The sequence below is a fragment of the Streptomyces sp. NPDC047974 genome (assembly GCF_040653375.1).
In the GTDB taxonomy this organism is placed as follows: domain Bacteria; phylum Actinomycetota; class Actinomycetes; order Streptomycetales; family Streptomycetaceae; genus Streptomyces.
The window spans coordinates 1-170,363 of the sequence record NZ_JBEZNU010000017.1 but is presented as its reverse complement, the minus strand read 5'-3'; the positions used below and the strand labels follow the sequence as shown (position 1 = coordinate 170,363).

131 protein-coding genes, 15 pseudogenes and 1 riboswitch are annotated in these 170,363 nt (G+C 71.0%); of the genes and pseudogenes, 63 read left to right on the top strand and 83 right to left on the bottom strand.

Annotation, left to right across the window (positions count from 1 at the left end):
* Positions 1-262: 262 nt before the first annotated feature.
* Positions 263-474, top strand: a pseudogene (locus AB0E19_RS24170) (MFS transporter); the annotation flags it as partial.
* 45 nt (positions 475-519) lie between these two features.
* On the opposite strand, the gene AB0E19_RS24165 reads toward AB0E19_RS24170, so the two are convergent.
* Positions 520-1,794, bottom strand: a complete 1,275-nt coding sequence (locus AB0E19_RS24165) for an MFS transporter (RefSeq protein ID WP_362183858.1) — start codon at positions 1,792-1,794, stop codon at positions 520-522.
* A gap of 58 nt (positions 1,795-1,852) precedes the next feature.
* Here AB0E19_RS24165 and AB0E19_RS24160 point away from each other — a divergent pair, with 58 nt between their 5' ends.
* The gene (locus AB0E19_RS24160; protein ID WP_362183855.1) at positions 1,853-2,770 is read left to right on the top strand and encodes a helix-turn-helix domain-containing protein; all 918 of its coding nucleotides are present in this window, start codon (positions 1,853-1,855) and stop codon (positions 2,768-2,770) included.
* Between the two features lie 925 nt (positions 2,771-3,695).
* Here AB0E19_RS24160 and AB0E19_RS24155 read toward each other — a convergent pair.
* Positions 3,696-4,043 (bottom strand): DUF1036 domain-containing protein, encoded by a 348-nt coding sequence (locus tag AB0E19_RS24155; protein ID WP_362183852.1) that lies wholly within the window; start codon positions 4,041-4,043, stop codon positions 3,696-3,698.
* A 902-nt stretch (positions 4,044-4,945) separates the two neighbouring features.
* On the opposite strand from AB0E19_RS24155, the pseudogene AB0E19_RS24150 reads away from it, so the two are divergent.
* A pseudogene (locus AB0E19_RS24150) lies at positions 4,946-5,403 on the top strand (transposase); the annotation flags it as partial.
* A 370-nt stretch (positions 5,404-5,773) separates the two neighbouring features.
* Here AB0E19_RS24150 and AB0E19_RS24145 read toward each other — a convergent pair.
* Positions 5,774-7,435, bottom strand: a complete 1,662-nt coding sequence (locus AB0E19_RS24145) for a protein kinase (RefSeq protein WP_362183849.1) — start codon at positions 7,433-7,435, stop codon at positions 5,774-5,776.
* Between the two features lie 168 nt (positions 7,436-7,603).
* Between AB0E19_RS24145 and AB0E19_RS24140 the strand changes: the two are divergent.
* Positions 7,604-7,759, top strand: a pseudogene (locus AB0E19_RS24140) (SAM-dependent methyltransferase); the annotation flags it as partial.
* A 1,524-nt stretch (positions 7,760-9,283) separates the two neighbouring features.
* On the opposite strand, the pseudogene AB0E19_RS24135 reads toward AB0E19_RS24140, so the two are convergent.
* Positions 9,284-9,742, bottom strand: a pseudogene (locus tag AB0E19_RS24135) (IS5 family transposase); the annotation flags it as partial.
* 43 nt (positions 9,743-9,785) lie between these two features.
* On the bottom strand, positions 9,786-10,685 hold the full coding sequence (locus AB0E19_RS24130) for a GNAT family N-acetyltransferase (RefSeq protein ID WP_362183846.1): 900 nt from the start codon (positions 10,683-10,685) through the stop codon (positions 9,786-9,788).
* Positions 10,686-11,158: 473 nt separating this feature from the next.
* On the opposite strand from AB0E19_RS24130, the gene AB0E19_RS24125 reads away from it, so the two are divergent.
* Complete coding sequence (locus AB0E19_RS24125) at positions 11,159-11,629, top strand: hypothetical protein (RefSeq protein ID WP_362183843.1); 471 nt, start codon at positions 11,159-11,161, stop codon at positions 11,627-11,629.
* 353 nt (positions 11,630-11,982) lie between these two features.
* Here the strand turns inward: AB0E19_RS24125 and AB0E19_RS24120 are convergent, their stop codons facing one another.
* Positions 11,983-13,800, bottom strand: coding sequence for a serine/threonine-protein kinase (locus tag AB0E19_RS24120; RefSeq protein WP_362183840.1), 1,818 nt, complete (start codon positions 13,798-13,800; stop codon positions 11,983-11,985).
* A 114-nt stretch (positions 13,801-13,914) separates the two neighbouring features.
* On the opposite strand from AB0E19_RS24120, the gene AB0E19_RS24115 reads away from it, so the two are divergent.
* Complete coding sequence (locus tag AB0E19_RS24115; RefSeq protein WP_362183837.1) at positions 13,915-14,514, top strand: TetR/AcrR family transcriptional regulator; 600 nt, start codon at positions 13,915-13,917, stop codon at positions 14,512-14,514.
* Positions 14,515-15,236: 722 nt separating this feature from the next.
* Positions 15,237-15,509: a hypothetical protein gene (locus AB0E19_RS24110; protein ID WP_362183834.1), complete on the top strand. Its 273-nt coding sequence runs from the start codon at positions 15,237-15,239 to the stop codon at positions 15,507-15,509.
* 38 nt (positions 15,510-15,547) lie between these two features.
* Here the strand turns inward: AB0E19_RS24110 and AB0E19_RS24105 are convergent, their stop codons facing one another.
* Complete coding sequence (locus AB0E19_RS24105) at positions 15,548-17,860, bottom strand: hypothetical protein (RefSeq protein ID WP_362183831.1); 2,313 nt, start codon at positions 17,858-17,860, stop codon at positions 15,548-15,550.
* Between the two features lie 140 nt (positions 17,861-18,000).
* Between AB0E19_RS24105 and AB0E19_RS24100 the strand changes: the two genes are divergently transcribed.
* From AB0E19_RS24100 to AB0E19_RS24085, 4 genes and pseudogenes are all read left to right on the top strand, one after another.
* Complete coding sequence (locus AB0E19_RS24100; protein WP_362183828.1) at positions 18,001-18,339, top strand: hypothetical protein; 339 nt, start codon at positions 18,001-18,003, stop codon at positions 18,337-18,339.
* Positions 18,340-18,564: 225 nt separating this feature from the next.
* Positions 18,565-18,884: pseudogene (locus AB0E19_RS24095) on the top strand (VOC family protein); the annotation flags it as partial.
* Positions 18,879-19,097: a transposase gene (locus AB0E19_RS24090; RefSeq protein ID WP_362183861.1), complete on the top strand. Its 219-nt coding sequence runs from the start codon at positions 18,879-18,881 to the stop codon at positions 19,095-19,097. The pseudogene AB0E19_RS24095 and the gene AB0E19_RS24090, both read left to right, overlap by 6 nt.
* Before the next feature lie 113 nt (positions 19,098-19,210).
* Positions 19,211-19,309 (top strand): annotated as a pseudogene (locus AB0E19_RS24085) (IS5/IS1182 family transposase); the annotation flags it as partial.
* Positions 19,310-20,095: 786 nt separating this feature from the next.
* Here AB0E19_RS24085 and AB0E19_RS24080 read toward each other — a convergent pair.
* Both AB0E19_RS24080 and AB0E19_RS24075 read right to left on the bottom strand, forming a co-directional pair.
* Positions 20,096-20,986: a helix-turn-helix domain-containing protein gene (locus AB0E19_RS24080; protein WP_362183825.1), complete on the bottom strand. Its 891-nt coding sequence runs from the start codon at positions 20,984-20,986 to the stop codon at positions 20,096-20,098.
* Between the two features lie 35 nt (positions 20,987-21,021).
* Positions 21,022-21,930 (bottom strand): helix-turn-helix transcriptional regulator, encoded by a 909-nt coding sequence (locus tag AB0E19_RS24075; protein ID WP_362183822.1) that lies wholly within the window; start codon positions 21,928-21,930, stop codon positions 21,022-21,024.
* Positions 21,931-22,176: 246 nt separating this feature from the next.
* Here AB0E19_RS24075 and AB0E19_RS24070 point away from each other — a divergent pair, with 246 nt between their 5' ends.
* The 4 genes from AB0E19_RS24070 to AB0E19_RS24055 all read left to right on the top strand — a co-directional run bounded on the left by AB0E19_RS24070 (position 22,177) and on the right by AB0E19_RS24055 (position 26,232).
* Complete coding sequence (locus AB0E19_RS24070) at positions 22,177-22,947, top strand: SDR family oxidoreductase (protein ID WP_362183819.1); 771 nt, start codon at positions 22,177-22,179, stop codon at positions 22,945-22,947.
* Between the two features lie 63 nt (positions 22,948-23,010).
* Positions 23,011-23,943 carry an alpha/beta hydrolase gene (locus AB0E19_RS24065; protein ID WP_362183816.1) on the top strand — a complete coding sequence of 311 codons (933 nt, stop codon included), beginning with the start codon at positions 23,011-23,013 and terminating at the stop codon, positions 23,941-23,943.
* Between the two features lie 65 nt (positions 23,944-24,008).
* Positions 24,009-24,941 carry an alpha/beta hydrolase gene (locus AB0E19_RS24060; protein ID WP_362183812.1) on the top strand — a complete coding sequence of 311 codons (933 nt, stop codon included), beginning with the start codon at positions 24,009-24,011 and terminating at the stop codon, positions 24,939-24,941.
* Between the two features lie 124 nt (positions 24,942-25,065).
* Positions 25,066-26,232: a low temperature requirement protein A gene (locus AB0E19_RS24055; RefSeq protein ID WP_362183809.1), complete on the top strand. Its 1,167-nt coding sequence runs from the start codon at positions 25,066-25,068 to the stop codon at positions 26,230-26,232.
* A 222-nt stretch (positions 26,233-26,454) separates the two neighbouring features.
* On the opposite strand, the pseudogene AB0E19_RS24050 reads toward AB0E19_RS24055, so the two are convergent.
* Positions 26,455-26,619: pseudogene (locus AB0E19_RS24050) on the bottom strand (transposase); the annotation flags it as partial.
* Between the two features lie 65 nt (positions 26,620-26,684).
* On the opposite strand from AB0E19_RS24050, the gene AB0E19_RS24045 reads away from it, so the two are divergent.
* Positions 26,685-26,999: a hypothetical protein gene (locus AB0E19_RS24045; RefSeq protein ID WP_362183806.1), complete on the top strand. Its 315-nt coding sequence runs from the start codon at positions 26,685-26,687 to the stop codon at positions 26,997-26,999.
* 222 nt (positions 27,000-27,221) lie between these two features.
* Here AB0E19_RS24045 and AB0E19_RS24040 read toward each other — a convergent pair.
* The 3 genes and pseudogenes from AB0E19_RS24040 to AB0E19_RS24030 form a co-directional block, all read right to left on the bottom strand.
* Positions 27,222-28,028, bottom strand: a pseudogene (locus AB0E19_RS24040) (transposase family protein).
* 176 nt (positions 28,029-28,204) lie between these two features.
* Positions 28,205-28,411, bottom strand: a pseudogene (locus AB0E19_RS24035) (GNAT family protein); the annotation flags it as partial.
* Between the two features lie 889 nt (positions 28,412-29,300).
* Entirely contained in the window at positions 29,301-30,176 is an 876-nt protein-coding gene (locus AB0E19_RS24030) for a hypothetical protein (RefSeq protein ID WP_362183803.1), read from the bottom strand.
* 546 nt (positions 30,177-30,722) lie between these two features.
* Here AB0E19_RS24030 and AB0E19_RS24025 point away from each other — a divergent pair.
* Positions 30,723-31,130, top strand: a complete 408-nt coding sequence (locus tag AB0E19_RS24025; RefSeq protein ID WP_362183800.1) for a hypothetical protein — start codon at positions 30,723-30,725, stop codon at positions 31,128-31,130.
* Positions 31,131-32,136: 1,006 nt separating this feature from the next.
* Here the strand turns inward: AB0E19_RS24025 and AB0E19_RS24020 are convergent.
* Together AB0E19_RS24020 and AB0E19_RS24015 are read right to left on the bottom strand one after the other, a co-directional pair.
* Complete coding sequence (locus AB0E19_RS24020; protein WP_362183797.1) at positions 32,137-32,340, bottom strand: EF-hand domain-containing protein; 204 nt, start codon at positions 32,338-32,340, stop codon at positions 32,137-32,139.
* Positions 32,341-32,539: 199 nt separating this feature from the next.
* Positions 32,540-32,828, bottom strand: a pseudogene (locus tag AB0E19_RS24015) (HNH endonuclease); the annotation flags it as partial.
* Between the two features lie 339 nt (positions 32,829-33,167).
* On the opposite strand from AB0E19_RS24015, the gene AB0E19_RS24010 reads away from it, so the two are divergent.
* From AB0E19_RS24010 to tkt, 4 genes are all read left to right on the top strand, one after another.
* The gene (locus tag AB0E19_RS24010) at positions 33,168-33,665 is read left to right on the top strand and encodes a hypothetical protein (RefSeq protein WP_362183794.1); all 498 of its coding nucleotides are present in this window, start codon (positions 33,168-33,170) and stop codon (positions 33,663-33,665) included.
* Positions 33,666-34,049: 384 nt separating this feature from the next.
* Positions 34,050-34,904: a hypothetical protein gene (locus tag AB0E19_RS24005; RefSeq protein ID WP_362183791.1), complete on the top strand. Its 855-nt coding sequence runs from the start codon at positions 34,050-34,052 to the stop codon at positions 34,902-34,904.
* 283 nt (positions 34,905-35,187) lie between these two features.
* The gene (locus AB0E19_RS24000) at positions 35,188-36,168 is read left to right on the top strand and encodes a glycosyltransferase (RefSeq protein ID WP_362183788.1); all 981 of its coding nucleotides are present in this window, start codon (positions 35,188-35,190) and stop codon (positions 36,166-36,168) included.
* The gene (gene tkt, locus AB0E19_RS23995; RefSeq protein ID WP_362183785.1) at positions 36,165-38,264 is read left to right on the top strand and encodes a transketolase; all 2,100 of its coding nucleotides are present in this window, start codon (positions 36,165-36,167) and stop codon (positions 38,262-38,264) included. The genes AB0E19_RS24000 and tkt overlap by 4 nt, the downstream gene beginning before the upstream one ends.
* Positions 38,265-38,359: 95 nt before the next feature.
* Here tkt and AB0E19_RS23990 read toward each other — a convergent pair whose 3' ends face one another.
* Entirely contained in the window at positions 38,360-39,148 is a 789-nt protein-coding gene (locus AB0E19_RS23990; protein WP_362183782.1) for an SDR family NAD(P)-dependent oxidoreductase, read from the bottom strand.
* A gap of 532 nt (positions 39,149-39,680) precedes the next feature.
* Here AB0E19_RS23990 and AB0E19_RS23985 point away from each other — a divergent pair.
* The gene (locus tag AB0E19_RS23985) at positions 39,681-40,733 is read left to right on the top strand and encodes a ParB/RepB/Spo0J family partition protein (RefSeq protein ID WP_362183779.1); all 1,053 of its coding nucleotides are present in this window, start codon (positions 39,681-39,683) and stop codon (positions 40,731-40,733) included.
* A gap of 57 nt (positions 40,734-40,790) precedes the next feature.
* On the opposite strand, the gene AB0E19_RS23980 is transcribed toward AB0E19_RS23985, so the two are convergent.
* Entirely contained in the window at positions 40,791-41,057 is a 267-nt protein-coding gene (locus AB0E19_RS23980; RefSeq protein ID WP_362183776.1) for a hypothetical protein, read from the bottom strand.
* 30 nt (positions 41,058-41,087) lie between these two features.
* Positions 41,088-42,491, bottom strand: coding sequence for an MATE family efflux transporter (locus AB0E19_RS23975; protein ID WP_362183773.1), 1,404 nt, complete (start codon positions 42,489-42,491; stop codon positions 41,088-41,090).
* A 303-nt stretch (positions 42,492-42,794) separates the two neighbouring features.
* Between AB0E19_RS23975 and AB0E19_RS23970 the strand changes: the two genes are divergently transcribed.
* The 7 genes from AB0E19_RS23970 (at position 42,795) to AB0E19_RS23940 (ending at position 49,715) form a co-directional block, all read left to right on the top strand.
* Entirely contained in the window at positions 42,795-43,994 is a 1,200-nt protein-coding gene (locus AB0E19_RS23970) for a radical SAM protein (RefSeq protein ID WP_362183770.1), read from the top strand.
* Between the two features lie 3 nt (positions 43,995-43,997).
* Positions 43,998-44,234, top strand: a complete 237-nt coding sequence (locus tag AB0E19_RS23965) for an acyl carrier protein (protein ID WP_362183767.1) — start codon at positions 43,998-44,000, stop codon at positions 44,232-44,234.
* Positions 44,235-44,248: 14 nt separating this feature from the next.
* On the top strand, positions 44,249-45,640 hold the full coding sequence (locus AB0E19_RS23960; RefSeq protein ID WP_362183764.1) for a hypothetical protein: 1,392 nt from the start codon (positions 44,249-44,251) through the stop codon (positions 45,638-45,640).
* 44 nt (positions 45,641-45,684) lie between these two features.
* Positions 45,685-46,773, top strand: a complete 1,089-nt coding sequence (locus AB0E19_RS23955; RefSeq protein ID WP_362183761.1) for an SPASM domain-containing protein — start codon at positions 45,685-45,687, stop codon at positions 46,771-46,773.
* A gap of 8 nt (positions 46,774-46,781) precedes the next feature.
* A complete protein-coding gene (locus AB0E19_RS23950; RefSeq protein WP_362183758.1) occupies positions 46,782-47,849 on the top strand; it encodes a hypothetical protein in 1,068 nt (355 codons plus the stop codon).
* A 90-nt stretch (positions 47,850-47,939) separates the two neighbouring features.
* Positions 47,940-49,286: a hypothetical protein gene (locus AB0E19_RS23945; protein WP_362183755.1), complete on the top strand. Its 1,347-nt coding sequence runs from the start codon at positions 47,940-47,942 to the stop codon at positions 49,284-49,286.
* Positions 49,287-49,334: 48 nt separating this feature from the next.
* Positions 49,335-49,715, top strand: coding sequence for a phosphomannose isomerase type II C-terminal cupin domain (locus AB0E19_RS23940; protein ID WP_362183752.1), 381 nt, complete (start codon positions 49,335-49,337; stop codon positions 49,713-49,715).
* Here the strand turns inward: AB0E19_RS23940 and AB0E19_RS23935 are convergent.
* On the bottom strand, positions 49,685-50,773 hold the full coding sequence (locus AB0E19_RS23935) for a MupA/Atu3671 family FMN-dependent luciferase-like monooxygenase (RefSeq protein ID WP_362183749.1): 1,089 nt from the start codon (positions 50,771-50,773) through the stop codon (positions 49,685-49,687). The genes AB0E19_RS23940 and AB0E19_RS23935 overlap by 31 nt on opposite strands.
* Before the next feature lie 192 nt (positions 50,774-50,965).
* Between AB0E19_RS23935 and AB0E19_RS23930 the strand changes: the two genes are divergently transcribed.
* The 3 genes from AB0E19_RS23930 to AB0E19_RS23920 all read left to right on the top strand — a co-directional run bounded on the left by AB0E19_RS23930 (position 50,966) and on the right by AB0E19_RS23920 (position 54,195).
* Complete coding sequence (locus AB0E19_RS23930) at positions 50,966-51,946, top strand: aminoglycoside phosphotransferase family protein (RefSeq protein WP_362183746.1); 981 nt, start codon at positions 50,966-50,968, stop codon at positions 51,944-51,946.
* 367 nt (positions 51,947-52,313) lie between these two features.
* A complete protein-coding gene (locus AB0E19_RS23925; RefSeq protein WP_362183743.1) occupies positions 52,314-52,961 on the top strand; it encodes an HAD-IA family hydrolase in 648 nt (215 codons plus the stop codon).
* A gap of 223 nt (positions 52,962-53,184) precedes the next feature.
* Complete coding sequence (locus AB0E19_RS23920; RefSeq protein ID WP_362183740.1) at positions 53,185-54,195, top strand: quinone oxidoreductase; 1,011 nt, start codon at positions 53,185-53,187, stop codon at positions 54,193-54,195.
* Positions 54,196-54,608: 413 nt separating this feature from the next.
* On the opposite strand, the gene AB0E19_RS23915 is transcribed toward AB0E19_RS23920, so the two are convergent.
* A complete protein-coding gene (locus AB0E19_RS23915; RefSeq protein ID WP_362183737.1) occupies positions 54,609-55,541 on the bottom strand; it encodes a LysR family transcriptional regulator in 933 nt (310 codons plus the stop codon).
* A 106-nt stretch (positions 55,542-55,647) separates the two neighbouring features.
* Between AB0E19_RS23915 and AB0E19_RS23910 the strand changes: the two genes are divergently transcribed.
* The gene (locus AB0E19_RS23910; RefSeq protein WP_362183734.1) at positions 55,648-56,148 is read left to right on the top strand and encodes a nuclear transport factor 2 family protein; all 501 of its coding nucleotides are present in this window, start codon (positions 55,648-55,650) and stop codon (positions 56,146-56,148) included.
* Positions 56,149-56,191: 43 nt separating this feature from the next.
* Positions 56,192-56,926: an NAD(P)H-binding protein gene (locus AB0E19_RS23905; RefSeq protein ID WP_362183731.1), complete on the top strand. Its 735-nt coding sequence runs from the start codon at positions 56,192-56,194 to the stop codon at positions 56,924-56,926.
* 222 nt (positions 56,927-57,148) lie between these two features.
* On the opposite strand, the gene AB0E19_RS23900 is transcribed toward AB0E19_RS23905, so the two are convergent.
* From AB0E19_RS23900 to AB0E19_RS23860, 9 genes are all read right to left on the bottom strand, one after another.
* Positions 57,149-58,012, bottom strand: coding sequence for a hypothetical protein (locus tag AB0E19_RS23900; protein WP_362183728.1), 864 nt, complete (start codon positions 58,010-58,012; stop codon positions 57,149-57,151).
* Positions 58,013-58,514: 502 nt separating this feature from the next.
* Positions 58,515-59,447 carry an ROK family protein gene (locus tag AB0E19_RS23895; protein ID WP_362183725.1) on the bottom strand — a complete coding sequence of 311 codons (933 nt, stop codon included), beginning with the start codon at positions 59,445-59,447 and terminating at the stop codon, positions 58,515-58,517.
* Between the two features lie 130 nt (positions 59,448-59,577).
* The gene (locus AB0E19_RS23890) at positions 59,578-60,429 is read right to left on the bottom strand and encodes a heparin lyase I family protein (protein WP_362183722.1); all 852 of its coding nucleotides are present in this window, start codon (positions 60,427-60,429) and stop codon (positions 59,578-59,580) included.
* A 2-nt stretch (positions 60,430-60,431) separates the two neighbouring features.
* Positions 60,432-62,453 (bottom strand): PQQ-binding-like beta-propeller repeat protein, encoded by a 2,022-nt coding sequence (locus AB0E19_RS23885; protein ID WP_362183719.1) that lies wholly within the window; start codon positions 62,451-62,453, stop codon positions 60,432-60,434.
* A gap of 124 nt (positions 62,454-62,577) precedes the next feature.
* The gene (locus AB0E19_RS23880) at positions 62,578-63,591 is read right to left on the bottom strand and encodes a hydroxyacid dehydrogenase (RefSeq protein ID WP_362183716.1); all 1,014 of its coding nucleotides are present in this window, start codon (positions 63,589-63,591) and stop codon (positions 62,578-62,580) included.
* Between the two features lie 24 nt (positions 63,592-63,615).
* Entirely contained in the window at positions 63,616-64,563 is a 948-nt protein-coding gene (locus AB0E19_RS23875) for a carbohydrate ABC transporter permease (protein WP_362183713.1), read from the bottom strand.
* Entirely contained in the window at positions 64,560-65,456 is an 897-nt protein-coding gene (locus tag AB0E19_RS23870; RefSeq protein WP_362183710.1) for a sugar ABC transporter permease, read from the bottom strand. The genes AB0E19_RS23875 and AB0E19_RS23870 overlap by 4 nt, the downstream gene beginning before the upstream one ends.
* A 101-nt stretch (positions 65,457-65,557) precedes the next feature.
* The gene (locus tag AB0E19_RS23865) at positions 65,558-66,865 is read right to left on the bottom strand and encodes an extracellular solute-binding protein (RefSeq protein ID WP_362183707.1); all 1,308 of its coding nucleotides are present in this window, start codon (positions 66,863-66,865) and stop codon (positions 65,558-65,560) included.
* 131 nt (positions 66,866-66,996) lie between these two features.
* Positions 66,997-68,085 carry a LacI family DNA-binding transcriptional regulator gene (locus tag AB0E19_RS23860; RefSeq protein ID WP_362183704.1) on the bottom strand — a complete coding sequence of 363 codons (1,089 nt, stop codon included), beginning with the start codon at positions 68,083-68,085 and terminating at the stop codon, positions 66,997-66,999.
* Between the two features lie 214 nt (positions 68,086-68,299).
* On the opposite strand from AB0E19_RS23860, the pseudogene AB0E19_RS23855 reads away from it, so the two are divergent.
* The 3 genes and pseudogenes from AB0E19_RS23855 to AB0E19_RS23845 all read left to right on the top strand — a co-directional run.
* Positions 68,300-68,758, top strand: a pseudogene (locus AB0E19_RS23855) (hypothetical protein); the annotation flags it as partial.
* A 208-nt stretch (positions 68,759-68,966) separates the two neighbouring features.
* The gene (locus tag AB0E19_RS23850; RefSeq protein ID WP_362183864.1) at positions 68,967-69,155 is read left to right on the top strand and encodes a hypothetical protein; all 189 of its coding nucleotides are present in this window, start codon (positions 68,967-68,969) and stop codon (positions 69,153-69,155) included.
* A gap of 99 nt (positions 69,156-69,254) precedes the next feature.
* Positions 69,255-69,452 (top strand): hypothetical protein, encoded by a 198-nt coding sequence (locus AB0E19_RS23845; protein ID WP_362183701.1) that lies wholly within the window; start codon positions 69,255-69,257, stop codon positions 69,450-69,452.
* Between the two features lie 212 nt (positions 69,453-69,664).
* Here AB0E19_RS23845 and AB0E19_RS23840 read toward each other — a convergent pair whose 3' ends face one another.
* Positions 69,665-70,255: a hypothetical protein gene (locus tag AB0E19_RS23840; RefSeq protein WP_362183698.1), complete on the bottom strand. Its 591-nt coding sequence runs from the start codon at positions 70,253-70,255 to the stop codon at positions 69,665-69,667.
* A 434-nt stretch (positions 70,256-70,689) separates the two neighbouring features.
* Entirely contained in the window at positions 70,690-71,088 is a 399-nt protein-coding gene (locus AB0E19_RS23835; RefSeq protein ID WP_362183695.1) for a hypothetical protein, read from the bottom strand.
* Between the two features lie 537 nt (positions 71,089-71,625).
* Between AB0E19_RS23835 and AB0E19_RS23830 the strand changes: the two are divergent.
* Together AB0E19_RS23830 and AB0E19_RS23825 are read left to right on the top strand one after the other, a co-directional pair.
* A pseudogene (locus AB0E19_RS23830) lies at positions 71,626-71,922 on the top strand (AAA family ATPase); the annotation flags it as partial.
* A 467-nt stretch (positions 71,923-72,389) separates the two neighbouring features.
* Positions 72,390-72,794, top strand: a complete 405-nt coding sequence (locus AB0E19_RS23825; protein ID WP_362183691.1) for a Rid family hydrolase — start codon at positions 72,390-72,392, stop codon at positions 72,792-72,794.
* 33 nt (positions 72,795-72,827) lie between these two features.
* Here AB0E19_RS23825 and AB0E19_RS23820 read toward each other — a convergent pair.
* A pseudogene (locus AB0E19_RS23820) lies at positions 72,828-73,295 on the bottom strand (transposase family protein); the annotation flags it as partial.
* 2,434 nt (positions 73,296-75,729) lie between these two features.
* A pseudogene (locus tag AB0E19_RS23815) lies at positions 75,730-76,484 on the bottom strand (transposase); the annotation flags it as partial.
* 93 nt (positions 76,485-76,577) lie between these two features.
* Between AB0E19_RS23815 and AB0E19_RS23810 the strand changes: the two are divergent.
* The 3 genes from AB0E19_RS23810 (at position 76,578) to AB0E19_RS23800 (ending at position 79,619) form a co-directional block, all read left to right on the top strand.
* Complete coding sequence (locus AB0E19_RS23810; RefSeq protein ID WP_362183688.1) at positions 76,578-77,129, top strand: hypothetical protein; 552 nt, start codon at positions 76,578-76,580, stop codon at positions 77,127-77,129.
* Positions 77,130-77,494: 365 nt separating this feature from the next.
* A complete protein-coding gene (locus AB0E19_RS23805) occupies positions 77,495-78,514 on the top strand; it encodes a hypothetical protein (RefSeq protein ID WP_362183685.1) in 1,020 nt (339 codons plus the stop codon).
* Between the two features lie 13 nt (positions 78,515-78,527).
* Positions 78,528-79,619: a hypothetical protein gene (locus AB0E19_RS23800; protein WP_362183681.1), complete on the top strand. Its 1,092-nt coding sequence runs from the start codon at positions 78,528-78,530 to the stop codon at positions 79,617-79,619.
* Positions 79,620-79,948: 329 nt separating this feature from the next.
* On the opposite strand, the gene AB0E19_RS23795 is transcribed toward AB0E19_RS23800, so the two are convergent.
* Together AB0E19_RS23795 and AB0E19_RS23790 are read right to left on the bottom strand one after the other, a co-directional pair.
* Complete coding sequence (locus tag AB0E19_RS23795; RefSeq protein ID WP_362183678.1) at positions 79,949-80,293, bottom strand: hypothetical protein; 345 nt, start codon at positions 80,291-80,293, stop codon at positions 79,949-79,951.
* Positions 80,290-80,850, bottom strand: coding sequence for a DUF6232 family protein (locus AB0E19_RS23790; protein ID WP_362183675.1), 561 nt, complete (start codon positions 80,848-80,850; stop codon positions 80,290-80,292). The genes AB0E19_RS23795 and AB0E19_RS23790 overlap by 4 nt, the downstream gene beginning before the upstream one ends.
* Before the next feature lie 595 nt (positions 80,851-81,445).
* Here AB0E19_RS23790 and AB0E19_RS23785 point away from each other — a divergent pair.
* A pseudogene (locus AB0E19_RS23785) lies at positions 81,446-82,013 on the top strand (transposase); the annotation flags it as partial.
* A 98-nt stretch (positions 82,014-82,111) separates the two neighbouring features.
* Positions 82,112-82,669: a GNAT family N-acetyltransferase gene (locus AB0E19_RS23780; protein WP_362183672.1), complete on the top strand. Its 558-nt coding sequence runs from the start codon at positions 82,112-82,114 to the stop codon at positions 82,667-82,669.
* Between the two features lie 190 nt (positions 82,670-82,859).
* Here AB0E19_RS23780 and AB0E19_RS23775 read toward each other — a convergent pair whose 3' ends face one another.
* The 15 genes from AB0E19_RS23775 to AB0E19_RS23705 form a co-directional block, all read right to left on the bottom strand.
* Positions 82,860-83,315, bottom strand: coding sequence for a peptidoglycan-binding domain-containing protein (locus AB0E19_RS23775; protein ID WP_362183669.1), 456 nt, complete (start codon positions 83,313-83,315; stop codon positions 82,860-82,862).
* 56 nt (positions 83,316-83,371) lie between these two features.
* Complete coding sequence (locus AB0E19_RS23770) at positions 83,372-83,824, bottom strand: peptidoglycan-binding domain-containing protein (RefSeq protein WP_362183666.1); 453 nt, start codon at positions 83,822-83,824, stop codon at positions 83,372-83,374.
* 45 nt (positions 83,825-83,869) lie between these two features.
* Positions 83,870-84,322, bottom strand: a complete 453-nt coding sequence (locus AB0E19_RS23765) for a peptidoglycan-binding domain-containing protein (RefSeq protein WP_362183663.1) — start codon at positions 84,320-84,322, stop codon at positions 83,870-83,872.
* A 693-nt stretch (positions 84,323-85,015) separates the two neighbouring features.
* On the bottom strand, positions 85,016-86,143 hold the full coding sequence (locus tag AB0E19_RS23760) for an LLM class flavin-dependent oxidoreductase (protein ID WP_362183660.1): 1,128 nt from the start codon (positions 86,141-86,143) through the stop codon (positions 85,016-85,018).
* 14 nt (positions 86,144-86,157) lie between these two features.
* Positions 86,158-87,273 (bottom strand): LLM class flavin-dependent oxidoreductase, encoded by a 1,116-nt coding sequence (locus AB0E19_RS23755; RefSeq protein ID WP_362183657.1) that lies wholly within the window; start codon positions 87,271-87,273, stop codon positions 86,158-86,160.
* Positions 87,270-88,673 carry an NtaA/DmoA family FMN-dependent monooxygenase gene (locus AB0E19_RS23750; protein WP_362183654.1) on the bottom strand — a complete coding sequence of 468 codons (1,404 nt, stop codon included), beginning with the start codon at positions 88,671-88,673 and terminating at the stop codon, positions 87,270-87,272. Before AB0E19_RS23750 ends, AB0E19_RS23755 begins: the two co-directional genes overlap by 4 nt.
* 21 nt (positions 88,674-88,694) lie before the next feature.
* Positions 88,695-89,939, bottom strand: a complete 1,245-nt coding sequence (locus AB0E19_RS23745) for an LLM class flavin-dependent oxidoreductase (RefSeq protein WP_362183651.1) — start codon at positions 89,937-89,939, stop codon at positions 88,695-88,697.
* 249 nt (positions 89,940-90,188) lie between these two features.
* Complete coding sequence (locus AB0E19_RS23740) at positions 90,189-91,355, bottom strand: LLM class flavin-dependent oxidoreductase (protein ID WP_362183648.1); 1,167 nt, start codon at positions 91,353-91,355, stop codon at positions 90,189-90,191.
* 132 nt (positions 91,356-91,487) lie between these two features.
* Positions 91,488-92,054 (bottom strand): NADPH-dependent FMN reductase, encoded by a 567-nt coding sequence (gene ssuE / locus AB0E19_RS23735; protein WP_362183645.1) that lies wholly within the window; start codon positions 92,052-92,054, stop codon positions 91,488-91,490.
* 152 nt (positions 92,055-92,206) lie between these two features.
* Positions 92,207-93,190, bottom strand: coding sequence for an ABC transporter substrate-binding protein (locus tag AB0E19_RS23730; protein ID WP_362183642.1), 984 nt, complete (start codon positions 93,188-93,190; stop codon positions 92,207-92,209).
* A 58-nt stretch (positions 93,191-93,248) separates the two neighbouring features.
* Positions 93,249-94,055: an amino acid ABC transporter ATP-binding protein gene (locus AB0E19_RS23725; protein WP_362183639.1), complete on the bottom strand. Its 807-nt coding sequence runs from the start codon at positions 94,053-94,055 to the stop codon at positions 93,249-93,251.
* Positions 94,052-95,080: an amino acid ABC transporter permease gene (locus tag AB0E19_RS23720; protein ID WP_362183636.1), complete on the bottom strand. Its 1,029-nt coding sequence runs from the start codon at positions 95,078-95,080 to the stop codon at positions 94,052-94,054. The genes AB0E19_RS23725 and AB0E19_RS23720 overlap by 4 nt, the downstream gene beginning before the upstream one ends.
* A 21-nt stretch (positions 95,081-95,101) precedes the next feature.
* Complete coding sequence (locus AB0E19_RS23715; protein ID WP_362183633.1) at positions 95,102-96,064, bottom strand: ABC transporter substrate-binding protein; 963 nt, start codon at positions 96,062-96,064, stop codon at positions 95,102-95,104.
* Complete coding sequence (locus AB0E19_RS23710; RefSeq protein WP_362183630.1) at positions 96,061-96,579, bottom strand: GNAT family N-acetyltransferase; 519 nt, start codon at positions 96,577-96,579, stop codon at positions 96,061-96,063. Before AB0E19_RS23710 ends, AB0E19_RS23715 begins: the two co-directional genes overlap by 4 nt.
* A complete protein-coding gene (locus tag AB0E19_RS23705; protein ID WP_362183627.1) occupies positions 96,579-97,706 on the bottom strand; it encodes an LLM class flavin-dependent oxidoreductase in 1,128 nt (375 codons plus the stop codon). The genes AB0E19_RS23710 and AB0E19_RS23705 overlap by 1 nt, the downstream gene beginning before the upstream one ends.
* 708 nt (positions 97,707-98,414) lie before the next feature.
* Here AB0E19_RS23705 and AB0E19_RS23700 point away from each other — a divergent pair.
* On the top strand, positions 98,415-99,425 hold the full coding sequence (locus tag AB0E19_RS23700) for an amino acid ABC transporter permease (RefSeq protein WP_362183624.1): 1,011 nt from the start codon (positions 98,415-98,417) through the stop codon (positions 99,423-99,425).
* A gap of 343 nt (positions 99,426-99,768) precedes the next feature.
* Positions 99,769-100,647: a DUF1684 domain-containing protein gene (locus tag AB0E19_RS23695; protein WP_362183621.1), complete on the top strand. Its 879-nt coding sequence runs from the start codon at positions 99,769-99,771 to the stop codon at positions 100,645-100,647.
* Positions 100,648-100,959: 312 nt separating this feature from the next.
* On the opposite strand, the gene AB0E19_RS23690 is transcribed toward AB0E19_RS23695, so the two are convergent.
* Entirely contained in the window at positions 100,960-101,412 is a 453-nt protein-coding gene (locus AB0E19_RS23690) for a MerR family transcriptional regulator (RefSeq protein WP_362183618.1), read from the bottom strand.
* A 95-nt stretch (positions 101,413-101,507) separates the two neighbouring features.
* On the opposite strand from AB0E19_RS23690, the gene AB0E19_RS23685 reads away from it, so the two are divergent.
* The 3 genes from AB0E19_RS23685 to AB0E19_RS23675 all read left to right on the top strand — a co-directional run bounded on the left by AB0E19_RS23685 (position 101,508) and on the right by AB0E19_RS23675 (position 103,110).
* On the top strand, positions 101,508-102,335 hold the full coding sequence (locus AB0E19_RS23685) for an oxidoreductase (RefSeq protein ID WP_362183615.1): 828 nt from the start codon (positions 101,508-101,510) through the stop codon (positions 102,333-102,335).
* 227 nt (positions 102,336-102,562) lie between these two features.
* Positions 102,563-102,865: a hypothetical protein gene (locus tag AB0E19_RS23680; protein WP_362183612.1), complete on the top strand. Its 303-nt coding sequence runs from the start codon at positions 102,563-102,565 to the stop codon at positions 102,863-102,865.
* Complete coding sequence (locus tag AB0E19_RS23675; RefSeq protein ID WP_362183609.1) at positions 102,862-103,110, top strand: hypothetical protein; 249 nt, start codon at positions 102,862-102,864, stop codon at positions 103,108-103,110. Before AB0E19_RS23680 ends, AB0E19_RS23675 begins: the two co-directional genes overlap by 4 nt.
* A 184-nt stretch (positions 103,111-103,294) precedes the next feature.
* Here AB0E19_RS23675 and AB0E19_RS23670 read toward each other — a convergent pair whose 3' ends face one another.
* From AB0E19_RS23670 to AB0E19_RS23650, 5 genes are all read right to left on the bottom strand, one after another.
* Complete coding sequence (locus AB0E19_RS23670; protein ID WP_362183606.1) at positions 103,295-106,195, bottom strand: FG-GAP-like repeat-containing protein; 2,901 nt, start codon at positions 106,193-106,195, stop codon at positions 103,295-103,297.
* Positions 106,195-108,753, bottom strand: a complete 2,559-nt coding sequence (locus AB0E19_RS23665) for a S8 family serine peptidase (protein ID WP_362183603.1) — start codon at positions 108,751-108,753, stop codon at positions 106,195-106,197. Before AB0E19_RS23665 ends, AB0E19_RS23670 begins: the two co-directional genes overlap by 1 nt.
* A 375-nt stretch (positions 108,754-109,128) precedes the next feature.
* Positions 109,129-109,965: a hypothetical protein gene (locus AB0E19_RS23660; RefSeq protein WP_362183600.1), complete on the bottom strand. Its 837-nt coding sequence runs from the start codon at positions 109,963-109,965 to the stop codon at positions 109,129-109,131.
* Positions 109,962-110,864, bottom strand: coding sequence for a sigma-70 family RNA polymerase sigma factor (locus AB0E19_RS23655; protein WP_362183597.1), 903 nt, complete (start codon positions 110,862-110,864; stop codon positions 109,962-109,964). Before AB0E19_RS23655 ends, AB0E19_RS23660 begins: the two co-directional genes overlap by 4 nt.
* A complete protein-coding gene (locus AB0E19_RS23650; protein ID WP_362183594.1) occupies positions 110,861-111,079 on the bottom strand; it encodes a hypothetical protein in 219 nt (72 codons plus the stop codon). Before AB0E19_RS23650 ends, AB0E19_RS23655 begins: the two co-directional genes overlap by 4 nt.
* A 602-nt stretch (positions 111,080-111,681) precedes the next feature.
* On the opposite strand from AB0E19_RS23650, the gene AB0E19_RS23645 reads away from it, so the two are divergent.
* Positions 111,682-112,164: a hypothetical protein gene (locus AB0E19_RS23645; RefSeq protein WP_362183591.1), complete on the top strand. Its 483-nt coding sequence runs from the start codon at positions 111,682-111,684 to the stop codon at positions 112,162-112,164.
* 514 nt (positions 112,165-112,678) lie between these two features.
* Here AB0E19_RS23645 and AB0E19_RS23640 read toward each other — a convergent pair.
* From AB0E19_RS23640 to AB0E19_RS23625, 4 genes are read right to left on the bottom strand one after another with little or no spacing between them, the layout of a single operon-like run.
* Positions 112,679-114,337, bottom strand: a complete 1,659-nt coding sequence (locus AB0E19_RS23640) for an allophanate hydrolase (protein WP_362183588.1) — start codon at positions 114,335-114,337, stop codon at positions 112,679-112,681.
* Entirely contained in the window at positions 114,334-117,921 is a 3,588-nt protein-coding gene (uca, locus tag AB0E19_RS23635) for an urea carboxylase (RefSeq protein ID WP_362183584.1), read from the bottom strand. The genes AB0E19_RS23640 and uca overlap by 4 nt, the downstream gene beginning before the upstream one ends.
* Entirely contained in the window at positions 117,918-118,559 is a 642-nt protein-coding gene (locus tag AB0E19_RS23630) for an urea amidolyase associated protein UAAP2 (protein WP_362183581.1), read from the bottom strand. The genes uca and AB0E19_RS23630 overlap by 4 nt, the downstream gene beginning before the upstream one ends.
* The gene (locus AB0E19_RS23625) at positions 118,556-119,398 is read right to left on the bottom strand and encodes an urea amidolyase associated protein UAAP1 (RefSeq protein ID WP_362183578.1); all 843 of its coding nucleotides are present in this window, start codon (positions 119,396-119,398) and stop codon (positions 118,556-118,558) included. Before AB0E19_RS23625 ends, AB0E19_RS23630 begins: the two co-directional genes overlap by 4 nt.
* 157 nt (positions 119,399-119,555) lie before the next feature.
* On the opposite strand from AB0E19_RS23625, the gene AB0E19_RS23620 reads away from it, so the two are divergent.
* Positions 119,556-120,245, top strand: coding sequence for a helix-turn-helix domain-containing protein (locus AB0E19_RS23620; protein ID WP_362183575.1), 690 nt, complete (start codon positions 119,556-119,558; stop codon positions 120,243-120,245).
* A 17-nt stretch (positions 120,246-120,262) separates the two neighbouring features.
* Here AB0E19_RS23620 and AB0E19_RS23615 read toward each other — a convergent pair whose 3' ends face one another.
* Positions 120,263-120,688 carry an ester cyclase gene (locus tag AB0E19_RS23615; RefSeq protein WP_362183572.1) on the bottom strand — a complete coding sequence of 142 codons (426 nt, stop codon included), beginning with the start codon at positions 120,686-120,688 and terminating at the stop codon, positions 120,263-120,265.
* A 21-nt stretch (positions 120,689-120,709) separates the two neighbouring features.
* Positions 120,710-122,254, bottom strand: a complete 1,545-nt coding sequence (locus AB0E19_RS23610; protein WP_362183569.1) for an amino acid permease — start codon at positions 122,252-122,254, stop codon at positions 120,710-120,712.
* Between the two features lie 330 nt (positions 122,255-122,584).
* Between AB0E19_RS23610 and AB0E19_RS23605 the strand changes: the two genes are divergently transcribed.
* Positions 122,585-123,829: a hypothetical protein gene (locus AB0E19_RS23605; protein ID WP_362183566.1), complete on the top strand. Its 1,245-nt coding sequence runs from the start codon at positions 122,585-122,587 to the stop codon at positions 123,827-123,829.
* A 4-nt stretch (positions 123,830-123,833) separates the two neighbouring features.
* Here the strand turns inward: AB0E19_RS23605 and AB0E19_RS23600 are convergent, their stop codons facing one another.
* The 6 genes from AB0E19_RS23600 to AB0E19_RS23575 form a co-directional block, all read right to left on the bottom strand.
* Entirely contained in the window at positions 123,834-124,013 is a 180-nt protein-coding gene (locus AB0E19_RS23600) for a hypothetical protein (RefSeq protein WP_362183563.1), read from the bottom strand.
* Positions 124,010-125,503 carry a glycosyltransferase family 2 protein gene (locus AB0E19_RS23595; protein ID WP_362183560.1) on the bottom strand — a complete coding sequence of 498 codons (1,494 nt, stop codon included), beginning with the start codon at positions 125,501-125,503 and terminating at the stop codon, positions 124,010-124,012. The genes AB0E19_RS23600 and AB0E19_RS23595 overlap by 4 nt, the downstream gene beginning before the upstream one ends.
* Complete coding sequence (locus AB0E19_RS23590; RefSeq protein WP_362183557.1) at positions 125,491-126,261, bottom strand: PHP domain-containing protein; 771 nt, start codon at positions 126,259-126,261, stop codon at positions 125,491-125,493. Before AB0E19_RS23590 ends, AB0E19_RS23595 begins: the two co-directional genes overlap by 13 nt.
* Entirely contained in the window at positions 126,258-127,235 is a 978-nt protein-coding gene (locus AB0E19_RS23585; RefSeq protein WP_362183554.1) for an ATP-grasp domain-containing protein, read from the bottom strand. Before AB0E19_RS23585 ends, AB0E19_RS23590 begins: the two co-directional genes overlap by 4 nt.
* Positions 127,236-127,323: 88 nt before the next feature.
* On the bottom strand, positions 127,324-128,433 hold the full coding sequence (locus tag AB0E19_RS23580) for a PIG-L family deacetylase (RefSeq protein ID WP_362183551.1): 1,110 nt from the start codon (positions 128,431-128,433) through the stop codon (positions 127,324-127,326).
* Between the two features lie 456 nt (positions 128,434-128,889).
* Positions 128,890-129,459 (bottom strand): hypothetical protein, encoded by a 570-nt coding sequence (locus AB0E19_RS23575; protein ID WP_362183548.1) that lies wholly within the window; start codon positions 129,457-129,459, stop codon positions 128,890-128,892.
* Positions 129,460-129,860: 401 nt separating this feature from the next.
* Between AB0E19_RS23575 and AB0E19_RS23570 the strand changes: the two genes are divergently transcribed.
* The 5 genes from AB0E19_RS23570 (at position 129,861) to AB0E19_RS23550 (ending at position 142,124) form a co-directional block, all read left to right on the top strand.
* The gene (locus AB0E19_RS23570; RefSeq protein WP_362183545.1) at positions 129,861-139,016 is read left to right on the top strand and encodes a SpvB/TcaC N-terminal domain-containing protein; all 9,156 of its coding nucleotides are present in this window, start codon (positions 129,861-129,863) and stop codon (positions 139,014-139,016) included.
* On the top strand, positions 139,016-139,495 hold the full coding sequence (locus tag AB0E19_RS23565) for an SMI1/KNR4 family protein (RefSeq protein ID WP_362183542.1): 480 nt from the start codon (positions 139,016-139,018) through the stop codon (positions 139,493-139,495). The genes AB0E19_RS23570 and AB0E19_RS23565 overlap by 1 nt, the downstream gene beginning before the upstream one ends.
* A 226-nt stretch (positions 139,496-139,721) precedes the next feature.
* A riboswitch (SAM riboswitch) is annotated at positions 139,722-139,863 on the top strand.
* Positions 139,864-140,057: 194 nt separating this feature from the next.
* Entirely contained in the window at positions 140,058-140,780 is a 723-nt protein-coding gene (locus AB0E19_RS23560) for an IclR family transcriptional regulator (protein ID WP_362183539.1), read from the top strand.
* Between the two features lie 112 nt (positions 140,781-140,892).
* Entirely contained in the window at positions 140,893-141,141 is a 249-nt protein-coding gene (locus tag AB0E19_RS23555) for a hypothetical protein (RefSeq protein ID WP_362183536.1), read from the top strand.
* Complete coding sequence (locus AB0E19_RS23550) at positions 141,138-142,124, top strand: MBL fold metallo-hydrolase (RefSeq protein ID WP_362183533.1); 987 nt, start codon at positions 141,138-141,140, stop codon at positions 142,122-142,124. Before AB0E19_RS23555 ends, AB0E19_RS23550 begins: the two co-directional genes overlap by 4 nt.
* Before the next feature lie 24 nt (positions 142,125-142,148).
* Here AB0E19_RS23550 and merB read toward each other — a convergent pair whose 3' ends face one another.
* The gene (merB, locus tag AB0E19_RS23545) at positions 142,149-142,856 is read right to left on the bottom strand and encodes an organomercurial lyase (protein ID WP_362183530.1); all 708 of its coding nucleotides are present in this window, start codon (positions 142,854-142,856) and stop codon (positions 142,149-142,151) included.
* A gap of 92 nt (positions 142,857-142,948) precedes the next feature.
* Between merB and AB0E19_RS23540 the strand changes: the two genes are divergently transcribed.
* Complete coding sequence (locus tag AB0E19_RS23540; protein WP_362183527.1) at positions 142,949-143,773, top strand: AraC family transcriptional regulator; 825 nt, start codon at positions 142,949-142,951, stop codon at positions 143,771-143,773.
* Positions 143,774-143,982: 209 nt separating this feature from the next.
* On the opposite strand, the gene AB0E19_RS23535 is transcribed toward AB0E19_RS23540, so the two are convergent.
* From AB0E19_RS23535 to AB0E19_RS23525, 3 genes are all read right to left on the bottom strand, one after another.
* Positions 143,983-144,897, bottom strand: a complete 915-nt coding sequence (locus tag AB0E19_RS23535) for an aldo/keto reductase (RefSeq protein WP_362183524.1) — start codon at positions 144,895-144,897, stop codon at positions 143,983-143,985.
* Between the two features lie 217 nt (positions 144,898-145,114).
* A complete protein-coding gene (locus AB0E19_RS23530) occupies positions 145,115-151,090 on the bottom strand; it encodes an RHS repeat-associated core domain-containing protein (RefSeq protein WP_362183521.1) in 5,976 nt (1,991 codons plus the stop codon).
* A 15-nt stretch (positions 151,091-151,105) separates the two neighbouring features.
* The gene (locus tag AB0E19_RS23525) at positions 151,106-152,671 is read right to left on the bottom strand and encodes a hypothetical protein (RefSeq protein ID WP_362183518.1); all 1,566 of its coding nucleotides are present in this window, start codon (positions 152,669-152,671) and stop codon (positions 151,106-151,108) included.
* A 259-nt stretch (positions 152,672-152,930) separates the two neighbouring features.
* On the opposite strand from AB0E19_RS23525, the gene AB0E19_RS23520 reads away from it, so the two are divergent.
* Positions 152,931-153,995, top strand: coding sequence for a MerR family transcriptional regulator (locus AB0E19_RS23520; protein WP_362183515.1), 1,065 nt, complete (start codon positions 152,931-152,933; stop codon positions 153,993-153,995).
* A gap of 46 nt (positions 153,996-154,041) precedes the next feature.
* On the opposite strand, the gene AB0E19_RS23515 is transcribed toward AB0E19_RS23520, so the two are convergent.
* The 7 genes from AB0E19_RS23515 to AB0E19_RS23485 all read right to left on the bottom strand — a co-directional run bounded on the left by AB0E19_RS23515 (position 154,042) and on the right by AB0E19_RS23485 (position 162,310).
* Complete coding sequence (locus AB0E19_RS23515) at positions 154,042-154,863, bottom strand: DUF1295 domain-containing protein (protein WP_362183512.1); 822 nt, start codon at positions 154,861-154,863, stop codon at positions 154,042-154,044.
* A gap of 145 nt (positions 154,864-155,008) precedes the next feature.
* Positions 155,009-156,319 carry a cyclopropane-fatty-acyl-phospholipid synthase family protein gene (locus tag AB0E19_RS23510; protein ID WP_362183509.1) on the bottom strand — a complete coding sequence of 437 codons (1,311 nt, stop codon included), beginning with the start codon at positions 156,317-156,319 and terminating at the stop codon, positions 155,009-155,011.
* Positions 156,316-157,074 carry a DUF1365 domain-containing protein gene (locus AB0E19_RS23505; protein WP_362183505.1) on the bottom strand — a complete coding sequence of 253 codons (759 nt, stop codon included), beginning with the start codon at positions 157,072-157,074 and terminating at the stop codon, positions 156,316-156,318. Before AB0E19_RS23505 ends, AB0E19_RS23510 begins: the two co-directional genes overlap by 4 nt.
* Positions 157,074-158,327 (bottom strand): FAD-dependent oxidoreductase, encoded by a 1,254-nt coding sequence (locus AB0E19_RS23500; RefSeq protein WP_362183501.1) that lies wholly within the window; start codon positions 158,325-158,327, stop codon positions 157,074-157,076. Before AB0E19_RS23500 ends, AB0E19_RS23505 begins: the two co-directional genes overlap by 1 nt.
* 52 nt (positions 158,328-158,379) lie before the next feature.
* The gene (locus tag AB0E19_RS23495) at positions 158,380-158,988 is read right to left on the bottom strand and encodes a sigma-70 family RNA polymerase sigma factor (protein WP_362183498.1); all 609 of its coding nucleotides are present in this window, start codon (positions 158,986-158,988) and stop codon (positions 158,380-158,382) included.
* A 189-nt stretch (positions 158,989-159,177) separates the two neighbouring features.
* Complete coding sequence (locus AB0E19_RS23490) at positions 159,178-160,551, bottom strand: deoxyribodipyrimidine photo-lyase (protein WP_362183495.1); 1,374 nt, start codon at positions 160,549-160,551, stop codon at positions 159,178-159,180.
* A gap of 169 nt (positions 160,552-160,720) precedes the next feature.
* Complete coding sequence (locus AB0E19_RS23485; RefSeq protein ID WP_362183492.1) at positions 160,721-162,310, bottom strand: molybdopterin-dependent oxidoreductase; 1,590 nt, start codon at positions 162,308-162,310, stop codon at positions 160,721-160,723.
* A gap of 130 nt (positions 162,311-162,440) precedes the next feature.
* On the opposite strand from AB0E19_RS23485, the gene AB0E19_RS23480 reads away from it, so the two are divergent.
* Positions 162,441-162,539 carry a hypothetical protein gene (locus tag AB0E19_RS23480; protein ID WP_362183489.1) on the top strand — a complete coding sequence of 33 codons (99 nt, stop codon included), beginning with the start codon at positions 162,441-162,443 and terminating at the stop codon, positions 162,537-162,539.
* 412 nt (positions 162,540-162,951) lie between these two features.
* On the opposite strand, the gene AB0E19_RS23475 is transcribed toward AB0E19_RS23480, so the two are convergent.
* Entirely contained in the window at positions 162,952-164,487 is a 1,536-nt protein-coding gene (locus tag AB0E19_RS23475) for an SDR family oxidoreductase (protein ID WP_362183486.1), read from the bottom strand.
* Between the two features lie 124 nt (positions 164,488-164,611).
* Positions 164,612-165,190, bottom strand: coding sequence for a fasciclin domain-containing protein (locus AB0E19_RS23470; RefSeq protein ID WP_362183483.1), 579 nt, complete (start codon positions 165,188-165,190; stop codon positions 164,612-164,614).
* A gap of 349 nt (positions 165,191-165,539) precedes the next feature.
* Between AB0E19_RS23470 and AB0E19_RS23465 the strand changes: the two genes are divergently transcribed.
* A complete protein-coding gene (locus AB0E19_RS23465; protein ID WP_362183480.1) occupies positions 165,540-166,064 on the top strand; it encodes a VOC family protein in 525 nt (174 codons plus the stop codon).
* Positions 166,065-166,258: 194 nt separating this feature from the next.
* Here AB0E19_RS23465 and AB0E19_RS23460 read toward each other — a convergent pair whose 3' ends face one another.
* Positions 166,259-166,585 (bottom strand): EthD family reductase, encoded by a 327-nt coding sequence (locus AB0E19_RS23460; RefSeq protein ID WP_362183477.1) that lies wholly within the window; start codon positions 166,583-166,585, stop codon positions 166,259-166,261.
* A gap of 334 nt (positions 166,586-166,919) precedes the next feature.
* Between AB0E19_RS23460 and AB0E19_RS23455 the strand changes: the two genes are divergently transcribed.
* Positions 166,920-167,246, top strand: a complete 327-nt coding sequence (locus tag AB0E19_RS23455) for a helix-turn-helix domain-containing protein (RefSeq protein WP_362183474.1) — start codon at positions 166,920-166,922, stop codon at positions 167,244-167,246.
* A 389-nt stretch (positions 167,247-167,635) separates the two neighbouring features.
* On the opposite strand, the gene AB0E19_RS23450 is transcribed toward AB0E19_RS23455, so the two are convergent.
* A complete protein-coding gene (locus AB0E19_RS23450; RefSeq protein WP_362183471.1) occupies positions 167,636-167,989 on the bottom strand; it encodes a hypothetical protein in 354 nt (117 codons plus the stop codon).
* A gap of 1,365 nt (positions 167,990-169,354) precedes the next feature.
* Between AB0E19_RS23450 and AB0E19_RS23445 the strand changes: the two genes are divergently transcribed.
* A complete protein-coding gene (locus tag AB0E19_RS23445) occupies positions 169,355-169,942 on the top strand; it encodes a TIGR04222 domain-containing membrane protein (protein ID WP_362183468.1) in 588 nt (195 codons plus the stop codon).
* The last annotated feature ends 421 nt before the right edge of the window (positions 169,943-170,363 follow it).

Sequence of the window (170,363 nt, the reverse complement as noted above, 5' to 3'; positions counted from 1 at the left end):
GGAACAACTCCCACAACTCATCCGGCACCAGCCGCTCGGCAAGACTCGTCATGCCCGGCACAACGAGCCAAACCACCAAAGGAAACGACGTCTTACAGCCAGGCCGGAACGCGCGACTGTGAAGCGGGCGCATCGTTGTTTTGGGGTGGCTCCAAGTCGCTCCACCGACCGTCGGGGTACCACAACGCTTCGGCACTCGTCTCCAGAAGGAAGCGGATCCCGTTCGTGGTGTCCTGAAGACGCGCCACGAAAGCGCGGCACCGGCGACCTGGACGCCCTCGCCCGCGCGCTGGACGCCCCGCCGTCCCTGACTGCGGAGGCCGCCGACCGCCTGCGGCGGGCGGCGACGCGGAGGTGGACTACGTGTACTTCGGCGCGGCGGCAGCGGCGGCGCTGATGCCCCTGACCCTGCTCACCCTCGCGCCGCGCCGCTTCCAGGTCCTCAAGGAGGCGGCGGGGGAAGGCACCGACTGAACGCGAACCCCGGTCGGCTTCCGCTCCCGTGCCGGGGAGAGCGAGTCAGGACTTCCGGCTCCTCCGTGCCGCCACCAGCAACAGCGGGACGACGGCGAGGAGTTCGCCGATCCCGCCCGTCCACAGGGCCGTACGGACACCCGTGTACTCGCCCAGCAGGCCACCGGCGAGCGCGCCCAGGGGCATGACGCCCCAGACGACGAAGCGGACGGTGGCCGTGACGCGGCCGAGGAGGGGGGCGGGGGTGACGCGCTGGCGGAGGGCGACCGAGGCGATCTTGAAGGTCATGAAGGCGGTCCAGCCGAGGCCCTGGAGCACGCAGGCGAGGGCGTAGCGCCAGTCGGCGTGGAAGAACGGGAGCGCCGCCAGCCACAGGACGCCGCTGACGACCACCGACGCGCACATCGCGCGGGTCTCGCCGAGGCGGGCGACGGCGCGGGTGGTGAGGAGGCTGCCGAGGAGGCCGCCGAGGGCCTCCGCCGTGAAGACGAGGCCGCAGAGGAACGGGGACATGCCCAACTCCCCGGCCAGGAGCACGAGCAGCATGGACGCGCCGATGGTGCCGCAGAGGTTCGAGATTGCTGCTGTGAGGGTGAGCGCGCGCAGGAGGCGGTCGCGGAAGACGAACCGCAGCCCCTCGGCGATCTCGTCGCGGAGGCGGGCGCCGGGGACGCGTTCCGGCTTGGGGTCGGGGCGGCGGATGCGGGAGAGGAAGACGGCCGAGACGAGGAAGCTCGCCGCGTCGACGACGAGGGCGACCGGCGCCGTCACCGCCGCGATCAGCGCGCCGCCGACGCCGGGTCCGGCAGCGGCCGTGACGGTACGGGAGGACTCCAGGGCCACGTTCGCCGCGACCAGCCGGTCCGCGTCCACGAGCCGGGGCAGTTGGCTCTGGTACGCGATGTCGAAGAAGGCCGTGAGGACGGAGAGGCCGAAGCCGACGGCGTACAGCTGCGGCAGCGTGAGGACGTCGAGCCAGGCGGCGACGGGCAGCGTCGCGAGGAGGGCCGCGCGGCCCAGGTCGCCCGCGATCATGACGCGGCGACCGCGCATCCGGTCCACCCAGGCTCCGGCGGGCAGGCCGAGGAGCAGGAAGCCGAGGTACTCGCACATCACCAGCAGCCCCGCCTCGAACGGCGACGCACCGAGTGGGCCGATCGCGACGAGCGGGAGGGCGAGGACGGTGACGGCGGCGCCGGCCTGGCTGACGGTGTCGCCGATCCAGAGGCGGCGGAAGTCGGGCAGGCGAAGGACGTGGGGCGGGCGGGTGCGGTCGGGCGCGAGCGTGGTCATGTCGAGGAACATCACCAGCCGCCGCATCCGCCGACCATTGTTTTAGCCTGAGCTAAAAGCTCACGGGAAGGACGGAGGGGCAGTCGTGGGATCGGTACGATTCGGGGTCGACGACCTGGCGCAGCTGAGGTTCGCGGTGTCACCGCTCCTGGAGACGGTCGCCGCCCTGCGCGCAACCACGGACCCGGGCGGGCACGCGCTGCATCTCCCCTGGATCAAGCGGGCGTTGGCCGTCGGCGCGGAACGTACGGCCCTGGTGCCGCACCTGGCGGAACTCGCGGCCCGCCTGCCTCCCCCGCGCTGCCCGCTCGCCGAGATCGACGAGGAACTGCCGCTGCTCGACGGGCCGGCTCCGCTCGGCGGGTCGACTCCGCTCAACGGGTCCGCGGAGCTGGCGGGGGCGGTGTTGGCGTGGTGGCGGGTAGGGGTGCGGCCGTACTGGGCCCGCGTCAGGGCCGTACTGGAGGCCGATCTCGCCTACCGGACACGCCAGTTGGCGGAGGACGGCATCCAGGAGGTCTTCGCGCACCTGCACCCGGGCCTGCGGTGGGCGGACGACCGGCTGACGTGGGGCGGGGGCCCGGCGGCGGACCGGCTCGACCTCGACGGGCGCGGGATCACGCTCACTCCGAGCGTGTTCAGCACACGCCCCATCCTGCTGCCGGGGCGGGGCCCCACCCCGCCGTGCCTCGTCTACCCGGCGCGCGGAACCGGCACCCTGTGGGAGCGGTCCGCCGAACCCGGCGACGGGCTCGCCCGGCTGCTCGGGCGCAGCAGGGCCGGGCTCCTGAGTCGTACGAGCACCCCGGTCACCACCACGGCCCTCGCCGAACAGACCGGTCTGACGCCCGGCGCGGTCTCGCAGCACCTGACGGTGCTCCGCGAGACGGGGCTCGTGACCGGTCACCGGTACCGGCGCGAGGTGTACTACCGGGCGAGCGAGCTGGGTCTCGCGCTGCTCGGGGAGGAGGGGGGTCGGCGACGCACGTCCGGTTCGGGCTGAGCGTGCTGCGACCTCTGCCCGCTGTGCGGCCGGCCTCTCACGCTGGTCCCGGACGTCATCGTCCGCTCCTCGAACGTGCTGTACCCCACCCGGATCGACTACCGGCCCCCACTGCCGCTACTGCGCAACCGACGTGTTCCACCTACAGCAGTGGAGCGACCTGATGCGCGCCCACTACCAGAGCTGACCGGGGCCGTGCGAACGCTGCGCCACGACCTCCCGAGCACCAACAAGCGCCAACAATCCACTCCGTTCCACCAGCAGAGAGCTACCTAGCGATCCCCCGCTCAACGGCGAGAGACGCCCCGACCCTCACCACGTCACCGAATCCCTCACCCCCGGGTGAGGCCCCCGCCCCCGGCCACCGGCCGGGGCTTCGTGCTTCCTGAAGGAGACCGTGCCGACGTACGAAGCCCTGCCCCGCTTCACCACCGATCTGGACCGCCTCACCCCCGCCCAGCGCCGGCGCTTCCGCTAGGCCGTCAACGCTTTCGTCGACGACCTGCGCACCGGGCCCGGACGCTTCCGCGCCGGCCTCCGCGTGAAGGACGTCCGCAGCACGCCTGGCGTCTTCGAGCTGACCTGGGCTCGGGACGGGCGCGCGACGTGGTCGTACGGCCCGGCACGGGTCGCCAGGGAACAGCACATCGTCTGGCGCCGCGTCGGCACCCACGACGTTCTCTTTTGGTAAAGCCCCTGCTCACGGCCTGAGTCGGTTCTGCCCAAGGCCAACCCGAAGTAGACCAGCGGACCAATTGCACCGTCGCTCCACGGTCGACCGACCGAGGCGACGCCGCTTCCTCGGCCTCGGTAGTGTCACACCACCACTCAGGAAGCGCTGCGATGTAGGCCGCGATGTGCGCGGACGGAGGCTGATCGACCTCACCTTCGGGGGCGACATGCGGTCCCACGCTGCTTCGCTGGGTCAGGGGACCAACTCGACAATCAAGTCGTCGATATCGTCGCAGTCCAATATCCTGTAGCCGACCGGGACGGAACTCGTGTTTGCCCTGAATTCGCACCACTCGAATGGAGGGAAAATGACATGGCGACTGATTGGGCCGGCCCAGAATGAGGTTCCATCCCATCCGCTCGCGAAATAGCACCAGTATCGATTGATGTCTGCCAAGTCTTCCCCGTGCACAATCGCGCTCTGTCCGGGGTTGAGAACCCACCACCCCTTCTTCGTCCAGTTACCGTTATCGCAACCCGGCGTGTACCACATAATGGTCACTTGCACGGTCGTCGTGTATTTGTTCACGAATTGCAGCATCAGGATGTCCCTCCCTCGCCGCTGTCGGCATCCGGGGGGTTACTGACCGGGCGTACTTCCGGCCCTCGTCCGGGCGCCCTTGACGGTAGCTCCACCCAGGTGAGCTCGCTCTGCTCGACCTTCCCCGTACGGTGCACTACATGCAACGACTTACGGACGGAGGGCGGATGGGCTCGGAATTCGGTGGTGGGGCTCACACTCGCGGTAAACTCATCAGATTTCGCCATCGTCAAACTCCTACGTGCGGGTCACCGTAAGAATCCTGTTTCCTGTGGAAGAAGGCCCAGTCGCCGAATCCGTGTTTCGCCGGGATCCATTCCTGCAGGTCGGGGCGATTCCAGGACATCGTCGGCCCGTCCGCACGTACGTCATGTCGGGATTTGCCGTCAACCGTCAACGGGCCGCCCTCCGCCTCGGCGTGGCGGATGCGCGACCAATGCGGACACTGGGCCACACCTCCACCGTGCACGCCGGACAGCCGGGGCGCATGTCGAGACGGGGAACCCCTCACATGCTTGATGCGCTTACGCCACGGACTGGTCGCTCCACCGCGTCCGGCGCAGGGCCGGAGTTGGCACGCGGAGTCCGTGCTGACGATGCGCCAGTGAGCATCTGTGGGTCCCGGCACGGGGCGGGCGTGGGTGACGGCTCCCGTCCAGCGCTGAAGCACCGTCGTATGGTCGGCAGCTCGCGGGGCGCAGGGCCGGGTGAGCCGAGGCCCTCACCTGGTACGACGCACAGGACCCCGCAGCCCCCGTCCTGATCTACGCCTCCGCTTCCCCGAGGAACCCTCCGCCGTCCAGGCCCAGCTCGGCGTCGCCGAAGCAGCCGCCCAGGTCGAAGAACTCCTCGGCACCCTCGCCGTCCACCTCGTCGGCCGCGGCGTCAGCCGCCTCCTCGTCACCTTCCGCTATGCCGCCCGCCAGGACTGGGACAAGATCGCCAAACTCCTCAAGCCCGTCTACACGGCGGCGACCGAGGAGGCCGCACTCGAACGGTTCGCCGAGTTCGCCGAGTTCGCCGAGTTCGCCGACACATGGGGCCGGAAGTATCCCGCGATCGTCAGGCTCTGGGAGAACGCCTGGGAAGAGTTGACCCCGTTCCTGCGGTTCGACACCGAGATCCGCCGCATCGTCCGCACCACCAACGCCATCGAGTCCGTGAACGCCAGGATCCGGCGAGCGGTCAAGACCCGCGGACACTTCCCCAACGAGACCGCCGCCCTGACATGCGTCTACATGGCCATCATGTCCCTCGACCCCACCGGCAAGGGACAGACCCGCTGGACCCTGCGCTGGAAACCACCCTGAACGCCTTCGACATCACCTTCGACGGCCGGCTCTCCGCAACCCGCCAGTAACCCCAACCACCCCCGTTACACCGTTCGATTGACAGACCCGGCGCGGGGAACAGTTCAGGATCGGCTGCGCCTTGAGCGCGGGCTGGGGTCCATCCCCGCGCGGGCACGGAACAGGAGTACGTCGTGGCCTGGTCGGCGGCAACAAGGGACCATCCCCGCAGGCGCGGTGGCTCGGTCGCCGGGTCCATCCCTGCGGGTGCGGGAGCAGGAACTGCCGGCGGTGCGTGCCACTGAGGTGGTGCAGAAGGGTGGACGCCCTCCCAGCTGCTTTCGGTTACAAGGGCCCCGCGGGAGATCCACCGGGCCCTGCCTCTCCATCGCAAGCTCATCAGCCGTGGCTGACCGGCGCCGAGCGTCCAACTTCGGGCCGCTATCGGGTGGCCCGGCGGTGCCCGAGTGGTTCTGTTTGCCACGCCCACCGGATCCTCAACACGGTCCGGATCAGGACGACGGGGACCGCGCAGGCACACGCGATGGTCACAGGAAGCACGACCGAGGCGGGGGCGACCCCCATCACGCGGACGGCCGAGTGCAGTCCGCCGGTCCCGTGAACGACCGGTGTGAGGGCATCGTCCAAGGCAGTGAACAAGGCGAAGTGCAGCCCCCAGACGGCGCAGACCGCCAGCCAGTAACAGCCCACGGCCACTGTCCAGGCGCGCACGGCGCGGGCGCCTGAGGCGAGCAGCCGAGCGCGGAAGAACAGGAGTGAAATCAGGGCGCACGGCAGCGCCACGTAGGTCGGAGTCCGCCACCAGTCGTCCAAGGCCCAGGCCGGGATGTCCGCACGGATGGAGGCCATGACAGCAGGATCCAGACTGCTCGCCAGCAGATCGCCGAACTTGCCCAGGACCACTCCATTGGCCACCAGTGGGGCAAGGGCGAGCAGCCACAGGATCGGGTGGCCGAGGCCCTTCTTCAGTCGGTGCGTCACCTCGCCCCGCGCGGTGGGCGTCGGCGCAGCGGGCCCGGGCTGCTGGCCCGGCGCGTAGGAGGGTACGGGCGGGGCGAGCTGAGGCTGGATGGGCAGGTCGGTGGCAGGAGAGGAGGACGCGTCCTGTGGAATGTCGGCGCCCGAACCGAACCGAGCCGGAGCAGGCGGGCGAGGACCGCCGGCAGGCGTGTCAAGGACAGTGGCGACGTGTCCGCCGTCTTGGGTGTCGACGGCGGCCATGCCTTGCCCGGTGATCTGCAGGATCTGTGCCCGCATGCTCCGCGCGTCCGGGTAGCGGTCCTGCGGGCTCTTCGCCAGCGCCCGCGTCAGCAGGGCCTGCACTTCCCCGGGCACCTGGGCGCCGAGGGCACTGAGTAGGGGAGGCTGCGAGGTGACATGCTGGTAGCCGATCTGGAACCCCGACTCCGCGTCAAACGGCACTTTTCCAGTAAGGAGTTGGAAGAGTATGACGCCGACGGCGTAGAGATCGCAGCGGGGATCGATGGCACGGCCGGCCGTGAACTGCTCCGGGGCCATGTAGTGCGGCGTCCCCACGATGAAGCCGGTGCCGGTCAGTGCGGTGGCCTGCCCGTCCAGGGCCCGGGCGATCCCGAAGTCCATGACCTTCACCGAGCCGGCCTCGGTGACCATCACATTGGCCGGCTTCACGTCCCGGTGCACGAGCCCTTCGGCATGGCTCGCCGCCAGGGCATCCAGAATCTCGGAGGCGAACCGCAAGGCCTCGGCCAGCGGCAGCCCACCGGGGCCGGAGGGCACGTAATGGCTCAGTGTCCGCCCCCGGACGTACTCCATCACCAAGTACGGCACGCGTACGCCAGCTACCTCCTCCTCCAGCACGTCATGCACCGCCACCACATGAGCATGGCTGAGAGCAGCAGCCGCGCGCGCCTCACGGCGGAAGCGTTCCCGCCCCGTCGGATCACCACCCGGCACTGCCGTCATCGTCTTGATCGCAACCGTCCTGCCCAAGGCATCGTCGTGCGCCCGGTAGACCGCCGCCATCCCGCCCGTGCCGAGCAGCTCTTCGATCAGGAAACGCCCTTGAGCAAGCCGGACTCCCGGCCCGATGCCCCCGGTCATCATCGAAATCCCCCGTCGCCGTGATGTAGTTGTGCGCACGGGCCGACACCCCCCCCACCGCCCCCGTCAGCCCGCTGAGCCGCAAGTATGCCCGACCCGGCATGAGCACAGCAGCGCAGCTCGGTGACCGCGGAGGCCACACCGCCCGCGGGGCAGAATTAAGGCAGCCAGCGCATCCGCGGCGTCGCCGCGCCCGCCCTCAGCCCCGAGGACCTCGCCGCACTCGACGGACTCCTTGACACCAGCAGCACGAACAGCCTTCTCCACCACGAGGACCTCTCCGTACGCACCGAGCGCACCATCTGGGCCGCCCGCCGCGCCTGAACACCCGGCCAGGCCCCAAATTGCCCGCCGGGCAGCCTCGACACCCCCTTGCTTACCTCACACGCAACCCACCACCTGCGCAGTGCCATGCGCTTCGTTGCACTCAGCAACCACGCCCGCTCAGCGCCATCCCCGCGCCCCCGCAGCGCGGCGGAAAGGGCCCATGCCGTACAGGGCCGGGGGACGTTCGTCGCCGAGGCCGGCTCCCTGACCGCGACCGAAGGCGCAGGACCGGCGGCGAGCGCCGCCGACAGCTGGAGGGGGTCCTACGCGATGTCCTCAGCCACATCAGGCATCAGGGACCGGTGGGGAACTCAACACGTGCCTGGTGAGCAACGAGCAGCTGGCCAAGTGGTGGGCGGTACTGGGTGGACCTCGAACTGGCGAGCGCCGGAGCAGCTGCCGCGCTGAGCCGATGTGGTCCGCGACCGGGTCGGGTTTGCACCGTGACGGGGCCGGCGTCAGCCTGGCAGCTTCACTTGTCGTATCGGGGACAGAATGTGGTCCTGCGACCTCTGGGTGATGAACCCAGCGAGCTACCGAGCTGCTCCATCCCGCGTCGGTAACGCCACCGTACGCAGTGGTCAGCCGCGGATGCCAGCTGCGGACGATGTTCTCGGCCTGGGGGCCCTTCTGCCCCCTGCGTCACGTCGAACGTGACCGCCTACCCCTCCCCGCCGGCACATGGAGCAGCCTGCCATACGAACCCAGGAAAACCTCGACGAGGGGCCTCCCTGCGGGCAGGGGGAGCAGAGCGACTCGACGCAGGTGAAATCGTGCAGGGCGGGTCCAGACCCACGGGAGCGGGAAGCAGCCGTATCGAGCGGCACCGCGCGATCGCCGGCGAGGCCCATCCCCACGGGCGCGGGGAACAACAGGAAGCGGGCGCCCTGGTCGCCGCCGTCCAGGGGTCCATCCCCATATGTACGGGGAGCGGTAGCGCTCCATGAGACTGCGGGGGTGCGCCACGGGCCCATCCCTGCAGGCGGCGGGGAGCAGAACACGAGCCGGACTGCTCGAATGGGTTCTACTCGGGCTGAGTTACCGTCAGTGACCAGCGGATACTCTCGTCCGAGGCGTCAACGTTGACAGTGAAGGACCCGGATCGTGCTACGCCCGGATCCAGGGCCACTGAACCCACGTCTGCAGCGCCAGCGGGGCAGTCCACGGTGAAGTCGGCAACCTGGTACCCCTGCGACTGCATCGTCACGCCTACGGCACCGCCTCCCTCACACGCCACCGTCAGTACCGTCGGCAGACTCTCCGACACTCCTGCGGAAGCCACACCCCCATCCCCGACCATCTCTTCCACCCACACCAGGCCGTCCGGACCCGGATGCGGAAGCAGACCACCAACCGCCATCGCCGAAGTGGTCCCAGCTGCGGCCATCGCACCCACGGCCAGTAATGCCACCACGGACAGATTCCTCGTACGCATCACGTACTCCCTCCCCTGATCACCTGCCACAACAAAGCCACCCTGCCCGCGGTCAGGCGCATGCGCATGAGTACTCCTGCTCAGCCGCCTGCCTGGCCGGCCGTGAGGACGAACGCCAGTGGCAGGCAGTTGCCGTCCGCGGCGAGGTGGATCTTCGTGGTCAATCAGCCGCGGGACCGTCCGAGGGCATGGTCGTCCGGCCCGCTGGCCGGGGCCCCTCTTGACGGGCCCCGGCGGCGTGCTGATGAGCCCGGACGATCGTGGAGTCGACCGAGACGATCCAGTCGAGGTCGCTTTCGGCGTCGGCCTGGGCGAGCAGCGCGTGAAGATCTGCCCCAGGTGCCGTCGGCGGCCCATTTCCGCAGCCGATTGTGGGCGCATTTCCACGAGCCGAAGTGCTCGGGAAGGTCCATCCACGGGGTCCCGGTGCGGTATTCGAAGGCGATCGCGTCGATCACCTGCCGGTGGTCCCGCCACCGGCCACCCCGCCTGGGTGTCCGGTCCGGCAGCAACGGCTCGATGCGTGCCCACTGGGCGTCAGTCAACGAGACACATCAACCAACGATCGGATGATCCGAGGGAAACGCCCTAGCCCGCGTGGCTCACCGGATGGAAGTTGAGGCGCTCGCCGGTGACGGGGAAGCCGGCCTTGGTGAAGTTCGCGGCCATGGGGAAGTTGCCCCGGTCCGTCGCCGCGCTGATGAACTCCGCGCCCTGCTCGACGAGGACGTGGACGCACTCCGCGAGCAGGTCGTAGGCGTAGCCGCGACCGCGGTGTTCCGGCAGGACGCCGATGAAGCCGATGGTCGGCCCGGAAGGGTTGTGGGCCGGGATGTGGATCCCGGCCGGCTCGCCCTCCGGCGTACGAGCGACCTGCCACCACTCCCGTGGGGACGGGCACCAGTGGAAGAAGTCCAGCTCCTGCTGGGCGGCCTGGTCGAGGCCGCCCTCCTCGATGGCCCTGAGCGCGTGGGCGTCCAGGGTGGCGGAGTGGATACGGCGCAACGCGTCGAAGAACACGGCGTCGTCGGGCTCGGCGTCGAACCGTAGACGTCCCGGCCGCTCGGGCAGACCGAGCTCCGGCGTCCACCGGTACAGGAGACGTTCCACCAGGAGCTCATACCCGGCGGCTCGTGCGGCGGCGAAGCGCTCCTCGGCGGCGGCGCGCAGGCCGGCCTCTTCGCGCCAGCCGCCGGGCAGGTTGATCTCCAGCTCGACCCGCCAGGGCGCGGAGCGCAGAAGCTCGGCCCCGGCCTCCTCCTCACCCTCTGCCACGTCGAACCAGTTGATGTTCACAGGCTCCGCGTCGTCGGGCCCGCCCCACCAGGCCCCGCGCGCAACGACCTCGCCATCGCGCAGCGCGACCCGCTTCCACTCGGGGCGGAAGCGGGTTCGCCGATGGTTCTCACGGGCGCCGAGGGGATCGGGCAGTGCGTCGAAGAGATGGACGTCGCTCGCGGAAAGCGTGCGGATGACCAGATCGGTCATGGAATTCCTCCGGGATTCAGGCTGTGTGAAGCGCTCCCGGCCGGACGTCAGAACTGACGGAGCACCACGCCGGAACAGCGGAAGCGGGAGCACTGGAAAGCTGTGAACTGCACGGCACTCGCCTCCTTCCGACCGTCTCAGGGGGTGAGGCCCCACCGTACGTGAACCGTCACACACCCGTCCACGCATTTCCGGGCCGGCCCGTACGAGCTCGTCCCGCCAGGCGGGGGCTAGCTTGTGCGGCAGCACAGCAGGTCGGTCAACGACAGGGGATCCCTATGCGGTACCGCTTCACGTCCTACCACCCGGCGAGTGACGCCGAGGCAGCCGTCACGGACGGCACCCGGCTGGGCGGCCTGCCGTACTGGCTGGAGTAGCCGCAGTGGCCGGTCGACCCGTACGAGAGCGAACTCGCTGCGTTCATAGGGCAGTTCCGGGTGCCGACGACTGACGGCGGCGCGAACGGGGACCGGATGGTGTACTTGTTCGCCATCGGGTTCTCGGGTGAACACGCCACCGTCGTCCAGCCGGGCGGCCAGGTCACCGAGTCCCTCGAGACACGGGCGGCGGCCACCGGCCCGACCGACCTGGACCGGGCCCACCTGCTCCGGGTGGAGGAAGAAGTCGATTTCTCCCACGTCGAACGGGAACTGGACCCGATCGAGGGCGAGGACGAGGACGACCGGAAGGAGCGGCTGGAGGAGCGTCTCGAAGAGCGCCAGAAGAACGCCGCAGGCAGCATCCGGATGGACCAGCTCGGCGGCCCCGATGTCGTGCCGGTCTGGCTGCAGGGCGACGACCTGCCAGGCGAGGGCTGGCAGCTGGTCGCCCAACTCGACTCCTGTCACCTGCCCTTCGAGGTCAACTTCGGCGACAGCGGGATCGGCTACCTGTTCCTCTCGCCGGACGGCAAGAACGCCGAGTTCTTCTTCCAGAGCTGCTGAAGAGTCCGGCAGGGAGCCTCACCCCTTCCGCCCCGTGACCTTCGAGCCCGCCCCCGCCGACGGCTCCGGCCCGGACCCGGACCGCCACGCGGCTGAGGAGGCAGCCACAACGGCCGCAGGAGCCGCAGCGGCCGTACTCGCAGGCCACGGCTACCTCGCCAGCAAAAGACACGTCTCGCTCAAGATCCGCCGGACAGGCTGTAGCCCCTCCCTGAAATCCGTCCGGTGCAGCTTCTTCACCACGGCCGGGTTGGGAACATCGCCCCCACTGATCGCCTGCTTCGCGCGCTCGGCGTGCGCCTCGGTGGCCCTCCCGGGTCTCACTTCGCGACATGCCTGAGTCCGTACCGAGTTCAGATGTCCGGCATGTCGGAGCGCTTCCACACCCAGTCGCCGCAGTAGTCGCCGCCGTTGTTCATGCTCCACTCCCATTCGTCGGCACAGGCGTCGTCGGGTGCGCCCTCCGGGTAGAGTCGGGTGATCTGCACGATGTACTCGTACTCGTCGGGGAAGGATTCCTGGCAGCCCGTCACCTGGTTGCGGTAGAGCGACAGTGAGTTGCCATCGGCCGTGGCGTACATGCACTGCCCGGTGAGGTAGTTCCGGTCCAGACAGAGGACGGTCTCGCTGCCGTCGCCGTTGTCGTGGTCCCAGAACAGGTCGTCCGACGCGCAGTCGCCGTAGGTGTCGGAGACGCTGACCACCCGGTAGTACGAGCCGGTGTCGGAGCAGGAGGACACACGGGGCGTGGTGGAGTTCCACCCGAGTTCGCTGTCGCGGTAGTTGCTCAGGCAGTCGTCGACCTCGACGGCGGCGAAGGCCTCGTCCTCGGGGCTCGACGGAGTGGGCGTGGGCTCCTCGGTCTCCTCGGGTTCGTCCGACGGTTCGTACGCAGTGGGTTCGACGGGCTCGGTGGTGGTGGCGACGGCGGACGGGCCGTCGGAGCCGTGCGTCCTCCTGTCGGAATTCCACGCGACCGCGACGAGGATCGCGACGGACACGACGAGAGTGAGCGCCGCCATCACGACGCCGGCCGTCTTCGCGCCGGCCTCTCCTCCCCCTCCGGCTGCCGCACGGGGGCGAACCTCGGGCTCCTGCGCGGCTCGCGCAGGGCTGTCCTGCTTCTTCTCGGCCGCCGGCGGCGTCCTCCCGTCCGGGAGCTTCTTCGTGGTCCTCGGCCCGGGGTGCTTCTCCGTCGTGGCCGGAGTGCCGTGCTTCTCGGGTTCCCTGGACTCCTCGGCCTTCCCGGGCTGCTTCGGCTGCTGGGGCTTCCTGTACCTTGCCGTGTCGTACGCCGCCAGTGTGCCGACCAGGGGTGCGGGGAGCCAGCCGCGGGCGAGGTGGGAGGGCTCGTGTCCGGCGCGGTCCGCGGCGTACGGCATGATCCTGGCGAGGTCGGGTCGTTCGCCGGGGTCCTTGGCCAGGCAGCGGCGGACGAGGCCGCGCAGGGGCTTCGGGCAGGTGTCGAGTTCGGGCTCCTCGTGCAGGATGCGGTAGAAGAGCGCTTCGTTGTTGCCCTCGCCGAAGGCGGCCCGGCCGGTAGCCGCGTACAGGGCGAGGTTGCCGAGGGCGAAGACGTCGGCGGGAGGTCCGGCCGATCGGCCGCGTACCTGCTCCGGTGCCATGTACGCGGGGGTGCCGATCCGCAGTCCGGTCACGGTGGCGGCGGTCGCGCTCGCGGCGTGGGCGATACCGAAGTCGATGACCCGGGGGCCGTCGTCGGCGAGCAGGATGTTCGCCGGTTTGAGGTCGCGGTGCACCAACTCGCAGGCGTGCACGGCCATGAGGCCCTCCGCGACGCCGGCGATCAGCCGGAAGACGGTGGGCAGCGGGAGCGGACCGTGCTCGGCGACGGCCTGGGCGAGCGAAGGGCCGGGCACGTAGGCGGTGGCAAGCCAGGGCAGACTCGCGTCGCTGTCCGCGTCGACCACAGGGGCGGTGTAGAGGCCCATGACGCTACGGGCCGCCTTGATCTCACGCGTGAATCGGCGCCGGAACTCCGGGTCGTGCGCATAGTCGGGCCTTACCACCTTCACGGCGAGCGGCCGGCCGCCGGGGGTGAAGGCCAGGTAGACGCGCCCCATGCCACCGGCGCCGATTCTGGCCCGTAACGCATATCCGCCGACCCTGTCCGGATCGTCGGCGTCGAGCGCGGAGAATCTTCCGGTCATCGGTCCCCCGTCCTGTCACGGAGCCGCTCACGGTAGCAAGAACCAAATTATTTTTCTAGAAAAAACTTCCACTTTTCCTGCCGGGCGCTCCTCCCTCGGGAGTACGATGCGATCGTGCCCCCTAAGCAACATCGCGGTGAGGTCACCGTCGACCGGCTCCTCGCGGCAGCACTCAAGGTGTACGCCGAGTCCGGCCATGAGGGATTCACCGTGCATGCCGTGACCCGGGCGAGCGGCATCAGCGCCGGCAGCCTCTACCACCACTTCGGCAGCTTCGACGGTCTCGCCGCGGCCCTCTACACCCGCTGCATGGAGCAGTTGTTCGAACAGATGGGCAGCGCCCTGGTTCGTTCCCGCACCGGCCCGTCGGGCGTCCGGGCACTCGTCAGGGCCTATCTGCTCTTCACCGAGGAGCACCCGGACGCCGCGCTGTTCCTCCACGCCTCCGCCTACGCCGGCTACCTCACCGCACATGCCGAGAAGATCCGCGCGACCAAGGAACCGTTCCGGCAGGCCGTCGCAGCGTGGCTGGGTCCACGGATCGCGGCGGGAGAGATCGAACCGATCCCCGAGTCCCTGATCGAAGCGGTCGTCATCGGACCGATCGCCGAAGTCGCACGACGCTGGCTGTCCAGCACCTACGACGCCGACCTCGCCGAGGCCCGACGGGTCCTGCCCGAACTGATCTGGCGGTCGCTGCGCCGCATCGCGTGAACCTGCGTCCGGTCGGAACGGCGCGGCTGCCCCGGTCGCGTTTTCCTCGGTCGGCGCGGGATTCCGGCCGATGACGAACCCGCTGTCGGAGAGCCGGGGAGCGAGCAGGCCGGGGTAGCCGGTTGGGCGGGCAGGATCTCTTCTCCGGGGGACTGCAAATCGTTCGGCCCTGTCTCACATTCGGTGGTGACGGACTGTGCAAGTTGAGCATGCCCACCTCGCGAAGAGTACGGCCAGCGCGCTGACCTCGATGTTTCGAGGCGGACGACATCACGCCGGGTCGCCGGGCTTGCCGCGGCGACCTCTCACCACCGGACATCGAGCGATCGGCCGAGTTCTTTGGAGGAGACCGGCCATGAGGCGCCCATCTGCAGTTTCGTGGCGGGTTCCCTTCCGTCGCCTTCATGACTTACCGTCACCGCCGAATGTGAGGCAGAGCCGTTCGATGAACACACCTGGACTCGCCTCAGCCTTGTGCGCGAGGTCCTGGGCTGAGAAGGATGGTGGCGGACTTAACATCCTTCGCCACAAGGGAGAGTGAACGCGTGACGAGTGGTGCTGGTGTCGCAGGGAGCATCCGCTATCAAGTGTTCATTCAGCGGGAGAGCCCGGCAGTGGACCGGGCGGCGCGGAGGATGGGGAAGATCCTTGGGTATCCCGTCGTCCCCGAGTGGCCGGAGGCCAGCGCGACGTGTACATGTGGTGACCTCAGAACCGGCTGGGTGCCGTTCCACACGGCCGAGACTCAAGCAGTCAGCCACGGCATCTTTCACCTGACGGAGAAGTTCGACTGGGGAGTTCGCTGCGCCGCCTGCAGCCGCTTTGACGCCGCCTTCCTTGACCTTGAACAATCGGGGGACAATCTGTGGGTGCTGTCCAAGTGCCATGAACACCATGCCGTGCCGCAGGAGACGGGAGCGTCCATCGTCGCCACGGAGCAGGTGCTGCTGGGGCGTCCCCCCCAAGAAGCGATGGTGGCAGCTGTGATGCAGTGACTGCGGTCGTGGCAAGGTGTGGATTCCGGGGCCGGTCCCTACCCGAGCCGGCGGCTGATGCGAGCAAGCAGCGCGGCGGTCGACTGGACGCCGTCCTGTTCGGAGATGTCGTTGAACGTCCTCTGTGCCTCGAGGGCTCGGTCCCTGGACTCTTCGGGGCGATCGAGGGCGAGCAGCGCTTCGGCCCAGATCTGCAGGGTCCGACCGGTCCACAGGGGCTGTCCCAACGGGGCGAGACGGGGCAGCGCGGCTTCGGCGAGTCGAGCCGCCCGGGAGGCTGAACCACTGCGCAGAGCGATGGTGGCGAGGGCAACACGGCCGTAGCACTCGCCGAGCCGGTAGTCGATACGCCTCGATACATCGACCAGCTCTTGAACGCACTGCTCGGCCCGGGGGAATTCGTCCCGCTCCAGATACAGTTCGACCAGGGCACCGAGAGCATTGACGCGGCCTCGACCGCTGCCCAGCTCGCGGTAGACATGCAGTGCGCCCAGCGCGCTGCGTTCGGCGGCGTCGTAGTCGTGCATGTTGCGCTGTGCCCAGCTCAACGCACGGAGCGACTCGGCCTTCTCGAACTCGTTGCCCGCCTCTTCGCTCAACTCGCACGCGGTGACGGCCAGGGCCACCGCCTTCTCGCTGTGGCCGAGTCTGCAGTGCGCCCAGCTGAGGTTGCGCAGGGCGTAGGCCTCACCGGCGACAAGCTTCAGGGCGCGGTAGCGCTCCAGTGCTTCCTCCGCAAGCTGGATGGAGACGCTGGTATCCCCGCGCTGGAACTCCAGGTCACTGAGCAGGGCCACAGCGTCGGCCAAGCCGGCGGCGTCCTGGACCGAGCGGCACAGGTCGCGAGCTGCCTGGAGCACCTCGTGACACTCGTCCCACTGATTCCGGAAGAAGGCCAGGCGGCCGGCGAGGAGGCTCCCGCGGGCGAGGATGGTGTTCCCGCCGACAGCCTCGACACGTTCGCGCTGCTCTGTCAGCACATTCAGGTGGAGCAACGCCGAGCCCAGATCGTGGCTTCGCATGGCCTCGTCCACTGAGCGCTCCCATTGCCGTGCTGTCGTCATGTCACCGACAGCGAAGCGGTGGTACGTCTCCTCGAGGAACACGCGGCGCCCGACTGCCGCGAAGTACCGGGCAGCAGTCTCATGCAGCATGCGCAGTCGAAGGGGCTCCTCGTTCGCGAGATCTGCGAGCATCGGCTGGCGGATCAGTGCATGGATCTGCCGGTGCCCTGTGTCCCCCAGCGGGCGGACGAACGAGTACTGCCGGAAGCGTTCGAACCACCCATGCGGCAGTTCCTCTCCCTCCAACAGCGTCGCCAGCGACTCCCGTGTCGGTGACCGCAGCACCACAGCAGCTTTGAGGATCTTCTGCTGAACCGGAGGAAGCCGAGAGAGGAAGACTCGGGGGAGCCACGTCCGTGCAGGACGCCCAGCCGCTTCCCGGTGCAGTAGGTCAGGGCTGAGCCGCTCCCCGTGCTCTGCCAGGGTGTGCGCCAGATCCGCGATCAATGAGAGCCACAGAGGTACACCGTGGCACGCATGGTGGGCCGCCCGCGCAAGATCCTTGTCCTCGATCCCGCAGGAGGCCAGGTACCTGACCGTATGGCGTTCCTCCCACGCGGATACTTCATGGCTCTCGACCCGGAGCCCCTTGGGCATCGGCAGTTCGTCACGGCCCGCGACGACCACCTTGACGAGGGAACTGCTCTGCAACAGTGCGGGAAGTACGACATGCGTGAACCAATGACTCAGCGGAGGCTGTCCCCGGCCGGGCTGCTCCGCTGCGACGTCGTCGAGAAGAGCCAACAGCTCCGCGGTGTCGAGGAGGAGAATACCTGGACGCCTCAGACGATGGACCATCTCTGTCAGCGCTTCGACCAACTGCCGCCGGTATTGCGCGTAGACCTCTGCCGATGGCCCGGAGTCGATGTTGATGGTGTTGCCGGTGATGACGCTGCCATCCGTGGCCGTGATGTGTACGTCGACGTCAGCGGGCCGCAGGAGATCAACCGCTGCTTTGGCCGCGTGCTTGAACCTGATGGCCTGGCGGCTCAAGGACGGATCCCATGACACCACAGCACGGGCGATGCGAGAGAGCAAATCACCCGCCGGAGGGTGCTCTCCCCAGGCACCGTCGTGGCTCCCGCCGGTCAGAACACTCAGGTCGATGAGCCCGCTGCACTGGCTGGAAGGGACACGGCTCTGCAATTCGCCGAGGAGCCGGGTCTTCCCCATGCCGGCAACACCCCACAGCACAAGCACCTGCGAGTCGGGCTGCCCGACGAACCCGTCGAACGCCGCTATCGCGGCTTCCCGGTCCGTGAAGGCTCCCTGCAACGGCTCACGCATGCTGAACCCCTCCGCGATCGCGGGACGCCGCCCTAGGATCGCACTGTATCGCTCGCCAACTCTCCTGCGGGGGTGTTCAGATGACGGACCACAGAGGTCGAGCCATCGCAGTCGCAACAGTGCTTCCCATCACAGCCGGCGTGGTCACCAACCTGATGACCAGCTTCACCGAGTGGATCTGGATCGGCATCGGCGCAGCCGCCCTGGTAGCGATCACGGGAGCACTGGTTACGGTGAACCAGCGGCTCAGCGGACGCGGCGACGAACAGCGAACCAGCGTCACACTCACGGCAACAGGTGCTTCACAGATCCGGGACTCAACGCTTGAGACCACCGGCTCGGGAAGTATCGACATGACTGCAACCGACAACTCAAAGATCGAACGATCCCGCCTCAGCACGGCCGACAAGGACATCCGGCTCCGCGCCGAAGACAGGAGCACAATCACGGACACTGATGCCTCTTCACACGGCGCCTGACGCGCCCCTAGCGAGACCTGTACGGCTGCACACTGCGCGTCCGCGACCGCAACCTCCTCATCAGCGTCGATCTCACCCCCAGGCAGGGAGCCGACCTGAAGGCGGGCCGGCTGCCAGAGTGTGAGCGGAAGGCCACGGAATCGGCCAGGTCGGCGCTCGTAGCGATGCCGTGAGGGCCCCGGGGCGCGGTGGCCGGGGGCGGGCCGGACCCGTGTGCTGCCCGGCATGGCATGCCGCATCTGCGAGTTGGTCCACGAATGCGCCGATCCGGAACGGCTCGCCGCCCTCTGGGTCGGTTACGTCGAGGTGGGCCGGGAGGTTGACGGAACCATCGAGATCGGCCCGCCGAGCGTCGGCTTCGGTGGCCCGGGACCGACGCTCGTCCTGAGCCCGAACAGCGCGCCCAGGACGGGCCGGGTCCGGCTGCACATCGACGTGAACGCGACCGACCGCGACCAGGACGCCGAGCTGGAACGCCTGCTGGCGCTGGACGCACGGACGGCGGACGTCGGCCAGACCGGGAGGAGGACTGGCACTTCCTGGCGGGGCGACCGCCGGTCTGGGCCCGGCGGCGGCTGATCGACGGCATACGGTTCCGGGTCCGGACCAGTGTGCCGCGGCGGGATATGCCCGCCGAGTACGAACCGTGGGGCCGGGTCTACGGCCTGTTCCGCCGGTGGCAGCGGAACGCTGGCACCAGGTCCTCACCCGGCTCCGGTCCCTGGCCGACGCGAAGGGCACGATCGTCTGGGACCTGAGCGTCGGCTCCACGGTCTGCCGCGCCCACCAGCACGCGGCCGGGGCCCGGAAGTGGGGTGACCTGCAGAAGGAACCGCCGGGTGGCGTGTTCACCGAGGCGGTCGATCACGGGCTGGGGCGGTCGCGCGGCGGGTTCACCACCAAGCTGCACCTGGCCGTCGAGCAGAGCCAACAGCCCCTGTCGATCGTGGTGACGGCAGGACAACGCGGTGGCGTGCCCTCCTGCTCCCCGATGCGAGTCGTACCAGTGGGGGCAGGGCGCGATGCCGGCGGGCGACACCAGGTCATGCTCAAGGATCGGCCGGTCTCCCCGTTCCGTCCACGCTTCGGAGTCGTACTCACGCTCTACCCGAGCGAGAAGCTCAGGGACGCGATCTACGGCAAAGTGACAGTCGTACATTTGCGCCCAGTTCGCCACCCAGGCATGGAATCGTCCCGCGAGCTTCGAGTCGACTTCGGCCCCCACGCCTTGTGTGCTTCCGGCCCTCCTGGATACCGACATCGCCGCCCAGGGAAGCCGTAGCATCGCCGGGGGGATACCGCATGCTTCGAATGACGCTCCCCACCACCTGAGCAGGCGCCGTGGAGTGCAACGCGGCTTGAGGCGTATGCGAACGACCAGGACAGCCCCGACACTCCGATCGCGGCCACTGCCGCGTCGAACCGGTCGAAGACTGACAAGGACCCGGCTGAGTGGCTGCCCTCGGATTCCTCGTACCACTGCACCTACGCCGCGACCTGGGTCGGTACGAAGCTGCGCTGGGACCTGGCCGCCGACGAGGCCGAACGCGACGCCCTCCTCGGCCTCGCGGAGGACTGTCCAGCGACCGTCGTCGCCTACGAGCCGGCGCCGTAGGGTCCCAGAGCGTTCGTTCTGCTTTTCGTCCGGCTGGGCGGAGAGCAGCGGGTGGAGGAAGGGCCGGGAAGGAGAGGATCGCTGCCCCTCTCCTCCTGCCGCTCCGCCTGGCCCTTCACCTATGGGCCGGGCCGGGCGCCACTATGCGAGGTCCTCGTGGGCGCTGCTGTTGAGCGCGGGTGCTGCGGCCGCCTGCTGTGCAGCGGCGGCGGCCAGGATCCGTAGTCCCTTCTGGGAGGGGCTGCCGGGCTGGGCGGTCCAGACGACGATGTGCTGGTCGGGGGCGGTCGAGCTGGTGAGGGTGTCCCAGTCGAGGGTGAGGGTTCCGGCGACGGGGTGGTGGAAGATCTTGTTGCCGGTGCCCTGGACGGCGACCTCCCGTGTCGCCCACCAGTGCTGGAAGTCGGCGTGGTGTGTCATCCGGGCCAGGAGGCGTTTGAGCCGGGGGTCGTCCGGGCGGCGTGCGGTGTGCATGCGGAGGTAGGCCACGCAGGCGTGGGCTCCGGCGGTCCAGTCGCCGTAGAGCTGTCGCAGGGCAGGGTCGTTGAAGAGCAGCCAGACGTAGTTCCGGTCCGCTTCGGGGATCCGGGCGAAGTCGGTGAGGAGGGCGGCGGCGAGCCGGTTCCAGGCCAGGACGTCCATGGTGTCGGACAGGACCAGGGCGGGGGCTTCGGTGAGCTGGTCGAGGAGCCGTCGGCAGTGCTCGGTGACCTCCCGGCCCGGAGGCGCGGGCTGCCCGCCCGGTGTGCGGCCGGCGAGCTCGAAGAGGTAGGTGCGCTGGTCGCTGTTCAGGCGCAGGGCCCGGGCGATGGCCTCCAGGACGGGTAGGGACGCCTGCATGCGGCCCTGCTCGATCCGGGTGTAGTAGTCGGTGCTGATGGCGGCGAGCTGGGCCACCTCTTCGCGGCGCAGGCCGGCCACCCTGCGCTGGTTTCCGGGGTCGGGCAGACCTACCCGGAGCGGTTCGAGGTCGGCCCGGCGCGCCTTCAGGAAGACGCCCAGTTCCTTTGGATCGGTGTTGCCGGTAGCCATGGTTCCAGTGTGGCAGCGAGCAGCGGCCAGGAGGCTCACCTCCGCGCAACACCGTCGCCTGAGGCGTTGCCGCCCCCCGCCGTCGGGGACCGGTCCGCCGCTGTGCTGTCCGTCCATGAGGCGAGGATCCGCAGCGCGTCGTGGGACGGAGAACCGGGTTCGGCGGTCCAGACGACGAGCTGCTGGTCGGCGTCGACGGTCGGGACGAGGGTGTCCCAGTCCAGGGTCAGCTCGCCCACGACCGGGTGCCGCATCACCTTGGTGCCCACCCCGCGGACGGCTACGTGGTGGGCGGCCCACCACCGGCGGAAGTCGGCGTCCTGCACCGACAGCTCTCCGACGAGAGCGGCAAGCCGGGGGTTGTCGGGATCCCTCGCGGCTTCCATGCGCAGCTGCGCCACACAGGTGTGGGCGACATTGTCCCAGTCGACATACAGATCCCGCATCCTGGGATCGGTGAAAAGCATGCGTATATAGTTCCGGTTCTTTTCCGGAATGCTGGAGAAATCGGTGACGAGGGCCGCTGCGAGCGGGTTCCAGGCGAGAATGTCCATGCGCCTTCCCAGAACGATGCCCGGGGTGGTTCCCAGGTCGTCCAGAAGCCTTCGCAGGCGGGGCTGTGCCTTCTGGGAGGCGCGGCGCGCCGGCCGGGCCGGGGGGCGGCCCGCGAGTTCGAGCATGTAGGTGCGCTGGTCGTCGTCGAGGTGAAGGACGCGGGCCAGGGCGTGCAGCACGGACGCGGATGCCTGTATGCGGCCCTGTTCGATGCGGGTGTAGTAGTCGGTGCTGATGGCGGCCAGCACGGCGACCTCCTCACGCCGCAGGCCGCTGACACGGCGCCTGCCTCCGGTCTCGGGAAGGCCGGCCGCGGTGGGGCTCAGCTCGGCCCGGCGGGCTTTGAGGAAAGCCCCGAGCCCGTCGGGGCGCGGAGCGGTTGCGGTCATGGTCCCCAGTTTCCCCGGGGTGCAACTTCGGTGGCAGGGAGAGTTTTATCCCTGGATGCATCCCTCCGGGGATGGAAGTGTCCTCTGGTAGAGGAGAGCGGGCCGTGCGACCGTCTTCCATGTGGCCAGGACAAGCCCCCGAAGAGACGGTATGAATTCCGTATCAGGGAATGTCGGGCCGCATTCTTCTCCGTATCCCACGGAAGCCTCTACGGCGCCTGTGCGCAATGAAGGAGCTGGATTCTGATGCCCGACATCGACCGTGTCCTGGTCGTCGGGGCGACAGGCCGAACCGGCCGTCACACCGTCGAGGCGGCCGCCGCTCGCGGCCTCACCCCCGTGGCGCTGGCCCGGGACGCCTCCAGGGCCCGCAGGCTCCTGCCGCCGGGCACCGAGATCGTGACCGGTGACCTCACGGACCCGGGCACGCTCACCGAGGCCGTCGTCGGCGTCGACGCGGTGGTCTTCGTCCACGGCTCGGACGACGACGGACGCCCCGAGTCCTTCGAGCGGGTCGACTACGGCGGCGTCGCGAACGTCCTGACCGCCCTCGGCGGCCGGCGCCCGCGGATCGTCCTGCAGACGACGATCTTCGTCACCCGCCGGAACCACGCCTTCAACGACGGCGGCCACGCTCTGGACTGGAAGCGCCGCTCCGAGCGCCTCGTACGGCTCAGCGGAGCCCCGTACACGATCGTGCGCCCGGGCTGGCTGGACGCCGGCGAGGGCGGCGGCCACCTGCGGATCGAGCAGGGCGACACCGGCGAGGGCGGCATCGGCCGCGACGTCCTGGGCGCGCTTCTGGTCGAAGCGCTCCTGGACGACACCGCGATCGGCCGGACCTTCGAGGTCTTCTCCGGCCCCGGCCCCGCCACCACCGACTTCACCGCCCTGTTCGCCGAGGCCGAGCCGGACGCGCCTGGAGCCCTCGACGCCGTCAAGGACACCGACAACCTGCCCCTGGCCACCGAACCGGCCCGCTTCCAGAACGACCTCGCGCACCTGCGCACCCACTGACCACTCCACCCCACGCCACGCCACGCCGCCACATCACCTGACGACACCAGCAGGAGCATCACGATGGACGCCATCACCTTCCCCAACGGCCAGATCACCATGGCGGGCAACCTCTACCTGCCCGACGGCCTCGACCGCACCACTCGCCACGCCGCTGTTGTCGTCGTCCACCCCGGCGGCGGCGTGAAGGAACAGGCCGCAGGCCTGTACGCCGCCAAGCTCGCCGAGCAGGGCTTCGTCGCCCTCGCCTTCGACGCCTCCTACCAGGGAGACAGCGGCGGCGAGCCGCACCACCTGGAGGACCCCTACGCCCGCGTCGACGACGTCCGCGCCGCCGTCGACCACCTGCAGACCCTCGACTTCGTCGACCCCGAGCGCATCGGCGCCCTCGGCATCTGCGCCGGCGGCGGCTACGCCGTCAACGCGGCGATGACCGACTACCGCATCAAGGCCCTCACCACCGTCAGCGCCGTCAACATCGGCACCAACTTCCGCCGCGGCTGGTACGGCACCGACTCCGACGCCGCCGCCGTCCCCACCCTGAAGGCCGTCGCCCAGCAGCGCACCGCCGAAGCCGCCCAGGGCGCCGAGCCCGCATACCTGCCCTACGTCCCCGCCGAGCCGGACGAGAACACCCCCCGCGACCTCGTCGAGGCCGGCGACTACTACCTCACCCCGCGCGCGGCGCACCCCAACGCCAAGAACAAGTTCCTCTTCACCAAGAGCGTCTCGCGGATCTTCACCTTCGACGCCTTCCACATGGTCGAAGACCTCCTGACCCAGCCCCTCCTCGTCGTCGCCGGCAGCGAGGCCGGATCGCTGTGGATGTCCACCGAACTCCACGGCCGCGCCCGCAGCCCCAAGAAGCTCGCGCTCGTCGAGGGCGGTACCCACATGGACTTCTACGACATCCCCAAGTACGTCGACCAGGCCATCTCCGCCGCCACCCCGTTCTTCACCGAGCACCTCGCGGCCGAGCCCGCCGACCAGGGCTGACCCCACCCGCGGGCAGGCGGCCGGTCCCTATACCGGCCGCCCCCTGCTTCACCGAGGAGACCCCTGTGAGCGACAACATCAAGCACGTGGCCGTCAAGGCGCTCGCCTGGGACCTGGCCGCCGACATCCACCTCCCACCCGGCTTCGACGAGAACACCACCTACCCCGCCATCGTCACCGTCCACCCCATCGGCTCGTGCAAAGAACAGACCGCCGGCAACGTCTACGGCAGCGCACTGGCCGCAGAAGGGTTCGTCGTCATCGCCTTCGACGCCAGCTTCCAGGGCGAAAGCGGCGGACAGCCGCGCTCCATCGAGGACCCGGTATACCGGTCCCAGGACATCAGCTACGTCATCGACCACCTGGTGACGCTGCCCTACGTCGACGCCGACCGCATCGGAGTCATCGGCGTGTGCGGTGGCGGCGGCTACTCCATCCACGCCGCTCTGACCGACCGCCGCATCAAGGCCGTCGGCAGCGTGACGGGCGTGAACTTCGGGCGCCTGATGCACGAGTCCTTCAGCGGCTACGACCCCATCGGGGCCCTCGATGCCATCGCCGAGCAGCGCACGGCCGAGGCACGGGGAGGCGAGCGGAAGGCGACCCAGTACCTGCCGGCCTCACCCGAAGCGGCCAAGGAACAGGGGCTCACGGAGATCGACCTGTCCGAGGCCACCGACTACTACCGCACCGAACGCGGTGAGAAGCCCGGCGGCCGCACCGAGGGACTGTTCTCCCGCCAGGGCTCCGCGATCGGCTGGGACGCCTTCCACCGCGCCGAAGTCCTCCTGACGCGGCCGCTGTGCGTCGTCGTCGGAGACAAGCCCGGCGCGTTCGGCGCCTACCGGGACGGCCTGGAGATCTACCGCCGCGCGGCATCGAAGGACAAGGAGCTGGTCGTGGCGGAAGGCTTCTCCCACTACGACCTGTACGACCAGCCCGAACCGGTCAAGATCGCCCTGAGCCATCTGGTCCCGTTCTACAAGAAGCACCTCTGACACCCAGGCTGCCCCGCCCCACCGGGTGGGGCAGCCCCAAGGGCGGCCACCCTGCCCCCCAACAGCCCCTGGCCGACGCGGACGCTCCGCCCGGCCCGCAACGCAGACAGAGGAGACTTCGATCATGAGCAGCGTCCCCGAGTCGCTGAGGCTGCGGCGGGAGGTGTCCCCGCTGGAGCTGTTCTACGACCTGGTCTTCGTCTTCGCCGTCTCCCAGCTCTCCCACCACCTCCTGGAACACCTCACCTGGCGCGGCGCGGCGGAGACCGCCGTCCTGCTGGTCGCCGTATTCGGCACCTGGGCCTACACCAGCTACGAAGCCACCCTCCTCGACGTCCACCGTGACGTCACCCGCTGGATGATCGTCATCGTCATGGGCCTCGGCCTGTTCATGAACGCCGCGGTCCCCGGCGCCTTCGCCGACCGGGCCTGGGCGTTCGTGATCCCGCTCCTCGCCATCCTCTTCTTCGCGGGCGCGGTCACGGCCCTGGCCGGCCGCACCGACGCCCTGCGCGAGCACTTCCGCCGCACCCTGGTCTGGATGGCGCTCTCCGCCCCCCTGTGGATCGCCGGCGCCGCGGTCGGCTCCGGCCCCCGCCTGTGGTGGTGGGCCGCCGCCGCCCTGATCGACCTCACCGGCACCTGGCTCGCCCACCCGCTGCCCGGCCGGACCCTCAGCGGCCGCGAGCTCGCCTTCGACGCCGAGCACATGCTCGAACGCCTCCGCCTGTTCTTCATCATCCTGCTCGGCGAGACCGTCCTCACAGCCGGCCGCGCGATGACCGAAGCCCCCGTCGACGTCCCCAGCGTCCTCGCCACCGCCGGCGTCTTCACCGCCCTGGTGTGCCTGTGGGCCGCCTACTTCGGCGGCGGCGAAGACGTCATCACCACCGCCGTCACCACCTCCACCGACCCCGTGCGCTCCGTCCGTCTCGGAGTCAACAGCGCCTACCTCGTGCTGGCCGCCCTGGTCGCCCTCGCCGTCGGCAGCGAACTCGTCATCTCCCACCCCACCGGCCACGGATCCACCACCCTCGCCCTCCTCCTCTTCGGCGGCCCGGCGCTCTACCTCGCCACCACCGCCTGGTTCTTCGGCACCACCGCCGGCGGCGCCTGGAAAGAACGCCTCCTCGCCGCCACCACCCTCGCCCTCACCGGCGTGGCCGCCATCTGGCTGCCCCCACTCGCCTCCCTCGCCCTCCTCGACATCATCCTCATCACCACCGCGGCCACCCTCACCCGCGCCCACCGACGCCTGACCACCTCGCTGAAGACCGCCGCCACACGCTGAAGAACGCGACCCAGTGCGGGAACGCAGCGTCAGCGTCGATGCCCCGCTCGTGGGGGTCTGGGACGGTGATCAGTTCGGCGCGGGCGGGGACTGTAAATCGTTCGGGTCTGGCCCGTAGTCGGTGGTGACGCCGAGTAGCCATCCGCGATCATGATCTTGTGATGGATGTCGACTCCCTTATCGGGACGGTTTTTTCTGGCCTGTCGGCACTGGTCGTCGAGGGCGCTCCGGCACGTCCCGCCACGGAACACCGGTACGGCTGCGAAACCGTATGCCATCGATCAGCTGCCGCCTGGTCCAAATCGGCGGACGGCCCGGCTTGCTGCCTCTGGGCAACAACGGCTCCAGCCAGGCCCACTGCGTATCCGTCAGATCTCCACGTGCCACCCGATGATCATCACAGACCGTGATCTACTTCTGGGCATGGTGCCGATGAACGAGAAGCCGAGGCTATGACCAACCACTGCTGCGAGGCGATGAACAGTCGCGTGAACGTGCGCTGCGACCAGCACGACGACCCTTTCGCCTGCCCGGACGCGCTGATTAAGTTCAGTACCAAGTTCCAGGAGTACGGGCTGATCATCCACGACGGCGGCACGTCGAGCATCGCCATCGACTTCTGCCCCTGGTGCGGACGGCGTCTCCCCGAGTCACAGCGGGACCGATGGTTCGACGAACTGGAACGACGTGGGATCGATCCGTGGGAGGACGAAGTCCCGGCCGAGTTCCAGGACGACCGCTGGCTCGCCACCCTGCCTCGGGACTGACCGACCAACAGCCTCTCTCACGCCACTTCCGATACACGCCCTGGCACGACGAGGAGGAACTGCGCGGCGAACTGGTCGCCTGGCTCCCCGGCCACACGGCGATACGCCTCTGGGAGTCGGGCGCCTCAGTGGATCTGCAGCACCGAATACGCCTGCTCGGGCTCACCGATGAGGACCGCTGGACGGATCCTTACTGGCCCAACTACCGCTACTGAGCCTCTTTCATCCTGAAGAGCTGCAGGTCAGCAGGGTGTGTACGGCTTGGACGATGGTGCTGATGCGGCGGGTGGAGCATCGGGCTCGCCGGAGGATCCGCCAGGACTTCAGCTGGGCGAAGGCCCGTTCCCCGGGAGCTCTCAGCCGTGCGTGGTCTCGGTTGAACTGCTGCTATTGCTCCGGCTGTTCGCGGTGGTGGTAGTACGCGGTTCGGAAGGTGGCGCCGGCGCTCTGGTAGGCGCGGTCGGCGAGGACGAGGATCTGCCGGGTGAGGCAGGCCTGGACGATGCCGTGGGACCGGGCCGCGGTCAGGTCGTGGGTCCGGCCGGGTGTCGGACGCGAGAACCACAGCGGTGTGTCGTCGGGACGGGCGATGACCTGTACGTTCATACCGTGCTTGCGGTGCTTCATCGAGTAGTACGGCTCGTCCGGAGCAATCCGGTCGATGGGGATCAGGGTGCCGTCAATGATGACGTGGTCCCCTTCACCAAGGCCGGTGAGCGCTCCGTAGAGGCCAGACGCCCAGCCGACCAGGACGTCCAGGGTCTCGTCGACGTACCGCCAGGCGGTGGCCTGCGATATCCCGAAACTTGCTCCGAGCTGCGAGAACGTCTCGTTCTTCCGCAGATGGACCAGCGTGAGGAGTGCCTGCTGGAAGCAGCCGAGCCTGCGCCACCGCGTGTTGCGGGCCCGGCGGTGCTCGTACAGCAGCCAGGAAGCATGCTCAACCAGCTCGTGCGGGACATCGAGCATGGCAGGATACGGAACTATCAGGGCCCCTTCGGTCGCCAGCGTGTTGAGTGAGATCACCACGCCAACGACCAGGTTCCCTGCCTCGTCACCACCCTCGCTGACCAGCTCTTTTCACCCTCCAGCACAGGATGAAAGAGGCTCACTGACGCCTCCCTGGCTGCACGACCCGTTCCGGTACGACACGAATAATTGTCAAGAGTTGTGGATTGGGCCGTTGATGTCCATCGAGGCTGCACCCACTCGGTCCGGGTGAGTTCGGACTCGGCTTCACCGTGCTCGGAGCCCTCGATCACCTCCGGCCAGTCCCCGGTGAACTTCAGGACGAAGGACAGGCCCGACTTCTCCATGACGCGACGGGAGCGGGCGTTGACAACCATGGTGTATTCGGTGACCCGCTCGACCCCGAGTTCCGCGAACCCCTTGTGGACCAGGGCCCGGGACCCCATCAGGCGAACATCCCCGCGCATACGGGAAGCAGTCTTCCTGACCTGCAGTTCTACCCGACGCCAGTACGCTCCCCAGCAACTTCCACCGAAACAGACAAACCACCCTCCGGGGCCCAGGAAACCACCCGTGGTGAGCACCGTGGCGAGTTCGGTGGTGAGCAACCACGACGGCCTCCCCCACACTCACCGACCGCAACGGGCCATCCCCACGGCGCAGGAAGCAAGTCGCCGCGGCCGCGATGCGGCTGGTGAGAGGACAGGCCCGATCCCCACGCGGGCGGGGAGCAGACTTCCTGACGAGCAGTACTACCCGACGCCAGCCCGCTCCCGAACGACTTTCACCGAAACAGACGAAATACCCGCCCCTCCCCCGCCGGCACAAAACCGCGACCCAAGTAGCCGAGCCCGAACAACCCCACACGCGGGAAGCAGTGCGTCGTGCTGCTCTTGCGGAGCTCGGTGTCGGGACCATCACCGCGCAGACGGGGAGCAGCCGGTGATGACGCCGTAATCAAGTAGGGAACCATCCCCGTGGACGTAGGGAACAGGTGCCCTACTCACTGTCTCGTCTCGCTGAAGGTCGGTCAGTGTCACCGAACCTTGACCACTCGGCTGTCTGTCTCATCGGGCTTTGACCGCTCGGCAGCGATTGCCCAGGTCCCCGTCGTCGAGCTGGAATTCACGCACTGCCTTCGGCCGGACTGGGGTGGACGGCGGCAAGGGCCAGGACGAGCCGTGCGGCCGGCGTGGTTGCCGCGTCGGCGGCGGCACGGACCCCGTCGCCGAGCCGCTGCGGCCTCACGGAGGCGATTTCGGGTTGGCTCCGACGGGTTTCGCCACCACGCAGGCGATGCCATCCGCCCGCTCGTGGAGTGCAGTCTCCGAGTCAGCGAGAATCCGTTGCGTCGTCCTCGGACGGGCCGGGGGCTGCCGTGCGGTCAGCGGCCTGGCCGGCGGCTCGTTCCGCGCGGAGTTCTTCGGCGACCTCGTAGGCCCGGCCCGGGTCGTAGACGGTGACCGAAGTGCCAGGGCTGTACATCGCGGCGGCCCGGGGCGTGTACCCGTAGGTTTCGACGCCGCGCCGAGCGGCAATGCCGTCGACCTCGCCGACGGATACCCCCCACAGCTCGGCGGTGTGGGACGGAGTCCACCACTCGTCCGGACGCAGGAAGTCGCGCTTGACTTCCCTCTGATGCTCCACCGCCACATGGGCCCGGCCGAGTTGCTCGGTCAACCAGCTGGTCAGCGCCTGTGCGTCGACCCGAAAGAGCGGTGCGGACGTCGCTGCTTCGCACTCCACCGTCTGGCTGCGGGTATGCAGCACCACCTTGATCGACTGTCGCTGCCCCAGGCTGAGTCGCTCGATGACGACGACTCGCTGCAGATCGGCCATCGCCATGGTCGATGAATGCAGAAAGCGGGCGATCACGACCTGGGCCGGAGATCCCAGGGGGCGGAGCTCGACCCACCGCACCGACATGGTGGCCGTGAAGTACGTCGCGGCCACGGTGAGCACGATCACTGCGACGACCGTGAGCGCCAGCAGGACCCAGAAGCCGCCCCAGACGAGTGAGCTCCCCGTGATCACGGCGACCGCCAGAGCGGGCAGCAGAAGTGGGGCTGCGACCACCGGCGGGACCATGACACTCGCGCCGAGCGCGCCGGCCAGCTCACGGGCCCGGTTGGGCACGAACAGCAGCCGCCACCCCGCTGTCACGGGTACCACAACTTCCGCCAGCGGGCCGGGCTGCTGCGTCGCCATGTCTCAAAGGTAGGACCTTGCGGAGGAGTTCGTAAGGCCACGGCGAGCCGTACCTTCTCGAGGGCGGGAACCGTAGGTGCCAGCGCGTCAGCCAGCCACGTAGCGTCGGCCTGGCCCGGGGGGGGGACAGGCCCTTGACCTGCGGCGGTCGACGTTCGATGAGACAACAGCCGAGTGGTCGAGGTTCGGTGAGACTGACCAACCTTCGGTGAGTCGGGACACTCACCGTCGACCCACCCGTCGTGAGGACCATTCCCACGGACGCGGGGAGCAGATGTGGGACCCGTTCACCGGCAGGATCGCCCAGGGGCCATCCCCGCGGGGCACGGGGAGCAGATGCGTGACACCACCGGGCACCAGCTCGAGGCTGGATCACCCCCGCATCGACCAGAGGTCATCGACGGCTGCCTCGCCGGCGCCCGTCTGCCTCTCCGTACGTGATCGGCAAGAAGATGCCGTGGCCTTGGCCGTCCCTTGGAATTCGATTGCCGCCGGCCCGCCGACTGCGTGGATACTTCGGCAAGGAGCAGAATCGCTGAGGTCATCGTGCTGGCGCCGTTCGCGGACGAGGTGATGGATCCTCTGACACGACCGGACGACTCGCGCGAGTGGCAAGGCCGCTTCGAGCAGCTCCACACGGTCGACGGGTGGGTGATCGAGTTCAACCGTGTACATCCGCGATCCGGCCTGTTTCGACACCTGGAGTCCCTCGCATGGCCGAACCCGGCGAGCGTGCAGGTACTCGTCCATGACGAGGAGGACGACTGCTTCGGGCTGTGGATGATCCAAGACGGCGTGCTGACCGAGGTGCCACTTCCCGGCCACAGGCGTCTGCACCCTCCAGCGCCGGCCACCAAGGACTCCCCACCCGACCCGGGTCTGCTCTGGCGAACGGAATCGACCGTTCCGCCCGGCTTCTCCACCGAGCGCCAGGATCCACGCCCGGCCTGGTAGGGCTCAGTCATCCACCCAGATCTTCGGTCATGACCTGGAGACGGCCGCCACCACAGGTTCAAGTTCATCAGCCTGTCGATCTGTTCGAACGGGATGAGGGTGGCCGTGGGGACACCGGTCGAGGGAACCGTCACGGAGACGCTCCGTGACGGGCACGACGAAGTGGTCCGCCTGTATGTCGCTGCCTGTGCCGAACGCATGGCGCCGCTGTTCGTGGGCCTGCGGGCGGATGTACCAGGACGGGAAGCTGACCTGGACCTCTGCGCGGAGTCTGTTCGCGAACTTTGGCATGCCGCTCGGCCACTCGCCGACGTAGCCGCACGCGTGCGACTGCTGGAGACTGGTCCTTGCTTACTGGCCGGATGGACGCCCGTCGGCCGTGCCTGAGCCGTGGCCACCGCGCGTTCGATCACCCACGCGCAGGCAGTGTGGAACGCAAACGTCTGCCCCGGTGAGCGCGGGGCGCGCCGGAGCACTGTCAGAGGCCCCAGCCCCTGGCAAGACCCCTGCCGTGCGGTCCGCTGTCTTCCGGCCGCCACCGGCACCCCGACCTGCCTGCGCGCCGAACGGGGCACACCGCCCTATCAGGGCGTTCGATATGGGTGGAACGGCGGAGTCCGCGCCGTTCGAACCGTGAGCGAATCCATGAGCGAAACCCGGCCGTCCCGTGCGTCCGCCGCCGAGGACAGGGCCCTCGAGCACGCCCTCCAGCACGGCAGGATGCCGACCGACCCCGTGGACATGGTGAGGGCCCCGCGCCCACGGAGACAGGCGTTGGGCCCTCACCCACTGGGACCGTCCAACGTCAGTTTCCAGGCCGCGACCGACACCGAGGGAGCGGCCTGGCCGGGACACAAGCGGAGGCACGGCCGGAACGAGAGCAACGGCGTGGAGGAGCGCTGGGCTGCTTCGGGGCCCGCCCGTGCGCCGGGGCCACGGTCGACCCGGCGCAGGGGTGCGGGGCGCCCGGAGGAGGACTCAGACGCCCGCGCGGCCAGGCCTGACGCTACTTCAGCAGGGTGCGGAACTCGTCGAAGTCGAGGACCCCGTCGTGGTTCGCGTCGGCCGTCATGGCCTTCTTGACTTCTTCCGCGAGGTGCCCATGGGCGCCCTCGGCCTTGAAGCCCTCCGCCAACTCGACGATATTGATGCGCCCGTCGCCATCCGTGTCGATCTCGTCGAACAGCACCCTGAGCTCAGCCTCGTTCACGGCATACCTCTCTCACGTTCACGGGCCCCGGAGGCCCACATGCCACCACCCTGCCACACCATCGACAGCACGCTGACGACCAAGCCTTCGGACAGGACCGCCTCGGCGGCAACCGCCCCCGGGCCACCACGCTCCGAAGCCACACCGGTCTGACGGGACCGAGAGCCGCCCGGGCGGGGCCCGCACAGCGGCAGGGGAACTACGGGGCGGGGGTGTCGTGGACAACCCGGAGGTCGCAAGGTCCGACAGCATAGACCTTGATGCTGTCGATCTCGACCTGGTCCGCGCCCAGGCCCAGCGGAGCTTGGTGGCAACCCATTCACCGAGGTAGCGGCAGGTGGCGTTCGGAGCGGGCGCATCCAGGTCGCCGAGTCCTGGTCGGCCTCCTGACGGTTCGACCGCGCCGTGACCGCCACCGGGGATGCTGCGGCGCCCTCGTCATTGGCGTACGCCTCACGACGCTTCGCATCCCCATTTGAGGCGCCAGTTGGCAGGGCGCGTATTCACGAAGCCGGCCCGGCGCCGAACGTCCGGCGCTTGAGCGTCTTGATCCGACTGACGTGTCCCTCGACGACTCCGGAGCTCCAGGGCAGGGTCAGGCCGGCGACGACCGTGCCGCGGTCTCGGTCGACGCCGGCCGCCAGAACGACATCCCTCGCTCCCTGGACGTCACCGCCGACTGTGGTCCGACCGGCTGGATGTGCCGGTGGTTCGCACCGGGGTGCTCCGCGTGGCAGCGGAGTCGGGGTTATGAAGGGAATCGAACGGAATCGGATGAAGATTCGCCATCCGGCCAATTCCCGAACATCAACGTCTGGAGTCGCACGATGCGCCCCATCAGAGCGGCCGGCCTCGGCACGGCCACGCTGGTCACCCTCCTCGCCTTCACCCCCGTCACAGCCGGCGCGACGGACGCCGGCTCCGCCCGGGCCGAAGGCAAGACCCGGACCCTCACGTTTCTGGCCGAGGCACAGCAGCTGAGCCGCTTCCCCGTCACCCCCGGCGCTGTCTCGCAGGGCGATCGGGTCGTCGTCCGCTCGGACCTCTTCGACGAGGCGCACAACAAGGTCGGCGAGACCCACGGCACCTGCACCACCACCCGGGGCGGCGACGATGAGGCGGAGCAGTGCCTCGTGACCTACGTCCTCCCGGGCGGGCAGCTCACCACGCAAGGGGTGTACTTCAACTACATCGACCAGGGTCCCTTCGACGCCGCGATCAACGGCGGCACCGGCAAGTACGAGAAGGCGCGCGGCTCGGTCCACTCCGAGACGATCGACACGGACCCGAAGGTCGTGAGGCGCCTGACGATCCGCCTCGCCTGACGGACCCCGACGTCCACCTGGCCCCGGAACCAAGCCGTCTCCCTTCGCGTCGCGCCATGGGAGACGGTCGCACGAAAGACGCTGCGGGTCAGGGGGACGTCCAGGGCGGCTCACCCTCCAGTAGCTGCTGTCGTTTCGATGGAGACGAAGACGCTCCAGCCCGGTGGCGGGAGCGTCCCGCGCACAGGGGCCCGCCGTGACTGCCGCGACACCCGGCGCCCGGCGCACGTCGTGACGCCATCACGTGGACGTCGATGTGATCGGCGAGATCGACACCGGAGAGAAACCGATGAACCAGGCCGAAGTGAACTGCCGGGTGTACTGAGAGGCGTGGTCCGCCAGCTTCAGGGGCAGGCGGTCGAGTCAGACTGCGGGGAGAGCGACATGCCGGAGCAGGATGCCACCGCGCAGCCGGGCGTCGCGCCCACCGCTCGCCCCACCGCGGGAACCATGTTCGCCGCGCTCTACGGAGAGCGGGTCCCACACGCGTGGCACGATCCCGCCTCGGAGCACGACGCGTACCGGTTGTTCCTTCAGCGATCGCTCGCAATGGGCTGGCTCGACGACCGGGCCGGCACCGAGCAAGGGAACACCTCCGGCGGGCACACCCTCGCCGCACCAGGGCTGTGGGCCATGAACGACGCGGGTTGGAACCACTCCCTTGCCGCTCCAGGGGCGAACCTGATCTCGTGGTTCCAGGTCGAGGCAAGCGCGTCGGCCGACGACAGGCCGCTTCCCGTGCAGCCGTTCCTGCGCTGCGTGCAGGAGACGACAGAGCGGATCGGCGCCGTGCGCCTCACCGCGGTCCAGGTTCTTCTGCCCGTGCAGGGCATCGACGCCTCGGCTCGCCCGCCGTACGCGATGGTGCCCTCCATGCGGACACCAGACTGGTTCGGCGAGTGCGACCCTCGGGCGCGGGTGTCGGTGAAGGTCCGCATCGACGGCGGCCTCGACCCGTCGATCCCCATGCTTGCGCCGCAGCTCGCCCGCCGCGTCGTCCCTCCGGACCAGCACGTGTTCGCGGGTGGGATCGAGGAGCGTTTCCCCTCCGAAGGCTTTCCGACGCCGCCGTTCGACGACCGCTTCTGGAACGGTCCGCCCAAGCACGGAGTGACACTCTCCGGCGAGTTGGCGGAGTGGTCCTGTGACGCGGTCGGCTGGCTCGCGGCGACCGTGGCAGACTCCGCCGCCCACATCGGCATCCGCACGCCAGTGCTTTTCACCGCCGTACGGGACTGACCGTCCGGCAGGTCGCGCCGCCAGCGGAATCCCCTTGGCCCGGCACGCGCGGAACGTGCGCATCGGCGTGGTCCCAGACCGGCGCGCCGAACGGAACAGTGTCCGGGCCGAGACGGACGAGGCCCGCCGCGCTGTTGCCTGGCCGTCGACCTGGACGGTCCTTCAGCTCGCGCCGCTTCCTGAACGATCACCGGCATTGAACACGCCGGACGCCTCGTACCCTTCCGAAAGCGCTCCGCCGTCGCGGCACCGCTGAGGAAGGACCAGAACCACCATGCCACCGATGCTGAGCATCGTCGTACCCATATTCGATGTCGAGCTGTACCTCTCCGCCTGTCTCGATTCGCTGGTCGGCCAGCGGCTCACCGACACCGAGATCATCGTCGTCGACGACGGCTCGGCGGACGGCAGCCGTCCGATCGCCGATGCGTGGGCGAGCAAGGACTCGCGGGTGCAGGTCCTCCATCAACGCAACTCCGGCCTGAGCGCCGCCCGCAACACCGGTGTGCGGGCGGCGCGCGGGACCTACCTCGCCTTCTGCGACGGCGACGATGTCGTTCCGCCCGGCGCGTACGCCGCCCACATCGCCTCGCTCGAAACCTCCGGATCCGACTTCTCGACCGGCGACGTACGGCGGATCGACAGCACCGGCGTGCGCCCCCACCCCGGATACCGGGACGTGTTCGGGCAGGATCGCCGCCGCACCCACATCCGCCGCCACACCGAACTGGTACGCGACCGGATGGTGTGGAACAAGGTGTTCCGGCGCTCGTTCTGGACCTCGCGGGAGCTGGTCTTCTCGCTGCCGGCGTACGAGGACGCACCGGTCATGATGCGCGCGCACATCGAGGCCTCGGCGGTCGACGTCCTTTCGGAGGTCGTCTACCACTGGCGCATCCGCGAGGCCGGCGCTTCCTCCATCACCCAGCGGCGCGACGAACCCGCGAACCTCGCCGCCTGCATGCGGATGGTGGTCGACACCTTCGAGGTCATCGCGGGGCTGGCCGAGGACCTCGTCCCCCCGTACGCGGACGACATGTGCCGCGGCGACATCCTGGACGCGCTCGACGGCCTGAGGCTGCATGACGAGCGCGTCCTCGACGAGGCGCTGTCGCTGGCGCGCTCGTTCGTCGAGCGGGTGCCGCCCGGGATCGTGAGGGCCCTGCCCGCGGCGGAGAGGCGTCTGCTGGATCATCTGGTCCGCGGCGAGCTGGCCGAGATCCGAAAGATCGTGAACACGAACGAAAAGGAACCAGCACGGTGAGCGCCAAGACCGCCCTCGAATGGTCCGATCTCGATGACAAGGCGATCGCGGTCAGCCGGACCCTCGTCGCCGACGCCGTCCAGCAGGCCGGCGGCGGCCACTCCGGCGCCGCGATGGCGCTCGCCCCGGCCACCTACCTGCTCTTCCAGCGCCTCATGCGGCACGACCCGGAGGACCCGACCTGGATCGGCCGCGACCGGTTCGTCCTGTCGTGCGGACACGCCAGCCTCGCGCTCTACGTCCAGCTGGTCCTCTCGGGGTACGAGCTCTCCGTCGAGGACCTCGCGCGCCTGCGGCAGTGGGGTTCACCGACCCCCTCGCACCCGGAGTACGGCCGCACACCCGGCGTCGAGATGACGACCGGACCCCTCGGCCAGGGCCTCGCGACGGCGGTCGGCATGGCGATGGCGGCACGGAAGCAGCGCGGCCTCTTCGATCCGGACACCCCGCCCGGCGGATCCGTCTTCGACCACACCGTCTGGGTCATCGCCTCGGACGGCGATCTGCAGGAGGGGCTGACCAGCGAGGCGTCCTCCCTCGCTGGCCACCAGGGGCTCGGCAACCTCGTCCTCCTCTACGACGACAACCACATCTCCACCGAGGGCGACACCGGTCTGGCGTTCAGCGAGGACGTGCTCGCCCGGTACGACGCCTACGGCTGGCACACCCAGCGCGTCCGGGACATCAACGACATCGCGGCGCTGCACGGCGTGCTGACCGCGGCCCGCGACGAGACCGACCGTCCCTCGATCATCGCGGTCGAATCCGTCATCGCCTGGCCCGCGCCCCACGCCCGGGGCACCGCTGCCTCGCACGGCGGGCCGCTGGGCGTCGACGAGGTGGCGGCGACCAAGCGTCTGCTCGGACTCCCCGAGGACCGGACCCTCCACATCCCCGACGAAGTGCTCCGCCACACCCGTGAGGGCGCGGAGCGGCGCCGGGAGGACCGCGCCGACTGGGACGACCGGTTCGACAAGTGGCGCGCCGGCGATCCTCGGGCCGCGGAGCTTCTCGACCGCATGCGGAGCCGCGGCCTGCCGGACGGGTGGGACTCCGGACTCCCCGCCTTTCCCGCCGGTACGCGGTCGGCGACCCGCGCGGCGTCCGGCGCGGTCCTGAACGCGGTCGCCGGGTCGCTGCCCGAGCTGTGGGGCGGTTCCGCCGACCTCGGCGGGAACAACTGCACGGTGATCCACGGCGCGGACAGCTTCCTGCCCGAGTCCAGGGGTGGTTCGCCCTACGGCCGCAACCTGCACTTCGGAGTCCGCGAGCACGCCATGGGCGCGATCCTCAACGGCTTCGCGCTGTACGGGTTCCGGCCCTACGGGGGAACGTTCCTCGTCTTCTCGGACTACATGCGCCCGGCGGTGCGGCTCGCGGCCCTGATGGGGTTGCCGGTGACGTACGTCTGGTCGCACGACTCGATCGGTCTCGGCGAGGACGGCCCGACGCACCAACCCGTCGAGCACCTCGCCGCGCTGCGCGCGATACCCGGGCTCGACGTGGTGCGGCCGGCCGACGCGAACGAGACCGTGGCCGCGTGGCGCACCATCCTCGGACACGGCGACCGTCCCGCCGGCCTGCTCCTGTCGCGGCAGGATCTGCCGGTGCTGGTCCGGTCGACCGTAGCCGACGCCTCGGAGACCGCGCAGACCCCCGAAACCGCTGCGGTCGCGGAGGTCGCCAGGGGTGCCTACGTGCTCGTCGAATCCTCGGCTCCGACGCCCCGGGTCGTTCTGATCGGCACCGGATCCGAGGTGCAGCTCGCGGTGCGGGCGGCGGAGCTCCTCGAAGCGGAGGGGATCGCGACCCGGGTGGTGTCGATGCCCTGCGTGGAGTGGTTCGCCGAGCAGGACACGGCCTACCGTCGCCGCGTCCTGCCGCCGGAGGTCGGGGCCCGCGTGTCGGTGGAGGCCGGGATCGCCCAAGGGTGGCGTGAATTCGTCGGCGAGCACGGGGAGATCGTCGCTCTGTCGCACTACGGCGCCAGCGCGCCCTACGAAGTCCTCTACGAGAAGTTCGGCCTCACCGTGGACCGGGTCGTGGCCGCCGCCCGAACCAGCCTCGCGCGAGCGGAAGCGCACACCGGCCCCTGACCGGGCCGGCGGGCGTGACACGGGGCGGAGCCTCCCGAGGACCCGCCCTGGGGGGGTCTCCTGAAGCCCGGCTCCAGGAGACCTCCCCGAGCAGATCAGCGGCTGACCGCCTGCGACGCCTGCTGCTTCGCCTTCAGCAGCGCCATCGTCGCGTCGACCATGTTCGCCCGGCCCGGTATGCACAGTTCCGCTCCGCGTTCCAGTGCGTCCACCGCGATGGCCGCCACCTCGTCCGCGGACTTCCACATGACCGACGGGATCGCGCCGATCTCCTCTGCGGTGAATCCCGCGCGCCGGTCGAAGTCGGTCTGGACCGGGCCGGGGCACAGCGCGGTCACGGTCACCGGCGTCTCCCGGAGTTCGAGCCTGAGCGTGCGGGTGAAGGACAGCACGAAGGCCTTCGATGCCGTGTACGTGCCCTGTCCGCCCATCGGCTTGAAAGCGGCGGTCGAGGCGATGTTGAGAATCGCGCCGGAGTTCCGGGCGATCATGCCGTCGACGAACGTGCGGCACAGATCCACGACGCTGACCACGTTCAGCTCCATGTGACCGAGCTCCGCTTCGAGGTCGCACTCCGCGATGCTGCCGCGGGTGGCCGCACCGGCCGCGTTGATCAGGATGTGGACGGTGGACCCGGTCCGCTCGACGCGCGCCCGGAGCTCCGCACGCTCCGCCCGGCTGGTGAGATCGGCCTCGACGGTCTCGACGCGGGCACCGTGCCCCCGGAGCTCTTCCGCGATGCGCCGCAACCGGTCCCCGTCGCGCGCCACCAGCGTGGTGCCGTGGCCGCGCGACGCGAGCGCGCGCGCCAGGGCCGCGCCGATACCCGATGACGCTCCGGTGATCAGGGCGGTCCCCCGCGGAGACGGCGGTGGAAGTGACATGACACCAACCCCTCGTGAATTCCACGACATTGTCGACGCATTCGCGGCCGCATTCGGCGTTCGCTCATTCCCGCGTGTACGGCCCGCTCCGCCGCCCATCGAATTCGGCGACGACGCCCGAGGCGGGAGAGTATCGCCCGGCCGATATCGCCATCGTATCCACGCGGTGCACGGGTCTCACCGCTCTGTTCGTTCGTCCGCACTGTGCGACTCACCCTTCCTCACCGCGACTTCCTCATCCGCACCGTGCGACCAGGCGCCTCACCGGGGGCGCGGGAACCCGGGTCCGTACACCTCCTCACGGAACACAACCCTCCGCAGCCATGCCCGTGTTAGCGTAAACATCGCCTGGTGCCCCCACGTTCATCGGCGCCTGCCGGAAAACGCGGGGTGATGTCGGGTACCGGCGGCGTCCGCGACCGAAAGCGCGCTTCCGGGGCACCACCGATGCTGCCCCGGAAGCGGTGCGCCCTCCCTTCGGGCCGGCCGCGCAATACGTCAGATCGCGTGCCATCACGGATCGAGAGGTGCGATGGTGTCAGTGTTTTCCGTTTCCAGAAAGAACGGCGCGGTCCCCGGGGGCGACTTCATCGGCCAGGTCACCACGGTGGAAATCGATCAGCTTCTTCCCGCCGACCTGATCCGGCTCGGCGGCATCAGCGACGGGCACGTCAGATTGCTCGCCGATTCCGAACTGGGCATGCCCCCCATCGTCGTACACAAGGACACGATGCGAGTGATCGACGGCATGCATCGGCTGAAGGCTGCGGTGCTCCGAGGGGAGAAGAGCATCCAGGCCAAGCTGTTCGACGGCGGTCCGGAAGCGGCGTACATCCTCTCGGTGCGGGCCAACAACGCGCACGGCCTGCCGCTCACCGCCGCGGACCGGCGTGCCGCGGCCGGTCGGCTGCTCGACCTGTGCCCAGGCTGGTCAGACCGGGCGATCGCCACGGTCGTGGGCGTCTCGGCCAACACCGTCGCCGCCGTGCGCCGTTCGACTGCGCAGATCGCGCAGTCGAACGGCCGCCTGGGCAGGGACGGTCGAGTGCGGCCGGCCAGCACCGCGGAGGGGCGCCTGAAGGCGGCGGAACTCATGGCGGAGCGGCCGGACGCCACCCTTCGCGAGCTCGCGAGGGACACGGGGCTCTCCCTCGGCACCGTCGCCGACGTGCGACGCCGCGTGCGGCTCGGCGACTCCCCGGTCCCGACCCGCCGGACGGGAAAGGCGACCGATACGAACTGGTCCGACGATCCTGAAGGCACCCCCGACCTCGAAAGGACCGCCGGTCCCGAAGGCGCCGCCGTTCCCGAAGCGACCGCCGTGAACGGCGCCGGCCCGAACGTCGACGTGGCCTCCTCCTGGCAGCAGCTCACGCGCGACCCCTCGCTGCGGTACACGAGGAACGGGCGGCAGTTGCTCCGGCTGCTCAGCATGCACTCCTCCGTCGCGCAGATCGCGCCCGAGGTGCCGAGCCACTGCTCTCAGAACGTCGCGCTGCTTGCGCGGGAGTGCGCCCAGGCGTGGGGGCAGCTCGCCCAGCGGCTCGAAAAGCTGGAGCGGGACCCAGTCGACAGCCTCGGCTGAGCGGAACCCCTCGGCCACCGTGGGGAACTCCACGCGGTCGCGTAGGAACCGGGTCCGTCACCGGCGCACGGTTCCTCTGCCGACATCGAGCCGCTCGGCGACCTCGGTGTTGTTCCGGCCGTTCGCGCACGCCGGCACGATGCATGCGCGAACGGCAGGCCCCTGGGCGGTCAAGCGGCGCTTGGCCCAGTTCTCCAGCGTCAGCCGCTCGGCCTGCGACAGCACGACAGGTTCCAGCCGGGTATCGGCCCGCGCGCACAGGACAGCGTGAACCGGCGGCCTGCCGCAGGCGGACACCGCAATCCGAAGCAGCAGACGCCTCACGTGGCGACCCACGACCTCACAACCGCATCACTAGGCCTTCACGCCCGCCGGCCTCGTCGCATCGCCGCGGGCGATCCGGTGCAACAGCACCAGCGCGCTCGCCGCGGTGGCGTATTCGCCGGCGGCGAGGCCGAACCACACGCCGTGCGCCCCCCAGATGTGGCCGCATGCCACGACGAGCGGCGCCTTCAGCAGGAGCAGGGAGCCGATGGTCAGCATGTACGCGGGCAGCGGGCGTCCCAAGGCCTGGAAATAGGCCTCGGTCATCGGGGCTATACCGATGACGATCCCGCCGACCGCGATGACGCACAGCGCGAACCTGGCCTCCTCGGCGGCCTCGCCGCCGCTGACGAAGAGGCCGACGAGCGGTCCGGAGAGAACCGTCAGCAGAAGTGCGGTGACCGCGCCGTAGACGAGCGAGGCACGCAGCGCGAGCGTCCTGGTCCGCGCGACTCTCGCGGTCAGTCCGCGCCCGGCGTTGTAGCCGACGATGGGCTGGAGCCCCTGGCTGATGCCCGTGTGCGGCATCACCGCGAAGGTCTGCAGGCGGGCGCAGATGGCGTACGCGGTCAGCGCGACCGCTCCCCCGGTCACCGCCAGGGTGTCGTTGACCAGGACGGCGAGCACGGTGAGGCCGATGTTGGCCAGGAAGGACGGCAGCCCGATGCCCACCAGAGGGCGCAGGGTCGCGGCGTGCGGGCGCAGGTCGGCGAGGCGGACGCGGTACGGGCGCTCGCGCCGCAGGAAGAAGAACCACCAGCTCATCGCGGCGGACACGGTCTGCCCGCCGACGGTGCCCAGGGCGGCTCCGCTCACGCCGAGGTCGAAGACGAAGATCAGCAGCGGGTCGAGGACGATCTGCACCACGATGGCGCCGATCCACATCCGGGTGGAGAACCCGACCCGGCCCTCGGCGCGCACCAGGCTGGAGAACCCGGTGTAGGCCACTGACCCGCACAGCAGGACGACTGCGTACTGCCGGGCGTACTCGTGCAGGGGGCCGCGCGCGCCCAGCATGTCGAGGAACGGGTCGATGAAGACCAGCCCGGCCACAGTGGTCACGGCGGCGGTGACCCAGAAGAGGGTGAAGGCGTTGCCCGCCGCGCGGCCGGCCGTGCGCTCGTCACCGGCGCCCAGGGCACGGGAGACCAGCGTGGCGCCGCCCGCGCCCACGGTGGTGGACACGGCTCCGAGCAGGAGCAGGAGCGGGGCGACGAGGTTGACCGCGGCCATCGCCTGGTCACCGACCCCGTGGCCGACGAACCAGGCGTTCGTCAGGGCGTAGAGGCCGAACATGCCGACGGAGGCGATGGTCTGGACGCAGTTCTCCCACAGCAGCCGGCCCACGGGGCGGGTCGCCATCCGGGTCACGGCGTCCTCGGCCGGAGCCGGAGCGTCCGTCGGCGCATTCCTGTTCTTCTTGATGCTTTTCACGCCCAGCAGGAAAGCACGCGTCTGATCGGTTCGACCACCGTGCGGGCTTCGGACAACTTCCCTGCTGAACAGGGCTGTCCAAGGCTGCACAAGACCTGCACAAGGCCTCACACGACGGATGACAGTGCGCCGAATCTGGTGTTCATTGACGCCTGACGGGGCGTCGTCCAGACTTCGGATCTCGGAGGCCCCGGCCACGGCCACGGCTCAATCCAGGCAGAGCACATCCCACTTCATCGACGTCGCCCACTGGGGAATGCATGCGGCGGCGGTCAAAAAGCGCAGGGAAGAGTAGGTCGCAGCATGGAAGAACCCGGCAAGGCGAATTCCGGCCCCCAGACGTCACGCAACCTCGACGACCGCGAGTTCCTCGACCTCCGCAGGACGGTCGCGGTCCGGTCGAAGACCCTTCACGCGCTGGAGGAAGACCCGCAGTACGCGTCGGAAGTGCCGGACGAGGTAAGCCTCCAGCTCACCTACAAGTGCAATCTCCGCTGCCTGCACTGCTATCAGTGGAGTGATCAGGGCTTCTTCCAGGGGTTCAGTGTCGCCGAGCAGCAGACCGAGCTCGACATCGACATCGTGCGGCGGGTGCTCTCGGCGACCTCCGCACGGAAGTCGAAGCTGTTCGTCTGGGGTGGCGAGCCGCTCATGTACTCCAAGTTCGGCGACTTCGCCGCTCAGTTGGCCGCCGACCCGCGCCCCGTGACCATGTGCACGAACGGCCTGCTCATGCAGCGCCACGCGGAGGATCTGCTGCGGATCGGGGAGTACCTCAGCCTCCTGGTCAGCCTCGACGGGCTCAAGGAGCACCACGAGGCGCTGCGCGGGCCGCGGAGTTTCGACCGGACGATGCGCAATGTCCAGTTCATGATCGACCTTCAGCGCTCCGGTCGCTTCAAGGGCACGATTTCGCTGTCATGCATGGTCAGCAACGAGACCGTCGGGCAGATGTACGAGTTCATGGAATGGGCCGAGGAACTGGGCATCGACAGCGTCTACTTCCAATTCCCCTGGTACATCAACGAGGACGTCGCCGCCGAGATGGACGACCTCTACCGCGAGGAGTTCTCCTGGCTCAATCCGCTTGAGCCGGGCAAGCCCGCGACATGGCACTCGTACACGTACCGCCTCGATCCTGAGGCCATTCCGACGCTGCGGGAATCGATGGCCAAGCTGGCCGGGCGGCGCTGGAACGCGCGGATCCGATATCAGCCGCAGGTCGGGCCCGACGAGGTGGACGATTTCATCCGGGGCACCTCGAAACCGGCTCAGGGCCGGCGGCGCTGTCTCGCGGTGTCGAACCGCATGGAGGTCCACGCCGACGGAAACGTCAGCTCCTGCAAGTTCTTCCCCGAGTTCGTGGTGGGAAATCTGCACGAGACGGACGTCCTCGATCTCTGGCACAGCGAGCGTTTCCGCCGCGTGCGGGAAATCCTGCGTCACCACGGCCTCATGCCCGTGTGTTCAAAGTGCGTACTTCTTTATCTGAACGGAGTTTAGGGCGTGGACCCGATCTTCAGCACCGTATCGACGTGCCTGCGCAAGGTTCTGGCACGCGAGGTCTCCATCGAGCCGGAGACGAACATCGTCCATGATCTCGGCCTCGACTCCCTGCAGATGATCGAGTTCCTGCTCACGATCGAGGACACGCTCCAGGTCGAGTTGGACTTCGAGTCCATGGACATGGACTGCCTCCGGTCCGTGGACGCGTTCTGCCGCTTCGTGTCCTCGAAGAGCTGAGGGGCGGGGAAGGGATGCGAGCCGTACGGTCACGGAAGGGCTCCCTGCACATCGGCCCGGTGGGCGTGGAGGACTCCTGGCGGCCCGCCGACCTCGCCTCGTTGCCCCGCGTCGGGTCCGCTCACGGCTCCGCCATCGCTCAGGCCCTGGACGAGGTCCTCTCCGCGCTGAGCGAGGAGGGGGACCGGCTGATCACGGCCTTCGAGCTGCCACCCGGCTTCGTCGAGGCGACGCGGGCCGCGGGTTTTCCGGTGGACCCGGTGCCCCGTCCCGAGGGCGCCGGCGACGATGTCGTCGCGCGGACGCTGGACCGGGCGGACGCGATCCGTCCCCACGTCGCCGGCATGACCCTGAGGCCGTACGCCGCGCGCCCGGAGTACGAGGACCTCGCCTCCGCGCTGGACCTGGCCTACACCTCGCCCACCGCCGAGTGCGCGACGCGGGTCAACTCCAAGACCTGGTCGAACGAGGTGGTCCTGGCGCAGGGTTGGGCCGGGGCCGCGTGGCCCGTCGCCTCGCTCGCCGAGCTGGAGCGCCGGGTCGCGCAGGCCGGCTCCGTGGCACTGCTCAAGGACCCCTACGGCGTGTCCGGCCAGGGCACTCTGGCGATCCGCTCGGAGACCGCGTACCGCTCGGTGGCCCGTCACCTCTCCCGGCAGCTCGACCGTGGCAAGCGGCTCGAACTGCTCGTTCAGCCCCTGTTCGAGAAGCAGCGGGACATCTCGTCGCACTGGCACATCTCGCCGGACGGCGCCGTGCGGAGTACCGGGCTGCTGGAGAACGACGTCGACGGCTTCCGCTACCGGGGCTCGTCACCGGTGGCACCGGAGTCCTTCCCCGAGGAGCAGTTCGGGCACATCGACGAGGCGGGCAGGATCCTGTGCGCGGAACTCTTCGCGGCCGGGTATTTCGGCCCGGTGGACATCGACGGGCTCATCGCGACGGACGGGACGGTCGTCCCGTGCCTGGAGGTGAACGCCCGCGTGTCGATGGGCACCGTCGCGCTGGCCCTGACGCGCCACGCCGCGCGCCTGGGCCTGCACGCGACGCTCGAATTCATCAACGTACGGCTGGACGCCGGGGTTCGCCCCTTCCCCACCCTCGTCGACAGACTGGACGACGCGGGGCTGCTGTACCGGCGGCAGGGGCCGGGCGTCGTACCCCTCACGGCCAACACCCTCACCCGGGGCGAGCGCGGCCGTCTCGTCCTCGGCGTGTTCCATCCGCCCGGCGACGCGGCGCACGTGCGGCGTGAGGCGCGGTGGCCCGACGCGGCGCGAGCGTCCGGGCCTCCGATTCCACAGGTGCTGCGTGAGGCCATCGGGATCGCGTGCGCGTGCGGGATCCACCCGGAGGACCAGCGCCACCCCTGCCACGCATCGCCCGCCGGCGACCCGGAGCGATGACGGCCCCCGGCCGTCCGACGACCCACCCATGGAGAGAAGAACTCATGTCCCACGCACGCGTCCGCTCCCCCAAGGACGGCCCGTCCTGGCTGGTGCTGCAGCTGCTCGAACGATGCAATCTGCGCTGCCACATGTGTTACGAGTGGGGCGAGGGAGGGTCCTTCCACGTCCTGCCGGACCTCGCCGAACTCGACGTCGACCTGGTCCTGCGCATCCTGGAGGAGTGCCGGCCCGTCCAGCCGTACGTCGAGCTGTTCGGTGGGGAGCCGCTGCTCTACAAGGACGTCTGGCGGGTCATCGACGCCATCCACGAGGGCGGGAGCCAGCTCGTCTTCCCCACCAACGGGACGACGCTGCGCAGCCACGCGGACCGCCTGGTGAGCGACCGGCACATCAGGGTGTGGGTCTCCGTGGACGGGCCGCGCGAGGTCAACGACGTGCAGCGCGGCGCCGGAGTCTTCGACAAGGCCATGGCCGGCATCGACGCGGTGGACGACCTCAAGCGCCGCCGTGGCGTGAGGTTCCCCGAGATAGGCGTCACCTACCTGGTCACGCCGGACAACGCCGCGCACATCTCGGAGTTCTTCAAGGAGATCGACCTCAGCAAGCTCGGCGCCGTGAGCCTCGAACTACAGAGCTTCGCGACGGCCGAGATGCACCGGCACTACAGCCGCGTGGCCCGCGACGACTTCGGCATTCCCGCGGTCCGGCACTCGGCCGCCTACATCCGCAGCCCCCGGTTCTTCGAGAAGATCGACGTCGAGGACCTCGTACGGCAGATGACCGAGGCGCGGGAGGCGTGCGAGCGGGCCGGGGTGAAGTTCTTCTCTCGCCCGGGGTCGGTCGAGGTCGATACCGTCGGCGCCTATCTGCGCGCCGACTGGACCGCGATGAAGGACTTCCACGAGCGCTGCGCCGTGCCGTGGCGCTACGCCGAGATCTCGGCGCGCGGCGACGTCACGACCTGCCACACGTTCTACGACATCCCGCTCGGCAACATCCACGAGGCCTCGCTGCTGGACATCTGGCAGGGAGAGCAGGCCACGAAGATCCGGCAGCATCTGCGCTCCTCGCTGTGGCCGATCTGCCCCACCTGCACGCGGTACTACTCGCTGGAAACCCACCCGGTCTGACGAGGGCAATGAACATCGCACTGACGTCCGGCGTCGCCCTGGGGACGCACATACCCGGCCTGATGCTCCACCGAGCCCTGTCGGCCAGGGCGCTGCCGAGCAGGGTGTACGTCCTGGAGACGTACTTCCCCGAGGAGATCAGGCAGCGCATCCGGACCGCGAAGGGCCGGTACAGCCGTGACTTCCGGCTGGCGAAGGCGGCCCACGCGCTGGCCGCCGACCACGTGGAGCTGATCCCGCCGGAGACGCTCGCCGCGCTCTTCGACGAGTGGGACGCGGCCGGAACGGGCTCGATCACCGTCTTCTCCGGCTTCTGGACGGGGATCGTCGCCGCCTACGCCGAGCGACGTCCGGGCGTCCGTGTCGACGTGTGCCACGTCGACGCGGTGCCCTCCCCGTCCCACCGCCACGCGAAGGAGATCACCGGCAGCACGCACACATGGCTGCTCGACCCCGTGACCAACGCGTTGAACCAGGCGATCCCGGTGACGCGGGCCGGGGCGCGGCTGCCCTGGGAGGCGCGCTCGATCGGCTTCCTCGCGCACGGCGGCGGCTGGGGCATGGGGACCCACGCGGCCGCCGCCGCGCGGCTCGTCGAGGCGGGAGAGTCGGTGAGCCTGGTCCTGCCGGAGCCGTGGAGCGATCCGCCGGCCGGGATGAGCGCGTACCACCAGGACCCCGCGTGGGTGCCCAGCCCGGGAACGGACTTTCCGCGCCTGGTCCCCGGGCCGGGCACGGCCGCTCCCTCGTTCGGCTCCCGGGAGCACTGGTCCGACGCGTTCGAACTGACCCGGCGCAGCCGCGCGGTCGTCAGCAAGCCGGGCGCGGGCACGCTCATCGACTCCCTGAGCGCCGCGACGCCCGTTCTGTTCACGGAGGCGCTGGGCGACTGGGAGCTCGCCAACGAGAGGGTCTGGTGCGCCCTCGGCTTCGGGATGCGCCTGTCGGAGTGGCTGGACGAGCGGGATCCGGCGGTGCTCCGGGCCATGCACGAGCGCCTTCGGGCGGCCGCCGACGGAGCCGCGTCCTATCCGGACGACATCGTCGCCCGGGGGTTCGGCCGTCCCGTCCGATGACGGTCCGGGCGTACGGCGGTCGTACGCGGCGACCCCACCACATCCACACGGATCCAGGTATCGATCACCCATCTCCAACGAGGGGACTTCATGGCCGTCGGCGACAGTGAATCGCTCAGCCTCTCCATCCGGGGGCCCGAGAACGGACCGATGTCCCTCACCTGGGGACAGGGGAACATGTGGGACAGCATGGCCGCACTCGGTCCGCTGTCGGACCGTCTCAACATCTCCTGGCCCATCGCCGCGTTGCGGGACGGCATCCGCGTCTCCGAGGCGCTCGGCCGTCTCCAGGGGCTGCTGTCGTCCCTCGACGTCTTCCGCGCGACCTTCGACACGGAGGACGTACGGCAGGTCTTCCGGGGCGAGGTCGGTGTGGAGGTCCGTGTGACCGAGGCTCCGGCCGAAGTGGTGCCCGTACGCCACGGATACAACACGCGGAAGGATCCGGCCTGCGCGGAGTTGGCCGGCCGGCCGTTCGGCATGGACGAGCCCCAGATCCGTCTGGGACTGCAGCATGCCGGCGGGATCGTCACGCAGATCGATGTGGCGCTGTCGCACCTCGCGTTCGACGGCAGCGCCTACCGTCCGCTGGACCGGCTGATCCGCGCGGCGGTCGAGGGGCGCGCAACCTCCTCCTCGCTCGGCATGCAGACCGCGGACCTGGTCGGCTACGAGCAGTCGGCCGACCAGGTCCGCAGAAGTGACGCCGTGATCGACGGCTGGGTGGCGTCGTCCACGAGGCTGCCGCCCGGCCGCGGCCTGATGTCGATGACGCCGGGCGCGTTCTCGGTGACGATCCTCCGGTCACGGGCCGCCGCGGTCGCCGTCGAAGCGCTCGCCCGGCGGTACGGGGTGAGCACGAGCGGCGTCGTCGTCTCCGCGCTGACGCGAACCGTCCGCCGGCACGTCGAGGCGGACCTGTCCGCGCTCCTGCTTGTCAGCAACAACCGCTCGCATCCGAAACTCACGGACTTCATCGGCCAGACGATCGGGAACGGGCTGCTCGTCCTGCCGCACGAGCAGCCCGGCGAAGGGTTCGCCGCCTACGCGAAGAACACCTACGCCCGCACGATCACCACGTACAGCCGGGCGCGATACGACTGCATCAAGTGGCGTGAGGCGCTCGCCGGTCTCACGGCCGAGGGACACGCGCCCGACTTCTCGTACTACTTCAACGACGTACGGAGCGACCGCGGCATCTGGGCGGGCCTGGAGAGCGGGCTGCCGGATCTGAAGGCCCTGCTCGAAGAGTCGTCCGTCACCACCGTCGGCCGGCGCGACATGGGCGACGCCACCCTCTTCGCCGACCTCGGCAGTGACGGCCACGAGCTGATCCTGCAATGGGTCTGCGACGACACGCGGATTCCGCCGGCGACCGCCGCCGCGGCGCTCGCCGCGCTGGAGAACCTCCTCGTCACCGAGGCCTTGGAAGGCTGAACAGGGCGTCGCCCACGCCCGGTTGAGCACGAGCTAGGAGTTGAGAGCATGCCCCACCAGACCATCGAGCCGGAGATCCACCACCGTCCGCGGCCCTACGGCGTCCAGGAGCGGCTGACGCTGAACACCGCATCGACCGTCAAGTTCATCACCATCGATCCGGGGCGGCAGGTCAGTCTGCACCGGCACGCGCGACGCGACGAGTGGTGGACCGTCCTGGACGGCCCGCTCGACGTCCAGGTCGGCGACCGCGCGTGGACGGCCGCCGCCGGCGAGCGCATCTGGATTCCGCGCGGTCTCGCTCACCGCGTCCACAACCCGGGCGACGCGCCGCGCCGGTTCCTCGAACTGTCCCTCGGCTTCTTCGACGAGGAGGACATCGAACGGCTCGGCGAGGACTACCGCCTGCTCGCCCCCGTGGACCGCTGAGCGTCCCTGCCGTCCACGACGGCACGCAGTTCGTCGAGACGCGTCAGGCCGCTCAGCGCGGCGTCGACCGGGACGCCGAAGTCGATGAGGCACGCGATCTCGTCGACGCCGGCTTCCCGAGCACGCTCCACCACGGGAAGCGCGTCGGAGACGGCGCCGAACAGGCCGTCCGAGGTGAGGTAGCGCCGGTAGGCCTCGTCCACGGCCGCCGGTGCGTACGTGGAGCGGGCCCAGGCCCGGGCCCGCTCCTCGGACGTCCGCTTCGGGGCCGCCCCGTCGCCCGGGGACGGTTCGCCCGAGCGCAGGTTCAGATCCAGCGCGGACATCAGATAGCGCCGCAGCGGTTCGCGTACGAGCCGCTCCACCGACGCGAGCTCGTCGCCGAGACAGGTGTGCAGCATGAGGACGACGTGCCCGTGACCTTCGCGCCCGGCAGCCGCGTAGGCACGCCGATACGCGGCGACGTTGACCGCCAACGACTCCATGTTCTGCGTGAGCAGGTTCGTCAGCACACCTGCGCCGACCTGCCCGGCGGTCTCGAACGTGCCCGGGTTGCCACTGCTGGTGAGCCACAGCGGGATCTCCGCCCGCACCGGCCGCGGGTAGACCCGGTACTCCGGTCCGGCATCGAAGGCCTCGCCTCGCCAGAGCCGGCGCAGGGTGTCGACGGCGGCCACGGTGCGCTCCCGTCGATCGGCGTACGCGTCCGGATCGAAGAGGAAGTCCCGCGGATTCCAGCCGGAGGCGAGCGCGACGCCGGCCCGGCCGTGCGAGAGGTTGTCCACCATGGCCCACTCCTCGGCCACCCGCACCGGATGGTGCAGCGGCAGCACCACGCTGCCCGCCCGCACCTGCACCCGTGAGGTCACGGCGGCCACCGCCGCGGCCGCCACGGACGGGTTCGGGAACAGGCCGCCGAAGCGGTGGAAGTGCCGCTCGGGCGTCCAGACGGCGGCGAGCCCGTGCTCGTCCGCGAAGCGGGCGCCCTCCATCAGCAGGCGGTAGCGATCGCCCTCGGCTTCCCCGTCGTCGGCGAAGTAGAACAGACTGAAGTCCACGGTTCTCCCCGTCAGCGCCCTGACATCGAGCCAGGGACGAACAACACAGAACACACACCTGGATGATCACCACGCTAGCAATCGACGACGCCGGCGATCCAGCAACAGCACTGCCGTACAAGGCACTTGCCTGAACGCCTCACCCCCGCTGCTACTGTCCGATCACGCTTCGGGCGGAGGATTGAAGGACCGATGGAGAGCATCACCAAGAACCGGCAGCCCGTCGAGGCGCTTCGCGCGATGGTCGCCCGCGCCTACGGGCCGCACGAGGTCTGCGACGCGGGCGAGGACTGGGTCGACGAGCTGAGCTACGGCTGGTTCAACGTGGCCTACCGGATCCGGCTGCGGTCCGGCGCACGGGTGGTCCTCAAGATCGCGCCGCCGCCGGACGTCGAGGTCATGACCTACGAGCGCGGCGCCATGGCCACGGAACTGGCGGCGCTGCGGCTGATCCGGGAACACACGAAGGTTCCCGTGCCGACAGTCGACTTCGCCGACCGGAGCCGTGAGCTGTGCGACGCCGACTACTTCTTCATGTCGTACGTCGACGCGGACAACCTCGACGTCATCAGGGAGTCCCTGACCCCGTCGCAGATCGACGCCTACGACGAGGCGCTCGGCGCGGTCACCCGCGAGCTGAACGGCATCCCGGGCACCGCCTTCGGCCCGCTGGCCGGACCGGGCGACAGCACCTGGCGCGCGGCCTTTCTGCGGATGGTCGAGGAGCTGCTGGGCGACGGCGAGCGACGCGGCGTCGACCTGCGCCACGACTACGACGCGATCCGCGCGCTCGTGACGGCACACGCCGACTCCCTGGACGGGGTGACCGAGCCCCGGTTCGTCGAGTGGGACCTGTGGCCCGGCAACTGCATGGTGCGCGACGGCCGGATCGTGGCGATCCTCGACCACGAGCGGGCGTTCTTCGGCGACCCGCTGATGGAGTTCGGCTTCACCGGCAGCGAGTCGAACGCGTACGGCGACTCCACTGCCTTCATCCGCGGCTACGGCCACCGCCCCTTCACCCGCGCGGAACGAACCCGCCGGCGGCTCTACAACCTCCACCTCGCCCTGATCCAGATCATCGAGACGGACTTCCGGGCACACCCCGACACCGAGCAATACGAATGGGCGTGCGAGCGCCTGCGGGAGACCGTGACCTTGCTCGGTGCGTAGGTGGACGGCCCGGCGGGTACGCCGAACAGGCCGTCGTACCCGCCGAATCGGCCCGCGAGGGCGGCCCCGCCCAGCGGGCGAGGTAGGCGGAGGCGCCGAGGAGCACGGAAGGTCGGCCGTAGTGGGTGGTGTCCCCGCGGTCGGTGACGGCGGTGGCCCGGAGGAGCGTGAGGTCGTCCCCTCACCCCCTCGCCCCCTCGCCCCTCGGCTACGGCCATCACCCGCGCACCACCACCGAACGAACTCGCCGAAGGCTGTACGACCTCCGCTTCGCCCACCGCACAGGACAGGGCGGCCCTGCTCGCAGTCCTCGACAGGCGAGCCGGTCCGCTTCGTTCGTCGTGCCCAGCTTCCTGGAGACCGCACCATGCTCACCGCCCGCGCCCTCCTCCTCGACATGGACGGCACCCTCGTCGACTCGAACGCCGTGGTGGAGCGCTGCTGGCGCCGCTGGGCGACCGGGCACGGACTGGACCCCGAGGAGGTGCTGAGGGTCGCGCACGGCCGCCAGGGCCACGCCGCGATGGCCGCCCTCCTGCCGGACCGCCCGATGGAGCAGAACCACGCGGAGACCCGGGTGCTGCTCGCCGAGGAGGCCGCCGACCTCGACGACGTCGTACCGGTACCCGGCGCACCCGCCTTCATGGCCGCCGTCACCGGCCTGCCGCACGCCCTGGTGACCTCCGCCGACGAGGCCCTCGCTCGGGTCCGGATGGACGCGACCGGGCTGCGGATGCCGGAGGTCCGGGTGACCGCGGAGCGGGTGGGTGCCGGCAAGCCGGACCCGGAGGGCTTCCTGAAGGGCGCAGCCGAGCTGGGCGTCGCCCCTGCGGACTGCGTGGTCCTGGAGGACTCCGAGGCCGGCATACGGGCGGGCCGCGGGGCCGGAATGCGCGTGGTGGGCGTCGGCCCGCGCGCGGCGGCTTTCTCCCCGGACGTCCACGTGGCCGACCTGACCCGGCTGCGGGTCGAGACGGCCACGGACGGCACGATCCGCCTGCACGTCACGGACTGACGCCATGGCCCGCTGCCGGAATCGGCATGGAGCCATCCTCGGCATTCTGCGCGGTATGGCGACACCGGAACGTCCCCGTACCTGAGGGTCCGCAGGCGGACCTGGAACTCGCTGCAGGCGAGGCGGGAGTCGTCGTCGACGGCGGCGTGCAGGTCGGGCTGCTTGCCGGGAATCGGATCGCCGCCAACGGGGTTGGCGGGAGACGAACCGATATTGGAGGGTCATGCGAGCGATTCAGGTGTACGAAGTGGGCGGTCCCGAGGTGCTGCGGGAAGTCAAGGTGGACCAGCCGCGGCCGGGTCCGGGCGAGGCGATCGTGGAGGTCGCCGCATCCGGGGTCAACTTCCTCGACGTCTACCACCGCGAAGGCCGGTACAGCCTCCCGCTGCCCTTCACCCCGGGCGCCGAGGGCGCCGGGACGGTCGTCGAAGTCGGACCCGGCGTCGCTGACGTGGCAGTCGGGGACCGGGTCGGTTGGGTGGAGATTCCGGGCACGTACGCCGAGCGGGCCGTCGTGGACTCCTCCCGGCTGGTGCCGCTGCCCGACGATGTCGACTTCGAGACAGCCGCCGCCGTGCTCCTCCAAGGCATGACCGCGCACTATCTCGTCAAGGACGCCTACCCGGTCCAGGGGGGCGACACGGTGCTCGTGCATGCGGCTGCCGGTGGCATGGGGCTGCTTCTGACCCAGCTCATCACCCATCTCGGCGGCAGGGTGATCGGCACGACGTCGACCGCGGCGAAGGCCGAGCTGGCGAAGCGTGCCGGGGCCGCCGAGGTGATCCTCTCCTCCGCGGTCGACGATCTCGCAGCCGAGGTGAGGCGGCTCAACGGCGGTCAGGGACTGCCGGTTGTCTTCGACGGCGTCGGCGCGCACACCTTCGACGCGAGCCTCGCCAGCCTGCGAACCCGCGGCCATCTCGTGCTCTTCGGCGCGGCAAGCGGTGCCGTGCCGCCGTTCGATCCGATTCGGCTCGCCCACGGCGGTTCGCTGACGCTGATCCGGCCCAGCCTCGGGGACTTCATCGCCGATCGGTCCGAACTGCTCCGACGGGCCGCCGACGTGTTCGAGTGGGTGCGCTCCGGGGCGCTTCAGATCACCGTAACGGGCCGCTACGCGTTGTCCGAGGCCGTCCAGGCCCACAGCGATCTGGAGGCCCGGCGTACCACCGGCAAGCTGCTCGTCATACCCGGAGCGGCCGCTACTGGACGCCGCGAGGAGACGCAGAGCTGATCACGGGTGACGAGGTCGGGGATCCGGGAGACCGAGATGTCGAGCGCATGGCCGACGTCATCGCCAGGATCCCCGACAGCGTCAGGCACTCGGCAGGCCGAGATCAAGTTCTGGCGGGGCTTCTTCGCCCTCCGGGGCAATGCTCAGCGAAGAGCCCCCGTGCCCCCCAACCCAGCCCGTTGAGGCCGCCTGTGAAGGAAGCGAGGGGCGACCTGTGACCGCCGCTGGTGAACTGGCAGGTCAGCGGAGTGTCCAGAGGTCGGCGTGTGCTCGGCGGCGTGGTTTCGCAGAACCTGCGCCGGAGCCCGCAAGCAGGACTGTGGATGCTCACCGCTTCGGGAGGCGCTGCGAGAAGCGAATGAATCGAGCTACGCTCCCCGGGGCTCGTGGCCGAGGAAGGGCGCCGAGCGTGCTCAGCGGGCCGCTGCACGGCCCTCGAGCACAGCGAGCGCAGCCTCGCTGAAGGCACGGACTCGGGCGGTGGCGCCGTCGGTGGGCCATACGAGGCCCCACTCGACCGGCGTGGTCGCTTCCAGGCCCACGTAGGTGACATCGGGACGGGCGTAGTACCTCCTGACGTGGGCTCCCACGACGAAGACGCCCTTCCCGGCCCCGACGAGGGTGAGGGCCTCGTTGAACGTCGCAGCCACCGGGCCCAGGGGCACCGGCTTGCCGGTGGGTGTGCGGCGCGGTGCCAGGTCCTCGCGCAGGGAGTCCGGAAGCGTCTCGGGGACCTGCAGAACCGTCACCCGGGCCAGGTCCTCCGCGGACACCGTCCCTCGGCGCGCGAAGGGGTGTCCGGCGGGCACCGCGAGCATCCGAGCCTCGCGGACCAGCACGGGCCCCATGGTGACCTCCGCCACCCGCATCGGATGGAAGGTCAGGGCGATGTCCGCCTCACCGGTACGCAACCACGGCAGGACGTCGGACAGTTGGGCCTCCCGGATCTGCACGTCGCAGTCCGGGTGAAGGGCACGGAACTCCTCTGTCGCGCCGACCAGCAGCTGGCCCGCGGCGGCTCCGGTGAAGGCTACGCGCAGCAGCCCGGTCAGGCCCCGTCCGGCCTCGACCGCCCGCTCCACCGCAGCGGTGATCCGGGTCCAGGCCGGCCGCAGCTCTTCGTACAGGTCACGCCCCACCGGCGCCAGCTCCACCCGGCGGCTGGTGCGGTGGAACAGCGGGACACCGACGCGGCGCTCCAGCTTGGCGATCGTCTGGCTGACCCGGGCCGTGGAGAGGTGCAGCCGCTCGGCGGCGCGTCCGAAGTGCAATTCCTCGGCGAGCGTGAGGAACGCCTCGACCTCGTACCGCTCCAGCATCCCGCCACCCAGTCCCGTTCCGTCCATCGTTAACCGTGACTTCACGATCGTTGCACACACGGGCGTTGATGCTCCAGGCCACCGAGAGCAGGATCGACGTCGGAACACCACCTGACCTGCCAAGGAGCCCATCATGTACGTCACTTCCCACCGCGCCCTCGCCGCCCGCGACAGCGTCGCCGTCGTCGCGGAGCTTCGGGACCGCACCGAGATCATCGACGCGCTCTACCGCTTCGGCCTCGGCCAGGACCTCAAGGACGCCGAACTGTTCGCCTCGTCCTTCGCCGCCGACGCGGAGCTGGACTTCCGCCCGGCCGCCGCGAAGTGGGGCGCCCAGCCGCCGCTGATGGTCGGGCGCGACACCATCGTCGGCACCATCCTGGGCATGTTCACCGGCCGGGTGGAGACAACCCACCAGGTCACGAACACACGCGTCAGCATCGACGGCGACACCGCCCGCCTCACCGCCCTCGTGGAGGCTCAGCACCTGCTCGCCGGCGACCCCGCCACCCACGCACTGCTGAAGAACCCCTACGACGTCGACCTGGTGCGGGACGGCGACCGCTGGGTCATCAGCCGCATGCGCATCGACAACGCCTGGTTCACCGGCGACCCCACCGCGATCTTCGGCTGACCCCTCCGCCCCCTCAAGGAACCGCCCGAAAGAGACAGACGACATGAAATTCGCCGTGCTCGGAGGAACCGGCCTCATCGGCTCCAAGATCGTCAAAGCACTCACGGCCGCCGGTCACGAGGCGCTCCCGCACGCCCGCTCCACCGGCGTGGACCTCCTCACCGGCGCGGGCCTGGCCCCGGCCCTCGCGGGAGCCGACGCCGTCGTCGACGCCACGCAGTCACCGACCGCCGACGACGCCTCCGCCGACTTCTTCCGCGTGGCAACCGGCAACCTCCTCACCGCGGCCGAACACGCCGGTGTCCGCCACGCCGTCCTCGTGTCCATCGTCGGCGTCGACCAGGTGCCCGACCTGGGCTACTACCGGGCCAAGGTGGTACAGGAGGAGCTGTACAAGACCGGACCGGTGCCGTTCTCCATCGTCCGCACAACCCAGTTCTTCGAATACCTCGCCGAGATAATCTCCTGGACCGGCGACCAGAACGCCGTCCGCCTGCCCCCGACCCTGCTGCAGCCGGTCGCCGCCGACGACGCCGCCCGCACGATCGCCGACATCGCCGCGGGTACCCCGCTGCACACCATCCGCAACGTGGCCGGCCCGGACGTCATCGCCCTGGACGACATCGGCCGCCTCAGCCTCGCGGCCCGCGGCGACAACCGCGCCCTCAGCACCGACCCCACAGCGGGCCCCTTCGCCGTGGCCCCCGACCACACCCTCACGGGTCAGGACGGCGCGCTCATCTGCCCCACCCGCTACGGCGACTGGCTCACCACCTGACCGACGCCGACCCCGGAACCCCGAACGGCCACCTCCCGCTCGCCGCGGCCCGGCGAGCGGGAGGCCCCCTGCCGGCACCGACCGGCGCCGTCCAGCGGTCATGGGTCGGCGCACGAGCTGCCCCCGTACATCGCCTCTCGGACCCGGTCGTCCAGCCGGGGTGGCTGCGCCGGCCGCCGACTACCAAGCCCCCCGAACCGGACCCGGCCCCGGAGGGACCGGTCATACGCAGGTCAATTTCGGTCCTGGCAGCATGCCGCCGGTGTACAGGGTCTGGCCGTCGGGCATCCAGTACCCGAGCTTCGACACCACGGTGGAGCACTCGGGCCCCAGGGAGACGCGGACCGTCACCTTCTCGGGACGGCCGGGCTGGAGCCTCGTGAGGGCGCAGTCGAGCGCGTGCGGGAGGCGGGTCGTCTGCGGGCGGTGGCCGACGAGTGGGTTGACGCAGCGGGGGTCGGTGGTGGAGATGCGTGTGCCGGATGCCTCTTCGCCGATCAGGCCGAACCGGGCGCTGCCGTCGCCGTCCTCGCTGTCGCGGCGGATGGTGTAGGTGAGCGTGGTCGTGGTGGCTCGGCCCAGGGTCGTACGGTTCACGGTGATGGCGTGGGTGGGTTCCGCCCGGGGGGCCGTCATGGTCAGGGAGGCCTGGACGGTGCCTTGGAGGTCGACGCCAGCGGGTTGCGACCGGACGTGGACGGAGGCTGTGAGGTCGTAGGTGCCGGGGCCGGGGTATTCGACCGGACCGGGGAGGGTTCCGGTGAGCGTGTTCCCGGCGTGGCGGGCCGTCCAGGTGCCGGTGGTGCGGCACCCGTACGTCGTGCCCGAGCCGGCGCGTCCGCAGGAGGCCGGGGCCGAGAGGGTGAGCCGCAGGCCGCCGCTGTCCGCGCACAGACCGATCTGGGCGTACTCTCCGTCCGCGCCGCGCAGGGTCCCGGCGGGCGCGCAGAGCGTGGCGGGCTCCCCTGCCGCCGAGGCCGGCAGCGCGGCGGGGGGCCGCCCCCACGCGGGGGCGACCAGCGCGAGGAGCGGCAGCGCCATCACCCCGGTGAATGCCTTCAGGACGGTGGTGGGACGGATCGGCACCGTGCCCCTCCCCAACGGTTCAGACCGGTCCTGTTCCAGTCTTCCTTCTCCGAGGATGAGGCGAGGCCGCGCCCGACCGTCGGAGCCCTCGCCGGATGTCCCCCAAGGGCACCAACCGTCAGCCGTCTCCCCGAAGTCCGTCAGTAGCCCCGAACGCCCTGGTCCCACGGTGCGATTGGGTACGTGGTGCACTCCTGCACAACGACCGCTGACGGCGCCGGCCGGTCGAGAAGGAGACCACCCCACGGGCCCGTAGCCAGTCCCAGCCCGCCCGAGTCATTCCCTGCGCCGGCCACTCAGACGAGCGATCCTCACCACACCCACCGACAGCGACGCCAACGGAGGTCCCCCCTCGTACCCAGGGAGCAGTACGCGACGACCTGGAGCCGGCCGTACACCGAGGCGCCCTGACCGATCGTCCAGAAGGCGCTGGGGAGCCCCGTCGTCCATGTGCCATGCCCCTCTGGCGCCGCCTACGGCTCCGGACCTCGGGCCACCGCTGTCAGGCGGGCGCCGCCGCGGCGAGCAGATCCCGCGCGAGCAGTCCCGCACCCTGGCATCCGGCGGCGTCCCCCAGGGTCGCCGGCACGATCGCGGGCGACTTCTGGAACGTGACGCGTTCCGCCACCGCCGCGCGCAGGGGGACGAGCAAGGTGTCGCCGGCCTCGCCGAGGCCGCCGCCGATGATCAGGGTGCCGGGATCCAGGACCGTCACCGCCGTGAGCAGGCCGTCGGCGAGGGCGTCGACCGCCGTCCGCCACACCGCGGACGCGGCCTCGTCTCCCGCGTCGACGGCCCGGGCGCAGTCGGCGGCGTCGGCGGCGGGATCGCCGCTCACCCGGGCCCAGGCGCGGCCGACCGCGGCGGCGGAGGCCAGTGCCTCCAGGCAGCCGCGTCCGCCACACCCGCACACGGGGCCGCCGGGGCGGACGACGATGTGGCCGATCTCGCCGGCGCAGCCGCCGGAGCCCGCCTCCATCCCGCCGTCGATGCCGAGGGCACCGGCGATGCCGGTGCCCAGCGACACGAACAGGAACCGTCCTCTTCCCCGGCCCGCGCCCAGACGGCCCTCGGCGAGGCCACCGGTACGGACGTCGTGCCCGACCGCGACAGGCGTCCCTCCGAGCCTGCGGCTCAGCGACTCCCCCAGCGGGACGTCGCACCAGCCGAGGTTGGCGGCGTGGACGGCGACTCCTCGCTGCGCGTCGACGATGCCGGGTACGGCGACCCCCACGGCCTCTGCCTCCGTGCCGAAGCGCACCCGGCCACGGGCACGCAGGTCCTCCGCGAGGCCGATGACCGCCTCCACGACGGCTTCGGGCCCGCGTTCGCGACCTGTCGCCCGCCGCTCCTCGTACAGCAGCGTCCCGTCGAGCCCGAACAGGGCCGCCTTCATTCCGGTGCCGCCCACGTCAAGGGCGATGACATGCCTCACGGACACACCTTCTCTGGTGACTTCCAGCGGGGCCGGCCCACTGGGTGGTGCTTGTCGACACCGCCTCGTGCCGCGGGGGTGCGGGACGGGAGGGTGCTCCGGGCGGAGGACCCTCCCGTCCCTCCGGCTCTCATCCCTGGGTGAGGTCCAGGACGCGGATGTCGTCGTGGTGGACGATCCTCGTCGGCACGTCCCCCTTCTCGAGTGACTGACCGGGACGGTAGAGGCCCCACTTGAGGTAGCCGAACTCCGCCGGGTTCACGGGGTGGAAGGTGCGGACGTCCTCGTAGGTCCTGCGCAGCGTGTACTGCGTTTCGCCCGGCATCCGGGTCGAGACCTTGTAGTAGCCGGTGCTGTCGTCGGTCCAGCTGACGTCCACGCGGAAGTGCATCCACGCACCGATGTGCGGGCGGAAGTCGTCGACGACGTCGGCCTGCAGCCCGAGGATCGGCGAGCGGAAGGCGATGCTGTTCCGCTTGGTCATGAGGTAGAAGGACGGCTGGTTTCCGCCCGCGTGCTTCCCCTGGAAAATGATGTCGCCCGCTTCCGAGTCGCCGGCCGCGAAGGGCTTCCAGTCCTTCAGCAGCACGCTGAACTCGTACCGTTGTTCGTCGCCGACGACGAACTTCCCCTCGTGGACGTCGTTCGTGGCGCTTTCGCTGCGGGGGGCTCCGTCGGAGACGTACGCGGGATCGCCCAGGGTCACCTTGTGCGCGACGGCGTGGTCCGTACCGGACGGGACGACGTAGGAGGCGTCGTCGGCCGTCGCGTGCGTCGTGGTCAGGTCCGGGATGCCGGAGTTCAGCCGGCCGTCCTTGTAGTCGATGGTCAGCAGGGCCGAGGGGCCGCTGTCGTCTGCGCACGAGCCCGCCACGGCGCCGTTCTCGCCGCTCTGGCCCGCCTGCGCGGTGGTCAGGCCCGCCACGGTGAGCGTTCCCGCGATCGCCGCGGCCATGAGGGAGCGCCTCGTCGACTTCTGCATGATCAGATCACCGGCCTGTCTTCGATGCGGACGAGGTTGTGGCCGCGCATCGTGTACAGCCGACCGCGGTTGTCGGCGTTGACGTGCGGGCCGCTGTACCAGGCGCCGTTGATCTCGGCCACCACGGTGCTGACGGCGAAGGTCCTGGGGTCGAAGCGGAAGAGGGTGGTGTCGGAGACGCCGTAGACGACGCCCCGGCTGGTGACCATGGCCGCGAAGCCGGGACAGAGGGCGCGGTGGTCGGCGGTGTGCACCACCCGGCGGATCGTGAGGTCGACGACGAAGAAGCCGCCCTTGCGCGTCAGTCCGTACAGGTGCCGGCCGTGCACCGCCAGCGCGGCCGTGCCGGTGGTCAGGGAGGCGGGAAGATCGAGGCGCCACAGCTCGCGACCGGCGACCGGATCGAAGGCGACGAGGGTGCCGCGCGGGCCCTTGGCGGTGGGATTGTCACCCCCGAGGTACGCGACGCCGTCCCGGGTGGCGACGGCACGCACCAGCTGGGTCCCGTCGACCGGGTTGATGTAGGCGGCCTTCTTGCCGGTCTTCGGGGAGTAGGTCCACAGGGAGCCGCCTCCCTCGGTGTCGGACTGCACGCCGGCCAGCAGGAGGTCGTTGACCGGGTCGTGGCAGACGTCGAGCGGACGGTTCTGTTCGCTCGGGAAGGCCGCGAGCTGACGTGGCTGTTCGTCGGCCGTGGGGTCGTAGGTCCACATGCCCTGCGAGCTGTACTGACCGGTGTACAGGACCCCGTCCAGCACCTGGGCGTCCTTCGCCTCGCCGGGTGCGCGGAGGTTGACCACCGTGCCCGTACGCAGGTCGTGGCGGGCTATGCCGTTGTTGCCGCCGACGTAGGCGTACCGGTGGTCGGCGGCGATGCCCATCGTGGTCTGCGGGGTGACGGGCGCGCCCGCCCGGCCGAGGTCGGTCACGACGGCCCGGCCGGTGGCGAGGTCGATCTCGCCGACGAAGCCGTATCCCGAGACGACGGTCAGGGCGCCCCCGACGACGTCGAGGCCCCAGATCTCGCCGAGGTCGCCGTCGAACGCGACCGGGCTGATGACCTTGGTGGCCGACGCGTAGGAGTGCAGACCCGCGTCGGTGGCGAAGTAGACCGTGCCGGCGTCCGCCGTCAGGTTCTTGACGACCTTGCCGGTGGTCGGCGTCAGGCTGTACGAGGAGAGGTCGGCGAGGTCCATCACGGCCAGCTTGGCGGGCTCGGTCGATCCGGAGGTACTGACCACGAGGCGGTCTCCGACGACGAAGAGGTCGCGCAGGCTTGGATCCTTCTCCATCTCCGGCGGCGTGACGTTGCGATACGTGCCGGCTGCCCGGTCGTAGGCGTACAGCGAGGCCTTGCTCGCTCCGTCACCGCCGGCCAGGACGCTGCCGGCGCCGAAGAAGACGGTCGTGTCGGTGGCTGCGACGGCTCTGGCCAGGGTGGCCCCCGGGTCGGGGATGCCGAGCGTGGTCACCTTGCCGGTGCCGGGGTCGTACATCCACAGCGCGGGCGCCTTGCCGGGGATGCCGCCCACCGCGTAGACGGTGCCGTCCGGGGCGACGGCGAGGTCCCGGATGTCCCTGTCCTCGGTCCGGCCGATGCCCACGGCGGGCTCGTCCGGAGTGGTCAGGTCCCAGCGGAAGAGGTTCGGCTTCCCTTCGTCGCCCTTGGTGAGGATGCCCGCGTAGAGGTACCTGCCGGTGGGGTCGGCGGCGAGTGCCTGGATCGAGTGGCCCACGCCGAGGACGGTCTGCGCCACCACCTTGCGGGTGGGCAGGTGGAAGGCGAGCACGCGGGTGGGTTCGAGGTTGCGCGAGCCGATGTAGACGGTGTCACCGACCTGGAGCGCGCTCATGAGGGCGAACTGCTGGATGCCGGGGCCGAGGTCGGTGATCCGGATGCAGGAGGGGCCGCTGGACGTGGCCTGCGCCTGCGCCGTGAGCAGCGGGGCCGCGGCGGCGGTGAGTCCGAGTGCGCCGCCTGCCATGAGCAGCTGACGTCTGCCCACCGGTCGGGAGTGCTGCATGGGGGAACTCCTTTGTTCGTCGTGCGGGGACACGGGGCGGGGAGGAGCGGATGCCGTGGCGGGGATGGCACGGCTGGTGCCGGCCGGTTCCTGGATCGGCGTCGTCCGTGGACCGGCCGGGCTGTCAGGCCGACGTCGCGAGGGCGGCGTGGTGCACAGCGTGGGCGAACGGTTCTCCGGAGCAGTAGCGCTCGATCTCGTCGAGGGCGCCGGCGCCGAGCCGGTGGAGTTCGCCGCCGAGCGAGCCGGCGATGTGGGGCGTGAGGAGGACGTTGGGCAGGGAGTAGAGCGGTGAGGTGGTGGGGAGCACCTCGGGGTCGGTGACGTCGATGACGGCGTGGATGCGGCCGCTGGTGGCTTCGGTGGTGAGGGCGTCGGTGTCGACGAGGGAGCCGCGGGCCGTGTTGATCAGGGTGGTGCCGTCGCGCATCAGCGCGAGCCTGCGCGTGTCCATCAGGTGACGGGTCTCGGGCAGCTCGGGGGCGTGCAGGGAGACGATGTCCGAGCGGCGGACCAGTTCGTCGAGTTCCACCCGCCGGACTCCCATCGCCGCCGCCCGCAGTGTGCTGACGTACGGGTCGGCGAGGAGGATGTCGAGGTCGTACGGCCGCAGCAGTTCGATCACCTTGCGCCCGACGAGCGAGGCTCCGACCACTCCCACGGTGCGGCGGTAGTTGCCGAAGCCGGGGAAGTGCCGGGACCAGTCGAGGGGCGAGCGGTGATCTCGGTAGAGACCGCCGATCTCCAGGACCCGCTTGTTGGCGAAGAGGATCGCGGCGACGGTGTACTCGGCGACCGGGACGGCGTTGGCCGCGGCGGCCGAGGAGACCTGGAGGCCGCGGTCCCAGCAGGCCTGGGTGACGTGGTGCTTGACGCTGCCCGCCGCGTGCACGATCGCCTTCAGCGCCGGCGCCCGTGCGAGGACCTCCTCGTCGAGGACGGGACAGCCCCAGGAGGTAATCAGGATCTCCACGTGCTCCAGGGCGGGTTCCTCGGTGAGGTCCTCGGCGACGTGGTCCGGGTCCATGTCGACGTACGTGGTCAGGCGCTTGACCGCTGAGGGCGGGAACAGCGTGTCCCGGTGGCGGCGGCCCATGGCGAACAGGGCGCGGGGGCGGGTGGTGGGGGTCGAGGGCATGGCTGGATTCCTCACGGTGGCGTCCTACTTGACGGCGCCGGCGGTCATGCCGGACTTCCAGAACCGCTGCAGCATCAGGAAGACGGCGATCAGCGGGGCCACGGCCACGAGCGAGCCGACGACGGCCAGCAGGTAGTCCTCGGGGTGCCCCTGGGTCAGCGCGGAGGAGTACCACACGTACAGGCCGAGGTTGACCGGGTAGAGGTCCTGGTCGGAGAGCATCACCAGGGGGAGGAAGAAGCTGTTCCAGATCTGGGTGAACTGGAAGAGGAAGATGGTGACGAAACCGGGCGCGATCATCGGGAAGGCGATGCGGCAGAAGGTCCGGAACTCGCCGGCCCCGTCCATCCGCGCCGCCTCCAGGACTTCGTCCGGCACGTAGGAGGCACTGAAGACCCGCGCCAGGTACACGCCGAAGGGGAAGACGAGGCCGGGGATGAAGACGCCCCAGAAGGTGTTCACGAGTCCGGCCTTGGCGGCGAGGAGGTACAGCGGGATCGCCATGGCCGTCCCGGGCACCATCACGCCGAGCAGTACGAGCGAGAACAGGCGTTCCTTGCCGCGGAAGGCAAGCTTGTCGAACGCGTAACCGGCGGCGACGCTGAACACCGCTGCGAGGAGGGCACCCACACCGGCGTACAGCACCGTGTTGATCAGCCAGCGCAGGTAGACGCCGTCGTCGGCCCGGAACAGGTGCCCGAGGTTGTCGGCGAGGTGGATCTCCTCGCCGAGCGCGAATCCGTTCGTGCCGAACAGGTCCTCGCGGCTCTTGGTGGAGGACAGCAGCAGCCAGGTCAGTGGCAGCAGCGTGTAGAGGGTGGCGAGGCCCAGCATCGCCGTGACCCCGGCTTTGGACAGCAGGATGGACGGTGACTTCCCGGGGCCCTTGTGTCCACGAGGTGCCGGCCTGCGGCCGGAGGGCGGCGTGACGGGGGTGGGGGTCGGAGCGTCGAGCGTGGAGGTCTCGGTCATGACGTGCTCCCCCGGCGCGAGAGGCGGGTGACGACGAACGACAGTACGGCGGCGAACAGGGCGATCAGCAGGGATGCCGCCGCGGCCAGGCCGAAGTCGTTGTTCTGGAAGGCGGCGGTCTGGACGTACATGTTGGGGGTCCAGCTGCTGCCGATCGCGCTGGAGGCGTTGTAGATGACCTTCGGCTCGGTGAACAGCTGGATCGATCCGATGACGGTGAACAGGACAGCGAGGGCCACCGCGGGGTAGATCATCGGGATCTTGACGGACAGGGCCGTCCGTACGGCGCCGGCCCCGTCGACCTTCGCCGCGTCCAGGGTCTCGCGGGGCACGGCCTGCAGGGCTGCGTAGAAGATGACCATGTTGTAGCCCGTCCACTCCCAGACGGCGATGTTGGCCGCGGAGAAGACGGCGTTGTCGACCGAGAGGAAGTTGATGTCGATGCCGCCGGATTCCAGGAGGTCGATCACCGGGCTGAGACCGGGGGTGTAGAGGTACACCCAGATCAGCGCGGCGATCAGCCCCGGTACCGCGTGCGGCAGGAACAGCGCCAACTGGAAGAAGTTCCGTGCCTTGGCCAGGCCCGAGTCGAGCAGCAGGGCCAGGACCAGTGCTCCCCCGATCATCACGGGGATGTAGATCGCGCAGTACGCGGCGATCACGAGGAATCCGTCGCGGAACGCCTCGTCGGACAGGGCGCGGGCGTAGTTGCCGAGTCCCGAGAAGACGCTTTCGGTGCCGCCGAACCCGAGGCCGGAGGTGCGGGTGGTGAAGAGGCTCAGCCAGGCCGCGTACAGCAGCGGGGCGAGGGTGACGGCCGCGAAGAGGCCGAAGAACGGTGTGAGGAGCAGTACGGCGGTCCGGCGCTGTCCTCGGGCGGATGGGCTTGCCATGCCGGCCTTCCTTGGGTGGGGCGGGGAGAGCAGGGGCTGAGGGGTCCGGGCCGGCCCCGCCGCTCGGGCGGGGCCGGTCTCCCGGACGCGGTTGCGGTCTCCTACGGGGCGGTGACGGTCAGGCCGCGCTGCTTCATCTGCGTGAGGGTGATCCGCTCGGCGGTGGAGAGGGCGTCGGGCAGGTTCACCGATCCGTCGGCGACCTTCGGAAGCTGGTCCACGAGGGCGGTGTTGGTGGCGCCCATGACCGGTCCCCACGTCCAGCGGGGCGGGATGGCGTCGTAGGACCGGGCCATGAGGGCGTAGATGTCCTGCCCGCCGTAGTAGTCCGTCTTGAAGGCGGCCTTCGTGACGGGCACGAGGCCCGGGTCGGCGGGGAACATGCTGCTGGTTCCGGAGGACACCCAGGCCTTCATGCCCTCGGGGTCGGTGGTGATCCACTTGATGAACTCGGCGGCCGCACCGCTGTTGTCGGACCCCTTCGGGATCACGAAGGACGAACCGCCGTACATGCCCGAGGCCGGCTTTCCGTCCCAGGTGGGAACGGGGGCCACGGCCCACTTGCCCTTCTGGTCGGGGACGGTGGCCTGGTGGGCTCCGGCGCACCAGCTGGCGCAGACGTACGCGACGGTCCGGCTCTTCTGGACGCTGGTCCAGAACGGGTCCAGCTGGCTCAGCGAGCGCACGAGGTCCTTGCGGGCGAGGTCGCCCCAGAAGGAGCCGACCTTCTTCGACGGGCCGTCGTCGACCGTGACCTTCCAGGAGTCCTTCCCGGTCGAGAACCACTGCCCGCCGGCCTGCCAGGAGAGCGCCTCGAGGACCCCGGGGTTGTCGGTGTAGAGGACGCCGCCGCGGGCGGCGGGGTCGGCCTTCTTCACCTGCTCGGTCATGGTCCGGTACGCGTCCCACGTCGTGGGGACCTCGATCTTGTGCCGGGTGAAGAAGTCCTTGCGGTACATCAGCATGAGGGGTGCCGCGTCACGCGGAACGCCCCAGGTCCTGCCGCCGAGGTCGACCAGCTGCCGCGTCGCCTCGGGGAACCGCTCCTTCACCAGCGGGCCGAGCGTGCCGCTCAGGTCCTCGACCTTTCCCTGGGCTGCGAACTCGGGCAGGTGCGGGTACTCGACCACCGCGACGTCCGGTGCGGTGCCGGCCTTCACGGCGTTGGTGAGCTTGGAGTAGTACTCCTGGCCCGACGGGACGGTCTCGAAGGTCACTTTGATGTCCGGGTGGCTGCGGTTGAAAGCCGCAGCCACCTTGTCGGACCCCTTCACGAAGGACCAGAAGGTGACCTCTCCGGTCTTCTTCGCCGTGGGGGAAGCCCCCTGGCCCGTCTCTCCGCAGGCGGTGACGAACAAGGCGAGAGCCGTGACGGAGCCGGCCAGGAGGGCCGTGGTTCTGCGAAACATGATGTGCACCGATCGTTCGCGGGGGCGTTGACCGGAATCATTCGACAGGAAGCACGCCTCGTCAATGCTTTCGCTTCATATGAAAGAAAACGAAAGTAAGCGATGCCATCTGGCGGCCCTCCACCTCGCCCTTACGCAGGCCCGCCGGACGCGGGAAGAGCACCGCTGGAATCTCGCACGCGCAGCTCCGGGCGGAGCAGCAGCTCCGCCATGGGCGCGGCCGGATCGGCGATCCGGCGCCTCAACAGGTCGACCGCCCACGCCCCCACCGCCCTCTTGGGCGGCGCTACGGCGGTGAGGGGCACATCGCTCAGCTCGGCGACCTCGTCGTCGTAGGTCACCATGGCCAGATCCTCCGGAACGCGCAGGCCACGCGCCTGCAGGAAGCCGACCAGGGCAACGGCGTCGAGATCGTTGTGAACGAGGGCGGCCTGGACCTCGCCCGCCTCGACCGCTCGCGCGAACTCCTCGAACCACTCGGCCGGCGCCGCTCCGTCGGCCGGTTCGATCCCGTACTCCGGGCCCGTCGGCAGCCCTAGCGCCTGACAGGCAGCCACGTAACCCTCGCGGATCAAAGGCGTGTTGGGGCTCTCCACCCGCGCGACCAACGCGATCCGCCCATGCCCCCGCTCGGCGAGGTGTCGCACCGCCAGGCCCGCGCCGTAGGCGTGGTCGGACGCGACTTGCTCCAGTCGCCCGACCGACCCGCCGGCCCTGCGGTCCAGGAGGACGACCGGTACGTCCAGGCCGGCCAGCCACTTCTCCGCCAGATCCACGGGTTCCAGCCCCGCGCGCGGCATCAACAGCAGACCGTCGACGTCCGCCGCGATCAACCGCCGCACCTGCTCCTGGTTGTCCGCCGGCGTCTCGCCCGAAACCGCGAGCACGATGCGCACCCCCTGCGCACGTGCCGCGTCCTGCACTCCTCGGATGATCTCCGGGTAGTAGTAGCTTCCGGGCGGGACGATCAGCCCGAAGACGTTCCCCTGCCCCCTCGCCGGCCGAGGGGCGGCTCCTGCCGCATCGGCCGCCTGCGCCACGCTCGGCGCCATGGCGCCTCCGTGCACCCGCACCACCAGCCCCCGGCCCGCCAGCTCCCGGACGTCCTGGCGCACGGTGACCGCGGAGACACCCATCTCCTCCGCCACGTCCTTCACCTTGACCGCTCCCCGGCGCTCGATCAGGCGCAGGAGGACCTCACGCCTCTCTTCAGCCAGCACGTCACGTGCCCCCTCTCTCGTCGCAAGCAAAGCCATTTACTTTCACTCGACAAACGAAAGGTACCAACCGGGGCCCAGGAGCTCGCGGGCGGCGAGGTAGGGCCACGGCACAAGGAGGCCTCGCGGAGCGGCCTCGCGGAGCGGCCTCGCGGAGCGGCCTCGCGGAGCGGCCGGCAGGTTCCTCGCGACGGGGAGATCCGCTCGCCAGGGCGAGATGGAAAGCTCTATCCAAGAGGGTTCCCCGTGCCGACCTCGGACGTCCCGGTGTACACGCGCACCGCCGGCCACCCCCACGACTCCATCCCCCAGGGCCGCGGACGCGCTCACCGAGCAGCCGGCGCGGGAGAGCGGATGCGAGGCCGAGGCGACGCACGACCCCGGGGGTATCACGGGCGGACGCTCCGCCGGTATGCGGCCGCGGCCCTCCCGTCCACCCCCGGCACGGGCCTCAACGTCCGGCCTGGTTCGTCACCCGCCCGGTCGGGGAACCGAAGCCATCGGACTTCGCCTTCGTCACCACGACCGTGCCCGATCCAGCCCTGGCCAGGTCGTCGTCCGCAACGGCGTCCTCTCCGTCGACCCGTACCTGCGGGGCCGAATGAACGAAGGTACGTCCTCCATGCGGCAGTTCGAGCTCGGCGAGGTCCTGACCGGCCCCGCTGTCGGAAACGGCGTCGCCCCGAAGGCGGAGGACGCCCCCGTCGGATCGACGGTCAGCCACAACGTCGGCGGCGACCACGTCAAGGCTGCCCTCGCCAGCATGAACCCGAACGGGCGCATCGCTCTGGTGGGCGCGATCTCCGGCTACAACGCCACCGAGCTGCCTCCCCGCCCCGCTCACCTCCCGCTGGCCATCGGCAAGCGCATCACCCTGCGCGGTGATGAACGTCGGCGACCACGCCCACCTCGCCGACGAGTTCGTACGCCAGGGCGCCGCCCGACTGAAGGACGGCTCCCCGGTGGCCGACGAGACCGTGATCGACGGTATCCAGCGGGCCGTCGACGCCTTCCTCTCGCTGATGCGCGACGGCAACACCGGCAAGATACTCGTCCGCGTCTCCCACAGCTGACGGCACCTGCCGCACCCCCGTCGCCGGCCGGCGGGACCAGCTCCCCCTTCTCGGCTCCGCCGGCCGACCCCTCCCCTCCGGTCAGAACGGGACACGACTGTGACCGCGCTCTGGGACGACCTGCGTAAGAACCATGTAGAGGTCGACTCGATGGAGATCGACTCCACGAACGTGGAGATCGACGACTACCTGGAGCACCTGGAGCACCTGGAGCACCTGGAGCACCTGGAGGAGCGGACGGCCCCGCAGCCCGCTCCCGTGACCTTGCCCGGTCCCCTCGACGTCCCCTTGAGCTGAACTCCCTGAACCCGGGCGGCGGCCCGAACCGTGGTGCGGGCCCCGCCGTTCGGCGGGGCCCGCGTGCGTCTGGGCGCGATCGGCGCTGTCAGCCACGGCACGGTGCGCGCCGCGGCGGGGGCGTGTCATCCGCCCGACGGGGAGCGCCTGCCCGAAGACCGGGGGTTCGCCTCGGGCCGTACGGAGCCGAGGGCCGTCAGGAGGTGTCGGCGTCAGGGATGGGCGTGGCCGATCACCTTGGCGACGACGTCGGTGATCAGCGGTCCGCACCCGCCGGGAGCACGGCCGGCGAACTCCAGGGTGAAGTGGTCCTCACCGGCGATGAACTGCAGGGGCCTGTTGACCGAGGCGAAACGGGGGCCGATGGGCGTGTAGGAGTCGCCCACGGGGTCCGAGCTGGGCGGCGGGATCACCTGGGCGCTGTAGGACTGGTCGCCCATGTCCTTGGCGCAGGCGGGGTCGGTGTTGCGGGCGTGCTTCCAGGTGATGCTGACGATGGAGCCGGAGTCGGCCTCGAAGTCCTGGGAGAGGGTGCCTGGTCCGATGTCGACGGCCTGGTAGGTGTACTGGGTCAGAGCGCGGCTGTACAGCGTGACCCCGCCGCGCGGGGTGGCCGCGCCGACCTGCCAGGGGCCGATGTTCTCGCCGTCCTCGTACTCCACGTACCCTCCCGCCGGGGCGGGCGGCTCGGAGAAGGTGCCGTTCTTGACGAGGTTCCCGGCCGCCGCTGCGGGGGTGAGAGCAGCGGTGGTGGCCAGGACGGTGGCGCCCAGCAGGGCGCCCACGGTCGTGCGCTTGTTCATGCGTTTCCTTCACGCGTCGAAGGGGAGGGATGGTTCCGCCGCTTCATGGGTGCAAGGGCGGTGGTGGGACGGGATCCACCCACGCGGGCGGGGAACTGTGGCCGGGCTGGTGCTCGGACCAGGCGCGCCCCGGGCGGCTCGCACGCGGGAGCCGCCGCAGGCGTGTGGGCAGCCATGCCGATGGCTTTGCGGCTCCTTCGGCAGTCGGATGTGCCGCCCGGGGGCCGCTCGCGGACTGCGTCGGCCGCCCACGCCTGGGCGGGCCCGGTCTAGGGCGTCCCGGCGGGGATCACGAGTGGAACCGACGACGGCGCACAGCGCGCCGGCGGGTCAGATCGGCGGGGTCACCAGCGCGGTGGACGCCGTCGGGGGTGCGGTTGCCGTGCGCTGGAGGGGACAGCGGATGCCCTCGCCTCGCGGCCGGCATCCGCGTGTCAGCTGCCGATGCCGAACAGCGGGACGATGCGCCCGTGGTCCTCGGAGGGCAGGTACTCGTCGTTGCCCAGGTACTTGACCGAGTACCCGCCGATCTCGCCCATGATGGAGGAGAAGATGTCGCTGATGCTGCCGCCCTCCATCTCGGCGATTCCCCTGGCGTCGGTCTGCGAGGTGCCGAGGTGCTCACCGTGCTTGCCGGTGTACCACTCGATGTCCTGCCAGGCCACAGGCTTTCCCTTGCACGTCAGACGCGCTCTGCCCGCGGCGGACACCCCGCCCAGGAGCTGTCCCTTCGTCGTCTCGGCCTTCAGGCTCGTGGGCTGCGGCGCCTGAGGGGTCGGCGCCGGGGCCGGCTGCGACTTGGTGTCCTCGGGCGAAACCCTCTTCGGAGACATGCTCACTCCTTGTGATCGAACGGTCTGCCTCTCGTGGGCAGCTAAGGAAAAAGTCGCACGTCAGAGCGCACTTCGCATTCACTTCCTAGCCGCTTCACTACAATGTGTAATTGCGAGGTGAGAGGAGCGCCCGCCGCGCTCCGGAGCGGATCACCCGGCGCACACGATCCCCACAACCACACGGGGCCACACCGCCGAAGCCCACCTCGCGCACACCCCCGCACCACCACCCCGGCACACCCGGGATCATGCGCCCCGCCAGACGGGCGCTCACATGAATCCCGAGCCGCGGGAGCGGGAGACCTACACGAACGACACGAACGTCACGAACGGGCGGAACACCACCAGCCCCCTCCTGGCCCCCACGGCGTCCTCATCAGCGTGGCCGTCCAGCACCTCAGCGCTGACGAGCGGCCAGCGGCAGCCGGGCCCGCCCCCGACGGCCCCCGCCAGGGCGCAGCGAGCCCTGCGCAGCGCCACCACGTCCTCGGGCGCCCCCTCCCGGCGCATGAACCCCCACCCCTCCGCCGGCTCCTCGCGATGAAGGACCGGATGACCTACCGCGACTTTCTCGCCGAACCGCTGATGGCCGAGTGCGACCACCGGGGTCCGCCGCCGCTCGGAGTGTCACATCGGGTCGGCCGGCTTCCGCGGGAGAAGTCCCTGCGTTCCTTCCTTCGGCTTCGACGCCAACCCGAACATCGACCCGGCCACCCTCCACACCCTCGCCACCAAGCTCGTGAACGAGCCGAGGAGGCCGCCGACGAGAAGCAGCCGAACAAGACGATCGCCCGCCACAGCCGCATCGACCTGTTCTGCATCGACGAGCTGGGCTGTGCGCCACGAGGCGCTGATGGATCTCGCCGGATGTCAGGCTCGTCGCCGGTTCTTGCAGGGACTGGTCGAAGCTGGAGGCAGGTTGAGCCCGGGTTGGGGGTGAGGCCGGAAGCAGCCTCGGCAACGTAGGGGCGGACCCACACCCCCGGACGGTTCGTGCCCGCAAGCGAAGACGGAACGGGTGTAAGGAAACTGAACCAGTGTGAGCCTCTTTCATCCTCTCCTGGCGGGTGAAACGGGCTTGCCGACGGGTGTGGCGAGGAGGCAGGGTCGCTCATCGTCGGCGTAGTGGTCCACTCATCACACCGTCGCCCGGAAGAGCCCACTGCAGCCGATTCTGTGCGCACAGAGAACACAGGGACGGCGTTACCAGACAAGCAGCGTGCGTACGAACCCGTAACTTCTGCATGCAAGGGGCCTGCCTGTGACCGACGGCCCCGCGCATCGCATCAAGGGAGTGAACCATGGGTTCTCAGGTGAAGACGTTCGGGTTCGGCATGCCGTGGGAGTCGTTGTACGGCTACAGCCAGGCCACCCAGGTCGGCGAAACGGTCTACGTGTCGGGGCAGCTGTCTCATGACCGTAACGGCGACTTCGTGGGCGCCGGTGACTTCGAACTGCAGGTCCGCACCACGCTGGAGAACCTGGACCTGGTGCTGAGGCAGTTCGGGGCCGAGCGTGGCCAGATAGTCGAGACCACGGTTCTGGTGAGGAACCTGCGTGAGAACTTCGACACGACAGCACGCCTCCACGCGGAGTACTTCGGGGAGCACCGGCCCGCCAGCACGGTCATGGGCGTTTCCGACTTGGCGCTGCCCGACCAGCTCGTGGAGATCGGCGCGCTCGTGCGTCTCGATGTGACGGCATAGGGGCGGAGGTCGGCCTGATTCCTTCGGCCTCTTTCATCCTGAATAGCTGCAGATCAGCAGCGTATGGACAGCTTGAACGATGGTTCCCGCTCTCAGCCGGGCGTGGTCGCGGTTGAACTGCCGGAAATGCTGCAGCTGTTCGCGGTGACGGTAGTACGGGGTACGGAAGGTGGCGCCGGCGCCCTGGTAGGCGCGGGCCGCGGTCAGGTCGTGCGTGCGACCGGGTGTCGCGCGGGAGAACCACAGCGGTGTGCCCTCAGGACGAGTGACGACCTGCACGTGCATGCCATGCTTGCGGTGCTCTTGCGAGGAGTGGGGCTCGTCGGCGTGGATCCGGTCGGTGGGTATCAGGGTGCCGTCAACGATGACGTGGTCGCCCTCACCGACGCCGGTACGGGCTTCGGTGAGGCCGGGCGCCCAGGAGACCAGGACGTCCAGGGTTTCGTCCACGTACCGCCAGGCAGTGGCCTGGGATATCCCGAAACCTGCTCCGAGTTGAGCAACAGGGGCCCCTCCGATCGCCGGCGTGATGACTGGAATCACCACGCCGACGACGAGGGGCCCTGCCTCGTCACCACAGCCACTGACCAGCTCATTCCATCATCCAGCACAGGATGAACGAGGTTCAATGACCCACAGCCCCACAGGCCCAACAACTCGCAATGGCCACCACCCGCAATCTCGCCATCGGCCCCTGAAGATCCTCGGAGCCGACAGCATCGCCAAGACCATCCGCGCCATTCGCCACGGACCCGAACGAGCACTCGCCATCCTGGGCATCACCAACAACCCAGACACTCAGGGAACTTGATCAAGCCTGACGGGTTCTGGGATGGCACACGGAATGCTAACGAATTACCATTCGATGCGGACGTGGACAGTATTATTGGAGCTGGGGTCGCCGCTGACCGTAATCTTGTAGTGCAGGTCAACGCCAGAGGGCACGGCAAACGACAAGCCCACATCATCGGTACCGTTCGTATCCGTTTCTTGCCTATTAATGTAGGCTGCGCCCTGGTCACCCTCGGACCATAGTTCGACGCTGATATGTGTTGCGAATGCGCTAGAGAATGAGAACGATACAGAGGTCGAGCTTAGATTGACAAGCACATCATCAACAGGAGTGAAGCTCGACATCTGAAATGACGAGGTACCCATGATCTCCTCGCTAACTTTGGACGGGATCCCCATTTACCCCAGGCCACCGGCTATGGAACTCCGCAGTTCCCGAAGCCGCGCCTGTTCCGGGGAGCCGGTGCCACTCCATCCAGGTTCAGCGCAGCTACTCCCAGTCAGAGTCAAATATGGAGAATCGGACTCCTGTCATTCCGTCTGGATTTTGACCGGTTCCGCCCCGGCAGGCCCCGCCCCCTTCCGCTGAAAGGAAATAGTGGGCAGCCGTCGGATACGGAGTATGCCCCGAATCGTCTCGCTCCAAAGCCCAATTGATAATCTGCGTCTCTTGCCCCCCTGGCGCGATCGCACTGAAATTTGCATCAGCCAAATTTCCGGTCCCAAAGGGAGCTGCGGTAAGTCGCACTATGCCGCCCGTGGCGATAGTGCGACTTGATTTGTTGAATATCGTTGCCAGGATCGTAACGTTGGACGCGTTCGAATCCACTACTGCCGCGTCGATCTCTGTCATTACGCATCTCCAATATCGCGTTTCTCAGCCGGTCGAAGCCCATGCCCTTGTTGGCGCGTCGCGTCCGGCCCATCGATCGCATCGAGACCTCCAGGCATTCGCGCACTGGTCATCTCGCCGATCGCGCCCCGGTCGGTCAACCGTGGCGTATCTCGCAGGAGACCACATTGTCGGGATGCGTCGCTCCGACGAGCGCCAAGGGGTCTGCATGCCGACCAGCTTGAAGATCTTTCCCCACGAGGTTACGTCGATCTCTTTCTCGTAGTAGTCGCTCCAGAGATCGGGCCTGATCGGGCCGGCATCAAGGGGAAAGCTCTCGCCCTCGGCGTCGATCCTCTCGTACGGGTCGGTGAGTTCGAACTCCTGGGGGCACGGCGGGGGCTAGCCAGAGCCAGCCTCCCCTTTGGTTCATGGGATACACCGCGGACCTGCGTGACGCGCCTTATCCTCGGGCTCAACGAGAGTTCTACGGTGTCCACGAGTTCGTCAGTGCCACACCACGCCTCAAACCGTGCCCCGCTTCGTTGTCAAAGCGAATGGTCTCGTTCATCCCCATCTTCCGGAAGCGCGGCAGGTAACGCTTCGAGGAGCTCGGCAAAGCACCTAGGCACCCCCCATGCTGCTAGCAACTTTCTGTAGCACCTGCATGTGGTGACACGGGTAACTCAGTGAACCCAGATCTCGATTGCCACACTTCCATGGGACCTCCACCGACCATTGATCGCATCCTGGATAGCGTCCCGCGATCTTTGGCGGTGGGACCCCGAAGGTGGCCGCGCAGTACGGCCTCGGACACCAACTGCGCAGTAGACGAACCTGCAGCGGCGCGCTCCTATTGCAGGCGCGGACCAGGATCAGCCCGTCCAGGCCCGCGAAGTGACCTTGCGTCCAGGCTCTCGCTCGGCCGCCGGCTTGTCTTGGATGTAGCCGTCCCGGCGCCGGTCATGCGCGAAGCTCCCGACCGGGAGGGCTTCTGCGATCGAGTCCCCCCCTTCCTCGCCGCGGACGCCGACTCGCCCAGGACCACGGCCATGGCATGGGAGGCCCTCCCTGGAAACCTCCGATCTCCAGTGACACCACCTGAGCGGACGAGATCACTCTCCGGTGGGCAGGGATTCCCGTAGGCGGCCCCGGTTCGGCTTCGCCTTCAGGCTCTGGTTTCCTTGTAGACGTTCCCCGTCACGGCAGCGAGCGCGTCGAAATTGCCCCGCACTTCGGTGACTTCGGCTTTCGCGCTCTGCAACTGTGCGCGGAACTTGGCGATCGTCTCGTCCCTCGTGACTCGCCGGGATGGTGCATCCCGGCGATGCCGAGCACGGCGTGGTGGACGCCGTCGCCATTGAGGCGGCAGTCGCGGACGATCTTCCAGTTCCTCATCCGGGCAGAGACGTGCTCGACGCGGGCGCGGACCTGCTTGTGGGATTTGTCGTGCTCCTCTTTCCAGGCCGGAGATTCGGCCTGGCCCCGCTGCCGGCGGTGCGGGATGACGAGTCCGGTGCCGTGCCGGGGTAGCCGCCGTCGGGGATCGTGACCGTGTTGCCGACAGCGGCCTTGGCGCCGGACTCCTCCCACGCCTCGCAGTCGTTGCGGTTCCCGGCGAGCGGCCGGCCGACCACGACGGCCAAGGGGTACCGCCGTCGATGACGACCTGATGGTTGGTGGAGTACCTGTAGATCTTCGACCGCTCGGCGATGGCGTGGTCGCGGGTGAGGACCGGGGTGCCGTCCACGATGAGCACGATGTCCTTGGCGAACTGCTTGCGGGCTGGTGTGCGAGCAGGGGGCCGATGTGGTTGTCGACTCGGCCGACCTTGGACTTCGAGACGCCGAACGGCGGGGCGAGTTGCCGCAACGTCAGGTGGGTTCGCCAGGAGGCCGTGACCAGCAGTACTCGGTCCTCCAACGGCAGGCTCCACGGCCGCCCTGGGTAGACCACATCTGCTCCTGGCGCCGGAGCGCGGTCAGCAGTGTGCCGCAGCAGCAGGAGCCCAGACCTGCGAACGGGGTTATCCAGGACGGCTCCGATGCCGTGATCACACTCGCCACATCATGATCACCGCGCAGACCGGTCTCAGGCCGAGGCAATCCCACAGCTACGCTGCTCGAGGCAGTGCAAGTGAGCAAGACCCGGGGGGCATCATGAACCGACCTCTGCTGTTCCTCGACGTGGACGGGCCGCTCAACCCTTATGCGGCCAAGCCTGAGAGGCGTCCCGACGGCTACACCACACTCCGAGTTCCCCGGAACGATGTCCATGAGGACGACAGGGGCCTTGCGTCCCGACGGCGCCCCCTGCGGGTCTGGCTCAACCCGGAGCACGGACGAAACCTGCTCCGGCTCGGTTTCGAGCTGTGCTGGGCCACCACATGGATGGACGACGCCAACCGGTGGGTCGCACCGGTCCTCGGCCTTCCGGAACTTCCCTTTGTGGAATTCGGCGACGCCCTGCTCCAAGAGCGCCCTGATGGAGTCCACTGGAAGACCGGACCACTGGTGAGCTACGCAGGCGGCCGTCCCTTCGCCTGGGTGGACGACGAGCAGAGCGAGCCGGATCAGACCTACGTGACCGCCCATCACCAAGGACCCGGGCTCCTCCACCACGTCAACCCGCGGATCGGTCTACGCGAGAACGACTTCCACACGCTCGCCGACTTCGCCCGGTCCCTGGACACTTCACGAACCACCGGCTGAACACCTCGCCAGCTCGGCAGACCGCTCCGCACGCGAAACCGAGATCCTTGCGGGACAGCCCATGGCGTGGTGCACGCGCCAGTTGCGTTCAAGGGAATGCACGGAAGCGTGCGAAGTGGCGATTGCCGGCGCCCGGACAGGGTCACCGGGCGCAGGACTGGGGGCGCCGGCTACCGGGCGGGGGCGCCTCTCGCGCTTCTGGCTGCGCGTCGCACCCCTTCGGCCTCGGCGGTATCTGGCCAAGGGTGGACGACAGTTCGTCTTCGGGTTCGCGCCGTCTCAGTCGCCGGGCGGGGACAGGGGTGGCGTGGGCAGCCCCTCCGGCGTGTGTCACGATCTTCCCAACCTGTGGGGGGTGTTGCTGAATGGCGCAGGACATTGCGCTGCGGCCGGTGGTGGATCCGGCCCTCGAGGACGCGGAGCGCGCGCTGCTGGAGGAGTCCGCCGACGGACTCTTCCCGGCCACGCTGCCGCTGCCCGAGGAGCCGGGGCTGGGGGGCCGTACCAAGGCGGACATCTGGACGGCCCTGGGGGCCTCCGCGGTGTGCGCGCTACTGCCGGTGACGATCCTGTGGGCGCTGATCGGCGTGTGGCCCGGCCTGGCCGTCGGGCTCGCGGCGCAGGCGGCGCTGATCTGGGTCGTGGTCCAGTTCGGGTTCGAGGCGTTCATCCTGACCGTCGTGGGCGTGCATCTGCTGGCCTGGCTGCTGATCGTCGTCCTCGGCTGCGGGACCGACGAGCGGCAGCGGGTGGCCCGGCTGCGCCACGGCCGCTACTACCTGGCCGAGGACTTCGGCGACGACTCCCTGCGCGAGCTGCTGGGCCACTCGCCGCTGCGCCGGATGGAGCGCGCCCAGGCCGCCGTGACGGCGGTGCTCCAGTCGCAGGTCGACCGGGACGGGCTGCTGGACGACATCGCCAACGACGTGACCCTGCCGGCCCAGCAGTACGAGATCGCCCAGCGCCTGGCCGAGCTGACCCGGCTGGCGCGGAAGGTGCGCACCGCTGCCGGGGACGCCTCCGGCTCGCGGGTGGAGGAGGTCCTGCGGACTCAGCGGCAGGCGCTGCGGATGTCGTCGAGCGCGCTGGAGGAGCGGGTGGAGGCGCTGGAGCGGTACGCCGAGAACACCCGCGCGGCGGACGAGGCTTACCGCGAGTGGGAGGCCGTACGAGAGCTGGAGCAACTTGGCGAGGACATGCTCGAGCTGGTGGTGAACACGGTGCGGGACGAGCTGGCCGTCGCCGAGATCGAGGGGCTCGCCGACCGGTCCCGGCTCCAGGACCTGCACCGGGTGCTGGACGAGGCGCGGGAGGCGGGGCTGCTGGCCACGCGGTTCGCCGACGGGCCGGCCGACCGCCGGTCCGGCGACAGCGGCCGGGCGTGAGGGGGAGGACGACATGACACAGACATCCCAGCCGAGACGCGAGTTCCACTCCGGCCGCGGCAGGAAGACCTTCGACCGGATCCCGGGCGGGTTCTACCTGGTCGGCGCCCTGGTGATCCTCTTCGAGGTGGTCACGCTCGGCGCGGTGGGCCTGGCCCTGGCCGTCGGCGACCCGAGCGACGGCGGGGCATCCCCGGGCAAGGAGGAATCCCCCCGGCGGGTCGAGGTCACCTACATCGCGACGGGCGACCACCCTTCGGTGAACCTCACCGTCGGGGAGGCGAACGGCAACCACGTGACCGAGGGGGTCGTCATCCTGCCGTACCGCAAGACCTTCGAGCTGGCGGCGGGCGCCGACTTCTATCTGGACGTCAAGAGCCGCGAGGACCAGGAAGGGGGCACGCTCACGTGCACCGTGCTGGTCGACGGCAAGGTGGTCCAGCAGTCGCACAGCACATCGGACTATTCGTCCGCCACCTGCGCGGGCAGCACCGCGGACGCCCCGCAGCGGGGCATCCCCGTGCCCACTCTCACCCCCGGCGCCTCCCCGCTGCCCGAGGAGCGGCGGCTCACCGGGACCGTCAAGGTGCCGGACTACCCGGGCAAGGGCTCGCCGGTCATCGGCACCGTCACGGACTCCTCCCTGGAGTACGCGGAGCTGGGCGGCACATGGGACCGGAGCAAGACACAGGATCCGATCTACGACGGCTTCACCCGCAAGCAGGAGGGGCGCCAGCGGGCGCTCGTGAAGTCCACGCAGGTCGACGAGGACATCATGGCCGCGGCCGGCGGCACCGGGGAGCTGCGGGGCGTGGCGGGCGCGGTGATGGACGAGCGGCGGCGCTACGAGTACCCCCGCGACCAGGCGATCCTGGTCGACGTCGCCTCGCAGCCGCTGAAGGTCGACGGGCGTGACGCCTGGCTGCTGGTCAGCGAGATCCACTTCCACAAACGCGGGGTGCCGTCCACGATGGACCTGAACGCGGTCCTCGTGGTCGACACGGGGCGGGTCCGCCCCTCGGTGCTGTGGGTCGTACTGCCGGAGACGAACAAGAAGCTCTGGCCGGACCTGAACACTCTGGTCTCATCCGTCCAGGTCCGCTGACCTGCACCGATACGGGACGGGCCCGGGCGCGCGACGCGTCCCGGGCCCGTCCTGTAGTGCGCGACGCCGGCCGGGCCCCGTCCTGTAGTGCGCGACGCCGTGCTCGACGTGGTGGCGGTGGCCGGCCATCCGTAGAGGCGTGCGCCGTTCAGGCGCAGCACCTCGCGGTCGCGCTGGGCGGGGACTGCCTCGTGAATGTCGGGACGCTGCGGGCCTTCGCCACGGCGTGAGCGCTGCTGATATCGCGGTGTCCGGGCCGACCTTGCGGACGGTCTCGACCGGCAGCGCTTCCCCGGCCTGCGAGACCACCGCCCCCGGCAGGGTCAGGCTCAGCCGATGATGAGTGGCAGGACCTGAGCGATCGCAGTGGCTATCGCCGCACCGTTGGCGAGAGGACCAACGGCCGCGGCCACCGACTGCAGTGCCGTCCTCTGCGCGGTCGGCGTGGCGTCGGACGCACGGATCACGGGTCGGTTCTCGTCGATGACCTGCGCCGCGTCCGTGACGTCGAGGGTGGGGCGAATGGCGTCGAGCATGCCCACGATCCGCTGCAACTCGGACGCGACGTGCACCCGCTGGTGGTTGATGGCGGTGTTCCCGGAGCCGTACTGATTGGTCTGGCTGCCCGTCACATGATTGGTGATGTGGAAGGAGTTGCGGTCGTCGTCACTCACAGAAGCCCCGCCCTGTTCTGGTTGCCGTACTGGTTGATCTGAGTACCGCTGACATAGTTCTTGAGGTTCACACTCAAGCCCTCCACGTTCACGTGATAGTCGGCCTGAGGGTTCTCGATGACGTGGGTAAGTTCCTCGGCCAGTCGACGCAGGTGGTCCGGGCGGGCAAGCGTCACGAGCGCACGTGATCCGCTGGCCGTCTCGATTTCCAGGACGTGCTTGGCCGCGGCGGACAGGCGCACCGCCAGACTGACCAGAACACTCAGGCCCACGATGACGCCGATGGCCAGTGGCGACCCGTCCGTCTCCGAGTCGAACGGCGACCCTCCGGCGTTGACCATCCAGTACAGGCCCAATGCAACGATGGCGACGACAGCCAGGCACGCGAGATGGCGCCGGATGATCCTTCCGCGAGCGGGCGCCAGGAGATACGTGTGAATCCGCGTGATGTTGCGTGTGGGATAGGCCGCTTCCCCCACCCACAGCATGCGCCGGCTCACGCGCAGAGTCACCACGTCCCGAGTCGCCGGCGCCAGGTCCGCACCTGCTCCGGTCATCCCGCCCCCCATGCGCGCTCCCCCTTCGCAGGCCGTGACGTTATGCGCTTCCCATGGCCAATTACCGCATGCAGAAAGGGAATTGGGAGAGTCGAAAAGCGGCCAACCACAGCTGTTCCGTCCGTCACAAAGCCGACTCGTCGCGCCGTCGCCACCCCTCGTACCCGCCAATGTCCGCCTGCCGGTCTGGGGTGGACCGTTCCCGCATGGGTCCGGGACTGACGAGGTGCCGTGGTCCTCGCCCCGTCGGCCCTGCCGTCGGATGAACCGGGAACGCCGGTGGCCGCGGAGCCGTCAGCAGCCGCCTTTCGGGGCATGCGCTTCTTTGATCCGGCACGTCCAGTGCCTGCTGGTCGCCCTCCCGCGCCTTGCGCAGCGCGGCGACGGCATGCGTGATCCGCTCGAAAGCAAGAACGTCGCTGGACATCGCGGCTCCCGTCGGGGTGGGGTCGACGTGGTGCACGGCGGTGAAGCCCTCCAGGAGCAGGGTGTTCGGGGTGGCCTCTCGCGTGAGGTCGTGGTGCCCGCGCAGCGTGTCCTCGGGGACGCGCCGATCGGACGACCTCAGCACGTTGCGGGTCAGGCGGGTGTCGAGGTCGCCGCGCAGCGCGTGAACGACAAGCGGCCCGACGACGTGGCAGGCGAGTGCGAGCGGTTCTCGTCGCAGATCCTTGTTCCGTGGTGCCGCAAGTCCCCGAAGATCAGCAAAGTACTCGGGCGACTTCGTGCCTGCGATGGAGCAGATCCTGGGCTCCTGGGCCGGGCTGTCGCCGGCCACGGCGACCCGGCTGCTCGTGGTCGGCGACGGCACGATGGGGTTGTGGAGAGCGCTGGCAGAGGTTATTCCACAGGCCAGGCACCAGAGGTGTTGGCGTCACAGAACAAGGAATGTCTCGAACGCGTTGCCGAAGTCCGCGCGGCCCGGCGCGAAGAAGGCTCTGCAGGAGATCCACAACGCCGAGGACCGTGCGCACACCGAGAAGGCGGTCACCGCGTTCGAGAAGACGGACGGGGCGAAGTTCCCCAAGGCCGTCAAGAAAGTCACCGGCGAGATCCACGAGCTGCTGGCGTTCTACGGCTTCCCCGCCGAACACTGGGTTCATCTCAGGACGACGAATCCGATCGAGTCGGCCTTCTGCGCCGTGAGGCTTCGGGCCAAGGTCAGACCCGCGGCGTCGGCAACCCCGGCCGCGGCCCTCACCGACGGCCGTCTACCGGAAAACCGGTGGCAGGCCCGCCAGCCCACAGTGAAGATCGCGGCATGCCCAACTTCCTGGAGACCGACCGGCTCGTCCTGCGCGCGTTCACGACGGCCGACACCGACCACCTGCTCGCCCTGGACAACGACCCCGAGGTCATGCGCTTCATCAACGGAGGCCGCCCCACCAGCCGCGAGACCATCGAGTCGCGGGTCCTGCCGCGACTCATGCATGACTACCCGTGCTGGGAGACCCGCGGCTACTGGGCCGTACAGGAGAAGACAACCGGCACTTTCCTGGGTTGGTTCGAGTTCCGGCCGTTGGAGGAGCACAGCCACGCCGTGGTCGAACTCGGCTACCGCTTGAACCAGGCGGCCTGGGGACACGGCTACGCCACCGAGGGATCCCGGGCCCTGATCCACAAGGGGTTCACCGACCTGGAAGTCGAGCAGGTCACGGCGAACACGATGACCGTCAACACCCGGTCCCGTCGCGTCATGGAAAAGTCGGGCCTGTCCTTCGCCCGGAACTTCACCGGGGACTGGCCGGACGCGATCGAGGGCTCCGAACACGGTGAAGTCGAGTACGAACTCACCCGGACCGAGTGGGAACAGCGATAGTCGCCGACGGCCCAGTCCGGCGAGAACTCACGACTGGGGGCTGTTCCGGATCTCCGAGCCGCCCACGAGCTGTGGAGCCGCGAACACGACTTCGGCGACTGGCCCCCTGCGGACGGGCCCCGAAACCGAGCCCGTCCGCACCGTCCGCGCCTTCCGCCTCCGCGTCGCGCGGACGGCGGGCGCGTGCGGATCAAGCGTCGAGGTTGTCGACGTACTTGGCGAACGCGGCCCTGGTGCCCGGCCCGGCGATGCCGTCGATCGGACCCGTGTAGCTGTACAGGCTCAGCAACCGCTGGAGCGCCGTGATCGTGTTGGGGCCGGCGATCCCGTCGATCGAGCCGCGGTAGCCGAAGCCGCGCAGGTGGCGCTGCATCGCCTTCCAGCTCTCGGTGCCGAGGAGGCCGTCGATGGAGCTCTTGTACTCGTAGTGGATGGCCAGCCAACGCTGAAGATGCTCGGCCTGCTCCTCGGTCAGACCCAGGTTGTTCGTCGCGAGCGCGCCGAAGGACCCGGCGCTCACCGCCTGCGCCTGGGCCGCCGGAGCGGACGCCGCGAAGCTCGTACCGGCACCCGCCAGAGTCCCGATGGCCAGTCCGACCACGGCCGTGGCGCTGACCATCGACCTCGTCATGACGCTCGGTCGCATGCGTTCCCTTCCCTTCATCCGTTCGTTCGTTCCATTGCCCACTCGTGAGGTGTGCGTCAGGCGAAGTTGTCGGCGTACCAACCGAGCGCGGCCCTGGTGTCCGGGCCCGCGATGCCGTCGATCGGACCGTCGTAGAGGGAGTGGGACGCCAGGAAGCGCTGCAGCGCCCTGATCGTGTCGGGGCCGGGAATCCCGTCGATCGGGTCGGTGTAGCCCCAGTACTTCGCCAGGCAGCGCTGGAAGGCCTTCCAGCTGTTGGTGCCGAGGAGGCCGTCGATGCTGCCGGTGTAACCCCAGCGCCCCGCCAGGAAGCGCTGGATGCCCTTGGCCTGCGTGGCGGTCAGGCCGAAGTTGTACGTCGCGAGCGCGCCGAAGGTCCCGCCGCTCACCGTCGGCGCCTGGGCCGCCGGAGCGGACGCCGCGAAGCTCGTACCGGCACTCGTCAGAGTGCCGATGGCCAGTCCGACCACGGCGGTGGCGCTGACCATCGACCTCGTCATGGATCGCATGTGTCCCCTTCGTTCATTCGGTCGTCGGTCGTCGGTGCGTCCGGGTCAGCCGATGTAGTTGGCCCAGTTCGCCCACGCGGCCCTGGTGCCCGGGCCGGCGATGCCGTCGATCGGACCCTTGTAGCCGGAGTGCTCCGCCAGGAACCGCTGCAGCGCCTTGATCGTGTCGGGTCCGACGATCCCGTCGATCGGGTCGTTGTAGTCCCAGTCCTTCGCCAGGTAGTTCTGGATCGCCTTCCAGCTGTTGGTGCCGAGGAGACCGTCGATGGCTCCTTCGTAGCCCCATCCCCTCACCCACCGCTGGATGCCCTTCGCCTGCTCGCTGGTCAGGCCCAGGTTGTTCGTCGCGAGCACGCCGAAGGATCCGGTGCTTGCCGCTTGCCGGGGCGCCTGCTGGGGCGCCGCGAAGCTGGTGCCCGCCGTCGCGAGGGTTCCCGCCGCCAGGCCCGCGATGGCCGTGGCACTGACGAGGGCCCTCGTCACAACGCTCGGTCGCATGTGCATTCCCTTCGTTGGGTGACGCTGTCCGCGTCGAACGGGGACGACGCTGGCAGGACCTCCCGAACTCCCGCAACGAACACCGTCCCGGTGGGACGGCGGGACGGTTCCAGGCGTCTGAACTGGGAGATGCGACGGTCGATGGGACGGGGGTGGGACGATGCGCGGGCCTCCACCCGGGCGGGTGGAGGGCTTCACTCACTCCCGCACGGGAACGCGTCCCCGGCGACCACCTTCGGCGCACCTTCCTCGCCCGGAGCGGCACCGGCCACGGCTCTGACCCGGGCGTGCACTGCCGGGGTGTGGAAGGAGCGATCACGCTGCCCTGCCGGCTCGGCGTCTGCGTCTCCGCTGGGATCTCCGCGACGACGTCCAGCACGTGGTCGTCTCCTCGGCTGCGCCTTCCCTCGCCGGCGACGACCGCGCACCGCACCTTGCCGAGAGCGGGGACGGTCGATCGCCGGAGGGGACGATCGGCCTACCTAATCGGTGCTTCAGGACGCTACGGAGCAGTCGTCCCCGTGTGGCCTCGCACCCGGGATCTCAGCCGTGTGGAAGGGCTCATCCCCGCGAGCACGGGAACCGCGGGGCGCCGGACGGCACTCCCCCGCCGGTGGACCGGACCGGGTGGTCCTGAGAGGCCGGCGGTGGTCTCCTGGACGGGCGTGTCACCGGCCGCTCCCGTGGGCCCTGTCATCGCCGTTGCCACTCCTCTGCCAGGAGGCGGTAGGAGCGGACCCGGTCGGCGTGGTCGTGGGTGATCGTGGTGATGATCAGTTCGTCGGCACCGGTGGCCTCCCGCAGTCGTTCGAGCTGGTCCGCGACCCGCCCGGGCGAGCCGACGAACTGGGTGTCGACGCGGTCGGCGACCAGGGCGCGGTCCTCCTCGGTCCAGGCGTGGGCCCTGGCCTGGGCCGGGGTCGGGAAGGGGATGGCGCCCTCGGCGGTGCGGATGCTGCGGACCCAGGGGCCGTAGCCGGTGGCCAGTTCGCGGGCGGTCGCGTCGTCCTCGGCGACGACGACGTCGGCGGAGACGCTGACGTAGGGCTTGTCGAGGTGGTCGGAGGGCTGGAACGCGGCACGGTAGCCGTCCGCCGCCTCCAGCACGGTGGCCGGGCTGACGTGGTAGTTGGCGGTGAAGCGCAGACCGTTGCGCCCGGCGACGTCCGCGCTCTCGCCGCCGCTGCTGCCGAGGATCCACACCTGGACGTCCGCGCCCTCGCCGGGGACGGCGTGCGCCTCGGTCCCGTCCGCGGAGCGGTAGTCGCCGCGGAGCAGGGCGAGGACGTCGTCGACCTGTTCGCCGTAGTCCTGGGGGCGGGCGCCGGGCTGGTGCAGGAGCTGCTGCTGGAGCCGGAAGCGGGGGGAGCCGATCAGGCCCTCGGGGGAGAACCGGGGCGGGATCCTCAGGCCGTTGGGTGCGCGCCCGTCGACGACGGGGGTGACGGTCGGCCGCGGGTCCGGCGTCTGCCCGGGCGGGCGGCCGCCGGAGCGGCCGAGCCCCAGGTCGAGCCGCCCGGGGTGGAGGGCGTCGATCAGGCCGAACTCCTCGACGGTGGACAGGGCGGTGCGGTGTCCGAGTTGGACGGCGCCGGAGCCGATCCGGATGGTGGAGGTCGCGGAGGCGGTCAGGGCCAGCACCACGGCGGGAGAGGCTCCGGCGACGCCCGGGTTGAGGTGGTGCTCGGCGAACCAGTAGCGGGCGTAGCCGAACCGCTCGGTCTGCCGGGCCAGGTCGACGGTGTTGCGCAGCGCCTGGGCGGCGGTGGAGCCGGACGGGACCGGGACGAGGTCGAGGACCCCGAGGGGGATGCCGGACATGGTCGGGGTGCTCCTCAGCGATCGGTGGGAACGGGTGCCGGTACGGACAGGGGGCCGGTCCCGGGCCCGGGTGCCGCGGCGGTGGGGCCCCAGGGGAACGGCGGATCGGGGATGGCGCGGCGCAGCACCGGCGCGACCTCGGACTGGAAGAGTTCGAGCGAGGCGCGGTGCCGGGCGCGGGTGAGGCCGCTCGCGTCGACCGGGAGGTGGAGCACGCCGTGCCCGAACCGCTCGTGGTAGCGGTGCACCTTGTCGATGATCTGCTGGGGGCTGCCGATCAGCGCCGAGCTGCGGTCGACGAAGTCCTCCAGGGTGGTGAACACCGGCTCCAGGCCCTGGCTCTTCTGCAACGCGAGCCGCCCCTCGAAGACCGGCCGGAAGGCGGCGACGGCCTCCTGCGAGGTGCGGGCCGCGTAGTGGCCGGCGGTGCCCGCGCCGACCGCGGCCAGGGCGGGATCGTGGCCGTAGTGCTCCCACCGCTCCCGGTAGAAGCGGATGAGTGCGGCGTACGGCTCGATCGGGTGCGTGACGTTGGCCGAGAAGAGCGGGTCCCCGTAGCGCGCGGCGAGGTCGACGGACTCCCGGCTGGTCGCGCTGCCGTGCCAGATCCGGATGGGCCGCTGGAGCGGCCTCGGCCAGACCTCGGCGTCGGTCAGCGCGGGGCGGAAGCGCGGGGAGGCGCTCACCTTGTCCTGCCGCCAGATGCGGCGGAACAGCTCGTAGCTCTCGGCGTTGCGCTCCCACTGGTCCTCGGGCGTGACGTGGAACAGCTCGCGCTGGGCGGTGCCGTTGCCCTTGCCGATGATCAGGTCGAGGCGGCCGGCGGACAGGTGGTCCAGGGTCGCGTAGTCCTCGTAGGCGCGGACCGGGTCGAGCAGGCTGAGCGTGGTGACGGCGGTGAACAGCCGGATGCGGGAGGTGAGGGCGGCGAGGTGGCTGAGCACGACGGGCGGTGAGGAGGAGAGGAACGGCCGCTCGTGGCGTTCGCCGACGCCGAAGCCGTCGAAGCCGAGCTCCTCCGCCAGGAGCGCGTCGTCGATCACCTCGCGGAAGCGGTCGCCGGTGGTCTTCCGCTCCCCGGTCACGGGGTCCGGGGTGTGCGCGATGAGGGTGATGGCGAGGAATCTCACGAGGCGGCCCGCCGGGTCTCCGCGCCCGCGTGGGGGCGGGCGTCGGGGTGGTCCAGGCCGAGGTGCTCGCGGAGCGTGGTGCCCGTGTAGTCGTGGCGGAAGACCCCGCGCTCCTGGAGCAGCGGGACGACGGTGTCGGCGAACGCGTCGAGGCCGCCGGGGGTGAGGTGAGGGACGAGGATGAAGCCGTCGGCGGCGTCCGTCTGGACGAAGTGGTCGATGGTGTCGGCGACGGTGGCCGGGGAGCCGATGAACGACTGGCGGCCGGTGGTCTCGATGACCAGCTCGCGGATCGACAGCTTCTCGGCGGCCGCGCGCTCGCGCCACTGCCTGGCGACGGCGAGGCGGTCGCGGTGCATCCGGACGTCGGCGCGGCCGCGGGTGACGGTGTTCTCGCCCGGGGCCGGGTCGATGTCGGGGAGCGGGCCGTCGGGGTCGTACGCGGAGAGGTCCCGGTTCCAGACGTGTTCGAGGTACGTGAGCGCGGTCCGGCCGCTGACCTGCCGGCGCCGCACCTCTCGGGCCAGCTCGTTGGCCTCGGCGTCGGTGTCGCCGAGCACGAAGGTGGCCGCGGGCAGGATGAGGAGCTCGCGGTGGGTCCGGCCGTGGCGGGCGAGGCGTCCCTTGACGTCGGAGTAGAAGGCCCGGGCGGGCTCCAGGGTGCTGTGCCGGCTGAAGATGGCGTCGGCGCCGGCGGCGGCGAACTCGCGGCCCTCGTCGGAGTCGCCGGCCTGGAAGATCACCGGGCGGCCCTGGGGGCTGCGCGGGACGTCGAACCGGCCGGCGATGTCGAAGTGCGGCCCCTGGTGGACGAAGGCTCCGGCCCGCGCGTCGCCGAGGAAGCGGCCGGTCTCCCGGTCGGCGACGATCTCGTCGCCCCGCCAGGAGTCGAACAGCTCGGTGGCGGCCGTCAGGAACTCCCGGGCCCTGGAGTAGCGCTGGTCCTCGGGGAGGAAGCCGCCGCGCCGGAAGTTCTCGCCGGTGAAGGCGTCCCAGGAGGTGACGACGTTCCAGGCGGCGCGGCCGCCGGACAGGTGGTCCAGGCTGGCGAACTGGCGGGCCACCTCGTAGGGCTCGTTGAAGGTGGAGTTGATGGTGCCGGTGAGGCCGAGGCGTTCGGTGACGGCGGCGAGCGCGGACAGGACGGTGAAGGTGTCGGGCCGCCCCACCACGTCCAGGTCGTGGATGCGGCCGCCCTGTTCGCGGAGCCGCAGCCCCTCGGCGAGGAACAGGAAGTCGAACTTGGCGCGTTCGGCGGTGCGCGCGAAGTGCGCGAACGAGCCGAACTCGATGTGGCTGCCGGCCCGCGGGTCGCTCCACACGGTGGTGTTGTTGACACCGGGGAAGTGCGCCGCGAGGTGGATCTGCTTCAAGGGCTTGCCCGTGGTCGGGTCGGTCATGGCGGTACGGCTCCTGCGGGCTCAGACGGCGGATGGGGGTGCCCCCTGCTCGAGCGAAGCCGAGAGCTTGGGGGAGTAGCGGTTCGCGGGGCGGGCGAGCCCGAGCAGCCCCCGGAGGGTGTCTGCCTCGTAGGCGTGGCGGAAGGCGCCCCGGCTCTGGAGTTCGGGTACGAGGTCCCGGGTGATCCGTTCCAGGTCGTGGCCGATCGCCCCGGGCCGCAGCCGGAAGCCGCTCAGGCCTGCCTGCCGCAACTCCAGGAGTCGTTCGGCCAGTTGCCGGGGTGTTCCGGTGAACACCTCGGCGTCGCTGGTGCAGGGGTGGCCCGCGAGGCCGTCGAGGCGGGCCTTGCGGTCCTCCGCCTGCGCGGCGGCGTCGTCCAGGAAGACGACCAGGTCGCCGAAGACGTGCAGCCGTTCCCCCGCCCGTCCCGCGGCGGCCTGGGCGGCGCGGATCTCGGCGACGACGGCGCGGGCGTGGCCGGTGTCCCGCGGGGTGACGTAGCCGATGTCGGCGGAGCGGCCCACCAGTCGGTACGGCACGCTGTCGTGGGCGAGCGCGCTGACCAGGGGCTGTCCCTGCGGGGGCCGGGGGGTGATCGAGGGGCCCCTGACGCTGAAGTGGCGGCCCTGGAAGTCGATGTAGTGCAGCTTGTCGCGGTCGATGAAGCGTCCGGTGGCGATGTCACGGATCTCCGCGTCGTCCTCCCAGCTGTCCCACAGGCGGCGCACCACCTCGATGTGGTCGGCGGCCTCCTCGAAGAGTTCGTCGGTCAGGGCGCGGCCGGCCGGGGTGTCCCGGTCCTCGGCGCGCAGGGGCGGGAAGGCGCGGCGGCCGAAGTGCGCGGCCTCGTCCGGCCGTGCCGTCACCCGCACGCGCAGGCCGGCGCGGCCGGCGCTGACGTAGTCCAGGGTGGCGATCGCCTTGGAGATGTGGAACGGCTCGGTGTGGGTGGCGACGACGGTGGGGACCAGCCCGATGTGCCGGGTCAGCGGTGCGACCCGGGCCGCGACGAGGACGGCGTCGAGCCGGCCCCGGACCTGGTCCGTGCGCGCGTCCGGCTCGGTGGGGTGCGAGGACTGGAGGCCGAGCCCGTCCTCGAACGTCACGAAGTCGAGCAGGCCGCGTTCGGCCTCGGCCACGAGGTCGGCCCAGTAGCGGGCGGTGAACAGGTCGTGGGGCCGGGCGGCCGGCTCGCGCCAGGCGGCGGGATGCCAGCCGGTGCCGTCGAGCGCCACGGCGAGGTGGAGAGGGGGGCGTGCGGACACGGAAAGGGGCCTTCCTGGTCGGCCGTGTGGGGTCGTCGGCCCTCGGACGGAGGGCTCGCGGGGGGCGGGGGGCGCGGTGAGGACGGTGGGCTCGTGGAGGACGGGGGCTCGCGGAGGGCGGAGGGCTCGCGGCTCCTCCGCTCTCGCGGCCTGGGCGGGGTCGGACGGGCGGGCGCGCGGTCGCGTGGGTCGCGGTCGCGTGGACCCGGCCGGGGCGCTCCTGGTGGGGGCTGCCGTGCCGTACGGCGCTCAGGGGAGCGACGGGACCGGAGGCACCGGGGCCGGGGGTGCGGTGGGAGCCCTGGCGGCGAAGCGCGGCAGGACGTTCTCGCCGAACCAGTACGCCTCCTCCAGGTGCGGGTAGCCGGAGAACACGAACTCGTCGATGCCGAGCCGGTGGTACTCGGTGATCCGTTCGGCCACCTCGGCGTGGCTGCCGACCAGTGCCGTACCGGCTCCCCCGCGCACCAGCCCGATCCCGGCCCACAGGTTGGGGTGGATCTCCAGGCCGGCGGTGGTCTCCCCACCCCGGCCGGAGCCGGGGGCCGGGGGGAGGCGGCCGCCGTGCAGGGCGAGCATGCGCCGCTGGCCCTCGGACTCGCTGCGGGCGAGCCCGGCCTGGACGGCGGCGACGGTCGCGGGGTCGAAGCCGTCGAGGAGTCGGCGCGCTTCGGCCCACGCCTGCTCGGAGGTGTCGCGGGTGATGACGTGGAGGCGGATGCCGAAGCGGAGGGTCCGCCCCTCGCGCGCGGCCAGGGCCCGGATCCAGGCGATCTTCTCGGCGACGGCGGCGGGCGGCTCGCCCCAGGTGAGGTAGACGTCCGCGTGACGGGCGGCGACCCGGCCCGCGGCCGGTGAGGAGCCGGCGAAGTAGATCTCCGGCAGCGGGTCGGGCACCCGGGCGAGCCGGGCGTCCTCGACCCGGAGGTGCTCGCCGGCGAGGTCCACGGTCCGGCCGTCCCACAGCGCGCGGACGATCCGGAGGAACTCGTCCGTGCGGGCGTAGCGGGCGTCCTTGTCGAGGAAGTCGCCGTAGGCGCGCTGTTCCGGGCTCTCCCCTCCCGTGACCACGTTGAGCAGCAGCCGGCCGCCGGAGTGCCGCTGGAAGGTGGACGCCATCTGCGCGGCGAGCGTGGGCGAGACGAAGCCGGGCCGGAAGGCGACCAGGAACTTCAGGCGCTCCGTGAGCGGGGTGATCATCGCGGTGGTCAGCCAGGCGTCCTCGCACCAGGCGCCGGTGGGGGTCAGTACGCCGGTGAAGCCGAGGTCCTCGGCGGCGCGGGCGATCTGGGTGAGGTAGCCGACGCTCGGGGGCCGGTCGCCTCCGGTCGCGGTGACCGCGGTGCCGTGGCCGCCGCCGACGACATGCCGGCTGTCGCCGTTGGTGGGCAGGAACCAGTGGAAGGTGGGGCTCACGTGGACGGACACCTTTCGCTCGTCGGCGGCGGAGACGGGGGGACGGGGACAGGGACGGAAGCCGGGAACGGGAACGGGAACGGGGACGGGAACGGGGACGGGGGACGGAAGTCGGGGACGGGGACGGGGCGGTCAGGCCGCGCGGCCGGCGACCGCCGGCAGGGCCGTACGGCTGCCGAGGGCGTCGGAGAAGCGGTCCACGACCTGGGCGAGGGCCTCGGCCGGGCCCGGTGAGACGGTCAGGGTGCCGTCGTCGCCCACCTCGATGTCCTTGTCGAGGGTGAACCAGCCCTGCACGATGTGCGCGGCGCCCATGGAGCTGAGCACGGGCCGCAGGGCGTAGTCGATCGCCAGGACGTGGGCGGTGGTCCCGCCGGTCGCCAGCGGGAGGACGGTCTTGCCGACGAGGCCGTGCTGCGGCAGCAGGTCGAGCAGGGACTTCAGGAGGCCGGAGTAGGCGGCCTTGTAGACGGGGGTGCCGATCACGACCCCGTCGGCGCGGGCGAAGAGCCGGGTCGCCTCGACGATCGCCGGGTGGCCGAAGTCGGCGCCGAGGAGGGCGTCCGCGGGGAGGGTGCGGACGTCCAGGGGGATCACCTCGTGTCCCTGGGCCGTGAGCCGCCCGTCCAGGTGGCGCAGGAGCCGGGCGGTGCGAGAGGTGGCGGAGGGGCTTCCGGAGACGGACAGGACGGTGGCCATGGCGGTTCCTTCGGGAGCGGGTGCGGTCGCGGGGTGCGCGGGGCCCGGTGGGGCCGTGTGCCCGGGTCGGGCGGGCTGCGGGGACAGGTGGGGCCGCGGGGACTGGTGGGGCCGCGGGTCCGGGTCGGACCGCGGCCCCGCCTCCCGCGTGGCTACGCGCCGGTCCTGGGCAGGCCGGGCGGGTTGACCGCGGACGTGGTCACGGCCTCGTCGGACAGGCCCCAGCGCTGGAGGACCTGGGAGTAGGTGCCGTTCTCGATGACGTGGTTGAGGGCGTCGGCGAGCGGCGCGGCGAGCCCGCTGTCCTTCCTGGTGGTGGCGGCGATGAGGCCCTGGAGGGCGGAGCCCGCGCCGGAGTACGTGCCGACCACCTCGGTCCTGCCGGTGGTGGCCGCGTGGTACGCGGTGGTGGGGTTGGGGCCGAGGTAGAGCTCGATGCGGCCGGACTGGAGGGCGAGGTAGGTGTCGCTGTCGTTCTGGTAGTACTTGACGTCCACCGGTTCGCGGCCGGCCTGCTCGTTCTCCTTGCTCCACTCGACGAGGAGCTTCTCCTGGTTGGTGCCGCTGCTCACGGCGACCGTCCTGCCCGCCACGTCCTCGGGTCCGGTGATCTTCAGGCCGCTGCCCTTCTTCGCCTCGAAGCCCAGGTTGTCCTCGCGGTAGGTGGCGAAGTCGTACTTCTCCTTGCGTTCCTCGGTGACGGTGATGTTGCTGAAGCCGACGTCGTACTTGCCGCTGTCCAGGCCGACGAAGATGTTCTCCCAGGAGACCGTGTTGAGGTGCGGCTTCAGTCCCAGGACGTCGGCGACCAGGTAGGCGATGTCGGGCTCGACGCCGATGACGGTCTTGTCGTCGGTGGCGAAGAAGGTCAGCGGCGCGGCGGAGCCGGAGGAGTCGACGATCTCCAGGGTGCCTCTTCGGCGGATCTCCTCCGGGACGCGGGCCGCTATGGAGTCGACCTTGCCGGTGGTGATCCGGTTCTGGTCCGGGCTCAGGTTGATCTTCACCGTGCCGCCCGAGGCGGCCGCGACCTCGGTCGTGCCGCTTGGGGAGGGGTTGCCGCAGGCGGCGAGGACGAGGGCGGTGGTCAGTCCCAGCGCGGCGGCGGTGGTGCGGCGGCTGATCGAGGTGGCCATGGTGTGCTCCTTGCTCAGGGGGAGGGAGGGACGGCTGGGTGCGGGTGGGTACGGGTGGTCAGAGGACCTTGGAGAGGAAGGCGCGGGTGCGTTCGTGCCTCGGTGCGTCGAGGACGGCCGCCGGCGGGCCCTGCTCCACGACGGCACCGCCGTCCATGAACACCACGGTGTCGGCGACCTCGCGGGCGAAGCCGATCTCGTGGGTGACGACGATCATGGTGGTCCCGGTGCGGGCCAGGTCCTTGATGACGTCGAGGACTTCGCCGACGAGTTCCGGGTCGAGCGCCGAGGTCGGCTCGTCGAAGAGCAGCACCTTCGGTTCGAGGGCGAGTGCGCGCGCGATGGCCACGCGCTGCTGCTGGCCTCCGGACAGCTGCCGCGGGTAGGCGTCCGCCTTGTCGGCGAGGCCGACCCGGTCGAGGAGCCGGCGGGCGGTCTCCTCCGCCTGCCGGCGGGGGCGGCGGAGCGCGGAGACCGGTGCCTCGACGAGGTTGTCGAGCACGGTCAGGTGCGGGAAGAGGTTGAAGTTCTGGAAGACGAACCCGATGTGGGTGCGCTGCTTCAGGACGTCCTTCTCCTTCAGCTCGTGGAGCTTTCCGCCGTTGCGGCGGTAGCCGATGAGCTCGCCGTCGATGCCGATCCAGCCGCGGTCGACCTTCTCCAGGTGGTTGATGGTGCGCAGCAGGGTGGACTTCCCTGATCCGGAGGGGCCGAGGATGACGGTGACCTCTCCGGCGCGGACCTTCAGGTCGACGCCGCGCAGCACCTCCAGCGGGCCGAAGCTCTTGTGGACGCCGCGGACGTCCACCATCACGCCCCCGTCGGCCGGCTGCGCGTCGTCGGCGGTCGCGGTCACGTGGCTCATCGGCTCTCTCCCAGGGGCTTCAGGGGTACGACGGGCTGGTCGCGCCGGGCGGCCGCCGCGCGCAGGCCGCGGACGGAGCGCCGGACGCGCTGGAGCGGAGTGGGGGGCGGGGTGCGGTCCGCGCCGCGGGCGAAGCGGCGCTCCACGTAGTACTGCGCGACCGACAGCAGGGTGGTGAGGACCACGTACCAGGCGGTGGCGACGAGCAGCAGGGGGATCACCCGGCCGTTGCGGCCGTAGATCACCTGGACCTGGTAGAAGAGCTCGCCGATGGACATCACGTACACCACGGAGGTGCCCTTGAGCAGGCCGATGATCTCGTTGCCGGCCGTGGGCAGGATGGCGCGCATGGCCTGGGGCAGCACGATCCGGCGGATCTGCCGCAGGCGGGGGATGCCGAGGGCCGCCGCCGCCTCCTGCTGGCCCTGGTCGACGGCGATGACCCCGCCGCGCACGATCTCCGCGGCGTAGGCGGCCTGGTGGAGGGTCAGGCCGATGACGGCGGCGCCGATCGTGCCGATGAGGCTGTTGCTGTCGACGGACCAGAGGACCGGTCCGAAGGGGATGCCGACGCCCAACTCCTCGTACAGGGCACTCAGGTTGAACCAGAACACCAGCTGGACGATCATCGGGATGGACCGGAAGATCCAGATGTAGGACCAGGCGACGGTCTGCAGCACCGGGCTGCTCGACAGCCTCATGAACGCGAGGACGGTGCCGAGGAGGAAGCCGAGCACGGTGGCGTACGCGGTGAGCTGGAGGGTCACCCACACGGCCTGGACGATCGTCTCGGAGAGGAAGTAGGCGCGGAAGACGTCCCATTCCCAGACCGGGTTGGTGGCCAGCCCGTGCAGGAACTGGGAGACCAGCACGATCACGGCGGCGGCGGCCGCCCAGCGGGCGTAGTGGCGGGTGGGGACGACCCGGAGGGGGGCCGGGGCGTCGGGGGCGGGTTCTCGGTCGCGGCCGGCGCCCGGGGCTGCGGGGCCCGGTGCGACGGCGGTGGAGCCGGTGACGGGTGCCATCGTGGTGTTCCTGCTCCACTCTCAGGTGTGTTCGGTCGGGTTGATCCGGGAAGCGTCGATCGCTGAGGCGCTGGTGCCCCACTTCTGCAGGATCCGGGCGTACGTTCCGTCCTTGATCAGCTCGTTGACGGCGGCCTGGAACGCCGGGGTGAGCGGGGAGCCCTTCGCGAAGGCGAAGCCGACGTCGAGGCGGTGGAACTCGCCGAGGAAGACGGTCTGGGCGGCGGGCTGCGCCGCCTGGTGGCGCAGGCCGTTGATGGTCGACATGACGACGTCGATCCGGCCCTGCTGGAGCGCGGTGAGGGTCGCTCCGTTCTCCGAGTAGACCTTGACGTCGTACGGCTCCTTGCCCGCCTCGGCGCACACGCCCTTCTTCGCGGTGAGGGTCGCCTCGAAGGTGGTGCCGGCTCCGGTGCCGATCGTCAGCCCGCACAGCTGGGTGAGGTCGGTGACCTTCGTCGCGAGCGCGGTGCCGCCCTTCTTCACCGCGAAGCCCTGGCCGTCGTTGATGTAGGTGACGAAGTCGACGCTCTTCAGGCGTTCGCCGGTGACGCCGAAGTTGCCGGTGCCGACGTCGTACTTGCCGCTGGCGAGGGCCGGCAGGATCGTCTCGAAGGACGCGTCCTGCCGCTCCAGCTTCACGCCGAGGACCTTGGCCACCGCGTCGGCGATGTCGATGTCCTGGCCCGCGGGCGGCTCGCCCGGCCCGTTCGGGTAGTACGCCCCCGGCGGGAAGCCGATCGAGCTGCCGACCCGCAGGGTGCCCGCCCGGCGCACGTCGGCGGGGAGCAGGGCGGCGGCGGAGTCCACCGTGCGTACGGCGGCGACGGGGTCGTCCGACGGCGCGGCCGATGCCCGGGCGCCCGCCGGCGCGGTGCCGGAGGGGTCTCCGGAGCCGCAGGCGGCCGTCGCCGCCATCAGGGGCAGCAGCGCGGCGACGGCGGCCGCGCGCCGCAGTCGGGTGCGGAGGTCACGGGCGCTCATGGACGTGCCGCCTTTCCGGGGTGGGCCGCGGTCGCGGGCAGGTGCTTCTCGAAGGGCAGCAGGCCGAGGGTCTCCGGGTCGGCCGCCGTGTCGAACAGCGGGGCGTAGCCGGTGGCCAGGTACAGGCCGCGGGCCTCGGGCTGGCGCGGGCCGGTGGTCAGGCGGATGCGGCGGTAGCCGCGGGTGCGCGCCTCCCGCTCCAGCTCGGCGACGACGCGGCGGGCTAGGCCGCGCCGGCGGTGGGCGGAGTGCGTCCAGATCCGCTTGAGCTCGGCCGTGGTCGCGTCGTAGCGGCGGAAGGCGCCGCCCGCGACGGGCGCGCCGTGTTCCAGGAGCAGGAGCAGGACGCCTCCGTGCGGGGCGGTGAACTCCTCGTCGGGATAGCGGGAGATCTCGGCGTGGGCGTCCCTGCCGTAGCGCCGGGAGTACTCGTCGCCGAGTTCCCGCAGCAGGGGCCGGACCCGGGGGTCGGAGACGGGGACGTGGACGACCGTCGGCTGCGGTGCGCCGGTCATCACCGCACCGCCGCGAGGGTGCCGCGCGCCGCCCGCTCGGCGTCGCGCTTGGCGACCTCCTCGCGGACGATCGGGATGACGTGCCGGCCGAAGTCGATCGCGTCGCCCAGCAGGTCGTAGCCGCGCGCGGAGACGATGTCGACGCCGAGGTCGTAGTAGTCGAGGAGTGCCCGGGCGACCGTCTCCGGGGTGCCGACCAGGGCGTTGGAGTTGCCCGCTCCGCCGGTCGCGGCGGCGGTCGGGGTCCACAGGGCGCGGTCGTAGCGCTCCCCCGCCTCGGCGATGGCGATCAGCCGCTGGGATCCGGTGTTCTCCGGGGCCTCCTGGGCGCTTCCGCGGTGGTGTCGCACGGGCGCCGCCGCGCGCCGTTCCCGGATCGCGCCGAGCGTGCGGTGGGCCTTCTCCCAGGCCAGTTCCTCGGTCGGGGCGATGATCGGGCGGAACGCCACCTGGATGCGGGGGACGTCGGTGCGGCCCGCGGCCTTCGCGGCGGCCCTCACGGCCTCGATCTGCTCGGCGGTCCTGGCCAGGGGCTCGCCCCACAGGCAGTAGATGTCGGCCTCGGCGCCTCCGGTCGCGTACGCGGCCGGCGAGGAACCGCCGAAGGAGACGGCGGGGCGGGGCCTTCGGTACGGGAAGACGTCGCTGACGAAGTCGTGGAAGCGGTAGTGCGCGCCCTCGTGGTCGAAGGGCTCGTGGCTGGTCCAGATCTTCTTGACGATCCGGATGTACTCGCGGGTGCGGGCGTAGCGCTCGTCCTTGGTGAGGGTGTCGCCCTCGCGGCCCTGCTCGTGGTCGTTGCCGCCGGTGATGAAGTGGACGGCCAGCCGGCCTTCGCTGATCTGGTCGAGGGTGGCGAAGGTCTTGGCGGCGAAGGTGGGGTAGGAGACGTTGGGCCGGTGGGCGAGCAGCAGTTGGAGGCGGTCCAGCCTGCTCGCGACGTAGGCGGCGGCCGGGGCGGGGTCGGGGGAACCGGAGCCGTAGGCGAACAGCACCCGGTCCCAGTCGTGGTCCTCGTGGGCCCGGGCGAGCCGGAGCGTGTACTCCTTGTCGAAGGCGGCGCCGGAGCGCGGGGTGGTTTCGGAACCGTCGTGGGTGGCGGCGATGCCTAGGAACTCCACGGGCATGGGAGAGGGCCTTTCCTCGGGTCCGCCGGCCGGGGACGCCGCGAAGGGCGTCGCGGAGCGGGCGCGGCGGAGCGGAGCAGCCCGCGGCGCGGCCGGTTCGACGGCGCTTCAGGGTGCTCGGAAACAGGGCGGGGAAGGTGTGACGACGCCGGGGCGGAAGCCTCGGAGGAGGAGGGGCGGCGGCAGCGCGTGCCCGTTCTCGCGGGATCGCCCGTACGCCGACCCGGGACGAACCGGGCAGGTGCGTACGGCGGTGCTACGAGGGAAGGAACTCGGCCCGCGACGGGTCACCGAGGGAGGGAAGGGCCGGTCGGACGACCCGCTGCCGCGTCAGGCGCAACACGCCGCGGACCACACACGACCGAAGTCGATGTGGTCACGGCTGACCAGGCGCTGCTCGGCATTCATGCGACCAATTGAGCAGGACATCGCGCTTCCCGTCAACCACGGCCCGGATGCCGGACCGCAGTTGGGCGGTTCCGGGGGCGGGGTGGTTGACATCCGCGCGCGGTGCGCCCGTACGATCGGACCGGACCGGCTCCGCCCCGCGCGGCGGCCGTCCGGGCCGCGTTGAGGGACGCGGCGTGTGACCTCGCCGGAATCCGGCCGCCGTCCGGTGCCCCCGCGCCGTGAGCGACCGGAGTCCCTGTCCATGCGCCGCCGGGTGGTCGCCGCCACCCGCGCCTCCCTCGTCTGGAGTGCCTTCCGATGGCTTCGCCGTCCGACGTCCACGCCCTTTCCCGCGTCCCCGCGGCCGCACCGCCGACACGACGCCCGAGCCCCTCCGACGGCCCGGGTCCCGAGACCGATCTCCCGCGGATCGTGCCGCGCCGGCACATCGGCCGGCTGGTGACGGCCGCCTTCGCGCTGCTGCTCTTCGCGATGGCGGTCCACTCCGTCGTCCGCAACCGCGCCTTCCAATGGGACGTGGTCGGCCGCTACTTCACCACCGCGGCCGTGCTCGACGGGCTGCTGCTCACCCTGTGGCTGACCGCCGTGGTGATGGTGCTCGGCTTCCTGCTCGGCACTCCCCTGGCGGTGATGCGGCTGTCCGCCAACCCCGTCCTGCAGGCACTGAGCTGGGGATTCGTATGGATCTTCCGGTCCACCCCGCTGCTGGTGCAGCTGCTGTTCTGGTTCAACATCGGCGCGCTCTACCCGACCCTCGGTCTCGGCATCCCCTTCGGGCCCGAGTTCGTCACCGTCCGGACGGTCAACCTGCTGGGCCCCACCCTGACCGCCGTCATCGGCCTGACCCTGCACGAGGCGGCCTACGCCGCCGAGGTGGTGCGCGGCGGCATCCTGTCGGTGGACGCCGGACAGACGGAGGCGGCCCAGGCCCTCGGCATCGGCAGGCTGCGCACCCTGCGCCGGATCGTCATCCCGCAGGCGATGCGCTCGATCGTCCCGACCGCGGGGAACATGCTGATCGGCACCTTGAAGGGCACCAGCATCGTCAGCGTCCTGGCCGTGCACGACCTGCTGTACTCGGTGCAGTTGGTCTACAACCAGACGTACCAGGTGATCCCGCTGCTGATGGTCGCCACCCTCTGGTACGTCGCCGTCACCACCGTGCTCGGCGCGGGGCAGTTCTACGTCGAGCGCCACTACGCCCGGGGTTCGGCCCGCGCGCTGCCGCCCACTCCGCTCCAGCGGCTCAGGCTCCGGACGGCCCGGCTTCGGGGCCGGTCGGGGAAGGCGACCGGTCGCGGCCGATGAGGCACGGCGGTCCGGCCGGGTCCAGCCGGGTCCGGTCGGGGGAACACTGGTGTTCCGCGGCGGTGTTGTGTTCTCCTGAGGCCGTGAGCCTTCTCGTGACGCGACGACACGTCGACTACGTGCGCGTCACGACCATGGCCTGTTCCGGCTGACCCGAGGCCTCGTCCCGGCGTCCGACCACCGGCGCACCCGCCCCAGGGCTCCTGGGCGCCCCCGACGGGCTCGTTCCCGCCCCGCGTATCCGTACCCCTCCCGCCTCCCGGCCCCGCACGGGCCGTCGCCTTCCCGGCGACGGACAGGGGGCCGCGCGCATCCCGCCCACCACCGCACCAGGAGGAGACGCATGAGCGTCCACGACATCCCCGGCACCCGCACGCCCGTCGAGTCCGACGGCCACCCCGACGCCGCCGGTCTTCCCGATCCCGAGGTCTTCGCCGCCGAGTGGCGGGAGTGGCACCGGGAGAAGGACGCCCGGCTGGCGTCCGAGCACGGCTTCCTCGCGGTCACCGGTCTGCACTGGCTCTCCGCCGAGCCGCAGTCCTTCCCCGGCGTTCCGGGCACCTGGTCGACGGGGCCCGAAGGCGTCGTCGTGGAACTCGACGAGGGGACGGAACTCGTCGTCGACGGCGCGGTGGTGCGCGGGCGGCATCTCTTCGGCGTCGTTCCGGAGCGCGGCGGGGTCGACGCCGTCTGGGGCGACACGGTGATCGAGGTGGCCAAGCGCGGCGGCCAGGACGTGGTCCGGCCGCGGCACCCCGGCCACCCGCTGCGGGTCGCGTTCACCGGCACGCCGGCGTACGAGCCCGATCCGCGCTGGGTGGTCACGGGTCGCTACGTGGCCTTCGACGAGCCGCGCCCGACCACGGTGGGCGCCGCCGTCGAAGGCCTGCACCATGTGTACGACGCCCCGGGCCGCGTCGTCTTCCGGCTGGACGGGCGGGAGTTGAGCCTGACGGCGTTCAACGGGCAGACGCCCGGGAGCCTCACGGTGCTGTTCACCGACGCGACCTCGGGCGTCACCACGTACGCGGCCAACCGCGGGCTCGGCATCGCCGCCCCGGGGGCCGACGGCACGGTGGTGCTCGACTTCAACCGCGCCACCAATCTGCCCTGCGCCTACACCGACTTCGCGACCTGCCCGCTGCCGCCGGCCGAGAACCGGCTGCCCGTCGCGATCGAGGCCGGGGAGCGGATCCCCCGCGAGCGCGGCCCGGTCGACTAGGGCGTCGCGTTCACCGCCCTGCTCGCCCGGGCCGACACCGAAGGCGACGACCTCGACCGGGTCGTCGCCGGTCGCCTCCACGATCGTCCGGGCTCGTCAGCACGCCGCCGGGGCCCGTCAAGAGGGGCCCCGGCCGGTGCGCCGGACGGCCATGCCCTCGGACGCGCGCCCGCGTCTCCTGAGGTCATGACCCCTCAAGCAACCGCCACCGTCTGCCGCGCCGGACTCCGCATCGCCGCCCTCTTCATCTGGTCGGCGAGACGATCCGAGGGCTACCGCCTGAGCGGCGGTAGCCGACGGAGGCGAGGAAGATCACGTGCCCTCCGGCGGAGGGCACTCATGGTGGGTGCCGGCCTGCGCGGCATCCGGGTGGGACGGGTTCCAGAGCCGGTCGGCTGCGCCGCGGGCGAGGTGGTCCTCGTAGATCCGTACCTTGTGCCGCATCACGTCCAAGGTGTCCTGCAGTTCGCGGATCTGGGTCTCCACGTGGCTTTCGTGTCGGCGCAGCAGTTCGAGGCGCTCGTGTTCGTTGCCCGGGCCTTGTCGGGCGAGCTCGATGTACTGCCGGATCATCGCCAGGGACATGCCGGAGGAGCGCAGCTTCGTGCAGATGGCCAGCCACTCGAGGTCTTCCTCGTGATAGATCCGGCGGCCGTTGGACAGGCGGCGCACCGGGTTGGCGAAGAGGCCCTCCCGCTCGTAGAAGCGCAGCGCGTGCACGCTCAGCCCGCTGCGTCGCGCCACCTCACCGATGCTCAGGTCCATGAGCGCCCCTCCCCCACCCCGCTGTTGATCTAGACCCGACTCTAGGTCCTAGCGTCGGGGTATCGGCCCATCGGGCCATCGGAACAGGGGAGAACATGAGCGTTTGGTTTGTCACCGGTGCATCGCGTGGGCTCGGCGCGGAGATCACCCGGGAGGCGCTGGACCGAGGACACGGCGTGATCGCCACGGCGAGGGACGCGTCAGCGGTGCTCCGGGCGTACCCGCAACAGCCGGACGGACTGCTGGCGGTGAACGCGGACGTGACCGAGCCGCAGCAGCTGACGGCTGCGGTGGAGGCCGGGCTGGCGAAATTCGGCCGGATCGACATCGTGGCCGGCAACGCCGGTTACGGCCTCGTCGGCGCGATCGAGGAGACCTCCGACGAGGCCGCCCGGGCGCTGTTCGACGTCAACGTCTTCGGCGTGCTCAACACCTTGCGGGCCACGCTGCCGACGTTGCGCGCCCAGCGCAGTGGACACGTCCTGAACATCGGCTCCGTGGCCGGCTTCGCCACCGCACCGGCGGTCGGCCTGTACGGCGCGTCGAAGTTCGCCCTGGAGGCCATCTCCGAGGCACTGCACGGCGAACTGGCCCCGCTTGGCGTCCGCGTCACGATCGTGGAGCTGGGCGGGCACCGCACCGACTTCCTCAGCAGTCTGAGCATGCGCGTCGAACCGGCCTCCATCGCCGACTACGCCGCCGCGGCGGGGCCGGTGCGCGAGGCACTGACCGGATACGACGGCCGCCAGCCGGGCGATCCCGTGAAGGCGGCGAAAGCCATCGTGGACATCACCGAGAACCCCGAGCCGCCGCTTCGCCTGCAGCTGGGCGCGGACGCGCTCGAACGCATCGAGGCGAAACTCGACCTGGTGCGACGTGAACTCCACCAGTGGCGTCACGTAGCGCTCTCTACCGGAACCTGAGCGGAGTTCCGCCCGCCGGGCGTGGGGAGTTGGCTGATCGCCGGGTGGTGTACGCGTAACCGTCCGCGGAGTCGGACTTCGCCGACCGCCTGGTGCGCCCGATCGGGTGCGTGGCGCGTCTCCGAGACGAGCACAGTGGCAGCCGATCAGGCCTGAGATGCACTGACGCCATCACGCCGACCGCGTACGCTGGGCGGAGACGCGAACGACCGCCCCGGGAGGCAGACGTGACGGCACGAGACACGTGGACGGTGGACCGGCTCCACCACGCCCTGCCGCACTCCGCCTCCCGCCAGCAGCTGCTCGCGGACGTCAACCTCACCCCTCTCGACCGGCTGCCCGCGGTCCTCGACCGGTGGGCGCGCGCCGCCGAAACCCTCCAGGCCGCCGCAGGCCGGATCGCCGCCGCCCGCGCCCACGCCGCCGCCGGCCGGCCCCACGACGACGCGACCGCCGCCGACCGCACCGCCGACGTCCGACACGACGCCGGTCACCGCGGCGACCGTGAGCCCGGCCGGGGCGCCGCGTGACCTACCGGCTCAGCTTCCCCGGCGACGTCTTCGACACCTACAAGCAGCTCCCCGACGACGCCCGTCGCGACATGGCCGTCTGCCTCGTCGATGCCCAGCAGAACCCGCTCGCGGCCTCCGAACCCTACGGTGAGGACGACGGGATCATCCGGACCGTCGCCCGCGGCCACACCACCGCCGTCGTCCTCATCGGGGAGCCCACCCGCACGATCACCGTCCTCGCCATCGCCTACGCCGGCGCGTAGGACCGCATCCTCGCCATCCTGTCGCGCGGCCGCACGGCCAGCCGCTGGGAGGCGCCCTCACACAAGGGGGTACCGGAGTCGAACCCCGGCGGTGCGCGCACGTACGACTACGGCAGCAGGGCCTCCTGGACTCGGTCGGCTTCGCAACCCCGAGCTACCAGGAGGCCCTGTCCGCGGGACCGGGTCAGGAGGTGGTGAGTGTGGCCACCGTCAGCTGTCGGATGCCCTTCAGGGGAAGGTAGTACAGCGTGCCCTGCAGGCCCGAGATCCGGTCGAAGCCGACGTCGTCGAAGTTCAGCGAGACCAGTTCGGCCACGCCGTCGCCGTCCAGGTCGCCGGTGAAGACGTTCTGGGCGCCCTTGAGGTTGAGGCCGGTCAGCGATGACGGGAAGCTTGCGTCCGTACCGAGGAGCGACCCGTCGTAGACGCGCGCACCGCCCTGCACACCGGCCCAGAGCAGCGGCCTTCCGCCCGGTCCGGTGAAGTAGCCGCCGGACGTCATCGGGAGGGTCCCGAGGCCGGTCTCGCTCCCGGGACCCCAGGTGTTGTAGCCCGAGGGGGCCACCTGCGTCAGCCCTGCCGGGCTGGTGAAGAAGCTGCAGCATCCGTTGATGCCGCCGATCATCCGGCTGCGCAGGACCTCGCCGGTGCGGCCGTCGCGGATCTCGGTGACGGCCGGCCAGCCGCCGGCGGCGGTGCGCGAGCCCCAGGTGAAGACGACGGCGTTCCCGTCGGCGTACGGGATCTGCGGCGAGGCGAAGGTGCCGTTGCGCAGGCCCGCGGCGTACAGGGTGCCCTCGGGGGCCACCGGGTCGGCCTTCCAGGCCAGGGTGCCGTTCCTGGCGTCCAGGGCGACGCCGTTCACCGCCGGCTTGCCGCCGGCGATGGCGATGGCGCCGGCACCACGGGTGTTGTACGCCGCGTACACCCTGCCCTTCGCGACCGACGCGGTGGAGAAGGCGACGTCCGCGTCGGGGGCGGCGTACTCCCACATCAGGGCGCCGCCGCCCCGGTGGGCGCGCACCTTGTCTGTGGGCACGACGACCTCGGACCTCCCGTCGCCGTCGAGGTCCGCGGGGGTGACCGTGTACACGTACTGGCCCCGGCCGTCGATCTCGGTGAGGGTCCTGCCGGTGGCCGCGTCGAGGACCACGGCGGCCTTGTCCGCCGCGACGACGATCTCGGGGCGGCCGTCACCGGTGGTGTCGCCGAGTTCGAGGTCGGCGGTCCGGCCCGGCAGCGTCGCCTTCCACAGCAGCTTGGGGGAACCCGCGACCAGCGACGGGCCGTCGTAGGCCCACAGGCCCTGCGAGTCGCCGCCGACGATCAGGTCCTTCGCGCCGTCTCGGTCGACGTCCGCGGACGTGGCGACGGACAGCGCGCCACGGCGGGCCAGGACGTTCTGCTCGTGGCCGCCCGCGAGGCCGAAGGTGCGGATGTTCTGGTCGGGGTCGGACGTGCGGACGTGCCAGCCGTCCTTGTCCTGGTAGGTCTCGGCGAACAGCGGCGATGCGTGCGCGTCCTCCTGCTTCCACTTGACCGAGCCGTTGTTGCCGGCCAGCACGATCAGGCGGGCGAGCCGCTGGCCTCCCTCGTTGACCGGCGTGTCCTTGTCCCGGTCGTTCTGGGCGCTGGCCACCAGCTTGCCGTCGGCGATCCGAAGACCCCAGAAGGAGCTGCCGTCCCGGCCGTTGCCCGGATCGCGCTTGATCGAGTACGACCACTTCTCCGCGCCGGTGGTGCCGTCCACGACGCGGGCGGTGGCGGCGTTGACGAACAGGTTCGGGTCGAGCGTGGACTCGGCGACCGCGTACTCGGCCTTGTCGTCGCCGGAGAGTCGGCCGACCGCGAGGTTCGTCGGCAGGGCGTTGATCCGGGAGTCGAGCTTCGTACGGGCGCCCGTGGCCGCGTCGTACGCCGCGATCTCGTAGCGCATGCCGTCGGTCAGGTCCGCCATCTCCACCGCGACCAGACGGCCGCGGGTGGCGTCGTACTTCAGCGCGCGTGACAGGAGCGCGTTCTCGGCCTGCCACTGCACGCCGCCGTCGGCCGGGTCCACGACCAGGGTGTGGCCCTTCGTGGGCGCGGTCGCCGACGTCTTGCGCTCGTTCCACGAGACGGCGAGCAGCCCGCCGGGCAGCTCCTGCATTCCGCCGAACGTGGTCTGGGCGCGCTTGCCGGTGTCGAACGTCCAGTTCGCCGCCGGGGTGAGCCTGCCGTCCGCGTAGGTGAACCGCAGTCCGTACAAGGCGGTGGTGAGGCCGCTGGTGTCGGTGGGGTTCCAGTAGGGCGTGTCGCCGTACACGAGTGTCCTGCCGACGATCCGCACCTGGTACGCGCCCGCGGTGAGCTTCCACCACAGCGTCTTGCCGGTGGCGCCGTCCAGGACCGAGACGAAGGTGCCGGTCCGCAGGGTGGAACCGGGGATGGTGAACCACTCCGTGCTCGCCACGTTCATCGTGACGGCCAGGTCGTCGACGCCGTCGCCGGTCAGGTCGCCGGTGTCGTAGCCGAGGTCGGAGGTGGGGAAGAAGGGGCTGACCGCGTTGTAGCCCATCACGACGCGGACCGGGTAGAACTCCTTCTCCCACAGCCGGTAGGGCATGATGCCCCACTCCTTGGTGAAGGAGGCGTTGTCCCGGGTCCAGACCTCCTTGCCGTCCTTGGCCAGCCGCTGGATCATGCCGAGGCTGCCGATGGCCAGGTAGTCGGAGCCGGCGCCGGCGAGCGTGACGGTGTCGGCGTGGCCCTGGGAGCCTTCGAGGGCCGTCTTGACGTTCGCCGTCAGGCCCGCAGCGGCGGTGGACGCATCGGAGGTCGAGGCGTCGGCCGTGCCCGAGTCGGTGGATCCGTCGGTACCGGAGCCCGTGCTCGGACCCTCGTCCGGGGTGACCCGCGCGGTGGCCTGGTCACCGTACGGGTCGGGCTGCAGCCGCTGCTCCAGGCTCTGCGCCTGCTCCTCGGTGAGGGTCAGCAGGCCGTTGCTGTCGTCGGCGGCGGACACGCCGGGCGCGCACGTCAGCGCCAGGCCGGCCGCCACCAGGGCGGAGGCGAGCCGGAGGGCGCGCCGTGAGGTGCTGCTCATCAGATGGTCCCCTGCGTGAAGCGGATGGCGGACAGGTCCGTCAGGGCGGACTCGTCGAACGAGTAGCCGAGGCCGTCGGTGCCGCCCTGGTTCTCGATGCCGAGGGTCGCCGAGGCGCCCTTCTCTCCGGCGGCGGTGCCGATGCCCTGGTACTGCAGGGTGATCGCGCCGGTGGCCTCCTCGAAGACGGCCTCGAAGGTGACGCGGGCGGAGGTGTCGGCGGCCAGGGCGGCGTTCGTCCACACGATCGCGAACCTCCGGCTGCCGGCGGTGCCGGTGACGGCCGTCTTCACGGACGACTTCTTGTCCAGCACGAGGTCGTCCCAGAAGGCGGCGACGATCCCGTTCGGCTGCGCGGCGCCCGGCAGCGCGGTGTTGGCGTAGTCGCCCAGACGCGGCTGGAGGAAGTTGACCAGGCCGTTGGTGGTGATCGACGCGCTGGTGTAGTCGACCCCGTAGTGGCGGACGGGGAACGGCAGGTTGACGGTCGCGGCGTTCTCGTCACCGGACAGGGCGACGGCGGTGCGGCCGTCGATCCAGGCGTACGCGGCCGGGGCGCAGGCGTACGTGCCCGCGGCGTCGGTGCGGTTCGGCAGCGCGGCGGTGACGGTCTCGTCGCCGTCCACGGTCACCTGGGTGGTCCGTACGCCGTTGCACTTCACCGGGGCGGCCGGGGTGGCGGTCAGGGTGAAGGAGCCCTCGGCCACGTCCGGCAGGGTGAAGCGGCCCGAGGCGTCGGAGACCGCGGCGGCTATCGGGGCTTCGAGCAGGCGCACGGTGGCTCCGGGCAGTGGCCGGCCGGTGACGTCGAGGACGGTGCCGGTGACGGCGTGGTGCGGGACGGCGTTCATCGTCAGGTCGTGGGTCGCGGTCTCGCCGGTGGTGACGGTGAAACCGGACTCGGTGGCCGTGGCGTATCCGTAGCCGCTGACGGTGACGGTGTACTCACCGGCCGGCAGGGCCAGCCGGTAGCGGCCGGCGGCGTCGGTCAGGACCGTACGGGAGAAGCCGGCGCTCTCGGTCGTGACGGTCATGCCCGGCAGTACGGCGCCGGTCGCCCGGTCGGTGAGGGTGCCGGTGACGAGCGCGGCGGTGCGCGGCGAGGCGTCGACGGCGCCGAGGACGTCGAGCTTGCCCTCGCCCCAGACGTTGTTGGCGTCGGCGGTGCCGCCGCAGTGGGTGTCGTCCACGTCGCGCGCGGCGTCGTTCAGCAGGGCGCGGGTGGCGTCGATGTTGCCGATCAGCGAGGGGGCGGCGGACCACAGCAGGGCGACGGCGCCCGCGACGTGCGGGGTGGCCATGGAAGTGCCGTTGATGGCGCGGTAGCCGCCGCCGATCCAGGCGGAGCGGACGTTGACGCCGGGCGCGGCGATGTGCGGGCGCGGCGAGCCGTCGATCGGGGACGGTCCGAAGCCGGAGAACTCGGCGATCCTTCCGTCGGCGTCGTACGCGCCGACGGAGTACGTCACGCCTTCGGCGCCCGGAGGGTGGGAGGTGGAGCAGGTGACGCCGTCACCCGCGTTGCCGGCCGCGAACGCGTCGAAGATGCCGGCGGCGTGCCAGGCGGCGACGATGTCCTGGTAGAAGTTCTGGCCGTCGGTGCCGCCCCAGGAGTTGTTGATGATGTCCGGGGCGAGGTCGGGCCTGGGGTTGTTTCCGTTGCGGTCGGTCGGGGCGAGCATCCACTGTCCGGCCGCGAGCAGGTACGGATCGGAGCACGAGCTGGACTCGCAGCCCTTGGCCGCGATCCACGTGGCGCCGGGTGCGACCCCGATGCCGCCGGAGCCGACCATGGTGCCCATGGTGTGGGTGCCATGGCCGTTGTTGTCGCACGGGGCGCCGGTGGTGCACACACCGGTCGGGTCGAACCAGTTGTAGTCGTGCACGGCGGTGGAGCCGTTCCAGCCCCGGTAACTGCTCTGCAGCGCCGGGTGGCTGCCCTGCACACCGCTGTCGATGTTGGCGATGACGATGCCTTCGCCGCGGTCGGCGTACTGGGCCCAGACCTCGTCGGCCCGGATGTCGTCGATGCCCCACTCGACGGTGGAACCGTCTGCTCCGGTCGCCTGGGTGGCGGCGTCCGCCGCGGCCGACTGCTCCAGGTCGTCGATCTCGTAGGTCCGGGAGGGGATGATCTCGGCGACGTCCGGGCGGGCGGCGAGCTTCTCGACGAGCGCCTCGTCGCCGGTCAGGCGGAGGGTGTTGGCGATCCAGTAGGACTGGTAGCCGACCTTCGCCTTGTCCAGGAACGCCTTCAGCGGGCCCTGGCTCGTGGCGGCCGTCTCGCGCAGCGCGTCGAACGCGGCGGTGGCCTTCTTGGCGTGGCCGCGGGCGGTACGGGCCTTGGACAGGTCGGCGCGGTCCTTCAGGACCACGAAGAAGGTGGCGTCCTTGCCGGCCTCGACCGTGTCGAGGACCGTTCGGTCCACCTTCGCCGGGCCCGGTGTCGCGCTCGGCGCGGCCTGAGCGGCCGCGGGCGCCGAGCCGGCGAGCAGAGCGGCGGCCACGGCCGCCGCCCACGCGGCACGTCTGCGCCCGGAGGTACGGGGCGGATGCATAGAACGGCTCCTTCGCATGCTGGAACAGTGGCCCCCGCGCCCCCCGTGAGAGGGACGGCGGAAGCCGTGGGGACCCCACCGCGTGCGGACGTTAGGAGGTGACCGTTACTGAGGCATTACCGACGCGGTCGGCGCATGCCGCGGCAGCGCCATCGCGCGGTTCGCCCAGCTCGCCGCACCCGCCCGTCTTCCCAGGGCCCCATGCGTCCCCGGTACGGACGGCTGCCCGGACGGCCGGTAGTGACGGTCCGTACGGTGCGACGGCGGCATGCGGAGCACAGGCTCTTTTCGAAGGAAAGCACGAACCATGGGCGTTCCTCCCTCCGCATGGCCCGTCTCGCCACCTGGTGAGGGGCCCTGCGGAGGGTGGGGGGGTCAGCGCGACGCGGCCTCGTCGAGGGTCTGCGGGGTCCGCACCGCGGTGGCGACTGTCGCCTGGCGTTGTCCGGGGCGGCCGCAGGTACGGGTGCGGGCGGGGAGGTTGCTGGGGTGGTCGGGCCGCGTGGCGCCGGCGGTGAGCAGGGTGTGGATCTCGTGGGCGAACTTGTCTCCCGGCAGGGGGATTTCGCTGTCGGGTTCGCGGAGGTAGCCGACGGCGACGGCGGTGGGCATGTAGGCCATCAGCTCGGCAAGGGCGGCGGACCGGGGCCCGGGGGCGGGCCTGCCCAGGAGCCGCAGGAGTCGCAGGAGGGCGGCGGCGGACGTCTCCTCCTCGTGGAAGAGGGCGACGGTTTTGTTGTCGCGGTGGACCGTGGTGCGGACGATCCTCGCCGCGGGGGTGTCGTCGTCGGTCTGCTTGTGCCACCAGCGGGCGACGTGGGTCTCGCCGAGGGCGAGGTGGTGGAGGTAGAGGCAGTAGGCGGCCGCGGCGTGCCCGGCGCCGGCGGCGTACTGCCACCAGAACCGGGCGCCGTCGTCGGTGTCGGTGAGCTGCAGGACGCAGGCCAGGACCATGGCGCTGCGGGGTTCGGGGATCTGGTCGGTGAGGAAGTCGGCGACGGCGTCGGCGGGGGTGTGGGTGACGAGGGCCTCGCACAGGGTGCGCAGGTCTTCGGCGGCCGATGCGGTGTTCTGGTCGGTGCGGTGGCGGGGGGCGACGGGCCTGGGGGTCTTCGGATCCGGGTCGCGGGCGGGGACGGTGTCGCGTGGCACGGCTCGTTCGAAGACGAGGAGGGTGCGGGCGAGGAGGCTGTCGAGGTGGGACTTCTTCATGAGGTGGTTCCCCCGGTGTGGGCCGGCGGCTCGACGGTGTCGGCGAGGAACCGGTCGGCGTGACGTTCGCTGGACCGTACGAGGGCCAGCGGGATGCCGAGGAGGTCGGAGACCTTCTCGGTGGTGAAGCCGCACAGGCGCCGGAGCACCATGACGTCGAGCTGGGTGAGGGGCAGCTTGCTGATGGCGGCGAACATCTCCAGGGACTCGGCCAGCTGGACCGCCTGGTGGTCGAGGGAGCCCTGGGCGTGCAGGGCGGCGGTGTCGAAGGCGGCGTCGGCGAGGACGGGCCGCTGGTCGCGGTGGTCGGCCTTGGCCTTGACGGTGGCGCTGAGGATGTTCCAGGCGTAGCGGCGGATGTCGGGGCTGGCCAGGGCGTCGTCGAAGGAGAGCCACAGGATGGCGAAGGTTTCCTCGACGGCGGCGTCCAGGACGGTGTCGGTCAGGAAGACGCCGGCGTAGCGGCGGTAGCCGTCTTCGACCATGGAGCGCAGGGCGCCGTGTTCCAGGGGCGGTCCGGGCTGGGTGGTGACGGCGAGCCGGCCTGCGGTGGAGCGGTCGACCCAGTCGCGGCTCTTCCCGGCGTCCATGGCTGCCTGCTTCCAGAGCCGGTGGAGGGGCCAGGTGGGGATGTCGAGCTCCTCGGCCAGGCGGTGGATGACTTCCCAGCGGGGGTAGTGGCCGACTCCGCGCAGCAGCTCGGAGAGCTTGGATTTCGCGAGTACGCGTGCGCTGAGGTCGGCGAGGGTGCGGCCGCTGAGGAGGTAGTGCTCGCGGGTGGGGGTGAGCCATGCGCGGTGGGCACTGCCGACGGTGGAGGCGATGGGGCCGAGCTTGCGGCCGGGGCGGAGCGGGGCCGGCTCGGAAGCCGGCCCCGTCGCGTTGTGCGCTGGGGTCACGGGGCGCTGTCCTCCTCGTCGGTCACCGTCGTGGGGGTGCTGGGGACGGCCGCGGCCTTGTTGCGGAAGCCGGCCAGGACGTGGGTGACGGTGAGACCGAGGACCGGGGCCAGCGTGGCGATGATGGCGGCGTGCCCCATCGCCGCCATCGCCACGCTCCAGCCGAGGACGCCCAGCGACAGCACCATGGCCGCCGCTATCAGCTTGCTGTTCATCGTGATTCCTTGCGTGTCGTCGTACTGCGCATCCGGAAGGCCACACGGAGGTGGCCCCTTCAACTTGCGGGTGCCGAGCCGCTGTTGAAGGAGCATCAGCATGTACCGGCGAATGCCGCCAACGCCACGTGATCATGAAATTACGGAACATTGTGATGCTCGAAACGTGCGCCATGCGGTCGGAGATGACCGTTCCCGTGCACGTCGAGCACGGCGGGGGCCGCTTCGCGGGTGAAGTTCCCGGTTCTCCTTGCAATCCCACCTGCCAGACCCCCAAATTGGAGTCAGGACACCTTGGTGTCGTCCTTCCATCCGGAAGGGGCCCGACTCCCGTGCCGAGAACCACCAGGGAGCACGCGCCACTCGTTCCCGCCCGGCCTGAGGTAGAGGCCGGGCGGGACGAAACGCCCCCGATGACGGGGACCATGACCGTAGCGCAGCCCCCCGACAACAGCCCCTGAGCCACCGCCTGTTGCTTCCGTGCGCCCCCGCGTGCGCCACCGGTGCCGATCACCGACGGCAATCGAACGGAGTCGTCGCTCTCCCCGGCGGCGGCGTGATCACCATGACGAGAGGAATCTCCCCGCGTCCGAACCTCGCCCGTGGATCGGCACCAGGGGACGCGCTACCCGACTCGGTCCACACCTCGGTCGTCCTTCATCCCCGATGACATCGGGGTCGCCACCGCTACGGCCATCGTCAGCGACCGGTACGCGCACTACGGCGACCGGATAGCCCGCGCCCCGGACACTCCCATCGACCAGGAGTCCCTGGTCCGGCGCGTCGGGGGCATCCCCGGCCGTATCGCGGTGATCGAGGCGGTCTGGGACGGCGACACGGTCCGCGACTGGTTCGTGAGGCTGCTGGCTGTCACCGCCGATCCCGTGGAGGAGCACCCGCTGGCCCTCGTCCACTGGGCCATGGCCGAACGACACCTCGGAGCGAGCGAGAAGCTCGAAGGCCGCCACCCTGCAGGAGTGGTCGCCCACAGAGTCGGCGCAGAGCTGGCGGCCCACCTTGCCGTCCCCTTCCACTTCGCGAGCCCTGACACTCCGGACGACGAGGCCCCTCGCCGGCAGCCTTGACAGCACCGCCTCGCCGACGTGGCGCCGGCCTTCCACGCAAGCGGACTCCAGCCCCTCGCGTATCGCACTCACGGGGCTTTGACCTGCGATGGTGAGGTCGGTGGCGAGTGACGGATCCGGCGCGGTGCGTACGTGCTGCTGCTTCCTGGGCGGATTCCGGTGAGGGCCGGCCAGGGGGCGGTCGGCGAGCGCCCGTGAGGGCACCTGGGCGCCGAGCCGGTACAGGTCACGAAGCCGGGTCAGAATCCCGACCCACCCCCTCCGGGCCGGAAAGCCCACCCGCCTCCCCCAGCCTGTCCCGCTCCGCCCGGCGGGGCATCAGGTCGGTCCGCATGCGCAGCCCCGCGCGTACTCACCACAGCGCTGCTTTCACCCCTGGGTCTGGCATGGCTACTTCGCCGACCCATGTCTGAAGTTCGGTCGCTTCGGTCGCTGTACAAGGTCGACGTGGAAGCGTTGTGCCGAGGCGCCGGCCGGTCGGCGCCGGGCGGGGAGGAGCCGGGGCTTCGACGCCTCACGTTTCCTCTGCGGCGCGGGCCGCTCGCCAGCCGCCGTGCGCGGTGATCTCGCGGGCGCCGTCGAGGGCCTGTGGTTCGCAGAGGAAGCCGGGTACGAAGGTGCCGTCCGCCAGCTCGACGCTGCCGAGGGTCATGGGGCGGGGAAGGGTCGCGAGGAGGGTGCCGAGACCCTCCGCGGGGAGTTGCCAGATCTCGGCCTCGATCGCGGCGCCGCCCTTCCCGGCCCGTACGAGGCCGGGCTTCGGCGGGTGCGTGTTCAGCGCGTACAGCCGGTAGGCGGCCGCGGTCGTGGTCGTACGGACGAGGTGGCCGCCGAGGGCGAGGAGTTGTCCGTTCAGGGGCTGTCCGGACAGGTGGGCGCCGACCACCGCAAGGCGCACCGGCGGGGTGGTGAGCAGGGCGGCGATCCGGGCGAGGCGGGCGTCGGTGAAGGCCGGGCCGATCAGCTGGACGCCGAACGGCCGCCCGCCGGCCGCACCGGCGGGGACGGCGACCGCGGCCAGGCCGAAGAGGTTGGTCGCGTGGGTGAACCGGCCGAGGCGCGCGTTCACGCCCAGGGGGTCGGCCGCGACCTCGGCGATCGTGGGGTGTCCGGGTGTCGTCGGCAGGAGCAGCGCGTCGGCGTCGCCCAGGGACGCCATGGCCCGGGTGCGGAGGGAGGCGAGTGTCGCCCGGTCCGCGTGGAGCCGGTGGGCCGGGATGGTGCGGGCCCGGGTGATGATGCCCGCCACGGTGGGGTCGAGGTCCGCCGCGCCGGCGTGGTCGTCGACGAAGGCTCCGACGGCGGTGTACCGCTCGGCGACGAACGCCCCCTCGTAGAGCATGGCGGCCGCCTCGGTGAACGGCGCCGGGTCGACGGGCACGATTTCGGTGCCGGCTTCGGCGAGCCTCGTCGCGGCCGTCGCGAACGCCTCGGCCCAGCCCTCGTCGAGCTCGCCCAGCTGCCCGGCCTCGGGCACGGCGATGCGCCACGGGCCCGGGCGGCGCTGGGCCAGGGGCGGGAGCTCGCGGCCCGAGGGCGCCGTCATGAAGGACAGGGCCCGTTCCGCCTCGGGGAGCGTGCGGGCGAAGACGGTCACGCAGTCGAGCGAGGCGCAGGCCGGGACGACGCCCTCGGTGGGGACCAGGCCGTAGGTGGGTTTGAGGCCGACGATTCCGTTGAAGGCCGCCGGGACCCTGCCCGATCCCGCCGTGTCGGTGCCGAGGGCGAAGTCGGCGATGCCGAGCGCGACCGCGACCGCCGAGCCGGACGAGGAACCGCCGGAGACGTAGGCCGGGTCGAGGGCGTTGCGGACCACGCCGTACGGGCTGCGCGTGCCGACCAGGCCGGTCGCGAACTGGTCGAGGTTCGTGGTGCCGAGGACCACCGCGCCCGCCGCCTTCAGGCGCGCCACCGCAGGGGCGTCGGCCGTCGGCTCGTAGGCGTACGAAGGGCAGCCGGCGGTGGTCGGGAGCCCGGCCACGTCGATGTTCCCCTTCACCGCGAACACCGTTCCGGCCAGGGGCGGCCGCGCGCCCGAGGCGGCCTTCGCGTCGACCTCGGCGGCGTCCGCCTCCGCGTCCGCCTGCGCGCGCAGGCCGATCCACACCTCGGGCCGGTCCACCTGGGCGATGCGGGCGTACGCGGCCCGTACGCGTTCCACCGCGCTGCTCACGCGGTCACCTCCGCGTTCTCGACGGGGCCGAGGACGACGAGCGCGGTGCCCGCCTCGACCTGGCTGCCCGGCTTGATCAGGATCTCCGTGACGACACCGTCGGCGGGGGCCCGTACCGGGGACTCCATCTTCATCGCTTCGAGCGCGACGAGCTGTTGCCCCGCCGACACCCGGTCGCCGACCTCGACGCCGACCTGCCAGACGCTCGCGGTGAAGTCGGCCTCGACCAGACGGCCGCCCTCGGGCACCTCGACGTGGGGGGCCGGCGGCGCGACCTCGGCGACCGCCTCGGCACGGGCGAACTCTCCGGCGGCCTCCCACGCGTCGCGCTCGGCGCCGAACGCCGCGCCCTGGCGGGCCCGGAACGCGGCGATCGACTCGGCGTTCTCGTCGAGGAAGGTCCGGTACTCGGCGAGCGAGAAGGTGCCCTCCTCGGTCTTGGGCACGAACCGGCCCGAGGTGATGTCCGCGCGCAGTTCCAGGAGCTCCTCGGCCCCGACCGGATACCACCTGATCCGGTCGAAGAAGCGCATCAGCCAGGGCTTGCCCGCCTCGAACGCGCCGCGCTGCTGCCAGGGCGACCACACCTGGGTCGTACGGCCGACGAACTGGTAGCCGCCCGGGCCTTCCATGCCGTACACGCACAGGTAGGCGCCGCCGATGCCGACCGAGTTCTCCGCGGTCCAGGTGCGGGCCGGGTTGTACTTGGTGGTGACCAGCCGGTGGCGCGGGTCGAGTGGGGTGGCGACGGGCGCGCCGAGGTAGACGTCGCCGAGGCCGAGGACCAGGTACTCGGCGTCGAAGACGGTGCGGTGGACGTCGTCGGCCGTCTCCAGGCCGTTGACGCGGCGGATGAACTCGATGTTCGAGGGGCACCAGGGGGCGTCGTCGCGCACGCCCGCCGTGTAGCGGGCGATGGCCTCACGGGTGGCCGGGTCGTCCCAGGAGAGCGGTAGGTGCACGGTCCTGCTGGGCACGACCAGTTCGCCGGTGGCGGGGAGCTCCTCCTCCACGCGCAGGGCCAGGTCGAGGAGCACGTGCGGGGGCAGGACGTCGGGGTCCGTCTGGATCTGGAGGGAGCGGATGCCCGGGGTGAGGTCGGTGATGCCGGGGAGCCCGAGCGCGGCCAGGGCCTCGGCGAGCGCGTGGACGCGCATGCGCAGGGCGAGGTCGAGCTGCATGGGGCCGTACTCGATGAGGAGGTTGTCGTCGCCGCTGCGCCGGTAGGTGACCGTCGGGCGGGTCCCGGTCTCCGCCAGGCGGGCGAGGACGCCGCCGTCGACGGTGGCCGGGCGGTCGGCGCGCGGGGCCGCGACGGGGTCGCGCCGCAGCGCGGCGGCAGCCTGCGCGGTGACCGGGACGAAGCGGACGGTGTCCCCGGGCCGGAGCTGGCCGAGCTTCCACCGCTGCCCGGTGGCGACCGTCGCCGGGCAGACGAAGCCGCCGAGGGAAGGCCCGTCGGGGCCGAGGAGCACGGGCATGTCTCCGGTGTAGTCGACGGCGCCGACGGAGTACGGCGTGTCGTGGATGTTGGACGGGTGCAGGCCCGCCTCTCCGCCGTCCGTGCGCGCCCATCGGGGTTTGGGGCCGACGAGACGGACGCCGGTGCGCGCCGAGTTGAAGTGCACGGTCCAGTCGGCGGCGTAGAAGTCGCGGATGTCGTCCTCGGTGAAGAACTCCGGTGCGGCGTGCGGGCCTTCGAGCGTGCCGATCTGCCATGGGGTGGCGAAGACGGGCCGCTGGTCGAGGGGGACGGCGGAGGTCCGCGTGCGGGATTCCCCGCCGTGCAGGACGTCGCCGGCGCGCAGGGCGCGACCGCCGTGTCCGCCGAACCGGCCCAGGGTGAACGTGGCCGCGCTGCCCAGGAAGCCGGGTACGTCCAGTCCGCCCGCGAACAGCACGTAGGTGCGCAGCCCCTGCTCGTCGGGCGCGCCGACGGCGAGGGTCTGTCCGGCCTCGACGGTGATCGGCTCCCACTGGGGCACGGTCGTGCCGTCGATCGTCACGTGGGCCGGGGCACCGGTGACGCAGATCGTCGTCGGGTGGGTGAACCTGAGGGACGGGCCTTGGAGGGTGCATTCCAGGCCGGGCGCGCCGGCGTCGTTGCCGAGCGCGGTGTTGCCGAGGCGGAAGGACACGTCGTCCATCGGCCCGCTCGGCGGGACGCCGACCTGCCAGTGGCCGGTGCGTCCGGGCCAGTCCTGCACGGTGGTCAGGGTGCCGGGCAGGACGACCTCGATGCGGGGTGTGGGGTCGGCGATGGTCGCGAGGGAGGCGGTCGAGTGGCCGGCGGCGCGGACCTCGGGGTCGCGGAGCGCGGCGCGCACCAGGCCGAGGTTGGTCACGATGCCGTCGACGCGGGTCGCGGCGAGCGCCGCGTCGAGGCGGTCGAGCGCTTCGGCGCGGTCGGCGCCGTGGGCGACGACCTTGGCGAGCATCGGGTCGTACGCGGTGGTGACCTCGGTGCCGGTCTCCACCCAGGTGTCGACGCGGACGTCCGGGGGGAAGGCGACGCGGGTCAGCAGTCCGGCGCTGGGGCGGTGGTCGCGGGAGGGGTCCTCCGCGTAGACGCGGGCCTCGACGGCGTGGCCCTGGGGCGTCGGGGGTTCGGTGACGACGGTGGTGTCGCCCTGGGCGAGGCGCAGCATCCATGCGACGAGGTCGACGCCGTAGATCGCCTCGGTGACCGGGTGCTCCACCTGGAGGCGGGTGTTGACCTCCAGGAAGTACGCCTCCTCGCGGGCGGCGTCGTACACGAACTCGACCGTGCCGGCGGAGCGGTAGTTGACCGAGGCGCACAGGTCACGGGCGGCGTCGGCGAGGCCGCGCCGGACGTGGTCCGGCAGTCCGGGTGCCGGGGCCTCTTCCAGGACCTTCTGGTTGCGGCGCTGGAGGGAGCAGTCGCGGTCGCCGAAGGTGACGACCCGGCCTTCGCCGTCGCCGAAGACCTGGACCTCGACGTGGCGGGCCCGTTCGACGAGCCGTTCCAGGAAGACGCCGGCGGAGGAGAAGGAGGCGGCGGCCACGCGCTGCACCCGTTCCCAGGCGTCGGCGAGGCCCGCCGGGTCGTAGCAGGCCCGCATGCCGATGCCGCCTCCGCCGCCGGTGGCCTTGAGCATCACCGGGTAGCCGATCTCCTCGGCCGCCGCGAGGGCCGCGGTGACGTCGGGGAGGAGGCCGGTGCCGGGGGCGAGGGGCACGCCCGCGGCCTCGGCGGCGGCGCGGGCGGTGTGCTTGGCGCCGAACAGGTCGAGTTGTTCGGGGGTGGGTCCGACGAAGACGATCCCGGCGTCGGCGCAGCGGCGGGCGAAGGCGGCGTCCTCGGAGAGGAAGCCGTAGCCCGGGTGGAGGGCGCCGGCGCCGGTCGACTCGGCGGCCTTCAGGACCAGGTCGGCGTCGAGGTAGGACTCCTTGGCGGGCGCCGGGCCGAGCCGGACGGCCTCGTCGGCCATCCGGACGTGCGCGGCACCGCGGTCGGCGTCGGAGTAGACGGCGACGGTGCGCAGGCCGAGCCGGCGGGCGGTGCGGATGACGCGGGCCGCGATCTCGCCGCGGTTGGCGACCAGCAGGGTGTCGTAGGTCATCGTGTGCGGTCCTCGTCGGGCTCGGTGATCGTCATCCGGACGGCGGTCGGGTCGAAGCCGTTGCAGGGGTTGTTGATCTGCGGGCAGTTGGACAGGAGGGCGAGGACGTCGGTCTCGGCGCGCAGGATGACCTTCAGGCCCGGGGCGGAGATGCCGTCGACGATGCCGAGGGTGCCGTCCTTCTCGACGGGCACGTTCATGAACCAGTTGATGTTGGAGACCAGGTCGCTCTTGCCGAGGCCGTGCCTGCTGCCCTCGGCGAGGAAGTTCTCCGCGCAGGCGTGCTGCGACCAGGTGTGGTGGCCGTAGCGCAGGGTGTTGGACTCCTTGGAGCAGGCGCCGCCGATGGTGTCGTGCCGTCCGCAGGTGTCCTCGACGACCGTCATCAGCGGCGTGTGCTCGCCGGAGAGCAGGACGGAGCCGGTGGTGAGGTAGAGGGAGGCCTGGGCCTGGATGGTGTCGGGGGCGCTGTAGCGCACGGAGGTGTCGTGCGCGTCGTAGAGGAGGAAGTCGGCGGCCTGGTTGCCGTACAGGTCGGTGATGGTGAGCAGTTGGCCCTCGCGGACGATCGCGGACCAGGCGGCACGTGCGGGGACGGTGTCGTCGGAGACGACGCGTCCCGGGAAGGTGGTGGTCATGCGATCCCCTGGGCGGTGAGGTGCTCGGCGGTGTTCAGGAAGGCGCGGCGGCCTTCCGGGGTGGCCTCCCACAGCGGGTCGCCGGGGGCGGTCGGGCGGGCCCGGTACGCGAGGACCAGGAGGTTGCCGCAGGTGTACTCGGGGCGCGGGTCCAGCGGGTGCGCGGTGTTGGCGAGGAGGACGGTGACGTCCTGTTCGGCGCGGAGGGTGACGGTCCGGCCGGGTCCGGCGGAGCCGGTGAACTCGGTGGTGCCGTCCTCGGCGATCCGTACGCCCTGGAAGAAGGAGACGGACGGAGGGAGGTCGCGCGGGGCGAGGCCGTTCTTCAGGGCGGCGAGCTTGAACAGTTCACGCCCGGCCGGGGAGGCGGACTGCGGAGTCCCGTCGCCGTACCGGGCGGTGTTGCGTACGAGGGTGGAGGTGCCGGTGAGGGTGTCGTGACGTCCGGAGGTGTCCTCGACGAGGGAGGCGAGGACGCGGCCCTGGTCGGACAGGAGCAGGTGCCCCTCGCCGAGGTACGCGTTCCACAGGACCTTGACGGTGTCCGCGACGTTCAGCCGCTCCCAGGGGCGGGCGGCGCTGTGGAGCAGGAGGTGCGCGCAGGCGTCGCCGGTGAGGTCGGTGAGCCGCAGTTCGGTGCCGCGGGCGAGGACCTTGTGGGTGTAGTTGCCGCCTGCCACGGTCTCGGCCCAGACGACGTCGGCGGCGGCGACGCCCTCGGGAGGCGTCGGCCACCTGCTCGCGGGCAGCAGGGGCATGGCGTCCACCCGTGTGCCCTCCTGTGCGCGGGCGTGGTCGCGCGCTCCGTACGCCGACGCTGTCACTGACGGTGTCGCCATGGCTCGTCCTCCGGTCGGGAGTAATTCCTGTCGCTCGACAGAAATTAGGGACCGGGCACTTCGCGGCCATTGCCCGGGGGTTTCGGACCGGTTACCGGAGGCTCACGCGTCGGGCTCGCCCCGAAGGGAACCGGCGGCGCTGTGCGAGGATCGCGGAGTGACCACGCCCTCCCGCAGAAGAGTCGGCCGCCCACGGGCCCAGGAGCGTCCCGACGACGGGGGCCTGACGCCGCGCGAGGAAGTCCTCGCCGCGGCGGCGGAGCTGTTCACCCACCACGGCTACACCGCGACCTCCACCCGGACGATCGCCGAGCGCGCGGGACTGCGGCAGGCGTCCCTGTACCACCACTTCGACGGCAAGGAAGCGATCCTCGCGGCGCTCCTCGAGGGCACCGTCCACCCCTCTCTGGACGTGGCGCGCCGGCTGGTGGCCCGCTCCGAGGCGTCGCCGGAGGCGCGGTTGTGGGCGCTGTGCCACTCCGACGCCGCGCTGCTCTGCGGCGGCCCGCACAACCTCGGCGCGCTGTACCTGCTGCCCGAGGTCCAGGCGGACCGGTTCGCCGTCTTCCACCGGGTGCGCTCCGAGCTCAAGGCCTGCTACGGGACGTTGCTCGCCGCGACCGAGCCCGGATCCCTCCTCTCGGCGGAGGACCTGGAGTTGCGCACGGACCTCGTCTTCGGCCTCAGCGAAAGCGTGATCCTCATCCGGCGTGCCGGCCCCGACCGTGTCCCGGAGGCCCTGGCGACGGCGACGGCCGACGCGGCGCTGCGGGTGACCGGCGTGGCACAGCGCTCACTGGCACGGCTGCGCCGCGAGGGGCAGCTGCTCCTCGCGGCGGGTGACTGACGGGGCCTTCGGCCGGATCAGCTCTCGGTATCGGCCTGCAGCTGGGCGGCGACTCCCTGCCTGTCGATCTGGATCCAGTACTCGACGATGAGTCCGTTCTCGACGCGGTAGACCGCACTGGTCGTCGCCGTGACCCGCGCACCGGTCGGCGGGTGTCCGTCGACCGGGCCGACGTGCCTCCCGTTCTGGGTCCACCGGGCGTACACCCGGTCCCCTTCGGCGATGAGCTCGTCCACGGTCAGCGTGAAGGCACCGTACGCGTCGAGCATCTCCTGGACGTGCTCGGTGTACTGCCGCGGCGTCCGCTCCACGACCACCGGCGCCTCCGAGACGACCTGGTGGGCCTGGACCCGGTCGGCCATGAAGCGACCGGCCCTGTCCGGGTGCAGCCCCGAGCGCACCTGGAGGAGGAACTGGCGGACGGTTTCCTTGGCATCGATCATGGGTGAAGTCTGGCATCTCGTTCACACGGCGGCGGGCTCGGACCCCCGCATCCGGTTCCGGTGCCGGTGCCGGCGGTACACCGCACCTGTGGCGACCGTGCCGGCGAGGACCAGGACGGTGAACCACTGGAAGTACCAGTGGCCGCCCTCGGGGTCGTACACGGCTCCGCGCGGCCAGGAGAGGTTGACCGTCATGAACAGTCCGTAGGCGAGGGCGAGCGCGTTGACGGGCAGCCCCCAACGGCCGAGGGAGAACAGCGGCCTGCCGAGCTCGTCCCGCTCGTCGTCACCCGGCGGCCACTCGCCCCGGAGCCGCCGCACCAGCATCGGACCGGTGACCATCGCGTACGCCAGGTACACCATCGCGATGCAGGTGGTGCCGATCGCCAGGAACGCCTGTGGCGAGGCCAGGTTGAGCAGAAGCAGCACGGCCGCGCAGACACCGACCACCACCGCGGCCGTGCCGGGCATACCCGTCCGCCGCGGCACCTTCGCCAGCTGTCGCGACCGGGGCAGGACACCGTCGCGGGCCATCGAGTAGAGCATGCGCGTGGCCGAGGTCTGGATCGCCAGGGTCGCCGCACAGATGGCCAGCGCCACGTCGGCGAGCAGGACCTTTCCGAGCCCGTCGCCGAGGGTGCTGGTGAGGACGTAGCTCAGGCCTTCCGTGGCCAGCCGACCGTCGGTGAGGCTCGGCGCGGCGATCAGCCCGCCGAGCAGCAGCAGTCCTCCGCAGATTCCCGAGGTCGTGAGCGCGGTGAGCGTCGTGCGCGGGGCCGTGCGCCGGGGGTTGACGGTCTCCTCGCTCATCTCGCTCGCGCTCTCGAAGCCTATGAGGACGTACGCGGCGGTGAACGAGCCCACCAGGAGCGCCGCGATGAGGCCGCCCTCGCCACCGGTGTGCAGGGTGATGCCGGGATCGCGCTCCGCGTGGGTCGCGAGGAGGGTGACGATCAGGGCGACGCCGGCGATCTCGGCGGTGACACCGATGGTGTTGACGGCCGAGAGGACGCGGTTGTCGAGGACGTTGAGCAGCGTGGTGAGCGCCAGGAGGGCCAGGCCGAGGAGGGCGGCGTTGGCGGCACCGGTGGTCGAGGTCGGCGACGGGTCGTCGCCGACGAGCTGGAAGCCGGACCAGACGGCGGGCAGGACGACCTGCAGCGCGAGTGCGGCGGCCGCCACGACCACGATCCGGCCGATCACCATGATCCAGCCCGCGTACCAGCCGAAAGCCGGGGTGCCGAGCCGGCTGGCCCACTGGTAGATCGCCCCCGCGATGGGCATCCGGGCGGCGAGCTCGGCACAGCAGGCGGCGACCAGCAGCTGGCCGACGAGGACGACCGGCCAGGTCCAGAAGAAGCGCGGCCCGCCGAAGGAGTAGCCGAGGGCGAAGAACTGGAAGACCGTGGTCAGCACGGAGATGAACGAGAATCCGGCGGCGAACGACGCGTACCGCCCCATCCGCCGCCGCAGCTCCTGCCGGTAGCCGAACCCCGCGAGCGAGGCGTCCGGGTCGGCGGTGTCGGAGGGGGGCGGTGCCGAGGGAGCGGGATCTGTCACGGTCATGGAGGTCCCCTGTCGCTGAGGCGAGTTCCGTGCAATTCCTGTCGAGTGACAGAAATTAGGAGGGGCCGGTTTCCGCCACATGTCGCGGCCGTATCCCGACCGTTAGTGACTCCTCTCCCGACACCGCCCGAGCGCTCCGTCCAGGAGTGCGGGTTCACCCTCCCCGGAGAGACCCTCCTGGCGGCCTGCGCGCTCTCCCCCACTTCAAGGTGGCGGAGGCTCATTGGACGGGACCGGCACGGGCAGCCGTATGGCTGCGCCCCCTCCATGCGGCCGGTCGGTGGGCGTTCCGGCTTGATGCCGGTCACGATGGCCTGGATGAGGAGACACATGGGCATCGCACAGGCCGGGCGCGGACGTATGACCCGGAGGGCTTTCGCGGCGGCGCTGGCCGGTGGGGCCGTGGCTGCGCTCGCCGGCTGCTCGTCGGGGTCGGCGGGAGCGGAAGGCGCGGCGGACGAAGGGGAGGCGGTCGCCCGCGCCTACACCTTCCTCGACCGCAGGGTCGACGAGGCGGCGGGCGGCATCCGGCAGGGGCTGCCGCGCAGCTACACCGGCGGCTGGATGGAGACCCACCACTCCCCCGTGGCCTTCACCTACGACGTCGCGCTCGCCGTCATCGCGTACTGCGCGCGCGGGACGGACGCCGACCTGCGGCGGGCCGGTGCCCTCGCCGGGACCCTGCTCGCCCTCCAGGAGGGCGACGCCGCCGGCGACGGGCGGGTCCGCCAGTCGTACGCCTCCGGGAAGGTCACCGCGGCGGACGGGCTGCCGGCCGTCGCCGCCGCGGACTCCTTCACGGGCGCGCAGGCGTGGACCGGGCTTGCCCTCCTCCACGTGCACCGGGCGACGGGTGAGGACCGCTGCCGGGCCGGTGCGCTGCGGCTGGCCGACTGGATCCAGGACCGCACCGCCTCCACCACCGGCACCGCCGGCTACACCGGCGGACTGCCCGCCTCCGGTCCCGCCCTCACCTGGAAGTCCACCGAGCACAACATCGACGTCGCCGCCTTCTTCCGCCGTCTCGCCGACGTCACCGGGGACCGGGTCTGGGCCGACCGGTCGGCGGTCGCGACCGGCTTCCTCGACGCCCTGTGGAACCCGGACGGGGCCGCCTTCTGGACCGGCACCGGCACGGACGGCGCCACCGTCAACCGCTCGCCGGTTCCGGAGGACCCGCAGAGCTGGTCCTTCCTGGCGACCGGCGACGCCCGGCACGCCGGGTCGCTGGACTGGGCCCTCACTCATCTGGCCGCCGAGGACGGCGGCTTCAGCGGGGTGTCGGTCAGCGACGCCGACACCTCCAAGGTCTGGTTCGAGGGCACCGCCCACATGGCCGCGGCCCTCCGCCGCCGGGACGGCGACGGGGACCGCGAGAAGGCCGACCGCTTCCTCGCCACCCTCCGCGCGGCCCAGTCCCACGCCCCCCATGCCGACGGGTACGGGATCGTCGCCGCCTCCTCGGACGGGCTCCGCACAGGCGACGGCGACACCCTGTACGCCAGCCTGCACACCGGGACCACGGCGTGGTTCACGCTCGCCGCCCAGGGCGCCGACCCGTTCTTCCCGGGCTGAGGGGTCAGGTCAGCCAGAGCTCGCGGGCCGTGAGCGCGGCGGCCACGACCAGGACCACCAGCAGTTCGAGCCAGAAGAGCCGCCGGTCCCGGCGGCGGTCGCCAGCCGTCAGCTCCTCGACGTGCCGGCGCAGCTCCTCGCCGGAGCCCGAGCCGGTCTCCGGGGCGGGGTCGTCCGGTGTCATCGTCCCGCCGCCACCTTCCCGGTCTTCTCGGTCTTGTCCCACTTCAGCTCCTTCTTCCGGCGCTCCTGGCCCCACGCCGCCACCAGGCAGGCGGCGAGCAGCGAGCCGTACCCGACCAGGTGCAGCAGCACGGGCGCGAGGAAGCGGAGCCGGGTGCCGGTGAGGAGCTTCGCGAGCCAGGCGAGCGGGAGGGACAGACCCAGCCAGGCGTAGACCGCGGTCATCAGCAGGTGCGGCGAGCCGTCCTCCGCGAGCCACCCGTGCCGTTCGAGGAGCGGCAGGAAGTACCCGGGGAACGCGGTGAGCACCAGGATCAGGGTGGAGACGATCCCGGGGTAGATCAGCGCCTCGCGCCAGCAGCGCCGGAAGGTGCTCCCGTCGACGGCCGCCGCCATCAGGATGATCAGGAGGTAGCAGACGAGGTTGACGACCCACAGCCCGCGGAAGAGCTCCCACGAGCGGTCGGAGTCGGTGAAGTAGAGGTACAGCAGCGAGGCCGAGCAGACCGTGAGCAGCACCGGCGTCGCCAGGAGCGAGTACCAGATCAGGCCGAAGAACACCGACCCGAGCCGGTGCCCGTCGCGCCGCTTCCAGGGGCGGAACCACAGGTTCCCGTAACGGCGGCTGACCTGGAGGTTGCCGCGCGCCCAGCGCAGCCGCTGCTTCCACAGTCCGGCCAGGTCGCCCGGCTCCTCGGCGAGCACCGTGGCGTACCCGTCGAAGACGACCCGGCGTCCGGCCAGCTGGGTCTCGAAGGTGGTGACGGTGTCCTCGGCCAGGGTGGTGGTGTCGATGCGGCCGCCGATCGCCTCCAGGCTCGCGCGGCTGTGCAGCTGCGCCCCGCCGGCCAGGCAGGCGACGACGCCGAGGACGTTCTGCGCGCGGCGGGCGGCGGCCTGGGCGGTGATGTACTCGAAGGCGATGTACCGGGTCAGGTAGTTGCCCTGCTTCCCGCTGCCCTCCTTGATGTACGCGGTGACGGCGCCGACCCCCGGGTCGGCGAGGTGACGGGTCATCCGCAGCAGGGCGTCGCGGTCGAAGACGACGTCGGCGTCCATGACGAGCACGGCCTCGGCCCAGTCGCCGCCGAGGACGTGGGCGAGGCCGTGGTTGAGGGTGTGGGCCTTGCCCTGGCCTCCGTTCTCCCGGCGCAGGTGCACGACCCGGCCCGGGTGCCGGGCCATCAGCTCCCGCATCACCCCGGGCGTCTCGTCGGTGCTGGCGTCGTCCACGACGACCACCCGGAGCCGGTCGCCGGGGTAGCGCATGGCGAGGAGGCCCTCGACCGAGGAGGTGAGGACCGCTGCCTCGTTCCAGGCGGGGATGAGGACGGCGGTCCGCGGCACGTGCGGCGGACGGTTCTCGTACAGGTGCCGGAACCGCTGGAGGCCGACCAGCAGGAACTGGAGCACCGCCACCACGAGCGGCACCGCGCCGAGGAACACGAGCCCTGTCGCGACGACGTGGAGGATCTGGTTCAGGACGCCCACCGGTCCTCCGTCACGGCCTTCGCGAGCGTCTCCGCGACCCAGGTGAAGCGGCCGACCGCCTCGGCCCGGTGGGCGTCGCTGCCGGCCGCGAGGCGGACCCCTGCGCGGTGCAGCAGCCGGGCCGTGCGGACCGAGGGGCACCGCCACTTCTCGTTCAGCTCGACCGCGGTGCCGTGCTCCCGGCAGGCCCGGGCGAGCGGTTCCAGCAGCTCCGCGTCGACCCCGGACTCGTCGAGGCCGGTCTTCGGCAGCACGCTGAACAGGTGCGCCACGTGCGCGCTGCGGCCGTCCGGCACCCGCTCCACCGCCCGTGCGGTCGCCAGGACGAGCAGGCGCAGGGCCTCGTCCGGCGTCAGCCGTCCCTCGTCGAGCAGGGCCCGTACGGCGTCGGGGTGGGCGGGGCCGTCGGGGAGCGGGAAGCGGTGGTCGGCGAGCGCGACGTGCTCGATCCCGGTCAGGTCGGCGGGCAGGTCGATCCGGCCCTCGGTGTCGAGGATCTTCGCCTCCACCCCGCACACCAGCCGCAGGGGCGTCGAGGTCCGTGCCGCGCGGACGGCCGCGACGTACTCCGGGAGGTAGGAGGTGTCGGCGCGGACGTGGTCGGTGAGGACGAGCGTGGTGAGCCCGGCGGCCTCGGCGGCCTTCACGACGGCGCCGAGGGGGTCGTGCCCGTCGGAGAAGGCGGTGTGGGTGTGGAGGTCGGTGCGCAGCGGGCCGGGTCCCTCCGGGGTCTGCCCGGCCGCTGCCGCGCCGGTCACGCCGGCGCCTCCCGGTCCCCTTGGGCGCCCGGCCGGGCGGCTTCGGTGACGTCGCCCATGTCACCGAGCTCGCGCGGGGCGAGGACGACGTCCTGCCAGTGGCGGACGACGGCGGTCTCGCGGTGTGCGATCCGCTCCGGCATCGGGACGCCGAGCAGCGCGGCCACGGCCCACCTCGGCATGTCCACCCCGGCGGCCACCGTCAGCGACATGCCGCCCGGCGGGCGCGGGTTGACCTCCAGGAGGGCCGCCTTCCCGGCCCGGTCCTCGCGGACCTGTACGTTGAGGACGCCGCGCAGCCCGAGGGTGCGGACGGTGTCCTCGGCGAGCCCGGACAGGTCCGGCAGGTCGAGGACGCGGCCGGCGACGACGATCCCCGAGTCGGTCTTGTCCCGGGCGCGCGGCACCGCGGCCACCACCCGGCCGTCGCGGTCCGTCAGGACGTCGACGGAGTACTCGGTGCCGGGCAGGAACTCCTGGAGCAGGTAGGAGCCGTCTTGCGGGAGCCCGGCCAGCTCGTCCGCCGCGTGCACGACGACGATGCCGCGCGAGCCGGAGCCGGTGCGCGGCTTGGCGACGGCGGGGAAGCCGCCCTCGGGCCGGGTGGCGCCCGGCGAACCGACGAGCCGGGTGTCCGGGAGTCGTACCGCGCCCTGGCAGGCTTCGGCGAGCCGCCATTTGTCCAGGCAGGTCTCCAGCGCCTCGGCGGGCGAGACGAGGACCCTGACGCCCGCGGCGTCGAAGGCGTCGACGGCGTGGGCCAGCGCCACCAGTTCGGCGTCCACGGTCGGCACCAGGACGTCGATCGCGTGCCGCTCGCACAGCCTCAGCACGGCCTCGGCGTAGCCGGGTGCGGCACCGGGCGGCAGCAGCATCCGGTAGGCGCGCGGGACGAGGTACAGGCCCGCGCCGTTGGGGTCGAGGTCCGCCGCGTACCGCTCGGCCGCCCCGTCGAGGGCACGCAGGAAGCACACCCCGGAAGGCCCTCCGGCGCCCGTGACCAGGACCCGGGGCGGCCTGCCGAGCGGCCGGGAGAGGTCCGGCGCCCCCGTGGAACCGGGCTCAGGCGTAGTCGGCGTGGTAGTAGCCGAGGGGCGTTCTGTCATGGACGAGCTCCAGGGGTTCGGCGTAGCGGGTCTGGGAGAAGCGACCCCAGTAGCGGGCGGTGGAACGCAGCAGGTCCTGGTCGAGGTACCAGCGGGTGGACGCCTGCGAATCGTGGGCGCCGATGGCGGCGAGCTTGGCCGCCACGTCCGCCTCGTTCAGTTCGATGAACCGGTTCGGCCGGTAGGCGGTGGTGGCGGAGGGCGACTGGTAGCAGCCGAGCCGGGGCACCTTGCGGCTGGCCACGAGCGTCGCGCGGTGCACGGCCCGGTGGTCCTGGTGGGTGTCGCTCTCGGAGTGCACGAGGACGACGTCGGGCGAGGCGAGATCCACCGCGCGTTCGACGGCCTGGACGGTGCTGCGGTCGTCGACCATCGAGCCGTCCGGCAGATTCTCCATCAGCAGGCGGGCGCCCAGCACCTCGGCGGCACGGTGTGCCTCCTTCCGGCGCCGTACGGGATCGCCACCGCCGCCGCCGCCGGACAGGGTGAGGACGGTGACGTCCCATCCCGCGTGCGCACGGCGGTGGATGGTTCCGCCGACGCCGATCTCCACGTCGTCCGGGTGGGCGCCGACGACCAGCATGCTCAGCGAGGTCTGTCCCGCTCCTTCGACGCCCAGCGGGTCGGAGCGATCGGTGAGTGCCCTGGCCACGGCGGCGACCAGCCCGGTGTCGTCACTGCGCTCGACCAGGTCGGCCGCCCGGCCGCGCAGGGCGGCCACGGCGAGCCGGGCGCTGGGCGCGTCGTCGAGAAGGACCACGGGCACCCCGGGGCGCTGCAGTCGCCACCGGTCGAGAAGCTCGGTGAGGTCGTCCTCGTCCCGGCTGAGGCCGGTGTGCCACACGGCCACGTCCCAGAGGCCGACGGGAGCGGCCGGGTCGGCACCGGCCCGCAGAAGGGCGGCAGGAGAGCCGACGATGTGGACGGAGGCGGCGCCTTGAGCGCGCAGAGCTTCCGCCATCCTCGCCGCGATGACCGGGTCGCCCTCGCCGAGCAGGATGTCCGCCCCTTCGAGCGCGGCGTCAGCGTGCGCACCCCCACCATCCAATCGCCTCATTTCAGACATAAGGCGCATATTACCGAGTATCGAACGTCTCTCCCTCTGGACGGAGACCCACGGCACGGGTCCTCCACTCGGACGCGCCTTCCCGAGGCGGCGGCGACGTCGGGTCCGGCGAGGCGGCTCGTCGCGCTCTCGCCGCGTCGCGTGACCGGCCGGCGCCGCCGTTTCCCATGAACCCGGGGCGACCGATGAGCGGGGCCGCCCGTGGCCTGATCACGCCCGCGGCGAACGCGGGTGCGCCTCCCGCCCGCGAAGACGGCGGCCTGCTCGTGGTCGACCACGACCATCCCCCACCGCTCCTGCTCACGCGCACCGGCGGGTGGAAGCCGACCGTGGGCTTCGTTCACTTCCCGGGAACGAAACCTGCCGGATCCTCACCCACCCCGACGCCCTGCCCGAAGGATGCTCACGCGGCAGACGTACGGTCGCGCCGGCTTCGACCTGCTACGGAAACGGGTCCTACTCGCCCGCCGAGCCGTCGGCTCCCGGGCGCAGATCGCGAATCGGGAACGTCGCAGGTGACGGGTGTGCCTCGCATCCCTCTTCCTGCAGTTCCTCCGGCAGCAGCGCCCAGGCGATGGCCTCGCCCGGAGCGATGTACGAGGGGTCGAGGTGGAACGTGGTCCTCGTTCCGTACGGCCTGGGCGCGGGGCACTCCTCCCAGGGACCGGCCGGAACCGCCCCGGCCAGCTCCTGGCGGTATCCCCGGCCGTCCAGCCAGACCTCGACGACCGTGCGGACGCTGAGCGCGGCGGCCGCTGCGGGAGCCCACCGGTCCTTGTCGAGCAGCGAACCGTAGAACCCGGGCAGGGGCCTTCCCCGCTCGTCGGCGCTGTGCGGTCGCTCGTCCTCCACCGTGAAGTCGAGGTCGGATGCGATCTCGACGCCGATCTGCCCATGCGTGCCGTCACGGTGGTGCATCGCGTCCCACACCACCCGCTGAAGCACCTCCGTCGGCAGCTCCACGCTGTCCCGCTCGACACGGAAGTACAGGGCCGGACGGGCCCGCACGTGCTCTTCGAACGCCATCACGCGAAGCCGATCGGCCGTGTAGCGCTCCACTCGCCCTCCCCCGTCACCCCTGCATTGGCCAAGGCCCGATCATGGCACCCGTTCACGGCACGCTCCACGTCACGCTCCACATGCTGCGGGGTGGCCGGCCGGCTGCTCGGTGACAGGGAGCGGTCCCCGCCCTGTGGGAAATCGGCCAGCACGAGGCCGCTCCTGTGCGCGGGGTGTCCGATTCCCTACTGGCGATGTGTGTGTGCCACCCGTGAAGATCCGTCCAGATCCGGTGGGACCTGTGTGACTGCCCTGTGTGCCGGGCGCGCTGCGTCTCGCGCGAGCAAGTCCTTTGTCGTGCACCACTGTTGAAGGGTCAGGGCTGGTTGATGGCCGGTCGGATATGGGTTCGCGAGCGTCTTCTCCCCTTGCTGCTGAGCTGCGCTCTGCTGCCGTCCCTCGTCTCCGCGAGCGCCGGGCTGAAGGCAGCCCCGGACCCCGAACCCGCTGCCCAGGCCCAGCCTCTGGGCGGCTGTGTGCCGGGGACCGAGGCGGTGGCCAGGGGCCCGCTCGCCAAGGAGGCCGCCCGTCCGACGAAGGCGTGGGTCACGCCCGGCACGGGGGTGACGAGCCGGGTGGAGCGGGACGGCGCCGAGGTGACACTGGCGCCGGAGGCGGTGGACCGCCCGACCGAGGTCGGCGTCCAGCCCCTGACGGACAGCACGCTGCCCGGCCTCGGCTCGGGTATGGACAACATGACCAAGGGCCCCCGCGGTTACCGCTTCACGCCGACCCCGCACACCTTCCAGGCCGACCTCACCGTCTCCCTGCCCTACGACCCGGCAGCCCTGAAGGCCTCCGGGTACACGCCCGCCGACGTCCGGACCTTCTACTTCGACGAGGCCACGGACTGCTGGCAGCCGCTGGAACGGATCGAGGTCGACGAGGAACGGCACCTCGTCGTCTCCCGCACCGACCACTTCACCGACATGGTGAACGCCGTCGTCACCGCGCCCGAGAGCCCCGAGCAGGTCGGCTTCGACCCGAACCGCATCCAGGGGATCCGGGCCGCCGACCCCTCCGCCGGCGTGAACCAGATCGCCGCGCCCGGCGCCAACGGGCAGGGCGACGCCCGTCTCGCGTACCCGCTGGAACTCCCCGGCGGGCGCGCCGCCCTCGCGCCCTCCCTGGCCGTGACCTACTCCTCGGCCTCCTCGGAAGGCTGGCTGGGAACCGGCTGGGACCTGACGGTGCCGTCGATATCCGTGGACACCCGCTGGGGCGTCCCGCGCTACGACGCCGCCCGCGAGACCGAGACGTACCTCCTGAACGGCGAGCAGCTCACCCCGGTCGCACACCGCTCGACGCCGGGCCCGCGCACGGCCGACAAGGTGTTCCACAAGCGGGTGGAGGGGGACTTCGCCCGGATCGTGCGGACCGGGGACTCCCCGGGGTCGTACGGCTGGGAGGTCACCGACAGGGCCGGTGTCCGGTACGTGTACGGCGGCGAGGGCGCGACGCTCGCGGACGACCGGGGCAACACCTTCTCCTGGGCCCTGCGCGAGGTACGCGACCCGCACGGCAACACCGTGCGCTACACCTACGCGACCGTCCGGGACGCGGGTGTCGCCGACGGAACGGTCGAGGGCCGCAACCTGTACATGAAGCGGATCGCCTACACCGGCCGCGGCGACTCCGACGGGCCGTACACCGTGACCTTCGTGCGCGACCGGGAGCTCGCCGAGCCGCGCCGCACGGACGTCGCCATCGACGCCCGCGGCGGCTTCAAGCGCGTGACCGCGGACCTGCTGCGGCGCGTGGAGGTGCGCTTCGAGGACAAGGCCGTACGGTCCTACGAACTCGCCTACACCACCGGCGCGTTCCACAAGACCCTGCTGAAATCCATCGAGCAGTTCGACGCCGACGGCACGTCGTTCAACCGCCACGACTTCGGCTACTTCGACGACATCAGGGACGCGACGGGCGCCTACCAGGCGTTCGCGAAGGTGGACTGGGCGACGCCCGACGACGACGTGCGCGACCGGTTCGTCGACGGCGTGAGGTCCGGCGCGGGCGAGGCCGGCGCGCTCAACGGCAACGGCTCCACCGGCGCGGGCGGACACCTGTACGTCGGCTACGGCTTCTCCGGCACGAAGTCCGGATCGATCGGCATCAAGGCGGGCTACAACCGGAACTCCGCCGAAGGCCTCCTCGCCCTCGCGGACGTGGACGGCGACAACCTGCCGGACAAGGTGTTCAAGGACGGCGACGGCTACGCCTTCCGCAAGAACCTCTCCCGCCCCGGCGGCACCCCGAGCTTCGCCGCCACCACCACCCCGCTGCGCGGCCTCCCCGGCATCCTCAGCGAATCGTCGAGCACCCGCACGGTCGGCATCGAGGGCTACCTGAGCGGCATCGCGGCCCAGCTCAACCACGTCGACACCCGGTCCACCACGCGCCGGTACTTCTCGGACGTCAACGCCGACGGTGTCGTCGACCTGGTCGACGGCCCGAACGTGCTCTTCGGCAGGGTCGGCACCGACGGCGCCGTCGCCTACGGAGCCGCCGCCGACACCCCCGTACCCATCGGCTCGGGCACGGTCGACACCGACGGCCTGCTCCCGGACCACACGGCCGAGCGCGAACGGCGCGACGCGTCGTTCCCCCTGGTCGACACCGTGCGCAGGTGGACGGCGCCGTACGACGGAACGGTACGCGTCTCCGGCGGCGTCGCCCTCAAGGCACCGGCGACGGCCGACGAGGGCTCGCCCGACGGCGTCCGCGTCGCGATCCAGCACGAGGACGCCGAGCTGTGGACCGCCCGCATCCCGGCCGGTGACCACGACGCCCGTACCCCCCAGGGCGTCGACGAGATCACGGTCGAGCGGGGACAGCACCTCTACTTCAGGGTCGGGTCCGTCTCCGACGGCACCGCGGACCAGGTCGCCTGGGACCCCGTCGTCACCTACACCGGTGACGAGGCCACCGACGCCAACGGCCTCTCCCTGCGCACCTACACGGCCTCGGGCGACTTCACCCTGGCGGGCCGCTCCGCCACCGTCGAGGTGCCGGAGGACGGTACCCTCCGCCTCTCCGGCGACGTGCGCGTGACCACCGCCCTCTCCGACGACGTCACCGTGCTGGTGACCCGCGACGGAGAGCCCGTCCTGGAGAAGCGCATCCCGGCGGGTGAGTCCGGCACCGTCTCCGTGAACGCCGACGTCCCCGTGACCAAGGGCCAGGACCTCGCGTGGCGGATCGCCGCCGACTCACCCGTCGACGCGACCGCCCTCGCATGGTCGCCACGAGCCGCCTACACCTCGACGCCCACCCCCTCCGGCCCCGCCGCCACCGACGAACGGTTCGGCGCGGAGTTCCACCCGCCCTACGACATCGCCACCTACGAGGTGACGGGCGCGTCCGCACCCCAGCGGGCGTACCCCGCCCCGGGCGGCACCTTCACCGTCACACCGCGGATCGCCGTCCCTGACGGCACCACCGGCCAGGCGGTCCTCACCGTCAAGAAGCGCGGAGCGCTGCTAGCCAAGCGGACCATCCGGCTGGGCGAGGCCGACGCGACGCCGCTGGAGGTCACGGCCGCCGCGGGCGAGGCGCTGTACTACGACGTGACCTTCACCGACGCCGCCGTGGCGGCGAAGGTGACCGGCGCGCACGTCACCCTCGCCGGCGAGTCCCTTCCGGCCACCGTCCACGCCCCGGCGGCGGAGGGCGTCTTCGCCCGGACCCACCGCGGCTGGTCGGTCGTCGGCTACAACGCGCACAAGGAGAAGGCCGCCCGCCCCGTGGACCAGGCCGCCCTCGCGGTCGACGTCGAGGACCTGGCCGAGCAGCTCCCCAAGGCCGTGGATCCGGCCAAGGACCGCGACGCCTTCGCGGCCGACCCCAAGGTCACACCCCCGAACGTGGTGCCCTTCACCCCGGACGGCGAGCACGGGCGCTGGAGCGCGGGCGAGTTCCTCTGGGTCGCTGCGGACACCGCCTCCAGCTCCCGCTTCGGCGGCCCCACCCTCGGCCTGCCCGACCCGGCCCAGCTCGCCTCGGCGCACGCCGTGCCGCGGGTGTCCCGCAACGAGCAGATCTCGCTGACCGGCAGCATCGGCGGGGACGTCGGCAGCGCTGGCGGCAGCGTGGCGACCGGCACCTCCCACGCCGAGCTCGACTACCTCGACATGAACGCCGACGGATTCCCCGACGTGGTCGGCGCCAACGGCATCCAGTACACCGACCCCACCGGCACCCTCGGCGCCACGCGGGGCGCGGTGCCCGGCGGCGCGGTGCGCACGACCGACACCAAGACCGGTAACGCCAGTGCCGGAAGCGCCGCCCGCACCATCACCACGGGCCGCGGCCACGCCGACCCGTCGGCCGCGGGCTCGGCCAACACCTCCTCCTCCGGCAACGACATGCCCCCGCTCGGCATCGGGGGCAACCTCGGCACCAGCGCCTCGGACACGGAGTCCGACCTCCTCGACATCAACGGCGACGGCCTGCCCGACCGGGTGTACGAGGACGGCCGCGCGGCACTCAACCTCGGCTACCGCTTCGCCGCCCCCGAACCGTGGCCCGGCGGCAGGCTGAACGAGGGCTCGGGCACCTCGTCCGGCCTCAGCCTCGGCTTCAACACCGACTTCTACGGCTTCGGCGGAGGCGCCTCCTTCGAGCAGGACGCGTCCCGCACGAAGGGCTCCCTCGCGGACGTCAACGGCGACGGCCTGACCGACCGGGTCCTGGCGGGCAGCCCGATCCGGGTCGCGCTCAACACGGGCAACGGCTTCGCCCCGTACGTGCCGTTCCACGGCAGCCTCTCCGGCCTGAGTGCCGACTCCCACGCCACGCTCGGCGGGGGCGCCTACTTCAGGATCTCCTTCGGCACCCCCGTCACCGGCTACCTCGTCATCAACCCGGGGTTCAACGTCTCCAAGGGGACCTCCCGCTCGGAGCAGACGCTCCGCGACCTCGACGGCGACGGCCTCGCCGACCACCTCGCCTCCACCAAGGACGACGAGCTGACGGTCGCGGCGAACCGCACGGGCCGCACGAACCTCCTCAAGTCCGTCGCGCGCCCCCTGGGCTCGCGCATCGACCTCGACTACACCCGCGACGGCAACACCTACGACCAGCCCGGCTCGCGCTGGCTGCTGACGAAGTCCACCGTCCACGACAACCTGCCGGGTGACGGCCCGGACGCCCAGGAGGTCTCCTTCACGTACGAGGGCGGCGTGTTCGACCGCCGCGAGCGCGAGTTCCGCGGATACGCGAAGGTCGCGACCTCGCAGGCCGGCACCCGGACCTCGACCACGGAGTACGAGACGGGCAGCCACTACACCAACGGCCTCGTGAAGCGGCAGACGGTCGCCGACTCCACGGGCGCCCTGTTCACCGAGACGGTGAACACCCACGCCCTGCGCGACGTGACCACGGGGACGGCCGGCGACGCCCGCTCCCTCCACGCCACGCTCTTCCCGCACGTGGTGAAGTCGGAGACCCGCTGGTACGAGGGCGCGGCGGCGCCCGGCATGAGCACGGCCGTCGAACAGTCCTACGACGACTTCGGCAACGTCACCCGCACCCTCGACCACGGCGAGCCGGGCACGACGGCGGACGACGTCGAGGCCCTCACCGAGTACAGCGCCTGCCCCGACAGCCACATCGTCGGCACGGCCGTGGCGATCCGGGTCCGCGGCGGCGGAAAGCCGATGCGGTCCCGTTCGGCGGACGTCGACTGCGCGACGGGTGACGTCACCCGCACGACGGCGAAACTCGCCGACGGCACCGAGTCCGTCACCGACCTCACGTACTTCGAGACGGGAGCGCTCCGCTCGGTCACGGCACCGCGGAACCACCGCGGCCAGCGGTACGAGCGCGCGTACACGTACGACGCCCCCACGGGCACCTACGTCACCTCCACCACGGACAGCTTCGGCTACGCCTCCTCGGCCTCCTACGACCTGAGGTTCGGCGCGGAGACCGAGTCCACGGACATCAACGGCCAGAAGGTCCGCACGACCTACGACTCCGTCGGTCGCGTCGACACGGTGACGGGCCCGCACGACCACGGCGCCGGCCGCCCGACGATCGCGTTCGCCTACCACCCCGAGGCGGAGGTCCCCTACGCGCTCACCCGTCACCTCGACCGGACGTCCGACGGCTCGGTCGAGGACGACACGATCGACACCGTCACCTTCGCCGACGGCCTGGGCCGCGTGGTCCAGACGAAGAAGGACGCGGCCGTCGACGGCCAGGACGTCATGACGGTCTCGGGCCGCACGGTCTTCGACGCGCTGGGCCGGGTGGCGAAGCAGCACTACCCGGTGACGGAGCCGAAGGGCGCGGAGAACACGACGTTCCGCACCACCTTCGACACGGTCCGCCCGACGACGTTCACGTACGACGTCCTGGACCGCCCGCTGCGCACGAACCTGCCGGACGGCACGGTGTCACGGCTGACCTACGGCTTCGGAGAGGACCGGACGGGCGAGACCCGCTTCGAGACGGTCGCCACGGACGCGAAGGGCAACGAGACCCACGCCTACGCGGACGCACGGCAGCAGAAGACCGCGGTCAGGGAACCGGGAGCGAAGACGGGCGAAGCCTCGATCTGGACGTCCTACGCCTATGACCCCCTGGGCCAGCTGACGAAGGTCGAGGACGACAAGCGCAACACGACCACGACCGGGTACGACGACCTCGGCCGCCGCACGGTCGTCGACTCCCCGGACGCGGGCCGCACCACGACGGCCTACGACCCGGCGGGCAACGTCACCCAGGTGATCACCGCGAACCTCGCGGCGCAGGACAAGGCGGTCACGTACACGTACGACTTCAACCGCCTGGAGCGGATCAGCTACCCCGTCTTCACCGAGAACGACGTCCGCTACACCTACGGCGCCCCCGGCGCCGCCGGGAACGCGGCCGGCCGCCTGACGAAGGTGGAGGACGCGGCGGGCGAGGTGACGAGGAGCTACGGCCCCCTGGGCGAGGTGACGCAGGAGACGAGGATCCTGCCCGCGCCGGGTCCGAGGACGCGCGCGTTCACCACGGCCTACCGCCACGACAGCTTCGGCCGGGTCCTGTCCCTCACCTACCCGGACGGCGAACAGCTGGCGTACACGTACGACAGCGGTGGCGAGGTCACGGCCGCCGCCGGCACGAAGAACGGCTTCACCTACCCGTACCTGAGGACGCTGACGTACGACAAGTTCGGCCAGCGCAGCCGCATCGAGCTCGGCAACGGCACGACCACGACGTTCACCCACGACGCCGAGGACCGCCGCCTGGCCACCCAGCAGGCGAAGCTCCCGACGGGCTACGCCTTCCAGAACCTCTCGTACACCTACGACGAGGTCGGCAACCTGACCCGCCAGGAGAACGCCACCGAACTGCCCACCGGCGCGGACGCCCCGAAGCTGGGCGGACCGACGGTCCGGACATACGCCTACGACAACCTCTACCGCCTCACCGAGGCCGGCGGCTCGTACCGCTTCGCGCACAACAAGACCGACACCTACGCGATGTCGATGGCGTACGACACGATCCACAACATCACGACGAAGGCCCAGAGCCACGGGATCACCGTCGGGAGCAACAACACCCAGCCCCAGCGGGACACGACCTACACCCACGGCTACACCTACACGCCCGGCCGCCCCCATGCCCCGACCCGCATCGGCGGGGAGTCGCTGACCTACGACGCGAACGGCAACCTCACCGACAACGTCTCGGACGCTCCCGGCAACCCCCGCCGCCAGCAGATCTGGGACGAGGACAACCGCCTGGCCTGCGTCCACGACACCTCCAGGAACCAGACCCAGCCCCAGGCCCCGTCCGCGTGCACGACCCCGGGCAAGCCCCCGACGGTCCGCTTCCTGTACGACGCGGACGGCAGCCGCGTCGTGAAGGACGGCGCCCAGACGACCCTCTACCCGAACCAGAACTACTCGGCCCGCAACGAGACGGAGTTCAAGCACGTCTTCGTCGGCACGACCCGCATCGCCACGAAGACGTCGAAGCCCGGCAACGCCTACGAGAAGGACCAGTTCTACTACCACGGCGACCACCTGGGCTCGACGACGTACGGCACGGACGGCACCGGCCGCCTGGCGGAACACCTCGACTACTTCCCTTCGGGCGAGGTCTGGATCGACGAGAAGCCGGGCGAGAAGAACCCGTACCAGTTCACCGGCAAGGAACTGGACGAGGAAACCGGCTACACGTACCACGGCGCCCGCTACTACGACCCGAGGTCGGGCGTGTGGCAGTCACCGGACCCGGCCCTGGGCGACTACCTGAACGGCGAGACCAACAGCGGCGTCTACAGCCCGGTCAACCTCGCGCTCTACGCCTACGGCAGGAACAACCCCGGCAACTACACCGATCCGACCGGCGCCTCGTGGGTGCGAGGCACGGCGAACCAGGTCGGCGGCGTGTTCGTCGGCTTCGGGCAGGCGGCCTGGGAGGCCGGCTCCGGAGCGGTCTCGGGTGCGTGGAGTGCCGCGAAGGCCGGATACAACTGCGCCGGGGACGTCGGAGCCTGTGCCACCGCGGTGCGGGACACCGCGTCCTCCGTGGGAACGGCGGTGTGGAACGACCCGGTCGGTGTCGCCAAGGCCGTCGGTGCCGCGGCCTGGGACGAGGCGACCGGCGAGATCCGCAACGAGTGGAGCCAGGGCAACTACGGAAAGGCCATCGGCCGCGGGGCCTTCGGGGCCGTGGAGGCCGTCTTCGGGGCGAAGGGCCTGAACAAGATCGCCAAGGTGGGCCTTCCGCCGTGCAAGAACAGCTTCACGCCCGGCACCGAGGTCGTGATGGCGGACGGCTCCGGCAAGCCGATCGAAGAGCTGGAACCCGGCGACCTGGTTCTGGCCACGGACCCCGAGACGAACACGACGGAGGCCAAACCCGTCACCGCCCTGATCTCCGGCGAAGGCGAGAAGCACCTCGTGAAGATCACCGTCGACACCGACGGCCCCGCCGGCGAGCGGACGGCCGCCGTCACCGCCACCGACAACCACCCGTTCTGGATCGAGTCGCTCCGCGGCTGGCTCGACGCCGAGGACCTGCGTCCGGGGATGGGGCTGCGCACCGACAAGGGCGCGTCCGTCGCGGTCGTGGCGGTGGAGGAGCGGACGGCGCCGCGGCAGCGGGTGCACAACGTCACGGTCGCGGACCTGCACACGTACTACGTGCTGACGGGTGGGACCCCGGTCCTCGTCCACAACTGCGGCGGAGCCGTGCCGCAACACCCGTCGACGTGCAACTGCGCGAACGGCGGCATACCGCAGGTGAGGAACGGCAAGCTCGCCGGCGGCGTCCACCCGGTCACCGGCGTCCCGTTCGACACGCAGGGATTCCCCGACTTCTCCGCCTGGCGCCACCCGCAGGTCGCGGACGTCCGGATCCAGCTCACGGGAGACAGGAAGAAGGACTTCGCGCTGGCCAACAAGGCGTCAGGGCTACGGGGGACCCCGGAAGGCTGGACCTGGCATCATCACCAGGACAGCGGGCTCATGCAGCTCGTCGACCGGGACATCCACGCCGAGACGGGCCACACCGGAGGATTCTGATGACGGAGGAGCTGTTCGACGACAGCGACTACTACACAGGCCCTCGGCTCGACAAGGAGATGGTCCGTCGAGCCGAGGAGGACCTGGGGGTACGGCTGCCGGACAGCTACGTCGAGACGCTCCTCCTCCGCAACGGCGGCACCCCGCGGCGCCGCTGCTACCCGACGCCGTTCCGCACGTCGTGGGCCGAAGACCACTTCGAGATCAGCGGCATCCGTGGAATCGGCGGAGCCCGGGGGATCGACGCCCGGTCCGGAGGGGGAAGCGCCTACCAGATCGAGGAATGGGGATACCCGGACATCGGAGTGGTGATCTGCGACACCCCTTCGGCCGGCCACGACACGGTGATGCTGGACTACTCCGAGTGCGGACCGTACGGCGAACCCGCCGTGGCGTACATCGACGAGGACCGTGTGCCGCGGCGGGTGGCGAGGTCGTTCGCCGAGTTCCTCCAACGACTGGAGCAGACCCGCGAGTAGGCGCGGGGGCGAGCACCGGACGGCTCCCGGCCGGCGCCCGGCCGGACCCAGGTGATCGGCATGCCCCGGGCCTGCGCCACCGGGCAGGCCCGGACACTCGGTGACGGCGTGGGCCGGCAACCCTGGGACGACAAGTACTGCGCTTCCCGGGGCCTGCCTGATCCGGCGCCCTCCCGCGCGGGACGCCGTTGCCCGGTAGCACCCGAAGTCTTGTATGGTTTCTCGCGAATCATCCAGAGGGGTGGAGGGACCGGCCCTACGAAGCCCCGGCAACTCCCCGGTCGACTCGGCGTTCCATGATCGCCGCGCGTCGTCGGGATCAGTGCCAACTCCGGCCCGCGCCAACGTGGCGCGGGAAAAGATGAGGAGACACGGTGCTCTCTGTGCTGCCTTTCACCCCGGCCCTGTCCCGCCCGGGCTTTCCGCGTACCCGTCTCGTGATCGTCGCGGCATTCCAGCCGACCGCCTCGGCTCTTTCCCGCTGATCATTCCTGCCCTCTCTCCCCCGGGCGAGGTCTCTGCGAGCCATGGCTCGCAGATCGAGACTGGAGTACCCCCTTTCATGAGCATTTCGGTCATTTCCAGTGGTGTGGGCGTCCTCGACAAGGCAGCGGTGATCCTCGACGCACTGGCGTCGGGCCCGGCCACTCTTGCCGGGCTGGTCGCCTCCACCGGCTTGTCACGGCCCACGGCCCACCGACTCGCCCTCGCACTCGAGCGCCACCGTCTGGTCGGCAGGGACCTGCAGGGCCGCTTCGTCCTCGGCCCTCGGCTCGGCGAGCTCTCGGCCGCCGCGGGCGAGGACTGCCTGCTGGCCGCCGCCGGCCCGGTCCTCACCTCCCTCCGGGACACCACCGGCGAGAGCACGCAGCTCTACCGGCGCCAGGGCGAGATGCGCGTCTGCGTCGCCACCGCCGAGCGGACCGCCGGCCTGCGCGACATCGTGCCGGTGGGGTCCGCGCTTCCCATGAAGGTCGGCTCCGCCGCCCAGATCCTGCTGGCCTGGGAGGAACCCGAGCGCTTCTACGAAGGTCTGCAGGGTGCCCGCTTCACGGCCGCCGCCCTCAGTGGCGTACGGCGCCGGGGCTGGGCCCAGTCGATCGGAGAACGCGAACCCGGCATGGCCTCCGTCTCGGCACCGGTCCGCGACTCGTCCCAGCGTGTCGTCGCCGCCGTCACGATCAGCGGCCCGATCCAGCGCCTCACCCGAAACCCCGGTGTCCGGCTCGCGCAGGCCGCCGTCGACGCGGCCGACCGCCTCACCGAAGCCGTCTCGCACCCCTGACCCCGCCAGCACGACGTGGCGGCCCTGGCTCTCCCCCGCCCGCCCGAGCCACCGCCCGGCTCCTCGGCCACACCGTTCGCGCCGCAGCACGCACCCGAAGGAGAGGACGTACGTGGAAGACCGCATGCGGCAGGAACAGGCGAGTCCCGCCGCGCGAAAGCGCGTCCAGGACAGCTTCGTCCTGCAGGACCCGACGTCCCACCTCGGTGCACGGATCACCCACATCGGCACCGTCCTCAAGCCCGGACGCCCCCTGACCGTCTGCCGGCTGGATGTCTACGGCGTGCAGGCCGACGGCTCCCGCAAGCTCGTCGCCGACGGCCGGCAGACCCTGATCCGCGTCGCCAGGACCGCCCGGTGAGCCCCCGACCGGCCCCTCCCGTCCTGCCGTCGTGGCTGACGTGGTGGCAGCGGCCCTTCCCCGACGCCAACACCCTCCTGCTGCCCGGACGGCAACCGGCCCTCGTCGACAGCGGCTTCGTCGGCCACGCCGACGAGACAGCCGCCTGGGCCCGGGCGAACGCCGGGACCATCGACCTGGTCGTCAACACCCACTGGCACTCCGACCACGTCGGGGGCAACGCCCTCCTCCAAGCCGGGGGCGCCGCCATCGCCGCGGGCACCCCGGAGGCCGAGCCGATCTCCCGCCGGGACCCGGGCTGCTGCGCCGCCGAGTACCTGGACCAGCCGGTCGCCCCGTACACCGTGGACGTCCCGCTCGAGGACGGCCGGCTCCTACGGCTGGGCGATGCCGACTGGGAAGTCGTCCGCACCCCCGGCCACACGCCGGGCCACCTGGCGTTGTGGCAGCCGGAGGAGAGGCTGCTCGTGGTCGGTGACGCACTGTCGGACTACGACGTCGGCTGGGTCAACCTCGCCCTCGACGGCCCCGACGCGGCCGACACCGCACTGGCCTCGCTCAAGCGGATGGCCGACCTCGATCCGCGCCTGATACTCCCCTCCCACGGCCCGATCCCCACCGACCCCGCAGCCGCGTTCGCCGCCGCCCTGCGCCGTGCCCAGCGGCTCGTCGACGACCCGGCCGGAGCGGTCTGGTACGGCGCACGGCGGATCTTCGCCTTCGCCCTGATGATCCGCGACGGGATTCCGGCCGACGAGGTCGAGCCGTACCTCCACGCCCGTGCCTGGCTGACCGACGCCGCCCGCCTCCTGGACGTGACCCCCGAGGACCTCGCCGCCGAACTGGTCACCACCATGCTCGGCAGCCGTGCCGTCGTCCTGCGCGACGGCCGCCTCCGCGCCGCCGCCGACCACGCTCCCGTGGCGGCCGAGACGCTCCGTGTGCCGTACCCGCGGGCTTGGCCGGGCACGGGGCCGCGCTGAGCGCGGGGCGGGAGGGATCCCTTCTCAGTCGGGCAGGCCCCAGAAGGAGCCGTGCAGGCCGACCTCGGCGAAGTAGGAGGCCGCGGCGGCGGGGTCACGGCGGACGTAGCCCGCGTCCAGGCGTCCGGTGTACCAGTCGCCGGCGAAGCGCCACAGCGTGGGCAGGTCCATGACGTAGCCGCGCTCGTGCCCCGTCCTGTGCAGCCAGGTGTCGACGCAGTCGGTGGAGCAGAACAGGCGCTGGTTGCCGCAGGTGCGCACGACGTCGTCCCAGGCCCGGTTCATCGGGGTGAGGAAGTGGGCCACCTGGTCGCCCTTCGGGGGTGCCTCTCGGCCGACCACCCAGGCGTGCGGGGTGTCGCAGGCCGGGCAGCGGGTCGCGACCAGTACGTCGGGTTCGTCCTTCAGCAGGTGGGGCAGGGCGAACGAGTCCCAGGCGCACCCGCCCCACCACAGGGTGTGCGCGCCCATGACGGAGAAGCCGAGCGGCACGGAGGCGAACGGGTGGGCCATCACGACGCGGTCGCCGTCCTTCGGATCCAGGACCAGATCGTGGCGCGTGTGGAGGGTGCGCAGTTCCTGGCGCACGCGGTCGGGAGCGAGCGCGGTGAGTGCGGCGGTCTCCGGGACGCTCGGAGCCCGGCCTGTGCGTGCGAAGCCGTGGTAGACGGCCAGGCGGACCCTCTCCGTCCCGTCGAGGCTCATCGGTACTGTCGAGGCGTTCTCGGTCATTCCTGTGGTTCCTTCGCTGATGGAGGCGATGGGTCCAGCGTGCGCCCTGGGCACGGGCAGGGGCTTGAACGCTCGTGCGGGACAATGGGGGCATGACGTCTTCCGGGGAGCGCGCCGCCTACTGGCGGGTTCCCGGGCTCGCGCTGGAAGCCCTGGACGCCCGCTTCGAGCGGTACGCGTATCCGATGCACGCCCACGACACGTACTCGTTCGGAGTGACCGATCACGGTGCGCAGTCCTTCGTGTGCCGGGGAGGGCGGCACGTCAGCGCGGCCGGGCTGGTCATGGCGTTCAATCCGGACGACCCCCACGACGGGCGGTCGGCCGTCCACGACGGCTACCGCTACCGGATGCTGCACCTCGGCGAGGACCACGTCCGGGAGGTGCTCGCCGACGCGACGCCCGGCACATCCGGGCTGCCGCTCTTCGCCACCCCGGTCGTGGACGACCCGGCCCTGGCCCGAGCCGTCGCCCGCCTCCACACCGCGGTCACCGGGAAGGCACCCCGCCTCGTCGTCGAGGAACGCCTCACCGCCGCCGTGCTGGCGCTGAGCCGTCACGCGTCGACGAGGCCGGCACCGCTGCCGGAGCGCCCGGGCCGGCTGGACCTGGCAGCCATGGAGCGGGCCCGGCGTCTGCTGCGGCAGCGGTTCGCCGAGAACCTCTCCGCCGACGACCTGGCGCGGGCGGCCGGATGCAGCCGCTTCACGTTGTACCGGGGCTTCCGCGCGGTGTACGGCTTCGCCCCCAGCGACTACCAACGTGATCTACGGCTGCGCCGAGCCCGCGCACTCCTGGCCGAGGGCATGGCACCGGCGACAACGGCCGTCGAGACCGGCTTCGCCGACCAGGCCCACCTCACCCGCTGGTTCACCCGCACCTACGGCGTCACCCCCGCCGCCTACCGCGCAGCGTGACGCCCTCGGTGCTGCCGCCCTCGACTCACGACACCCGCCAGGGTCCCAGCCGAGTGTCGTCGGCAGAGGCGGTGTGCCCTCGCCGACGGCGCCTTCCCGCGTCCCGGAACGATCGATCTGGATGGCGCTGCCGCCCTCCTCGGACACCATGCCGTGCTGCCCGGCGTGTCGGCGTTCTCGGGCAGGCGGGAGGGCGCGACGTCCGGGCTTCAGGCGGAGGTCGTGGGGTCTCCCTCGCCCCAGGCGAGGCCGGGGCCTCGGTCCAGGCGACGGATGGCGTCCATGTCGGCATCCTCGATCCGAAGGGACAGGACGTCGAGGTTCTGTCGCATGCGGTCCGGGTCGGTGCTCTTGGGAAGCACCGGGTAGCCGTTCTGTACACCCCAGCCCAGGAGGAACTGGGCCTCGGTCACTCCGTACTTGTCCGCCAGCTTCTTGAAGGGGTGGTCGGGCCGCTCACCCTCGGCGCGCATCTCCTCGGTCTTTCCGCTCGCGTGGCCCGGGGCCGTTCGCCAGGTGGAGAGCGGGGCGAGGCTGCTGTAGGCGACGGGCATGATGCTCTTGTGGTGCAGGTAGGCGACCAGTTCGGGCTTCTGGGACCAGGGGTGCAGTTCGATCTGGTTGGCGTGCGGGACGGGAAGCCCCGCCTCGATCAGCTCGTCGATGTGTGTGGCGTTGAAGTTCGAGACACCGATCGCCCTCGCCTTGCCGTTCTCGTACGCCTCGGCCAGCGCCTGCCACTGCTCCAGGCGCTGCTCGCGCCCGAAGGGGGCGTGGATGAGGTAGAGGTCGACCTGCTCCAGCCCGAGCCGTTCGAGGCTTTCGTCCAGGGAACGGGCGGCCTCCGCGCCGGTCTTGTTGCGCTCCTGCGTCAGCGGCCACAGCTTGGTCGTGACGAAGATGTCGTCGCGTTCGAGACCTGCCTGCCGCACGCCACGGCGCAGACCTTCGCCAACTCCGGTCTCGTTCTCGTAGACCTCGGCCGTGTCGACGTGCCGATAGCCGGCGACCAGGGCGGTCTCGACGGCGGCGGCGGCCTCGTCGTCCGGGATGAGGTAGGTGCCGAAGCCGACCAGGGGGATCCTGACCCCGGGGGTCAACTCGCGCTCGTGCGTGGTCGTCATGGTGGCTCCTTGCCGGTGCGGTGGTGTCGCGTGGTGGTGTCGCAATGATCGTCTCCATGCTGAGGCATGGCGGCCTCTCCTACGTCTGCGACATCGTGGAGGAAGCGTTCGGCACCACGGCCCGCAACGTCGACTGCGTGCCCGAGGGCCGCGCCTTTCAATCGTCACGAGGGTCTGGTGCTCGTCCTGGGCGGGCAGAGTGCGGTCCGTCGGAACGTCAGAACCACTTCCACGGCTTCAGCGTGCGGTCCCAATCGATCTCGTCGGGGTCCAGGGTGAGGTTGTCCGTGACGTAGTCGTACGCGGCCTCGGGAGCGTGGACGATGGCGTCGCCCACCGCGACCGCCGCCGCGGCGCCGGCGCCGAGAACCCTCGAGCCGGTCGCCTCCTCGACCCAGGACCCGGCATCCAGGCACATCTCCTGATCGACGTAGTTCTCGTAGAGGTTGGTGCCGATGCGCACCCCGATCACGCCCGAGCTCACCACGGCCGCGGGGGCGCCCAGCCAGCGGCCGGCGCTGAGGAGCGTGCTCGACTCGGCGGCGATGCCGCCGAGCTCCAGGGCCCCGCCCAGGTACGCGGAGGTACCGACCGCGGCGCCCGCGTAGTCTCCTTCGCGCAGCGCGTCGCCGACCGAGGTCAGCGACCCGAAGGTGCCGCCGGCCAGGTTGTAGTGTCCGAACGTGCGCATCGTCGTGCGATAGCCCTGACGGTTCCAGAATCGGTTGAGGTCACGCTCGCGGGCCACGCCTCCGGCCGAGGTGTCCAGCGGCGCCCCGTTCCTCACCTGCGCGGCCTTCACCTTCTGCGCCCGGCTGCCCTGAGAGCTGTTGAGGGAGTAGTCCTGCACGCGGTGGTCCTGGGGCCGCACGCGGTCGGCGCCCGGTGCGAACCGGCCCGGCCTGCCGCGGATGATGTGCTGGAGCTCGACGACGTGGTCGATGGCGGTGCCGGAGGGCCTGCGTCCTCCAGGCAGTGAGGCTTCGAACGCGTCTCGCAGCGACCGGTTCGCCCGGCGGATGTCGGTGGTGGAGGTCTTCATGCCGGGCGGCCGCGACCGGATTCCGACACCTCGGTCCACCGGGTCGTTGATCCGCCGACGGTAGGCACGGATCTTCTGCCGGTCGAAGTTGTCGGGAACCGCGAGAGTGAATCCCTCCGGGTTCCGGTAGGCGAGTTCGGCCCCGAGTTTGGCCGCGACCTGCGGATGTTCCTCGCGGCTCTCGGTTCCCAGAGGATCCCTCAGGCCGAGCGGGTCGTTGCGCGTGTACGTGTAGAGGTTGGTGCCGTCGACGAAGCCGTGCGGGTCGCGCTGGAGGAAGCGGCCGGTGTCCGGGTCGAAGGTCCGGTGCTCGGCGTGGTAGGCACCACTCGCTCCGGCCCGGCGCATCCCCCCGTAGAAGAAGATGTTGTCGTCGCCGGGCGGCACGGGTGTCAGCATCCGGCCGAACTCGTCGTAGCGGTACGCACCGCGCACGACCGCGCCGTCGTGGACGACCCGCACGGAGCGCGTGAGGTCGTGCAGCAGGAGGCCCTCCGCGCCGCCGCTGGAGGTCAGCAGGTACTGGTCGCCGTGGTCCGCGCTCACCACACTGCGCCGCAGACCGCTGTCGGTGTGCTCTTCGACGACCTGGCGCCCGTCGTAGAGCACCACCCGTGCTCCGGTGTCGGACCGCTCGGCGCAGATCCGGCCGAAGGCGTCACGCAGGAACCGGGTCTCGCTGCCCGTGGCCTTGTCGCGCATTCCGACCAGCTGGTCGCGGAAGTCGTAGCGGTAGTCGAAGCCGGCGTCCTCGGTCCGATTGCCGTTGGCGTCGTGGGCCATCGGTCGGCCGTCGACGTGTGTGTACTGGTCGACGGCGTTGGGCTGGTAGCTGTGCGGCCCGCTGCTGGTGCGTGCCGTCAGACGGTTGCCCACCGTGTCGTAGGTGTAGTCGGCGCTCGGCGTGCCCCCGGCTGCGAGGAGGGTGTCGACCTCGGACTGCCGGTCGGGCACCGGGTCGGGCACCGGGGTGGCGGGTGCCATGAGGGAGGTCAGGTCGGGCGGCGTTCCCACCGCCCCGTCCCGGACGGTCGTCAGCCGGCCCAGCGAGTCGTAGTCGAAGTACCGGTCCAGGAGGGGTCCCTGACCGGCCTCCGCGCGTCGGCGGACCCGGCCCTCCGGGTCGTAGAGCATCTCCTCGCGCAGGATCTCGGCGGATCCGAGCCTGTGCCGGACTTCCACCGCTCGTCCGCTGAAGTCGTAGCCGTAGGTCGTGACGGGCCCGTTTCCACGGGTGACGCGATGCGGCCGGAGGCCCTGGTACTCCACGGTGGCGACGGTGACGGCATCCGGTGTGCCGCCGTCTCCCGGATAGTCCCGTCCCCGGTCGGTCTGTGCTACCCGTACCACCCGGTCCAAGGCGTCCCGTTCGAAGGCCAGTCGTCTGCCCGAGGGGTACGTCAGGGCGGTGACCGCGCCGGTGTCGCTGGTCTCGCGGGTGAGGACGAACTCCCGCTCCGCCGGGTCGCCGGTGGCTGTGAAGGAGACCGTCTCGCGCAGCGCCGCCAGCGAGTCGTGGTCGACCCGTGTCACGGCGTAGTCATTGGCGGCGACCGTGACCCGGCCCAGGGCGTCGTAGTCGAAGCGGGCCTGGAGGGCGCCGTGTACGACGGATCCGGGTGGCGCGGTGACGTCGATGACCGTGGTGCGCCCGAGCAGGTCCCAGGTGAGCCTGCGTCGGATGCCGTTGCGGTCACGGTACGAGGTGACGTGACCGGCGCGGTCGTACTCGTAGGTGTCGTCGGTCAGGTCGGCCAGTACGGTCCGGCGGAGCCGGCCCGCGGAGTCGTACTCGAACGACGTCGTGCGGCCCAGCGGGTCCACCTGCCCGGTGATCTGGTCGTCGCGGTTGTAGGTGTAGTCCGTGCGGAGGGGGACCACGGACGGCGGGGTGCCCGCGGTCCGTAGCAGCCGACGGGTCTGCACACGGCGGCCGAAGGTGTCGTACGCGTGCTCGGTCCTGCCGCCGGTCCGGTCGGTCACCGAGGTCGGCAGGCCACGGCTGTCATGGGCGTAGTGACTGGTGCCGCTGGTCGTGTGGTGCGCGGTCATCCGGTTCATCTCGTCGAACTCGAAGGACTCGGCGAACCAGCGCTCGTCGAGCAGGGCTCCGGACAAGGGATCCAAGATCCTCTCGCGGCGGTCGACCCGGACGATGTTGCCCTCCTTGTCGTAGCCCAGACGGACCTCGTCGCCGAGCGGATCGGAGCGCGCGACGACGCGGCCGAGGAGGTCGAACCTGACCGGGAACGAGCGGCCGTCCTGGTCGACCTCGTCGACGACGTTGCCGACGCTGTCGCGGAAGAGCAGGATCCGCAGACGTCGGCCGGGGCCGGTGTCGCGGAACGCGGTCGGAACCCGCGCCGCGCCGACCGGCTGTTGCGTCGGGAACCGGTTGGTTCCCACCGCGACGAGGCGGCCGAGCTCGTCGTAGCCGAACGTCCGGCGATGCACCAGGACGAACGCGTCCTCGCCACGTCGTTCGAAGAAGCATTCGACCAGTGGGTTGCCCAGCTTGTCCACGTGGCGCACCAGCCGGTTGCCGAGGGCGTCCTGGACCTCCGTGTTGCGCCCGAGGGCGTCATAGGTGTACCGGGTGACGGCGCCGAGCGGATCGGTGATCCGCGTCAGGCGTCCGTCGGCGTCGTAGCTCCGCCGGGTGGCCGCGCGGACGCCCGCCAGGTCGTCGATCACCGCCGACACGAGGGACCGCTCGTCGTATCTCAGTCTCCGGATCCGGCCCGCCGGGGACAGTATCAAGGCCGGCCGGGCGGCCCTGTCGTAGCGGATGCGCTTGGTCTTCAAGGCCCCGGCGGGGTCCCCGATCCGCTGGAGCACCACCCGCGCCTCGTCGTCGTAACGGCTGATGACGGCGAAAGCACCGGTACGGGCACCCGCGGCATCGGCCACCTCCTGTTCCGATCGCACCAGATGCCCTGCCCGGTCGTAGAAGTTGGCGGTGCGTATCGCCTGCGGCGGCGTGCCGACCGTCGCGACGATCCTGCTCGACTCGTCGTAGGCGACGGTGGACACGAAGCGCCCGTCGGCCGCGTCGCGGGCCGACGGGCGGCCTACGGCGACGGTACGGCCGAGGTCGTCCGGCTCGATGTCCTGGTGGAGGTCGAAGCCGCCGGGGTCGATGGTGCGGCCCACGAGGAAGCCGGCGCGCGGACCGGCGGTGTCGGGGGCGTAGGTGTTGACCGTGCGCAGCCCGTTGGGGGCGACGGTCTCCAGGACGCGGCCGTGGTCGTCGTGGACGGGGAACCGGATACGGACGGGGCCGCCGGGCCGTCCGTCCGGCAGGGTCGGTGTGGGCAGGTCGATCGTGCGCAGCAGGCCCGGGACCGGGCCGGGATCGTAGCCGTAGCGAGTCAGTCGTCGCCGGTACTCGGTGTCCTCCGCGGAGTCCGGGTCGGGGGACCGGGTGACGCGGGGGTCCGACGACGTGGAGACCTGACCGGAGTCCGGCTCGTAGGTGAACTTCTGGATCACGTCCGCGTCGGTGGCGCCCAGGATGTCCGGAAGGGCGCGCGTCGACCACAGTCCCGGCAGCGCCTGCAGCTGCGCCACGCTGTGGCGGCTGCCCCGCTTCACCACGGTGAGCAGATTCCCGAACGCGAGCCGGGCCTGTGGGGTGAGGTTCGGGTCGTGTTCGGGTGCGAGGTCCTCCGGCACGGCGAATCGGCGCTCATGTGCGTCGCGGCCCCACAGCGCCTGGGTGAGCGAACCGAGCGGACTCAGTACGCCGATCAGGTTGCCGTCGCGGTTGTATCGGTAATGCGTGAAGAGCCGGACGGGAAGACCGTCGACGCGGCCTGCCTCCTCCTGCATCAACAGGTTGCCCTGCCGGTTGAACAGGTGCCGGGTCTGCCGGCCGTCCCGTTCGGTCACCACGGTCTGGGAGTGAGGGCGTTCGTGCTCACCGTAGGGTGCGTCGAACTCCTGGACGACGTCCGCGTAGTCGAAGTGTGTCTCGCCGCCGCCCTGCCTCTGGGCGACCACTCGGCGGTAGCTCACCAGCCCCGCGTCCGTGCCGTAGGAGTTCTCCAGGTACGCCCTGCCGTCGGCATCGAGGACGGACGTCAGGTGATGCGCCAGATCCGGTGGCGAGAACGCGGGGCCCAGGTACTCGTACCGGGTGGTGGCACCGCGCGGATACGCCTCCGTGGCCGGTGTCGTCACGGCCACCAGGTCACCGTCCGCGTCGTGGTGATAGCGCCAGACGCGGCCGGTGAAGTCCTCGACCGCCGTGACGCGCCGCTGGTCGTCGTAGTGGAACGCGACCTGGCGTTCCGGCCGGTTGACCAGGACACGGGCGAGGAGCCCGTCCACGTAGTCGAGGGTGAGCGCGTTGCCGAAGCGGTCCTCGATCCGGGTCGCCGGAAGCACCGACTCCGCGACCCCCTGCTGCCGCTCGTAGGTGATCCGGCTGCCGTCGCTGCGGCGGAGGACGAGCGCGTCGCCGTCCTTCACCACCACCGCGTGCACGCCGGCCGGAGGCACCCAGTAGCCGAGCGTGTCGTGCCGGACGAATGTCTCCTCGGCGAGCGCGCCGGTCGACCGGTGCAGGCTGTCGGCTCCGTCGTCCACCCTGATCCACAGGTTGTAGCTGTGGTCCCACTTCTCGCCCATCGGGCCCGAGTGGTCGACGAGCTGGGAGTAGGTACGGGCAAAGACGAAGTCGATCCCGGCGCCGTTGAGCTGGAAGTCCACGGTGCTGTAGCGGAATTCGCCGTCGACGAGCTGGACCGGGTCCGCGGCGGTGGCGACGTCGCCCGCCGGGGCGGGTGCGGCGTGGAGACTTTTCGTGATGGAGTGGGCCGCGTCGCCGGCCACGTAGGCGAACATCCGTGGCGCCAGTTCCTCCACGACCTCGGTCCGCAGCTGCGCGAACCGTGGTCCGAAGGAGGGATCGTCGCTCGACCAGAAGTCGTTCAGCATGGCCTTGTAGGACGCCAGGTCCTTGGTGGGGAATTCGGGGGTGACCTCGAAGGCGAGCGCGGCGTCCTCGGCGGCTGCGAGATAGCAGGTGCGCAGCTCCCCGCGGATCTGCTCGTCGGTCATGTCCGGCCTCACGCGCGGCGAGGGCAGCCCGCCGTCACGATCGGGGGTGGTCGCCGGTTCGGTGGTCTGCTCGCCGGGGCCGGACATGACGGGACCTCTCCACTATTCCCGTGGCACCGCCGTCAGGCTGTCGATCAGGCGCCGCCTGATCTGCGCCGTGGCGATCGAGTCGGCCACGCTCATGCCGGTCCCGAACAACTCGCTCATCCTGCCGATCCGGCGGCGCGTGAGTTCCTTCAGATCGGCCTCGGTCAGGTGCCCCGCCTCGACGAAGGCCGAAAGCGACGTCGCGTCCTCACGGGCCGCGTTGGCGACCAGGGTCTTGAAGGTGTCCGTCTCCACGAACTCGCGCGGCTCGTAACCGACGGCCGTGGCCCGGTCGAGCATCAGCCGGTTGACCCGGCCCTGCATCGCGTTGAGGGTGTCGGCCACGTGCGCGCGGGCGGTGGGGGTGGTCTCCTTCGACAGCTGGGCGTACGCCCGGCGGGCGGGCAGGTCCGAGAGCGCGAACTCGCCGCGGACGGGCTTGACACGGGGTTCACGGAGCTGCTGGAGCCGGAACTGTCCGTTGTCGTCGAAGAGTCCGCAGCTCTGCACCACCCTCCGTGTCACCACGAGCTGTCGGATCGGGGTGTTCGGAGGCAGTGGCGGGGGGTCCGGTGGCGGCGGCTCGGGACCGCCGTTCGGCACCGTGGGTCCGCTGTCGTCCACCGGGCGCCGCATCATCGCCTGGTAGGGCACCACTGTGCTCACCTCGTGTCCCGTGTCGAGCCCCGCCTGCACGCAGAAGCCGGTCAGCGCCCGCGGCATGTGCACCACGACGAAGACCTCCTGGACACCCTCCAGCTTCCGGGCCCCGTCGATGAGGTTGAACTCGGTCTGCGAGCGGTCGGACACGATGTGCGGCCGGGGCGCCACCACGAACAGGGCCCGGTTGCTCCCCAGGTGGTAGCCGTTGAACAGCTGGTACATCTGGCTGCTCTGGGTGGTGCGACTCAGCGTCTCCCGGGCCTCGCGGGAGGTGTCGGTGGTGTTCTGGTTGATGGTGGTGTCGGACGTCGTACGGTTCACCGACCCGCTCGCACCGAATCCCCCGATGCTGAACCCGGCGCTCCCGCCGACCTCCAGGCCGGTCACGCTCGTCGAGCCCTTGGTGATCTCGGTCTTCTCCGCCGACCCCGACAGGTGCTCGCTCCCCTCCGTCACCGCTTCGAACAACTCGCGTTTCTTGGGCTCGAAATCGAGGATGTACGGATAGTCGTCCGGCCCGACGTTCTCGCTGCCGCTCGGATAGACCGCCAGTTGCATGATGGCGCCCAGACACGGCCAGTACCTGGCCGACCAGCCGCTGCCGACGACCACCTCCCAGGTGGAACGCTGCAGATCGTCCAGCGCGCCCGAGGCGGTGGCGAGCCGCCTGGCGTCCGCCAGGGTCTCCGAGGGGTTGTATCCGGTGATGCTGCAGGTGAGTTTCAGATAGACGATCCGCGAGTCCGGATAGTCGTCCGCCGTCTCCTCCTCGGGAACGAGGTAGTAGTAGACGGCGAGCGACGATCGCCATTTCGGCCCGAACTCGAAGTCACCGAACGCGGTGTCGACCATGTCCCTGGAGTACGCCATCCGGGTCCAGGTGATGTCGAGTGGCGGTGCCAGCGACTGGATGGACATCGAGCCTCCCGTGCCCCGAGGAGCCACCCCATACCAGGCTCTCCGGCGAACCACACCTCCGCAACCGGAGCACACCGACCCCCAGGGCTCCCGGTTCGCCCGGCCGGCCGCATCGCCGTTCCTGCGCGGGGAGTTGGGTCGCCTGGGCGGCGAGGCGATCACCCGCCTTCCGGAGGCCGCCGAGGCGTGGCGTTCCCGACCTTCTTCCCTCGCCCCGGGCGCACCGGCTCGCAGCGCTTCCGCGTCGTACGGTGGTGGCATGCACGACATCGTCCACGGGATCACCACGGGTGCCTTGGCCCGGCGTCTGGGGGTCTCCCCCACCACCGTGCGGTCCTGGGACCGGCGCTACGGGATCGGCCCCGCCGTTCGCGCGGACGGGCAGCACCGGCGGTGGAGTCCCGCGGACGTCGCGATGCTGGAGGAGATGTGCCGTCTCACGGCATCGGGCGTCCCGCCGGCCGAGGCGGCGCGGGCGGCCCGGGAAGCGCGGTCCGCGGTGGTGACGGACGGAGGCGAGGTGCCCGTCGGCGACCCTCCGGCCGGGCTCTTCACCGAGCCGGTCGTGTCCGTGGAGAAGCCGTCCTCGGGGCGGGCCGGACGTGCGACGGCCGGCAGCGGTCTGCCACTCGGAGACGTGCGGGCGGAGTGCCGCGGGCTCGCCCGTGCCGCCGTGCGCCTCGACGCTCCGGCCTTGGAAGGGCTCCTCCGGGCGGCGCTGGCGGAACACGGCCTGGTCACCGCCTGGGAGGAGATCATGGCCCCGACGCTGCACGCGGTGGGCCGGAAGTGGGAGTCGTCCGGCGACCGCTACGTCGAGGTGGAACACCTGCTCTCCTGGCACATCTCCACCGCGCTGCGGCGTGCCGCCGTCTCCGGGCCGACGTCCTCCGACACGTCACCGGCGGCACCGCCGGTCGTGCTGGCCTGCGTCCCCTCGGAGCAGCACACGCTGCCCCTGGAGGCGCTCGCCGCCGGTCTCACCGAACGGGGGCTGCCGACCAGGATGTTCGGGGCGGCCGTGCCCGCCGAGGCCCTCGACGCGGCGGTCCGCCGGTCGGGGCCCGCCGCCGTCGTCCTCTGGTCCCAGGCGCGCTCCACCGCGAACCACGCGCTGGCCCGGCACCTGGCGGGGACGGCGTTCGGGGTACGAGGAGCGCGGACCGCTCCCCTGGTCCTCCTCGCGGGCCCCGGATGGCTCGGCAGGACGCCCGCCCCCGGCGTGGCGCGTCCCACCGGTCTGCGCGAGGCGCTCGGCGTGGTCTCCCGGCTGTACGGGGAGGCTGCCGGACGCGAGGAGCGGGCCGGAGGCACCGGAGCCTGATCCACCCCCTCTCCCGTGAGTCGCCCATGAGTCGCCCCTGAGTCGCCTACGGGGCGTCCGTCCCCGGTCGACGCCGGGGAGGCCGCGGGACGAAGCCGCTCGTGCGCGCCCGGTAGGCGGCGTACCCGGGCCGGTCTGCCATGTGGGCCTCAAGGAGCCGTTTGCCGCTGCCCCAGATGAGCAGGGCGCTCATGACGAGCGGGGAGACCAGGGTGAACAGCGCGGTCTGCCAGGTGGCGCAGGCCGTCAGGTACAGGCCCCACCAGACGAGGAAGTCGCCGAAGTAGTTGGGGTGACGGGTCCAGCTCCACAGTCCCCGGTCCATGACACGGCCCCGGTTCGCCGGATCCTCCTTGAACCGGGCCAGCTGACGGTCCCCCACCGCCTCGAAGGCGAGGCCCGTCGCCCACACGACGAGGCCGAGGTACGCGGTCGCCTCCAGGGGCAGGGGCAGGAGGACGGCGGTCTGGACGGGGAGGGAGACGAGCCAGACGAGGGCACCCTGGAGGAGGTAGACCTTCCCCAGGGCGTAGAGGGCGGGGTTGCCGCGGGCACGGGCGAGCATCCGCGCGTACCGCGGATCCTCTCCGTGGCCGCGGCCGCGGCGGGCGATGTGGGCGGCGAGCCGCAGCCCCCAGACGACGGTGGCGAGCGCGACGACGGTCCGGCGGACGTCGTCGCCGTGCCCGGCCGCCAGGAACCACGCCACGACGGCGACGGCCGCGAAGGCGATCCCCCAGGCGACGTCGACGATCCGGTGCAGGCTCCGCACGGTGCCGATCACGAAGGTCACCAGCATGACGGTGAGGGCGGTGGCCGCCGAGGCGGCGAGGAGGAGGCCGAGGGCCCCGGTGTCGACGGCGCTCACGGTGTCTCCCTGTGCGGGGCCGCCGGGGTGGCTGGCGGAGCGGTGGGGTCGCGGCCGTCCGGCCGGGACTCCGGGGTCCGGTCCACTCCCGCGCGGTGCCCGGCGACGGCGGAGGGCCGCGGGGTCGGGTCGGGGTGGGTGGGGTTCACCGGGCCGCCTCCGTGTCGGCGGCGGTGAGCCGGAGCTGGCGGACGTCGAGGTAGCGGGAACGGAAGCCCGCCTCGGAGTAGGCGAGGTAGAAGTCCCACATGCGCCGGAAGACGGAGTCGAAGCCGAGGGCCGTCACGGCGGCCTCCTGGTGGCGGAAGCGTGCGCGCCATTGGTGGAGGGTCTCGGCGTAGTGGTCGCCGTACCCCGTGTCGTGGGTGATGCGCAGGCCGGCCGCGGCGCTCTCGCGGGCGATGGCCTCCGGCGAGGGGATCAGGCCGCCGGGGAAGACGTACTTGCTGATCCAGGTGTGGGTGCGGGCGGTGGCGAGCATCCGTTCGTGCGGCATGGTGATGGCCTGGAGCGCGACGCGGCCGCCGGGCGCGAGGAGGCGGCGGAGCGCGGTGAAGTAGTCGGGCCAGAACGCGGCGCCGACGGCCTCGATCATCTCGACGCTCACGACGGCGTCGTAACGGCCCCGGACGTGCCGGTAGTCGAGGAGTTCGACGGTGACGCGGTCGGCGACGCCGGCCCGGGCGGCGCGGAGGCGGGCGAGGGCGAGTTGCTCCTCCGAGAGGGTGACGGTGCGGACGCGGGCGCCGCGGGCGGCGGCGCGGATCGCGAGTTCGCCCCAGCCGGTGCCGATCTCCAGCAGTTCGACGCCCGGACCGGTTTCCGCCAGGTCGAGAAGGCGGTCGATCTTGCGGTGCTGGGCCGCGGTGAGGACCTCGTCGGGGAGGACTCCGGGGGCGTGCGGGAGGGGGTCGAAGACCGCCGAGGAGTAGCTGAGTCCGGGGTCGAGGAAGAGGGCGAAGAGCTCGTTGGAGAGGTCGTAGTGGCGGTGGATGTTCCGGCGCGCCCCGTCGGGGGTGTTGCGGTCGGTTCCCGGCCTGCGGCGGGCCCAGGCTCCCCGGAACCGGTGCAGCGGGGCGGGGACGAGGTCGTCGACGTGGCGGGCGAGGACGGTCAGGACGCCGACGAGGTCGTCGGCGTCCCACTCGCCGGCCATGTACGACTCTCCGAAACCGATCAGTCCGGCGGCGCCGATCCGGCGGTGGAAGGCGTCCGGATCGTGGAGCGTGAGCGTCGGTGCGGGACCGTCGTCGCCGGTCCGCGCGCCCGCGAGGGGGGTGTCACGGCCCGTCCGTATCCGCAGGGGCAGCTGGGCGAGGGCACGCTCCACGAGCAGGCGGGCCACGACGGTCCGGGCGGCGGAGGCGCGCGGCAGCCGGGCCACGTCGGGCCAGCGGACCGGGTCGGCCGGGACGCGGACGGCGCGGACGGCGGGCGGGGGAGGCGTGAGGGTCACGGAGTGCCTTCCTTCGGGGTGGGCGCGGTACGGGGCCCGGGCCGGACGCGGAGCCCCTTGAGGTGGAGCCGGATGCCGTGGCGGCGGATGTCGAGGGAGACGGCCGCGGTCGACCACGGGTGCCGGAGCACGGCCGCCAGCAGCGTGCGGGGACCGGCGGGCCGACGGGTGCCGCGGACCCTGGCGGTCAGGGGGCGGGTGCCGTCCGTGTGGCAGAGCTGGACGGTCAGGTCGAGGAGGTCGCCGGGGAGCGGCAGCCGCATGCGGTACGTGCCCTCGACGTCGAGGAACGGCGAGACGTAGAAGTCCTTGGCCGTCTCGGCGCGGCCCCGCGCGTCGGGGCGCAGCAGGTACGTGTGGCGTCCGCCGTACGTGTTGTGCACCTCGGCGACGACGCAGACGGGGCGGGCGGCGCGGTCGTGGCACCAGTACAGGGTGAGCGGGTTGAAGACGTGGCCCAGCACGCGCGCGTGGGCCAGCATCAGGACCGGCCCGTCCGCGTCCCGCACGCCGTGATCCGCCAGGCAGGCGTCGAGGCCGTCCCGCAGGGTGGGGGCGGAGCCGTCGAAGTGGTCGGCCGGGTCGAAACGGGCGAGGGGGCGCAGGAGCCGGGGCAGGACGGGCAGGTCGTCGAGGTCGACCAGCCACATGTAGGTGCGGTGGCGCAGCGCGTGGCGGATCGGTGTGACGCGGACGTGGGCGATCTCGGTCTCGTACAGGGCCGGGACCGGCGGCGGAACGGCTTCGGTCGTCATCACGTCGCCCCCAGGTGACGGGCGGCCTCGACGCCGGAGCGGCAGCCGTCCTCGTGGAATCCCCAGCCGTGGTAGGCGCCGGCATACGCGGTGACGGGGGTGCGGAGCGTGGGCAGGAGGCTCTGGGCGGCCACGGACTCCGGGGTGTAGACGGGGTGTTCGTAGGTCATGCGGGCCAGGACGGTCGACGCGTCGACGTGGTCGCCGGGGTTGAGGGTGACGATGTGCGGCTCGTCGGTGCGGAGTCGCTGAAGCCTGTTCATGTCGTAGCTGACCTGGACGGCGCCCGGGCGGGCGGTGCAGGAGGGCAGCAGGTAGTTCCAGGAGGCGCGGGCGTGCGGCGAGCGCGGCAGGAGGCTGGTGTCGCGGTGCAGGACCGTCGGGTTGCGGGAGTAGGTGAAGGCTCCGAGGACGCGCCGTTCCCGCTCGGTGGGGTCGGCGAGGAGTCGCAGGGCCTGGTCGGGGTGGACCGCGATCACGACGGCGGCGTGCTCGGTGGACTCGCCGTCCGCGGTGACGACCGTGGCACGGTCGCCGCCGCGGACGACGGCCCGCACCGGGGTCGCGGTCCGCACGGAGGCGATGGACTTGGCGATGCGTGCGACGTACGCCGCGGAACCACCGGTGACGGTCTTCCATTGCGGGGAGCCGGTCACCGAGAGGAGTCCGTGGTGGTCGAGGAAGCGGAAGAGGTGGAGGGCGGGGTAGCGCAGGGCGGTGCCGGGGGCGCAGGACCAGACGGCGGAGACGAGGGGGATCGCGAAGTGGTTGACGAAGTGGGCGGAGAAGCGGTGCGTGCGGAGGAAACCGCCGAGGGTGGGGTTCATGTCGTCGGCGGCCAGCAGGCGGCGCGCGGCGCGGTGGAAGCGCGGGACGTCCGCGAGCATCAGCAGGTGACGGCCCCGGCGGGCGTTGCCGCCGCCGAGGAGACCCCGGACGCCGCGCGCGCCGGCGTACTCCAGGCCGCAGCCCTCGCACCGGACGGACATGCTCATCTCGGCGTCCTGGGTGGTGACGCCCAACTCGCGGAAGAGACTCAGGAGGTGGGGGTAGGTCCGCTCGTTGTGGACGATGAAGCCGGTGTCGACGTGGAGCGTGCCGCCCTCCGAGGCGGGCAGTTCGTGGGTGTGCGCGTGCCCGCCGAGCCGGCTCTCCGACTCGTACAGCACCACCTGGTGCGTGCGGGACAGGAGGTGGGCCGCGGTGAGGCCCGCCACCCCCGCTCCCACGACGGCAACGCTTCGTCCGTTCATCGTTCTCCACCCCTTGTGTGCCCTGTGTGGCGGTCGTCTTGCCCGGGGCCGGTCAGTGGCCGGCGCCGGCGAGTTCGAGGCTGTGGCGCATGCGCTGGAGGCCGCGGCGGGCGTGGCTCTTGACCGTGCCGAGCGGCATGCCGGTGCGGTCGGCGATCTGGGTCTGGGTCAGATCGGCGAAGTAGGCGAGTTCCAGGACGTCGCGCTGGACGCGGGGCAGCCTGGACAGCTCCTCGGTCACGACCATCCGGTCCAGGACCCGATCGGGTTCCTCGGCCGTCCGGCCCTCGTGCTCCAGGGAGGCGCCGAGGGTCGCCGCGAGTTCGGTGCGGCGGGTGCGGGCGGTCAGGGCGTCGGCGATCTTCCGGCGGGTGATGCCGGTGAGCCAGGCCGGCAGGCTGCCCCGCTCGGGACGGAAGTTGGCCCGTCCGCGCCACGCGGCGACGAACACCTGCTGGGTGATGTCCTCCGCCTCGCGGGGGTCGCCGAGGGCGCGGGCCGCCAGGGTGTGGACCAGGCGGCCCCAGCGCCGGTAGGCGGCGGCGAGGCAGTGCTCGTCCCCGACGGCCAGGCCGCGGGCGATGCGGTCGTCGCTGACGGCGTCCGCGGCGACGGCGGCCGCGGCGGTGACGAGGTCTCCGGTCGTCCGGTGTGCGGTCATGACGCTTCCTCCTCCGGGTGGTGGCGCGGCGACCACGGGGTGTGCCGCCGTCGCCGCGGGAGCGTCGGCTCCGGGACCTCGGCGGCCCCGTGCCTCCTCACGGTCCGGCCGACACCTCCCTCACCACAACTCGCATCGCTTCCGCATCGAAACCCCCCGTCCCCACCTCGCGTCCGGACGCGTATGGGGTCAGGCGGAGCCCCGGAGCTGACGGAAGCGCGCCAGGCCGTCGGAGAGCCCGATCAGCGGGTCCGGGTAGTCGACGGCCGCCCGGTCGAGTCCGGTGAGCCGCCAGGGTTCGTGGACGGCCGGTCCTTCGAGGCCCGCGAGTTCAGGGACCCAGCGGCGTACGTACCGGCCCTCGGGGTCGTACCGCTTGGCCTGCGCGACCGGGTTGAGGACGCGGTTCGGACGGGTGTCCGTGCCGGTGCCCGCCACCCACTGCCAGTTGAGCTGGTTGTTCGCGACGTCGCCGTCCACCAGCAGGCCGAGGAAATGGCGCGCCCCTTCGCGCCAGTCGACGCAGAGCGTCTTCGCCAGGAAGGAGGCCGTGACCAGCCTGCCTCGATTGTGCATCCATCCTTCGTGGGCGAGCTGTCGCATGGCGGCGTCGACGAGGGGATAGCCCGTACGCCCCTCCCGCCACGCCGCGAGGTCCGCCTCCGCGTCCGCGCCCGTCCGCCAGCGGCCCGGCCGCGGCCGGTAGTCGGCCCCGGCCGACGCGGGGCGCGCGGCCAGCACCTGGTGGTGGAAGTCCCGCCAGCAGAGCTGCCGCACGAACGCGTCGGCACCGGCCCCGCCGCGACGGGCCGCCCGGTGCACCGCCTCGGTGGCGGAGAGGGCGCCGAAGTGGAGGTAGGGCGAGAGGCGGGAGGTGGCGTCGCCCGCCAGGTCGTCGTGGCCCTCCTCGTACGTGTCGAGACGCGCGGACAGCCACGAGCCGAGCCGCTCGCGGCCCGCGCTCTCGCCTCCCACGGCGAGGGCCGGAGACACGTCGGCGACGGCGGAGCGGCGCGGGACGCGCTCGGAGCGCACGCCGGACGGCACGCGCAGCTTCCTCGGGGCGGCGAAGGGGGCCCGGAGCGGCTCGGCGGCCCAGCGCCGGTGGTAGGGGGTGAAGACGGCGTAGTGGTCCGATCCCTGGGGAACGACGGCGCCGGGCGGGACGACGGTGACCACGCCGTCGTGCACGTACAGGCGGCAGCCGTCCGCCTCCAGCACCCTGCGCAGACGGTCCTCCCTCCTCCGGGCGAAGGCCGTCACACCGGCGGCCACGTGGACCTCGTCGGCCTCGGTCTGCCGTACCAGCGCCCGCACCTCGGCGACCGTGTCGCCCTCCCGCACCACGAGCCGGCCGCCCCGGGCCCGCAGGGACCGGTCGAGGTCCTCCAGGCAGTCGGCGAGGAAGGCCAGCCTGTTGGGCGCCGCGAACCCGGCGCGGTCCACGGCCGGATCGCGGACGAACACCGGCACCACCTCCTCCGCCCCCTGTGCCGCGGCCCTGAGCGGCGGATGGTCGTGGACCCTGAGGTCGGAGGTGTACAGAACGACGGAGACGGTCATCGCGCGCTCTCTCTGCTCGGCCGCCGGTCACGGGCGCGCCGCACCGCGCCGCGCCGCGCCGGGATTCGGACATGGCATTCCTGCATCCGCGGTTCCTCTCTTTCCGGGGTGCCGGATGCGCGTGGATCGGCCTCTTCGGCGGAGCGGAGGAGGCCGGCACCGCCGTGGTCTAGGTGACGGTGACGAAGACGCTGTGGCGGCCGCTCGCTCCGTCGGGGACGGGACGGGTGCGCTGTGCGGTCTGTACCTGTCCGGTGCCGTCGGTGGCGCGGACGGTGAGGTGGTGTCCGCCGGGGGAGGCGTTCCAGCGGTAGGACCACTGGCGCCAGGTGTCGACGCCCGTCCGGGCGGCGAGCTCGGCGTCCTGCCAGGGCCCGTCGTCGACGCGGATCTCGACGCGGGAGATGCCGCGGCGCTGGGCCCAGGCGACGCCGGCGACGGTGACGTTCCCGGCGGCGGTGCGGGCGAAGGGCTTGGGGGTGTCGATGCGGGACTGGGTCTTGATCGGCGCCTTGCGGGCCCAGTCGCGTTTCACCCAGTAGGGGTCGTAGGCGTCGAAGGTGGTGAGCTCGATGGATTCGATCCACTTGCAGGCCGACACATAGCCGTACAGACCGGGGACGAGCATCCGGACCGGGAATCCGTGGTCGAAGGGCAGCGGCTCGCCGTTCATGCCGACGGCGAGCATCGCGTCCCGGCCGTCCATGACGTCCTCCACCGGGGATCCGAGCGTCATGCCGTCCACCGAGCGGGCCACCAACTGATCCGCCGGGCCGCCCTTCGACGGCGGCGTGACGCCGACTTCCTCCAGGAGATCGGCGAGGGGTACACCCAGCCAGCGGGCATTGCCGATGTAAGGACCTCCGACCTCGTTCGAGACGCAGGTGAGCGTGATGTCCCGTTCGATCAGGGGGCGGGCCAGCAGGTCGTCGAGCGTGAACGTCCGTGGCCGGGGCACGCCCTTGCCGTGGATCCGCAGCCACCAGCCGTCCGCGTCGACCTTGGGGACGACGAGGGCCGTGTCGACCCGGTAGAAGACGCGGTTCGGTGTCGTGAAGGCACTGATCCCCGGCACGTCGAGCCGCGCGCCCCGCGGCACGACGGGGGCGGGGGAGGCGGGTGGGGGCAGGACGAGACCGGCGCGGGAGGCCTCGGCGTCCCGGCCCCGGCGGCCGGACAGCATCCGTCCCAGGACGCCCGTGCCGGTCGCGGCGACGGCGGTGACCGCGACGGCCGTCAGGAACCCGCGTCGGCGTCCTCCGCGTCCGCCCGCACCACGGGGTGACTCCCCCACCGGGACCTCACCCGCCAGGACGGCCTTACCCGCCAGGACGTAAAGGACCACGGCCCCCGCCACCGCCCCGCCCAGGGAGGGCACCGCGTCACCGAGGCCGGTGGAGTCGGGCCGGCTCAGCGCGGCGGCGGCACCCACGAGCCCGAACGCCAGGACACCGAGCACACCGGCGTACCGGTGGCGCAGCGCCACGATTCCCAGGGACGTCGCGAAAAGGGCGAGCAGGACGAGGATGCCGAGTTGGAGGACGGTCTTGTCGTCCTCTCCGAAGGCACGGATCGCGAAGTCCTTCACCGGGGCCGGGGTCCGGTCGACGACCGCGCCGCCGACCACCGTCACCGGCCCGGCGGCGGGTCGCGTCAGGGCCGCGATCAGTTCGGCCACCGCCAGGGCCGTGTAGCCGGCCGTCAGGCCGACGAGTGGGCCGCGGGACACGCGGCCGAGGGTGTTCCGGAAGCTGCTCACACCCGGTCCTTCGGCAATGACCGCCCTGGGGACGGGCTCCGTCACCCGAACGAGGTGCCGTCGCTGCGGGCAAGGCACTCCATCGGCTCCGTGACGGCATCATGACCCGTCTGGAGCCGTCCGCGACGCCGTGCGTGGCGCCGTGCGTGGCGCCGTGCGTGGCGCCGTGCGTGGCGCCGTGCGTGGCGCCGTGCGTGGCGCCGTGCGTGGCGCGCCGGGCGCGCCATGAAGGACGCCGTGTCCGGCGCCATCCGCGCCGAAGTGGCTTTCAGGCATGGTCCGCCCGCCTCCGGCGGACCAGCGGGGCGACGGCCCCCTCCCCCAGGACGTCCGCCCTGACCGGCTGGCGAAGGGCCGCGAGCCGACGCGAGTCGACCCGACCCGACCCAAACCAAGCCGACCCGGGCCGAGCCGAGCCGAGCCGAGCCGTCGGATGACGCGCGGCAGGAGGCGGGGTTCCCACCACCGTACCGGCGGGTTCCCGAGGCACCGCCGGCTCGGGCGGTGCCTCCCCCGGTTCTCCCCGCCCGGGCTCATCGGTGCTCCGCACCGGACGCGTCGCTCCTTCGGCACCTTCGCGGCTTCACCGGTGCTTCCTCGGCGCTCCGCGTGCCTCTCGGCCCCGTCCGGGCAGCGGCCGCTCACCTACGGCCCGGTGCCGCCCCTGACCCGTCGCCCTCCCTCACCTCCGTCTCGGCGGTCCGGGTGATGTTCCTGGCCATGCCTCCGAAGACCACCGCGTGGAACGGGGCGACTCCCCACCAGTACGCCTGCCCTGCGAGGCCCCGGGGATGGAAGAGCGCCCGCTGGCGGTACGACGTCCGCCCCTGATCGTCCCGGTCGACGGCCATCTCCAGCCACGCGAGACCCGGCAGGCGCATCTCGGCCCGGAGGCGCAGCAGGCGGCCGCGGTCGATCGCTTCCACGCGCCAGAAGTCCAGCGCGTCGCCGACCCGGAGGCGTTCCGCGTCCCGGCGGCCCCGGCGCAGTCCCACTCCCCCGGCGAGCCGGTCCGCCCATCCGCGGACGGCCCAGGCCAGCGGGAAGGAGTACCAGCCGTTCTCCCCGCCCACTCCCTCGATGACCCGCCACAGCGCCTCGGGGCTCGCGTCGACGGTACGGGCGCGTTCGTCGGTGTAGAGACTGCCGCCCGCCCAGTCCGGGTCGGTGGGCAGCGGGTCGCTCGGCGCCCCGGGCGGCGAGGCGGAGGACCACCGGGTGGTGACCCGTGCCTCTCGCACGCGGCGGAGGGCCAGCCGGAGTGCCTCGTCGAAGGGGATGGGCCGGCCGGGGCCGTCCGGGACGTACCGGGTGATGTCGTTCTCGGTGCGGACCACCTCGTGCCGGAGCGATTCCGTGAGGGGTCGGGCCAGGGAGGCCGGCACCGGTGTGACGAGACCGATCCACTGGCTGGACAGCCGGGGGGTGAGGACCGGCACGGGCACGATGAGGCGCCGACGGAGCCCCGCGACCTCCGCGTACCTCTCCATCATCTCCCGGTACGTGAGCACGTCGGGGCCAGCGACGTCGAAGGTCCGGTTCACGTCCGCGGGCATGGCGGCGCTCCCCACCAGGTACCTCAGCACGTCGCGGACCGCGATGGGCTGGACCCGGGTGCCGACCCAGCTGGGGGTGACCATGACGGGAAGCCGTTCGGTCAGGTACCGGAGCATCTCGAAGGAGGCAGACCCGGAGCCGATGACGACGGCGGCCCGCAGGACGGCGGTGGGGACGCCCGAGTCGAGGAGGATGCGGCCCACCTCGGTGCGGGAGCGGAGGTGCGGGGAGAGCTCGTTCTCCGGGACTCCGCGCGGGGTCAGGCCGCCCAGGTAGACGATGCGCCGTACCCCGGCGGCGCGGGCCTCGGCGGCGAAGGTGCGGGCCGCGAGCCGGTCGGTGTCCTCGAAGCGTGCGGTCGAACTCATGGAGTGGACCAGGTAGTAGGCGACGTCCACGCCGGTGAACGCCTCGCGCAGGCTGTCGGCGACCGTGACGTCACCGCGTACGGTCTCCACCCTGTCGGCCCAGGGGAAGTCGCGGAGCTTGTCCGGATGCCTGGCGAGACAGCGCACGCGGTACCCGCTGTCGAGCAGCTCCGGTACGAGCCGGCCCCCGATGTAACCGCTCGCGCCGGTGACGAGACAGCGGGGGGCCTCGGACGATGTGGGAGTGACCATGTGCTGATCCGTTTCACGGAGTTCCGGGCCGTACACGCCTCGTGCGGGTTCTTCGTCGTCACGGGGGCGCCCGGATGCCGGTCGGGGCCCGGCCGTGGCCGGGCCCCGGTGCATCGGCGCGCCCTCACTTCGGCATGAGAACGGTGTCGATGATGTGCACGGTCGCGTTGGACGTCTGCACGTCGCCGCAGACGATGGACGCGGTGTCGTTCACCTTGTAGGTGTCCCCGGACCCGGCGGTGGTCAGCGTGTCGCCCTGCAGGGTCTTGAACGAGCCGTCGGCGAGGTCGGCCTTCTCCACCGGCTCGTCGACGACGTGGTAGGTGAGGATCTCGGTGAGCGCGGCCTTGTCGGCGAGTACCTTGTCGAGGTCGGCCTTCGGGATCTTGGCGAAGGCGTCGTTCGTCGGCGCGAACACCGTGATGTCCTCCGCGTTGTTGAGGGTGTCGACGAGACCGGCCTTCTCGACGGCGGCGACCAGGGTGGACAGCGCCGGGTTGTTCGAAGCGGCGGTCGCCACCGGGTCGTCGGCCATGCCGGCGAACGAGCCGGCCCCCTGCTCGGGCACCGAGGCGCAGCCCGGACCGAACGGGGCTCCGCCGTCGTCGGCCGACGCCTGCGGGGCGAGAGCTCCGAACGAGACCGCGAGGGCCGCGGCGGCCAGAACGGCCGGGACGCGTCGCCGGGTGAAAGTGGCGTTCATGACGTGCTCCTCCCGCCGACCGGACACCGAGGAGCCGCGGCCGTGGATCGATTGACCTCTCACTCGGACATTCGGCGCGAAGCGGTCCTCCGGATGGGGTCGGCGCCATTTTTCTTCCCGAACGCCGTCGCGCCGTCCCGACCTGCACTCCGTCCCGACCTGCACTCCGTCCCTGCCCGCATGCCGTCCCTGCCCGCATGCCGTCCCGGGCCGCATGCCGTCCCGGGCCGCATGCCGTCCCGGGCCGACCCCACGGAAGTCCCGTCCGAGCATCCCATCTAGGTCCGCGACTGTCCTATTTGTCCTCTAGGTTTGTCGCATCGCGAAGGACCACGAGGGGATGAGACCGATGAGGCACACCGCACCCGAGGGCTACACCAGCGTTGCACCGTGGGTGGTCACGGACGACACCGGTGCGCTGCTCGACTTCATTGCCGCCGCATTCGACGGCGAGGAACTCGCACGGGTGCCCGTCGAGGACGGCACCATCGGCCACGGCGAGATCCGTGTCGGCGACACGGTGGTACTGGCCTTCGACCGACGGCCCGACTGGCCGGTGATGCCCTCGCTGCTGCGGATCTACGTCCCGGACGCGGACGCCGCCATGGCCGCCGCCGTCGCGCACGGGGCGCAGGTGATCACCGAGTGCGCGGACAGCGCGTGGGGGGATCGCGGCGGCCGGGTGCGGGACCCGTTCGGCAACATCTGGTGGGTGGTGAGCCGGGTCGAGGACGTCGCGCCGGACCGGGCCTGGGAGCGAATGTTCGAGCCGAAGTACGCGGAGTCGATGCGCACGGCCCAGAAGACGCTGGACGCCGCACTGAGCGGCCGGGACACAGGAGTGGCGAGCGCCCCGCGGCGCCCGAGCAACTGAGCCCTTCCGGACTCGTGGTGCCGACGGCGAGCCGGACATGCCGCATGGCTGCGAAGTTCCTGACGGACGGGTTCCGGCCAAGGTCACCCGTGTCCGTCAGGAGCTTCGCTCGGTCGCCCGTCCAGCGACTCGACGCACTCTGAAATGATCAGTCGAGCGGCCGACGGAACGCGCCCCGGAGCGTCCGGCCCGCCTCAGCCGGTGCCGTCCTGTACCGGATAGCGGATGATGACCGCGCCGCCGGTGGCGTAGTTGGCGACGTCGGCGGCCAGCCGCTCGCCGTGCGGCGACGTCAGCGCCGCGTCCATGGCGGCGGCGTCGGCGAAGTCGGCCTCGAAGACCGCGAAATACGGCGCTTCTCCCCCGGTCGCCGTTCCCTCGATCGCCGCCACGTCGAAGCTGTAGCGCCACGCGAGCGGGCCGGTCCAGTTCCTGACCAGCGGAAGGTGGTTGGTCACGTAGTAGTGGCGAAAGTGGTCGGGGTCGGCGGGCTCGGAATACAGGACGACAAGCTTATGCACGACGCCCTCCGTCCAGAGACGCCAGCCGGCCGCCCAGCCCGTAGCGACCCCGCCCGTACACGGCTCCGGCCATCGGGAGGCTTCCGGCAGCCGTGCGGAAGAGTCCGATCGGCGGGGCGTCCCCGGGCATCGTGCGCGCGAGTCGTACACCGGCCTGGTCGGTGCACGCCGGTTCCAGCAGGACTATCCGCGACATCGGCTCTCCCGTCGAGTTCGTTTCGAAATCAGAAACGCGAGTGGATGCTAGTGTTTCGAATAACGAAACGCAAGGAGGGTCATGCCGACACCGCGCCCAGGAACACCGGTTCGTGGATCGACCACCGGCCGTCCCCTCATGGCAGCGATGGACCTGTTCGGCCGTCGGTGGGCGCTGCGCATTCTCTGGGAACTGCGCGCGGGTCCGCTCGGCGCCCGCGCGCTGCTGGCACGGTGCGAGGGGCTGTCATCCAGCGTCCTCTACCAGCGGCTCCGCGAACTCGTATCGAGCGGGATCGTCGCCCCCTCGGCCGACGGCTACGAGCTGACCCGGCTGGGGACAGCACTCCGTGACGCCCTCCGGCCGCTCGACGAATGGGCGAGCACGTGGGCACAGGAGCAAGAACACGCCGATCCAGAAGCCCACGGAGACGCGAAGACCACGCCCGACCAGGTGGAACGGTGACCTGACGGACGCCGACGCGGGACACGGTGTCACGGTGACACGGGCTTACGCGCCGAACCGCCAGCACCGCCAGATCACGCCCTCGATACGCGCCCTGGAAGCACCGTGGCGACGCCCCCGGCCCGGTCGAAGCCGGAACCCGTCCCCGCGTGCGGGGAGCGGACTTCCTGAAGCTACGCCGACAACTGCAGTTGCGGACGCCCGGTGTCGCCCCCCTCCGCAGGGAGACCAGGTAGCAGCATCCTCGGCCCGTCCCCGTCCCCGACCCCGGGACCTCGGTGCGATCTGGAGGCGCCCGCCAGGCCGCTGCCGCGCGCTGCGGGCACAGAACGGAAAGCGCGTACCCCCGGGCAACAGCCCGGGGGTACGCCTTTCCGCGGCGCCTGCCGTCAGGAGGAGTGGACCTGGATCTCGCCGATCCCCGAGCCAAGGCTTGAGCAGTGCGCGGTCGACTGGCCGGAGTCGCCCGGCTCGAGGCGGATGTGTTCACCGTCCGCGTCGGACGACCAGCCACAGATCAGGTGGACCCAGAAGGTGATGGGCTCGCTCCCGACGTTGGTGCACAGCGCCCAGCCGGTGTAGTCGTCGATGTTGTGCTTGCCCTTCTCGCATGAGAGCCCGTGAGGGTCTGCGACCGGGGCGGCCACCGCGGCGGGCGCCGCGCCGGACAGAGCGAGGGCGAAGGCTGCGGACACGGCGAGGGCGGCGCGCACAGCGACGCCGGCCTTCCTGTTGTTCTTCAAAGTGTTTCTCTCCGTGAGGTCGGACGACTTCCTTGCCTCACTCTGCCGCCCCCAAACCGGACCAAAACTACGCCCGGCTTCACCTTCCGTGAGCGAAAGGATTCGGCAGTCCGAAGAAGGCACACTCGGCCGTGCGGAGGTCAAGAACACGCTGCTCGACATCCTGGACGGCGGCGGTGGAGGTAGCAACGGCCGAAGCCGCCGTCGCCGTCGCGGTCGCTGTCGCCGACAACGTCCGCGCCTGAAACGCAGCAGCCGGCGCGACCGTCAACAGCAGCGGAGGCATCCAGAATTCGAAGGGCGTCGAGAGGTCACGTGCCTGGGCACGGGAGAGCACTACGTGACTTTCACCGACCAGAGCGGCGGCGGCCGGACTTGGGGGTGGGAGGCTCAGCCCGGCGCATCAGCTGCCGTCAGTGGCACCCGCGCCCCGGCGGTATGGGGTACTCGCCCGCAAGAAGGTGTCCGTCTTGAAGGACGGTTCTCGCACCGCGGCCTGGGGAAGGTGTGGGAGCGGCGGCGGGCTTCGTACAGGGGAGCCTCTCCGGGCTGCAGGCGTAGAGAATTGACCGGAAACCTCACGCCCCACTCACCGCCAGGACCCACCGACCATCCCTGCCGACGCAGGGAGCAAATCCTCCACCAGCACGTTACGTGTGATGCCCTGAGGGCCATCCCCGCACGAGCGGGAGCAGGCCGGCACGGACACGGTGGACATGATCCGGTCGGGACCATCCCTTCGTACGCGGGGAGCATGCGGTACCCAGGTCGACCGCGTCGCGAAAAGCGGGCCCATCCCCGTGTTTGCGGGGAGCAGACTTCCTGACCAGCAGTTCTACCCGACACCAGCCCCTCCCGAGTAACTTTCACCGAAACAGACGGAACAGCCGCCTCTCCCGCGCAGGCGCGAACCGCGACTCCAACGACCGAAGAGTCTGAACTCTCCCTCGGGCGTGGGGAGCAGGCGACCGTCATCAACGCCGCAAGCTCGCCAACGGGTCCCGCGAGCGCGGGGAACAGCTCGTCATGATCACCCGATCCACCCCGCCTGCCGGCCGGAGCGACCATCCCCCGCGCGCAGGGAGCAGGGCGCCGCACGTACGTGGCGGTGCGGTCGTGGGTGCCTTTCCCGCGGCAACACCGCCCACCTCGAACGCCTCCTGAAAGATGATCAGTTGCGGGCCCTTGCGGAACGGGCGCGGTAGCGTGCTCTGACTTTCTGGCTCGGAGGCCGCTGTCTCTGGCGTATCGAAGCTCAGAAGAAGCTCTGAACGTGGGTAAAGGCTCGCCGGAGCGGAAGGGGCGGCGCGACCATGCGGGCGACGGCCGTCTGGCGGAGCGGTACGTGCGACAGGGGGACACGGGATGACGCGGATGTTCCGGCGCGGAGGCGCGTCCAGGGCCGACGAGGACCTGGACCTGTACCAGTACGCCTACCTTGCCGGCGGGGGTCTACGGGTCGCGGAGAGTGCGGTTGTATCCCTCACCGAGCGCGGGACGCTCTCCCTGGGGGCAGCCCGCCTGCGTGTCATCGGCGAGGAACGTCTCGAACACCCAGTGGAGCTCGCCGTCATCGTCGCCTGCCCGCGTAGCAAGCCGGTTCAGGAGGTGATCGATTCCGTCAGGCACTCCGCCGAGGTCGAAGAGGTCGCTCGTCGCCTCGTCTCCCTGGGCCTCGTGCGCCGTCGGCGACGGAAGCCCACCCGAGCCGGACGGCGATGTCTCGCGGACGCGGCCTCGACGGGAAAGGTACCCGCGTACGCGCTTCACGGCCCCGCCGCACTGGCTTCTGGCCCCGCTCGACGCGGGCCGCTCGACGCCCACCCCATACCCGACGACCTCGGGCGCACTCTTCTCCGCATGGGCAAAGCCGTCGACGACGGCCCCGGTCACGGCACGGACAGTGGTGCGGATGGAGGTAGTTCCGGCGGAGGCGGTGGTGGCGCTGACTGACAGCGGTGACGGGCCCCATCCCGCCGCCACGCCGGGCACTCGGGCCGTCGGCCGGTTCCTGCTCGGTAGGCGTGGGCACGGCGGTCTGCCGCGCGACCGGTGCTGTGACCCGGCACGCCCCTGGTCCGGTCCGGGGCGCTCCCAGATTGAACGCCTCTTCGCCTGGAGCCGGATACGAGCGAAGCCGGCGGAGGGCTGCCCGGCACACCGCCGGGGCACAGCAGGCCTTGCAGCGGGGCCTGGAGGCCCTTGCACAGTGGGTGGGAGCGGGAAGGCGCGGACCCGCCGGTGTCCTGCGGCCACAGCGAGCCGATCACGGTCGACGGCTAGTAGTGCTTCGTTACGTTGGGTGATCTTGCCTGGTGGTGGGCATCGTCCGGTCATGAAGTTGGGGGAGGTGGAACGGCTCCGGGGTGAGATA

What these genes read in the sequence shown, in the direction of transcription:
- AB0E19_RS24165 (WP_362183858.1), bottom strand. Translation starts at nt 1,794, where the DNA reads ATGCGGCGGCTGGTGATGTTCCTCGACATGACCACGCTCGCGCCCGAC.
- AB0E19_RS24155 (WP_362183852.1), bottom strand. Translation starts at nt 4,043, where the DNA reads ATGCTGCAATTCGTGAACAAATACACGACGACCGTGCAAGTGACCATT.
- AB0E19_RS24145 (WP_362183849.1), bottom strand. Translation starts at nt 7,435, where the DNA reads ATGACCGGGGGCATCGGGCCGGGAGTCCGGCTTGCTCAAGGGCGTTTC.
- AB0E19_RS24130 (WP_362183846.1), bottom strand. Translation starts at nt 10,685, where the DNA reads ATGACCGATCTGGTCATCCGCACGCTTTCCGCGAGCGACGTCCATCTC.
- AB0E19_RS24125 (WP_362183843.1), top strand. Translation starts at nt 11,159, where the DNA reads ATGGTGTACTTGTTCGCCATCGGGTTCTCGGGTGAACACGCCACCGTC.
- AB0E19_RS24120 (WP_362183840.1), bottom strand. Translation starts at nt 13,800, where the DNA reads ATGACCGGAAGATTCTCCGCGCTCGACGCCGACGATCCGGACAGGGTC.
- AB0E19_RS24105 (WP_362183831.1), bottom strand. Translation starts at nt 17,860, where the DNA reads ATGCGTGAGCCGTTGCAGGGAGCCTTCACGGACCGGGAAGCCGCGATA.
- AB0E19_RS24080 (WP_362183825.1), bottom strand. Translation starts at nt 20,986, where the DNA reads ATGGCTACCGGCAACACCGATCCAAAGGAACTGGGCGTCTTCCTGAAG.
- AB0E19_RS24075 (WP_362183822.1), bottom strand. Translation starts at nt 21,930, where the DNA reads ATGACCGCAACCGCTCCGCGCCCCGACGGGCTCGGGGCTTTCCTCAAA.
- AB0E19_RS24070 (WP_362183819.1), top strand. Translation starts at nt 22,177, where the DNA reads ATGCCCGACATCGACCGTGTCCTGGTCGTCGGGGCGACAGGCCGAACC.
- AB0E19_RS24065 (WP_362183816.1), top strand. Translation starts at nt 23,011, where the DNA reads ATGGACGCCATCACCTTCCCCAACGGCCAGATCACCATGGCGGGCAAC.
- AB0E19_RS24055 (WP_362183809.1), top strand. Translation starts at nt 25,066, where the DNA reads ATGAGCAGCGTCCCCGAGTCGCTGAGGCTGCGGCGGGAGGTGTCCCCG.
- AB0E19_RS24045 (WP_362183806.1), top strand. Translation starts at nt 26,685, where the DNA reads ATGACCAACCACTGCTGCGAGGCGATGAACAGTCGCGTGAACGTGCGC.
- AB0E19_RS24030 (WP_362183803.1), bottom strand. Translation starts at nt 30,176, where the DNA reads ATGGCGACGCAGCAGCCCGGCCCGCTGGCGGAAGTTGTGGTACCCGTG.
- AB0E19_RS24010 (WP_362183794.1), top strand. Translation starts at nt 33,168, where the DNA reads ATGCGCCCCATCAGAGCGGCCGGCCTCGGCACGGCCACGCTGGTCACC.
- AB0E19_RS24005 (WP_362183791.1), top strand. Translation starts at nt 34,050, where the DNA reads ATGCCGGAGCAGGATGCCACCGCGCAGCCGGGCGTCGCGCCCACCGCT.
- AB0E19_RS24000 (WP_362183788.1), top strand. Translation starts at nt 35,188, where the DNA reads ATGCTGAGCATCGTCGTACCCATATTCGATGTCGAGCTGTACCTCTCC.
- AB0E19_RS23990 (WP_362183782.1), bottom strand. Translation starts at nt 39,148, where the DNA reads ATGTCACTTCCACCGCCGTCTCCGCGGGGGACCGCCCTGATCACCGGA.
- AB0E19_RS23985 (WP_362183779.1), top strand. Translation starts at nt 39,681, where the DNA reads ATGGTGTCAGTGTTTTCCGTTTCCAGAAAGAACGGCGCGGTCCCCGGG.
- AB0E19_RS23970 (WP_362183770.1), top strand. Translation starts at nt 42,795, where the DNA reads ATGGAAGAACCCGGCAAGGCGAATTCCGGCCCCCAGACGTCACGCAAC.
- AB0E19_RS23960 (WP_362183764.1), top strand. Translation starts at nt 44,249, where the DNA reads ATGCGAGCCGTACGGTCACGGAAGGGCTCCCTGCACATCGGCCCGGTG.
- AB0E19_RS23955 (WP_362183761.1), top strand. Translation starts at nt 45,685, where the DNA reads ATGTCCCACGCACGCGTCCGCTCCCCCAAGGACGGCCCGTCCTGGCTG.
- AB0E19_RS23950 (WP_362183758.1), top strand. Translation starts at nt 46,782, where the DNA reads ATGAACATCGCACTGACGTCCGGCGTCGCCCTGGGGACGCACATACCC.
- AB0E19_RS23945 (WP_362183755.1), top strand. Translation starts at nt 47,940, where the DNA reads ATGGCCGTCGGCGACAGTGAATCGCTCAGCCTCTCCATCCGGGGGCCC.
- AB0E19_RS23940 (WP_362183752.1), top strand. Translation starts at nt 49,335, where the DNA reads ATGCCCCACCAGACCATCGAGCCGGAGATCCACCACCGTCCGCGGCCC.
- AB0E19_RS23930 (WP_362183746.1), top strand. Translation starts at nt 50,966, where the DNA reads ATGGAGAGCATCACCAAGAACCGGCAGCCCGTCGAGGCGCTTCGCGCG.
- AB0E19_RS23925 (WP_362183743.1), top strand. Translation starts at nt 52,314, where the DNA reads ATGCTCACCGCCCGCGCCCTCCTCCTCGACATGGACGGCACCCTCGTC.
- AB0E19_RS23920 (WP_362183740.1), top strand. Translation starts at nt 53,185, where the DNA reads ATGCGAGCGATTCAGGTGTACGAAGTGGGCGGTCCCGAGGTGCTGCGG.
- AB0E19_RS23915 (WP_362183737.1), bottom strand. Translation starts at nt 55,541, where the DNA reads ATGGACGGAACGGGACTGGGTGGCGGGATGCTGGAGCGGTACGAGGTC.
- AB0E19_RS23910 (WP_362183734.1), top strand. Translation starts at nt 55,648, where the DNA reads ATGTACGTCACTTCCCACCGCGCCCTCGCCGCCCGCGACAGCGTCGCC.
- AB0E19_RS23905 (WP_362183731.1), top strand. Translation starts at nt 56,192, where the DNA reads ATGAAATTCGCCGTGCTCGGAGGAACCGGCCTCATCGGCTCCAAGATC.
- AB0E19_RS23890 (WP_362183722.1), bottom strand. Translation starts at nt 60,429, where the DNA reads ATGCAGAAGTCGACGAGGCGCTCCCTCATGGCCGCGGCGATCGCGGGA.
- AB0E19_RS23885 (WP_362183719.1), bottom strand. Translation starts at nt 62,453, where the DNA reads ATGCAGCACTCCCGACCGGTGGGCAGACGTCAGCTGCTCATGGCAGGC.
- AB0E19_RS23880 (WP_362183716.1), bottom strand. Translation starts at nt 63,591, where the DNA reads ATGCCCTCGACCCCCACCACCCGCCCCCGCGCCCTGTTCGCCATGGGC.
- AB0E19_RS23875 (WP_362183713.1), bottom strand. Translation starts at nt 64,563, where the DNA reads ATGACCGAGACCTCCACGCTCGACGCTCCGACCCCCACCCCCGTCACG.
- AB0E19_RS23870 (WP_362183710.1), bottom strand. Translation starts at nt 65,456, where the DNA reads ATGGCAAGCCCATCCGCCCGAGGACAGCGCCGGACCGCCGTACTGCTC.
- AB0E19_RS23865 (WP_362183707.1), bottom strand. Translation starts at nt 66,865, where the DNA reads ATGTTTCGCAGAACCACGGCCCTCCTGGCCGGCTCCGTCACGGCTCTC.
- AB0E19_RS23850 (WP_362183864.1), top strand. Translation starts at nt 68,967, where the DNA reads ATGAACGTCGGCGACCACGCCCACCTCGCCGACGAGTTCGTACGCCAG.
- AB0E19_RS23840 (WP_362183698.1), bottom strand. Translation starts at nt 70,255, where the DNA reads ATGAACAAGCGCACGACCGTGGGCGCCCTGCTGGGCGCCACCGTCCTG.
- AB0E19_RS23835 (WP_362183695.1), bottom strand. Translation starts at nt 71,088, where the DNA reads ATGTCTCCGAAGAGGGTTTCGCCCGAGGACACCAAGTCGCAGCCGGCC.
- AB0E19_RS23825 (WP_362183691.1), top strand. Translation starts at nt 72,390, where the DNA reads ATGGGTTCTCAGGTGAAGACGTTCGGGTTCGGCATGCCGTGGGAGTCG.
- AB0E19_RS23810 (WP_362183688.1), top strand. Translation starts at nt 76,578, where the DNA reads ATGAACCGACCTCTGCTGTTCCTCGACGTGGACGGGCCGCTCAACCCT.
- AB0E19_RS23805 (WP_362183685.1), top strand. Translation starts at nt 77,495, where the DNA reads ATGGCGCAGGACATTGCGCTGCGGCCGGTGGTGGATCCGGCCCTCGAG.
- AB0E19_RS23800 (WP_362183681.1), top strand. Translation starts at nt 78,528, where the DNA reads ATGACACAGACATCCCAGCCGAGACGCGAGTTCCACTCCGGCCGCGGC.
- AB0E19_RS23790 (WP_362183675.1), bottom strand. Translation starts at nt 80,850, where the DNA reads ATGACCGGAGCAGGTGCGGACCTGGCGCCGGCGACTCGGGACGTGGTG.
- AB0E19_RS23780 (WP_362183672.1), top strand. Translation starts at nt 82,112, where the DNA reads ATGCCCAACTTCCTGGAGACCGACCGGCTCGTCCTGCGCGCGTTCACG.
- AB0E19_RS23775 (WP_362183669.1), bottom strand. Translation starts at nt 83,315, where the DNA reads ATGCGACCGAGCGTCATGACGAGGTCGATGGTCAGCGCCACGGCCGTG.
- AB0E19_RS23770 (WP_362183666.1), bottom strand. Translation starts at nt 83,824, where the DNA reads ATGCGATCCATGACGAGGTCGATGGTCAGCGCCACCGCCGTGGTCGGA.
- AB0E19_RS23765 (WP_362183663.1), bottom strand. Translation starts at nt 84,322, where the DNA reads ATGCGACCGAGCGTTGTGACGAGGGCCCTCGTCAGTGCCACGGCCATC.
- AB0E19_RS23760 (WP_362183660.1), bottom strand. Translation starts at nt 86,143, where the DNA reads ATGTCCGGCATCCCCCTCGGGGTCCTCGACCTCGTCCCGGTCCCGTCC.
- AB0E19_RS23750 (WP_362183654.1), bottom strand. Translation starts at nt 88,673, where the DNA reads ATGACCGACCCGACCACGGGCAAGCCCTTGAAGCAGATCCACCTCGCG.
- ssuE (WP_362183645.1), bottom strand. Translation starts at nt 92,054, where the DNA reads ATGGCCACCGTCCTGTCCGTCTCCGGAAGCCCCTCCGCCACCTCTCGC.
- AB0E19_RS23730 (WP_362183642.1), bottom strand. Translation starts at nt 93,190, where the DNA reads ATGGCCACCTCGATCAGCCGCCGCACCACCGCCGCCGCGCTGGGACTG.
- AB0E19_RS23725 (WP_362183639.1), bottom strand. Translation starts at nt 94,055, where the DNA reads ATGAGCCACGTGACCGCGACCGCCGACGACGCGCAGCCGGCCGACGGG.
- AB0E19_RS23720 (WP_362183636.1), bottom strand. Translation starts at nt 95,080, where the DNA reads ATGGCACCCGTCACCGGCTCCACCGCCGTCGCACCGGGCCCCGCAGCC.
- AB0E19_RS23715 (WP_362183633.1), bottom strand. Translation starts at nt 96,064, where the DNA reads ATGAGCGCCCGTGACCTCCGCACCCGACTGCGGCGCGCGGCCGCCGTC.
- AB0E19_RS23710 (WP_362183630.1), bottom strand. Translation starts at nt 96,579, where the DNA reads ATGACCGGCGCACCGCAGCCGACGGTCGTCCACGTCCCCGTCTCCGAC.
- AB0E19_RS23705 (WP_362183627.1), bottom strand. Translation starts at nt 97,706, where the DNA reads ATGCCCGTGGAGTTCCTAGGCATCGCCGCCACCCACGACGGTTCCGAA.
- AB0E19_RS23700 (WP_362183624.1), top strand. Translation starts at nt 98,415, where the DNA reads ATGGCTTCGCCGTCCGACGTCCACGCCCTTTCCCGCGTCCCCGCGGCC.
- AB0E19_RS23695 (WP_362183621.1), top strand. Translation starts at nt 99,769, where the DNA reads ATGAGCGTCCACGACATCCCCGGCACCCGCACGCCCGTCGAGTCCGAC.
- AB0E19_RS23690 (WP_362183618.1), bottom strand. Translation starts at nt 101,412, where the DNA reads ATGGACCTGAGCATCGGTGAGGTGGCGCGACGCAGCGGGCTGAGCGTG.
- AB0E19_RS23685 (WP_362183615.1), top strand. Translation starts at nt 101,508, where the DNA reads ATGAGCGTTTGGTTTGTCACCGGTGCATCGCGTGGGCTCGGCGCGGAG.
- AB0E19_RS23670 (WP_362183606.1), bottom strand. Translation starts at nt 106,195, where the DNA reads ATGAGCAGCACCTCACGGCGCGCCCTCCGGCTCGCCTCCGCCCTGGTG.
- AB0E19_RS23665 (WP_362183603.1), bottom strand. Translation starts at nt 108,753, where the DNA reads ATGCATCCGCCCCGTACCTCCGGGCGCAGACGTGCCGCGTGGGCGGCG.
- AB0E19_RS23660 (WP_362183600.1), bottom strand. Translation starts at nt 109,965, where the DNA reads ATGAAGAAGTCCCACCTCGACAGCCTCCTCGCCCGCACCCTCCTCGTC.
- AB0E19_RS23650 (WP_362183594.1), bottom strand. Translation starts at nt 111,079, where the DNA reads ATGAACAGCAAGCTGATAGCGGCGGCCATGGTGCTGTCGCTGGGCGTC.
- uca (WP_362183584.1), bottom strand. Translation starts at nt 117,921, where the DNA reads ATGACCTACGACACCCTGCTGGTCGCCAACCGCGGCGAGATCGCGGCC.
- AB0E19_RS23630 (WP_362183581.1), bottom strand. Translation starts at nt 118,559, where the DNA reads ATGACCACCACCTTCCCGGGACGCGTCGTCTCCGACGACACCGTCCCC.
- AB0E19_RS23625 (WP_362183578.1), bottom strand. Translation starts at nt 119,398, where the DNA reads ATGGCGACACCGTCAGTGACAGCGTCGGCGTACGGAGCGCGCGACCAC.
- AB0E19_RS23615 (WP_362183572.1), bottom strand. Translation starts at nt 120,688, where the DNA reads ATGATCGATGCCAAGGAAACCGTCCGCCAGTTCCTCCTCCAGGTGCGC.
- AB0E19_RS23610 (WP_362183569.1), bottom strand. Translation starts at nt 122,254, where the DNA reads ATGACCGTGACAGATCCCGCTCCCTCGGCACCGCCCCCCTCCGACACC.
- AB0E19_RS23605 (WP_362183566.1), top strand. Translation starts at nt 122,585, where the DNA reads ATGGGCATCGCACAGGCCGGGCGCGGACGTATGACCCGGAGGGCTTTC.
- AB0E19_RS23600 (WP_362183563.1), bottom strand. Translation starts at nt 124,013, where the DNA reads ATGACACCGGACGACCCCGCCCCGGAGACCGGCTCGGGCTCCGGCGAG.
- AB0E19_RS23580 (WP_362183551.1), bottom strand. Translation starts at nt 128,433, where the DNA reads ATGTCTGAAATGAGGCGATTGGATGGTGGGGGTGCGCACGCTGACGCC.
- AB0E19_RS23575 (WP_362183548.1), bottom strand. Translation starts at nt 129,459, where the DNA reads ATGGCGTTCGAAGAGCACGTGCGGGCCCGTCCGGCCCTGTACTTCCGT.
- AB0E19_RS23565 (WP_362183542.1), top strand. Translation starts at nt 139,016, where the DNA reads ATGACGGAGGAGCTGTTCGACGACAGCGACTACTACACAGGCCCTCGG.
- AB0E19_RS23560 (WP_362183539.1), top strand. Translation starts at nt 140,058, where the DNA reads ATGAGCATTTCGGTCATTTCCAGTGGTGTGGGCGTCCTCGACAAGGCA.
- merB (WP_362183530.1), bottom strand. Translation starts at nt 142,856, where the DNA reads ATGACCGAGAACGCCTCGACAGTACCGATGAGCCTCGACGGGACGGAG.
- AB0E19_RS23540 (WP_362183527.1), top strand. Translation starts at nt 142,949, where the DNA reads ATGACGTCTTCCGGGGAGCGCGCCGCCTACTGGCGGGTTCCCGGGCTC.
- AB0E19_RS23535 (WP_362183524.1), bottom strand. Translation starts at nt 144,897, where the DNA reads ATGACGACCACGCACGAGCGCGAGTTGACCCCCGGGGTCAGGATCCCC.
- AB0E19_RS23530 (WP_362183521.1), bottom strand. Translation starts at nt 151,090, where the DNA reads ATGTCCGGCCCCGGCGAGCAGACCACCGAACCGGCGACCACCCCCGAT.
- AB0E19_RS23525 (WP_362183518.1), bottom strand. Translation starts at nt 152,671, where the DNA reads ATGTCCATCCAGTCGCTGGCACCGCCACTCGACATCACCTGGACCCGG.
- AB0E19_RS23520 (WP_362183515.1), top strand. Translation starts at nt 152,931, where the DNA reads ATGCACGACATCGTCCACGGGATCACCACGGGTGCCTTGGCCCGGCGT.
- AB0E19_RS23505 (WP_362183505.1), bottom strand. Translation starts at nt 157,074, where the DNA reads ATGACGACCGAAGCCGTTCCGCCGCCGGTCCCGGCCCTGTACGAGACC.
- AB0E19_RS23500 (WP_362183501.1), bottom strand. Translation starts at nt 158,327, where the DNA reads ATGAACGGACGAAGCGTTGCCGTCGTGGGAGCGGGGGTGGCGGGCCTC.
- AB0E19_RS23495 (WP_362183498.1), bottom strand. Translation starts at nt 158,988, where the DNA reads ATGACCGCACACCGGACGACCGGAGACCTCGTCACCGCCGCGGCCGCC.
- AB0E19_RS23490 (WP_362183495.1), bottom strand. Translation starts at nt 160,551, where the DNA reads ATGACCGTCTCCGTCGTTCTGTACACCTCCGACCTCAGGGTCCACGAC.
- AB0E19_RS23475 (WP_362183486.1), bottom strand. Translation starts at nt 164,487, where the DNA reads ATGGTCACTCCCACATCGTCCGAGGCCCCCCGCTGTCTCGTCACCGGC.
- AB0E19_RS23470 (WP_362183483.1), bottom strand. Translation starts at nt 165,190, where the DNA reads ATGAACGCCACTTTCACCCGGCGACGCGTCCCGGCCGTTCTGGCCGCC.
- AB0E19_RS23465 (WP_362183480.1), top strand. Translation starts at nt 165,540, where the DNA reads ATGAGGCACACCGCACCCGAGGGCTACACCAGCGTTGCACCGTGGGTG.
- AB0E19_RS23455 (WP_362183474.1), top strand. Translation starts at nt 166,920, where the DNA reads ATGGCAGCGATGGACCTGTTCGGCCGTCGGTGGGCGCTGCGCATTCTC.
- AB0E19_RS23445 (WP_362183468.1), top strand. Translation starts at nt 169,355, where the DNA reads ATGACGCGGATGTTCCGGCGCGGAGGCGCGTCCAGGGCCGACGAGGAC.